At 44.9% G+C, this 230,686-nt stretch carries 217 protein-coding genes, 9 tRNA genes, 3 rRNA genes, 29 pseudogenes and 1 other annotated feature (2 of these 259 running past the window's edge); of the genes and pseudogenes, 212 read left to right on the forward strand and 46 right to left on the reverse strand.

The genetic code is table 11. The features are described 5' to 3' along the window. The 12 genes and pseudogenes from L0M13_RS01665 to L0M13_RS01720 all read left to right on the forward strand — a co-directional run. Positions 1 to 87: pseudogene (locus L0M13_RS01665) on the forward strand (enoyl-CoA hydratase/isomerase family protein); its annotated part reaches 669 nt to the left of the window's first position; the annotation flags it as partial. A 36-nt stretch (positions 88 to 123) separates the two neighbouring features. After that, positions 124 to 530, forward strand: a pseudogene (locus L0M13_RS01670) (acyl-CoA thioesterase). Next, entirely contained in the window at positions 530 to 1,618 is a 1,089-nt protein-coding gene (locus L0M13_RS01675; protein ID WP_235198030.1) for a phosphotransferase family protein, read from the forward strand. The pseudogene L0M13_RS01670 and the gene L0M13_RS01675 overlap by 1 nt, the downstream one beginning before the upstream one ends. Beyond that, positions 1,611 to 3,380: pseudogene (locus L0M13_RS01680) on the forward strand (acyl-CoA dehydrogenase family protein). Before L0M13_RS01675 ends, L0M13_RS01680 begins: the two are co-directional and overlap by 8 nt. A gap of 12 nt (positions 3,381 to 3,392) precedes the next feature. Next, positions 3,393 to 4,367 carry a quinone oxidoreductase family protein gene (locus L0M13_RS01685; RefSeq protein WP_235198031.1) on the forward strand — a complete coding sequence of 325 codons (975 nt, stop codon included), beginning with the start codon at positions 3,393 to 3,395 and terminating at the stop codon, positions 4,365 to 4,367. A gap of 18 nt (positions 4,368 to 4,385) precedes the next feature. Continuing rightward, positions 4,386 to 5,273 (forward strand): MBL fold metallo-hydrolase, encoded by an 888-nt coding sequence (locus L0M13_RS01690; RefSeq protein WP_235198032.1) that lies wholly within the window; start codon positions 4,386 to 4,388, stop codon positions 5,271 to 5,273. A gap of 73 nt (positions 5,274 to 5,346) precedes the next feature. Then, positions 5,347 to 6,273: a ketopantoate reductase family protein gene (locus L0M13_RS01695; protein WP_235198033.1), complete on the forward strand. Its 927-nt coding sequence runs from the start codon at positions 5,347 to 5,349 to the stop codon at positions 6,271 to 6,273. Between the two features lie 95 nt (positions 6,274 to 6,368). Further along, the gene (locus L0M13_RS01700; protein WP_235198034.1) at positions 6,369 to 8,099 is read left to right on the forward strand and encodes a carbon starvation CstA family protein; all 1,731 of its coding nucleotides are present in this window, start codon (positions 6,369 to 6,371) and stop codon (positions 8,097 to 8,099) included. A 77-nt stretch (positions 8,100 to 8,176) separates the two neighbouring features. Beyond that, entirely contained in the window at positions 8,177 to 8,434 is a 258-nt protein-coding gene (locus L0M13_RS01705; protein ID WP_235198035.1) for a cory-CC-star protein, read from the forward strand. Between the two features lie 24 nt (positions 8,435 to 8,458). After that, on the forward strand, positions 8,459 to 9,391 hold the full coding sequence (locus L0M13_RS01710; RefSeq protein ID WP_235198036.1) for an ArsA family ATPase: 933 nt from the start codon (positions 8,459 to 8,461) through the stop codon (positions 9,389 to 9,391). A 5-nt stretch (positions 9,392 to 9,396) separates the two neighbouring features. Continuing rightward, positions 9,397 to 10,380: a zinc-binding dehydrogenase gene (locus L0M13_RS01715; protein ID WP_235198037.1), complete on the forward strand. Its 984-nt coding sequence runs from the start codon at positions 9,397 to 9,399 to the stop codon at positions 10,378 to 10,380. 70 nt (positions 10,381 to 10,450) lie between these two features. Beyond that, positions 10,451 to 10,759 carry a DUF4870 domain-containing protein gene (locus L0M13_RS01720; protein WP_235198038.1) on the forward strand — a complete coding sequence of 103 codons (309 nt, stop codon included), beginning with the start codon at positions 10,451 to 10,453 and terminating at the stop codon, positions 10,757 to 10,759. A gap of 227 nt (positions 10,760 to 10,986) precedes the next feature. Here the strand turns inward: L0M13_RS01720 and L0M13_RS01725 are convergent, their stop codons facing one another. Both L0M13_RS01725 and L0M13_RS01730 read right to left on the reverse strand, forming a co-directional pair. Then, positions 10,987 to 11,427: a YtoQ family protein gene (locus L0M13_RS01725; protein ID WP_235198039.1), complete on the reverse strand. Its 441-nt coding sequence runs from the start codon at positions 11,425 to 11,427 to the stop codon at positions 10,987 to 10,989. Between the two features lie 54 nt (positions 11,428 to 11,481). After that, positions 11,482 to 11,703, reverse strand: a complete 222-nt coding sequence (locus L0M13_RS01730; RefSeq protein ID WP_052653439.1) for a hypothetical protein — start codon at positions 11,701 to 11,703, stop codon at positions 11,482 to 11,484. 127 nt (positions 11,704 to 11,830) lie between these two features. Here L0M13_RS01730 and L0M13_RS01735 point away from each other — a divergent pair, with 127 nt between their 5' ends. The 7 genes and pseudogenes from L0M13_RS01735 to L0M13_RS01765 all read left to right on the forward strand — a co-directional run bounded on the left by L0M13_RS01735 (position 11,831) and on the right by L0M13_RS01765 (position 20,167). Beyond that, positions 11,831 to 12,994 (forward strand): exonuclease SbcCD subunit D, encoded by a 1,164-nt coding sequence (locus L0M13_RS01735; protein ID WP_235198040.1) that lies wholly within the window; start codon positions 11,831 to 11,833, stop codon positions 12,992 to 12,994. Continuing rightward, positions 12,995 to 16,087, forward strand: coding sequence for an SbcC/MukB-like Walker B domain-containing protein (locus tag L0M13_RS01740; protein ID WP_235198041.1), 3,093 nt, complete (start codon positions 12,995 to 12,997; stop codon positions 16,085 to 16,087). 97 nt (positions 16,088 to 16,184) lie between these two features. Then, positions 16,185 to 16,838, forward strand: coding sequence for a hypothetical protein (locus tag L0M13_RS01745; RefSeq protein ID WP_235198042.1), 654 nt, complete (start codon positions 16,185 to 16,187; stop codon positions 16,836 to 16,838). Positions 16,839 to 16,850: 12 nt separating this feature from the next. Further along, positions 16,851 to 17,063: a hypothetical protein gene (locus L0M13_RS01750; protein WP_235198043.1), complete on the forward strand. Its 213-nt coding sequence runs from the start codon at positions 16,851 to 16,853 to the stop codon at positions 17,061 to 17,063. Positions 17,064 to 17,162: 99 nt separating this feature from the next. After that, positions 17,163 to 18,430: pseudogene (locus L0M13_RS01755) on the forward strand (acetyl-CoA hydrolase/transferase family protein). Between the two features lie 134 nt (positions 18,431 to 18,564). Further along, positions 18,565 to 18,999 (forward strand): MarR family winged helix-turn-helix transcriptional regulator, encoded by a 435-nt coding sequence (locus L0M13_RS01760; protein WP_235198044.1) that lies wholly within the window; start codon positions 18,565 to 18,567, stop codon positions 18,997 to 18,999. Beyond that, positions 18,992 to 20,167, forward strand: coding sequence for an MFS transporter (locus tag L0M13_RS01765; protein ID WP_235198045.1), 1,176 nt, complete (start codon positions 18,992 to 18,994; stop codon positions 20,165 to 20,167). The genes L0M13_RS01760 and L0M13_RS01765 overlap by 8 nt, the downstream gene beginning before the upstream one ends. 42 nt (positions 20,168 to 20,209) lie before the next feature. Here L0M13_RS01765 and L0M13_RS01770 read toward each other — a convergent pair whose 3' ends face one another. Continuing rightward, on the reverse strand, positions 20,210 to 20,989 hold the full coding sequence (locus tag L0M13_RS01770) for a 2-keto-4-pentenoate hydratase (RefSeq protein WP_235198046.1): 780 nt from the start codon (positions 20,987 to 20,989) through the stop codon (positions 20,210 to 20,212). A 125-nt stretch (positions 20,990 to 21,114) separates the two neighbouring features. After that, positions 21,115 to 21,762: a PAQR family membrane homeostasis protein TrhA gene (locus L0M13_RS01775; RefSeq protein ID WP_235198047.1), complete on the reverse strand. Its 648-nt coding sequence runs from the start codon at positions 21,760 to 21,762 to the stop codon at positions 21,115 to 21,117. Between the two features lie 139 nt (positions 21,763 to 21,901). Here L0M13_RS01775 and L0M13_RS01780 point away from each other — a divergent pair, with 139 nt between their 5' ends. Both L0M13_RS01780 and L0M13_RS01785 read left to right on the forward strand, forming a co-directional pair. After that, positions 21,902 to 22,477, forward strand: coding sequence for a DUF1836 domain-containing protein (locus L0M13_RS01780; RefSeq protein WP_235198048.1), 576 nt, complete (start codon positions 21,902 to 21,904; stop codon positions 22,475 to 22,477). After that, positions 22,474 to 22,920: a YaiI/YqxD family protein gene (locus L0M13_RS01785; protein WP_235198049.1), complete on the forward strand. Its 447-nt coding sequence runs from the start codon at positions 22,474 to 22,476 to the stop codon at positions 22,918 to 22,920. Before L0M13_RS01780 ends, L0M13_RS01785 begins: the two co-directional genes overlap by 4 nt. 69 nt (positions 22,921 to 22,989) lie before the next feature. On the opposite strand, the gene L0M13_RS01790 is transcribed toward L0M13_RS01785, so the two are convergent. Continuing rightward, positions 22,990 to 24,093 carry an S-layer homology domain-containing protein gene (locus L0M13_RS01790; protein ID WP_235198050.1) on the reverse strand — a complete coding sequence of 368 codons (1,104 nt, stop codon included), beginning with the start codon at positions 24,091 to 24,093 and terminating at the stop codon, positions 22,990 to 22,992. A gap of 230 nt (positions 24,094 to 24,323) precedes the next feature. Between L0M13_RS01790 and L0M13_RS01795 the strand changes: the two genes are divergently transcribed. Beyond that, on the forward strand, positions 24,324 to 24,992 hold the full coding sequence (locus L0M13_RS01795; protein ID WP_235198051.1) for a type 1 glutamine amidotransferase family protein: 669 nt from the start codon (positions 24,324 to 24,326) through the stop codon (positions 24,990 to 24,992). Between the two features lie 48 nt (positions 24,993 to 25,040). On the opposite strand, the gene L0M13_RS01800 is transcribed toward L0M13_RS01795, so the two are convergent. Next, positions 25,041 to 25,913, reverse strand: coding sequence for a glycerophosphodiester phosphodiesterase family protein (locus L0M13_RS01800; RefSeq protein ID WP_235198052.1), 873 nt, complete (start codon positions 25,911 to 25,913; stop codon positions 25,041 to 25,043). 329 nt (positions 25,914 to 26,242) lie between these two features. On the opposite strand from L0M13_RS01800, the pseudogene L0M13_RS01805 reads away from it, so the two are divergent. From L0M13_RS01805 to L0M13_RS01830, 6 genes and pseudogenes are all read left to right on the forward strand, one after another. After that, a pseudogene (locus L0M13_RS01805) lies at positions 26,243 to 26,455 on the forward strand (isoprenylcysteine carboxylmethyltransferase family protein). Between the two features lie 98 nt (positions 26,456 to 26,553). Next, on the forward strand, positions 26,554 to 26,832 hold the full coding sequence (locus L0M13_RS01810; protein WP_235198053.1) for a hypothetical protein: 279 nt from the start codon (positions 26,554 to 26,556) through the stop codon (positions 26,830 to 26,832). Positions 26,833 to 26,926: 94 nt separating this feature from the next. Further along, positions 26,927 to 28,024, forward strand: coding sequence for an AI-2E family transporter (locus tag L0M13_RS01815; protein ID WP_235198054.1), 1,098 nt, complete (start codon positions 26,927 to 26,929; stop codon positions 28,022 to 28,024). A 108-nt stretch (positions 28,025 to 28,132) separates the two neighbouring features. Beyond that, positions 28,133 to 28,924, forward strand: a complete 792-nt coding sequence (locus tag L0M13_RS01820; protein WP_235198055.1) for a transporter substrate-binding domain-containing protein — start codon at positions 28,133 to 28,135, stop codon at positions 28,922 to 28,924. A 157-nt stretch (positions 28,925 to 29,081) separates the two neighbouring features. Beyond that, entirely contained in the window at positions 29,082 to 29,726 is a 645-nt protein-coding gene (locus L0M13_RS01825; protein ID WP_235198056.1) for an amino acid ABC transporter permease, read from the forward strand. Beyond that, complete coding sequence (locus L0M13_RS01830) at positions 29,723 to 30,451, forward strand: amino acid ABC transporter ATP-binding protein (protein ID WP_311195604.1); 729 nt, start codon at positions 29,723 to 29,725, stop codon at positions 30,449 to 30,451. Before L0M13_RS01825 ends, L0M13_RS01830 begins: the two co-directional genes overlap by 4 nt. 172 nt (positions 30,452 to 30,623) lie before the next feature. On the opposite strand, the pseudogene L0M13_RS01835 reads toward L0M13_RS01830, so the two are convergent. Continuing rightward, a pseudogene (locus L0M13_RS01835) lies at positions 30,624 to 31,066 on the reverse strand (peptidylprolyl isomerase). Positions 31,067 to 31,141: 75 nt separating this feature from the next. Further along, on the reverse strand, positions 31,142 to 31,933 hold the full coding sequence (locus tag L0M13_RS01840) for an SDR family oxidoreductase (RefSeq protein ID WP_235198057.1): 792 nt from the start codon (positions 31,931 to 31,933) through the stop codon (positions 31,142 to 31,144). 176 nt (positions 31,934 to 32,109) lie between these two features. Here L0M13_RS01840 and L0M13_RS01845 point away from each other — a divergent pair, with 176 nt between their 5' ends. The 13 genes and pseudogenes from L0M13_RS01845 (at position 32,110) to L0M13_RS01905 (ending at position 42,221) form a co-directional block, all read left to right on the forward strand. Further along, a complete protein-coding gene (locus L0M13_RS01845; RefSeq protein ID WP_235198058.1) occupies positions 32,110 to 33,096 on the forward strand; it encodes an NAD(P)/FAD-dependent oxidoreductase in 987 nt (328 codons plus the stop codon). Between the two features lie 245 nt (positions 33,097 to 33,341). Continuing rightward, positions 33,342 to 34,121, forward strand: a complete 780-nt coding sequence (locus tag L0M13_RS01850) for a 3D domain-containing protein (RefSeq protein ID WP_235198059.1) — start codon at positions 33,342 to 33,344, stop codon at positions 34,119 to 34,121. 191 nt (positions 34,122 to 34,312) lie between these two features. Further along, positions 34,313 to 35,071 (forward strand): gluconate 2-dehydrogenase subunit 3 family protein, encoded by a 759-nt coding sequence (locus tag L0M13_RS01855; protein WP_235198060.1) that lies wholly within the window; start codon positions 34,313 to 34,315, stop codon positions 35,069 to 35,071. An 18-nt stretch (positions 35,072 to 35,089) separates the two neighbouring features. After that, positions 35,090 to 36,801, forward strand: a pseudogene (locus L0M13_RS01860) (GMC family oxidoreductase). Positions 36,802 to 36,861: 60 nt separating this feature from the next. Continuing rightward, positions 36,862 to 37,032 carry a hypothetical protein gene (locus tag L0M13_RS01865; protein WP_235198061.1) on the forward strand — a complete coding sequence of 57 codons (171 nt, stop codon included), beginning with the start codon at positions 36,862 to 36,864 and terminating at the stop codon, positions 37,030 to 37,032. 97 nt (positions 37,033 to 37,129) lie between these two features. Next, entirely contained in the window at positions 37,130 to 37,333 is a 204-nt protein-coding gene (gene tatA, locus L0M13_RS01870) for a twin-arginine translocase TatA/TatE family subunit (protein ID WP_235198062.1), read from the forward strand. A 10-nt stretch (positions 37,334 to 37,343) separates the two neighbouring features. Further along, positions 37,344 to 38,207: a twin-arginine translocase subunit TatC gene (gene tatC / locus L0M13_RS01875; RefSeq protein ID WP_235198063.1), complete on the forward strand. Its 864-nt coding sequence runs from the start codon at positions 37,344 to 37,346 to the stop codon at positions 38,205 to 38,207. Between the two features lie 169 nt (positions 38,208 to 38,376). After that, entirely contained in the window at positions 38,377 to 38,850 is a 474-nt protein-coding gene (locus L0M13_RS01880; RefSeq protein ID WP_235198064.1) for a GNAT family N-acetyltransferase, read from the forward strand. A gap of 63 nt (positions 38,851 to 38,913) precedes the next feature. Further along, positions 38,914 to 39,420, forward strand: coding sequence for a GrpB family protein (locus L0M13_RS01885; RefSeq protein ID WP_235198065.1), 507 nt, complete (start codon positions 38,914 to 38,916; stop codon positions 39,418 to 39,420). Further along, positions 39,420 to 39,833 (forward strand): NUDIX hydrolase, encoded by a 414-nt coding sequence (locus L0M13_RS01890; RefSeq protein ID WP_235198066.1) that lies wholly within the window; start codon positions 39,420 to 39,422, stop codon positions 39,831 to 39,833. The genes L0M13_RS01885 and L0M13_RS01890 overlap by 1 nt, the downstream gene beginning before the upstream one ends. A 32-nt stretch (positions 39,834 to 39,865) precedes the next feature. Continuing rightward, positions 39,866 to 41,005 carry a PstS family phosphate ABC transporter substrate-binding protein gene (locus tag L0M13_RS01895; protein WP_235198067.1) on the forward strand — a complete coding sequence of 380 codons (1,140 nt, stop codon included), beginning with the start codon at positions 39,866 to 39,868 and terminating at the stop codon, positions 41,003 to 41,005. Positions 41,006 to 41,055: 50 nt separating this feature from the next. Next, a complete protein-coding gene (locus L0M13_RS01900) occupies positions 41,056 to 41,223 on the forward strand; it encodes a hypothetical protein (RefSeq protein ID WP_235198068.1) in 168 nt (55 codons plus the stop codon). Positions 41,224 to 41,279: 56 nt separating this feature from the next. Next, positions 41,280 to 42,221, forward strand: coding sequence for a magnesium transporter CorA family protein (locus L0M13_RS01905; RefSeq protein WP_235198069.1), 942 nt, complete (start codon positions 41,280 to 41,282; stop codon positions 42,219 to 42,221). Between the two features lie 53 nt (positions 42,222 to 42,274). Here L0M13_RS01905 and L0M13_RS01910 read toward each other — a convergent pair whose 3' ends face one another. Then, complete coding sequence (locus L0M13_RS01910) at positions 42,275 to 42,598, reverse strand: hypothetical protein (RefSeq protein WP_235198070.1); 324 nt, start codon at positions 42,596 to 42,598, stop codon at positions 42,275 to 42,277. Between the two features lie 164 nt (positions 42,599 to 42,762). On the opposite strand from L0M13_RS01910, the gene L0M13_RS01915 reads away from it, so the two are divergent. From L0M13_RS01915 to L0M13_RS01925, 3 genes are all read left to right on the forward strand, one after another. Beyond that, complete coding sequence (locus tag L0M13_RS01915; protein WP_235198071.1) at positions 42,763 to 42,900, forward strand: hypothetical protein; 138 nt, start codon at positions 42,763 to 42,765, stop codon at positions 42,898 to 42,900. A gap of 96 nt (positions 42,901 to 42,996) precedes the next feature. Continuing rightward, a complete protein-coding gene (locus tag L0M13_RS01920; RefSeq protein ID WP_235198072.1) occupies positions 42,997 to 43,803 on the forward strand; it encodes an ATP-binding cassette domain-containing protein in 807 nt (268 codons plus the stop codon). A 4-nt stretch (positions 43,804 to 43,807) separates the two neighbouring features. Further along, positions 43,808 to 44,638: an ABC-F family ATP-binding cassette domain-containing protein gene (locus L0M13_RS01925; protein ID WP_235198073.1), complete on the forward strand. Its 831-nt coding sequence runs from the start codon at positions 43,808 to 43,810 to the stop codon at positions 44,636 to 44,638. Positions 44,639 to 44,686: 48 nt separating this feature from the next. Here the strand turns inward: L0M13_RS01925 and L0M13_RS01930 are convergent, their stop codons facing one another. Next, the gene (locus L0M13_RS01930; RefSeq protein ID WP_235198074.1) at positions 44,687 to 45,010 is read right to left on the reverse strand and encodes a winged helix-turn-helix transcriptional regulator; all 324 of its coding nucleotides are present in this window, start codon (positions 45,008 to 45,010) and stop codon (positions 44,687 to 44,689) included. A gap of 128 nt (positions 45,011 to 45,138) precedes the next feature. Here L0M13_RS01930 and L0M13_RS01935 point away from each other — a divergent pair, with 128 nt between their 5' ends. Beyond that, positions 45,139 to 45,990, forward strand: a complete 852-nt coding sequence (locus L0M13_RS01935) for a VOC family protein (protein WP_235198075.1) — start codon at positions 45,139 to 45,141, stop codon at positions 45,988 to 45,990. A gap of 169 nt (positions 45,991 to 46,159) precedes the next feature. Here L0M13_RS01935 and L0M13_RS01940 read toward each other — a convergent pair whose 3' ends face one another. Then, complete coding sequence (locus L0M13_RS01940; RefSeq protein WP_235198076.1) at positions 46,160 to 46,447, reverse strand: hypothetical protein; 288 nt, start codon at positions 46,445 to 46,447, stop codon at positions 46,160 to 46,162. Positions 46,448 to 46,575: 128 nt separating this feature from the next. On the opposite strand from L0M13_RS01940, the gene L0M13_RS01945 reads away from it, so the two are divergent. The 3 genes from L0M13_RS01945 to L0M13_RS01955 all read left to right on the forward strand — a co-directional run bounded on the left by L0M13_RS01945 (position 46,576) and on the right by L0M13_RS01955 (position 50,681). Then, complete coding sequence (locus tag L0M13_RS01945) at positions 46,576 to 47,652, forward strand: NAD(P)H-dependent flavin oxidoreductase (protein WP_235198077.1); 1,077 nt, start codon at positions 46,576 to 46,578, stop codon at positions 47,650 to 47,652. A 113-nt stretch (positions 47,653 to 47,765) separates the two neighbouring features. After that, positions 47,766 to 49,445: a sulfite exporter TauE/SafE family protein gene (locus L0M13_RS01950; protein ID WP_235198078.1), complete on the forward strand. Its 1,680-nt coding sequence runs from the start codon at positions 47,766 to 47,768 to the stop codon at positions 49,443 to 49,445. 102 nt (positions 49,446 to 49,547) lie between these two features. Beyond that, positions 49,548 to 50,681 carry a CAP domain-containing protein gene (locus tag L0M13_RS01955; RefSeq protein ID WP_235198079.1) on the forward strand — a complete coding sequence of 378 codons (1,134 nt, stop codon included), beginning with the start codon at positions 49,548 to 49,550 and terminating at the stop codon, positions 50,679 to 50,681. Between the two features lie 62 nt (positions 50,682 to 50,743). Here L0M13_RS01955 and L0M13_RS01965 read toward each other — a convergent pair. Then, positions 50,744 to 51,507: pseudogene (locus L0M13_RS01965) on the reverse strand (undecaprenyl-diphosphate phosphatase). Between the two features lie 206 nt (positions 51,508 to 51,713). Between L0M13_RS01965 and L0M13_RS01970 the strand changes: the two are divergent. The 9 genes from L0M13_RS01970 to L0M13_RS18430 all read left to right on the forward strand — a co-directional run bounded on the left by L0M13_RS01970 (position 51,714) and on the right by L0M13_RS18430 (position 62,704). Beyond that, positions 51,714 to 52,793, forward strand: a complete 1,080-nt coding sequence (locus L0M13_RS01970) for an AI-2E family transporter (protein WP_235198081.1) — start codon at positions 51,714 to 51,716, stop codon at positions 52,791 to 52,793. Between the two features lie 112 nt (positions 52,794 to 52,905). Continuing rightward, the gene (locus tag L0M13_RS01975; RefSeq protein ID WP_235198082.1) at positions 52,906 to 53,358 is read left to right on the forward strand and encodes a MarR family winged helix-turn-helix transcriptional regulator; all 453 of its coding nucleotides are present in this window, start codon (positions 52,906 to 52,908) and stop codon (positions 53,356 to 53,358) included. After that, entirely contained in the window at positions 53,359 to 55,986 is a 2,628-nt protein-coding gene (locus tag L0M13_RS01980) for an MMPL family transporter (protein WP_235198083.1), read from the forward strand. It abuts the gene before it with no gap. A 191-nt stretch (positions 55,987 to 56,177) separates the two neighbouring features. Continuing rightward, on the forward strand, positions 56,178 to 57,125 hold the full coding sequence (locus L0M13_RS01985) for a VanZ family protein (protein ID WP_235198084.1): 948 nt from the start codon (positions 56,178 to 56,180) through the stop codon (positions 57,123 to 57,125). Positions 57,126 to 57,280: 155 nt separating this feature from the next. After that, on the forward strand, positions 57,281 to 57,733 hold the full coding sequence (locus L0M13_RS01990) for a hypothetical protein (RefSeq protein ID WP_235198085.1): 453 nt from the start codon (positions 57,281 to 57,283) through the stop codon (positions 57,731 to 57,733). Next, positions 57,733 to 58,185 carry a GNAT family N-acetyltransferase gene (locus L0M13_RS01995; RefSeq protein ID WP_235198086.1) on the forward strand — a complete coding sequence of 151 codons (453 nt, stop codon included), beginning with the start codon at positions 57,733 to 57,735 and terminating at the stop codon, positions 58,183 to 58,185. Before L0M13_RS01990 ends, L0M13_RS01995 begins: the two co-directional genes overlap by 1 nt. Before the next feature lie 113 nt (positions 58,186 to 58,298). After that, complete coding sequence (locus tag L0M13_RS02000; protein WP_235198087.1) at positions 58,299 to 59,330, forward strand: ATP synthase beta subunit C-terminal domain-containing protein; 1,032 nt, start codon at positions 58,299 to 58,301, stop codon at positions 59,328 to 59,330. 317 nt (positions 59,331 to 59,647) lie between these two features. Beyond that, the gene (gene sstT / locus L0M13_RS02005; protein ID WP_235198088.1) at positions 59,648 to 60,919 is read left to right on the forward strand and encodes a serine/threonine transporter SstT; all 1,272 of its coding nucleotides are present in this window, start codon (positions 59,648 to 59,650) and stop codon (positions 60,917 to 60,919) included. 147 nt (positions 60,920 to 61,066) lie between these two features. Continuing rightward, positions 61,067 to 62,704, forward strand: coding sequence for a serine hydrolase (locus L0M13_RS18430; RefSeq protein WP_311195606.1), 1,638 nt, complete (start codon positions 61,067 to 61,069; stop codon positions 62,702 to 62,704). Positions 62,705 to 63,163: 459 nt separating this feature from the next. Here the strand turns inward: L0M13_RS18430 and L0M13_RS02020 are convergent, their stop codons facing one another. Further along, positions 63,164 to 63,364, reverse strand: coding sequence for a cold-shock protein (locus tag L0M13_RS02020; protein WP_006830093.1), 201 nt, complete (start codon positions 63,362 to 63,364; stop codon positions 63,164 to 63,166). 227 nt (positions 63,365 to 63,591) lie between these two features. On the opposite strand from L0M13_RS02020, the gene L0M13_RS02025 reads away from it, so the two are divergent. The 10 genes from L0M13_RS02025 (at position 63,592) to L0M13_RS02070 (ending at position 73,252) form a co-directional block, all read left to right on the forward strand. Next, entirely contained in the window at positions 63,592 to 64,113 is a 522-nt protein-coding gene (locus L0M13_RS02025) for a P-loop NTPase family protein (protein ID WP_235198089.1), read from the forward strand. 107 nt (positions 64,114 to 64,220) lie between these two features. Continuing rightward, positions 64,221 to 64,937 carry a hypothetical protein gene (locus tag L0M13_RS02030; protein ID WP_235198090.1) on the forward strand — a complete coding sequence of 239 codons (717 nt, stop codon included), beginning with the start codon at positions 64,221 to 64,223 and terminating at the stop codon, positions 64,935 to 64,937. A gap of 94 nt (positions 64,938 to 65,031) precedes the next feature. Next, on the forward strand, positions 65,032 to 65,565 hold the full coding sequence (locus L0M13_RS02035) for an NfeD family membrane protein (protein WP_235198091.1): 534 nt from the start codon (positions 65,032 to 65,034) through the stop codon (positions 65,563 to 65,565). Positions 65,566 to 65,580: 15 nt separating this feature from the next. Next, positions 65,581 to 67,110 carry a flotillin lipid rafts scaffold protein FloT gene (locus L0M13_RS02040; RefSeq protein WP_235198092.1) on the forward strand — a complete coding sequence of 510 codons (1,530 nt, stop codon included), beginning with the start codon at positions 65,581 to 65,583 and terminating at the stop codon, positions 67,108 to 67,110. A gap of 233 nt (positions 67,111 to 67,343) precedes the next feature. Continuing rightward, on the forward strand, positions 67,344 to 68,834 hold the full coding sequence (locus tag L0M13_RS02045; RefSeq protein ID WP_235198093.1) for a UDP-N-acetylmuramoyl-L-alanyl-D-glutamate--2,6-diaminopimelate ligase: 1,491 nt from the start codon (positions 67,344 to 67,346) through the stop codon (positions 68,832 to 68,834). Between the two features lie 393 nt (positions 68,835 to 69,227). Continuing rightward, complete coding sequence (gene fumC / locus L0M13_RS02050; RefSeq protein ID WP_235198094.1) at positions 69,228 to 70,610, forward strand: class II fumarate hydratase; 1,383 nt, start codon at positions 69,228 to 69,230, stop codon at positions 70,608 to 70,610. Between the two features lie 198 nt (positions 70,611 to 70,808). Further along, entirely contained in the window at positions 70,809 to 71,471 is a 663-nt protein-coding gene (locus tag L0M13_RS02055) for a Dph6-related ATP pyrophosphatase (RefSeq protein ID WP_235198095.1), read from the forward strand. After that, complete coding sequence (locus tag L0M13_RS02060; RefSeq protein WP_235198096.1) at positions 71,468 to 72,475, forward strand: GNAT family N-acetyltransferase; 1,008 nt, start codon at positions 71,468 to 71,470, stop codon at positions 72,473 to 72,475. Before L0M13_RS02055 ends, L0M13_RS02060 begins: the two co-directional genes overlap by 4 nt. A gap of 18 nt (positions 72,476 to 72,493) precedes the next feature. After that, the gene (locus L0M13_RS02065) at positions 72,494 to 73,003 is read left to right on the forward strand and encodes a glycine/sarcosine/betaine reductase selenoprotein B family protein (protein WP_235198097.1); all 510 of its coding nucleotides are present in this window, start codon (positions 72,494 to 72,496) and stop codon (positions 73,001 to 73,003) included. Positions 73,004 to 73,069: 66 nt separating this feature from the next. After that, positions 73,070 to 73,252 (forward strand): hypothetical protein, encoded by a 183-nt coding sequence (locus L0M13_RS02070; protein ID WP_235198098.1) that lies wholly within the window; start codon positions 73,070 to 73,072, stop codon positions 73,250 to 73,252. Between the two features lie 45 nt (positions 73,253 to 73,297). Here L0M13_RS02070 and L0M13_RS02075 read toward each other — a convergent pair whose 3' ends face one another. Next, positions 73,298 to 74,344 carry a bifunctional glycosyltransferase family 2/GtrA family protein gene (locus tag L0M13_RS02075; protein WP_235198099.1) on the reverse strand — a complete coding sequence of 349 codons (1,047 nt, stop codon included), beginning with the start codon at positions 74,342 to 74,344 and terminating at the stop codon, positions 73,298 to 73,300. Positions 74,345 to 74,575: 231 nt separating this feature from the next. Between L0M13_RS02075 and L0M13_RS02080 the strand changes: the two genes are divergently transcribed. Together L0M13_RS02080 and L0M13_RS02085 are read left to right on the forward strand one after the other, a co-directional pair. Further along, positions 74,576 to 75,274 carry an ABC transporter ATP-binding protein gene (locus L0M13_RS02080; RefSeq protein ID WP_235198100.1) on the forward strand — a complete coding sequence of 233 codons (699 nt, stop codon included), beginning with the start codon at positions 74,576 to 74,578 and terminating at the stop codon, positions 75,272 to 75,274. After that, the gene (locus L0M13_RS02085) at positions 75,264 to 76,541 is read left to right on the forward strand and encodes an ABC transporter permease (RefSeq protein ID WP_235198101.1); all 1,278 of its coding nucleotides are present in this window, start codon (positions 75,264 to 75,266) and stop codon (positions 76,539 to 76,541) included. The genes L0M13_RS02080 and L0M13_RS02085 overlap by 11 nt, the downstream gene beginning before the upstream one ends. Positions 76,542 to 76,650: 109 nt before the next feature. On the opposite strand, the gene L0M13_RS02090 is transcribed toward L0M13_RS02085, so the two are convergent. Then, positions 76,651 to 77,205 carry a M15 family metallopeptidase gene (locus L0M13_RS02090; protein WP_235198102.1) on the reverse strand — a complete coding sequence of 185 codons (555 nt, stop codon included), beginning with the start codon at positions 77,203 to 77,205 and terminating at the stop codon, positions 76,651 to 76,653. A gap of 102 nt (positions 77,206 to 77,307) precedes the next feature. On the opposite strand from L0M13_RS02090, the pseudogene L0M13_RS02095 reads away from it, so the two are divergent. The 3 genes and pseudogenes from L0M13_RS02095 (at position 77,308) to L0M13_RS02105 (ending at position 79,424) form a co-directional block, all read left to right on the forward strand. Further along, positions 77,308 to 78,038 (forward strand): annotated as a pseudogene (locus tag L0M13_RS02095) (NADPH-dependent oxidoreductase). A 31-nt stretch (positions 78,039 to 78,069) separates the two neighbouring features. Continuing rightward, positions 78,070 to 78,684: an NAD(P)-dependent oxidoreductase gene (locus tag L0M13_RS02100; RefSeq protein WP_235198103.1), complete on the forward strand. Its 615-nt coding sequence runs from the start codon at positions 78,070 to 78,072 to the stop codon at positions 78,682 to 78,684. Continuing rightward, positions 78,681 to 79,424 (forward strand): alpha/beta hydrolase, encoded by a 744-nt coding sequence (locus tag L0M13_RS02105; protein WP_235198104.1) that lies wholly within the window; start codon positions 78,681 to 78,683, stop codon positions 79,422 to 79,424. The genes L0M13_RS02100 and L0M13_RS02105 overlap by 4 nt, the downstream gene beginning before the upstream one ends. Before the next feature lie 440 nt (positions 79,425 to 79,864). On the opposite strand, the gene L0M13_RS02110 is transcribed toward L0M13_RS02105, so the two are convergent. Both L0M13_RS02110 and L0M13_RS02115 read right to left on the reverse strand, forming a co-directional pair. After that, positions 79,865 to 80,809: an ABC transporter permease gene (locus tag L0M13_RS02110; protein ID WP_235198105.1), complete on the reverse strand. Its 945-nt coding sequence runs from the start codon at positions 80,807 to 80,809 to the stop codon at positions 79,865 to 79,867. After that, a complete protein-coding gene (locus L0M13_RS02115; RefSeq protein ID WP_235198106.1) occupies positions 80,787 to 81,710 on the reverse strand; it encodes an ABC transporter ATP-binding protein in 924 nt (307 codons plus the stop codon). Before L0M13_RS02115 ends, L0M13_RS02110 begins: the two co-directional genes overlap by 23 nt. Before the next feature lie 182 nt (positions 81,711 to 81,892). Here L0M13_RS02115 and L0M13_RS02120 point away from each other — a divergent pair, with 182 nt between their 5' ends. Then, positions 81,893 to 82,291, forward strand: a complete 399-nt coding sequence (locus tag L0M13_RS02120) for a hypothetical protein (protein ID WP_235198107.1) — start codon at positions 81,893 to 81,895, stop codon at positions 82,289 to 82,291. 166 nt (positions 82,292 to 82,457) lie between these two features. Beyond that, positions 82,458 to 82,700 carry a hypothetical protein gene (locus tag L0M13_RS02125; protein WP_235198108.1) on the forward strand — a complete coding sequence of 81 codons (243 nt, stop codon included), beginning with the start codon at positions 82,458 to 82,460 and terminating at the stop codon, positions 82,698 to 82,700. 54 nt (positions 82,701 to 82,754) lie between these two features. Here the strand turns inward: L0M13_RS02125 and L0M13_RS02130 are convergent, their stop codons facing one another. Together L0M13_RS02130 and L0M13_RS02135 are read right to left on the reverse strand one after the other, a co-directional pair. Beyond that, positions 82,755 to 83,009: a hypothetical protein gene (locus L0M13_RS02130; protein ID WP_235198109.1), complete on the reverse strand. Its 255-nt coding sequence runs from the start codon at positions 83,007 to 83,009 to the stop codon at positions 82,755 to 82,757. Beyond that, positions 83,006 to 84,161: pseudogene (locus tag L0M13_RS02135) on the reverse strand (class I SAM-dependent methyltransferase). The gene L0M13_RS02130 and the pseudogene L0M13_RS02135 overlap by 4 nt, the downstream one beginning before the upstream one ends. Positions 84,162 to 84,323: 162 nt before the next feature. Here L0M13_RS02135 and L0M13_RS02140 point away from each other — a divergent pair. The 6 genes from L0M13_RS02140 (at position 84,324) to L0M13_RS02155 (ending at position 90,809) form a co-directional block, all read left to right on the forward strand. Then, positions 84,324 to 85,961 carry an AMP-binding protein gene (locus tag L0M13_RS02140; protein ID WP_235198110.1) on the forward strand — a complete coding sequence of 546 codons (1,638 nt, stop codon included), beginning with the start codon at positions 84,324 to 84,326 and terminating at the stop codon, positions 85,959 to 85,961. A 197-nt stretch (positions 85,962 to 86,158) separates the two neighbouring features. Beyond that, entirely contained in the window at positions 86,159 to 86,773 is a 615-nt protein-coding gene (wrbA, locus tag L0M13_RS02145; protein ID WP_235198111.1) for an NAD(P)H:quinone oxidoreductase, read from the forward strand. A 610-nt stretch (positions 86,774 to 87,383) separates the two neighbouring features. Further along, entirely contained in the window at positions 87,384 to 88,853 is a 1,470-nt protein-coding gene (locus tag L0M13_RS02150; protein ID WP_311195607.1) for an ABC transporter ATP-binding protein/permease, read from the forward strand. Further along, positions 88,790 to 89,107 (forward strand): ATP-binding cassette domain-containing protein, encoded by a 318-nt coding sequence (locus L0M13_RS18435; protein ID WP_311195608.1) that lies wholly within the window; start codon positions 88,790 to 88,792, stop codon positions 89,105 to 89,107. The genes L0M13_RS02150 and L0M13_RS18435 overlap by 64 nt, the downstream gene beginning before the upstream one ends. Further along, positions 89,104 to 89,538 carry an ABC transporter domain-containing protein gene (locus L0M13_RS18440; RefSeq protein ID WP_311195609.1) on the forward strand — a complete coding sequence of 145 codons (435 nt, stop codon included), beginning with the start codon at positions 89,104 to 89,106 and terminating at the stop codon, positions 89,536 to 89,538. The genes L0M13_RS18435 and L0M13_RS18440 overlap by 4 nt, the downstream gene beginning before the upstream one ends. A gap of 44 nt (positions 89,539 to 89,582) precedes the next feature. Beyond that, positions 89,583 to 90,809: an amino acid ABC transporter ATP-binding/permease protein gene (locus tag L0M13_RS02155; RefSeq protein WP_311195610.1), complete on the forward strand. Its 1,227-nt coding sequence runs from the start codon at positions 89,583 to 89,585 to the stop codon at positions 90,807 to 90,809. A 120-nt stretch (positions 90,810 to 90,929) separates the two neighbouring features. Here the strand turns inward: L0M13_RS02155 and L0M13_RS02160 are convergent, their stop codons facing one another. Beyond that, entirely contained in the window at positions 90,930 to 91,178 is a 249-nt protein-coding gene (locus tag L0M13_RS02160; protein WP_235198112.1) for a hypothetical protein, read from the reverse strand. 262 nt (positions 91,179 to 91,440) lie between these two features. On the opposite strand from L0M13_RS02160, the pseudogene L0M13_RS02165 reads away from it, so the two are divergent. The 4 genes and pseudogenes from L0M13_RS02165 (at position 91,441) to L0M13_RS02180 (ending at position 94,546) form a co-directional block, all read left to right on the forward strand. Further along, a pseudogene (locus L0M13_RS02165) lies at positions 91,441 to 92,459 on the forward strand (fatty acid desaturase). A gap of 91 nt (positions 92,460 to 92,550) precedes the next feature. Further along, complete coding sequence (locus L0M13_RS02170) at positions 92,551 to 93,684, forward strand: sensor histidine kinase (RefSeq protein ID WP_235198113.1); 1,134 nt, start codon at positions 92,551 to 92,553, stop codon at positions 93,682 to 93,684. Further along, a pseudogene (locus tag L0M13_RS02175) lies at positions 93,681 to 94,279 on the forward strand (response regulator). The gene L0M13_RS02170 and the pseudogene L0M13_RS02175 overlap by 4 nt, the downstream one beginning before the upstream one ends. Before the next feature lie 105 nt (positions 94,280 to 94,384). Beyond that, positions 94,385 to 94,546 carry a hypothetical protein gene (locus L0M13_RS02180; protein WP_235198114.1) on the forward strand — a complete coding sequence of 54 codons (162 nt, stop codon included), beginning with the start codon at positions 94,385 to 94,387 and terminating at the stop codon, positions 94,544 to 94,546. Between the two features lie 36 nt (positions 94,547 to 94,582). On the opposite strand, the gene L0M13_RS02185 is transcribed toward L0M13_RS02180, so the two are convergent. Beyond that, a complete protein-coding gene (locus L0M13_RS02185; RefSeq protein ID WP_235199245.1) occupies positions 94,583 to 94,948 on the reverse strand; it encodes a DUF2188 domain-containing protein in 366 nt (121 codons plus the stop codon). A gap of 108 nt (positions 94,949 to 95,056) precedes the next feature. Between L0M13_RS02185 and putP the strand changes: the two genes are divergently transcribed. Further along, a complete protein-coding gene (putP, locus tag L0M13_RS02190) occupies positions 95,057 to 96,583 on the forward strand; it encodes a sodium/proline symporter PutP (protein ID WP_235198115.1) in 1,527 nt (508 codons plus the stop codon). Between the two features lie 61 nt (positions 96,584 to 96,644). On the opposite strand, the gene L0M13_RS02195 is transcribed toward putP, so the two are convergent. After that, positions 96,645 to 98,201, reverse strand: coding sequence for a BCCT family transporter (locus tag L0M13_RS02195; protein WP_235198116.1), 1,557 nt, complete (start codon positions 98,199 to 98,201; stop codon positions 96,645 to 96,647). 185 nt (positions 98,202 to 98,386) lie between these two features. Here L0M13_RS02195 and L0M13_RS02200 point away from each other — a divergent pair, with 185 nt between their 5' ends. Beyond that, positions 98,387 to 99,115 carry a VOC family protein gene (locus L0M13_RS02200; protein ID WP_235198117.1) on the forward strand — a complete coding sequence of 243 codons (729 nt, stop codon included), beginning with the start codon at positions 98,387 to 98,389 and terminating at the stop codon, positions 99,113 to 99,115. 94 nt (positions 99,116 to 99,209) lie between these two features. Continuing rightward, positions 99,210 to 100,480: pseudogene (gene hflX, locus L0M13_RS02205) on the forward strand (GTPase HflX). A gap of 39 nt (positions 100,481 to 100,519) precedes the next feature. On the opposite strand, the gene L0M13_RS02210 reads toward hflX, so the two are convergent. Then, a complete protein-coding gene (locus L0M13_RS02210; RefSeq protein ID WP_235198118.1) occupies positions 100,520 to 102,241 on the reverse strand; it encodes an ABC transporter ATP-binding protein in 1,722 nt (573 codons plus the stop codon). A 160-nt stretch (positions 102,242 to 102,401) separates the two neighbouring features. On the opposite strand from L0M13_RS02210, the gene L0M13_RS02215 reads away from it, so the two are divergent. The 9 genes and pseudogenes from L0M13_RS02215 to L0M13_RS02255 all read left to right on the forward strand — a co-directional run bounded on the left by L0M13_RS02215 (position 102,402) and on the right by L0M13_RS02255 (position 110,262). After that, on the forward strand, positions 102,402 to 103,259 hold the full coding sequence (locus L0M13_RS02215) for a DUF6612 family protein (RefSeq protein ID WP_235198119.1): 858 nt from the start codon (positions 102,402 to 102,404) through the stop codon (positions 103,257 to 103,259). A gap of 264 nt (positions 103,260 to 103,523) precedes the next feature. Then, positions 103,524 to 104,474: an ABC transporter permease gene (locus tag L0M13_RS02220; RefSeq protein ID WP_235198120.1), complete on the forward strand. Its 951-nt coding sequence runs from the start codon at positions 103,524 to 103,526 to the stop codon at positions 104,472 to 104,474. Then, the gene (locus L0M13_RS02225) at positions 104,467 to 105,417 is read left to right on the forward strand and encodes an iron chelate uptake ABC transporter family permease subunit (RefSeq protein WP_235198121.1); all 951 of its coding nucleotides are present in this window, start codon (positions 104,467 to 104,469) and stop codon (positions 105,415 to 105,417) included. The genes L0M13_RS02220 and L0M13_RS02225 overlap by 8 nt, the downstream gene beginning before the upstream one ends. Then, positions 105,414 to 106,174 (forward strand): annotated as a pseudogene (locus tag L0M13_RS02230) (ABC transporter ATP-binding protein). The gene L0M13_RS02225 and the pseudogene L0M13_RS02230 overlap by 4 nt, the downstream one beginning before the upstream one ends. Positions 106,175 to 106,195: 21 nt before the next feature. Further along, complete coding sequence (locus tag L0M13_RS02235; RefSeq protein ID WP_235198122.1) at positions 106,196 to 107,152, forward strand: siderophore ABC transporter substrate-binding protein; 957 nt, start codon at positions 106,196 to 106,198, stop codon at positions 107,150 to 107,152. Between the two features lie 182 nt (positions 107,153 to 107,334). Continuing rightward, positions 107,335 to 107,634, forward strand: a complete 300-nt coding sequence (locus L0M13_RS02240) for an antibiotic biosynthesis monooxygenase family protein (RefSeq protein ID WP_235198123.1) — start codon at positions 107,335 to 107,337, stop codon at positions 107,632 to 107,634. 161 nt (positions 107,635 to 107,795) lie between these two features. Then, a complete protein-coding gene (locus tag L0M13_RS02245; RefSeq protein WP_235198124.1) occupies positions 107,796 to 108,863 on the forward strand; it encodes an ABC transporter permease in 1,068 nt (355 codons plus the stop codon). Between the two features lie 4 nt (positions 108,864 to 108,867). After that, a complete protein-coding gene (locus tag L0M13_RS02250) occupies positions 108,868 to 109,548 on the forward strand; it encodes an ABC transporter ATP-binding protein (protein WP_235198125.1) in 681 nt (226 codons plus the stop codon). 99 nt (positions 109,549 to 109,647) lie between these two features. Next, positions 109,648 to 110,262, forward strand: coding sequence for a phosphatase PAP2 family protein (locus L0M13_RS02255; protein WP_235198126.1), 615 nt, complete (start codon positions 109,648 to 109,650; stop codon positions 110,260 to 110,262). A gap of 44 nt (positions 110,263 to 110,306) precedes the next feature. Here L0M13_RS02255 and L0M13_RS02260 read toward each other — a convergent pair whose 3' ends face one another. Both L0M13_RS02260 and L0M13_RS02265 read right to left on the reverse strand, forming a co-directional pair. After that, positions 110,307 to 111,590, reverse strand: a complete 1,284-nt coding sequence (locus L0M13_RS02260) for an ammonium transporter (protein ID WP_235198127.1) — start codon at positions 111,588 to 111,590, stop codon at positions 110,307 to 110,309. 12 nt (positions 111,591 to 111,602) lie between these two features. Then, positions 111,603 to 111,944, reverse strand: coding sequence for a P-II family nitrogen regulator (locus tag L0M13_RS02265; protein ID WP_235198128.1), 342 nt, complete (start codon positions 111,942 to 111,944; stop codon positions 111,603 to 111,605). Between the two features lie 153 nt (positions 111,945 to 112,097). On the opposite strand from L0M13_RS02265, the gene L0M13_RS02270 reads away from it, so the two are divergent. The 20 genes and pseudogenes from L0M13_RS02270 to L0M13_RS02365 all read left to right on the forward strand — a co-directional run bounded on the left by L0M13_RS02270 (position 112,098) and on the right by L0M13_RS02365 (position 132,300). Then, the gene (locus tag L0M13_RS02270) at positions 112,098 to 112,739 is read left to right on the forward strand and encodes a uracil-DNA glycosylase (protein ID WP_235198129.1); all 642 of its coding nucleotides are present in this window, start codon (positions 112,098 to 112,100) and stop codon (positions 112,737 to 112,739) included. Positions 112,740 to 112,881: 142 nt separating this feature from the next. Then, positions 112,882 to 113,691: a zinc transporter ZupT gene (gene zupT / locus L0M13_RS02275; RefSeq protein WP_235198130.1), complete on the forward strand. Its 810-nt coding sequence runs from the start codon at positions 112,882 to 112,884 to the stop codon at positions 113,689 to 113,691. Positions 113,692 to 113,742: 51 nt separating this feature from the next. Beyond that, positions 113,743 to 114,690, forward strand: coding sequence for a DUF4003 family protein (locus L0M13_RS02280; protein WP_235198131.1), 948 nt, complete (start codon positions 113,743 to 113,745; stop codon positions 114,688 to 114,690). A gap of 110 nt (positions 114,691 to 114,800) precedes the next feature. Next, positions 114,801 to 116,017: pseudogene (locus L0M13_RS02285) on the forward strand (MFS transporter). A gap of 168 nt (positions 116,018 to 116,185) precedes the next feature. Further along, a complete protein-coding gene (locus L0M13_RS02290; RefSeq protein WP_235198132.1) occupies positions 116,186 to 117,040 on the forward strand; it encodes a GNAT family N-acetyltransferase in 855 nt (284 codons plus the stop codon). Positions 117,041 to 117,276: 236 nt separating this feature from the next. Further along, positions 117,277 to 118,245, forward strand: a complete 969-nt coding sequence (locus L0M13_RS02295) for an ABC transporter ATP-binding protein (RefSeq protein WP_235198133.1) — start codon at positions 117,277 to 117,279, stop codon at positions 118,243 to 118,245. After that, the gene (locus tag L0M13_RS02300; RefSeq protein WP_235198134.1) at positions 118,245 to 118,880 is read left to right on the forward strand and encodes an ABC transporter permease; all 636 of its coding nucleotides are present in this window, start codon (positions 118,245 to 118,247) and stop codon (positions 118,878 to 118,880) included. Before L0M13_RS02295 ends, L0M13_RS02300 begins: the two co-directional genes overlap by 1 nt. Positions 118,881 to 118,892: 12 nt before the next feature. Beyond that, positions 118,893 to 119,798 carry a glycine betaine ABC transporter substrate-binding protein gene (locus L0M13_RS02305; RefSeq protein WP_235198135.1) on the forward strand — a complete coding sequence of 302 codons (906 nt, stop codon included), beginning with the start codon at positions 118,893 to 118,895 and terminating at the stop codon, positions 119,796 to 119,798. A 153-nt stretch (positions 119,799 to 119,951) separates the two neighbouring features. After that, positions 119,952 to 121,099 (forward strand): annotated as a pseudogene (locus tag L0M13_RS02310) (thiolase family protein). Between the two features lie 18 nt (positions 121,100 to 121,117). Next, positions 121,118 to 121,888 carry a 3-hydroxyacyl-CoA dehydrogenase gene (locus L0M13_RS02315; protein WP_235198136.1) on the forward strand — a complete coding sequence of 257 codons (771 nt, stop codon included), beginning with the start codon at positions 121,118 to 121,120 and terminating at the stop codon, positions 121,886 to 121,888. 30 nt (positions 121,889 to 121,918) lie between these two features. Next, on the forward strand, positions 121,919 to 123,067 hold the full coding sequence (locus L0M13_RS02320) for an acyl-CoA dehydrogenase family protein (RefSeq protein WP_235198137.1): 1,149 nt from the start codon (positions 121,919 to 121,921) through the stop codon (positions 123,065 to 123,067). A 1-nt stretch (position 123,068) separates the two neighbouring features. Then, positions 123,069 to 124,043, forward strand: coding sequence for a CaiB/BaiF CoA transferase family protein (locus L0M13_RS02325; RefSeq protein ID WP_235198138.1), 975 nt, complete (start codon positions 123,069 to 123,071; stop codon positions 124,041 to 124,043). Positions 124,044 to 124,688: 645 nt separating this feature from the next. After that, positions 124,689 to 124,921, forward strand: a binding site (T-box leader). A gap of 62 nt (positions 124,922 to 124,983) precedes the next feature. Beyond that, positions 124,984 to 125,940: an anthranilate phosphoribosyltransferase gene (gene trpD / locus L0M13_RS02330; RefSeq protein WP_235198139.1), complete on the forward strand. Its 957-nt coding sequence runs from the start codon at positions 124,984 to 124,986 to the stop codon at positions 125,938 to 125,940. A gap of 30 nt (positions 125,941 to 125,970) precedes the next feature. Further along, positions 125,971 to 126,744, forward strand: coding sequence for an indole-3-glycerol phosphate synthase TrpC (gene trpC, locus L0M13_RS02335; protein ID WP_235198140.1), 774 nt, complete (start codon positions 125,971 to 125,973; stop codon positions 126,742 to 126,744). After that, entirely contained in the window at positions 126,741 to 128,537 is a 1,797-nt protein-coding gene (gene trpB, locus L0M13_RS02340) for a tryptophan synthase subunit beta (protein WP_235198141.1), read from the forward strand. The genes trpC and trpB overlap by 4 nt, the downstream gene beginning before the upstream one ends. Then, positions 128,534 to 129,304 carry a tryptophan synthase subunit alpha gene (gene trpA, locus L0M13_RS02345; protein WP_235198142.1) on the forward strand — a complete coding sequence of 257 codons (771 nt, stop codon included), beginning with the start codon at positions 128,534 to 128,536 and terminating at the stop codon, positions 129,302 to 129,304. The genes trpB and trpA overlap by 4 nt, the downstream gene beginning before the upstream one ends. Before the next feature lie 22 nt (positions 129,305 to 129,326). After that, complete coding sequence (locus L0M13_RS02350) at positions 129,327 to 129,917, forward strand: DNA-3-methyladenine glycosylase (protein WP_235198143.1); 591 nt, start codon at positions 129,327 to 129,329, stop codon at positions 129,915 to 129,917. A 71-nt stretch (positions 129,918 to 129,988) separates the two neighbouring features. Continuing rightward, positions 129,989 to 130,510: a type 1 glutamine amidotransferase domain-containing protein gene (locus L0M13_RS02355; protein WP_311195612.1), complete on the forward strand. Its 522-nt coding sequence runs from the start codon at positions 129,989 to 129,991 to the stop codon at positions 130,508 to 130,510. A gap of 150 nt (positions 130,511 to 130,660) precedes the next feature. Beyond that, on the forward strand, positions 130,661 to 130,990 hold the full coding sequence (locus L0M13_RS02360; RefSeq protein ID WP_235198144.1) for an ArsR/SmtB family transcription factor: 330 nt from the start codon (positions 130,661 to 130,663) through the stop codon (positions 130,988 to 130,990). A 15-nt stretch (positions 130,991 to 131,005) separates the two neighbouring features. Beyond that, positions 131,006 to 132,300: pseudogene (locus L0M13_RS02365) on the forward strand (arsenic transporter). A 31-nt stretch (positions 132,301 to 132,331) separates the two neighbouring features. Here L0M13_RS02365 and L0M13_RS02370 read toward each other — a convergent pair. Beyond that, positions 132,332 to 133,135: a GNAT family N-acetyltransferase gene (locus L0M13_RS02370; RefSeq protein WP_235198145.1), complete on the reverse strand. Its 804-nt coding sequence runs from the start codon at positions 133,133 to 133,135 to the stop codon at positions 132,332 to 132,334. 329 nt (positions 133,136 to 133,464) lie between these two features. On the opposite strand from L0M13_RS02370, the gene L0M13_RS02375 reads away from it, so the two are divergent. The 3 genes from L0M13_RS02375 (at position 133,465) to L0M13_RS02385 (ending at position 137,014) form a co-directional block, all read left to right on the forward strand. Then, complete coding sequence (locus tag L0M13_RS02375) at positions 133,465 to 134,391, forward strand: manganese-dependent inorganic pyrophosphatase (RefSeq protein ID WP_235198146.1); 927 nt, start codon at positions 133,465 to 133,467, stop codon at positions 134,389 to 134,391. 247 nt (positions 134,392 to 134,638) lie between these two features. Further along, a complete protein-coding gene (locus L0M13_RS02380) occupies positions 134,639 to 135,352 on the forward strand; it encodes a DsbA family oxidoreductase (RefSeq protein ID WP_235198147.1) in 714 nt (237 codons plus the stop codon). Positions 135,353 to 135,466: 114 nt separating this feature from the next. After that, positions 135,467 to 137,014, forward strand: a complete 1,548-nt coding sequence (locus tag L0M13_RS02385) for an FAD-dependent oxidoreductase (RefSeq protein WP_235198148.1) — start codon at positions 135,467 to 135,469, stop codon at positions 137,012 to 137,014. Between the two features lie 232 nt (positions 137,015 to 137,246). Here the strand turns inward: L0M13_RS02385 and L0M13_RS02390 are convergent, their stop codons facing one another. Continuing rightward, the gene (locus L0M13_RS02390; protein WP_235198149.1) at positions 137,247 to 137,768 is read right to left on the reverse strand and encodes a YceI family protein; all 522 of its coding nucleotides are present in this window, start codon (positions 137,766 to 137,768) and stop codon (positions 137,247 to 137,249) included. 251 nt (positions 137,769 to 138,019) lie between these two features. Here L0M13_RS02390 and murB point away from each other — a divergent pair, with 251 nt between their 5' ends. The 4 genes from murB (at position 138,020) to L0M13_RS02410 (ending at position 142,175) form a co-directional block, all read left to right on the forward strand. Next, a complete protein-coding gene (murB, locus tag L0M13_RS02395; protein WP_235198150.1) occupies positions 138,020 to 138,937 on the forward strand; it encodes a UDP-N-acetylmuramate dehydrogenase in 918 nt (305 codons plus the stop codon). 166 nt (positions 138,938 to 139,103) lie between these two features. Next, on the forward strand, positions 139,104 to 141,461 hold the full coding sequence (locus L0M13_RS02400; RefSeq protein ID WP_235198151.1) for a penicillin acylase family protein: 2,358 nt from the start codon (positions 139,104 to 139,106) through the stop codon (positions 141,459 to 141,461). A 127-nt stretch (positions 141,462 to 141,588) separates the two neighbouring features. Further along, positions 141,589 to 141,849 carry a fluoride efflux transporter FluC gene (locus tag L0M13_RS02405; protein WP_235199247.1) on the forward strand — a complete coding sequence of 87 codons (261 nt, stop codon included), beginning with the start codon at positions 141,589 to 141,591 and terminating at the stop codon, positions 141,847 to 141,849. Further along, positions 141,846 to 142,175 carry a fluoride efflux transporter FluC gene (locus L0M13_RS02410; RefSeq protein ID WP_235198152.1) on the forward strand — a complete coding sequence of 110 codons (330 nt, stop codon included), beginning with the start codon at positions 141,846 to 141,848 and terminating at the stop codon, positions 142,173 to 142,175. Before L0M13_RS02405 ends, L0M13_RS02410 begins: the two co-directional genes overlap by 4 nt. 41 nt (positions 142,176 to 142,216) lie before the next feature. Here the strand turns inward: L0M13_RS02410 and L0M13_RS02415 are convergent, their stop codons facing one another. Next, on the reverse strand, positions 142,217 to 142,636 hold the full coding sequence (locus tag L0M13_RS02415) for a universal stress protein (protein ID WP_235198153.1): 420 nt from the start codon (positions 142,634 to 142,636) through the stop codon (positions 142,217 to 142,219). A 13-nt stretch (positions 142,637 to 142,649) separates the two neighbouring features. After that, positions 142,650 to 144,113 (reverse strand): SulP family inorganic anion transporter, encoded by a 1,464-nt coding sequence (locus L0M13_RS02420; RefSeq protein WP_235199248.1) that lies wholly within the window; start codon positions 144,111 to 144,113, stop codon positions 142,650 to 142,652. Positions 144,114 to 144,285: 172 nt separating this feature from the next. Between L0M13_RS02420 and L0M13_RS02425 the strand changes: the two genes are divergently transcribed. The 3 genes from L0M13_RS02425 to L0M13_RS02435 are packed head-to-tail and all read left to right on the forward strand — an operon-like array spanning position 144,286 to position 147,847. After that, the gene (locus tag L0M13_RS02425) at positions 144,286 to 144,657 is read left to right on the forward strand and encodes an ArsR/SmtB family transcription factor (RefSeq protein WP_235198154.1); all 372 of its coding nucleotides are present in this window, start codon (positions 144,286 to 144,288) and stop codon (positions 144,655 to 144,657) included. Next, a complete protein-coding gene (locus L0M13_RS02430) occupies positions 144,635 to 146,704 on the forward strand; it encodes a heavy metal translocating P-type ATPase (protein WP_311195613.1) in 2,070 nt (689 codons plus the stop codon). The genes L0M13_RS02425 and L0M13_RS02430 overlap by 23 nt, the downstream gene beginning before the upstream one ends. Before the next feature lie 21 nt (positions 146,705 to 146,725). Then, complete coding sequence (locus L0M13_RS02435; protein WP_235198155.1) at positions 146,726 to 147,847, forward strand: GNAT family N-acetyltransferase; 1,122 nt, start codon at positions 146,726 to 146,728, stop codon at positions 147,845 to 147,847. Between the two features lie 45 nt (positions 147,848 to 147,892). Here the strand turns inward: L0M13_RS02435 and L0M13_RS02440 are convergent, their stop codons facing one another. Further along, on the reverse strand, positions 147,893 to 148,048 hold the full coding sequence (locus L0M13_RS02440) for a lmo0937 family membrane protein (RefSeq protein WP_235198156.1): 156 nt from the start codon (positions 148,046 to 148,048) through the stop codon (positions 147,893 to 147,895). 162 nt (positions 148,049 to 148,210) lie between these two features. On the opposite strand from L0M13_RS02440, the gene mntR reads away from it, so the two are divergent. The 6 genes from mntR (at position 148,211) to L0M13_RS02470 (ending at position 152,818) form a co-directional block, all read left to right on the forward strand. Then, on the forward strand, positions 148,211 to 148,633 hold the full coding sequence (gene mntR, locus L0M13_RS02445) for a transcriptional regulator MntR (protein ID WP_235198157.1): 423 nt from the start codon (positions 148,211 to 148,213) through the stop codon (positions 148,631 to 148,633). A 23-nt stretch (positions 148,634 to 148,656) separates the two neighbouring features. Further along, complete coding sequence (locus tag L0M13_RS02450) at positions 148,657 to 149,517, forward strand: CvfB family protein (RefSeq protein WP_235198158.1); 861 nt, start codon at positions 148,657 to 148,659, stop codon at positions 149,515 to 149,517. Positions 149,518 to 149,570: 53 nt separating this feature from the next. After that, positions 149,571 to 150,458 carry a DUF1002 domain-containing protein gene (locus L0M13_RS02455; RefSeq protein ID WP_235198159.1) on the forward strand — a complete coding sequence of 296 codons (888 nt, stop codon included), beginning with the start codon at positions 149,571 to 149,573 and terminating at the stop codon, positions 150,456 to 150,458. Positions 150,459 to 150,590: 132 nt separating this feature from the next. Further along, positions 150,591 to 151,559, forward strand: a complete 969-nt coding sequence (locus L0M13_RS02460) for a ring-cleaving dioxygenase (protein WP_235198160.1) — start codon at positions 150,591 to 150,593, stop codon at positions 151,557 to 151,559. Between the two features lie 16 nt (positions 151,560 to 151,575). After that, complete coding sequence (locus L0M13_RS02465; RefSeq protein WP_235198161.1) at positions 151,576 to 151,857, forward strand: GNAT family N-acetyltransferase; 282 nt, start codon at positions 151,576 to 151,578, stop codon at positions 151,855 to 151,857. A gap of 331 nt (positions 151,858 to 152,188) precedes the next feature. After that, positions 152,189 to 152,818 (forward strand): DUF4064 domain-containing protein, encoded by a 630-nt coding sequence (locus tag L0M13_RS02470; RefSeq protein WP_235198162.1) that lies wholly within the window; start codon positions 152,189 to 152,191, stop codon positions 152,816 to 152,818. Positions 152,819 to 152,837: 19 nt separating this feature from the next. Here L0M13_RS02470 and L0M13_RS02475 read toward each other — a convergent pair whose 3' ends face one another. Further along, a complete protein-coding gene (locus L0M13_RS02475) occupies positions 152,838 to 153,329 on the reverse strand; it encodes a GNAT family N-acetyltransferase (RefSeq protein ID WP_235198163.1) in 492 nt (163 codons plus the stop codon). Between the two features lie 96 nt (positions 153,330 to 153,425). On the opposite strand from L0M13_RS02475, the gene L0M13_RS02480 reads away from it, so the two are divergent. Beyond that, positions 153,426 to 153,878 (forward strand): GNAT family N-acetyltransferase, encoded by a 453-nt coding sequence (locus tag L0M13_RS02480; protein WP_235198164.1) that lies wholly within the window; start codon positions 153,426 to 153,428, stop codon positions 153,876 to 153,878. 78 nt (positions 153,879 to 153,956) lie between these two features. Continuing rightward, positions 153,957 to 154,322: a hypothetical protein gene (locus L0M13_RS02485; protein WP_235198165.1), complete on the forward strand. Its 366-nt coding sequence runs from the start codon at positions 153,957 to 153,959 to the stop codon at positions 154,320 to 154,322. 25 nt (positions 154,323 to 154,347) lie between these two features. Here L0M13_RS02485 and L0M13_RS02490 read toward each other — a convergent pair whose 3' ends face one another. Next, the gene (locus tag L0M13_RS02490; RefSeq protein ID WP_235198166.1) at positions 154,348 to 155,502 is read right to left on the reverse strand and encodes an MFS transporter; all 1,155 of its coding nucleotides are present in this window, start codon (positions 155,500 to 155,502) and stop codon (positions 154,348 to 154,350) included. Positions 155,503 to 155,603: 101 nt separating this feature from the next. On the opposite strand from L0M13_RS02490, the gene L0M13_RS02495 reads away from it, so the two are divergent. The 4 genes from L0M13_RS02495 (at position 155,604) to L0M13_RS02510 (ending at position 158,817) form a co-directional block, all read left to right on the forward strand. Next, positions 155,604 to 156,476: a diacylglycerol/lipid kinase family protein gene (locus tag L0M13_RS02495; protein WP_235198167.1), complete on the forward strand. Its 873-nt coding sequence runs from the start codon at positions 155,604 to 155,606 to the stop codon at positions 156,474 to 156,476. 314 nt (positions 156,477 to 156,790) lie between these two features. Continuing rightward, the gene (locus L0M13_RS02500) at positions 156,791 to 157,576 is read left to right on the forward strand and encodes a helix-turn-helix domain-containing protein (protein ID WP_052653177.1); all 786 of its coding nucleotides are present in this window, start codon (positions 156,791 to 156,793) and stop codon (positions 157,574 to 157,576) included. 160 nt (positions 157,577 to 157,736) lie between these two features. Continuing rightward, positions 157,737 to 158,519, forward strand: coding sequence for a membrane protein insertase YidC (gene yidC, locus L0M13_RS02505; RefSeq protein WP_235198168.1), 783 nt, complete (start codon positions 157,737 to 157,739; stop codon positions 158,517 to 158,519). Positions 158,520 to 158,571: 52 nt separating this feature from the next. After that, a complete protein-coding gene (locus L0M13_RS02510) occupies positions 158,572 to 158,817 on the forward strand; it encodes a hypothetical protein (protein WP_235198169.1) in 246 nt (81 codons plus the stop codon). Between the two features lie 224 nt (positions 158,818 to 159,041). On the opposite strand, the gene L0M13_RS02515 is transcribed toward L0M13_RS02510, so the two are convergent. Then, the gene (locus L0M13_RS02515; protein WP_235198170.1) at positions 159,042 to 160,193 is read right to left on the reverse strand and encodes a 3-phenylpropionate MFS transporter; all 1,152 of its coding nucleotides are present in this window, start codon (positions 160,191 to 160,193) and stop codon (positions 159,042 to 159,044) included. 123 nt (positions 160,194 to 160,316) lie between these two features. On the opposite strand from L0M13_RS02515, the gene L0M13_RS02520 reads away from it, so the two are divergent. Beyond that, positions 160,317 to 160,646 carry a hypothetical protein gene (locus L0M13_RS02520; RefSeq protein WP_235198171.1) on the forward strand — a complete coding sequence of 110 codons (330 nt, stop codon included), beginning with the start codon at positions 160,317 to 160,319 and terminating at the stop codon, positions 160,644 to 160,646. Beyond that, a complete protein-coding gene (locus L0M13_RS02525) occupies positions 160,588 to 161,268 on the forward strand; it encodes a M15 family metallopeptidase (RefSeq protein WP_311195614.1) in 681 nt (226 codons plus the stop codon). The genes L0M13_RS02520 and L0M13_RS02525 overlap by 59 nt, the downstream gene beginning before the upstream one ends. 63 nt (positions 161,269 to 161,331) lie before the next feature. Here L0M13_RS02525 and cls read toward each other — a convergent pair. From cls to L0M13_RS02550, 5 genes and pseudogenes are all read right to left on the reverse strand, one after another. After that, positions 161,332 to 162,784, reverse strand: a pseudogene (gene cls, locus L0M13_RS02530) (cardiolipin synthase). 153 nt (positions 162,785 to 162,937) lie between these two features. Continuing rightward, entirely contained in the window at positions 162,938 to 163,768 is an 831-nt protein-coding gene (locus L0M13_RS02535; protein ID WP_235198172.1) for a squalene/phytoene synthase family protein, read from the reverse strand. Between the two features lie 187 nt (positions 163,769 to 163,955). Beyond that, complete coding sequence (locus L0M13_RS02540) at positions 163,956 to 164,675, reverse strand: HAD-IIB family hydrolase (protein WP_235198173.1); 720 nt, start codon at positions 164,673 to 164,675, stop codon at positions 163,956 to 163,958. After that, positions 164,620 to 165,882, reverse strand: a complete 1,263-nt coding sequence (locus tag L0M13_RS02545; RefSeq protein WP_235198174.1) for a glycosyltransferase — start codon at positions 165,880 to 165,882, stop codon at positions 164,620 to 164,622. Before L0M13_RS02545 ends, L0M13_RS02540 begins: the two co-directional genes overlap by 56 nt. Before the next feature lie 176 nt (positions 165,883 to 166,058). Beyond that, a complete protein-coding gene (locus L0M13_RS02550; RefSeq protein WP_235198175.1) occupies positions 166,059 to 166,910 on the reverse strand; it encodes an MBL fold metallo-hydrolase in 852 nt (283 codons plus the stop codon). Between the two features lie 151 nt (positions 166,911 to 167,061). Between L0M13_RS02550 and L0M13_RS02555 the strand changes: the two are divergent. Next, positions 167,062 to 168,181, forward strand: a pseudogene (locus tag L0M13_RS02555) (NAD(P)/FAD-dependent oxidoreductase). Positions 168,182 to 168,195: 14 nt separating this feature from the next. Further along, positions 168,196 to 169,545, forward strand: coding sequence for a GNAT family N-acyltransferase (locus L0M13_RS02560; protein WP_235198176.1), 1,350 nt, complete (start codon positions 168,196 to 168,198; stop codon positions 169,543 to 169,545). Positions 169,546 to 169,771: 226 nt separating this feature from the next. On the opposite strand, the gene L0M13_RS02565 is transcribed toward L0M13_RS02560, so the two are convergent. Further along, positions 169,772 to 170,989: a helix-turn-helix domain-containing protein gene (locus L0M13_RS02565; protein WP_235198177.1), complete on the reverse strand. Its 1,218-nt coding sequence runs from the start codon at positions 170,987 to 170,989 to the stop codon at positions 169,772 to 169,774. 118 nt (positions 170,990 to 171,107) lie between these two features. Here L0M13_RS02565 and L0M13_RS02570 point away from each other — a divergent pair, with 118 nt between their 5' ends. After that, the gene (locus L0M13_RS02570) at positions 171,108 to 172,397 is read left to right on the forward strand and encodes an MFS transporter (RefSeq protein WP_235198178.1); all 1,290 of its coding nucleotides are present in this window, start codon (positions 171,108 to 171,110) and stop codon (positions 172,395 to 172,397) included. Between the two features lie 125 nt (positions 172,398 to 172,522). Further along, positions 172,523 to 173,380 (forward strand): SDR family oxidoreductase, encoded by an 858-nt coding sequence (locus L0M13_RS02575; RefSeq protein ID WP_235198179.1) that lies wholly within the window; start codon positions 172,523 to 172,525, stop codon positions 173,378 to 173,380. A gap of 193 nt (positions 173,381 to 173,573) precedes the next feature. On the opposite strand, the pseudogene L0M13_RS02580 reads toward L0M13_RS02575, so the two are convergent. Next, positions 173,574 to 174,733: pseudogene (locus L0M13_RS02580) on the reverse strand (MFS transporter). Between the two features lie 313 nt (positions 174,734 to 175,046). Between L0M13_RS02580 and L0M13_RS18295 the strand changes: the two are divergent. Then, positions 175,047 to 175,178, forward strand: a complete 132-nt coding sequence (locus L0M13_RS18295; protein WP_251477275.1) for an Lmo0850 family protein — start codon at positions 175,047 to 175,049, stop codon at positions 175,176 to 175,178. A gap of 54 nt (positions 175,179 to 175,232) precedes the next feature. Here L0M13_RS18295 and L0M13_RS02585 read toward each other — a convergent pair. Beyond that, positions 175,233 to 176,418 (reverse strand): annotated as a pseudogene (locus L0M13_RS02585) (FtsW/RodA/SpoVE family cell cycle protein). 161 nt (positions 176,419 to 176,579) lie between these two features. Here L0M13_RS02585 and L0M13_RS02590 point away from each other — a divergent pair. The 10 genes and pseudogenes from L0M13_RS02590 to L0M13_RS02635 all read left to right on the forward strand — a co-directional run bounded on the left by L0M13_RS02590 (position 176,580) and on the right by L0M13_RS02635 (position 185,447). Then, the gene (locus L0M13_RS02590; RefSeq protein WP_235198180.1) at positions 176,580 to 177,350 is read left to right on the forward strand and encodes a hypothetical protein; all 771 of its coding nucleotides are present in this window, start codon (positions 176,580 to 176,582) and stop codon (positions 177,348 to 177,350) included. A 78-nt stretch (positions 177,351 to 177,428) separates the two neighbouring features. Beyond that, positions 177,429 to 177,776, forward strand: coding sequence for a DMT family transporter (locus L0M13_RS02595; RefSeq protein ID WP_235199250.1), 348 nt, complete (start codon positions 177,429 to 177,431; stop codon positions 177,774 to 177,776). Then, a complete protein-coding gene (locus L0M13_RS02600) occupies positions 177,776 to 178,093 on the forward strand; it encodes a DMT family transporter (protein WP_235198181.1) in 318 nt (105 codons plus the stop codon). The genes L0M13_RS02595 and L0M13_RS02600 overlap by 1 nt, the downstream gene beginning before the upstream one ends. Positions 178,094 to 178,209: 116 nt before the next feature. After that, complete coding sequence (locus tag L0M13_RS02605) at positions 178,210 to 179,280, forward strand: D-alanine--D-alanine ligase (RefSeq protein WP_235198182.1); 1,071 nt, start codon at positions 178,210 to 178,212, stop codon at positions 179,278 to 179,280. After that, a complete protein-coding gene (gene murF / locus L0M13_RS02610) occupies positions 179,281 to 180,651 on the forward strand; it encodes a UDP-N-acetylmuramoyl-tripeptide--D-alanyl-D-alanine ligase (RefSeq protein WP_235198183.1) in 1,371 nt (456 codons plus the stop codon). A 74-nt stretch (positions 180,652 to 180,725) separates the two neighbouring features. After that, entirely contained in the window at positions 180,726 to 181,424 is a 699-nt protein-coding gene (locus L0M13_RS02615) for an alpha/beta hydrolase (protein WP_235198184.1), read from the forward strand. A gap of 334 nt (positions 181,425 to 181,758) precedes the next feature. Then, a pseudogene (locus tag L0M13_RS02620) lies at positions 181,759 to 183,268 on the forward strand (DEAD/DEAH box helicase). Between the two features lie 149 nt (positions 183,269 to 183,417). Next, entirely contained in the window at positions 183,418 to 183,897 is a 480-nt protein-coding gene (locus L0M13_RS02625; protein ID WP_235198185.1) for a PH domain-containing protein, read from the forward strand. After that, positions 183,890 to 184,396 (forward strand): PH domain-containing protein, encoded by a 507-nt coding sequence (locus L0M13_RS02630; protein WP_235198186.1) that lies wholly within the window; start codon positions 183,890 to 183,892, stop codon positions 184,394 to 184,396. Before L0M13_RS02625 ends, L0M13_RS02630 begins: the two co-directional genes overlap by 8 nt. Positions 184,397 to 184,484: 88 nt before the next feature. Then, positions 184,485 to 185,447, forward strand: a complete 963-nt coding sequence (locus L0M13_RS02635; protein ID WP_235198187.1) for a PH domain-containing protein — start codon at positions 184,485 to 184,487, stop codon at positions 185,445 to 185,447. A gap of 2 nt (positions 185,448 to 185,449) precedes the next feature. Here L0M13_RS02635 and L0M13_RS02640 read toward each other — a convergent pair. Further along, positions 185,450 to 186,057 (reverse strand): annotated as a pseudogene (locus L0M13_RS02640) (rhomboid family intramembrane serine protease). Positions 186,058 to 186,123: 66 nt separating this feature from the next. Here L0M13_RS02640 and acpS point away from each other — a divergent pair. From acpS to tsaD, 30 genes and pseudogenes are all read left to right on the forward strand, one after another. Further along, positions 186,124 to 186,473 (forward strand): annotated as a pseudogene (gene acpS, locus L0M13_RS02645) (holo-ACP synthase). A gap of 18 nt (positions 186,474 to 186,491) precedes the next feature. After that, positions 186,492 to 187,591: pseudogene (gene alr / locus L0M13_RS02650) on the forward strand (alanine racemase). Positions 187,592 to 187,687: 96 nt separating this feature from the next. Then, complete coding sequence (locus tag L0M13_RS02655; RefSeq protein WP_110925660.1) at positions 187,688 to 187,972, forward strand: transcriptional regulator; 285 nt, start codon at positions 187,688 to 187,690, stop codon at positions 187,970 to 187,972. 4 nt (positions 187,973 to 187,976) lie between these two features. Then, entirely contained in the window at positions 187,977 to 188,327 is a 351-nt protein-coding gene (locus tag L0M13_RS02660; protein ID WP_052653123.1) for a type II toxin-antitoxin system PemK/MazF family toxin, read from the forward strand. Positions 188,328 to 188,521: 194 nt separating this feature from the next. Continuing rightward, positions 188,522 to 189,352 carry an RsbT co-antagonist protein RsbRA gene (locus L0M13_RS02665; protein ID WP_235198188.1) on the forward strand — a complete coding sequence of 277 codons (831 nt, stop codon included), beginning with the start codon at positions 188,522 to 188,524 and terminating at the stop codon, positions 189,350 to 189,352. Beyond that, positions 189,349 to 189,711 carry an STAS domain-containing protein gene (locus L0M13_RS02670; RefSeq protein WP_036807366.1) on the forward strand — a complete coding sequence of 121 codons (363 nt, stop codon included), beginning with the start codon at positions 189,349 to 189,351 and terminating at the stop codon, positions 189,709 to 189,711. Before L0M13_RS02665 ends, L0M13_RS02670 begins: the two co-directional genes overlap by 4 nt. Positions 189,712 to 189,713: 2 nt before the next feature. Continuing rightward, positions 189,714 to 190,115, forward strand: a complete 402-nt coding sequence (locus tag L0M13_RS02675) for an anti-sigma regulatory factor (protein ID WP_235198189.1) — start codon at positions 189,714 to 189,716, stop codon at positions 190,113 to 190,115. Positions 190,116 to 190,127: 12 nt separating this feature from the next. Further along, a pseudogene (locus L0M13_RS02680) lies at positions 190,128 to 191,128 on the forward strand (PP2C family protein-serine/threonine phosphatase). 93 nt (positions 191,129 to 191,221) lie between these two features. After that, entirely contained in the window at positions 191,222 to 191,551 is a 330-nt protein-coding gene (locus L0M13_RS02685) for an anti-sigma factor antagonist (RefSeq protein ID WP_235198190.1), read from the forward strand. Position 191,552: 1 nt separating this feature from the next. After that, complete coding sequence (gene rsbW, locus L0M13_RS02690; RefSeq protein WP_235198191.1) at positions 191,553 to 192,023, forward strand: anti-sigma B factor RsbW; 471 nt, start codon at positions 191,553 to 191,555, stop codon at positions 192,021 to 192,023. Next, positions 192,001 to 192,784, forward strand: a pseudogene (gene sigB, locus L0M13_RS02695) (RNA polymerase sigma factor SigB). Before rsbW ends, sigB begins: the two are co-directional and overlap by 23 nt. Beyond that, positions 192,784 to 193,383, forward strand: a complete 600-nt coding sequence (locus L0M13_RS02700; RefSeq protein WP_235198192.1) for a PP2C family serine/threonine-protein phosphatase — start codon at positions 192,784 to 192,786, stop codon at positions 193,381 to 193,383. Before sigB ends, L0M13_RS02700 begins: the two are co-directional and overlap by 1 nt. A gap of 110 nt (positions 193,384 to 193,493) precedes the next feature. Further along, positions 193,494 to 195,659: a Tex family protein gene (locus L0M13_RS02705; protein WP_311195616.1), complete on the forward strand. Its 2,166-nt coding sequence runs from the start codon at positions 193,494 to 193,496 to the stop codon at positions 195,657 to 195,659. A gap of 88 nt (positions 195,660 to 195,747) precedes the next feature. Continuing rightward, the gene (locus L0M13_RS02710; protein WP_235198193.1) at positions 195,748 to 196,200 is read left to right on the forward strand and encodes a SprT family protein; all 453 of its coding nucleotides are present in this window, start codon (positions 195,748 to 195,750) and stop codon (positions 196,198 to 196,200) included. A 92-nt stretch (positions 196,201 to 196,292) separates the two neighbouring features. Next, a tRNA-Asn gene (locus L0M13_RS02715) sits at positions 196,293 to 196,367 on the forward strand. A 4-nt stretch (positions 196,368 to 196,371) separates the two neighbouring features. Further along, a tRNA-Glu gene (locus L0M13_RS02720) sits at positions 196,372 to 196,446 on the forward strand. A 99-nt stretch (positions 196,447 to 196,545) separates the two neighbouring features. After that, positions 196,546 to 196,622 (forward strand) — tRNA-Met (locus tag L0M13_RS02725). Between the two features lie 3 nt (positions 196,623 to 196,625). Continuing rightward, a tRNA-Asp gene (locus L0M13_RS02730) sits at positions 196,626 to 196,701 on the forward strand. A 6-nt stretch (positions 196,702 to 196,707) separates the two neighbouring features. Next, positions 196,708 to 196,782: transfer RNA gene (locus L0M13_RS02735), tRNA-Gln, on the forward strand. 120 nt (positions 196,783 to 196,902) lie between these two features. Next, positions 196,903 to 196,988 (forward strand) — tRNA-Leu (locus tag L0M13_RS02740). 9 nt (positions 196,989 to 196,997) lie between these two features. After that, a tRNA-Arg gene (locus L0M13_RS02745) sits at positions 196,998 to 197,074 on the forward strand. A gap of 31 nt (positions 197,075 to 197,105) precedes the next feature. After that, positions 197,106 to 197,179, forward strand: a tRNA-Gly gene (locus tag L0M13_RS02750). A 171-nt stretch (positions 197,180 to 197,350) separates the two neighbouring features. Next, a 16S ribosomal RNA gene (locus L0M13_RS02755) occupies positions 197,351 to 198,900 on the forward strand. Between the two features lie 205 nt (positions 198,901 to 199,105). After that, positions 199,106 to 202,041, forward strand: a 23S ribosomal RNA gene (locus tag L0M13_RS02760). A gap of 81 nt (positions 202,042 to 202,122) precedes the next feature. Beyond that, positions 202,123 to 202,238: ribosomal RNA gene (gene rrf / locus L0M13_RS02765) — 5S ribosomal RNA — on the forward strand. The 16S, 23S and 5S rRNA genes sit together here with 9 tRNA genes alongside, the layout of an rRNA operon. 12 nt (positions 202,239 to 202,250) lie before the next feature. After that, positions 202,251 to 202,323, forward strand: a tRNA-Asp gene (locus L0M13_RS02770). Positions 202,324 to 202,460: 137 nt separating this feature from the next. Further along, entirely contained in the window at positions 202,461 to 202,913 is a 453-nt protein-coding gene (gene tsaE / locus L0M13_RS02775) for a tRNA (adenosine(37)-N6)-threonylcarbamoyltransferase complex ATPase subunit type 1 TsaE (protein WP_235198194.1), read from the forward strand. Then, positions 202,910 to 203,605: a tRNA (adenosine(37)-N6)-threonylcarbamoyltransferase complex dimerization subunit type 1 TsaB gene (gene tsaB / locus L0M13_RS02780; protein WP_235198195.1), complete on the forward strand. Its 696-nt coding sequence runs from the start codon at positions 202,910 to 202,912 to the stop codon at positions 203,603 to 203,605. Before tsaE ends, tsaB begins: the two co-directional genes overlap by 4 nt. Continuing rightward, complete coding sequence (gene rimI, locus L0M13_RS02785) at positions 203,602 to 204,057, forward strand: ribosomal protein S18-alanine N-acetyltransferase (RefSeq protein ID WP_235198196.1); 456 nt, start codon at positions 203,602 to 203,604, stop codon at positions 204,055 to 204,057. Before tsaB ends, rimI begins: the two co-directional genes overlap by 4 nt. After that, positions 204,050 to 205,069, forward strand: coding sequence for a tRNA (adenosine(37)-N6)-threonylcarbamoyltransferase complex transferase subunit TsaD (gene tsaD, locus L0M13_RS02790; RefSeq protein WP_235198197.1), 1,020 nt, complete (start codon positions 204,050 to 204,052; stop codon positions 205,067 to 205,069). The genes rimI and tsaD overlap by 8 nt, the downstream gene beginning before the upstream one ends. A gap of 357 nt (positions 205,070 to 205,426) precedes the next feature. On the opposite strand, the pseudogene L0M13_RS02795 reads toward tsaD, so the two are convergent. Continuing rightward, positions 205,427 to 207,366: pseudogene (locus tag L0M13_RS02795) on the reverse strand (ABC-F family ATP-binding cassette domain-containing protein). A 128-nt stretch (positions 207,367 to 207,494) separates the two neighbouring features. Between L0M13_RS02795 and L0M13_RS02800 the strand changes: the two are divergent. The 3 genes from L0M13_RS02800 to tatC (L0M13_RS02810) all read left to right on the forward strand — a co-directional run bounded on the left by L0M13_RS02800 (position 207,495) and on the right by tatC (L0M13_RS02810) (position 209,192). Then, positions 207,495 to 208,127 (forward strand): redox-sensing transcriptional repressor Rex, encoded by a 633-nt coding sequence (locus L0M13_RS02800; RefSeq protein ID WP_235198198.1) that lies wholly within the window; start codon positions 207,495 to 207,497, stop codon positions 208,125 to 208,127. A gap of 90 nt (positions 208,128 to 208,217) precedes the next feature. Further along, positions 208,218 to 208,412: a twin-arginine translocase TatA/TatE family subunit gene (tatA, locus tag L0M13_RS02805; protein WP_235198199.1), complete on the forward strand. Its 195-nt coding sequence runs from the start codon at positions 208,218 to 208,220 to the stop codon at positions 208,410 to 208,412. Between the two features lie 12 nt (positions 208,413 to 208,424). Then, positions 208,425 to 209,192, forward strand: coding sequence for a twin-arginine translocase subunit TatC (tatC, locus tag L0M13_RS02810; protein ID WP_235198200.1), 768 nt, complete (start codon positions 208,425 to 208,427; stop codon positions 209,190 to 209,192). Between the two features lie 100 nt (positions 209,193 to 209,292). On the opposite strand, the gene L0M13_RS02815 is transcribed toward tatC (L0M13_RS02810), so the two are convergent. Beyond that, entirely contained in the window at positions 209,293 to 210,090 is a 798-nt protein-coding gene (locus L0M13_RS02815; RefSeq protein WP_235198201.1) for a CPBP family intramembrane glutamic endopeptidase, read from the reverse strand. Positions 210,091 to 210,284: 194 nt separating this feature from the next. Between L0M13_RS02815 and groES the strand changes: the two genes are divergently transcribed. Together groES and groL are read left to right on the forward strand one after the other, a co-directional pair. Next, positions 210,285 to 210,569, forward strand: coding sequence for a co-chaperone GroES (gene groES / locus L0M13_RS02820; RefSeq protein ID WP_052653086.1), 285 nt, complete (start codon positions 210,285 to 210,287; stop codon positions 210,567 to 210,569). A 35-nt stretch (positions 210,570 to 210,604) separates the two neighbouring features. Further along, positions 210,605 to 212,236 carry a chaperonin GroEL gene (gene groL, locus L0M13_RS02825; RefSeq protein ID WP_235198202.1) on the forward strand — a complete coding sequence of 544 codons (1,632 nt, stop codon included), beginning with the start codon at positions 210,605 to 210,607 and terminating at the stop codon, positions 212,234 to 212,236. Between the two features lie 93 nt (positions 212,237 to 212,329). On the opposite strand, the gene L0M13_RS02830 is transcribed toward groL, so the two are convergent. Both L0M13_RS02830 and L0M13_RS02835 read right to left on the reverse strand, forming a co-directional pair. Next, positions 212,330 to 213,499: a site-specific integrase gene (locus L0M13_RS02830; protein WP_235198203.1), complete on the reverse strand. Its 1,170-nt coding sequence runs from the start codon at positions 213,497 to 213,499 to the stop codon at positions 212,330 to 212,332. Then, positions 213,500 to 214,123 carry a helix-turn-helix domain-containing protein gene (locus tag L0M13_RS02835; RefSeq protein WP_235198204.1) on the reverse strand — a complete coding sequence of 208 codons (624 nt, stop codon included), beginning with the start codon at positions 214,121 to 214,123 and terminating at the stop codon, positions 213,500 to 213,502. 186 nt (positions 214,124 to 214,309) lie between these two features. Between L0M13_RS02835 and L0M13_RS02840 the strand changes: the two genes are divergently transcribed. From L0M13_RS02840 to L0M13_RS02935, 22 genes and pseudogenes are all read left to right on the forward strand, one after another. After that, entirely contained in the window at positions 214,310 to 214,534 is a 225-nt protein-coding gene (locus L0M13_RS02840; protein ID WP_235198205.1) for a helix-turn-helix transcriptional regulator, read from the forward strand. A gap of 16 nt (positions 214,535 to 214,550) precedes the next feature. Further along, a complete protein-coding gene (locus L0M13_RS02845) occupies positions 214,551 to 214,856 on the forward strand; it encodes a helix-turn-helix domain-containing protein (RefSeq protein WP_235198206.1) in 306 nt (101 codons plus the stop codon). Positions 214,857 to 214,859: 3 nt separating this feature from the next. Next, the gene (locus L0M13_RS18300; RefSeq protein WP_260107722.1) at positions 214,860 to 214,985 is read left to right on the forward strand and encodes a hypothetical protein; all 126 of its coding nucleotides are present in this window, start codon (positions 214,860 to 214,862) and stop codon (positions 214,983 to 214,985) included. 21 nt (positions 214,986 to 215,006) lie between these two features. Then, positions 215,007 to 215,495 carry a helix-turn-helix domain-containing protein gene (locus tag L0M13_RS02850; RefSeq protein ID WP_235198207.1) on the forward strand — a complete coding sequence of 163 codons (489 nt, stop codon included), beginning with the start codon at positions 215,007 to 215,009 and terminating at the stop codon, positions 215,493 to 215,495. Positions 215,496 to 215,581: 86 nt separating this feature from the next. Continuing rightward, entirely contained in the window at positions 215,582 to 218,065 is a 2,484-nt protein-coding gene (locus L0M13_RS02855) for a DUF927 domain-containing protein (RefSeq protein WP_235198208.1), read from the forward strand. A gap of 290 nt (positions 218,066 to 218,355) precedes the next feature. Beyond that, a complete protein-coding gene (locus L0M13_RS02860) occupies positions 218,356 to 218,535 on the forward strand; it encodes a hypothetical protein (RefSeq protein ID WP_235198209.1) in 180 nt (59 codons plus the stop codon). A 12-nt stretch (positions 218,536 to 218,547) separates the two neighbouring features. Further along, positions 218,548 to 218,868, forward strand: coding sequence for a hypothetical protein (locus tag L0M13_RS02865; RefSeq protein WP_235198210.1), 321 nt, complete (start codon positions 218,548 to 218,550; stop codon positions 218,866 to 218,868). Positions 218,869 to 218,979: 111 nt separating this feature from the next. Next, the gene (locus L0M13_RS02870) at positions 218,980 to 219,312 is read left to right on the forward strand and encodes a hypothetical protein (RefSeq protein ID WP_235198211.1); all 333 of its coding nucleotides are present in this window, start codon (positions 218,980 to 218,982) and stop codon (positions 219,310 to 219,312) included. A 398-nt stretch (positions 219,313 to 219,710) separates the two neighbouring features. After that, on the forward strand, positions 219,711 to 220,058 hold the full coding sequence (locus L0M13_RS02875; RefSeq protein WP_397443533.1) for a hypothetical protein: 348 nt from the start codon (positions 219,711 to 219,713) through the stop codon (positions 220,056 to 220,058). A 24-nt stretch (positions 220,059 to 220,082) separates the two neighbouring features. Next, positions 220,083 to 220,733, forward strand: coding sequence for a hypothetical protein (locus L0M13_RS02880; protein WP_235198213.1), 651 nt, complete (start codon positions 220,083 to 220,085; stop codon positions 220,731 to 220,733). Beyond that, positions 220,733 to 221,215, forward strand: a complete 483-nt coding sequence (locus tag L0M13_RS02885) for a hypothetical protein (protein ID WP_235198214.1) — start codon at positions 220,733 to 220,735, stop codon at positions 221,213 to 221,215. The genes L0M13_RS02880 and L0M13_RS02885 overlap by 1 nt, the downstream gene beginning before the upstream one ends. Further along, complete coding sequence (locus L0M13_RS02890) at positions 221,212 to 221,547, forward strand: hypothetical protein (protein WP_235198215.1); 336 nt, start codon at positions 221,212 to 221,214, stop codon at positions 221,545 to 221,547. The genes L0M13_RS02885 and L0M13_RS02890 overlap by 4 nt, the downstream gene beginning before the upstream one ends. Positions 221,548 to 221,555: 8 nt before the next feature. Next, positions 221,556 to 221,690 (forward strand): Com family DNA-binding transcriptional regulator, encoded by a 135-nt coding sequence (locus tag L0M13_RS18685; RefSeq protein WP_397443534.1) that lies wholly within the window; start codon positions 221,556 to 221,558, stop codon positions 221,688 to 221,690. A 128-nt stretch (positions 221,691 to 221,818) separates the two neighbouring features. Next, positions 221,819 to 224,797, forward strand: a complete 2,979-nt coding sequence (locus L0M13_RS02895) for a phage tail protein (protein ID WP_235198216.1) — start codon at positions 221,819 to 221,821, stop codon at positions 224,795 to 224,797. A gap of 251 nt (positions 224,798 to 225,048) precedes the next feature. Further along, a complete protein-coding gene (locus tag L0M13_RS02900) occupies positions 225,049 to 225,324 on the forward strand; it encodes a hypothetical protein (protein ID WP_235198217.1) in 276 nt (91 codons plus the stop codon). A 122-nt stretch (positions 225,325 to 225,446) separates the two neighbouring features. After that, positions 225,447 to 226,055 carry a hypothetical protein gene (locus L0M13_RS02905; protein ID WP_235198218.1) on the forward strand — a complete coding sequence of 203 codons (609 nt, stop codon included), beginning with the start codon at positions 225,447 to 225,449 and terminating at the stop codon, positions 226,053 to 226,055. 355 nt (positions 226,056 to 226,410) lie between these two features. Then, positions 226,411 to 226,902, forward strand: a complete 492-nt coding sequence (locus L0M13_RS02910; protein WP_235198219.1) for a Panacea domain-containing protein — start codon at positions 226,411 to 226,413, stop codon at positions 226,900 to 226,902. Further along, entirely contained in the window at positions 226,892 to 227,500 is a 609-nt protein-coding gene (locus tag L0M13_RS02915; RefSeq protein WP_235198220.1) for a hypothetical protein, read from the forward strand. Before L0M13_RS02910 ends, L0M13_RS02915 begins: the two co-directional genes overlap by 11 nt. Before the next feature lie 121 nt (positions 227,501 to 227,621). Beyond that, positions 227,622 to 227,918 (forward strand): DUF5516 domain-containing protein, encoded by a 297-nt coding sequence (locus tag L0M13_RS02920; RefSeq protein ID WP_235198221.1) that lies wholly within the window; start codon positions 227,622 to 227,624, stop codon positions 227,916 to 227,918. A 340-nt stretch (positions 227,919 to 228,258) separates the two neighbouring features. Further along, positions 228,259 to 229,197 carry a sensor domain-containing diguanylate cyclase gene (locus L0M13_RS02925; protein ID WP_311195617.1) on the forward strand — a complete coding sequence of 313 codons (939 nt, stop codon included), beginning with the start codon at positions 228,259 to 228,261 and terminating at the stop codon, positions 229,195 to 229,197. A 211-nt stretch (positions 229,198 to 229,408) separates the two neighbouring features. After that, positions 229,409 to 230,448 (forward strand): annotated as a pseudogene (locus L0M13_RS02930) (tRNA dihydrouridine synthase). A 153-nt stretch (positions 230,449 to 230,601) separates the two neighbouring features. After that, positions 230,602 to 230,686, forward strand: partial view of a DegV family protein gene (locus tag L0M13_RS02935; protein ID WP_235198223.1) — the beginning only. 761 nt of this gene lie beyond the right edge of the window; the window shows 85 of its 846 coding nt (coding positions 1-85); its start codon is at positions 230,602 to 230,604; its stop codon lies beyond the right edge, outside the window.

A 230,686-nucleotide genomic window follows, 5' to 3' on the forward strand; every position in this document is an offset into this window, starting at 1 on the left:
GGCACCAGTCTTGAAGCAGCCTATTTTGAGAAAGTCTTCCAAACCGAAGATGCAAAAGAAGGGGTCCGGGCATTTATCGAAAAAAGAAAGCGCATTTCAAAACAAATAGGGAGATGGAGAACTGTGGCGCATGAATTGGCAGTGAAAGTGCGGTTTAGTGAAACAGATGCACTTGGACATATTAGCAATATCAGCTATTTTATCTATTTGGAAGAAGCCGCATCGAGTTTTTTAAAGCGTTGGGATTTGATATGGATATCGCAAAATGGAAAGTCATTATGGCCTCGGCCAAATGTGATTTTATCAGTCAAGGCTTTTTCAATCAGCAATTGAAAGTGATTTCTGCAGTAAGTAAGATCGGCAACTCCAGTTTTTCAATCGTTCATCGGATAGAAGATGCAAATACCGGCCAATTGATCGCTAAAGGGGACGCAAGTGCCGTCCATTTCAATTTTGAAACCCAGAAAAGCGAAAGTTTGCCGGACGACATCCGCAGCCTGCTGGAGAAACATCTGGAGGAGGGAGCCTAATGGCAAAACACGAAAACGGCGTGATCCAAGTCAGGTCCGGTGAAGAGCTGGACCGTGCAATACTCTCGGAATTTCTCCACACACATATCAATGGGTTGCCGGAAGGGGAGTTGGAAATCCAGCAATTCGGTGCTGGCCACTCCAATTTGACTTATGCACTGTCAATTGGCGATTGGGAAGCGGTGCTGCGCAGACCGCCGCTCGGTCCCTTGGCGCCGAAAGCCCATGACATGGAACGGGAATTCCGTGTTCTTTCTTCTTTGCATGAAGTATTCCCGGCAGCCCCGAAACCTTTTGTTTTTTCGGATGACGAAACGATAGTCGGCAGCCCTTTTTTTATCATGGAGAGGCGGCATGGCCAAGTGATCGATACGGAGTTTCCAAAAGAAACGGAGCCGTCGGAAGAACTGGGTAAAAAAATTTCAGAGCTGATGGTCGATATGCTCGTAGAATTGCACGCCGTTGACTATACAAAAACGGCACTCGCAGAACTGGCTAAACCTGATGGATTTATGGAACGCCAAGTAACGGGCTGGACTCAGCGGTATGAACGGTCAAAAACCGATGATATTCCGGAAGTGGCGGCATTAGCAGAATGGATGCAGACACATATGCCACAATCTCCTGCTCCCACTGTCATTCACTACGATTTCAAGCTCAACAATGCACTGTTTTCAGATGATTTCACAAAAATCACCGGCTTATTCGACTGGGAAATGACGACAGTTGGCGACCCGCTCGCTGATTTAGGAGCGGCGATGGGCTATTGGATTGAAAAGGATGATCCCGAACTGTTGAAAAAAGGATTTGGCAAAGCTCCAGTAACGGTGCTGCCAGGCTTTTATACACGCCAAGAATTTATCCGGCGCTATGCAGAAAAAAGCGGCCGGGATGTTTCAGCGATGCATTTCTATTTGACGTTTGCTTATTTCAAACTGGCAGTCATTTGCCAGCAGATCTATTACCGTTACCGGAACGGACAGACGAAAGATCCCCGTTTTGCCCACTTCGGAGAGTTTGTGAAGAGCCTAATGCAACATGCGCTGGCCACTGCCCAAAATAGTAAAAGGAGTGATTTCGATGGATAGACACACAATCACTTACCGAGGAGCAAGTTTTCTGTACCAGCCTTCCGAAGCGGAAACGGTTTTTACGCCAGAAGATTTTACAGAAGAGCATAAAATGATTGCCAAAACCGCGAAGCGTTTTCTAGAAAGCAAAGTTCGGCCAGTCAATGAAGAAATTGAAAGCCAGGATTTTAAATTGGTTCAATCGCTTCTTCGGCAGGCGGGTGAACTTGGATTGTTGGCTCACAGTATTCCTGAAAAATACGAAGGCCTCGGTTTGGATAAAATCAGCAAAGGGTTGGTCGGAGAAGTGCTCGGCCCAGCTGGAGGATACGGGGTTGCCCACTCCAACCATACTTGCATCGCAACGTTGCCGATCACTTATTTCGGCAGCGAAGAACAGAAGAGGAAGTATTTGCCGAAACTCGCTTCAGGTGAATATATCGGCGCTTACTGCCTGACAGAACCGAATGCGGGATCCGATGCTTTAGCGGCTCAGACGGTCGCTAAGTTAAATGATGCAGGCAGCCATTATATATTGAATGGCACCAAAATGTTCATCACTAATGCGGCATTTTCCGATACTTTTATCGTTTATGCAAAAGTGGATGGCAAGCATTTCACCGCGTTTATCGTCGAAAAGGATTTTCCGGGGTTGTCGCTAGGTGCAGAAGAACAGAAAATGGGCATCAAAGGATCTTCGACGGGCCGTGATATTCGAAGATTGCGAAGTCCCTGTCGAGAATTTATTGGGTGAGATCGGAAAAGGGCATGTCATTGCATTGAATGTATTGAATCTGGGACGCTATAATTTGGGGTCTGCCACAATGGGCGCGGCAAAATATGGTTTGGAACTGGCCTTGAAATATACGAAAGAACGCCGGCAATTTGGCAAGGCGATTGCAGAATTTACAGCCACTCAAGAAAAAATTGCAGATATGGCAATCCGGATTTATGCATCTGAATCGCTGCAATACCGGACGGCTGGATATTTGGAAGAGGCATTAAGCGATTTATACGATTCACCTGATACCGCATTGACCGCGAAGCGCTTGATGGAATATGCCACTGAATGTGCAGTTTGCAAAGTCTATGGATCTGAAACGCTGGATTATGTAGCGGATGAAGCACTCCAGCTGCACGGAGGCTATGGATTTATCAAAGAATATAAAATTGAACAGATGTACAGGGATTCCCGCATTAACCGGATATTCGAAGGGACCAATGAAGTCAACCGCCTTATGATTCCAGGGAATTTGCTAAAAGCGTATGGTAAGGGACAGGTTGATTTAGAAGAATTGATCAAACAGGCGGTAGCAGAAATTCGAGCGCCTAAAGTGGGGTCAATCGGCATTATTTCCCGGGAAATTGAAGCGGTGCATGCGATGCGGAGAGTGTTCTTGCTATGTACAGGACTCGCTTTTAAAAATTATGGTCCAAGCATGAGCGAAGAGCAGGAAGTGCTGATGAAATTGGCGGATATCGGTTTGCATTTATACGCAGCAGAATCGGCAGTTTTGCGTACAGCAAAATCCATAGCGCGGATGGGGAAGAAAAGCATGCTTTAAAGGTGGATTTAACAAAAGCGTTGATCGACGACTCGCTTCTTGAAGTGGAGATGGCGGCACGCAAAATGATGCAAGCGACCGTTTCCGAAAAGACGGTACATGATTATGTCTTGATGGTTACTGGGGAACTTAGCCGTTTGCAGCGCTCGTGCGGCATTCAGACGAAGCGGAGCATTGCCGGGAAGATGTTGGAAGCAGAACAGTATATCTCATAAGGGGGAAATTTTTTGAAACAGATCAAGTTTGAGCAGTACGGCGGGCCGGAAGTTCTTGAATGGGTGGAAACAGAAAAACCGGAGCCGGCAGCAAATGAAGTCTTAATAGAGGTCAAAGCCATTGGCGTCAATTATGCAGATACAGCACGGCGTGAAGGGAAATACGTTGTACCGACCAAGCTGCCTTATGTGCCCGGTTCAGAAGTGGCAGGGGTGATTGCTGCTGTTGGTGCGGAAGTCAAACATTTCAAAGAAGGAATGCGCGTCGTCGCTTTGATTGAATCACATGGCTATTCGGAATACGTCGCTGTCGATGAACGGATTTTAACGCCTGTTCCGGACGATGTCGATTTTGAACAGGCAGTGTCATTGCCTTTGCAAGGCTTGAGCGCTTACCATGTGTTAAAAACGATGGGCCGTTTGGAAGCAGGAGAAACCGTTTTGATCCATGCGGCGGCAGGGGGAGTGGGAGCGATTGCTGTCCAACTGGCTAAAATTTTCGGAGCAGGGAAAATCATTGCGACAGCCAGTACAGAGGAAAAATTGGCACATGCAGAAAAAATGGGAGCTACTGATCTGGTGAATTATTCTGAGGAAGGCTGGGTTGACAAAATCAAGGAAATCACCGGTGGAAAAGGCGTAGACGTCGCTTTGGAAATGGTCGGCGGCGAAGTGTTCAACCAAACCGTAAAATGCCTTGCACCTTTTGGGCGGCTGGTTATTTTCGGTGCGGCAAGCGGTGAACAAGCAAGTTTCCATCCGGGGCAATTAATGAAAAGAAACCAATCTGTCATCGGCTTTTTCCTGCCGCAAATTATGCGGAAACCTGAACTTTATCAACAGAGTTTCAAGGAATTGCTGGAATACATGAAGAACGGCCAGTTGGAGCTGACAATCGGCGGAACCTATCCGTTAGAAGAAGCGGCAGAAGTGCATAAATTGCTGCAAGGAAGACAGACGATCGGCAAATTGGTATTGAAGCCTTAGCGGCAGAGGAGAGATTGGATGCTTGAGAAATTAGGGGTCGAATCCATTCGACTGGATCTTCCTTTCAGGTTGAATCATGTAAATTGTTTTATGGCAGAGTCGGAAAATGGTTGGACTATCATCGATGCCGGATTAAATAATAGCGAAACGAGAGAGTTTTGGGATGAGCAAATCGGCAATAGACGAATAGAGACCATTTTCATTACGCATTATCATCCGGACCATTTCGGCTATGCGGGCGGATTGCAGGAAAAAACCGGCGCGCAGCTGCGGATGTCGAAAATTGATGCGGAATTAGGAAGCGTTTCCTGGAAACCTGAATTTATGGAAACGATGCCGAACCAGTATAGCGCTTCTGGAGTGCCAGTGGAAATGGCGAAGAAGATGGTGCAGAATACAGTGAATTTCCAGCAGCTGGTCAATCCTTTGCCAAAAATCGATCATTATTTGGTGGAGGGGGAACGGATTCAGATTGGACGATACGAATACGAAGTAATCCATACACCGGGACATTCGGATGGCATGGTCTGTTTTTATAATAAAGAAAAAAATGTGTTGTTTTCTGCAGACCATATCTTGCCGAAAATCACACCGAATATCTCCTATTGGTTCCACGGCCAGGAAAATCCCTTGGCTTTGTATTTAGCGTCTTTAGAAAAAATAAAGCAATTGAATGCAGATTTTGTCATTCCTTCTCATGGAAAACCGTTTTACGGGGCAAATGAACGGATAGTAGAATTGATAAAGCATCATGAAGCACGATTGGATGAAACAAAAGAAGTGCTCGAAGCGCCTTCTACGGTCTTCCAAATATGCGAACGCCTCTTTAAACGTTCGCTGACTGTCCACGAAATGCGTTTTGCAGTAGGGGGAAACGCTGGCGCATCTGGAATTTCTGCGGCATAGCGGGGAATGTGTTCGAAATCGAGATCAGAATGCTTGGATTTATGAAAGAAACTAGTAATTGAGGTGTAGGGATATGAAAATATTAGTAGTTGGAGCCGGCGCAATTGGCGGTTATTTTGGCGGCCGTTTACTTGAAAAAGGGGAAGACGTGACTATTCTTGTCCGGGAGAGAAGAAAGCGGCAGCTTGAAGAAACCGGACTGAATATCGAGAGTATCAATGGCGATGTGCGTTTGATGCCGAAATTGATCACAAAGGAAGAACATACAGAGGAATTTGATATCGTCCTTGTTTCCACAAAATCCTATCAGCTGCAAGCGGCAATTGATGATCTCAGACCATTTGTTAAAGAAGGTACAATGGTGCTTCCTTTATTGAACGGCATTGCCCATATTGATGCTCTTGTAGAAGCGTTTGGAGAAGAAGCCGTTCTTGGAGGACTCTGCTTTATCGAGAGTACACTTGATGAAAAAGGCACCATCGTACAAGCAAGCTCGATGAACCAGTTGGTTTACGGAGAACGGAATGGAAAAAAATCCGAACGCATCAATCGCTTGAAAGAAGTATTTGAGGGGACGAAAGCCGATTTCGTGTTAAGCTGCAATATCAATCAAGAGATGTGGCATAAATATTTCTTCATTACAGCGATGTCCGGCATCACTTCAATGATGGAGTCTCCAATTGGCCCCATCCGCGAACTGGAAACCGGGCAGCGGACCATCGCCGCATTCATGGAGGAGCTTGCGGCTATCATGAAGCGAATTGGTGCACCCATTAAAGACAATATCGTTGAAGAACAACTGGCAAAACTAAACATGATGGCGCATGGCATGAAGACATCCATGCAACGGGATATGGAAAAGGCGCAGCCGATCGAAGCGGACCATCTACAAGGCTATCTGTGGAAAAAAGGAAAAGAAGCAAAAGTGGAAACGCCAATCCTGGAAACGATTTATACAAAACTGCTCCTTTATCAAAAGAAGTTAGAAAAAATAGAATAATCTGTTTTAGGCGTTTACAACCCGATATTACTTCTTTATGCTTAAATTACAAGAGTTTTCTTTTCTTGTAAAAAATAGAGAAGGGGTTGAAGTATTTGAATGCAATCGCACTTGCTGCTATCGGAATTTTTATTTTCATCTTAGGTTATCGCTTTTATTCAAAATTCGTAGCAGAAAAGATTTTCCGGTTGGATCCTAATTATGTAACACCCGCTCATCAATATAATGATGGGGTAGACTTTGTTCCGACAAACAAATTCGTTTTATGGGGACACCATTTCACCTCAGTGGCCGGAGCCGCTCCTATCTTAGGGCCGGCCATCGCAGTTTATTGGGGATGGCTGCCTGCCGTTCTATGGGTCGTATTAGGAACTGTATTTGCAGCCGGCGTCCACGATTTTGGAACGCTTGTATTATCTGTAAGGAATAAAGGGCAGTCGGTCGGGACCTTAGCCCACCGTTTGATCGGGCAGCGAGGAAAAGTCCTATTCCTATTCATCATTTTAATCCTCGTTCTTATGGTCAATGCGGTATTCGCCTGGGTTATCGCGAACTTGTTCATTTCTTATCCCGCAAGTGTGCTTCCGGTTTTTATCCAGATCCCGCTGGCGATTTGGATTGGGCACGCCGTCTACAAACGAAATAAGAAAATGCTGGTGCCTTCACTGGTTGCATTGGCTGTTATGTATATCACGGCTATCGTCGCCAGCCAAGTCAGCTTTTTGCAAATTGATTTGGTCCAATACATGGGAGGCGAAAACGGCTCAGGACTATTCGGCCTTGGTTCCATTTCAACAGCTTTCTTTATCTGGATCATCGTTTTGATGGTGTACGTTTACATCGCTTCGACCTTGCCGGTATGGAAATTGTTGCAGCCGCGCGACTTTATCAACTCACACCAATTGGTAGTGGGCCTTGGCATCCTGTATTTAGGGCTGCTGTTCACTAACCCGGAAATAACAGCTCCAGCAACTAATCCGGACGCAGACATTTCCTGGTTCCCGCTGCTGTTCATTACCATCGCTTGCGGCGCCATTTCCGGTTTCCACGGACTAGTATCATCCGGGACTTCCTCCAAGCAATTGGATAAAGAAACGGATGCCCGTTTTGTCGGATATTTAGGCGCAGTGGGAGAAGGGATTCTTGCGCTCGTATCCATTATTGCGGTCATCACTTTATTCCCGGATAGAGAATCTTTCTTTGCGACCTACAGCAGCTTTACGGCGGCGAATGGCGCAGGTTTGGGCTCGTTCATTGAAGGCGCGACGTCACTCGCACATGGATTGCTGATTCCAAATGACGTGGCTTCGACGATTGTATCGATTATCGTTGTCTCTTTTGCTGCAACGACGCTCGATACTTCCGTACGTTTGATGCGTTATATCATCTCAGAGCTTGGCGTCGAATATAAATTGCCCGTATTGGAGAAAAAGCATGTAGCGACGACAATCGCAGTTGTAGCCAGTGCGGCACTTGTACTTCTTCCGGAAGGACCGAATGGTTTTGGTTCAGGGGGATACTTGCTATGGCCGCTGTTTGGTACTTCCAACCAGCTATTAGCAGGAATCAGTTTGCTGCTGATCGCCATTTGGTTGAGGAAGCTCGGAAGGAACTATATTGTGGTCATCATCCCGATGATTTTCTTGATGTTCATGACGCTCTGGGCGATGTTCCAGCAGGTCTTCCTGCAATGGGCCTGGTACGCGGACCAACCGAATACGCTGCTCTTCGTGTTTGGCGCCATCATTTTCGTTTTCACCATGTGGATCATTTTGACGGCGGTCCAAGTATTAAGCAAAAAAGCAGATCCTGATTTTAAGGAATAATCGTATAGCAGCACATTCAAAGGGGCATGGGAAAATCTATGCCCCTTTGTTTATACATAAAAAGGAGGTGCAAAAAAATGCTTGATAAAGTGAAAAAGCTCATCGCTTTTTACGAAGAAGTATTGGAGTTGCCGCACCGCACTGAAATTGCACGCGAGTTGAGAGATGAAGATGATTTATTCCTTTTGATGCTGTATTCCGAGATGATCGGCATTCCCAATCCCGTCTATTACTATACGTTAGAGTTGTATCCGTATATGATCGAGCAATTCCACGATTGGCATCTGCGGATGGGCATGGAAAAATCGCCGCTTACAGGGATTCGCTGCTGTTAGCTTTTTGAGGAAAGAGGGAAACGAATGGATGTATTGACGAAAAACATTATCTTTGTCGGCGGCAAAGGCGGCGTGGGGAAATCCACATCTGCCGCTGCCATTGCCTGGACGGCAGCTAAAAACGGCCATAAAACTTTATTGATTTCCACAGATCCTGCCCATAATGTCGGCGATATTTTTGATGAAAAAATCGGCGGCAAAACAAAAGAACTGGCGCCGAATCTATTTGCTCTTGAAATTGATCCGGAAATTGAAACGGAAAAATACATCAAGAGCGTTAAAGACAATATCAAAGGAACGGTCCATTCCAGCATGATGGAAGAAGTGCACCGACAGCTTGATACGGCAAAAGCCTCTCCTGGAGCAGATGAAGCGGCTTTGTTTGATAAATTGATCCATATCATCTTAGAAGAACGCGAGCATTACGACAAATTGGTATTTGACACAGCCCCTACCGGCCACACCATCCGACTGTTGACATTGCCTGAATTGATGGGAGTATGGATTGAAGGACTCCTGCAAAAGCGCCGCAAGACCAATGAGAATTACAGCCAATTATTGAATGACGGAGAGCCGAGGGAAGACCCGATTTACGATGTGCTGCGAGAACGGCAAATACGCTTCGGCAAAGCGCGGGAAATTCTTCTTGATGAAGCGGAAACCGGTTTTATTTTCGTGCTGAATCCGGAACGCCTGCCCATTCTGGAAACGCAAAAAGCGGTGGAGCTTTTGCATAAATACCACCTGCATGTCAAAACCTTGATCATCAATAAAATCTTGCCGGAAGAAGCGGATGGCGAGTTTCTCAAAGAACGCAAAAAGCACGAATCGCAGTATTTGAAAATGATTGAAGAACATTTTAAGAACCAGCAGTTGATTCGCGTGCCATTGTTTTCAAAAGACATTGTCAGCAAACAGCAATTGGAGATATTCAGTGGACATTTCATGAAAGGGTGAAACGAGTGAAAGCATTTGTGATTGAATCGGGAGAACTAAAGCTTAAGGAAATAGAAGAACCGAAGGCCAAGCGAGGCGAAGTGGTGGTAGCGCTTCGGACAGCTGGATTGAATCGGCGTGATTTAGGACTGACTAAAAGATGGGGGAATAAACCGGAAGCCTTGATTATCGGTTCAGACGGGGCGGGGGTTATTGAAGCAGTGGGGGAAGGTGTTAAAGACTTTAAAGTTGGAGATGAGGTCATCATCAATCCGGCTCTCCGGTGGTACGACAATAGCGCGGCCCCTCCAAAAGGCTTTGATATTCTCGGAATGCCGGACCACGGGACATTTGCCGAAAAGATCGCTTTATCGGCAGAACAAGTCGAGAAAAAGCCTGTCCACTTGAGTTGGGAAGAAGCGGGATCGCTGGCTTTGGCCGGACTGACAGGCTACCGTGCACTTTTTACAAAAGGCGGCATTTTGGCAGGGCAAACTTTATTCATTCCAGGGGCAGGAGGCGGAGTAGCGACGTATTTGATCCAATACGCCAATAATGTAGGCGCGCGCGTCATCGTAACTTCTCAGAGTGAAGAAAAGAGAAAGCGAGCGCTGGAACTTGGAGCAGATTTAGCGATTGACTCCAATAGCGATTGGGAGAAGGAGCTGGCAGAAGAAACGATTGACCTCGTCATTGACAGTGTCGGACGTGCAACGTTCAACCGATCGCTTGACGTGCTGAAACTGGGCGGACGCATTGTTATTTTCGGAGCGACGACAGAAGACAATGTAGATTTCAATTTGCGCAAATTCTTCTATGGCCAATATCAGTTATTCGGCTCCACCATGGGCAGCCGGGAAGAACTGCGGAACTTGCTTGTACACATGGAAAAGTTTGATATGCATCCGATTGTGGACCGGGTCTTTCAGTTGGAAGAAGCCCAGCAAGCTTTCGACTATCTCGCAGAAGGCAAACAATTCGGCAAAGTGGTCTTGAAAATAAATTCTTGATAATTTTTGAAACCATTCGTCTCCTGAGCCGTATAATAAAGTAATAGAAAAAAGACTGGAGATGAAATTTATGCAAAACACAGGAATGAAAATTCTTGTTCACGCAAGCGCGTTTTTCGCACCGTTCTTAGTGCCGTTTATCGTGTTCCTTGTATCAAATGATGAAGAAGTGAAAAAGCTGTCCATTCAAGCGTTGTTGTTCCAATTGGTGATGGGTGTCCTTCTATTTGTTTCAAGCTTATTGGTTATCGTCCTGATTGGTATTCCGATGCTGATTGTTCTGGGAATCGTTACATTGATCGTACCGATTTTGGGTATTATCCGTGCATTGAACGACGAAAGATTCGATTACCCGATCGTCGGCATGTGGTATCGCTAAAAAAGTCCCTTAGGGGGCTTTTTTTATTGGGTTGAAATGGGTTTTGAGGCGAGATTTTTCAAGTTGCGCGCGTTCAGAGGAAAATGCGCGCGTTCAACGAGAAATACGCTCGCTCAGAAGAAAATACGCGCGTTCATCAAATTTCAGCGCCGCGCCAGGATGGCAAGCCGATAAAGTTAGCCAGAAACAAGAAAACCTATCCGCATGCACGGATAGGTTTTGAATAGCTATTCAAAAATATAGGATAAAGCTTTGATTGCCTGGTCGACGGTTTCAACAGTAGCATTCGCTTTTTGCGACAATTCTTTCAGCGGATGGTGAAGCTTTTCGGGGCGGATCAGAATAACGGGCTTGCCGGAAGCGATGGCAGAACTCGCATCCATCGCCGTATTCCATTGTTTGTACTGTTCGCCGAATAACGCGATGACGAGATCCGCTTTGTGCATCAAGACGCCTGTACGTAAATTATTGAAACTTGAAGCGGCTGCGTCTTTCAATACGGCATTCGGCTGTTCGCCTAAAATTTCTTCGCCGATATTATCCGAGCGGCCATGGTCTTCCATCGGGCCGACAAAGTCGAGCGGCAAATCCAAAGCAAGGGATTTCTTTTTGATTTCTTCGCGCCAAGAGCTGTGGATTTCTCCAGCAAGGTAAACGGTCAATCTCATTTTCGATTCCTCCCAGAATAGACTTTAGTTCCAGTCTATCATAGTTGGAAGCCTTCAGATGATCAGGCGTTCTTTTTGCGTTACCGGTATCAATGAAAGCACATTCTCCATTTTGAACGTGCGTTTCTTGTGCCGGAGAAAGCAATAGGCTTGAAAAGATTCACCGCTGACTTTTAAAATCTTGACGCGCCGTTTGCTGATGGTGCCATCATTTGCCATATACATCATGTCCACAAGCTGCTGATGCTTAAATGCTTTAAGTATCTGTGCTTTCATCGTTTTCACTCCCTTAACAGAACGTTTGTTCTTATTATATCTCACAAGATGAACAGAAACAAGCAATGTGTTTTCGTGTATAATGGAACGAACATATATTCTTTTATTCGAAGGAAGGGGCTTTTTTATGAAGTTTTTCCACACCGCCGACTGGCATTTAGGAAAGCTGGTCCAAGGCGTTTATATGACCGAAGACCAGCGCCATGTGCTCGATCAATTTATCGAAGCCATTGAACAAGAACGGCCGGATGCAGTCATTATTGCAGGGGATTTATATGACCGCGCTGTTCCGCCGACAGACGCCGTCAACCTTTTAGATGAAGTGCTGGCGAAAATTGTCTTGGAGCTGAAAACGCCGGTTTTTGCTGTAGCTGGAAACCACGACAGCCCGGGCCGCTTGAATTTTGGCAGCCGGTTAATGAAAAATAATGGGATTCACATTGTCGGACAAATGAGTGCAAACTTGGAACCCGTCGTTCTGCAGGATGCGTTTGGGCCGGTACACGTCCATTTGATCCCCTACGCCGATCCGTCCCAAGTCCGCTACTCTTACGATAACCCTGAAATCCGTTCGCATAATGATGCGATGAAAGCCATTACCGAAAAAATCGCCAGTACAATGGATCAAGGCGCACGCCATATAGCAGTTGGCCATGCATTTATCACGCCGCACGGGGAACCGGAGGAGAATACGAGTGATTCAGAACGGCCTTTATCGATCGGAGGAGCTGAGCACGTTGCTGCGGAGCATTTCAATCCGTTCCATTACACAGCGCTTGGCCATTTGCACCAAGCCCATTATGTTTTGAATGAAACCGTGCGTTATGCAGGATCACCTATGAAATATTCAATTTCAGAAGAGCATCACCAAAAAGGGTTTTTGGTAGTAGAAATGGATGAAGCTGGTGCTGTTTCTGTTGAAAAGCGGTTGCTCGAACCGAAAAGAGACCTTCGGACAGTGGAAGGGTTTATGGAAGAGTTGCTCAAGCATGAAGTGAATGAAGACTACGTCTTCGTGAAATTACTCGATGAGACACCGATTTTATATCCAATGGAGAAAATCCGTTCCGTCTATCCGAATGCTATGCACGTAGAACGCAAACATTTCGGGCAAGCTTCGAAACAAAGCGACTCAGGTTCGCGCCGGGAAATGGACCCAATGGTATTATTCAACGCCTTTTATGAAGAAGTGAAGGGCGAAAGAGCTTCGGAAGAAACAGAAGCGATTTTCAAAGACGTGCTGCAGGAATTTCTGCGGGAAGAAACTGATGAGAAAGAAGGGGTAAAGTAAATGCGTCCCTTAAAATTAAAACTGACAGCCTTTGGCCCTTATAAGCACACGGAAACCATTGATTTTGCCGATTTGAAAGGCAATCAATTATTCGTCATTTCTGGAAGTACGGGATCTGGGAAGACGACCATCTTTGACGGGATTTGTTTTGCACTTTACGGCGCTGCCAGCGGTTCTGATCGTGCCGAGACGCGGAATCTGCGAAGTGATTTTGCAGAAGACGGGACCCACACCTGCGTCGAAATGGAATTCGAGATACATAGGAAAGTCTACCGGATTCTCCGGCAGATGGGCCATGTGAAAAAAGGCAACAAAAGTGCAACAGGCGAAAAATATGAGTTTTTTGAAGTGACGGATAAAGGCGAAGTACCCTGTGTAGAGCGCCAGATCGTGTCGGAAATCAACCGCCGCGTCGAAGAGATCATCGGCTTGTCACAAAATCAATTTAGCCAAATCGTCATGCTGCCCCAAGGCGAATTCCGGAAGCTCCTAACTTCTGAAACAGACAATAAAGAGGAAATCCTCCGGAAAATATTCAAAACGGAACCGTATAAAATGATCAGTGAGCGTTTAAAGCAGCGAAAAGACGCTGCCGCTAAAGCTTACCAATATGAAGAGCATACGCTTGCAAGCCTGATCAATGGGATTGCATCCGTCTTGCCGCAAAGGGATTCCGAACTATTCGAACTGCTGGAGCGCGAACATTTCAATGTCAATCAAGTGCTGAATGCGCTAGAACATGAAGCTGTCTATTACGACAAGAAAGCAGTTAACGACGAACAAGCTTATTTGGCTGCCTACGAGCTTCATAACGGCAAATTAGCAAGCTTCCACGAAGCGAAGAAATGGAACGACCGCTTGCAGGAACTCGAAGAAAAAAATAAGCGCTTAGAAATGATGAAAGAGCGCTTGCCTCAAATCACTGATCAAGAAATGCGATTGCAAAAGGCGGAGCGTGCTGGCCTGATTGAAGGGACAGAAAACCTATTCAAGGAATTGCAGGCTAATGAAATCACGAAGGAGCAATCGCTTGAAAAAGCGATCGCTGATGAGCTTCGTACAAGCGAACAATTGAAAAATGCAGAATCCGCTTTTTCAATCGAACAAGATAGAGAAAGAGAGCGGGAAGAGATAAGCCAGCGATTGATTCAATTGGAAAATATCCTTCCAGCAGTACGTGAAATCGATGGCAAAAAACAGGAATTAAAAGCAATGGAAGCATCAGCTGCCGGGGCACAAAAGAACTTGTCGGAAGCGGCTGGAAAATTCCAGTCGGAGAAAGAGGCGCATCAACAGCTTGGCGAAACGATTTCATCTTTGGAGCAGAGACTGGAGCCTTTTGATTCAAAAAACATCGAATTGAATTCGCTGAAAGAGCGGAGCCGTATTCTACAAGAATTGCTTGCTGCAGAAACAGACTGGCAGACCCAGCAGCGGATCCAACTGTTAAAAGAACAGCGATTCAAAGAATTAGAAGGCTCTTATCAAGCGTTGGAAAATAGCTGGTTAGCCAATCAAGCCCAAATTTTAGCTGCTTCTTTGCATGACGGCGAAGCGTGTCCGGTATGCGGAAGCACCGAGCATCCACAAAAATTTTCAGCATTGCATCATACAGCAGTCACAAAAGAAGAATTGGATGCGGCAAAAGCGGAATTCAGCCAAGCAGATGGAGAATACCGGAATGCAGCGGCCAAATTGAATGCCCTGGAAGAGCAATTGTCTTTGAGAAAAGAAAGAGCAGCTCAGTTCGGGAGCGTTCTGGAAGATGCGTCTACGGCATACGAAGAAACAGAAGAGAAGAGAAAAGCGTTAGAGCTTGAAGTAGCAGCCTTGGCAGCAGATAAAAAGCAGCTTCGTTCCTTGAAAGAACAACTTAATCTCCATATGGAAAAACTAGAGGCTTTAGAGGCCGGCAAAACAGCGGCTGCGGAAAAAGCGCAGCACTTGGCTGCATCTTGCCAGACAGCAATTGCTGTTTTTGAACAAAGTTTATTGGCGATTCCGGAAGAATTGCGAAATTTAAGTGTTCTAGAAAAGAAAATCCAGAACGAAAAATCTTTGAAAACCCAATTGGCAGAAGCCTGGGAAACAGCGCAGCAGCAATTGCAAGAAGCAAAAGAACGCCAGGCGACGGCCGTGATTACAGTCAAGCATACGAAGGAAGCAGCCGAAGAAATCAAATTGAAAAAAGAAAAAGCCGAACAGCAATTCAAAGAAGCGCTGCAGAAGTCGGATTTCGATACAGAGGAAGCGTACCAGCAAGCTAAATTATCCGAACAGCAGCAAGCGGCATTAAAAGACAAAATTCAGGAATTCAAACAAACCCATTACACATTGATCGAACAAGTGAAGGAATTAGAAGAGGCACTGGCAGGCAAAACACGAGCGGATCTGCCTGGAATGGAAGCTGAACTCGTGCGCTTAAAGCAAGCTTATGAAGATTCCTTGGCAACGTGGAACCGGGCGAAAGAATCCCGGCTCCAGATCAGCCAGCTGTCAGCGAATATCTCAAAAGCCTATGGGCAAGCTGCTGAAATGGAAAAGCAGATGAACCGGATCGCCGATCTATATGACATGGTCCGCGGACAGAATCAGTTGAAAATCTCGTTTGAACGCTATTTGCAGATTGAATACTTGGAGCAAATTATCCATTCGGCGAATGAGCGTTTGAAAAATCTATCCAATGGCCAGTTTTACTTGATCCGCAGTGACCGCCAGGAAGCACGAGGCAAACAAAGCGGCCTCGGGTTGGATGTGTACGATGCCTATACAGGGCAAACACGCGATGTGAAAACTTTATCGGGCGGCGAAAAATTCAACGCTTCGCTTTGTTTGGCACTTGGCATGGCAGATGTCATCCAAAGTTTCCAAGGCAATGTAGCCATCGATACGATGTTTATCGATGAAGGCTTTGGTTCGCTCGACGACGAGTCGTTGAATAAATCAATCGACACGCTGATTGATCTCCAAAAATCCGGCCGCATGATCGGTGTTATTTCACATGTCCAGGAGTTAAAAGCGGCGATCCCTGCAATTCTGGAAGTGAAAAAGTCGAAAGAAGGATTCAGCCAAACGAAGTTCGTCTTAAAATAATTGAAATAGAGAATGGATCCTGGAGCACCGATTGTTTAAAGCCTTCCAGTTTAGTGAATGTTAAAGATAACGATCACTTTTCGGAAGGAGGGTGCATATGGATACCATTCTCTATTTTTTATTTACAGCCGCATATATTGGCCTGGTTATCTGGGGGTTGAGCCGGCAGCGCTCGTGGAATTTCATGTCATTCATCTATCTCGTACTGCTTGGATTGATCTATGATAATGGCATGATTGCACTCGGAAAATTTATCGGCGAAGGCCCGCTTCTAGAAAATTTGAGCTTGCTGCGTTTTTGGAGCCATGCTTTATTGACGCCTACTTTAGTGTTGTTTTCTTATGGTACCTTGCGGGAAGCTGGAGTAGAATGGAGCAGGAAGAGGATAATCGGTGTCGCAGTGATCCTCTATACCGTCGCTTTGATAGGGATCGAACTGCTGTTTGAAACGGTGGGCATGGAGTTGGCAGTTGAAAAAGAATACGGCGTTTTGCGATATGTGTCTGCCGATCCGGCATCCGGCCCGCCTATCATGGTTTTACTTGTTTCAGTGGTGCTTATTGCAGCAGGGGCGGTTCTATGGAAAAAACGTGGATGGAAATGGATGCTGGTGGGAGCAGTCGTTATGACAATCGGCAGCGCGGTGCCTATCCCGGTGGATAGCTCAGCAGCAACGAATGCATTTGAACTTTTCTTATTAACAACATTGGTCTGGACCAAAGTGCATTTGGAACGACGACGCCATACATGAAGGAGCATAGCTATGAAAAATTTTACGGTTAAAACACGCATTATCTATTTTGCGATAATTGCACTGGTCAGCATCGCTTTCTTTGTTCTGCAATTATATGCGAACTCAGGGGGAGACTATGGAATAGGTTCCATTGTCGTCTTGATCCTTTGGGGATTGCTTGCGGCTTTTGGAATTGCAGGGCTTATTTTTACTTTGTCAAAACGGGACCGTCATAAAAAATGACGGTCTTTTTTTGAATAGAATGTCTATTTTGCCTTTAGAGAGAACTATAGGAAATATGATAAAATTTAGATATCCAGAGAGTCGGGAGTGAACCAATAAATGACGAAAAAATTGAGTGCGCAAGAAGTGGTTGGCTTAATCGATCAAGGAGCAGATATCATCATTCCGATCGCTAACGGCGAACCGATCCATTTGCTTGATCTATTAGAAGAACATGCAGACCAGCTGCAAGGAGTAAAAATCCATCAAATGTTGGCTTTGCGCAATCGCCCTTATATCGAAGGCGCATACGAAGGCCTTAAACACGTTTCTTATTTTCTAAGCGGTGCTACACGGAAAGTCTATCAACAGGCGAAGATGGAACTTGTTCCGAATAATTTCCACGAAGTTCCACGCATGCTGCAAAAAGTGACGAAGATGTCGATGATGATGACGGTCGTGTCGCCAATGGATGAGCATGGATTTTTCACTATGGGGACACAGGCTGACTACGTTTCTGAATTTGTTGGAAAAGTCCCGTTCATCGTAGAAGTAAATGACCAGATGCCGAGAACTTATGGGCGCAATCAAATCCATATCAGCCAAATTGCAGGTTATGTGGAACATAACGCGCCATTGACTGAAGAAAAAGCGTCGCCGATTGGGGATAAAGATCTTTTGATCGCTTCTTCTGTGATCGAAGACATTAAAGACGGCGACACGTTGCAGATTGGCATCGGCTCAGTCCCAAATGCCGTCATCAGCATGTTGAAAGACCACCGCCATCTGGGCATCCATACCGAAATGCTGCCAGATGGCATTGTGGATTTGGTGGAGGCGGGAGCAGTAGACGGCACACGCAAATTTACAAATCCGGGGAAAATCGTCGCGACTTTTGCATACGGTTCTAAGAAACTGTATGATTTCATCGACGACAACCCGGTTGTCGAATTTTTGCCGGTAAGCATTGTCAACGATCCACGGGAAATTGCATTGGAAAAGAACATCGTTTCCATCAACGCGACAACGGAAGTCGACTTATTCGGTCAATGCGCATCTGAAACCGTTGGAGGCAAATACTATTCTTCAAGCGGCGGCCAAATCGATTTTGCCCGCGGCGTGCGTTTTGCTGAGAACGGCAAAGGTTACATCTGCATGACGTCAACAGCGAAGAACGATGAGATTTCCGCATTAACCTTCAATTGACACCTGGATCGGTCGTCACTACAGGCAAAAATGATGTGGACAACATCGTGACGGAATACGGAATGGCCCGCTTGCACGGTGTATCCATTTCAGAACGGGCGAAGCGCCTCATTTCAATTGCGCATCCGAAATTCCGCGATGAGTTGATGTTTGATGCAAAAAAACAAGGAATCATCATCTAATATAAAAGCTGTCAATGCGAGCCTTTCCTTAAGAAATTAGGGAAAGGCTCTATCTTTTGCGATTAGATGAACTATACAAGAGAAATAAATTGCTATATACTTACCTAAGTAAGTAATTACGGGGGCGGTTGAATATGCAAAAATTATTGTTCCATGAAATTCATCAAAAGTCGCGGCTTTCTGTTAAAGAAGTAAACGAAGCACTTAAAGAGTTTGATTTATACAGCACGCAATGGTCGATTCTATTTTGCATCAAACAATTTGGTTCCATGACGCAAAAGGAGATTTGGCAATACTTGAATGTTGAGGCTCCGACGGTCACGAGAACCGTGGCGCGGCTTGAGGAAAGTGGCTGGGTTGAACGGAGAGAAGGGGTGGATAAACGGGAGCGCATCGTTTATCTGACCGAACGTGCAGAAGAAGCAGTGCCGCAGATTACGAAGCGCATCTTGGAAGTGGAAGAGAAGCTTGTCTCTTCACTGACCGAAAATGAGCAGGCCCAGTTAATCGAGCTGCTCAAAAAAATAGGCAACGACGCTGGACAAGAAAAGGATGTAAGCCATGACTGAAAAAAGACCGATTTGGACAAAAAGTTTCATCAATATTGCAGTTAGTACCTTTTTTATTTTTACTGTATTTTATGCACTATTAACGTTTCTGCCGATTTATGTAATGAACGCCTTGGGCGGCACAGCGGCCCAAGGCGGATTGGCTGTCTCCGTATTTTTAGTATCCGCCATTGTTATGCGGTTTTTTGCCGGAATGATTTTAGAGAAGTATGGAAAAAGAAGAATCTTGATCCTCAGTGTGCTGATGTTCGCGGTCAGCACCATTTTATATGTTTTCATTAATGATTTTACCTTATTGTTATTTCTCCGGTTTTTCCATGGAATTTGGTTTAGCTTGGTGACGACAGTCGGCGGAGCAATTGCAGCAGACATCATTCCGCCTGAACGCCGGGGAGAAGGGCTTGGGTATTACGGCATCGCAATGAATATTGCGATTGTCGCAGGCCCGTTCATCGCTTTGACGCTGCAGCCATTAATGGCTGCAAAAACGATTTTCATTGTTTTCAGCATGATCATGATCATCGGCTTTTTCTGTGCATTGGCGGTAAGAGTGGAAGAAGCGCCGACGTTGGTTCGGGAGAGCAAACATAAATTCACTTTGCAGGACTTTATCGAAACAAAGGCATTGCCGATAGCAAGTGTCGGATTTTTTGTTTCTTTCGTCTATGCGAGCATCGTGTCGTTTATCTCGGTTTATGCAGAATCATTAGGGTTGCTGAAAACAGCGAGCTATTTCTTCTTGGTTTACGCCATCGCCATGCTGCTCATCCGCCCATTCAGCGGCCGGATTTTCGATAAGCGAGGTCCGCATATCGTCATTATTCCTTCCTGCATCATGTTTGCCATTGGCCTGTTTTCGTTAAGCATTACGCAAACGCCGTGGATGCTCCTGTTATCTGGAGCTTTAGTGGGCTTTGGGTACGGCACATTGCTGCCAAGTTTCCAAACGCTTGCCATTCAAGCCGCAGACAAACACCGGAGCGGCTATGCGACTGGTACATTTTTTGCTTTCTATGATTCAGGACTGGCAATCGGGACAGCTTCGCTCGGCATCATCGCCGTTTCGCTCGGTTATTCGAACCTGTATTTAGTGTTAGCGGCTATGGTTCTGTTGATCGCTGTTTATTATCTGTGGATTATGAAAGGCCGCATTGCTTCAGCCGAATAAATTAAAAGGCGCCCTATTAAACGGGGCGCCTTTTTTCGCGGATTAAATTACATTCAAGGAAACTTCTCCGATTCCTTCATAGCTCGCTGTGTAGACGCCTTTTTCAAGCTTTTTCGGCAGGATGAAAGTGCCCGAGGAAATCGACATGCCTTTTTCAACGGTTAATCCGTGTTTAGCCAGTTCTTCTGTCAGCCATTTGACAGCATAGACGGGATGTTCCAAAACCGCTTTTGAGGAGTCCGCAGCGATTTCCTCTCCGTTGAAAGTCAATCGGCCTTGAATATCGGCAAGGTCCTCAAAGCGGAGCCCGCTTTTTGGCTCGCCAACGACGATTTTTCCTGCTACGGCACTGTCGGCAATGACTTGGCCGAGTGAGAGCTTCGGAAACCAATCGTCAAAACGGGAATCCGGTACTTCGATTCCAGGAGCTACAAGCGTTTTTTGCAGAATCGTTTCGACATCATCTTCTGCCGACAATTCTTCTTGTGCAATGAAAATCAATTCGAGTTCAATTAAAGGCGAGCACATTCCATCGAGTTCAATCGTTCCTTCTGAAAGAGCTGGAGTCGTCAAAGCTCCGTATAAAGGTGTATCGGAATGGAAAAGTTCCTGGGTTTCCTTACTCGTCAAACTGATTTTATACCCTTTTAATTCTTCATTGGCTTCATCGGCTTTTTTGGCGGTTAACGCATGCTGGATGCCGTAAGCTTTTTCTTTTTCAAGAAAAGCGGGAATTTGGTCTTTTGAAAGCGGCTTTCTATGGATGTAGGCCTCAAATAAGGCATCAGCCAATCGCTGATCGTTCAAGTCAAATTGTTCCATTGTCTCTCTCCCTCCGGAATTATTAGAATAATCATATCATTTAATTTCGAAGAAAGCAGGGAGGATAAGAAAAGGAGTTGTCCAAAAGTAATTTGGAACAACTCCTTTTGCAGCGATAGACTTTTTTACAGAACGTAGAAGTAAACCGAAAGGAAATGGCAAAGGCTGCCGGCCAAAATGAAGAGGTGGAAAATCTCATGGAAGCCCAAATACTTGGAAGAAAGAAAATCGGGTTTGAGCCCGTAGATGATTCCGCCGACTGTGTAGAAAAGCCCTCCTGCAACGAGAAGCACGAGACCAGGGACAGACAAACTGTCTGCTAGAGGGACGACTGCAAAAATAATGATCCATCCCATGGCGATATAGATGGCAGTGGATAGCCAACGCGGAGAATGGAACCACACCATCTTAAAGAGAATCCCGCTGATTCCGAGTACTGCCACGATTGTAAAAAGAAGAGTTCCGAGCTTGCCGTTTAATGCGATCAAGCAAAAAGGAGCATATGATCCAGCGATCAAAGCGAAAATCATGGAATGGTCCAACTTCCGCAAAAACGCAATGACGGATGGCTTGGCGAGAGCGCTGTGGTAAATCGCAGAGGCCGAATAAAGGCAAATCAAGCTCACTCCGAAAATAATGACCGAACTCAAATGTGATGCCGGCGCTTGATCATAGGCAGCCTTTATCACCATAGCAAGCAAAGCTATAAAAGATAGAACGGCACCTAAAAGGTGGGATAATGCATTAAAAGGTTCGCGTATGTAAGTTTTCATTAGAATATGCTCCTTGTCTTATGTAGTTATTGAAACTACTTAAGATAATACTCTTATTTAATTCGACGGTCAAGCTTGGAGGATATTGAATAATCATGTAGAATAAAAAGTAATAACTGACAGGGCGAAGGTGAAAGATGTGGCTGAAATAAAAAAGCTGGCAGAAGGTTTGGCACTTGATAAAACCATCCTTTTAGAAGATATACCCAAAATTGACTTATATATTGATCAAGTCATTCAATTGTTCGAAACGAGCTTTGCGGAAACGAAAAGAACGGACGAAGAGAAAATCTTGACGAAGACCATGATCAATAATTACGCCAAAGGGAAATTGTTTTATCCTGTGCAAAATAAGAAGTATACACGCAATCATATTATGTTGATCCACCTGATTTACCAGATGAAGAGCGTGCTATCGATAAATGATGTAAAGCAAGTATTGGATGGTTTAAATGAACGGGCGGAAAAAGAGCAGCTGAATTTAGAGAGTTTTTATGAAAGTTATTTGCATATCCAACAAGGCGGTGTCGACTTTTTCAAAGAAGGGCTCGACCGCCAAGCTGACTTGGCAAAGAAAGAAGCGGCTGCCATGGAAAATCCCGATGAATTGGAAAAGGTTTTGCTAATTGCCTCTCTTGTGCATACGAGCAATTTATACAAACGAGCAGCTGAAAAATTAGTGGATGATTTGGTGGAACGGAGGAAATTGCGATGACGAAAGTATTGATCGATGCAGACGGTTGCCCGGTTGTGGATTTGACGATCGCTTTGTCCAAGCAATTCGAGCTGCCGGTTCTGCTGATTTGCGATACTTCCCATATTATGCAGCGCGAGGGGGCGGAAACGATTACGGTATCCAAAGGTGCGGATGCAGTCGATTTTGTCTTAGTCAACCGTGTAAAAAAAGGAGATGTAGTCGTTACGCAAGATTACGGTTTAGCTGCCATGGTTCTTGCGAAAAAAGGGCATCCGATCGATCAAAATGGCCGAATCTACTCATCGGAAAATATTGATCAATTGCTTCACGGCCGCCATGTCGCTAAAAAAATTCGGCAAAGCGGCGGACGCATGAAAGGCCCCAAAAAAAGAAAGCCGGAAGACAATGAAAAATTTCAGCAAAGTTTGGTGGAATTATTCAAAGAGATTGTTTCTGAATAACGAAATGCTCCGGGAAATTTTATCCCGGAGCATTTCGTTATTCGCTTATATAAATTTGCTTCAATCGTGTCAGATGGTCCAGCGATTATTCACAATTGCGACCAAAATCCATTTGCCTTCGCTGTTTTTCTCAAAGACCATATTCAGGTTTTGCCAGTCCATGTATTCAAATTCTGCCGAACCGGCGTTATAGAATTCGACAATGGTTGCATTCGGGAAACGTTCTGTAATCTGCTCTCTTGTCATCGGCTGATCAGTCCGTCCATACCGTTCTTTTTTCTGGTAAGCAGCGTCCATCAGGTATTCATCATAATATGCTGCCGGTGTTAGCCGGATGGGGAATCCGCTGCCATCTTCAAAGCCCCATTCATATTCCTGCTGGTCTGCCATAAAAGCACTTACTTGGTTTTTGGAGAATGTGAGGCCATTGCCATCCAAACATCCGCCGCTGTAAGGGCAGAAAACAAGCCCTTTCGAAGAGCTTACATACTTGGCAACGTCGTTGAATTTTTTGCCCTGCAAAGCGCCTAAAATCTCGTTGGCAGTGGCAAGCAATTCACGTTTGTCTTCAATGAAAGTAGGTTCAATGGCCCGTGCAAGGAAAGCAGCGAATTGAGCGCGTGTGACAGGGTTTGACGGCCGGAACCGGTTGTCAGGGAAACCTTTCGCGACGCCTTGGTGGGCAAGCCTTGCTACAGCTTCATTCGAAACGGTATTTGCTCCCATATCCAAAAATCCGGAAGGTGGAGCAGCAGGGAAATCAAAAGCCCGGTCAAGGACCATCGCAGCTTGGCCGCGGTTCAGATGGGCATTCGGCCGGAACGTATTGTCCGGAAAGCCGAAAATGATGCCTTCTTTTACGCCAGAGTCGATATAGCCTGAAGCTGGGTGGCCGGCACCTACATCTTTAAATGGCGTTTTGCGCTTTGTGCCATCCAGTTCGAGTGCACGTCCGATCATTACAATGGCTTGGGCGCGGCTTACTGTGGCATTGGGCCGGAATGTTCCGTCATCGTAGCCGGACACAATTCCTTGTTCGTGGAGATAGATGATTTCGAAGGCGAATCCATGGGTCGCTGGGACATCATCAAAAGTTACGACAGCGGAAGCGGGAAGAGAAAACATACTGAAAGCAAGGATGATAGAGGCTGCAAACGACAAGAGCGTTTTCATCTTTAATCCCTCCCTAGTTACTGCAATTTTAACACAAATACGAGCGAAAATATATAAAAAGACTGTATTTTCTGACAATATAAGTGTTTATTTAAACCTGTTAGACAGAGGCACATCCTCTTTTTTATTTGTAATAAGGCAAAGTGGAAAATGCGCCGCTGATTCACGTTTTTCTTCATTTAGGAAAGGGAATACGAAGAAAAAGATCTGAAGCAGGAGAGGGGATTTCGATGGATAAATTACTGATTGCTGTAACCAATCATGCAGCTCTTGGAACGAAGGGGAAGAAAACTGGATTATGGCTGAGGGAACTGACAGATTTTTACCATGAAGTGAAAAATGATTTTGAAGTGGATATCGTCAGCACCTCGCACGAGCGGGTTCCGTTGGATCCAAGAAGTTTAATGGCGGTTCTGACAAATAAAAAGACACGTGCTTATTACCAAAATGATGAGCTGATGGACAAGGTGAAAAATCCGAAAGTGCCCGAAGAAGTAAATGCCGCTGACTATGCTGCTATCTATTTTGCAGGCGGACACGGAACGATGTGGGATTTCCCGGATAACACAGGCCTGCAAGATCTTACAAGAGCGATTTATGAAAAACGGCGGGATCGTTTCAGCTGTTTGCCACGGACCGAGCGGACTACAGAATGTAAAGTTGTCGGATGGAAGGTATCTGTTATCTGGACACGTCGTCACTGGGTTCTCAGATCGGGAAGAAAAATTGATGGGCTTGTACAAGCACATTCCTTTTTCGCTCGAACAGGCATTAAAAGAACGCGGCACTTTATACAAACAAGCTTCTCTTCCAATGGCTGCCTGTGTGCTGCAGTCAGGCCGACTGATTACAGGGCAGAACCCGGCATCGGCACAAGGAGTTGCGCAAAAACTTGTTGAAGAATGGCCGAAACTGAAGCACGAAGCTGCCGCGCACAGAGAGTAGGATTAAGCTTTGCTTTTCCATCTCTCAGCGTACTCCATAATTTCAGCAGCGTAATCTGTCTGGATGATGTTCATGTGCTGATCTAAAAACCAACCCCAGCCTTTATCTGGTTCCAATAGAGACAATGAGTCCGTATGATGGGCATTTTCACCAGTGTCGAGTGCATTCACCCACACATTGCTGGCATTTCGCATTTTCGCCAGAACAGGCTTCGAAACCACTTCATCTGTTTCATGCGCAAAGAGAATTTCAATTGCTAAAGGTGAAATCCGGGCTATTAAATCGTCCAATTCATGTAGGTTGCTGTCCTGCAGTTTGTGCATATAATGGAGCGGCTTTGGTTTAGATTGTAAAAATGCAGCGACTTTCGCGATGGGTTCGCCGCTTTTCAGTAATACATGGTCGAATGTTCCAGTTTCTTCGACCAAATTGTAAATTTCTTCTCGGTATTCCCATGCTTTATCTAAATTCAGTAAAGCTCGGCCTTTTGCCAAAAGGAGAACTTCTTTAAGTGTCGGTATTTTCTCATTAGTGAGTTTTGCGCCAATGCCGCCGCTTTTTTCTTTTAAAAATAATATTTGAAGCTGTTCTAAGCTTAGTTCAGAAATCCTGCCTTCGCTGTTCGTCATGCGATTAACTGTGATATCGTGCATAACGATTAAATGCCCGTCTTTAGAACGCTGGATATCGATTTCAATGATATAAACGTTTTGCCTGAAGCATTCTTGAAAAGCCTTAATGGAATTTTCAGGAACATTTCCGCAGATTCCTCTATGCGCTGCTGCAAAGAAAGGATAGGATTTGCTGGCCAGTGCATGAAAAAAATCATTGAAATTCTTGAAGCCGGAAAGTGGCTTGTATTGTGGAATTGCCATATCGATCCCTCCTTACTTTTTAGTAGATTACTCAACTTTTCCCATAGCGAGAGGTCTTAAACGTTTATTTCGAAAAGAGTCAACTAACTTAAAGATTATTGGAAATAATTTATTGAAATAACGGAAGTCGATAAAACCAAAGAAGTTATCTGCAGCCATTCAATCAAAAGGACGGTTTTAAAAACGGTAAAAGCAGGAGGGGATAGAAGTTTCTTACATGGGGGGATCTAGGGAGTGTTTGGCTGCTTTTCTTGATGATTTTCACTTTCGCCCAAATTTTACGTGTGTGGGCGCTCGCTTCTTTGGGGACGTTTTAGAATACTAAAATATTGGTTCTTCCTGGTGCAGAAAAAGTAAAGAGCGGTCCTTACCGCTGGATTCCGCATCCGAATTAGGTGGTAGTAGCACTGGAAATCGCTTCGCTTCCACTTCTATTCGATGCATGGCGGACAGCTATCCTATTCAGTATTGCTAATGCATTGCTTCTTTTGTTCGTGCGGATTCCAGCTGAAGAAAAAGCGCTGCAACAATTAAACGGCTAGCATCAGCAAAAAAATCTTTTCAATGAGTAGTTAAAAAGTAATTTTAAGGGTATACAGATTAGAAGACAGTTTATCAGTTTCTATTTGGAGGGGTATAAATGAAAAAATCAACAATGAATACAGTAATCGGCAGCGCTTTGGCAGCGGCTGCAGGAATTTTTGTTTTTAAAGCGTATCAGGAAAAAAATAGCGTAAAGGTTCAAGAAGACTCGGACATGCGCAATAGCGTAGAAGCAGACCGCCGGGAAAGTGTTGAAGCGGATCTGGACCCAGCTGAAAAAGGCTTAACCCAATTGGATTCTGCTTACCGTGATGAATGGCAGGCAAACGGATTCCCGCAAACTCATAGAGAAATGAAAGAACTTGAAGAAGAATAAACAATTCCGGCAAAAGAGTGAAAGCGGAGGCAACTCTTGCTTTCGCTCTTTTTTGCTGGAATTTTTAAATTGAAAAAAGAAAGGAGGGCTTTTTATGTGGATTAAGAAACCGTTTTTTGAGTATGCAACTGGCACTTTATTAATCGTTATTATTTTATTCTTTTTAGGAAAGATCGACTACGCTTTTTGGCCATTCAAAGTGATTATTGCGACGGTATTTGCGCCAATCGTGATCGCTGGCCTTCTGTATTATATTCTGCGTCCATTATTGAAGCTGCTGACGCGCTACATCCCGAAACTAGCAGGAATTGCCCTTATTTTTTCTTTGATAGTGATTGTCCTGGTGTCCGTCACTTATTTCTTCGGGCCTCTGCTAAAAGACCAAGTGACAAGTCTCGCAGAGCTGGCACCGGAAACAATCGAAGAAGTGACAGCAGATTCCGATGAAGCAGTTTCTGAGTTCGAGTTTGCCGGAGTGACAGGAACTGAGTTGAAAAGTTATTTAACTTCCTACACGGAAAATTTATCGGATGGTTTAATGGAGAATGTTATGGGGATTCTTGGCATGCTAATGAATATCGCTGTAGTCTTGATTGTTGTGCCCTTCATTCTTTTCTTCCTATTGAAGGACGATGAAAAACTAAACCCTCATTTAATGAGGTACCTGCCAGAAGAACATCGGCTAGAAGGAAGGAAATTATTGCGGGATCTTGATCAGACACTTTCCGACTATATTGTCGGCCAAGCGATTGTCGCGTTTACGGTAGGCGTATTGATGTACATCGGCTACAGCATCATCGGCCTGGATTATGCCTTAGCACTGGCAGTCTTCGCAATGTTTTTGATTATCGTTCCGTTTTTAGGGCCATTGATCGGGATCATACCGGCCATATTCGTGGCTTTAATGAGCGGTGAGCCGCTGATGGCTGTTAAAGTTCTCATCGTGCTTTTAGTGGTCCAGCAATTAGAAGGGAATTTGGTCACGCCGAATATTATGGGAAGCCGTTTGAATATCCATCCGCTGACGATCATTCTTTTGCTGCTGATAGCTGCTGCGCTTTACGGTTTTGTCGGTATATTAATCGCTATTCCATTATACGCAGTGTTAAAAACAGTAGTTCATAACCTCCGTTTATTTATTCGGCTGAGAAAAAAACGTCAAATTTCCAAAGAAGTAGCTGAAAAGAACTAGACAACTAAGGAATTAGTTGTCTGTTTTTTATTTTGAAGGTTCTGATTTGTAGAATATTGTGATATATTGTTGGAGAGATGAATTTCATCACATAAAGGGGGAAATGAATTGAAAAAGATTAGTTTATTAATGCTTCTTATGGCAGTCATGCTAGTTATCGCAGCTTGTGGATCAGACGATTCGGCTGATGATTCAAGCGGTTCATCAGGAGATGGCGGAAGCGAAGGCACAAAGTATACAGTTGGTATCGATACTACATATCCACCATTTGAGTTTGAAGAAGAAGGCGAATATACGGGTATCGACATTGATTTAATCACAGCAATTGCCGAAAACCAAGGTTTCGACATCGAATTCAGCCCAATGGATTTCAGCGGAATTATTCCAGCTTTGCAAGCAGGCCAATTGGATATTGCGATTGCTGGGATGAGTATTACAGATGAGCGCAAAAACGTAGTGGATTTCTCAGACCCTTACTTTGAAGCAGGATTAACTTTAGTAGTTTCATCAGACAACATGGACATTGAAACTTTAGAAGATCTAGAAGGCAAAACAGTAGCGGTTAAAAGCGGAACAACTGGAGCAGAATTTGCAAGAGCAAATGAAGGCGAATACGGCTTCACGGTTTCACAATTTGAAGACAGCCCATCTATGTTCCAGGAAGTTTCAAATGGCAACGCAGATGTATTGATCGAGGACTACCCGGTTATCGCTTATGCGATTTCTGAAAGTGGATTAGATCTGAAGACTGTTGGGGAGCGCTTAAACGGCGACCAATACGGAATCGCTGTATTGAAAGGCGAAAATGCAGATGTTTTAGAGCAGATCAATGCAGGTCTTCAAGAATTGCGTGATAGCGGAGAATACGATGAGATTCTTGCCAAATACATCGCAGAATAAGAATGGGTTGCAGCGCGCATTTGTGCGCTGCATTTTTTATACAGCATAGAAATTTGATTTGCGCATTCGGTGTCTAGAATTCAGCACTCAGCCGCCGGTCTTAAGCCTATCAGAGCTAAATGAGCGCTTGCGCTTTTCTTACAAAGGAGATGTCTCGATGGATACGATTAGAAATGCCTTTCCTTATTTGATGGAAGGTTTGCAAGTCACGCTTTATATCTTTGTCATTGCCATTATTCTTGGATTCTTAATCGGTCTAGTTGTCGCTTTGCTTAGGCTTGCGCCGATTAAAATATTAAATTGGATCGCTAAAATCTTTGTAGATGCTATTCGGGGGACGCCGTTCATCGTCCAGCTATTCTTCATTTATTTTGGACTGAATTCCCTTGGGTTTTTCTCATTGGACAACACTACAGCCGGAATTGTAACTGTAGCCATCAACGCCGGAGCGTATTTCTCAGAAATCATTCGGGCAGGTATCCAGTCAATTGACAAAGGGCAGACAGAAGCAGCACGTTCGCTTGGGCTGAATGCCACGCAAAACATGCGCTTTATCATTTTGCCGCAAGCGTTTAGAAGAATGCTGCCAACCATTACGAACCAAGCCATCATTTCTTTGAAAGATACATCGCTCTTATCGGTAATCGGAATTGCGGATTTGACGCAAGAAGGGCGGATCCAAGCGAGTGCCACATTTGATGCTTTTAATGTGTATCTGATTGTCGGCATCATTTATTTCGTGGTCATCTACTTGCTTTCAATGTTGGCTAGTTTTGTGGAAAGGAAGTTTGTATTGCGATGACAATGATCAGAGTAGAGAATTTGAAAAAATCATTCGGCAAATTGGAAGTGTTGAAAGACATCAGCACAGTAATCGAAGAAAAAGAAGTGGTGTGCGTAATCGGTCCGTCCGGATCAGGGAAAAGCACGTTTCTCCGGTGTTTGAACCGATTAGAGGATATTACCGGGGGCCATGTGTATATCGAAGGCGTCGATATCACCGAACCCAAAAACGACATCAATAAAATTCGCCAGGACGTTGGAATGGTATTTCAGCAATTTAATTTATTCCCGCATAAAAGCGTGCTCGAAAATGTCACCTTGGCGCCAATGAAATTGAAGAAGAACGATAAAAAAGCGATTACGGAAAAAGCATATGAACTATTGGATAAAGTCGGCTTGCGTGAAAAGGCGAATGTCTACCCCGGCCAATTATCTGGTGGACAGAAGCAGCGGGTGGCAATCGCCCGTGCACTTGCGATGGATCCGAAAATCATGCTTTTCGATGAACCGACTTCTGCACTCGATCCGGAAATGGTGGGGGACGTGCTAGATGTCATGAAGCAATTGGCTTTAGAAGGCATGACGATGGTCGTCGTAACGCATGAAATGGGATTCGCACGTGAAGTGGGTGACCGTGTCATGTTCATCGACGGCGGTTATATTGTCGAAGAGAACGTGCCGGATGAATTGTTCGGAAATCCACAGCATGAACGGACAAAATCATTCTTAAGCAAAGTATTATAAAGAACACGCCTTGCGCGTGTTTTTTTATGGAGATTTTCAGTTAGAAGCGTATTTTGTCAGCATTGGGGCGTATTCGGCTGGCTTCTGTGCGTATTTGCGGGATAACTGTGCGTATCTAGAAAAAGTCATAAAAAAGCCCGGCTTGATTATTCAAGCCGGGCCATTCGCTCTCTTATTCTTCGTCGAACACGTGGACTTTCGTCATTTTGTCGCCGTTTTTCATTGCGCGGCAATTTTCACGCCAGCTTCGTCAACTTTGCCGAATACTGTGTGGACGCCGTCAAGATGCGGTTGTGGTTCATGGACGATAAAGAACTGGCTAGATCCAGTGTCTTTGCCGGCATGTGCCATTGAAAGGCTGCCTGCTTGGTGCTTATGCGGGTTGCCTTCAGTTTCGCATTTGATCGTTTTGCCGCTGCCGCCTGCACCAGTGCCGGTTGGGTCGCCGCCTTGGCTTACGAAGCCAGGAATTACGCGGTGGAATGTTACGTCGTTATAGAAACCTGAGTTTGCAAGTTGCTCAAAGTTTGCTACAGTGTTTGGTGCTTCATTTGGGAAAAGTTCGAAATTGATGATTTCGCCGTTTTCCATGTGGATGTGACCTTTTTTAGCCATTAAAAACATCTCCTTTTTAATTGGTTCATTTTCCAGTATATCGATTTTTCGGTTAGCTGTATAATCATTTGCCGTTTACAGTGCTTTCAGCAAGCCGCCTTCAATGACCAATGATTGACCTGTCATATACGTATTGGCGGAGGAAGCGAGGAATACCACGACTTTCGCGAATTCTTCCGGCTGCCCGTAGCGCCCGATCGGCAATCCTGCTTGTTTTTGTTTCGTCAGTTCTTCGATTGGGATTTGCTGCTTATCGGCTTCGAGCTGATCAAGTTCGGTAATCCGGTTTGTCTGTATGCGGCCGGGGCCGACGGTGTTGACCAATATATTATCGTTTGCAACTTCACGTGCTAGGGTTTTGGCAAAGCCGACCATTCCGGCGCGGAAAGTATTGGACAGAATCAATCCATCTATTACTTCTTTTGTCGAAGAAGAAGAGACATTAATGATGCGCCCAAATTGCTGTTCTTTCATAGAAGGAAGTACAGCGCGGATTGTCCGGATATAGGACAATAGATTTTGTTCGAATGAGGCATACCAGTCTTCATCTCCGATATCTCCGAATCCGCCTGATTTCGGTCCGCCTGTATTATTAATGAGAATATCAATCTTGCCGAATTCACCAAGAATCGCTCCAAAGAAAGAGATGATGTCTTCCTCTTTCGACATATCGCAAACTTTTGAATGCACGGAAACACCCGGTACTTGCTGTTTAATCTCCCTGCCTGCTAACTCCAAATCTTTCTGATGCCTGCTCGAAATGATGACAATCGCGCCTTCTCTCGCCAATTCCAATGCGATGGCTTTTCCCAGCCCCTTGCTTGAAGCCATGACGACAGCCACTTTGTCCGTTAAACCTAAATCCATTTGTCTCATCCTTTCTCTAATACTCTCCATTCAGTGTACGGAAAAAAGTTATAAAAAGCAGTCAATAAACTAAATTATTCGACTTTAAAATTTTCAATTTCAATCAATAGTCTGATTGCGTGAAATAGGGGACAATATGATAGGATATAATTATTGAGTAGATTAGGAGTGTTGAAATGGAAGAGCGTGAAATTTTTGATATAACGATCATCGGCGGCGGTCCAACTGGCTTATTTGCTTCTTTTTATGGCGGCATGAGAAAAATGAAAGTTAAAATTTTAGACAGCTTGCCTCAATTAGGCGGGCAGCTGACTGAATTATATCCTGATAAATTTATTTACGATGTCGGCGGATTTACGAAAGTTTTGGCGAAGGATTTAGTAGACAATCTTGTCGTCCAAGCAAATTACGGAGATCCTTCCATTTGTTTAGAAGAAACGGTTTCCACTGTTGAACGTCAAGAGGACCATTTTGTAATCCAGACAGACAAAGGTTTGCATTACACGAAGGCTATTCTTTTAACTGCTGGAGTAGGGGCATTCCAACCGCGTAAATTGGGTGTTGAAGGTTCTGAACAATTTGAGGGCACATCTTTGCATTACGGAGTTAAGGATTTGACGATGTTCAGCGGCAAGAAAGTGGTTGTGCTTGGCGGAGGCGACTCGGCTGTCGACTGGGCAATGATGCTTGAAAACGTCGCGTCCCATGTTACATTAAGCCACCGCAGAGAGAAGATGACTGCACATGAGGCGAATATCGATACGTTGGTGGAATCGAAAGTTGAGATCAAGAAACCTTACGGCGTTAAGGAATTGGTCGGCGAGAACGGACAAGTCCGTGAATTGGTGCTGATCGATAAAGAAGGAAACGAAGAACGCTTAGAAGCGGACCATGTCATCGTCAACTATGGCAATATCACATCACTTGGGCCAATCAAAGAATGGGGCCTTGAGATGGAGAAAAACTCCGTTGTCGTAAACTCGAAAATGGAAACCAATATTCCAGGAATTTATGCAGCTGGGGATATCGCTACGTATGAAGGAAAAGTGAAGTTGATTGCTGTCGGCTTCGGCGAAGCACCTACAGCGATTAATAACGCAAAGGCATATTTGGATCCGAAATCGAAAATCCAACCGCTTCACAGCACAAGCGTATTTAAATAAGAAAAGAACGGAGGCTTTCAGGAGCTTCCGTTTTTTTTATACCAAAAAGTCTGATTTCTTCAACAAAAACAAAAAAATGTAAATAAAATCCTTAAATAATCGACAAAGTCAGATATATTACAGTTTGTAATAAATAATAGAGTGACGTAACGTAATTGTTATTTTTCATCTGTCGGTTTGTCATTGTCTTGAAATCTGTAGGTGGTATGATGACTCCTGTTAGTGAAAAGGAGGAAATTCATTTTATGAAGAAGCAAATCATTACACTAACTGCAATCGCAGCATTAAGTGTAGGAGCAGCAAGCCAAGCTAGCGCTCAATCATCTTATACAGTAGAATCCGGGGACACGCTTTGGAGCATTTCACAAGCGCAGAACGTTTCAGTAGAACAATTAAAGGGATGGAACGAATTATCATCCGATATCATTTATCCAAGCCAACAGCTTGAAATCGCATCAGAAGAAAAGGTTGAAGTGTCACAAGAGAAGTCTACATACACTGTAGCGAGTGGCGATACCTTATTCAAAATTGCGCAAGCCCATGGTATTTCACTTGATACGTTGATGAGTTGGAATGGAATCACGGGACACTGGATTTATCCTGGCGACAAATTAGTGGTCAGTGGAGGATCTCCGATCTCTGTTCCGAAAGCGCCTAAAGAAGCAGCACCAGCACAATCTTCAAATCAAGCAGCACCTGCTAAAGCAGCTGCACCAGCAGCATCAGAACAATCTGGTAAGGAAATGACCGTTTCAGCAACAGCTTATACAGCTTATTGCGCAGGATGTTCAGGAGTAACAGCAACAGGAATCGATCTTCGTTCGAATCCAAACCAAAAAGTCATTGCAGTGGATCCAACTGTCATCCCGCTTGGTTCAAAAGTTTGGGTTGAAGGATACGGGGAAGCAATTGCCGGCGATACTGGCGGTGCAATCAAAGGAAACAAAATCGATGTCTTCATCCCGACTCAAGGCGCAGCTTTGGACTGGGGACGCAAAACAATCAATATCAAAATTTTAAACTAAATACGATAAGCTACAAAGCCGAGGTGTCCATTCCCTTGGCCTTTTTTTATGGGTAAAGTAAACAGCTGCTTTTTTAAAAGAAGGAGTTTTTTCTTTTAAAATAAATTCAAAAAATTTCAAACAATAAGTGTATTTTAATATTAAATGGGGTATTGTATCAAAATATTCTTATTATTAAAGGGGGCAACAAGATGGCGAAAGAAACTAAAAATTATTCTAGGCGCGATTTTTTGAAGACCTCGGGAATTGCGACAGGAGCTTTAATCGGCGGTGGGATTATCGGCGGTTTAATTGGTGCGAATACAGGTACGAACAATGCTTCAACAACTGCACCGGCAAATGGTGGAGAGCAGCACGGAGAAGGGTCGGCAGGCGGAGTCAGAGGATTGATGTTTTTTAAAAATGATGCAGAATTCCAAATTTTAGCAAACGCAACAGAACGTATTTTTCCTGAGGATGACCTCGGACCAGGGGCCATTGGCTTAGGAGTGCCTTATTTTATTGATAAACAATTAGCAGGAGCTTACGGAGAGAATTCCAAAGAGTATATGCAAGGGCCATTTGAAGAAGGCCAAGCTACACAAGGCTATCAAAGCCGCCTAAAACGCAATGAGATGTTCCGGCAAGGGCTGCAGCTTATGCAGCAGGAAGCACAAAATCGTTTTCAGACCGACTTTGTGGAACTTGAAGGAGAACAAATGGATGAAATTTTGACGGCTTTCCAGGAAGACGAAATTGAAATGAAAGGCGTTTCCGCTTTATTTTTCTTCCGTTTGCTGCGAATGGCTACGCTTGAAGGGGCATATGCAGATCCGATCTATTCGGGCAACGAAGGCATGGAAGGTTGGAAAATGAAAGGCTTCCCAGGGCATCAGGCTTCCTACATCAATCAAATCGAAAGCGAAGAGTATGTCGAAATTGAGCCGAAATCTCTTGGCATGCAGCATTAATAAAGAGGGGGAATCTTAATGGTCACAACTTTAGATAAAGTGGATGTAGTTACAGTAGGAGTAGGCTGGACTGGCGGGATCATTGCCGCCGAATGCGCAAAAGAAGGAATGAAAGTCGTAGGACTGGAACGCAGCGGGAGCGTGGGACAGAAGATTTCGCCATTGTCCATGATGAATACCGCTATGCGATTCGCTACGAGCTGATGCAGGATCTTTCAAGAGAAACGATCACCTTCCGAAACAGAAGGGATCAGAAAGCCTTGCCGATGCGCCAAATGGGTTCGTTTCTCTTAGGGGAAGGGCTTGGCGGTTCTGGGACACACTGGAATGGCCAAAACTGGCGTTTCCTGCCTTATGATTTCCAAATCAAGACCATGACAGACGAAAAATACGGAGCGAATAAACTTCCTCCGGAATACACAATACAAGATTGGGGCATAACTTATGACGAGTTAGAGCCTTATTTTGACCGTTTTGAAAAGACGGCAGGGATATCCGGTGAAGATAATAACCCGTTCGCTGGAAAGCGTTCGAGCGATTATCCGACGCCGCCTATGAAAAAAACGCCTATTTTAAAAATGTTCGAGACAGCGACTACTAATCTGGGGTACTCGCCATTCATGATGCCTTCCGCGAATTTATCGGAAGCATACGAAAATCCTGACGGCCAACAAATCAATGCTTGCCAATACTGTGGCTTCTGTGAACGATTTGGCTGTGAATACGGGGCGAAAACATCCCCGGAAATCACTGTTGTTCCAACGGCCCGGGATACGGGGAATTATGAAATCAAGTTTAATGCCAATGTCGTCGAAGTGATGAAAGAAGGAGACCGGGTCACTGGAGTGCGTTATTTTGATACGGTGACATTCGAAGAATTCATCCAGCCGGCAGAAGTGGTTGTATTGACCAGCTATATGCTGAACAATGCGAAACTTTTAATGGTATCGGAAATCGGTGAAATGTATAATCCGGAAACTGGAAGAGGGACGCTCGGCAAAAACTATGGCTATCAGATTCTTCCGGGTGCATCCGGTTTCTTTGACGAAAAGATGAATGTGTTTATGGGTGCTGGAGCATTGGGAATGACAATCGACGATTTCAATGGCGACAGTTTTGATCACAGTGATTTGGACTTTATCCATGGAGCGAGCCTGTCTATTACCCAAACAGGCAACCGGCCGATTTTAACAAATCCGGTTCCGCCGGATACGCCATCATGGGGAGCGGATTTTAAAAAAGCATCGATAGAAAACTATCCGAGATCGTTATCGGTTGGCGGACAAGGGGCTTCCATGCCGCACCGTGACAATTACATGTCGCTAGACAGCACATACAAAGACATTTACGGCGTCCCATTACTTCAATTGACGTATAACTTTACCGATCAAGATCGTGCACTGCATGCCTATCTATCTGAGCGAGCAGCAGAAATCATGCAGGAAATGGGAGCGAAGACGGTAGTAGGAGGAAGCCCGATTTCCGATTACGATATCGTTCCTTACCAGACTACACATAATACGGGCGGTACGATTATGGGAGCAGAGCCTGAAACCAGCGTAGTCAATAATTACCTTCAGCATTGGGATATGGAAAATCTTTTCGTAGTAGGAGCAGGAAACTTTGCGCATAACGGCGGATACAATCCAACCGGAACAGTAGGAGCTCTTGCTTATCGCTGCGCAGAAGGAATCATCAATTACAGCAAAAACGGCGGATCGCTTGTGTAAAAAGAAAAGCGGAGGCAGCCATGTAGATTCGACGGGCATAAGACGAGCTGGCGAAGCGGCATGTTTCCAGCCGCACAGCCGGATTGGCTTATGACCCAAGAATCTGGCGCCGAAGTCTGGACAAAAAGAAAAGCGGAGCCGCCTTGCAAGCCGCGACAAGCGCTGGAAGTCTTAGCGGAAATGGCGTATTTTGCCATTGCAGGTAAGACTGAAGCGACCTCGAGCGGCTAGGCGGAGGAGTCTGGACAGAAAAAAAACGGTATTCCTATATGCAAAAGAAAAGCGGATTTTAGACTTTATTTAAGCAGGAAAAAGGAGGAGACATCTTATGGGCGGCTTAGCATCAATTGGAGTTCCAGGATTGATCATTATTTTGGTGATTGTTCTAATTTTATTCGGACCGAGAAAATTGCCTGAAATCGGCGGGGCAGTCGGCAAAACTTTATCGGAATTCAAACGTTCTGCAAAAGACATCATGGAAGACGACGAAAAACCGGAAGTGAAAGAAGAAACAAAATCCGAAAAAATTTGAAGGTGGTTAAATGGATCCGTATGGCGAACGCAAATTAGTCAGCCCGCTGCATAAAAAAGCGGTACAGCCAGAAATCCCTGCGGAGAAGATTCCAGAGGCCTCTGCTGCAGAAATAGCTGCAACAGAGCCGCCGACGGAACCGCCTAAAGGGCCTTCTGAGGAACCGATAGAAACTTTAGTGGATCATCTAGGAGAATTGCGGAAGCAATTAATCAAGAGCGCTTTTGTTTTTCTGTTCTTTCTCCTATTGGTCTTTTCGACCTTGAATTTTTGGTTTCCATATGTGGTAAGAGGGCATGATTTGGTAATTCTTGGACCGCTTGAAATTATTAAATTCTATACCTCAATTTCTGTCACTTTGGCACTCGGTTTATCATTGCCATTTTTAAGCCATTTCCTTTGGCAGTTTGTAAAGCCCGGGCTGAAAGAAGAGGAATCGAGATTTCTCGGATTGTATTCACCCGTCATGCTTCTATTATTCATACTGGGCATAGCATTTGGCTACTTCATTTTAAACCCATTAAGCTATCAATTTCTTGTAGGTCTTGGAGCTGCAAATTTTGCAGTGATGATTTCAGCAAGTGAGTATGTCCATTTCTTGATCATGACGACAGTTCCGTTAGGGCTATTATTTGAGATGCCGATTGTAGCCTTATTCTTGTCATCTATCGGCATTTTAAGTTCCGTGTCTATGAAGAAAGTAAGGAAATGGTCTTATCTTGTACTCGCTATAGTCTCGGCATTGATTACTCCACCGGATTTTATCAGCCAATTGCTTGTACTGATTCCAATGGCTTTACTTTACGAAGCGAGCATTTATCTGGTGAAAAAAATGGAAGCTAAGAAAGCGAATATCGAATCCTCTGCGGTATAAATAATGAAAAAAGAAGTCTTGGAAATCCAAGGCTTCTTTTTGATCTGTTCGAAAATTCGATCTTTTGTGGATTGTTTACTGCTTTTTCGTTACACTAAAAGAGCAAGGTGAAAGAAATGTTGAAATCCGTAAGAAATGGCAATTCACGACCATGATGAGGAGGAGCGACATGACAATTAACTTAAAGCAAATAACAGATTTAAAATCGGTGGATGTCTCGAAATTGGTGGAAGAAAGTGAAGCTGAAGGGTATCGCTTTCTTAGAAGGCTAGTCAACCAGTACGAAGATGGCACAAATACATTTAACCAAGAAGGTGAAGTGCTCTATGGCGTATGGGACCATCATGATCATTTGGTTGCGATTGGCGGATTGAACCGAGACCCTTATTCGACAAAAGAGGGTGTAGGCAGGCTCCGGCGCTTTTATATTTCCCCTAGTGCCAGACGCCAAGGCATTGGCACCAAACTATTAAAAGAAATCATTAATTATGGGCGGGGCCATTTTAAAGAGATCGTAGTTCGTACGGACTCTTCAATGGCAGACGCGTTTTACCGGGCCAATGGATTCTCAGCAGACCTGGGTCTTCCGGAAGCGACTCATGGAATCACTTTGGATCAAGAGGTATCTAAAGCAGCTCATTAAAAAAGAAGGAAAAGCGGCTTGCACCTGCAGGCCGTTTTTTACTGTCTGCGAAAGGAGATTCAAATGCGAAAAGTAGAAGTTTGCGACTATCAAAAAGAGTGGGAAGAGCTATTCCAAAAAGAGGCAGCAGAAATCAAGAAGATTCTTGGAGACAACTGTGTAGCAGTTCATCATATCGGGAGTACAGCCGTAAAAGGGCTGGCAGCTAAACCCGTTATTGATTTAATGCCTGTTGTGAAAGACATTGAAGCTATTGACCGATTCAATCAGGCATTTGAGCAGCTTGGTTATGAAGCTAAAGGAGAAAACGGATTGAAAGGCAGAAGATATTTTCAAAAAGGCGGCGATGCGCGCACGCATCATATACATATGTACGAACGCGGCAACGGTGAAATTGATCGCCATTTGGCATTTAGGGATTTTTTAAAAAAACACCCCAAAAAAGCGGAAAAATATGGTACTTTAAAAAAGGAATTAGCAATGAAATATCCGACAGATATCGAACAGTATATCCGCGGCAAAGAATCGCTTGTAAAAGAAATTGAAAAACAGGCATTGGAGGGCTTTTAATGGAAATGGCAAACTGGAGAGGCGCAGCTGGCGTCTGCGTAAATGATAAAGGAGAAGTCTTGCTGGTCCTGCAAGGGCCGCCGGATGAAGATAAAAAATGGTCAGTGCCGGCCGCAGGACTCGAAGCAGGAGAAAGTCTTCAAGAATGCTGCGAACGTGAGTTTTTCGAAGAAACTGGCCTCTCAGTTTCGGTACATGAGGAGCTGAAAATTAGAAACGGTGAGTACGAAAATTCTGCGGTATCATTCGAAGTGCATTATTTCCGAGTGGAAATCACAGGGGGCGAAATCCGAGTGGATGAAAACGACCCGTGGATTCAAGAAGTAGCTTGGAAACCAATCGCTGAACTGGCGGAACTGGATATGGCTTATCCGGATGACCAGGAATTATTTGAATCATTAATGAAACAATAGCTAAAAAATAACGAATTATTTTAGGAGACTATATGAACGCATTTGTGAAATTACTTATTACCTTAGCAGCGGTCGCTGCCATGTTAGCGGTCTTTGTTTTTGGCGGCATCTATGTATTAAATACAGGGGAAGAAAAGCTGCTCGTGCTTTTAGGAGCAGTCATCGTTTCAATGATGATCTTGCTTATTTATATTTTAGAACGCGGCAATGGCAAGAAAACAGCGATATGGATATCGCTCTGTTTGCTTGTAGGGATTGGGTTTGCAGCTCCCTATTATTACAAAGAAAGTTTTGCGAAAGTCGATGATTCAGAAGTGGATCTTTTTGTTTATGAGCCTTTTAAGGAAAATGAGAAGCTGGCTAGGCTGGACAGTAAGGCTTCTTTTGCTATTGAAGGGGAGCTTCCCATTCTAGACGGTGCAACGGCGCTTTATCCGTTATTTGCAGCATTCGCTGAAGCGACTTATCCGGAAGGGGTGTATGAACCCCACAGAGGACCAGTTGCTACGACCACCACTCCTTCCGCTTATAGCCGCTTGATTAAAGGGAATGCAGATATTATTTTTGCTGCAGAGCCTTCAATCGGCCAATTGCAGGACGCAAAAGAAGCAGGTGTGGAATTGGAGTTAACGCCGATTGGGCGCGAAGCTTTCGTATTCTTTGTTAATTCGCGCAATAAGATAAGTGACTTGTCGAGTGAAGACATCTGTGGAATCTATTCCGGGGATATCGAGAATTGGAAAGAACTCGGCGGGAAGAACGATGAAATCAGGCCATTTCAGCGTCCGGAAGACAGCGGCAGCCAGACGATGTTCATCAAATTCATGGGAGATACTGAAATTGAAAAACCTGAAACAGAAAATCTCGAGAGCGGGATGGGCGGCATTATCGAAGAGGTGGCCAGTTACCGGAACTATAAAAATGCAATCGGCTATACGTTCCGGTTCTATTCCACTGAAATGGTCAAGAACGATAAAATCAAGCTATTGTCGATTGATGGAATAGAGCCGAGCATTGAAAATATCCGCTCGAGCGACTACCCATTAGCCTCGGAATTTTATGCAATTACAGCTGGTAGCAAAAATCCGAATGTCGAGCCGTTCCTTGAATGGATTCTTTCTGGCGAGGGGCAAAAGTTAGTTGAAGATACCGGGTTCGTCCCAGTTAAGTGAGGATTAAAAAATGCGGGAAAGGGTATTTAAGGGGATAGGGAGGGATGGTTATGAAAAAGGATAAGCAAGGCCACGAAGGAGAAGAATTGCTTCCGGAAGTGGAACCGCGCCGCAATATTCCAGATGAAAAAACCTTAGACCCGATGCCTGACCGCGACCTGGAATACGAAGAAAACTCAAATGAGAAATACAGGGACAATACAAGCGAAAAAGATTGAACAAGCCGAACCTGGCTTGTTTTTTAGTATAGGGAAAATGCCAAGGAGGGGTTCCAATGCCTCAATATAACTTTAAACATGCTATTTGGAAAGAAGAAGCGAATATTACAGATGAAGAGTTTCAACAACATTTGCCGAAAAGCCATAAAATGCGGAGATGGATAAAGGATTCCCAAAATTTAACCGTCAATATTTTGCATATGGAAACATCGGTTCCAGGTTCCGAAGTGATCTGGGGATCGCTAATTTACCGGCAAAATGCTGAGAAAAAGCATGACATACAAGCTTTTCATTTTTTCTTGTCCACCGATTTCTTGTTGACCAGTAAATTGGACTTTGAATCGGACGAAGATTTAAAGAGAGAGCCGCTGCTTGAGCAGATGGAATCAGCATCTTCCGCTGTTGAACTGATGATGATCATTCTTGGGCATATGGTGAGCTCTATTTTACATAAGATTGATGTATTCGAAGAACAATTGCGCAACCTGTTATGGGAAATCCGGGAGAAGAACGACCGCAGCACTTTGAATAAAATTGAAACCTTAAGGCATCGTATTTTGCTGTGGAAAAATTTGATTTTGGGATTTCAAGAAATAAAAATGGCAATCCCTGAAGCTTTCGGGAAAGAAGTAATAGAGGAAGTTGAATTCAGCCGGACATCTATGCGGATTGACCGCTGTCGGATGCTTGTCAATTCCTATAAAGATGAAATCAATAATATGGTGGACATGGAGAATGTTGTAGCCAATTACAGAGGAAACGAAATCATGAAAACTTTGACGGTGCTGACTACCTTATTCACGCCGGTGATGGCCTTCGGGGCTTTATGGGGGATGAACTTTGATCACATGCCTGAATTGAAGTGGACTTATGGTTATTTGGGTTCGCTGCTCTTAATCGTCGGTTCGACCCTGTTCATGTACTGGTATCTGAGAAAACGCGGATGGACGGGCGATATCCTCAAATCCCTCAGCAATAAAAAGGAACGAAACAAGTAACGGACGGACCGTTAGTCAGGTCCGTCCTTTTTTTAAAAGGCTTTTTGAACTCCTCAATATTTTGGCTTGTCCTTTTCCAGTTCCGCCAATAATTCAGCGTAACGCTGCAAATCCTGATCTCCGTGCTTATCGATATAGGACATGATTAAGGTCTTCAATTCCTTTCGCTGGCGCTCCACGGTTACCAACTTTTCTTTCAACGATTGCCTTCTCCACATTTCAGCGTCCTTCACATCGTCCATTTTCTCGAACATATCAATTTCAGCGAGTAAAACGAGTGCCTCATTCTTTTTATCCTCGTACTTCTTCAATGCTTTTTCCACTTTTTTCGTGTCGTTTTCAAAAGTCATCCTCGAATACATTGACAAAGTCTCCACCGCCTTCCTCTCAACTTGTTCTTAAAAATCTTTTCCCTATCTATTCCGCATGTAGACCCGAAAACCCTTTTATTTTTGAATAAAATATAAAGATTCTGACTTTTTATTGACTGATTTTCGTCTTTCTATTATGATAAAAGAAATGAACGAAGGAGGTGGGTATGATGAATCAAACTGGTAAGCGCATGACAGAATGTCAAGAATATCTTTATATTCTGCATGGCGTTACTTTCACTTCAGCAGCTGTACGGGATAAGTCTGTCTTTTTTCAGACAACTGCATGGAATGAAATAAACCAGTGAGAGACATCTGCCTACAAACGGATTTTGTAAAAAGGCATGCGTCTTCGCATGCCTTTTTGTTTTGTGCGCGTCTCTCGGAACGAAAGGGAGAGAACGATGATTATTAGTCAATTTCAACAAATCATGTGCCATTTTGCGAACCAAAAATTATTTAATCAGATTAAAGGAGATATAGCGGAAGGCCAGCGGATCGGATTGGTCGGACGAAACGGGGAAGGAAAAACAACGCTGTTAAATGTGTTGGCCGGCGAGCTTCAGCCGACAGAAGGGGCAGTAACCTGGAAAAAAGGCTGCCGGATCGGATTATTGAAACAATCACCGGATGAACCGGAAGAGTGGACAGTAGCAGAACTCTTGAAGACGGCTTTTGCCGGGCTTGTCCAGATTCAGGAAGAGCTGGAAGCGATGGAAACGCAGATGGCATCCGCTGCTCCAGAAGAGATGGAGCGCTTGCTTGCCCGCTATGGCACGATGCAAGAGGATTTCATCCAACGCGGAGGATACGAAATTGAAGCACGCATCGATCAAGTCTTGAACGGCTTGAAAATCAAAGTGTTGAAGTTTGAGGAATGGGGCCATTTAAGTGGAGGCGAACGGACGAAAGTCGGCTTGGCCAAATTATTGCTGCAAGAACCGGGCCTTCTGCTCCTTGATGAACCGACGAACCATTTGGACCTTGAAGCGATTGAATGGCTCGGTGCGTTTATTAGCCACTACAAAGGCACTATTGTGCTGGTCTCGCATGACCGCTATTTCTTAGATGAAGCTGTCACTCATATTTGGGAATTGGACCAAGGCGATCTCATCCAATACAAAGGGAATTATTCTGCCTACGTCAAAGAGCGGGGAAGCCCGGTTATTAATCGAGTTTCAGCAATATCAAGACCAGCAAAAAAAGATTAAGAAAATGAAAGACACAGTCAAACGGCTGAAAGAGTGGGCGAACCGGGCGAATCCACCGAATGCCGGCATGCACAGGCAAGCAAAAAGCATTGAAAAGGCGATTGCTCGAATCGAATTGCTCGATCGTCCTGTACTGGCTAAAAAACAGATGGCGCTCGGTTTTCAGATGGATGAGCGGAGTGGCAAAGACGTTGTACGCGTTGAAGAGGTTTGGAAAGAATTTGGTAAAAGAACGCTCTTTCAAGATGTGAATATGCACATCCGTTTTGGTGAGAGAGTTGCGATTGTCGGTTCAAATGGTACAGGGAAATCGACGCTATTGAATATGATTCTGGGTAAAGGCGAACCGGATGCTGGCGAAGTCAAGCTCGGCAGCGGTGTGTCAATCGGCTACCTTTCCCAGCACACGCTTGAAATGGACAATAACCGGACCGTAATCGAAGAGTTCCGTGATGCCATTTCCGTCTCTGAGTATGATGCGCGTCCGATGCTGGCAAAGTTTCTATTTTTTGGCAACATGGTCTTCCAGCCGGTTCGCCAATTGAGCGGCGGTGAAAGAATGCGTCTCAGATTGGCGCAGCTCATGCACATGAACCATAATCTCTTGATTTTGGATGAGCCGACCAATCATTTGGATTTGGAAGCAAAAGAAGTCATGGAAGAAGCCCTTTCAGAATTTCCGGGAACCATTATCTCAGTGTCCCACGACCGGTACTTCCTGGATAAAATTTTCCCGGTCACTTATTGGATCTGCGACAAGACGATGGAACGATTTGACGGGAATTACTCCTTTGCCCGGGAAAAAAAGACTGCAATCAGTATGGCGACGAAGTAATAGGAGAATAAAAATAAAACAGCTTATCCGCTGAAAGGATAAGCTGTTTTATTTGGTTTCTAGGGGGTCAACCCATACTTGAGACCAGTTTTGGATTTCGTCCATGACTGGTTTTAATGAAAAGCCTTTTTCAGTTAACTCATATTCAATCCGTACTGGCGTTTCCGGATAGACAGTTCGCGTCACAATTCCTTGTGCTTCTAAATTTTTTAAGCGTTCGGATAGGAGGCGGCCGCTAATGCCGATTACATCAGTTAAATGGCTGAATCGTTGAGGCCCTGCTAAAAGTTGATAAATGATCAAGCCTGTCCAACGTTGGCTTAAAAGAGAAATAGCACTTTCAAACCGGGGACAAATAACAGCAGTATCCATATCAATCACTCCTTTTTTATATCATAGCATAATTATGCTGTGGAGCAAAAGAATTAAGTTACTTGACATATAATAGTTCTCTTTATATAATTGGTTACATAAAGTAACTAAAGAAAGAGGGATTAGCTATGAACTTTCATCAAAAGCCTGTCACTTATGTAGGCGAAGTCGGATTAAAAGTAATGGACCTGGAAGGAATGGTCCAATTTTATACAGAAACAATCGGTTTTGAATTGCTTTCTAAAAGCGATACAACAGCTGCTTTAGGAATAGAAGGCAAAACTTTATTGAACTTGGAGACTTTTGAAGGCGTAGAACCGAAAACTGGGCGTTATGCCGGTTTGTATCATTTTGCCATTCTCTTGCCGAGCCGGAAAGAGCTGGGGAAAATTTTGGTTCATCTTCACAACAATGGGGTTCGCCTCGGTTCGTCGGATCATTTGGTAAGCGAAGCATTGTACTTATCTGATCCGGAAGGGAACGGGATTGAAATTTACCGGGACCGCGAACCTGAACAATGGGACTGGGACGGCGAAGAGGTTAAAATGGCGGTGGATCCTTTAGATGCTCAAGGTGTCGTACAAGCGGCCATCGATTCAGGAGAAGTGTGGACCGGCATGCCGGCGGATACGGTCATGGGGCATATCCATCTCCACATTTCCAATATGGCACAGACCCAGAAATTTTATGTGGATGGACTAGGATTTGAAGTGCTCACTTCAATGGGGGCGCAAGCCATGTTCTTAGGGGACCAAAAATACCACCACCATATTGGCGTGAACGTATGGAACGGGGTCGGAATTCCAGCGCTTCCTGAAAAAACGGCAGGGCTGCATTATTACACATTGGTCATGGCAGATGAAGCCAAGCAAGCAGAAGTTGCTGCACGCCTTCAGCAATTGGGGGCAAAAGTGGAAAATCGCGGAGATTATATGGAAACCCAAGACCCAGCAGGAAATTGGATCCGTTTAGTCGTTTAATCTAAAACAAGGAGCTGTCCAATCAGTCTTACTTGACTGATTCGATAGCTCCTTTGTTTCTAATAAAGCATGTAGTTATACCATTGTTCCTGTCTTTGCAACGCTTCGCTAGCTTCGTCGCAAAAGGGGCTGTCCCAAACTACTTTTGGGACAGCCCCTTTTTTTGTTATTATGGAGTTGCTGGACCGCAGCTTTCTGCCAAATTCACGTAGCTTGGTTCATCACTGGCAACCATCGCTTTTAATGGAGCAGCTTCGGCTGCAGAATTGGTTTCCAGTTCGCTTATATCTTGAATCGTATTATTTTCCGTGGAATGGTTTTCACGTGTTTCCATATATGCGTACATTCTTTCCTGGCTATTCATTTCTTCCAATGGATTGCCGTAGAAAGATAAGAGGATCAGTCCAAATGCCCCGACGATTAAAGTAATGCCTAAAAGGGAAAGAAACCCTTTCATAATAACCCCCGCTTTCTTTTGTTGCTTCTTAGTAATCTTTAACGTATTTTCTGTTTAAAAGTTCCCGTTTGCGCAATAATGTAAGGTAAATGATGTTTTTAAAAAAGAAACCGCAAGGAGGCGAAGGGATGCTTACATTGAAAACAGAAATTTGCAAGCTATTCAACATTCAATACCCCATTATTCAGGCAGGTATGGCTGGTGGACCGACGACTGCAGAATTGGTTTCCGCTGTTAGCGAGGCAGGCGGACTTGGAACTTTGGGAGCTGCCTATCTCGCTCCGGAAGATTTGCGAAAAACCATCCGGCAAATAAAAGAATCGACCAGCCAACCGTTTGCGGTGAATATTTTCTCTGAAAGCTCAGAAGATGATTATAGCCGTCTCGCTGAAGTGCAGCAAGTTTTAAATCCTTTTCGAAAAGAATTGGGGATTGAAGAAATACCGGCTGCCTACGCTTCCCCGAATTGGAGCCGACAGCAATTTGAGATTTGCCTTGAACTGGAAGTGCCGATTATTAGTACGGCATTTGGCTGCTTACCCACTGAACAAGCGATCATGGCAAAAGAACGAGGCATCAAATTGATTGCGATGGCAACTACCGTGCGAGAAGCAATCCAAGCTGAGAAGGCGGGAGTCGATGCTATCGTTGCGCAAGGCAGTGAAGCGGGCGGACACAGAGGCACCTTTTCGCTTGAAGAACATCCAATGGGCGCATTGGTTGGTACCATGTCATTGGTGCCTCAGGTAGCAGATGCTGTGAAACTTCCGGTGATTGCAGCAGGTGGGATTGCGGATGGCCGTGGACTTGTTGCTTCGCTTGCACTTGGAGCGAAAGGGGTCCAGATTGGAACCCGCTTTTTGCTGGCAACTGAATCCGGTGCGCATAACGCCTATAAGCAGGCAATCGCCGAGAGCACAGAAGAAAGCACAGTGATTACAAAAAGCTTTTCCGGCAGGCCGGCGAGAGGATTGCGAAATCGTTTTATCACTGAGTTTGAGAAAGTAGGCATGGCGCCACTGCCTTTTCCTTCTCAAAATACTGCCACCAAAGATATTCGCGCGGCAGCAGCAAAGCAAGGGAATAGCGAATTTATGTCTTTATGGGCTGGGCAATCGACCCGGATGCTGGAAAATGGACAAAGCGCCAAGGAAATGATCGATTCAATCGTAGAACGCGCAGAAGCGCTCTGTAAAGCGGAATAAGTTTTGTTTTGGCGGCTGAGCCTATCGGCCGCTTTTTGTTTGGTTGAAACTTTTAGATGATTGAATCGTATAAAAGGTATCAAGAAATCAGCAAGTATAGAGGAGAATTCGTTATGGGAAGTATTTTATTATTTTCAGTGGTTGCTGCAATCGCAGCCGCTGTTATCATTGTTCCGTTAACCAGTGCAAAAGGGGAAGAGGAAAAAGGCAAGTCATTAGTAGTCCCGGCACTTTTGTTTACTGCAGTGATTGGGGCAATCGTTATTGCGCTCGCTTATTATTTTCTCAATATTGACCGGAATTTAACGTCGCTTTGGCCCGTGCTCGCAGTAGCAGCCGGCCTTGGCGCATTGTTTTCAAAAGGGTTGGAACAAAAAGCAAAAAGCGTTTTGTTCGGTGCCACACTCTTGTTTGCAGCCTATCTATTTGCAGCGCCGCTCTTAAATGCAGATGAGAAATTTAAAATGGTGGAGATGGATGAGGAAGTGGAAATCGAAGCATTTGATGAAACACAGACTCCAGCCAGCGTACCGCCAAAATTTGCACGAAATAAGATGAAGAAAGCATTTGGACAAGTGCCAAATACGAGCTACTATGAATTGGGGCAGCTGCAAGTACAGAAAGTGAACGAAGAATTCGTTTATATTGCGCCAGTCGAATTTTCGGGTTTCTTTAAATGGTGGAACGCGGATGTCACCCCTGGTTATTTCACTATGAGTGCGACAGATGCATCAGCTAATCCAAAATTCATCCAATCTGAAATGAGCTATACGCCTTCTTCTTATTTCAATAAAAACATCGAGCGCCATATGCGTTTGGAAAATCCGGAAGCAATTTTCTATGGAGAAGTTCAGTTGGAAGTAGATGATGAGGGCAAGCCATACTATATCCGGTCATACGGTGATTTCGTCACTGCTAGAAACGGCTTTGATGTAAAAGGAATTGTCGCAATCGACCCATCTTCCGGGGAAAGCATTACGTATAAACTGGAAGACGTACCCGCATTTATCGATGGAGCCGTTTCGCCGGAATCGGTGAGTTTGGAGAACAGCTACTACGGGAACTATGTACATGGTTTTTGGAACAGCAAATTCGGCAAAAAAGACGTGAAGCTTCCTTCGGATGAAGGCACAGAAGCGAATGTCAGCCCGATTTTTGACGCTGATGGCGAGATGTATTATTTCACCGATTTCACAAGTCCAAAAGAAGGCGTGGATTCGATGCTGGGCTATTCATTGACGAATGCCCGCAGCGGGAAATCGACTTATTTTACGGGAAGTCTGGAAGATTCCTATATGGACTCGCAAGGGAATTTGCAAATCATTGAAAAGCAATTTATCGAGAAGGAGTGGTCTGGTGAAATGCCGGTCCTCTATAACTTCTACGGGGAAGCTAGCTGGTTGACGCCGGTTCTCGATTCGAACGGTTTCCTGCAAAACTATTTTATCGTTTCAGCAGCAAATCCGGAGATCTCCGTTTACGCAGGAACGCCAAATGAGGCATTGAAACTCTATAAGACCGCGCTGCAAAGAGGCGGCAGTACAGTAGACGGAAGTTCTGAAGCGGAAGAAGCAAAAACTTCTGGAGTAGTAGAGCGGGTATTTAAAGAACGGGTCGGGGATTTCACATCCGTTTCGTTCTTGCTTGAAGATGGAACCAACTACATCGTCTCTTCTGAAAATGTGCCGTTAGCCATCTATTTGGAGGAGAATGATCAAGTGAATATGACTTATTTCCAGACAGGCGATATCTTCCTGCCGGTGAAGGAATTGGTGATTGAAGGAGTCAATTGATCGAACGGAAAGCCTTTTGCGAATGCAAAGAGGCTTTTCTTTTTCAGGAAATTCTTTTTGCTTTATTGAATAGGGTTTTGCGATTAAACTGATGGAGAGGTGATGCGCGTGCGAAAAGTTTTTTGGTTGGTTGTCTTGCTGGTGCTTCTTTTTTTCGCACGGCCGTTGTGGGAAGAAAAAGCCAGTGAGTATGTGGATGTGAGTTTTTTAGAATCGATTGATGAAATGATTGAGCAAGTGGCCGGGAATCCTTCCATCACGAAAGCGGTCGATCAGGCAAAAGAATTCACCGCGGATCTCGGCAGGCAATTGCAGACGTTTGTCGGCCAAAGTTCGGCAGAGATGCCGGAACAAGTCGACAAGCCGGAGCTTGAGGGAACCGAGTCCTTAGTTGCGATCCATAACATTACGCTTGGAATGTCTAAAGAAGAGGCCCAAGCGGTGATTGGCTTGCCGCTTCGCTTGATGCGAAACGAGTACGGCACGGATTGGCATAGCTATCATCAAGATTATCAAAATTATATGCTGCTTTCTTATAACGATAAAGGCCAAGTAAATGGCATGTTTACCAACCAGGATCTAATCTCTTCAACCAAAGGGATCACGATGGCATCTAACCGGGAAGCGGTCAGAGCCGCTTTTGGAAAACCGTTGAAAAGCCTTCAAAAAGGAAATGTGCAATACATTCTTGATACACGTAACGAGTACGATATGTTCAAGGTCAATAATCTCTATATTACGGTTTTTTATGATATCCATGAAGAAAACACGGTGACCGCTATACAAGTAATTGATGAGAAACTAGAGGCGAAACGTTCTGGCATTTATGCAGAGCCTGATAAGGAATTGAAAGAAGGCTATGAGTTTTTGCTATACGAATTGACCAACTCAGCCCGCATCCAACGCGAACTTCCTCTATTGAAATGGGATGAAACTGCGCGTGGAACAGGACGCAAACATAGCCAGGACATGGCAGACAATGATTATTTCAGCCATACCAATTTGGCTGGAGAGTCGCCGTTTGACCGGATGGGTGATGACGGCATCACGTTCTTTGTAGCAGGCGAAAATCTGGCTTATGGGCAGTACAACAGCATTTTTGCCCACGAAGGCTTAATGAATTCAGCCGGGCACCGGGAAAATATCGTAAAACGGGACTTCGGCTACTTAGGAGTAGGCGTTGCCTACAATGATGAAAATCAGCCCTATTACACAGAAAACTTTTTTAACCGGTAGCTTTTAAAAAGCTTCTATCAATAAATGAAAAACAGCATCCGCCATTCGCGGATGCTGTTTTTTTAGTTCATCAAATACCAAGCCAGTATGACAAGTGGTCCGACAATGAAGCAGTAGATGGCAAAATACTTTAATTGGCCTTTTGCCATAATGTTCATAAACCATTTCAATGAGAAATAGGAAGCCACAAGGGAACCAAGAAAAGCCACTGTATAAGGAATGGCCATTTGAGCCAAGTTGCTGTCGTTCAAAATATCTGTAAAGCTAAGCACAGCCCCGCCCAAGCTGACAGGGATAAACAAAAGGAAAGAAAAGCGCAAAGCAGTCTCCTGGTTGATGCCCGCGCCATCGCTGCCACGATCGTTGCACCGCTTCGGCTGATTCCTGGGATCAATGCCACAGCCTGGGCACAGCCGATGATGATGGCATCCTTCATCGTCATATTGCCATCCTTACGCTGTCCGCGCATATTGCGGATGAGCCATAAGCCGACACCGGTAACGATGAGCGTGACACCAACTGTAACGATGGTGGAGAGATTTTCGTCGATTTGGTCTTGGAAAAGAACACCTACCAAGCCTGCTGGAATTGTTGCGACTACTAAATACACAACAAACATGAAGTCGCGTTTCGTTTCTTCATTTTTCACCTTGAAATAACGAAGCCCGTTAATAATCAGCCGTTTAATATCCTTGCGGTAAATGATCAGGACGGCGATTAATGACGCACTGTTCACTAAAAGAGCGAATGTCGAGTTGCTGCCTTCAATTTCCACATCCAAAAAGTATTGGGCAATCAGAAGGTGCCCGCTTGAAGAGATGGGAATCGGTTCGGTCAAGCCTTGAAAAAGCCCGAGCAGTAAAAACTTAATGGTTAGCCATAATTGTTCCATAGAATAAGTCCTCCAAAAATTTCATCATTCACCCATTATACGGGACGCATGGCAGTTCGAAAAGTTCGGCCGCACAGAAATATAAATGATATTTCATGGTAAACTGGGTATACACGATAGAAGAAAGGAAGTGAATCGCTTTGACCAATAAATTATGGTTTCAAGTAGGCATTGGAATTATATTAACTTTAGTAATCATACGATTATTCATTGAAGTCCAAGCCATATTTGATCCGTTGTTCATTATTGCACAAACTGTATTTGTACCGCTATTGCTTGGGGGAGTCCTATTCTACTTGAGCCGCCCAATTCTGCATTTTTTAGAAAAGAGAAAATTTCCTCGATGGGCTGGAGTCATTACCATTATTCTATTAATCGTTCTCGTATTTTATCTGTTTTATGCGATGATCGGTCCAATGGTGACGAAACAAGTAAATTCCTTGGTTGATAACGCACCTGCAATCATCGAAGATGTAGAAGATTACGGCATGTACCTATTCGATCAACGGGACCGATTGCCAGATTCCATTGAGGAGCAGATCAACGGACTGCAAGGACGCGTTGGAGAATTTGCCAGCAATATCGGCGGCTGGGTCATTTCGTTCTTAGCGAGTTTTGTATCCGGTGTCGTTACCCTTGTGCTCGTTCCGTTTTTCTTAATCTATCTTCTATTAGATCATCAGAAATTTGCGCCGTTTGTAGCCGGATTCTTTAAAGGAGAGCGCAAAACCTGGATCCGGAAAACCTTGAGTGATGTGGATGAAACGCTGCAAGCCTATATTCAAGGACAGCTATTCGTCAGTTTCCTTGTTGGAGTGATGCTGCTGATCGGCTATCTGATCATTGGCTTGGATTATGCCTTATTATTGGCATTAATCGGCATGTTTACCAATGTCATTCCGTTTTTAGGGCCTTATATTGCGGTCATTCCCGCCATCATTATAGCGCTTGTACAAGATCCGATCATGGCCGTTTACGTAGCCATTATCATGCTCATTGCCCAACAGATTGAGAGCAACCTCATTACACCGAATGTCATGGGGAAATCGCTGGATGTCCATCCGCTGACTGTTATTACCTTGATTTTAGCAGCCGGAAATATTGCCGGGTTGTGGGGCATCATTCTTGCTATCCCGGTTTATGCGGTTATTAAAACAATCGCGAAAAACATTTATGCGCGCAGACAGGAAATCCGTCATACCGCCACAAAAGAAGTTTAAAGAAATCCCAGTCGGCCGCCCGTGCCTGCTGGGATTTTTTTGTGTAGCGTATTACTTGACTCTGATTAGTTCACCCCCTAAACTAGTGATATTGGTTTAGGGGGTGAACTAGTTGGATGACCGAATAAAAGAAGCCGTTGATCTTTTCCAGGAAGTGATGTTTTATGGAACGGAGAAAGTCATCAAAGGCGTAGATAATCCGCTTTGGAAAGAATATTCCCCGGAACAGATGCAGATGCTGAAGCTGATTGGCAAAGAAGGGAAGATTACTTCCAGCCGGCTAGCAATCTTGCAGTCCGTACATAAAAGTGCAATTTCCAATCGGATCAAAAAATTGCTGCAAAAAGATGTGATCCGGATTGTTCAGGAAGACCAGCAAGATCGAAGAGAGAAGTTTATTGAATTGACAGACAAGGGAAAAGAGATTCTTATGAAGTCGGATAAAGCAGTGACCGAGTATATTGAGAACCTTTTAGCGCGCAATATCGAAGACGAGGAAATTGAACAATTTCTATCGTTTTTCCGGAAATTGAGCCATATTATCAAAATGGATGGAGTGGAATAAATGAAAACGGTATTGAAACTAAAATGGCCGATCACGATTGCCATGATCGTGTTGACGGTCGCTTTGTTCTTACTGGCTCCCAATTTAACGGAGCAGGCAGAAGAAGCAGGATCTTTCCAGCTTTCTGAAGAAGCCTCTTCCCAATTGGCAGCTACGATCTTATCAGATGCTGGAGCCGCGGAACAAACGATTTCCCTAGTCATTGAACTTGATGATGAATTAGATGAAAGCATGAAGGAATCTCTTTCTTCCCTTGCTTCAGAAGTGGAAGACTTAGGCGATCCGATTACCAGTGTGTTAAATCCTGTTGAAAGCCCTGAACTGGAAGAGCAATTAATTTCAGAAAACGGGCAGACAGTTTTAATCCCAGTGACAGTCGATGGGACAGATGAAGAAGTGAACAAAGTAGCGGATGAAATTCGCGAATCCATCCTTCCTGACGACATGACCGCCTATATTACAGGTGAAGCGATTATCAATAATGATGTGAATATCAGCGCGCAAGAAGGGCTGAAACGGACAGAAGTCATCACGGTCGTATTGATTTTCGGCCTCTTGCTTGCAGTGTTCCGTTCAATCGTAACACCGTTTATTCCACTTATCGCAGTGGGTATTTCTTATCTGTTGAGCCAATCAATTGTGGCCTTTTTCATCGATTGGTTTGGCTTCCCGGTATCAAACTATACGCAGATTTTCCTTGTCGCAATTCTTTTCGGAATTGGGACAGATTACTGCATCTTGTTGCTAAGCCGCTATAAAGAAGAGCTGGCTGCGGGGCATGGCGTCGAAGAATCGATCATCAATACGTATAAGACAGCAGGAAGAACGCTGCTGATCAGCGGAATCGCCGTATTTATCGGTTTCTTCGCTATCGGATTTGCGGAATTCCCGATTTTCAAATCAGCTGTTGCAGTAGCGGTCGGTATTTTCGTTCTGCTGCTCGTATTGTTTACTGTCGTACCGTTCTTTATGTCATTACTAAAAGAGAAATTATTCTGGCCAGCGAAAAAATCGGCTGCCCATAAAGACAGCAATCTTTGGATTGCGATGAGCAAACTGTCGATCAACCGTCCGTTATTATCGATGCTTGTCGTAGCGGTGATTACTGTTCCGCTATTGTTTACGTATAACAACTCGCTATCGTTTAACACGGTGGATGAAATCGGTTCAGAATACGAATCGGTGAAAGGGCTCCGCGCTATTGAAAAGGGCTTCGGAAAAGGAGATTCCTTGCCGGTGGAAGTTGTTGTTAAATCAGATGAATCGTTAATTGATGAAACGACCGTTCCTTATTTTGAAGCATTGAGCAGAGAAATCGAAAAAGTGGACGGCGTTGAAAATGTTCGTGCCATTACACGCCCTACAGGCGAAGTGATTAATGAATTGTATGTAGATGAACAGCTGGGCTTATTGGCTGATGGATTAACCGAAGCACGTGATGGCCTCGGGGAAGTTCAAGCCGGCCTTACAGAAATCGAAAACGGATTATCCGGCGTCAGTGGCCAAACTGGGGGAGCGGGCGGCTTAGGCGATGCTGCAGCTGGCTTAGCTCAATTGAACGGCCAACTTGGCCAAGTGACGCAAGGGTTGCAGGCAACAGGCAATATCCAGCAAACGATTGGCGCTTTATCGCAAATTAGCGGAGGGCTTACGCAAATCCAGCAAGGATTGGAAGGCGCAGCTGGACAAGCGGGAGAACTCGGTGCAGGCATTTCCCAACTTTCAGAAGGCATCAGCGCTGCGAATGAAGGCTTAGGCGAGATTGAAGCCGGATTAACAGAAGCAGTCGATATGATGCAGACAATGAGCGATAGTGAAACAGTTCGCGATACCGGTTTGTTCATTCCGGAAGGAACCCTTGAAAGTGAAGATTTTGAACAAGTGTTAGACCGCTATACGTTTGCAGAAGGGACAGGAGTAACGATGGAGGTCATTTTGTCGGATGATCCTTATTCCCATGAAGCTATTGAAACAACGGCTAATATTAAAGACGCAGTAGAACGGGGTGCGAAAAACACGCCGCTCGAAGATGCAGAAATTGCGTTCAGCGGAATTTCAAGCATCAATAGCGATCTTCAAGATGTATCTTCAAATGATTTCACAAACACAGTGACGATCATGCTGATCAGCTTGTTCGTGGTGTTGGCAATCCTATTCCGTTCGTTGATCATGCCGCTGTACATGATCGGGTCGCTCTTATTGACCTATTACACCTCCATTTCCATTGCGGAACTGATTTTCGTCAACGGCCTTGGCTATGACGGCATCAGCTGGGCGGTTCCATTCTTCGGCTTCGTCATGCTCGTTGCCCTTGGAGTCGATTACTCGATCTTCCTATTGGACCGTTTCCGCGAAGAGTCATTCAATGGCATCAGCGTGCGCGATGCGATGAGAACTTCCATGGCGAAAATGGGTACGGTCATCATCACCGCCGCCATCATCCTGGCGGGTACTTTCGGTGCAATGATGCCGTCCGGCGTCTTGAGCCTCGTGCAGATTGCCACAATCGTCATCACAGGCTTGCTGTTGTACGGCTTGATCGTACTGCCGCTCCTGATTCCAGCAATTTCGGTTTCATTCGACCGTGGAGTCTGGTGGCCATTCGGCAATAAACAACATAAACGCTAAGAGAAAAAGCTGCCTGCGGGCAGCTTTTTCTGTTTTTAAATTTAATTGGCGAGACGCGGGGAAACGATAGAAACCGGATCCATGTTTGTAATTTAAGAAATTCTTAAGGTTTTTCCTGCTTAATTCTTTAGCATTATCGGCTATTTTTATAAATAGTGAGAATGCCAGGCTAGTTCAGGAGGTATTTCAGGATGCTTGGTGCAGAAAGGCAGGAAACTTATGGGTACAAAACAACGGATCATCGGGAGCGTTTTGTTCATCTATTCAATTCTAATCGTCTATTTTATGTTCTTTGGCTTTGGAAGGCCAACTGCAGCGGAGGGGTTCACGAATACCAATTTAATCTCATACCCCATACACTCGCATTAAAATTTCCAAGCATGTCGGATTTAAAATATTTCCACCTTTGGTTTTTTAACATAGGCAATTTGGCTGCTTTTATTCCATTTGGCATCTTAATCCCTTTGTTGCAGCGCTGGAAATTTCCAAAATTCATCTTCTTATTTTTTATCGCAATTCTGGCATTAGAAACGATGCAGATGCTGACGTTTCTCGGGAGTTTTGATATAGATGATGCACTGGTAAATGCCGTAGGCGCAGCGATCGGTTTTTATGCGTACAGATTTGGATCTCACTATACGGGTATTGGGAAGAGAGCCATTGCCACATGCATATGTATCACCCTCTTTTCGATTGCGGTAATTGGTTTTTCAGAGCTGCTAAATAAAATGACGACCCCAGTAGAAGGTCCGGAAATAGCTTTGAATGAGGCTGGGAAAATCTCTGATGGATCCTATCAAAGTTTTAAAGTGGGACCCGTAAAAGTCGAACCCACAAAAAATTTGTATAAGGGAAATGGTCAAGGCACAACAGAATTCTCCTATAAATTAGATGGAAAAGATATCGTGCTGTCTTTAAACTACGGAATCCCGTCCAATGCAAAAAGCGATAAGGGACAGATCCGCATTTCTGTTGATGGCAAAGAAGTAGATTCCTATTCCGTAGATAAAGGGATGAATTATCCGAATGCTTCTGAAACTGCCATGGAAAAAGTCAATGAACTTATTATCACGATTGAAGGCGAAGTGATGTTATGGGATGTGGCTTTTAAAGAAATGGGATATTGGTGGAACTACTGATCGCAGTCAGCGGTCCTGCTGGAACCATTCACAGCCTACAGGAGATGAAAGTACAGTGGATTTCGGAGTTTGCGGATCGTTGAAGCAGATGTGTCGGAATCCATTGTCCGTGTTATACTAAGGGCAGAGCGAACTTAAGAAACGGGGTAAATCTATTGTTAACATTTGAACAGAAACTGGCGATTATTGAATCGTTCCCAGAATTGGCGCGTAAAGACGTATCGATGAAACGTGTGAATTTCCATTACGAAGAAAGCTTGTACGATAAGAAAATTGTGGTCTATCATTTGCATCCGAACGGCAACGGTTTTGTCTATGTCGGAAACTTGCCGCAGTATGAAGCGGATGATCGAGGCTTTGTTAACGTACGCGATTTCTCTGAAAAGGAACTTCGCAGCATCGTTGCAGATTCATTGGATTACTTATCCCTTGAGCCGGAACCGCCATATGACAAGACGTGGACAAACCGCGAAAACGAAAAGCTGGATTTGGTTTACGAAGAGCCTTTCTGGAATATCTACACAGGAAAAAACCTGGAAGAAAGCTTCGGAACGTTCAGCGATGCCGAAGACTATTTGATCGATCAAGGTTTTAAAGAGCCGAAGTAATGGATATCCGCCTGCTTGCAAAAGGCGAAGAGCCGCCAATGGAATTGCTCCTTGAAGCCGATCCTTCTGAAAAGCTGATCCGTCTTTATTTGGCTGAAGGGCATTGCTATGTGGCAGAATTGGACGGTCGAGTGATTGGCGTCTACGTGCTTCTGCCGCTGTCGGAATCAGCTGCCGAAATAAAAAATATTGCCGTGGCTGAAATGGAAAGAGGCAAAGGCTATGGCAACAGACTGATTGAACATGCGCTGGACGAAGCCCGAAAAGCCGGGTTCCGGCATGTAGAAATCGGTACAGGAAATTCAAGTTTCGCTCAGTTAGCCTTGTATCACAAATGCGGTTTTCGGATGAAGTCCATTGACCGGGACTTTTTCACCCGCAACTATCCCGAGCCGATTATTGAAAATGGCTTAGAGTGCCGGGATATGGTACGACTGGAATTTACTTTTTAAACCCTTCAAATCGAAGGGTTTTTCTTTTGGCGTAAAATAAATTACGTTATAAAGAAATTTATATTGCTTTTTAACGTAATTTATTTTACGATATAAAGTAAGGAGGAGATGAAATGGAAGATATCCGATTAAATGTTCCGTTGCTTAGAAAAAGAGTGCCTAATTTAACAACTGCTGCAAAAGAAGTAGGCATTCGTCCAGCTACAGTATCGAATTTGTGTACAGGAAAAATCGATCTCGGGAAGGCGGAAGTGAAAACCTTGGTCGGCCTGGCTAAACTTGCAAATTGCACGGTAGATGAATTGATACTTCGAGGGGAGAAGATGAAGATGATTGAAACAGGAATCAAAGCTTTAGACTTTTTCGCGCCCATTGTGAAAAATGGATCGACAGGTATTGTCGCACGTCCTGGAATGGGACAATTGGTCATTGTTGCAGAACTTCTGCACCGTTATCAAGAACAGAACCTTTCTACTGTTTTCTTAGTTCCGTCCGGATCTCCGTCAGAACTGGAAGGTATTACGGAATTGGCAAGCTACCTCACAGAAACAATCGAAGAAACCATCACTAAGTTAAAAGAAATCGGAAAAGAAGCGGTTCTTGTAACTGATAAAAGCCATGTGGATTCAGGCGCACTTTTTGAAATACAGGAACAGCTAGGGCATGAATCCTTGACCACCTTGCTAGTCGATTTATCTGGTGAAGCGGTAGACGATGATTTTCCTTTTGGGCCGCTTGAGACAGTGTGGCAATTGGATGCAGATTTAGCTGCCCGCCATCAATATCCGGCATTAAGTCCGCTTCATTCCACTTCCTCTTTGCTTGAAGACGCTCAGCTGGATGAACGCCATTTCCAATTGCGCCAACGTACGCAGAAAGTGCTGCGCCGTTACCGCGAACTTCGATCGCTCGTACAAGTGCGGGGTCTCGATAAAATCAGTGAAGCTGATTTGGCGACGTATCGTAAGGGCGAGCTGCTTGAAGCATATTTCACCCAAGCATTTTATACTGCGGAAGAATTCACCGGACAGAAAGGGCAGACGGTACCTCTTGAACAGACTTTGGCTGATGTCGAAAGCATCTTAAACGGCCAGGCTAATCACCGGAGCATCGAAGAATTGCAATTTATCGGTGCCTTGTCTTAACAAAAAAAGAACGTCCTCTTTGAGGGCGTTCTTTTTTTATACAGATAATCGTGATTGAAAAGCAAGAAATCCCATGTGCTTACATTTAGTTCCTAAATTACAGGCAGTTAAAATAAAACAGCAGTCCATATGAATCAAATGAGGAAAATTAAATTTGATTTTATAAAAAATTTGTTTAATTCAGTCCTCCCTTTCTATAGAATAGGATTAGATTAACCATTTACCGGTGTCCACGGGGATTGGCTGCTGAAAGCAATGAACAGCAGAGCGCTGGATGTCGTGTGATGCTAGTTGAAAATCATCAAGGGGGAACGGGTATGAAATTATTGAAGATGTGGAATCGGGTTAGCCTTGTGAAACAAATACTGATCGGTCTGGTTCTAGGGGTTTTACTTGCGGTTTTAATTCCAGAAATAGCCGAATCATTCACCATTCTCGGAACCTTATTTGTTGGCGCTTTAAAAGCAATCGCGCCGGTACTGGTGCTGTTCTTGGTTATGGCATCAATTGCCCAGCATAAAAAAGGGCAGCAAACGAATATGAAATCAATTGTTTTCCTTTATCTATTAGGTACGTTTTTAGCAGGCTTAATCGCAGTAGTGGCCAGCTTTATCTTCCCGGTGAGCATTACGCTGACGCAGGGGGCAGAAGGGTTAGAACCGCCAGGCAATGCAATTGAAGTCATCAAGACTTTAGTGTTGAATGTGGTTGATAATCCGGCAAATGCCCTGATCAATGCAAATTATATCGGCATCTTGGCTTGGGCGATTGTTCTTGGATTGGCACTTCGAAATGCAGCCGATTCAACAAAAACAGCCATTACAAATTTCTCAGAGGCCATTGCGAAAATGGTCGGCTGGGTCATTAAATTTGCTCCACTTGGAATCTTTGGTTTGGTAATCGAATCGATTACAGCAAATGGGCTTTCTTCCTTATTAAGCTACGGGAAGCTATTAGCTTTATTGATCGGCTGTATGCTTGTGGTGGCGCTTGTCGTCAATCCAATCATTGTCTTTATCAATATCCGCCAAAATCCGTATCCGCTTGTATTCAAGTGTTTAAGAGAAAGCGGCATTACTGCATTCTTCACCCGGAGTTCGGCAGCGAATATTCCAGTCAACATGACTTTATGCGAAAAGTTAGGTCTGGATAAAGAAACGTATTCGGTATCGATTCCGCTAGGTGCGACGGTCAATATGGCAGGTGCTGCCGTAACGATTTCAGTCTTGACGCTGGCTGCTGTAAACACGCTTGGCATTCAAGTGGATCTTCCGACAGCTGTCATCTTGAGTGTGCTGGCAGCCGTATGTGCATGCGGCGCTTCAGGTGTAGCGGGCGGTTCGCTTCTACTGATTCCATTGGCATGCAGCTTGTTCGGAGTTCCGGCTGATGTAGCGATGCAAGTAGTAGGGGTAGGCTTTATCATCGGCGTCTTGCAAGACTCATTCGAAACATCGCTTAACTCATCCACAGATGTTCTTTTCACAGCAACAGCTGAATACAAGAAACGTTTGCAGGAAGGCGAGAAAGTGAACTTTAAAGAAGTATTTGAGCTCAGCAAAGTTTCCAATGACTTAGCGAAAAACTAATCATCGAATGCGGTAGAAATTCTATCGAGTAAGGCTGTTCGTTTCCTTGTGGACTCAAGGGAAAGGAACAGCCTTTTTCATTGTCTGACAATTTTATAGAGGAAAAAAAGGAACAAGTTCGGTATGCTTAAAGGAAGAGGTGATTTCATGTTCAAAAAAGTCGTTTTATATACAAATCGATTAGAAGAGATGAAAGGTTTCTATGAATATCAGATGGGTTTTCGGATTGTCGAAGAAGACGCCGCAAGTTTTACTTTGTCTATTGGAGATTCCCAACTGGTCTTTGCTGAAAGTGACCGCTCAGCCAGCTACCATTTCGCATTCAATATTCCGGGCAATCAGTTTTCGCTTGCTAAAAGTTGGGCCAGTTCGCGTGTAGACTTAAACCGCCAGGAAGGCATGGACGAAATCTATTACGCAAACTTTGATGCAGATGCTTTTTATTTTCAAGATCCGGCAGGCAATGTGGTGGAATTTATCGGCCGCCGGAACGTGGACCGGATGGGGAATTTCTCGATCGACTCGCTGCTGAATATCAGCGAAGTGAGCATCACCACCCCGCACGTAAAAGAAGTGGGAGAGCAGCTGGAAAGTCTGGAAATTCCGGTCCGCGGCAATAAAGGGATTGAGCCTTCCGCTTTAAACTTCCTGGGAAGCGGCGATGCTTTTATCCTCCTTGTTGCCCCTAAGCGGGTTTGGTATTTTTCAAAACAGAAGAGCGAAGTGCATCCGTTGTCGATTGAATTGCGGGACGGCCGCCAGATTGTCATTGATGAAGAAGGAAATTACCAGCAAGCCTCAACCGATAATCCTATTTCTGACGGAATGGAAGAAATGGATTTTTCGGGAGCTGTTCTATGGAAGAAAGAAAATCCGTGGATGGCTGCAAAAGGCTTTGCAGATCGGGCCAATGAACGGCCGAACGCAATTGATACCCGTTTCGGCATCGCTTCCGGCTGTAAGATCTTTACGGCGGTGGCTATCTGTCAATTGGCCGAAGAGGGAAAGCTCACGTTTGAAGACCGGCTTTCGGCATTGCTGCCGGAAATTTTCCCGAATTTTGATGTCACCATCCATCAGTTGCTGACCCATACTTCAGGGATTCCTGATTATTTTGATGAAGAGACGATGGATGATTTCGAAGAATTATGGATTCAGCATCCGATGTATTTGATGAAAACGGGTATGGATTTCGTGCCTTTATTCAAAGACGCGCCTATGATGTTCGAACCTGGAGCAAAGTTCCATTACAACAATGCTGGCTTCGTCGCACTCGGGCTTGTGGTTGAGAACATTTCGGGCAAGGCATTTACGGATTATGTAGAAGAACAAATTTTTGCACGTGCAGGAATGAGTGCATCGGGGTATTTCCGGATGGATCAGCTTCCGGCACAGACCGCTTTCGGCTATATCGAGGAAGGAAGTTCATGGCGAACGAACCAATACGCTTTGCCGATTAAAGGCGGGGCAGATGGCGGTGCTTATATGACTGCTGAAGATATGGCTTCCTTCTGGGATCAGCTGATGGGGGCAGGGTTGTTATCGAAGGAAATGACTGAGCGGATGTTGACCCCACACGCCGGAGATGAAGACGGGGAATATGGCTATGGCGTTTGGATTGATCGGCAAGACAGCGAAGTGAAGAAGTTCCATGTGATGGGCTACGACCCTGGAGTGAGTTTCCATTCGGCTTATTATCCCGAAGACCGCAGCACCTTAACCGTATTATCCAATAAGAGCAAAGGCGCCTATGCTGTTGTAAAATTAATTGAAGGTGTACGATAAAGGAAATAGGATCGCTTATAAGCGGATAGCGAATTATCCAATGAATAAAGGAGTGAAGAGCATGGATGGAAAGAAATTGGCCATATATGTCATCATCGGCACCATTCTGGCATGCGCGTTGATATTCTTTGGATTCCAGTTGTACTTTAACTTGAATCCAACACAATAAAAAGAAGGCGGAAGATTTTTTCCGCCTTCTTTTCTATTTTGGATGAAAACGGAGAGAAACGGCTGGATTTAGTTGTGTTGAGAAGAGAGGGGTTCGATGTATGGGGATAGGGTCGTTCGCGGTAGTTTGTGCACGTTCAGGAGAGAATATGCGCGTTCAAAACGATTTGTGCGCGTTCAAAAGAAAATGCGCGCACTCAGAGAAGAATACGCGTGTTCGCCAAAGGGACAGTGCCAAATCCATAAAAAAACGGACCCTCCAAAAGGAGAGTCCGTAATAAGAGCTTAAAATTAAGCTTTTTGTACGTTAGTAGCTTGAAGACCGCGTTGGCCTTGCTCGATGTCGAAAGTAACTTCTTGACCTTCGTCTAAAGATTTGAATCCTTCGCTTTGGATAGCTGAGAAGTGTACGAATACGTCGTCTCCGCCTTCGCGCTCGATGAAGCCGAATCCTTTTTCTGAGTTAAACCATTTTACTTTACCTTGTTCCATGTGTGTTTCCTCCTCGTATGCGAATGCATACATTGTATTACTATCCTTGCTCAAATCTTGCAGATGAACATCTGACACTTTATAAAAAGTTATCCGAACAAAAATAATTCTTCCTTAGAATAACATGGGGTTACAGATATTGCAAGTACTTAGCTGAAATTAGCTCATCTATTTTTTTGAATTGATTTTCTATATACTAAAAAGACTGTGTTAAAGGGGGATGGACAATGAAGAAAATCATGGTTGTCGGAGTGTCGGCAGGAGCAGGCAAATCGACGTTTGCTGCAGAGTTAGGGGAGAAATTGGATTTGCCGGTCCACCATTTGGATTCGTATTATTGGAAAGCGGGATGGGTTGAATCCGAGTTGGCGGAATTTCGGGCAGCACAGGAAGAAATCGTCAAAGGCGATGCGTGGATCATTGAGGGGAATTACAGCAATAGTTTTGATATCCGCATAGCGAAGGCGGATACGTTCATTTATCTGGAACTTCCACTTCGGGTTTGCCTTTATCGTGTTTTGAAGAGATGGGTGACCCATATCGGAAAGAACCGGCCAGATATGGCTAATGGCTGCACAGAAAAAATGGATTGGGCGTTTTTGAAATTTATCGTTGCAACGTATGCTGAGCGTAAAAACAAAATGCATAAACGGATGCAGCAATTTTCAGAAGCAGATCCTGCCAATCAATCCATTTACTTAGCGAATAAAAAACAGATAGCCGGATTCTTGAAGACCGTCCATAAATAATATACCAATTTTCTGATAAAAATTAAGGTTTCTATCAAAAGGGCAACACGGGCGACTTTGGAAATGGTATTCTAAAATTAACATATCAAGACAGTGGGGGAATGGCTATGAAATTTTTATATGAAGGCACCATCAACAATCAAGTGCTTCGTAAAAAGCAGCCTTTCTATATGAAACGATTATACTTAGAGGATTTGCCTGCTATAGAGAAAGTGCAGGACCTGGTCATCAAATCACTTCCGGAAAAAGCTGTGCTCCAGCCATTAACGACTGAGGAATTTCTCTTCATCTTAAATGAACGCGGATTATTGATCGGTGCTTATGTAGATGATCAATTAATCGGGTTTCGGGCATTGCTGATACCGGAAATTGATGAAGAGCATCTTGGCCTGGACATTGGTTTGCCGGAAGCGGAGTTGCCGCATGTCATTTACCAGGAAATATCGGTTGTTCTGCCGGAATACCGCGGAAATCGTCTGCAGCAAAAACTGGCTGAAGTCATCATGAAAGAATTGCCGAATTTAGAGGAGCAGTTCCGATATGTTTGCTGCACGGTAGCACCGATGAATATTCCGAGCTTGAAAGACAAATTCACGCAGGATATGCATATTGCCGCCTTAAAAGAAAAATACGGAAGCATGCGCCGCTACATTTTAGTGAAAGATTTAAAAAAACCGGATCCGCATTATACCGGCCATACGAGTGCGAAAATTGATGACTTGCTGAAACAGCAGCAATTGCTTTCTGACGGCTATGTTGGAATCGGTTTCCGGCTCGTGAATGGCTTCCATGAAATTGAATTTGCTAAACCTGACCTTTATTAAAAGGCCAGGTTTTATTTTTTTGTTGAAGAATTCTGAAACTTTCGCAGAACTTATCCGTAAATAGGATAGAATGTATAAGATGGGAGGTTCTGGAATGGAATTGTTTGGATTGCCGATGGAACAAGTTTATATGTACACACTTATTCTTGCCGGCGCGCTTACGGTCTTATATGTATTTTTTGGTGATATTGCAGAAGCGGGTGAAGGCATTCCGTTCTTCAATCCAGCGGTCATTCTAGCATTTTTCACCTTAGTTGCAGCAATGGGCTTTGTTTTGGAGGCAACAACAGGGCTCAGCAGTATGGCGGTTCTCGGCATTTCGGCATTAGGTGCAGCTGTACTCGATCTTTTGCTTTATTTCTTTGTTCTCCTGCCGATGTCGTCGGCAGAAGCGTCTCTTGCTTATACGGAAGATGCGCTCCTTGGGCAAGTCGGGAAAGTGATCATTCCGATACCGATAGACGGCTATGGAGAAGTGGTCATTGAAACTTACAGCGGCATGATCTCCAAAAGAGCGGCTGGCTACGACAATGAAGCGATTGACCAGGAGCGGCAAGTGCTGATCATCGAAGTGCGCGATGGAACCTTGTATGTACGGGATTATGAACCCATTACATTCAACAAATAAAAAGGGGGAATTGATATGGAAATGACATGGATTGCAATTGGTACAGCGGCCTTTATTGTGCTCGCGATTGTCGGGGTTTACATCACGAAATACAAAACGGTCGGACCAGACGAGGCGCTGATTGTCACAGGCAGTTATTTAGGATCGAAAAATGTGCACACAGATGACTCGGGCAACCGGATCAAAATCATTCGCGGCGGCGGAACGTTCTTGCTTCCTGTATTCCAGCAGGCAGCGCCGTTAAGTCTTTTATCCAGCAAGCTTGAAGTGACCACTCCGGAAGTTTATACGGAACAAGGTGTACCGGTAATGGCAGATGGAACAGCCATCATCAAAATCGGTGGATCGATTTCAGAAATCGCGACAGCCGCTGAGCAGTTTTTAGGGAAGTCAAAAGAAGACCGGGAAAATGAAGCGAAAGAAGTGCTAGAAGGCCATCTTCGTTCAATCTTAGGCTCTATGACAGTGGAAGAAATCTATAAAAACCGCGATAAGTTTTCTCAAGAAGTGCAGCGTGTTGCATCTCATGATTTAGCGAAAATGGGATTGATCATCGTCTCTTTCACAATTAAAGATGTACGCGATAAAAATGGCTACCTGGATTCCTTAGGAAAAGCGAGAATCGCTCAAGTGAAACGGGATGCGGATATTGCAACGGCCGAGTCTGAAATGGAGACGCGCATCAAACGCGCCGAAGCCGGCAAAGATGCGCAGCGTGCAGAAATTCAGCGCGCGACTGAAATTGCCGAAGCGGAAAAAGAGAATTTGCTGAAAGTGGCCGAGTACAAACGCGAGCAGGATAGCGCGAAAGCACGCGCCGACCAAGCATATGAACTCGAAACTGCCCGTTCAAAACAGGAAGTTGTCGAACAGGAAATGCAGATCCGCATCATTGAGCGCCAGAAGCAGATTGAACTGGAAGAAAAAGAAATCCAGCGCCGGGAGCGCCAATACGATTCAGAAGTGAAGAAAAAGGCGGATGCCGACCGCTACTCGGTTGAGCAAGCTGCCGAAGCGGAAAAGTCGAAGCAATTGGCTGATGCCGATGCCCAGAAATATCGTGTTGAAGCAATGGCGAAAGCCGACGCAGAAAAAATCCGTTTGGATGGTTTGGCGAAAGCCGATTCCCAGCGTGCACAAGGTGAATCGGAAGCGGACGTTATCCGTTTGAAAGGTCTTGCAGAAGCGGAAGCCAAACGCAAAATTGCGGAAGCCTTCGAAATGTACGGCCAAGCGGCAACACTTGATATGATCGTCAATATGCTTCCTGAATACGCGAAGCAAATTGCTAGCCCACTCAGCAATATCGATAAGATCACGGTCGTGGATACTGGCGGCGGTGAAGGCGGCGGAGCGAACAAAATCACCTCTTACGCAACGAACCTGATGTCGTCGCTGCAGGAAACCTTAAAAGAATCCTCCGGAATCGACGTACGCGAGATGCTGGAGAATTTATCCGGGAAAAATGACTATAGCCAGACAATCGAACAATTGCGTTATGAACTGACAGAGAAAGAAAAAGAAGCGATTGAAACTGAAATTTAATTTTTAATTCCGCCTGAAAAGCAGAAATGCGCTTCAGGCGGTTTTTTATATTGAAATTAGGGTAATAAAAGATAGGCAGAAGGTATGAAATATTGAATTTATAGAAGACTTAATTTTGCAAGCTTTTGAGTTTATAAGTAAAATATGGAGTGAATATCATAAGCCCAATGAATTATGGAATGTGCGGCTTGGAAAATGCCGACACGAAAAAATAGATGTTTAAGGGGTGTCCAATGGATATTCGATTCAATCGCATTCCGCGTCTTTCGACTACTGGCCTTTATGGACCGGAGACACAGGAAATTAATGCTCTCGCTTACAACTCGGCAGATGTGGAAAAAGGGACTGCCTTTTTTTGTATTGCCGGGGAAAATACGGACGGCCATTTATACATTCAGGAAGCCATCAATAAAGGGGCTTCTGCCATTATCGGTACAGATGCCCCAGTTTTAAAAAGTTTTGCCGATCAGCATGAAGAGTTGACGTTTCTTATCGTCGAAGATTCCAAGGCGGCGCTCGCCTGGACATCCATTCATTTTTTTGGAAATGCACAGGATCGTTTAATTAAGGTCGGTGTAACGGGAACGAATGGCAAAACCACGACATCCACGTATGTCTATAACCTTTTCAACCTCCTTGGTATCCCCTCTGGCTTTTTAGGGACGACGGGCATCTGGAATTCTAAAGGAAAGATGGCGGTTAAGAAAAGCACGCCGACTACCCCGATGTCATCGGACATCCACCAAATCTTTTCACAACTGGCTCTGCTTGGGGATCGAGCAGCTTCCATGGAAGTGTCTTCCATTGCACTTGATCAGAAAAGGGTGGAAGGCATCGTTTTTGATGTAGCGATCCATACGAATATCTCAGAAGAACATTTGGAATATCATCATACATTTGAACATTATTTAAAATCAAAACTACTATTATTTAAACAAGCTAAAGCGGCCGTAATCAATATCGATGATGCAGGCATGTCTAAAGAGATTTTGGCGGCTGTCGATTATCCAGCTTTAACGTATAGCCAGCATCGCGATTCGGAAGCAGATCTCGTTTGGGACAATATTCGGGTGATGCAAAACGGCATGAATTTCGATTTGCGTTATCAAGGCCAAAGCTATTTAGTGGAAGTTCCGCTATACGGCGAATACAATGCCGGGAATTTAACAGCTGCAATCGGCGCCGCATTGTTAGCGGGAGCAGATATGGAAAGAATCATTAAAGTCTTGCCGAATATGTCTCAAGTGGAAGGGCGCTTTCAAGTAATTGAAGGCCCGGAATCCCGGAAAATCATTTTGGACTATGCGCATACACCGGTAGCACTGGATTTTGTGCTTCGTGAAGTGAACAAGCTTCAGCATAACCGGTTGATCGCTTTAATAGCGGGCATTGGCATCCGCGATTTTGCCAAGATGCCAAAGATGGCGAAAGCAGCTGAAGGAAAAGCCGATGTCCTCGTAGTTACTGTCGACCATCCGGGCTTCAATGATCCAACTGATGTGATCAATGAAGTATTAAAAGGCTTTACGGTTCCTTATCAGCAAGAAGTGGTCACGGCCACTTCCAGGCATGATGCTGTGATTGCCGCGCTGAAAGAAAGCGGACCGAACGATATCATCCTCTTATCGAGCGGTTGCATCAACGGGGCGCAAATCGTTAAAGGTGAGTACATTCCCCATTCAGATGAAGAAATCATTGAAGGGTTTTTTCTAAAGCAAAGCTAAAGGGGACTTTAGTAAATATAAGGATTTATTGCGTGGAGTGTCTATGGCTAATCGAAGCTATAAGGTGCTCGCGCTTTTTTTATGGTCGGATCTTGGACGTTTGCGCTTTTTTTATTGTCCAGCTCCAGCGCCCAGCCTCTCGGGATCTTAAGCCAGTCGAGACTACACGGGCGCTTGCGCTTTTCTTATTGTCCAGGCTCCAACAGCCAGGTTCTCGGGTCATAAGCCGTGCTGGCTGTGCGGCTGAAAAACGCCGCTTCGCCAGTCCGTCTTATGCCTTTCGAACCTAGGCGGCTGTTTGCGCTTTTCTCGCATAAAAGGTCGCTTTTTTTGATTGGTTTGTGTTTAATAGAAGAGAAGGTTACATATAGAAAATGAATTGGAGTGAATGGAATGCAATATCGTACAGAGAAAGACACGATTGGTGAAATTCAGGTAGAAGCTGACAAAATGTGGGGAGCCCAAACTCAACGCAGCGTGCAGAACTTTGCAATCGGCACTGAGCGTATGCCGCATGAAGTTGTTATGGCATTTGCTCAATTGAAAAAAGCGACAGCGAAAGCGAACCATAAACTCGGGAAATTATCCGAAGCAAAAATGAAAGCGATTGTAGCAGCTGCTGATGAAGTGATCGAAGGCAAATGGAATGACCATTTCCCATTGGTCGTTTGGCAAACAGGAAGCGGTACACAATCCAATATGAACATGAACGAAGTATTGGCGCGCCGCGGCAATGAAATCTTGGCTGAGCAATCTTCAGAAGAGAAATTGCACCCGAACGACGATGTCAACATGTCTCAAAGTTCAAACGATACGTACCCGACAGCGATGCACGTTGCAGGCGTTATGGCGGTTACTGAAAACTTGTTGCCGGCAATCCAACAATTGAAAGCGACCTTGGACGAGAAAGCGAAAAAATTTGATGACATCATCAAAATCGGACGTACGCATTTGCAAGATGCGACACCTCTTACACTTGGCCAGGAAATCAGCGGCTGGAAGCATATGCTTGAGAAAAGTGAACGCATGATCCGTGCAAGCGTTGAAGAAATGCGTGAACTTGCGATTGGCGGAACGGCTGTCGGAACAGGCATTAACGCTGACGCAACATTCGGTCCATCGGTTGCAGAATTTATTGCGGAAGCGGTAGGTACTGCCTTCACTTCAGCTGAAAACAAATTCCATGCACTGACAAGCCACGACGAAATGGTTTATACACACGGCGCGATTAAAGCGTTGGCAGCGGATGCAATGAAGATTGCCAACGATGTTCGCTGGTTAGCAAGCGGTCCGCGCAGCGGCATCGGAGAAATCACGATTCCTGCAAACGAGCCGGGCAGTTCGATCATGCCAGGCAAGGTCAACCCGACGCAAAGTGAAGCATTGACAATGGTTGCAGTTCAAGTCATGGGGAACGACGCAGCGATCGGATTTGCAGCGAGCCAAGGGAATTTCGAATTGAACGTATTCAAACCGGTTATCGCTTACAACTTCCTGCAATCTGTGCGCTTATTGACAGACAGCTTGATCAGTTTCGACGAACATTGTGCAGTGGGCATCGAAGCGAACTTGGATGTCATCGGCAACCACGTGAAAAACTCATTGATGCTCGTTACAGCATTGAACCCGCATATCGGCTACGAAAAAGCGGCAGCTATTGCAAAACAAGCACACGCTGACGGTTCAACATTGAAAGAGTCTGCTGTGAAGAGCGGCCATTTAACGGCTGACCAGTTTGACGAATGGGTTAAACCAGAAAACATGGTAGGAAAATAAAATCATTGGCGGCCAGGAAATTTCTGGCCGCTTTTTTAATGCAAATGGGTGGATGAAAACTCATACGAGCGACTTTGCAACGGATTTGAGCGACTTTCGAGGAAATACGAGCAAGTCGCCAAAAGCATGGGATTCCAAAAGGATTTAGTCTCACGATGTCGAAATTACTACAATAGAAAACAGATAAAGAGGTGCAGCATGCAAAAGACGTTTATCATGTCATGGAGCGGCGGGAAAGATTCGGCGCTTGCGTATTACCGGGCCGTTATGGAGGGGCACGTGCCCATCGCATTATTCACGATGTTCGAAGAGGATGGCACGAAATCGCGTTCGCACGGATTGCCGCTCGAGGTGATGGAAGCGCAGGCGGAGCGGATGGGATTGCCGCTTGTCATCGGAAAGGCAGATTGGTCCGGCTACGAACAAGAGTTTATCGAACATTTAAAGACGTTCAACGAGCAAGGAATCCAGATGGGTGTCTATGGGGACATCGATTTGGAGGACCACCGCGCTTGGGTCCAGAAAGTCAGTGCAGAAGCAGCGATGGAAGTTCATCACCCTCTATGGCAGGAAGCACGGAAGGAATTGCTTAAAGAGTTAATAGAAGAAGGTTTTAAAGCCGTCATCACGGTAGTGGATACGACACGGTTAGATCCGAAGTTTTTAGGGCGGGAGTTTACTCTCGATTTAATCGAAGAGCTGGAGGCGGCCGGAGTGGATGCTTGCGGGGAAGAAGGCGAGTTTCATACAGTGATTGCTGATGGTCCGATTTTTGTCGAACCGGTGCCGCTTGTTTTCGGAGATCCATTTGAAGCAGGGAATTATCGTATGCTGGAGGTCAAACTTCAATCCGGGGAGTGATTTCATTGATTCAGTTTATGGGTATCGAAGATCGCCATATTCGCCAGATGGCTGTGCTTTTGGCAAAGCGCCAGGAACGCGAACGAAAGCGGTTTTCTTTTTTAAAAGCCATGTTTGAAGAAATTGACGAAACGGAAGTCATCTTGCGCAAGCTGTTGGACCGCCCTTATATCAGTGGAATCGTCGCGGTGAGGGGAATCGATGTTATCGGCTACCTTCTTTATGAATTCAAGGAAAGTGCCGAACGCGGGCGGCATGTCTTCATCGATTATGCTTCACTGGCTATCAGCGAAAACGAACATCCTCGGCTTTTGCGGTTATTGTATGCAGATGCTGGAGCGGAATGGGTCAAACATGGCTATTTTCATCATGTCCTAATGGCACCGCTTGGCCATCCCCTTCTAATCGAAGAAATGCTGGATCAGTCTTTCCGCTACGAACAAAAATATGCGGTGCTGCCGCTAAAGGATTTCACGCCATCAGAAAATGAATCGGAGCCGGGACTGGAGTTTCGAAAAGGCACACCGGCTGATGGCCTGCTTCTCAGGAAAATGGCTGCTTGGAACAGTATCCACCAGGCAACGGCTCCTTCTTGGAATCCGATAACAAAAGAACTTTTGGATGAGATCAAACAAAGTTACAGCGAGGTCGCGAACGATGAAGAGGCGCTGTTTTGGCTGGCTGAACAAAGCGGACGTATGGCAGGCTTCCATATTTATTATCGGAAAGAAGATCCGCAGAATTTAGCCGTTCCATCCAATTGTGTGGAACTTCCAGCAGCTTCGACGAATCCGGAGATGCGTGGGAAAGGGGTAGGCCGAGCGCTTGCCAACCATTGTTTCATGGAAATAAAAAAGCTGGGCTTCGACTATATTTACACCGATTGGCATACGCCCAATCACCTCTCTTCCTATTTTTGGCCGCGTATGGGCTTTGAACCGGTAATGGTGCGCATGTCACGGCAAATCGATCCGCGAATTGCCTGGGCGCATGGCCAAGAATAAGAAGTGGAGGCTAGAGGCATGAAACGGAAAACAAAAGTCAAATCGAAACTTTCTGTCGCTTTTTCAACGAATTTTCCTGAAGCGTATAAAAAATTCACGCTTAAGCATGTCAATGAACGCCAAGGGATGCCGGAAACGGTTCTGGCTAAGCCTTTTAGAGAATGCAAGGTAGCATTAATCACAACCTCTGGCATCCATTTGAAATCAGATCGCCCATTTGATGTTGATAATCCTGCCGGGGACCCCACATACCGCCTTATCCCGGCCGCGGCACAAGAAGAGGAATTGACGGTCACGCATATTTACTATAATACGAAATTTGCTAAAACCGATCCGACAATTGTCTTTCCTTTGCCGCAGCTAAGAGCGCTCACAGACAAAGGCGAAATCCGCTCTGTAGCGGATGTGAATGTCGGATTGAACGGCGGCATCCTTGAAACGAGCGCAGTGGAACAAGAAGCGATTCCAAAAGTCATGGCGCTTTTTGAAAATGAACAAGTGGATATCGCTTTACTGGTCCCGGGCTGAGGTTCTTGCCATAACGTGCTTGGGCTGTATGCCCGGGCTTTAGAAGAAAGAGGTACCGCGACTGCCATGATTACGATTTTGCCCGAAGTAACCGATGCAGTCGGTGTTCCGAGAACAATGCATGTGCCTTTCAAATTAGGGCGGCCATGCGGAGAACCCTTTGATTTTGAAACCCGGAAGAAAGTGGTAGATCAGTTGCTTGCATTAGCAATGAAACCAAGCGGCACTCGAATTGAATACCAGGAATAAAATCAATAAAAACTCCGTTTTCCCTAAAAAGGAAAACGGAGTTTTTTACTCTTTCTTGAAAACCCAGGCACGCTGAACGACGAATCCGAAAATGAACAACAGCGTGTCGACAAGCACTTTGAGGATGACTTCTCCTCGTCCAAGCCATTCCGCATATAGGAAATGGACGGATCCGGCAGAAACCAGCATGATAAACGCGGCCAGCAAGTAGTAGCGTATCAAAGACTTCCGGGAACCTTGGCCGAATACTTTGTGGCGGTTGACATAGTAATTGAAGAGGGACGATAAGACCCGTGCGGCAACGGTTGCAAAAATAATGAATAATTGCGGTGCTTCCGGCCGGAACAATTGCAGGAAAATCCAATACAATCCGATATCGAGGCCAAATGAAGCGGCGCCTGAAAGGCCGTAAAACAGGAATATCTTATAGATGTGAAAAGAATCGCGCAAAGGATGGAAATGCGAAGATTTATTCTCATCGATATAAACCGTTTCAATCGGCACTTCAGCTATTTGGATGCCTTTGGGTTTCAAAGCAGCGAGCATATTCATTTCGTACTCAAACCGTTCCCCGAGAACTGTCAGCAGCAGGCGCAGCTGGCTCACTGGGATTCCGCGAAGCCCCGTCTGCGTATCGGTGAGCGATGTGCCAGTTGATAAACGGAACAGCAGCCGAGTGAAACGATTGCCGAAACGGCTCCGGAAAGGTACGTCTTTTTGCGTGAAATCCCGGACACCCATTACGAAACGGTCCGGAGTGCTCGATAATTGCTTGGCAATTTTCAGCATGTCGGCCACCAAATGCTGTCCGTCGGCATCTGCTGTAATCACCGCGTCATGCGGAAGGTTTTGATTGAGTATGTAATGGAAGGCGGTCTTTAGTGCACGCCCTTTTCCTTGGTTGGCTGCATGGTGCAGCACAGTCACTTCAGGCAATGGCACCAAGGATTCAAAAAAAGGTGCATACTCGGCACCGCTGCCATCATCGACCACGATAATCCGTTGAAATCCGGCTGCCAGGATCTCGTTTATCAGTTTTTCGCATTTATGGTCCGGTTTATAAGCCGGAATAATGACAGCGAATTGTTTCACGAAATCCCTTCTTTCTTCTCTTTTCGAGCAAGAGTTATTTTATGTATCATCTTTCAGGCCTTCTTCAAGAATTGCATATCCTCATGGGCAAGTCAAAAACCTTATTAGCAAAATACCCTCCTTCTTTCCTATTTATCCCTCTTCTTAAGAAATTCTTCATAAAACTCCTTGGAAATCGTTAAGATTTGATCTCTATACTTGAATTATCCAGTAAGAGAGGGGCATTAAGCCATGATTGAAATCCAAGACCTGCGCCATACGTTTGCGATTGGCAAAAAAGAACACGAACGGAAAGTTCCTGTATTAAAAGGCGTAACTTTAGACGTCCAAAAAGGGGAAATTGTTGCCATCCTCGGAAAGAGCGGTTCTGGCAAATCGACTTTATTGCATATTTTAGCCGGTTTTATGACACCGGAATCAGGCTCGGTTTTAGTGAATAAAAAAGAGACAGCCAAGATGAAAGAAGAAGAGAAAGCGGATTTCCGTTTGGCCAATTTCGGGTTCATCTTTCAGAACTTCCAATTGATGCCGGGCCTCACCGCTTTTGAGAATGTGGAATTGCCTTTGAAGATCAAAGGAGAGACGGTGAAAAAACGCCAGGCGAAAGTTCGCGGATTGCTTGAAAAAGTAGGATTGCAGGAAGTTGCTGACCATTATCCGAATGAATTGTCAGGCGGCCAGCAGCAGCGCGTCAGCATCGCAAGGGCTCTCGTCACCGACCCGCCGATTCTGCTGGCAGATGAGCCGACCGGAAGTCTGGATTCGGAGACTGAACAAGATATTTTGATGTTGATCCAATCGCTGAACCAGTCGCTCGGGCTGACGTTTGTCATCATCACCCATGACGATGAAGTCGCAAATGTTGCGCATCGGCAATACCGTCTGCACGACGGGGAATTAGTGAAAGGAGAAAAGCGCCATGCAATTTAAAGATCAAATGGATTTTATTAAACAACATATGAAGCGCAATAAGCTCCGGGTAGCGACAACTATTTTGGCGGCGATGATGGGTTGTGCCTTCTTGATTATCCTCGCATCTGTTGGGTTCGGCATGCAGAAAACCGTGACGGATCAGGTGCTGGACAATCAGATTGTAACGGAAATCGAAGTGGCTGGAAGAGAAGATGGCGAGTCGATTACCGATAAAGAAGTAGAAGCGATGAACCAGCTTGCGCATGTAAAAGCAGTGACGGACCGGACTTCGCCAAATGCCGAAGCTGTTGCCAAAATAGGCGATCGAAGCGGGTTTGCAGCTACGTCTACTGTTGACATGGAACAAGAACAAAAAGCAGGTTTGAAACTGGCGGAAGGCAAAATTCCTGCATCGGCTGACGAAGTGATTGTCGGCTATCATTTTGCGCAAAATTTGTTGACTGAAGAAGAGCAGAAAAAAGCGGATGAAGGCGAGGAAGTCTCGGGCGGATTTGCCGGAAGCCTCATCGGACAAACGTTCCAGTTGGAATTGACTCCTTATGAAGGGGAAAAAGAAGCCGCTACGTGGGAATTTACAGTTTCAGGAATCAAGGAAGAACCGGGCAAGGATTGGATAACCGACAATACGCTATTGATAGATGATTCGTGGGCTCCTGTGTTCCAGGAAGAGTTGGCACTAGAAGAAAGCGGGCGCCAAGTTCTTGTTTATGCAGACGATCTGCAAAATGTCTCTACTATCACGCAGACTTTAAAAGACGACGGCTATTATGTTTACTCGGTTACAGAAGAATTGGGTTCAATGAATATGTTCTTTACCGCTTTGAAAGCGGGATTGATTGTCGTTGGGACCGTTGCAGTCCTCATCGCTTCCATCGGTATTTTCAACACAATGACGATGGCGGTGACAGAACGGACACGCGAAATCGGCGTCATGAAAGCGATCGGCGCCAAGCCGAAACTGATTCAGAAATTATTCCTCATGGAAAGTGCAGCGATCGGCATTATCGGAACAGTGCTCGCTATTTTGGTTTCGTACGGTGTCAGCATGCTCGCCAACTGGATTGTACCGAAAATCATCATGACCTCTTTAGGTGAAGATGGGGAGGGAATGGGCGATGTCAATATCCTGATTTCAGTCATCCCTTGGCAATTGGTGCTGATTTCTGCTGTCATCAGCATCGGAGTCGCCATGGTATCAGGATGGCGCCCGGCTCGCAAAGCTACTCAAATTGACGTCATTCAAGCTTTGCGCCAGGAATTGTAAGAAAAAACGGATTGCGCAAATAAAGGCAGATATTCTGCAAACAAAACAGTGGATTCCGCAAACAAACTCATAAAAACAGCGTGGTTCTAAGTGAACCACGCTGTTTTTTCTATTCCAGGACATCTTCCGGACGATAGCCTTGCTGCAACTCTTCGATCGACAAGCCGAATGTCATCTCCAAATGCGGATAATCCTTAAAACGCTGCCAGTCGCCGCCCCAAGCAAACCCTAACTCTTTGCCGATGGCTGCAACTTCGTACCAATCGCGTTCTCCGTTGCCGTTGTCATCTCGCTGAATATCCCAAACCACGTCGCCGTTTTCGAGACGCAGTGCAAAATCGATTGCAAGGCCATAATTATGGTAAGATTCGCCGCCGCGCGCATAAGTAACGACATTGCCGGGGACGCTGCGGCCTTGATTGTGTAAATTATTCTGTTCTTCAGCCGACCGGAATCCGTCCGTGATCAAGATTTCAATGCCGATGCTTTCGGCTTGCTGAATCAATTGTTCACTTTTTTCAGCTACAATCGGATGCAGTCCGGAAGGTGCCGGCCGGTTTGCCAGTTCTTCCCGGAATGCCCATTCGTTCTGTAGCCAAACAAACAAAAAACCGCCGAGCACCAATAAAAAAAGAATCGAAACAATGGCTTTCGCTCGCTTCAAACTGCTCACCTCATCTTCTTTTATTGTAGCAAAAATCGTTGGAAGAGTATCATCCCAGATTATTTGATAGGATAAGAGAATAGAGTCAAAGGAGGAAGAAGAATGGTTATTGAATTGATGAAATCCCACGCTTCGGTGCGTGATTATAAAGAAAAGCAGCTGACAAGAGAAGAAGTCAGCGAGTTGATCCAGGCAGCACAGCATGCGGCCACTTCCCATTTTGTCCAAGCTTATTCCGTTGTCTGGGTGACGGATCCAGAAAAACGTAAGAAATTGGGGGAGCTCTCACGCAATTCGAAACAGATGGAAGGCGCAGGAGCGGTTTTCCTCATGTGCGCAGATTACAATCGTTTGAAGCATGCGGGGAGAAATCCAAGGCGAGAAAATTATTTTTGATCAAGCAGAAAATCTGCTGGTCGCTGTTACAGATGTTGGACTGCTTGCCCAGAATTTAGCTTTGGCTGCTGAATCGAAAGGCTACGGCATCTGCTATATCGGAGGAGTCCGCAACAATATGGAAGCGATCAGCGAACTGGTCGGCTTGCCGGAAGGCGTGTTCCCGGTTTACGGTTTGACTGTAGGCGTGCCGAATGAAGGCAATGAAGTGAAACCAAGATTGCCGGTCGAAGCGATTCTTCATGAGAACGAATATGATGAAGCGAAATATGAAACTTTGCTCCCTGCATATGATGCAGCGATTCAGGAATATTACGAGCGCCGCAGCACCAATCAGAAGTCAGAGACGTGGACGCAGCAAATGGCGAATTTCCTGAAGCGCGCATCGCCAAGACTTAAAAGACGTATTGGCTAAAAAAGGCTACTTATTCAAATAAATCATAAACAGTTCTTAAGAGGAGGATGGATATGAACATTACCATTTTTGGCGCAACCGGCCGTGTCGGCCAAGAAATTTTAAAGCAGGCGTTAGCGGAGGGACATCACGTAAAAGCATTAGCACGTTCGCCTAAACTGGAAGACCATGAAAACTTGGAAACAATGGCAGGCGATGTACGCAATCAAGAAGATATCGAACGGGCTGTAGAAGGCGCCGACTTGGTTTTTAGTGCACTGGGAACGGACCGGACGACGACTTTGTCAGAAGCCATTCCATTCATTAAAGCGGCGATGGAAAAAGAGGGCATCAAACGTTTGATTACGATTGGAACGGCAGGGATCTTGAATAGCCGGCTGACACCTGGCGTATTGCGATACCAAGGCGGCGATTCCAACCGCAAATTGACGTTTGCTGCAGAAGAACATGAGAAGGTTTTCCGTTTGCTCGAAGCGTCTGAATTGGACTGGACGATTGTCTGCCCGACGTATTTGCCGGACGGAGAAGCGCGCGGCAATTACCGGACAGAAAAAGATTTTCTCCCGGAAGAAGGCAGAGAAATCACAGTCGGCGACACAGCTGATTTTGCGTATAAGCAAATGGAAAGCGCGGAGTTCTTCAAAACCCGTGTCGGAATTTCCTATTGAGTGCGGAGAAAAGTAAGGCGAAAAAATGGACCATTCGGATTTTGCTTGGTTTTATTGTGTTGATTGCTTTGATCGTTATCGGCTTTATCGTCTATAGCCAATTCGATTACGGGCCAAGTGAAATTCTGGAAGAACAAGTCGATCTCGAAGCGGTTGAACGGGATGACCAAGGACTCATCTTCATGCCGGAAGATTCGAATGGCCAAGGCCTTATCCTTTATCAAGGGGCAAAAGTGGAAGCGGAAGCTTATGCGTATCTTGGCAAGAAACTGAGCGAGCAAGGCTACACGGTGTCGATTCCGGATCTGCCGCTGAAATTCGGGATTTTTGGAGTGGATAAAGCAGAAGCGGTAATCGCGGATTATCCGGAAATCGGTTCTTGGTTTATCGGCGGCCATTCGCTTGGCGGAGTTGCGGCTGCGATGTATGCCGATGAGCATCAAAATGAATTGGCGGGCTTATTTTTCCTAGGCTCTTATCCTTCAGGTGACTTTGCTCTAAGCGATTTGCCGATGCTGTCGGTTTATGGTGAAAACGATGGTTTGACGCTTTTGGATGATATTGAGAACAATCGCATCCTATTTTCAGCCAATAGTGAATTTGTTGGGATTCCTGGAGGCAACCATGCCCAGTTCGGGCTCTACGGCGAACAAAAAGGCGATAATCCGGCAGATATCCAGCCGCTTGAACAGCAGGATTTGGTTGTCGAGGCATTGCTGAATTGGATGGAAGACAAATGAAAAAAGGATCTGGAAGTCAGTAAACTGGCGGCCAGATCCTTTTTATTTTTAGAGAACAGCCTTCGCTTTTCGTTGTCCAGACTTCGGCTGCTAGCCCCTCGAGGTCGCTTCAGTCTTATCAGCAATGGCAAAACCGCCATTACCGCTAAGACCTCCAGCGCTTGTCGGGGCTAACGAGCTGCCTTCGCTTTTCTAGTGTCCAGACTCCAGCGGCCAAGTTCTCGGGTCATAAGTCGTCTCGCCTGTGCGGCACAAAACGCCGCTTCGGCAATTCGCCTTATGTCCGTCGAACTTAAATGGCCGCTTCCGCTTTTCGTTGTCCAGACTCCGGCAGCTAGCCCCTCGAGGTCGCTTCAGTCTTATCAGCAATGGCAAAACCGCCATTACCGCTAAGACCTCCAGCGCTTGTCGGGGCTGACGAGCTGCCTTCGCTTTTCTATTTAAGCAGTAACGTCTCTTCTTGAAAATGTCCAATAGCTGACGGCCATGAAAATGAGGAAGTAAACGGCCAGTACAATAAGCGACATGGTCATGGTGATATCCGGTACGGGCATAAATCCGGTGTAGAATTGGGTTAAATCCGTATGGGTGAACAAATAGTATTTGACGACTTCGTAATTAGCGAGTAAATAGACGGCTTGGATTCCGGTGAACATCAGGAAAATCGATAAGCCGATTGCAAGGGAGCTGGAACGGAAAACGGTGCCGAGCATGAAGGCGAAAGTTCCGATGATCCAGACGCTTGCAAAACTTAAAGCGGCCATTTTCAACGCTTCGATCCAATAAGATCCTTCAACGACTTCTGAGCCGTTCCAGACAAGGAAAGTCCCGTCGCCGATGCCGAAGAAAATCAATCCTGCGAGTGCGCTAACGGCGATTGTTAAAATAGAGAGCAGAATCGCATAGATCATAGTAGTGATGTATTTAGAAGTTAATATTTTCCACCTTTTAACAGGGCGAGTCAACAACATTTTGATGGTGCCTTGAGAAAACTCTGAAGCGACTATCCCTGCAGCTATAATCACGGTAAACAGCGTGACGAGAGACAGCATCGCATGAGCATCGATTACTTGCTGCTGCATGCTTGTATATTCAAAAGCAGGGACTTCATTTGCAAGGCGATATTCCGCAATTGCTGCTTGGCCTTCGTAATAGTCTTTTTGCTGGCCGCTAAGATTCGGGTCCATCAACATCGCTTCTGCATTAGCCTGTTGATTGGCAGCCACTTCTTGCCACGTTTCTTCTTCATTGACCATCATGCTGGAATTGACCCATTTCGTAATGCCCATCGATGCGAACAAAATGACAACCAGCAAAGCGGCCATGATCCAGCTTGTTTTCTTGCTCCATAATTTCATCCATTCATTTTGAATGAGTTTCAGCAATTTGGCCACCTCCGGTCATTTCAAGGAATTGATCTTCAAGCGTTGCGCGATGCGGTTGAACAGCATAGATTTTCGCACCGGCAGAGACGAGCATATTAACGGCTCCAGGAATGTGCTGCGATTCCGTATCGATCAAATAGCCTTTGTCATGCGCAGTAACCGGGAAGCCGGCGCCGCTCAAAACTTCGAGTGCCAGTTCATTTGGTTCCGCATGAATATAATAGCGCGAAACATTGAGTTCTTTGACGTTCTTGATATCAATCAGTTCGCCATTTTGAATCACGGCAATCCGGTCGCATAATAATTCGATTTCTGATAAAAGATGGCTGGAAACAAAAACAGCGACGCCATTTTCGCTTGCGACTTTTTGCAGGTACATTCGGAATTCCCGGATGCCTGCGGGGTCCAGGCCATTTGTCGGTTCGTCCAGGATCAAAAATTTCGGGTCATGCAAAAGTGCCTGTGCAAGGCCGAGCCGCTGCCGCATTCCGAGAGAATAGGAACTGACTTTTTCGTTGATGCGATTCTGCATGCCGACTTGTTGGACGACTTCATCAATGCGTTTTTTGGAAATCCCTTTGTGCATTCGGGAAAAATGCAAAAGGTTTTTGTAGCCGGTCATGTACTTGTACATTTCCGGATTTTCAACAATTACCCCGACTTTCTGAATGCTTTCTTCAAAGTTGGATTGGATTGATTGTCCATCAATGAATACTTCGCCTTCTGTCGGGCGCATCAATCCGACCATCATGCGAATGGTCGTCGTTTTACCGGCGCCATTTGGCCCGAGAAAACCAGTGATTTGGCCTTTATATAAGTCGAGGCTCAGATTCTTAATGATATTCTTCTTTCCAATTGTTTTCGAAAGATTCTTGATCTGCACAATCGGTTTTTCTGTCATCTTCTTCCACCCGCTTTCCGCAGCTTGATTCCGCTGCGTGTGTCATTATGTATTAACGATTGAAGAGGCCTGAAGTTTCAAAAATCCCTTTCTTATTCAACAGATGGAATGAAAATAAAAGCATAAACAAATTGAAAAGGGGAATAAGGAGACTAGAAACCAGGAAATCGGAGGGATCGATCATGAAGGAACTTCAAGACAAAGAGCAGATCTTAATGGCCTATTACACGCAATACTATACAGCGGCCACGACCGAAGATGTAGCCGCGCTCGATGAGCGGCTATCCCAAGGGATTGGCAAAGATCGGTATGAAGAAGCAATGAATGAATTGAAAGAAGAAGGGCTTATTAATGGACTGGCTCTAGTAAAAGAAGAAGAGGGTGAGGGTCCGCCCCTTCCGATGGCAACCAATGAAGGAATGCTTTACATCAATAACACCCTAAATCTTCAATCCGATGCAGTAGAGGACCATCAATTGGATTACTTGGACAATAATCTAAAAACAAGCGGATTGGAATTGACCTTGGAACCCGTCAAAACCTATATAGAAGAAACGGTTCGCCAACAAAAGGAAATGTGAGATTGAATAAAATAGAAATCGCGGCATTGCTTTTGTAGAGCGACGCCGCGGTTTTTTTACGTTTAACTTCACTTCGTTTCAAATGTTAAGAAACTGTGAAAAAGATAACTTCCTCTTTTGTTTTGATAAATTATGTTTATAATGCTTATATTGGGGGGATGAGCATATGAATCATTTTTCGATAACAGAAATTAAAGAACGCAATAGTAAATCAGCTCAAGCAATCGGCTTCTTGATTGCCGGAATTCTTGCCGCGCTCGTCTATGGAATTATCCAACTGTCATTGCCGGCCTTTTTGTTGGCACTTGTTTTCGCCGTCAATCTTTCCTTGGAAACCCGCGAATACAAAAAGAGCTACAAGATTGAATTGGAAGCTGCAAAATATAATGAAGACAACCTGAATTCTTAATCACGTATAAAAGAAAAGCCGCCCGTCCAAAATGGACAGGCGGCTTTTCCCGCTTTAAAGTTCGAAAATGAAAAATGCCAGGAAAATCGTGATGACGACGATAAAATTGGTCGCCATCGCCCCTTTTTTGCCGATCGGCTTTTCGAGGGAAGGGAAGCGGTCGATAAGTTTCATCAGTCCAGCAATCAAGCCGACGATCAGCAGCAAATTCACGATTAAATGCATATCGTAGATTTTTACATCTATAAAGCGGATGAAGATTACGGTAAAAGCGAGCACGATGCCGTTGGCGAGATTTTTCCGTGTCATAGGAGCTCCTTTAATTCGTTTTCAAGAAAAGGCTTGACTGATAAGAGCTGCGTGAATTGCTGATAGCGTTCAAATTGTCCAGGCAGCGGTTTTTTTCCTGTTTTATAAGCGCGGATCAAAATGTTTTTCGGCGTATGTTCAATATCAATGAACTCCATCAATTGCGTTTCATAGCCGACCAGCGATAATAATTCTGCGCGGATGGAATCGGTAGCAAGTGCGCTGAAGCGCTCTTTGATCAAACCATGCTGAAGCATGATGCCAAGTTCCGGCGCTTCGATTTGGCTATTCAGTTCATGCTGGCAACAAGGAACACTTAAAATGACTTTCGCATTCCATTTTACAGCGGGATAAAGCCATGTCTGTAGCGACGTCGCAGGCATGAAGCGTGACAACCATATCGACTGCGGATTCTTCGTTGTAATCATTGATGTCGCCAACCAAAAACTCCAGCTGACTGTAATTTAAATCTTCAGCGATGCGCTGGCATTCTTCGATAACTTCTTTTTTTAGATCGAGTCCCGTGACCCGCAAATCAAGCCCTTTTTCAATCCGCAAATAATGATAAAGAGCGAAAGTCAAATAAGATTTGCCTGAACCGAAATCGAGTATGCGGACTGTGCGGTCTTTCGGCAAATGCGCAAGTGCATCATCAATGAATTCGATAAACCGGTTGATTTGGCGGAACTTATCGTATTTCTGTTTTTTGACTTTGCCGTCCGGACTTTGTACGCCAAGACGCACCAAAAACGGATAAGGCACGCCGTCTTCCAGTAAGTACTGTTTTTTGCGGTTATGGGAAAGCTCAGCTTTTTTCGTTTCCGTCTGTTCTGTTTTCCAGGAAACTTTAAATTTCTTAGAAAGTTGGATCTGTACTTTTTCTTCGGAAAACTGGAAAAGCCCTTGGCGGAACTCTTCGAATAAGCTTGCTAATTTAGCTGAGGCCTCATCCAATGTTAAATTTTCATGTTTGAGTACATGTTCAAATTGATATTCAAATTGAATAAAATAGTCATTCTTTATTTCCACAGGCTTGAGTTTCACCCGTTTGATGTCATTCGATTTTAAACGCGGCTGGCTGATGGTGGCCGAAACAAGTTCCCGCTGCTGCAAACGAGCGGCGAGTGAATCATGCATTGATTGTAATTCCATTTCAATTCCCTTTCGTGGTCCAGAATACTTTCCATTTTATCATGTATAGCATCTAAAGGGCGAAAGCTTAGTTTGAACATCTTGTTTGAATGTTATATTGTTGGAATTTTATGATAATATGGAAAAGTATATTGAAAACGTTTACATAACGGAGGGATGAAAATGGGGATTTTAGAAAAGACGGTTGGCCAAATTGTGCGTGAGCAAGCAGCTCTCCATCCGGAAACAGAAGCCTATGTTTATCCGGAGCACGGCATACGCAAGACTTATCGGGAGTTCGACCAAGAAACAGACCGCCTTGCGAAAGCATTTATAGGAATAGGGATAGAAAAAGGCGAACACATTGCGATTTGGTCTGACAATAAGCGCGAATGGCTGCTCAGTCAATATGCGACAGGGAAAATGGGCGGAGTGCTAGTGACCGTCAATACAAGTTACCAAGCAAGCGAACTTGAGTATCTTTTGAAACAATCCGATGCGACGACCCTAATATTAGGCGAAGAGTTTAAAAGCTCCAATTATATTGAAATTTTGAATACGGTCTGTCCAGAGTTAAAGGCTGCAGAAAAAGGGAGCCTTTCAAGCAGCAAACTTCCACATTTCAAACGCGTTATCGTAATGAGCGAGAATCAGCATCCTGGAATTTATACATGGAGTGAATTCGAAGCGTTTGCGGATCGAGTGGGCGACGAGGAATTGGAAAATCGCTTTGATTCGATGGAGCCGGATGACGTCATCAATATTCAATACACATCCGGTACGACAGGCTTTCCGAAAGGTGTCATGCTGACGCATCTGAATGTTGTAAATAACGGCAAGCTTGTCGGCGACACAATGAACTTAACGGAAAATGATCGCCTGTGCATCCCGGTGCCTTTTTTCCATTGCTTCGGCTGCGTCCTTGGAACAATGGCAGCGGTGACGCATTCATCGACGATGGTCATCGCGGAGCAATTTGAACCGAAACGGGTGCTGCAAATGGTACAGGATGAGAAATGTACAGCATTGCACGGCGTCCCGACGATGTTCATTGCTGAGCTGAATCATCCGGATTTTAAGAGTTTCGATACTTCCACTTTGCGGACAGGCATCATGGCAGGTTCGCCTTGTCCGATTGAAGTGATGAAGAAAGTGATTAGCGAGATGGGTGCTTCGGAAATTACGATCGCATACGGCCAAACCGAATCCTCGCCGGTAATCACCCAGACGCGTGCAGATGATGATATTGAAAAACGAGTCGCGACGGTCGGCAAACCGCATGCCGAGGTGGAAGTGAAGATTGTGGATCCCGTGACGAACGAGGAAGTCGCAATCGGGATGCCGGGAGAGCTTTGTACAATAGGGTACCATATCATGAAAGGCTATTATCAAAACGAAGAAGCAACAAAGCAAGCCATCGACCAAGACGGCTGGCTGCATACGGGTGATATTGCTGTCGAAGATGAGGATGGCTATATTGCAGTGACTGGGCGCATTAAAGACATGGTCATCCGAGGAGGGGAAAATATCTATCCGCGCGAGATAGAAGAATTTTTATATCAACACCCTTCAGTCCAAGATGTTCAAGTAGTCGGAGTACCGGATCCGAAGTACGGGGAAGAGCTGATGGCCTGGGTCATTCTCAAAGACGGCGAACAAATGCGGACAGACGAGTTGCGGAATTATTGCAAAGGCAAAATATCGCATCATAAAATTCCGCGCTATATCGAATTCACAAAAGAATATCCAATGACTGCTTCCGGCAAAATCCAAAAATTTAAATTACGGGAATTGGCTATAGAGCGCAGCCAGCAAGATTGAATAGAAGAAATGAATTGAACCTCTGTGATTGCTGGCAGAGGTTTTTATTATGTTTTTACCGTATGTGTAAATCATTGATACTTGTTTAATTTTTCTGGAGAAAGGGGAAAGTGTAAACGTAAGAGAAATCTCAAATTCAGGGTAATTCTTATCTTTGCGTATCAGTCACGGACTTTATACAAGAAGGAGAGAAAATTATGGATAATATTAAACTGGCAATCATTTATTACAGTTCAACAGGAACGAATTATCAGATGGCAAGATGGGCAGAAGCAGCTGCACAAGAAACGGGTGCTGAAGTCAAATTAGCAAAAGTGAGAGAAAATGCGCCGCAGGGAGCGATCGATTCGAACCCTGCATGGAAAGCGCATTCAGAAGCGACCGCGGATGTGCCGGTAGCAGAAGTCGATTTATTGGAATGGGCGGACGCCATTATTTTCAGCGTTCCGACAAGGTTTGGGCATGTCCCATCGCAGTTTCAGCAATTCCTCGATACAACCGGCGGATTGTGGGCGCAGGGTAAATTGGCGAATAAAGTCGTCAGTGCCATGTCTTCAGCTCAGAACCCGCATGGCGGACAGGAAGCGACCGTGCTTGCAGTTTATACGTCGATGTTCCACTGGGGAGCAATTGTTGCGGCGCCGGGCTATAACGATCCGGTCTTATTCAAAGCTGGAGGAAATCCATACGGTACAAGTGTGAGTGTGGATCAAGACGGGAATATGGTTGAAGATGTTGCAGATGCCGTCGCTTATCAAGCAAGGCATACGGTGGAAGTGGCGCAATGGATCAAAAATGGACGTGGCCAATAAGGGTTTATCGGAGCAGGCAGGCTATCTACTAGCAGTTGCCTGCTTCAACTTTTTAAAATTGGGTATAGTAATAATAGAAACAAAGTCAAACAGAAATTGCCAAACAGTCAAATTATAGGTAATTTTACTTCAATTACTATAATAAAAGGCCTATATAATTTGACTTTTCTGAAAATTATTGGTATGATAGCACAAATGTATAGGCATATCAGCTTGGGTCTTTGAAACTACCGCGAAGTGGGGGTGAGGATCTTGATGACAAAAGAGGAACAGACTATTTTTGAATACGAACTATATAAACTTAGTTTGGAATATCAGAAATGCATGGACGATTATTTAAAGTCGCAAATTCAACAAGATATTTCTTTTTTGTCATCAGTCCTTCAAAGGTCGCAGAAAAGAGAGTCGCAATCACGTTCAACGCATTCATAAAAATCACAGCGGAAGGCCGCTGTGATTTTTTTATTTGACTGCCTTTTTCTGTCCGGTGCGTTTGTGAACAGCTTTGTAACAAACATACCGGAAAAACGCCTAATAGCGGGCCGCTGGAGCGGAATTTAACCTGCCATGCTTTATAATAGAAGTAACAGCGGCTAAAGGAGAGAATTGCATGCTTGATCTTAAACAGCTAGCGTTTGAACGGAAAAATAGAATGGCTTGGTTGATTATCGCTTCTCTACTAAAAGGGCTTGCGATGATTGGGCAAGCGTTGTTTTTTGTCTGGATCGCAGATGCGGTATTCTTAAAAGATGCCTCCTTCCAAGAAGTTCTGCCCTATTTTGGGGGCTTGTTTGCAGCGGTAGTCATCCGTGCGGCTAGTGGCTATGCGATTGGCAGAACGGGCGTAAACTTAGCATCCGAAGCCAAAAGCACCTTGCGCACGAAGTTGACTGCTTCTTTTGCAGGAAATCCACTCCAAGCTTCTGTCCAAGGGCAATCGGGTGAAAAAGTCAGCTTGCTTCTGGATGCAGTCGACGAAGTGGACGGATATTTTAGTAAATACATCCCTCAAATGATCCAAAGTGCAATCATCCCTGTCCTTCTATTGGTTGTGATTTTTTCTCAACATTGGGTGACGGGGCTTATCATATTGATCACGGCTCCATTTATTCCTGTATTTATGGCACTTGTCGGCATTAAGACCAAAGAAAAAGCCGACGCACAAATGGAAAAGCTTGGCCAGTTTTCAGGAACTTTTTTGGACGTTCTGCAAGGGTTGACGACTTTAAAACTGTTTGGACGTGCGGAGCAGCAAAAGCAAGTCATCAAAAAAAGCAGCTTGGATTTTCGGGATGCAACCATGGAAGTTTTGAAGTCAGCGTTTTTGTCTTCGCTGATGCTCGAATACATTTCCATGCTCAGCATGGGGATCATTGCATTGGAAATCGGTTTGCGTCTTGTAGTTTACGATAATTTAACTTTTTTTACGGCATTTTTTGTGATGATATTAGTGCCCGATTTCTTTAACCTATTAAAAGACTTCGGCAGTGCTTTCCATACGGGGCGCGGCAGTGCAGCAGCAGCAAAACGCTTGGCTGCTGAGCTTGAAAAAGAACGCCAGCCAGTCGCTTGGGGACAGGCTGAAATGCCTCAACAACCTCTTTCTGTCAACGTGAATGCTTTGTCTTTCCAATATGAAGGCGGATTCGAATTGGGGCCAATTGATGTAGCCGTTTCTCCTAAAAGCCAAATAGCGATCATCGGGAAAAGCGGATCAGGGAAAACGACTTTGCTGCATGCCATTGCGGGCTTATTGCCCGTACAGCATGGGCAAATTTTAGTGAATGGGATCCCTAGAAATGAAATCGCCGAGAAGTCCTGGTTCAATCACTTGAGTTATATTTCTCAAAATCCGTATTTATTTGCAGGCACAATTAAAGAAAATATTTTAATCGGCGCGAGCCGTCCGACGACAGAAGATGAATTAGTGGAAGCTGCACGGAAAGCTGGAATTCTGGAAATGGTCTATTCATTGACACTCGGCTTTGATACGCCGGTCGGGGAAGGGGAAGAGGATTGTCCGGCGGTGAAAAACAGCGCATTGCTTTGGCGCGAGCTTTTCTTAAAAAACCTTCTCTAATTCTCTTTGACGAACCCACATCGGGATTGGATTTAACCACTGAAAAAATTCTGCAGGAAGCAATCGAAGAACTCGGCCGGGAAGCGACCGTTATTACAGTAGCGCACCGCCTGCATACAGTGAGAAATTCGGATGTGATTTTAGTTTTGGCTGACGGAAAGTTAGCGGCAAAAGGCAGCCACGAGGAATTGTTGAAAATGTACGGCCCTTACCGGGAGATGCTGGCTATCCAGCAAGGAGGTGTCTTGCAATGAAGGAATTAAAGCAAGTATTGCTGCTGACGATCCGGGAAAAAAGAGACGTCAGCATCGCAATCTTTTTCGGTTTCCTAGCGGGAATCGCGGGAGTTGCCCTTATGGCTTCAAGCGGGTATTTAATCTCGAAGGCGGCATTGACTTCGCAGATGACCATTTTGATCGTCATGGGTGCCTGCCTGAAATTATTCGGTTTGGTGTCAGCGTTAAGCCGCTATGCGGAGCGCTTATTCTCGCACCGGGCAACTTTTACGATGCTCAGCAATTTGCGCGTATCCTTTTTCGAACGCCTTGAACCGCACGCGCCGCAAATCTTCCAGAAATATCGAAGCGGAGATTTATTGGCGCGCATTGTCGGCGACGTCGAAAGTTTGCAGAACTTTTTGCTGCGGTATTTTATCCGCCAGTCGTTCTTGGGATCGTCTTTTTAAGCACCATTTTTTTTACCTCTTTCTTTTCATTCGCCATCGCGCTTGTGATTGCCGGAGGCATGGTTTTAACGATTATCGTAGTGCCAGCCATCTTTGCGTGGCGCCAGCGGAAAATCGATTCCGCAGCCCGGACAAGCCGGGCTGCCCTGTCATCGGAAGCGGCTGAATTTCTTTTCGGTTTCCGGGACTTGAAAATTTATCAGCAATTGGAAAGTAAAGAACAGCAGCTGACTGCTTTTTCAGATGACTATGCCGAACAGCAGCGAAAAGCAGGGCTTGAAGAAAACTTAAGCCAGTCAGTGAATGGTTTTGTGGCACTTCTTGTGTCCTTTTTCGTATTAGGGCTAGGCACTTATTTTGTAGCCACCGACCAGTTGGATGGCCTCTATTTGGCCATGCTCGTGATGATTTCATTGGCCGTATTTGAAAACGTTCCGCCAATGGCTGTATTTCCTGCTTATTTCGAAGACAACCGCAAAGCGGCTGTGCGGTTGGAAAATGTTGTAGCCCAAGAAAGAAATAGCGAAAAACTGCTGGAGCTGCCTGGCGGGCCGCTGGATTTCAAATTGGATAAAGTGGCCTATACGTATCCAAATGAGGAACGGCCAGCACTCAACCAAGTTTCCCTGACAATTAAAGAAGGAACGAAAACAGCGATCGTCGGGCCGAGCGGTTCGGGGAAATCGACTTTGCTGCAAGTCCTATTGAATATTGCAGACGTTGATGCCGGAGATATTACCATCGGCGGCAAACCGCTTCAAAACGTACGCCAGGAAAATTTGTGGAATGCAATGAATGTCGTGCTGCAGGAAAATCATTTCTTCTTTGGCACCATCCGCAGCAATTTATTGATTGCTAATGAAGAGGCGCCAGAGGAAGCGATGCAGGAAGCATTGAATAAAGTTCAGTTGGGCCAGTTCTCGTTAGACACGAAAGTCAGTGAAAAAGGGGCAAACTTGTCGGGCGGCGAAAAGCAGCGTCTTGCGATTGCCAGAGCTTTGTTGAAATCGAAGCCGATTTGGCTGCTTGATGAACCTGTCTCATCTGTCGACAGTGTCACTGCTCAAGCAATTTATAAAGAGCTTTTTGCAAATGGCGAAAAGAATACCTTTATCATCATTAGCCACGATTTATCCGGTCTTGAAGAGATGGACCAAATCATTGTCATGGAACAAGGCCGCGTCATTGAAACCGGTACTTACGAAGAAGTGATGAAGCGGCAAGGGTATTTCTATCAATTGAAGCAAGTCGAAAAAAGTATATTTGCATAAGCAAAAACGGAAGGCGTCGCATTCAAGCGAGGGCCTTCCGTTTTTTTTAGGAAGAGGATTATGGAAATAATTTTACCGGCAAAAAAAGCCGGTCGGCTAGACCAGCTTTTATAGAAAAGTCTATAAGAGCGTTTTTTCCGTTTCGATATAGAAACTTTGCTCTCTTTTTGCATCTTCAAGTTTCATCTGTTCCAATTCTAATCGCATCTTTTGCGTCTCAATCACAAAGTTCTCATGCTTCAACCGTTCAAGCTCCAATTGGCTTTCAATCATTTTATTTTTAAGCTTCGTCTGGGTTTGGAAATGGGAGGTAATGATGCCAGCGAGTGGAATTGAAAAAATCATAATCACAGCTACGAGCCCAGTCACACTGTTCACCTCTCTTTTGAATTTTCTGATTTATTTCAGTATACCTGATGATGAGGAAATGAAAAAGGATATTGACGGCATTTAATGGAAGAATTCTTCGTTTCTTTACTGGTATTCCACAAAAGGGCATTACCAAAACCAGCAATACATGACAAGTGTCATATAACATCCATGCGTTTATGCCTTTTTTGTCATAGCCGGATTCTTTATGATTAGGATAATAAGTTATCCGGGCAGACAAACCCGTATAAGGAGGAAGAACATGAGCAGAGAAAAAACAGCGCAATTACGCAAGTTTGTAGCACCGTTCGAAAAAGCAGATGTAAAAGCAAGTGTACGTCAATTGGTGAATACGATTCCGCCATTCATCATCGCATGGACTTTGGCATACTTCGCTCTTGACGTCTCCATTTGGCTAACGATCGCTTTATGTATCGTTGCTGCAGGTTTTGTCGTTCGTACGTTCATCATCTTCCACGATTGCACACACGGTTCGTTCTTTAAGAACAAAAAAGCCAATGCAGTTGTCGGAACAATTACGGGAATTATGACATTATTCGCTTATGAAAAATGGAAACGCGAGCACTCGATCCACCATGCTTCAAGCGGAAATTTAGATAAGCGCGGCGTCGGCGATATTTGGGTCATGACGATCGAAGAATATGTAGAAGCTTCTAAATGGGAACGTTTCAAATACCGTATGTACCGCAATCCATTAGTAATGTTCGGTTTAGGGCCATTATTCTTGGTTTTGATCTCAAGCCGTTTCAACCGTAAAGATGCACGTAAAAAAGAACGCAACAATACGTATTTGATCAATATTTCTCTTGTCGTGATTTATTCACTTCTTATCTGGGCAATCGGCTGGCAGGCATTCCTGATTGTTCAAGGGACTACAATGTTTACAGCAGGCGCACTTGGCATTTGGCTGTTCTACATCCAGCATACATTTGAAGATTCGTATTTCGAAGATGAAAACGAATGGGATTACGTAAAAGCTGCTGTAGAAGGAAGTTCATATTACCAGCTTCCAAAAGTCTTGCAGTGGGTAACAGGGAACATCGGTTTCCACCACGTGCACCATTTGAGCCGCGGGTTCCGAACTACAATTTGGAAAAAGCGCATGAATCCACTCCGCCGCTTCAACAAGCGACGACAATCGACATCAAAACAAGCCTTAAATCATTGCGCTATAAAGTGTACGATGCGAAAAACAAAACGTTTGTCACTTTTGGCGACATCAAGCATTTGCTGAATGAAAACAAAATGACAGCACAATAACGAAAAGAAAAAATCATTCATTTTGAATGGTTTTTTCTTTTTTTTAGTTGTTTGGTATGATTGATAGTACTAGAAGAGAAGGAGCCCTGTTATGCATAGCTGGTATCAAATTTTCCCGAAAAACCCGTGGCTCAGCCTTTACGCATGGGTCATATTCTGCATCTTGCCGTTCTTTTTCATTTTCCGTTCTTCATCGTTTATTGACGTCCTGCTCGGGATCATGTCTTTGCTGATTTTCTTTGTCGCATACCGGCTGTCATTCAACTCAGGGACCGGTTTTGTCTACGTATGGATCGGCATTGAAATGATGATCAACGTTGCGATGACTTTTTTGTTCGGATACGTCTACTTAGCCATTTTCCTTGCCTTTTTTATCGGCAATATCCGCAACAAAATCGGATTTTTCATCATTTATGGCTTCCTGATCGGCACCACGATTTTGGCTGTTGTGCTTGGGATGATTGAGCACAGCACGTTATATTTATCGCAATTGCCGTTTATCGTACTCACGATACTCGGCGTCATCCTGCTGCCATTCAATACTTACAACCGCAATAAGCGCGAGAAGCTTGAAGGACAGTTGGAAGATGCAAACAAACGAATTTCCCAGCTCGTGGTCATTGAGGAAAGGGAGCGGATTGCCCGTGATCTGCATGATACCTTAGGGCAAAAACTCTCGCTGATCGGATTGAAAAGTGACTTGGCCGGGAAATTACTCCATAGAGATGCGGATGCAGCCTTGAACGAAATTAACGACATCCGGCAAACAGCCCGCACAGCGTTGAAAGAAGTGCGGGAATTGGTGTCGGATATGCGCGGTACGAAACTTGAAGATGAACTGCTGCGGATCCAGCAAATTTTAAAAGCGGCAGAAATCGATTTTGTCTTATACGGCAATGCGAAGCTGACAAATACGCCGCTTTTAGTAGAAAATGTGTTAAGCATGTGTTTGAAAGAAGCCGTGACGAATGTTGTTAAGCACAGCCAAGCTACACGCTGCAGTATTTTAATCAAGCAAAAACCGGAAGAAGTGCTTGTGCAAGTTCAAGATGACGGCATCGGCCTTGAAGGAACTAAAAAACAGCAGGGCAATGGACTCGCTGGAATGCGCGAACGCTTAGAATTCGTAAACGGCAGCGTGGACATTCAGACGATGGATGGCACAACATTGAATATCCGGGTGCCGAATGTGATTTTATATGAAACGAAAGGGGAAGTCAGATGATTCGAATCGTGTTAGCTGAAGATCAGCGGATGATGCTCGGGGCACTTGGTTCCTTATTGGATTTGGAAGAAGATCTGGAAGTGGTCGGAAAAGCAAGCAATGGCGAAGAAGCCATTGCACTCGTAGAGCAGCATCAGCCGGATATTGTCATTATGGATATTGAAATGCCTCTAAAGAGCGGCTTGGATGCGGCAGAAGCCTTGAAAGACCATCCCTGCAAAATCATCATTTTAACCACTTTTGCGCGCTCCGGTTATTTTGAACGTGCACGAAAAGCGGGAGTTAGCGGCTATTTGCTGAAAGACAGCCCGAGCGAAGATTTGGCGACTTCCATCCGAACGATCATGGACGGACGCCGGATTTACGCACCCGAACTTGTCGACCTGGCATATTCCGACGAAAATCCGCTGACGGAACGCGAAAAGCAAGTGATGGAATTGATTGCTGAAGGCAAAAGCACAAAAGATATCGCCAAGGAATTATTCATCACAAGCGGAACCGTCCGCAATTACATTTCAACCATTCTTGATAAATTAGAAGTAGGCAATCGCATCGAAGCCATTTCCGCTTCAAAGAAAAAGGCTGGTTTAAGTAAGAAAAGCGCAAGCGCCCATGTAGCTCTGCCGGGCATAAGACGGACCGGCGAAGCAGCGCTCTTTGCCGCACAGCCGGGTCGGTTTATGACCCAAAGAGCTGGGCGATGGAGTCTGGACAAGAAGAAAAGCGCAAGCGCCCATGTAGCTCTGCCGGGCATAAGACGGACCGGCGAAGCGGCGCTCTTTGCCGCACAGCCAAATTGGCTTATGAACCGACAAGCTATACGTTTGAATCCGATCAATATAAAATGCCGCTGTCCAATTGACAGCGGCATTTTATATTGGCCGAACTGAATTCACAATCAGTCTTCGTACAAAGTGTCTTCCAGCGAACCGTCTTCGGTGTAAATATGCAATTCGCCGTGGTTTTTGTTCACGTAGCGCTTTGCTTCACCCATCAATTCTTTTTTGGTTTCTTCGATGAGGATCGCTTTTTTGCTGTCTTTTTTCTTTAGCTGCCATCCGTCATCATGCGAACGGATTTCATAAATTACTTTTTCCTTATCGCCTTCGACATTTTTTTGCGCTTGGCTCATCGCGATTGGAATCGCGCGGCCTTCCTCGTACCCATCCCGCAACAAAGCATTTGCGATTTCAATTGCCTTATCGCGGACATCGGCATTCAGATTTTTAAAAGAATCGGGGTAGTCTTTTTTGCTCCATGGCACAGTCATCGCCTCCTTGATTTTCTTTTCCCATTTCCCCTCAATAAAAAACAAAAATCTACTGGTATTAAAGACTTAGGGTGATACAATAATGGGAAAGGAGGGGATGAAATGTCAGATACAACGTATCAAATAATTGCCTTGGTCATTTACATGGCTGCCATGCTATTTATTGGCTGGTATGCTTACCGTAAAACAGTCAACTTGACCGATTACATGCTTGGGGGAAGAGGATTAGGAGCAGCGGTCGGGGCATTGAGTGCTGGAGCGGCCGATATGTCGGGCTGGCTATTGATGGGCCTTCCAGGGGCTATCTATTTGGGTGGCCTTGTGGAAGCGTGGATTGCTATCGGATTGACAATCGGCGCTTACTTAAACTGGTTTTTCGTTGCTCCGCGCCTTCGCATGTATTCATTTGTCACCAGTGATTCCATCACAATTCCAAGTTTCTTGGAAAACCGTCTGAAAGACAATTCCCGTTTATTGCGCATCGTTTCCGGAATTATTATTTTAATCTTTTTCACATTTTATGTATCAGCAGGAATGGTAGCAGGCGGTGTGTTTTTTGAAAGCTCGTTCGGTTTGGATTACCACTTAGGATTAGTGATTGTGTCGGCAGTTGTCGTTGCATACACGTTATTCGGCGGATTCCTGGCTGTAAGTTATACGGACTTCGTCCAAGGGCTGATGATGTTTTTGGCGCTTATCCTGGTACCGCTTATTGGCGTGTTTGCCACAGGAGGATTCAGCGCAACGGCTGAAAGCATCCGTGCTGTCGACCCGACGCTGTTGAACTTTACAACAGGCGCTTCGTTCATCGGTATATTCTCAGCGGTAGCTTGGGGTCTGGGTTACTTTGGCCAGCCCCATATCATTGTCCGTTTTATGGCGATCAAAACTTTGGAAGAAGTACGCCAAGCGCGCCGCATCGGCATCAGCTGGATGATCCTGAGTTTGCTTGGGGCTACAGCGACTGCGTTAGTCGGCATCGCTTACTTCCAGCAGAATCCGAATTTGGAGCTGGGCGATTCGGAAGGCGTCTTTATCGTCCTTGGACAGATTTTCTTCCATCCGTTAATTGCTGGATTTATGTTAGCTGCGGTACTGGCAGCAATTATGAGCACGATTTCATCTCAGTTGATCGTTACTTCTTCAGCGTTGATTGAAGATCTTTATAAAATTGCATTCAAGAAAGTTTCAACAGACAAGCAATATGTCAGTTTAGGCCGATTAGCGGTATTGGTTATCGCTTTAATCGCTGCCTTCCTTGCCTGGGAACAAAATGAAACCATTCTCGACTTGGTTGCTTATGCTTGGGCAGGTTTTGGTGCCGCTTTTGGACCGCTTATCCTGCTTGCTCTATTCTGGCGCAAGCTTACAACTTGGGGCACACTTGCCGGAATGATTGTGGGAGCTGCTACTGTCATCATCTGGGATGCCATCGGTACGACTTCGAAGGATGCAGGAGCAACAGCTATGACCAACTTCATCGGCAGCGTCTATGAAATCATTCCAGGATTTATCCTGTGCTTGCTTGTCGCGATCATTGTCAGCTTAATCACTTACAAGAAGAACGACGAAATTGAAAAAGAGTTCAGTGAAACTGAACGGTTGATTAAAGAAGTGCCTGTTAAGTAATGTTAAAAAGGCTTCAGAAATCCGTATGGATCTCTGAAGCCTTTTTGTTTTGAATCCATGCTTAGCGTTTTTTCTCTTGCATTCTTCTTGCTTCTCTTTGCAATTTTTCGAAGCGGCGAAGATCCGCTTGCCGGATCGGGATAGTTTCCCCTTTAATGATCTTCAAGAAAGCGAATACCATTAACAGGAGCAGCAGCGTAAACGGCAATGCTGATATGAGTGAGGCAGTCTGCAGCGCTTCAAGCCCGCCTGCATAAAGCAGGACAGCAGCGATAGCGGACATTAAGACACCCCAAACAATTTTGAAAAAGGTAGGGGGATTCAAGCTGCCGAAGCTCGTCATGCTGGCTAAGATATAAGTAGCGGAGTCTGCTGAAGTGACCAGGAACGTGAAAATCAGCAGAATTGCCAGTACCGACATGATGCCGGTTAATGGGAGTTGGTCAAAAGTCTGGAACAAAGCCGATGTCAAATCAGCGTCCACTGCTTCTGCAATATTAGATCCTTGCTTCAAGTCGTACCAAAGCGCGGTTCCACCAAATACAGCAATCCAGACGCATGCAATTGCAGGAGGAATGACCATGACACCCAGTATGAATTCGCGGATGGTGCGGCCTCTCGATACGCGGGCAACAAAAGCACCGACAAATGGGGACCAAGCAATTGCCCAGGCCCAATAGAAAATAGTCCAACCCAGAACCCAATCGCCGCCTTGGTAAGGCTGAAGGCGCAGGCTATACTGGACGAAATTTGTGATGTAGTCGCCGATTGCCAACGTAAACGTTTCTAAAATGAAAACTGTCGGCCCTGCGAAAAAGACGAAAATCATTAAGACAAGTGCAAGTCCGAGATTTAAATTGCTGAGGTAGGCAATGCCTTTATGTAAGCCAGTAGATGAAGAAAGGGTATAAGCTAAAAACATAACCCCGATAATCGTCAATTGGATGCCGAAGGAATTTTCAATTCCCCATACAGCGTTCAATCCGCCGTTCATTTGCAGAACGCCAAGACCGAGCGATGTAGCAATTCCCATTACGGTAGCAATGACTGCTAAAGAATCAATGGAGTGTTTAACGAGAGGCTTGCTGCCGACAATTGGTTCAAGGGCTGTTGAAACCAATCCGGGTTTCTTCTTGCGGAATTGCAGAAATCCAATAACGAGGCCGACGATGGCAAAAACCGACCATTGGCTAATGCCCCAATGGAAAAATGAGTAGCCCATTGCAATTCTTGCGGCTTCTTCTGTCTGCGCTGGATTATCGAATGGAGTTGTAAAAAAATGGCTCATCGGTTCAGCGACTCCCCAAAAAACAAGTCCTGCTCCAAAACCGGCGGAGAATAGCATGCCGATCCAAGTGAAAAAAGGAAACTCAGGACGATCGGAATCTGCCCCTAACCGAATGCTGCCGTATCTGCTTACAGCAATGAAGATTAAAAATAGAATGATGATAAACACAGCCAATAAATAAAACCAGCCGAAATTGATGGTCGTGAAGTTGAATAAGGTTCCAGCCACGTTGCCAAAGCCGATCGGATTAACGGCCCCGATGATGACGAGCAATAAAATAACTGCAGCAGAAACAATAAATACTGGATTTCGCAGTAGTTTTTTATCCATAATTTCCTCCTTTTTTACTTTTGTCTGTTTTCTTATACCCTACCGTAACGAAAAATACACAGGAAAACCACCCCTAATCGGCAATTGCCTTAAGAGTTTGCCTTACAGATCAAACAGCAGCATAATAAAAGAAACCAGTAAAAACCTTGGCAAACTCGCCAAAATGCCCTTAACGGAGGTAAGTTATGCATTTAGATCATATCGTCCATTTTATCGAAGAAACGCCGGAACAGGCTGCTGCGCATTGGAGCGAAAAAGGGTTTTATGCGGCTGTCGGCGGCCGGCACGAACAATGGGGGACGCATAATGCGCTTCTCTATTTGAAAAACTGTTATGTTGAATGGCTCGCTGTTGAGAAAATGGACATCGCTAGAAACGCTAATCATCCTTTAACGGCATTGCTTCTCCATGACCGTCAAGGTTTTGGGACAGTTTGCCTTCGTACCGATCGAATCGAAGCGCTGAATGAGCGCTTGATAAAAGAAGGGTTTGAAACTACAGGTATCTTAAATGCCCAAAGAAAAACAGGAAGCGGTGACGTTATCCGCTGGAAAATGTTGTTCCTGACAGAAGAAATTTCCGATCAATTGCCAGCACCGTTTTTCATCGAATGGGAAGAGACAGATGAAATGCGCTATGAAAGTTTGCGGAAACGCCAAGCTATTCAGCCATCCAATGAAAAACTGGAATTGGATTCTTTAATTTTCGGCGTCCACGATCCTGAAGAAAGCCGCTCGAAATGGGTGCGGATATTAGGCGGTTCATTGCAACTGCCGAATTGCCGAATTGACTTCGAAAAAATTGCGGGGCAAAAAGAAAGGCTTCAGAAAGTTGTTTTTAAACAGGGGCAGACCGAAGAGGCCTACGAGGCTGGCGTTTACGTGCTGCCAGTACAAGGGAATAGAGAGAACTAGAGCATTAAGTTGGATCGAATTTTACGGGCAAATAATTTGATGTTCTTTTGCCTTTGGAAGCAAATTCTCCACTTAGCATGAAGGAGGAAATTAAATGGATGAATTATATGAAAAAGCCGTCTTAGTGGGTGTGCAATTGCAAAAAGATCTTCATTTTGAATACGAAATGGAAGAACTCCGCAATTTAGCAGAAGCCTGTAATGTAGAAGTGGCAGGGGAAATCCATCAAAATCTAGAGCGGATCAATCCCTCCCATTATGTTGGGAAAGGGAAAGTGGAAGAAATCAAAGCCTTCTACGAAGAAGCGGATGCGAATCTGGTGATTTTCAATGACGAGCTTTCACCGTCGCAGATCCGCAACTTGGAAGAAGACCTGGAATGTAAGGTAATCGACCGGACAATGTTGATTTTGGATATCTTCTCGCGCCGCGCTAAGACGCGTGAAGCGCAAGTGCAGGTAGAATTGGCGCAATTGCAATACATGTTGCCCCGTTTAGTGGGCTTGCGCGCATCGCTCGGCCGTCAAGGCGGGAGCAGCGGCGGCGGAGTGGCAAACCGTGGTGCCGGTGAAACGAAACTGGAACTGGATCGCCGGAAAATTGAAGAGCAATTGTCAAAGCTTCATAAAGAGTTGGAACAGATTCGCGCGCAGCGGAAACCCAGCGCAAACAGCGACAAAAGACAGGCTCGCCGGTCGTTTCGCTTGTCGGGTACACGAACGCCGGAAAATCCACCATCATGAATGAGCTTTTGAACAAATCCGGGCAGCAGGAAGAAAAACAGGTTTTTGAAAAAGACATGCTGTTTGCTACCTTGGATACTTCCGTCCGCCAGATCAAACTGGAGGACAATAAAAACTTTCTGCTGACCGATACGGTCGGGTTTGTCAGTAAACTTCCGCACCATTTGGTCAAAGCTTTCCGTTCAACGTTAGAAGAAGCACGGAATGCGGATTTGCTGCTACACGTCGTTGATGTGTCCAACGAAGAATATCGCCATATGATGAACGTTACCCATGCGACACTCCATGAAGTGGGAGTGGAAGGGGTGCCGACTGTTTATGTCTACAACAAGGCCGATTTAGCTGGCATTCCGTACCCTAGAGTGAACGGCGACAGTTTGTGGGTTTCCGCAAAAGAAGGGCGCGGACTGGATGAATTGATCGAGATGATCAAACAGCATCTGTTCTCAGGACATGTCACATGCCGCATGATGGTTCCGTTCGATCGGGGCGATGTAGTAGCGTATTTGAATGACCATGCAACTATTCTGGAAACAGCCTACGAGGAAGAAGGGACCTTGCTGAAAATCGAATTGGGAAAAGTCGACTACGATCGTTTCGAAGAATTTGTAATCGGCAAATAAGAAAAGCCGGCCCTCATAATGAGAGCCGGCTTTTAGCCTTTAGGATTGCTGGAATTGGATGCGGTGAAGATTGGCGAAAATCCCATTTCGTTCGATCAATTCGGCGTATCCGCCTTGTTCGGCAATTCCGTCTTCTGTGACGACAATGACCCGGTCAGCGTCGCGGATGGTCGCCAAACGGTGGGCAATAACCAATGTCGTGCGGTTTTCAGCCAGTTCCGTAAGAGCTTCTTGGATGACGCGTTCTGTCTCGGTATCGAGAGCAGATGTGGCTTCATCCAAAATGAGGATAGGCGGATTTTTCAAGAACATGCGGGCAATCGCAAGACGCTGCTTTTGGCCGCCGGAAAGCTTCAGTCCGCGTTCACCGATCTGCGTTTCATAGCCTTGAGGAAGCTTGTTAACGAAGTCTTCCAAATGGGCTTTTCTCGCTGCTGCTAAAATTTCTTCATCGCTTGCATCACGTCGTCCGTAAGCGATATTCTCGCGTATCGTGCCAGTGAACAAGAATACATCTTGTTGGACAATGCCGATATGTGAACGAAGCGAATGCTTGGTCATATCGCGGATATCGATGCCATCAATCGAGATGCTTCCTTCTTGAATATCATAGAAGCGGGGGATCAACGAACAAATTGTCGTTTTTCCGGCGCCTGAAGGGCCGACGAAGGCTATCGTTTCGCCTGCGCGCAATTGAAGATTGATGCCATTCAATACTTGTTTGTGGTCATCGTAGCCGAAATGGACATCGTCAAAGACGATATCGCCTCTTAACCCGTTTACTTCCATTGCATCTTTACGGTCGAGAATGTCCGGCTGCTGCTCGAGCAATTCCTGAAAGCGGCCAAACCCTGCCATCCCTTTCGGATACAGTTCCAATAAGGCGCTGATTTTATCAATCGGCTTAATGAGAACGTTCAAGAACAAGACGAAACTGACCAATTCACCGTATGAAAGCTGGCCTTGGTAATTCAGCCATGCACCGTAGACAAGGACGATCAACGTTAAAAGCCGAGTCATCATATAAATGCTTGAATGTGTCGCAGCCATGACTTTATAAGCGACAAGTTTCGCTAAACGGAAGCGACCATTGTCATTTTTGAAGCGGCTGATTTCAAATTCTTCATTCGTGAAAGACTGGACTACCCGAGCTCCGGAGACGCTGTCTTCTACGCGTCCGTTAACGTCAGCAATTTTGCCGTACATATTGCTCCAAGCGGTGTTCATCTTAATGTTGCAGTAAGTGATGAGCCAAATCAGGAACGGAATGACGATCAATGTCACGAGCGCAAGCTGTGGATTGATCCAGAACATGATGCCGAAAGCGCCAAAGAACGTCATGATGGCAATAAAGAAATCTTCCGGACCATGGTGAGCGAGCTCTCCGATATCAAACAGATCATTCGTAATGCGGCTCATGACATGGCCGGTTTTTACATTATCGAAGAAACGGAAAGACTGGCGCTGGACATGCGTGAATAATTCTTCCCGCATATCCGTTTCGATATTGATGCCGAGTTTATGGCCGAGGTAACTGACCACATACTGCAGGAATGTGCTGAGTACAAAAACAGCGAGCAATAGGATGCTGACTGTGACGATGCTGTTCCATTCGCCGCTTGGCAAAAGGTCATCGATAAACCATTGGACTGCTACTGGAAAAGCCAATTCCAGAATAGCGACAATGACAGCACTGGAAAAGTCGATGACAAATAATCGCTTATGCGGCTTATAGTATTTAAAAAAGTTTTTTAATCTCATTGCGAAGTCTCCTCATGAAGTTTCTACTTGACCATAAACAAAAGTATAAGCGATAAACTGCAAATAAACGAATACAATTTCAAAATTCGAAATAAATATTGAAACTTTTTCCATTGAGCATCGTATCATTAGGTAAGACGAAACTGAAAGGATGATTATTTTGAGAAAATGGGCAATGGCAATGGGCGCAGGAATTTTGACGCTAGGACTGGCTGCATGCGGTGATACGGCAGAACCGGCAGCAGGCAGTGAAGGAGAAAAAGGGGCAGACAGTGACTTGACTTTAGAGGAAGTTTTTACAAAAACAAATGAAGCTTCTGAAGAAATCAACAGCTTGCATGCCGATATGGTAACCAGCCAAATGATGACAGTGGAATCAGCAGGGATGGAAATTGAAACGGTTTCTGATATTTCCATGGATATGACAATGGAGCCAATGGCATTCTACCAAACTGGCGAAACAAAAATGAACTCTGAAGAGATGGGCGACATGCCTCCGATGACGATGGAAATGTATTACACAGAAGAAGGCATGTATATGTTCGAACCAACGATGGAAACGTGGATGAAAATGCCATCAACTGAAATGGAACAGCTGCAGACAATGATGGATCAACAAACAGCGGATCCGTCTAAACAAATGGAAGAGCTGGAAGCTTTCAAAGATGATTTTACATTCGAACAGACTGCGGATGATTATGTATTGAAATTGAACGCTTCAGGTGAAGAGTATCAAGAATTGATCGGCGAGCAGATGGAGCAGATGCTTGGACAAATGGATATGGAAGTGCAAACTGTTTTGGAAGGCATGACAATCAATGAAGTAGCTTATGAAATCTTCATTGATAAAGAAACATTCTTGCCAAGCGTCATTAACATCGATATGGACCTGGATATGGAAATTGAAGGGGAGTCGATGAATATCAAATCAGTAGTTGACTCTGAGTACAGCAAATACGATGAGATTGACTCAATCACAGTACCGGCAGAAGTTATCGAGCAAGCGCAAGAAATTTAATTCATCATATGAGCTGCAGAATGGTAGGAAACTAGCCATTCTGCAGTTTTTTTGTTGTTTTAAGATAGATTAGTCATTGAAAAGCAGAATACAAAGGGAAAAGATCACTTATTAAATGAGACTTTCTCATCTAAATGAAAATAATTCTCAATTATTCGTTGACTCTTCTCATCAAACTGCTATACTAAAACTTGTGAGTAAGTGATAATGATTATCACTCTCGAATTAATCAATAGTTTTATTGAACACGGATGAGGGACAGCTATGAAAAAACGTTATTTAATACCAGCACTGATCATACTGTCTGTTATTTCGCTGTTTGTCGGAGTCAGCAGTATCAGCATCGTCGATCTGTTTGACTTCCAATCGGAGGAAACGCAGATTTTCTTGATCAGCCGTCTGCCAAGGTTGGTCGCTATATTGTTGGCGGGTGCAGGAATGAGTATGGCAGGACTCATCATGCAGCAATTGAGCCGCAATAAATTTGTGTCTCCGACGACGGCAGGTACACTCGATGCTACTCGACTGGGGATTCTCGTCTCGATGCTATTGTTTGCCAATGCATCGATGCTTGAGAAAATGACAGTGGCATTCGCTTTTGCACTTGCCGGAACTTTTCTGTTTATGCAAATTCTTGACCGCATCAAATTCAAAGATGCTATATTCATTCCGTTAGTCGGATTGATGTTCGGGAATATCCTTTCTTCCATTACGACGTTCTTCGCTTATAAAGCGGATGTAATCCAGAACATGTCAGCATGGCTGCAAGGAGATTTCTCAATGATCATGAAAGGGAGTTATGAACTCCTCTACATCAGTGTTCCGGTCTTTATCATTGCCTATGTTTACGCGAATCGCTTTACAGTGGCTGGAATGGGGGAAGATTTCTCGAAGAATCTGGGGTTGAAATACCGCAGCGTCGTGAATATCGGACTGGTGCTCGTGGCATTGATCACAGCGACTGTCGTCCTGACGGTCGGCATGATCCCGTTTCTCGGATTGATCATCCCGAACATCGTTTCAATTTTCAAAGGTGACCACCTTCAAAAAACATTGCCGCATACGGCGATGCTTGGGGCCATTTTCTTGCTGGCATGCGATATTTTAGGAAGAGTATTAATTTACCCGTATGAAATTTCCATCAGTTTAATGGTCGGTGTCATCGGAAGCTTTATTTTCCTCTTCCTTCTGTTTAGGAGGAAAGCCTATGCGTGATCTACATAAGATGCTCATACTGATCGGTTTGGCATTAGCGGCTTGCGGCGTCTACCTGTTCCAAGACTTAAACGGGAGTTTCGATTACGCCTTGCCAAGACGCGGCGTGAAAGTGTTCGCTATGGTTCTTACCGGAGTTGCGATCGCTTATGCAACCGTGGTTTTCCAAACCATCACGCATAACCGGATCCTGACTCCGAGCATCATGGGCTTGGATTCACTTTACATGATGCTTCAAACGCTGCTGATCTTTTTCTTGGGATCAGATCATATCACCATTATGAACAAGCAAGTCAATTTTGTTTTATCAATCGCAGCGATGGTCGTTTTCGCTTTGTTGTTCTATCATCTGCTCTTTAGAAAAAACAATCAGCCGATTTACTTTCTTCTATTAATTGGAATCATTTGCGGGACGTTTTTCGGAAGCATCTCGACGTTCCTGCAAGTGCTGATTGATCCGAACGAATTCCAAATTGTCCAGGATCAGATGTTTGCGAGCTTCAACAACGTCAATTCGGATCTGGTTTGGCTTTCGGTCATCGTCATTGCGGTATTGATCATTTTTGCCTGGAGACATAATTCATCCTTGGATGTGCTGTCGCTTGGGCGTGATACGTCAGTCAATCTTGGTGTCGACTACGATGCACTTGTTAAAAAGATGCTCGTATTAGCTGCAGTTTTGATTGCCATTGCAACAGCTCTTGTCGGACCGATTACGTTCTTCGGTTTGATCGTTGCGAATCTATCGTATCAATTCTTTAAAAGCTATAAACATTCGGTTGTCATTCTCGGTGCTGCTGTCATTAGTATTGTTGCGTTAGTGGGCGGCCAATGGGTAGTGGAGCGTGTGTTCACATTCAATACTACCTTAAGTGTCATCATTAACTTCATCGGTGGAGTTTACTTCATTTATTTACTATTAAAGGAGAGTCGATCTAATTGATCCAAGTTCGCGAACTGACAAAGTTATACGGTAAAAAGCAAGTGGTGGAAAATGTTTCAGTTGATATTCAACGCGGCCAGATCACGTCCTTTATCGGACCAAACGGCGCGGGAAATCCACGCTTCTTTCAATGGTCAGCCGGCTATTGGATGCAGATACAGGAGAAGTGCTGATTGATTCGATGAACACGAAAAAATTGAAGTCCAATGAGTTCTCCAAACGTGTCTCTATCCTAAAGCAGTCGAACTTCATGAATGTCCGTTTGACAATCCGCGAACTGGTTTCTTTTGGCCGCTTTCCTTATTCAAAAGGCCGGTTGAATGATGAAGATGAGAAAATGGTCGATCAAGCGATCGAATACATGGATTTGAAGGAACTGGAAAATTCCTATATGGATGAATTATCCGGCGGACAGCGCCAACGTGCCTTTATCGCCATGGTTATTGCGCAAGATACGGATTACGTTCTGCTTGATGAACCGTTGAATAACCTGGACATGAAGCATTCCGTCCAAATCATGAAAATCCTTCGCCGCCTGGTCGATGAACTGGGCAAGACCGTCATTATCGTTTTGCACGACATCAACTTTGCTTCTGTCTACTCCGACCGAATCGTGGCTTTGAAAAACGGAAGAGTCGTGAAAGACGGACCGACAGAAGAAATTATTCAAAGTGCAGCATTGAAAGAAATCTATGATATGGATATTCCGATTCAGCAATTGGATAATTGCCGGATTTGCGTATACTTCAATTCTTAAAAAAGAGGAGCTCGAATAAAGATGAAAAAATGGTTACTAATAGCATTTACATTGATGATGGTTGCTTTCCTTGCAGCTTGCGGTTCTGACGAAGCAACAGATGCAAACTCTGCTGAGGCGGATACAAAAGAAGCGGAAACTGAAACGGTAACAGTGAAACACGAACTAGGCGAAACGACATTCGATAAAAACCCTGAAAAAGTAGTGGTTTTTGACTTTGGTGTTCTTGATTCAATGGATAAATTAGGAATTGAAGCTGTAGCTGGAGTTCCTCAAGGAAACGTTCCGACTTATTTGGAAAAATACAATGACGCTGAGAAATACGAGAACGTCGGTACATTAAAAGAAGCTGATTTCGAAGCAATCCACGCATTAGATCCAGACTTGATCATCATCTCTGGACGCCAGGCTGCTATGTATGAAGAATTTGCTGACATCGCTCCAACTATTCATATGGGTGTAGATACAACGAAATACATGGATTCTTTCACTCAAAACATGAACACACTTGGAGAAATCTTCAGTAAAGAAGACCAAGTGAAAGAAGAACTAGCGGCAATCGATACGCAAATCGAAGACTTGAAAACAAGCGTTACAGATGAAAAAGCATTGATCGTTCTTGCGAATGAAGGAAAAGTAAGTGCGTACGGAGCAGCTTCACGCTTCGGAATCATCCACGACGTATTCGGTGTAAAACAAGCGGACGAAGGCATCGAAGCTTCAACTCACGGCCAGAGCATTTCGTTCGAATACATCTTGGAAACAAACCCGGACATGATGTTCGTAGTTGACCGCAATGCGGCAGTAGGAAATGATGCAAGTGCAAAAGATTCACTTGAAAACGAATTAGTGCAAAAAACAACGGCTTACCAAAACGACAAAATCATCTACTTGGATCCAGACTTCTGGTACCTATCAGGTGGCGGATTGCAATCGGTCAGCCAAATGGTAGCAGACATCCAATCAGCATTTGAGTAAGAAAAGCGAAAATGGCCGGTAAGGCCTCGAGGGCCTGGCCGTTGGAGCTGTACAGCAAGAACGGTTGAAGCATTCGCGGAACCGGGTGCTTCAACTGAATGAAAAGGCAAACAACACTCAGCGGGCTGCTTCCGCTGAGTGTTGTTTTATAAAATACAGCAATTAGGAATGGAGAGTTGAAAATGTTTGTACAAATGAAGCGTTTTATGGTGAAGGAAGGAACATCTGATCTTGTGCTTAATCGTTTCGCCGGCAAGAACAAATTGGCTGAACAGCCAGGGTTTATCGACCGGACGATTTTGAAGAAAAATATTCGCCGTGGCGATGAGGAGGTCATTTTGTATGTGCGCTGGGAATCCGAGACGGACTGGAAAAATTGGGAGAAGCATCCCGACCACATCGCTGGACATAAAGCGCAGATCGGTAAACCGAAGCCCGAGCACATCATCCAAGTAGAACAAAGCACCTACCATGTCATGTAATAATAGAAGCGAAGACAGACTGTCACAGGTTTGTCTTTTTTTATTTTCAAAAAGACGGTTAAAATCGAAGGAATGGGTATATAATAAATGTATAGGTTTTGTACAACTTATTGGGTAGTTTGTGAAAGTGTTTTACATATTAAATAATAGGAAGTGGAAAGATGTTTTTAGCTTGGAACGAAATTCAAAAAAATAAACTTAGATTCACCTTGATCATCGGTGTTTTAATGCTAGTTGCTTATCTTGTGTTCTTTTTATCAGGGCTTGCCAACGGATTGGCTAGTTTGAACCGGGAAGCGGTGGACAAATGGGATGCTTCTGCAATTGTCCTAACCGAAGAATCGGATAAAAGCTTAGTGGCTTCAACGATGACAATTGATGAAGCAGAGGCTATGAATGCTGATGAGACGGCAGTTCTTGGCCAGATCAACACCATTGCCCGCACAGATGACCAAAAAGCCAACATATCTCTTTTCGGCATTCGTGAAGATGAATTCATCATGCCGGAAGTATCGGAAGGCGAGGGTTTTTCGGCAGACAATGAAGTGATTGCGAGCGACACCATCAAAGAAGACGGCTTTGCTTTAGGCGATGAACTGGAATTGTCTTCTACCGATGAAAAACTGACGATTGTCGGCTTTACAGAAGATGCCCGCTTTAACGCAGCACCGGTTCTTTACGGAGATTTAGCTACTTTTCAACGTGTGAAATTCGGTGAAGCAGCTGAAGCGAATAAAGACCAAATCAACGGAGTGGTCGTACGCACGGATGACATAGCAGCTATTACGGATAATAGCGAGCTGGAAGCCATCGAGTCAGAAACGTTCATTGAAAACTTGCCAGGCTATACGGCGCAAAGTTTGACGTTGAATTTCATGATTTACTTTTTGTTCGGCATCTCATCCGTGATTGTTGCGATTTTCCTGTACGTTCTAACGGTGCAGAAAATCAGCATGTTCGGCGTGATGAAAGCGCAAGGAATTCCAAGCGGCTACTTGGCGCGATCGGTCGTAGCCCAAACATTCATCTTAGCCGCTATCGGGGTAGCGATTGGGCTTATCCTTACTCTTGTGACAGGTGCATTCCTGCCGGCAGCTGTACCGGTTGCGTTTGCAATCCCGACCATGCTGATTTACGGAGTGGTCTTAGTGGCTGTGGCGGTCATCGGAGCCGTGTTCTCTGTATTGACGATTGTCAAAATCGATCCATTGAAAGCAATTGGAGGCTAAACAAATGGCAGTATTGGAAATGAACCAAATCAACAAAACATTCGGCAGCGGCCATAAAAAAGTGGACGCCCTTAAGAAAACGGACTTTCAGGCTGAAAGAGGCGAGTTGATTGCCGTCATCGGCCCATCGGGTTCTGGGAAAAGTACATTTTTAACGATAGCAGGCGGTTTGTTGTCGCCGACCAGTGGAGATATCTTCATCAATGAGAAAAATATTGCTTCCCTAAATGAAAAAGAGTTGTCCAAAGTTCGCCTGAAAGAAATCGGCTTCATTCTCCAAGCTTCGAACTTAATCCCTTTTTTAACGGTGGATAAGCAAATGAAGCTCTTGGATAAAGTGAAAAAGGATAATATGAACAAGCAAGAGCTGGAACAGCTTTACGACGATCTTGGGATTGCGGACCTCCGCAATAAATACCCATCGGATTTATCCGGCGGGGAACGGCAGCGTGTAGCAATTGCGAAAGCGCTATACAGCAATCCTTCGATTATTTTAGCGGATGAACCGACGGCGTCTTTAGATTCGGACCGCGCATATGAAGTGATGCAGCTATTAAAAAACGAAACGAAAAATAAAAAAACGACGACTATTGTCGTGACCCATGACATCCGGTTGGTCGAGTATTGCGATAAGGTCTATAAAATGGTGGATGGCGTTTTGAAATTACAAGAACAAAATGGATGAGAAAACCCCTAGCAGCGAAAGTTGCCAGGGGTTTTAATTTTGCACGAGCGAGTAAAACGACTATCATTGATGATAAGAAAGAAAGGGAGGTGAGGGACCATGAAGCGTTTGTTTTATCCGCTCGGAATGGCGACTTTACTCGGCTTTTTTGCAATCCTTTTCAGTTATTCCAGTGAACCTTTCCGGGAAATTGACCGGACGATGTCGCAATACCTTAAAGATATGAGAGTGCTAGACGGAATGTCACTGCTCGGTGACCAATGGGTAATTTTTGCGGTTAGTATCGCGCTGCTCTTATACCTTTGGCTGTCGCAGCGAAATTATAGGGCCATGCTTTTTGTCGTTTTATCAGTAGGAGCAGGAAATGCGCTAAATCAATTGCTGAAGCATCTTTTTGAAAGAGAGCGGCCGGATTTTCCTCATGGCCTCGAAAGTTTCAGCTTTCCCTCAGGGCATGCAATGGTGGGATTGCTTTACCTTTTTACTGCAGCGTATTTCATTGCGGAGAATGGGCTTTCCAAGACAGTGAGGTGGATTGTCTGGATCATCGCGATTGGATTGATTCTGAGCATCGGGCTTTCCAGGGTAGCTGGCAGTGAACATTATTTTTCAGATGTCTTGGCAGGCTGGTTTGCCGGATACACATGGTTTATCGCAGTGGCCATTTGGTATGAATCGAGGCTCCGGGCTCTTAAGAAAAACAATAGAACATAAAAAAGCTGGCTGCGAATTTTCGCGCCAGCTTTTTTGTTAAAGCGTTATGAATTTTTTTGTGCAACGCTATGCTTTCCGAGCTGATTAAGCCGCTCTGCAAAACTTTCGGTGATTGGGGAAGTGCCGCTCAAAACATCTTGCATGGCATAAGCTTGAGAACCGTGTTCTGAAAAATCGAGTCCGCTTTCTTCATCTTCTGCTGTGACGCGAAGCGGGACAACGGCATTTACAGCAAATAGGACAATTCCAGCAGTGACGGAAGTCCAAGCGATGACCGCGAGGATGCCGACTGTTTGAATCCCTAATATTTCTGCGCCGCCGCCGTACAATAAGCCGCCTGTTGTGTCAAAGAAACCAAGAGCGAGGGTTCCCCAGATGCCAGCTACGCCGTGGACAGCAACGGCGCCGACCGGATCATCCACCCGGATTTTAGAATCGAGCAAGCGAACGGCTTCTGTCATGATGATGCCTGCCAAAAGGCCGATGGCAATGGCACCAATGAACGAGACGTTGGCTGCACCTGCTGTAATCCCGACGAGCCCGGCGAGCGCACCGTTCATCGTCAAAGAAGGGTCGATTCGGCCGTAGCGGAAACGGGTATAGACTGCTGTAGATAAAACAGCTGCAGAAGCTGCGAGCAATGTGTTTAGAATGACGGGCGGCACAAGTTCAGGGTCAGCGGCAAGTGTGCTGCCGCCGTTGAAGCCGAACCAGCCGAGCCACAGGATGAACACACCAAGTGCGCCGAGCGGCAAGTTGTGGCCGGGAATTGAATTGACAATTTTCCCGCTGTATTTTCCGATGCGGGGACCGAGTTTCCAAGCGGTGATGAATGCGGCAGTTGCTCCGGTCAAGTGGACAACCGTCGATCCGGCAAAGTCGATAAATCCGATTTGGGACAACCAGCCGCCGCCCCATACCCAATGTCCGACAATCGGGTAGATGACAGCTGTCATCGCTACAGTGACCAAGATATAAGCGCCTAATCTCATGCGTTCAGCGACTGCTCCTGAAATGATTGTTGCACAAGTAGCAGCAAAAACAGCTTGGAAGACGAAGAATCCGATATCTTCACGCCCGCTGAGTAAAAATCCGTCTGTTCCGATAAGCCCGAAACTTGAAGTCCCAAACATAAGTGCAAATCCGACGAAAAAATAAAGGATAGAGCCAAGGGCTACCGTGATCAAGTTTTTCATTAAAATATTGAGTGTGTTTTTAGAACGGGTAAATCCGGTTTCAAGCATCGCGAACCCGGCGTGCATAAAGAATACTAAGATGGTGCCAAGCATCACCCACATCATATCGACTGAACTTTGTACTGCTTCCATTTGAATTCCCCCTTATCCGACCGCGACAACGCCGCGTTCTTTCGTTCTGATCCGTATGGCTTCTTCAACAGGCAGGATGAAGATTTTGCCGTCTCCGACTTCGCCGGTCGAAGCATACTCAAGCAGTGCCTCTACAATATTTTCGACTTTTGAATCGTCGACGACCATTTCAAGTTTGAGTTTCGGAGAGAATTCCATGGTATAAGCGTTCCCTCTGAAAAGTCCGACTCGGCCTTCTTGTTTGCCGATTCCAGCGATTTCAGTGACGCTTAATCCATCGATGCCTTCAAGAGCCAGCGCTTGGCGGACATTGGCGAAAACGGAAGGGCGGATGATCGTTTCAATCTTTTTCATTTTATCTCCTCCTTGATACAAAGTTTCTAACATTTTTTCGATGTTAGGTTTGTTAACATATTAAACAATATATTCTGACAATGCAAGCTTTTATTTTAATTAATGTTAGTAAACCTAACATTAAACTAATTTTTATCCGAATGGAGTGGCGAAATGTATAAATTAGCTGATGAGTTGGTCGAACTTGGAATCGAAAGGATTAAAGGATTTCCAGTAGAGGGGTTTGTCCGTGGGCGGGGGCCGGATCATCCGGCTTTAATGCTCGTCGGAGAAGCGCCGGGAGAAAATGAACTGGAAACCGGCATTCCTTTTACCGGAAGAGCAGGCAAAGAGCTGATGGCTTCTTTAAGGAGCGTTGGTTTGGAAAGGGAAGATGTCTACATAACAAGTGCAGTCCGGAGCCGCCCTTATAAATGGGGAAAGAAAAAGGAACGGGATGGACGGATTACAGAGAGAAAATACAACCGTGCGCCGAAGAAGAAAGAAATTATAGCGCATGCTCCGCTGCTTGATGCGGAAATAAGGGATGTGGCACCGCCTATCATTGTGACTCTTGGGAATATCGGATTGCAGCGCCTGATCGGCCCGGATGCTAAAGTGACTCAACTACATGGCGTATTGATGGAAACGCCGATTTTAAAATGGGACGAAGGCGGCCAGCGATTTGTGGAAACGGAAGAAACTTATCATGTCTTTCCAACCTTTCATCCTGCCAGCGTTTTTTATAATCCACCCGTACGAGTGCTGAAAGACGAGGACTGGAAGAAGCTTGGAGAATTATTGCGCATGAAATGACTTGGGTTAATTCGACGCTCAAATTCTGCATGATTCATTAATAGGAATAATGGGAAATCTTTCTTAGTTGAAAAATGTTGCATTAAGGAAACATTTAACGTACAATTACCCTATTCAATTTGTATGGAAGGACGTTGGGAGTATGGATAGTGCGGTGTTATTTGCGCTTGGATTAACTCTGCTTGCTGGGTTAGCAACCGGGATAGGAAGTTTAATCGCTTTTTTTGCATCTAGAACGAATACAAAATTCTTATCTGTCTCCCTTGGTTTTTCAGCGGGAGTCATGATTTACGTATCTTTAATCGAAATCTTTGTGAAAGCCAAAGATTCCTTGACGAATGCCCATGGCGAAAGTACGGGCTATTGGTTGACCTTGGTCGGGTTTTTCGGCGGTATGATTTTTATGGCGGTCTTGGACCGGATCTTGCCGCAGTTGGGGAATCCGCATGAAGTCAAAACGGTCGAGGATATGGACGATGGTCCAACGAACGATGAATATGCGCGTTTGCGGAAAATGGGAATCTTTACGGCGCTCGCCATCGGTATTCACAATTTCCCGGAAGGAATTGCGACATTCATGTCGGCTATACAAGACCCGACTTTAGGTGTGGCCATTGCGATAGCGGTGGCTATCCACAATATTCCAGAAGGGATCGCTGTATCGGTGCCGATTTATTATGCAACCGGAAGCCGGAAAAAAGCATTCCAGTACAGTTTTCTTTCCGGAATCTCTGAGCCGGTCGGTGCAATCGCGGCTTGGCTGATTTTAATGCCTTTCTTGAGCGATACGCTATTCGGACTTATTTTTGCGGGGGTAGCTGGCATCATGGTCTTCATCTCATTAGATGAGTTGCTTCCGGCAGCTAAACGCTACGATGAAGCCCATCTTTCTATTTATGGCTTGGTGGCTGGAATGGCCGTTATGGCAATCAGCCTAGTTTTGATCGTATAAATGAAACTTTACGCCTCCTGATCTCGTATGTTGAGAAAAGGAGGCGTTTTTATGGACATCGAGAAAATTGAAGGAACAGTAGCTGAAGTTTCGAAAGCGCTTGATTGGTCAGTCGATAAACGGATTGCCATTGCTGTCGCTAATTTTTATTTGGTTCAAGAAAAAGATTTTGATGAAAAAGGCCATATGGAAAGTTCGAAGATCATCAAGAAAAATGAAGGCTGGGCATCACCCTTGAAGTCGTATATGCATCATATTGCGGCCGCTTTTCTCACTTTGCAGGAGGAGTCGCCGGAAGAAGGATTGAAGAAAATCAATGCTTGGCAAGATGAATTGAATGCAGCTGGTTTCCGGCGTTCGCCTTATACCTATATCGCGGCCATGATTGTACAGAATCCAGGAGAAGCGGAAAGGGCAAAACTACTGCACGAAGAAATGAAACTGCATCATAAATTCCTGACATCACAGGAAGATATTCCTTATGCGGTGCTGCTCGGGCGTTTAGAAGGGGATATTAAAGAACGGGCAGCTACCATGAATGCCTATTACAAAGATTTGCGTGAGCATGGATTTTATATGGGCAACGACCTTCAATGGCTTTCGCAAATCATGACATTCAATTCACCCGCTTACCGCCCGGATATTGTTGGGCGCGTCGTTGCCATCCGGGATTTCTTCCAGAATGAGAAATTGAAAATCAGGGGTCCGCAATACCCGATTTTAGGAATTTTGGCAGTTGCAGAAGCGGATGGCCAGATATTGAAAGAGATTATCGAAGGCACTCGCCGGCTGGAAAAAACAAAATCATTCAAGTGGTATAAAGATTTAGCGTTTACAACGGCTGTCCAATTCGGGATGAAAGATATTATTGAAGCGCAGGAAGTCTCAGCCGTCACTTTTTCGACGTCGCTTGAAATGCTTATGCAAGCTCAGCAAGCGGCCATGTATTCAAGTATCAATGCAGCCATCATTGCAAGCAATAGCGGCAATGGAAGTTGAATAAATTGAAAAGTTGGACTTTTTAAAGATCCTTGTCACTTCTATGGATAAACGGTATAGTTACTGTGTAAAGACAGTAGTATACATGTGTAAAGACAAGGGGAGTTCAAATGGCTACGATAAGTGAAAAAAATACAGCGCCTATTTCAAGAAATAAATTACTGGGCGTTGCAGGTTTAGGCTGGCTTTTCGATGCGATGGATGTAGGGATCCTATCGTTCGTCATCGCCGCGCTGCACGAAGATTGGGGTTTGACCACTGCTCAAATGGGCTGGATCGGCAGCGTCAACTCAATCGGAATGGCGGTTGGTGCTTTTGTATTCGGCATCTACGCTGACCGGGTCGGCCGCAAAAAGATATTTATCATTACTTTATTGCTCTTTTCATTGGCAAGCGGAATCTCGGCGCTTACGACGACGCTCGCTGCTTTCATGATTTTGCGTTTCTTTGTGGGAATGGGCCTAGGCGGCGAATTGCCGGTTGCTTCTACGCTCGTATCTGAAAGTGTGCCAGCAAAAGAACGGGGAAGGGTCGTTGTGCTGCTGGAAAGTTTTTGGGCAGCGGGTTGGCTGCTTGCAGCATTGATCTCTTATTTCGTCATTCCTTCATATGGCTGGCGCATTGCGTTGTTGCTGACTGCATTGCCTGCATTATATGCGCTTTACCTGCGCATCAACCTTCCGGATTCGCCGCAGTTTTCGGCGAAAAAAGATGTGCTGCGGTCCATTTCAACCAATATTAAAGACGTATGGTCCAAGAAATATCGGAAACCGACATTGATGCTTTGGATAGTCTGGTTTACAGTCGTCTTTTCTTATTACGGAATGTTTTTGTGGTTGCCGAGCGTCATGGTATTAAAAGGATTCACTTTAATCCAGAGTTTCGGTTACGTCTTGATTATGACGTTGGCTCAGTTGCCGGGCTATTTCTCTGCCGCTTGGCTGATTGAAAAAATCGGCCGTAAATTTGTGCTTGTCACGTATTTAATCGGTACGGCTGCCAGTGCGCTCGTCTTCGGCAATGCTGAAACTGTCGGTATGCTGTTAGCCGCAGGTGCGTTTTTGTCATTCTTCAATTTAGGTGCTTGGGGAGCGCTCTATGCTTACTCCCCGGAACAGTATCCGACGGTCATCCGCGGACGGGAACGGGAATGGCTGCATCATTCGGGCGCGTCGGCGGGATTTTAGGCCCGTTATTGGTCGGTTCTATGTTGACTGCGGGATACGGCATCGAATGGATTTTCGGTATTTTCTGTGTTTCCATCATCATCGGTGCTTTGGCTGTAGCTTTCTTGGGCGTAGAGACGAAACAAGTGGAATTGGAATGATTTTTGCGTAGCCTGAACCGTCAATCCGGTTCAGGCTATTTTTTTATTGCTGCAAAGAAAGCGGCGGATTTGAAAAATTCCGGACGAAAAAAAGGGATTTTCACTATTATGGCTAATACATTATAGAACAGAGTAAAACAGAGACGTGAAAAGAAATGAGTGAGGGAAATGGAATGGATTGTTTGGACGGAGCCGATTGCTTTTGCAAATAAAGTCGAAGGTCCGCTTTATCAGCGTGAAGACGTGCATAGCTTGTTTTTGGGGATTCTTAATCAGATAAAAGAAGGGAAGTATGAAGAATATTTATTGGCCACTGCAGAAGAAGACGGGAAAGTTGCGGCAGTTTGTTTGATGACGCCTCCGCATCCCTTGCAGCTCATCGTATTGAGAGAGTCGCCTGGCATCGAGAAGTGGGTGGCTCGTCATCTGCTGAATCTCGGGATTGAAGTGGATGCAGTCATAGGAGACCAAGAAACGGCTTGGAATTTTGCCGATGCATGGACTGAGAAAAAAGGCGGACAGGCCCGTGTATTCATGGATCAAGGGCTTTACCGAACCGATTCGGTTAATCCAGAGCTTTCTAAAAGTCTGGGCACTTGGCGGGTAGCGAACAGAAAAGATTCGGCGCGATTGGAAGAATGGTATTTGCTGTTTGAAGAAGAAACAGGGATTGGCGTTTCTTCCGCAGTAGAAGCCAGCCGCAAAATCGCTTCCTTTATCGAAGGCAAAGAAATTTATGTGTGGGAAGTGGAAGGGGAAATGGTTTCCTGCATGAAGAAATCACGCCCTTCTAAAAAAGGGATCACCGTCTCATTTGTATTCACGCCGAAAGAGCACCGCCGCAAAAGCTTTGCAAGAACGCTTGTGGCAGAAGTGACGGAAGAACTGTTGAACGAATATGATTTTGCCATGCTTTACACCGATTTGAAAAATCCGACTTCCAATAAAATCTACCAAGAAATCGGCTATGAGCAAATCGCGAATCCAGTGCACTTGATCATAGAAGAATCCGCTGACGAATAAAGCTTCCTGCTCTTGGCAATCAGAACAACCAAAGGTCCAGATAGAGACGGTTGAAATTTAGGGTCGACTTAATTTCGGGGAATCTGCATTGGCAATCAGACGGGTGCATTTATCGAATCCTCCAAAGTTATCAGGAGGATTTTTTTATTTTTATAAAGCGGAAACGCGAGAATAACTCGTTCGACTTAAGGGTAAAGAAGTAGGTGGTGTTTGTTGAAGAGAAAGGAGCGGATGCAATGATCCGTTTTGAAGGAGTCACAAAACAGTTTCCGGATGGAACGGAAGCGTTGAAAAAAGTCAGTTTAACTTTTCCGTCCCATCAATTGACCGCTATTATCGGACCGAGTGGATGCGGAAAAACGACGCTGATGAAGATGGTCAATAAACTTGAAAAGCCTACGCAAGGCGAAATATACATTGATGAAAAGCCGATAACCGATTTGGAAGAAGTTGAGCTTCGTCGGAAAATCGGCTATGTCATTCAGCGCATCGGCTTGTTTCCACACATGACCATTAAAGAAAATGCTTCGCTAGTCCCTAAGCTTTTAGGCTGGCCAAAAGAAAAAATAGCTTCGAGGATCCAAGAATTGATGGAATTGACGGGACTGGATCCCGACACGTATCTTGAGCGCTATCCGCTGGAATTGAGCGGCGGCCAACAGCAGCGTGTCGGTGTGGTCCGGGCGCTTGCAGGAGATCCGAATATCATTTTAATGGATGAACCTTTTTCGGCACTTGATCCGATCAGCCGTGAGCAGCTGCAGGATGAACTTCGGAATCTGCAGCAGACCATCCAAAAAACGATCGTCTTTGTTACCCATGATATGGATGAAGCGCTGAAAATAGCAGATACCATTATTGTGATGCGTAAAGGGCAAGTGGAGCAAGTCGGCTCGCCTGCGGAAATATTGGGCAATCCTGCAAATGATTTTGTGCGCAATTTCATCGGCGTCGAGCGGATACAACGGCAACGGCCATTTGGAGATAAGAACTTAAGCGAGTTCGTCAGCTTGTTTAAAGAAGATGGGCCAGACGATATCCAGGAAGTATCCGGCACCATCTCAGTAAAAGAAGCTTTTGAGGTGCTGGAAAAGAGCGGTCAATCTCACTTGGCCATCCGTGTAGGTCACAACCGCCGTGTTTATGCCAGTGAACGGGAATTATTGAAAGCGGCTTTGTTAAAAGAAGAAGGTGAATTGGTTTGATGAATTTCTTTGATACTTTAGTCAGCCGCCAAGATATGATCCAAACGGCCTTTCTGGAACATATTTACCTGTCTTTCATTGCCGTGGCCATAGGTATCGCCATCGCTTTGCCTACCGGAATTTTGATTGCGAGATATCGGCGGTTCGCAGAACCGATTATTGCCGTGACGGCTATTTTTCAAACCATCCCGAGTTTGGCGCTATTCGGGTTTCTGGTGCCGTTGCTTGGCATTGGCTCGCCGACAGCTCTTATCGCACTTATTATTTATGCGCTGCTGCCAATCTTGCGGAATACGTATACGGGGATTACCGGAGTCGACGGTTCTGTTATTGAAGCAGGGCGCGGCATGGGGATGACGCGAACGCAAATTCTTCGGCAAATCGAGTTGCCGCTCGCATTGCCTTTCATTATGGCGGGCATCCGGACAGCGACTGTATTGACAGTAGGAATTGCCACGCTGGCAACTTTTGTCGGAGCAGGCGGGCTCGGGGACATCATTTACCGAGGGCTGCAGTCCTATAACAATTCCTTGGTACTTGCTGGCGCATTGCCGGTTGCGCTTTTGGCCATCGGTTTTGATTTGATACTAAAATGGATTGAAAAAAGAACAACGCCGAAAGGCCTTAAACTTTAGGGGGAATCATTGATGAAGAAATCTTTATTAGGAATGGCCTTGCTCACTTCTGCCGTACTAGCTGGCTGCAGCTCAGGATCGTCTGAAAGCGAGCCGATTGTTATTGGCGGGAAGCCGTGGACGGAGCAGTATATTCTCCCGCATATTCTCGGGCAGTATATTGAAGCGAATTCTGAATACACGGTAGAGTATGAAGACGGACTCGGCGAAGTATCAATCTTAACGCCGGCTCTCGAAAAAGGCGATATTGATTTGTATGTCGAATATACAGGTACTGGATTAAAAGATGTGTTAAAAGAAGAAGCAGTTTCGGGCCAGTCATCTGAAGAAGTGCTAGATCGCGTACGAAAAGGTTATGAAGAAACTTTGGATGCAACATGGCTTGAACCGCTGGGCTTTGAAAATGGCTATACATTAGCTTTCTCAAAAGACAGCGGCTATGATGCGGCCACCTATTCGGACCTTGCTGAAATTTCTAAGACGGAAGAAATGTCTTTCGGTGCACCGCATCCGTTCTATGAACGCCAAGGCGATGGCTATGATGACATGATTGCCACGTATCCATTCGAATTTTCAGCTACAGAAAGTTTTGATCCGGCCATCATGTACGAAGCTGTGAAAAACGGAGATGTAGATGTTATTCCGGCGTTTACAACGGATAGCCGGATTGGATTATTTGATTTAGAGACGACGGAAGATGATCTATCCTTCTTTCCGAAATACGACGCGGCACCGGTTGTCCGCCTAGAAGCCCTGGAAGAATATCCGGAATTGGAAGAAGTGCTGAACGGGCTAGCTGGTCAAATTACGGAAGAAGAAATGCTTGCGATGAACGCGAAAGTGGATGTCGATCAGGAAGTGGCAAGCGACGTTGCACGTGAATTCTTAATTGAAAAAGGATTGATCGAAGAAGAGTAAGTTTGAACCGCGGGATGATCCGCGGTTCTTTTTTTATGGTATTTCTTAAAACCTTCTTGTACAATGATGATAATGAGTGAATAGTCATTCAATTCGATTAAATGAAAACGATTACATTATAATAGAAGAAAATAAAATGATGGGGTGAAAATTGTGAGAGAAGTCGTGATTGTCGAAGGTGTTCGTTCAGCGGTAGGGAGAAGAAAAGGAATGTTTTCAGAAACGCGTCCAGATGAACTGGCTGCTTTGGTGCTTGAAGAACTGGTAGCGCGCGCTGGAGTAGACAAAGGGCAAGTGGAAGATGTCATTTTAGGCTGTGTTTCGCAAGTCGCGGAACAAGGGGGGAACGTTGCGCGCACAGCGGCCCTCATCGCAGGATTCCCGGATTACGTCCCGGGTGTTACGATTGACCGCCAATGTGGATCGAGCCAGCAAGCTGTGCATTTTGGAGCACAGGCCATTTTAGCAGGAGATATGGATATCGTCATTGCCGGCGGTGTAGAAAGCATGACGCGGTGCCGATGTTCTCGAATATGCAGGGAGCCAAACCCAGCACAAAACTGACTGAACAGTACGAGATCATCAATCAAGGTTTATCGGCTGAACGGATTGCTGAGAAATGGGGATTGAGCCGAGAACAGCTGGATGCCTATTCTGTACAGAGCCATCAACGGGCGAAAAACGCGATTGATCAAGGACATTATGAGAAAGAAATCGTTCCTATAGAAATAGAAAGTGAAGACGGCGCAAAGCATCTGATTGCTGTAGACGAAGGGCCGCGCCCTGGAACAACTATGGAAGTATTAGGTGGATTGAAGACGGTTTTTGATGAAAATGGCGTGATTACGGCTGGAAATGCAAGCCAGATGAGCGATGGTGCTTCTGCTGTTCTTCTGATGTCACGTGAAAAGGCGGATGAACTGGGACTTAAGCCGAAAGCACGGATTATCGCGCGGGCGGTCGTTGGATCGGACCCGACGCTTATGTTGACCGGTCCAATTGCCGCGACGAAAAAAGTGCTGGAGAAAGCAGACCTAAGCATTGATGAAATGGATCGCTATGAAGTGAATGAAGCATTTGCGCCAGTTCCGCTTGCGTGGCTTGCAGACACGGGTGCGGACCCGGAAAAGCTCAACGTCAATGGTGGAGCCATTGCACTGGGGCATCCGCTTGGTGCGACCGGCACGAAATTGTTGGTTTCTTTGCTTCATGAATTAGATCGGACGGGTGGCAAGTACGGCCTGCTGGCAATTTGTGAAGGCATGGGCATGGCGAATGCAACGATTATTGAGCGTTTATAAAGGGGCGGAGGATCATACATGAAGTTAGCGGAAGTTAAAGCAGTAGTCACAGGAGGAGCTTCGGGATTGGGCGAAGCGACAGTTCGCCGCATCGCAAAAGCGGGCGGAAAAGCGGCCATCTTTGATCTCAATAAACAACGGGCAGAAGCATTGATCGAAGAACTTGGGGAAGATCGGGTGTTTTATATAGAAACCGACGTGACAAATGCCGGACAAGTAGAGGCGAATATAGCTCAAGTGATTGAACGGTTCGGTTCAATTACAGCTGTTATCAATTGTGCGGGCATTGGGACACCAGGCAAAGTCGTATCAAAAGGCGAACCAATGCCGCTTGAGCAATTTGAAAAGGTCATCAGCGTCAATTTGATCGGTTCTTTCAACGTGATTCGGGTAGCGGCAGCAGCGATGCAAAAAAATGAACCGAATACAGAAGGGGAGCGGGGGCTGATTATTTCCACAGCTTCGGTGGCTGCTTACGAAGGGCAGATTGGCCAAGCTGCTTACAGCGCTTCAAAAGGAGGCATCGTTTCGATGACCTTGCCGATTGCCAGAGAATTTGCGAGAGATGGAATCCGCGTAATGGCCATTGCGCCAGGTTTGATGCAGACTCCGATGTTCGACGGGCTGCCGGAAGCGGCTGTTCAGTCGCTATCCGCTTCCGTGCCATTTCCAGCGCGGCTTGGACGTCCGGATGAATTTGCTCAATTAGTAGAAAGCATTGTTGAAAATACCATGCTGAATGGGGAAGTCATCCGACTTGACGGTGCGATCCGCATGCAGCCGAAATAAATAAAAAGCAAAGGATAAGGGGGGAATTCCATGGCAAAATATAGATTTGAAGAAGAAGAGCATGAAATGTTCCGCAAATCATTGCGCAAGTTTTTGGAAAAAGAAGCGATTCCTCAATACGGGCAATGGGAAAAAGACCATATCATTCCAAAGTCATTTTGGAGCCGGCTGGGTGAAATGGGCTTTTTATGTCCGCAAGTTGAAGAGCAATACGGCGGATTTGGCCTTGATTTCCGCTATGCGGTCATTATTGGCGAAGAATTGGAGCGGGTAGGAACGAGCTTGACGGGGGTGGGGCTTCACAATGACATTACTGTGCCTTATATCGAAGCCTATGGCAATGAAGAGCAGAAACAGCGCTGGCTTCCGGGTTGCGTAACAGGTGAATACATCACGGCCATTGCTATGACTGAACCGGGGGCAGGCTCTGATTTGGCGAATATCTCAACAACTGCGGTGAGAGATGGAGACAATTACATCGTTAATGGCCAGAAAACGTTTATTACAAACGGCATCAATTCGACGCATGTCGTAGTGGTGGTCAGAACGGATCCGAAGGCGGAGTCCAAGCATCGGGGCATTTCATTGCTGATGGTGGAAGAAGGGATGCCTGGATTCACAAAAGGCCGTAAGCTTGATAAAGTCGGTTTGCATGCCCAAGATACATCCGAATTGTATTTTGAAGATTGCGTCGTGCCTGCTGCAAACCTGATTGGCGAGGAAAACAAAGGATTTACCTATTTAATGGAAAAATTACAGCAGGAACGTTTAGTGGTAGCGATTGCTGCGCAGACGGCTTCTGAAGAAATGCTGAACATGACGCTCGATTATGTGAAATCCAGAAAAGCGTTTGGCAAATCGGTCGGCTCTTTCCAAAACACACAATTTAAATTAGTGGAAATCGCTACTGAGATTGAACTTGGCCACTCCTTCCTGGAATCATTGATTGAAGACCATATGGCCGGCAAAGATATCGTTTCAAAAGTATCGATGGCGAAATATTGGCTGACGGACCGGGCGAAAAAAGTGGCGGCGGAATGTATGCAGCTGCACGGCGGATACGGCTATATGGAGGAATACGAAATTGCAAGGCGCTACCGGGATACACCTGTAGCTGCCATATACGCCGGATCCAATGAAATCATGAAAACCATCATCGCTAAACGAATGGGGCTTTAAGATGGAAGGTGCATTGCGAGGAATTCGAGTTCTGGATGTCACTTACTACGTGCCGGGGCCGTATGCTGGCATGAGACTGGCTGAAATGGGGGCGGATGTCGTCAAAGTGGAACCGCCCACAGGCGATCCTGCCAGCCATATGAGCGGCGGCCATGTCCATACGGCTAATAATATAGGGAAGACGATCGTATATCTTGATTTAAAATCTGCGGAAGGCAAGCGGCGCATGCTTGAATTAGTGAAGGACGCCGATGTGTTGATTGAAACTTTCCGTCCGGGTGTAATGAAGAAACTTGGCTTGGATTATGAAGTCTTATATAAGATCAATCCGGGGTTGGTTTATTGTTCCTTGTCTGGCTATGGGCAAGAAGGTCCGCTGGCGTTGCTAGGGAGCCACGATTTAAATTATCTGGCCTTATCCGGCGCACTCGATCAATTATCGGATGCCGCAGGGAAACCGGTCCATCCTAAAAATACTTTTGCCGATTATACAGGCGGGTTGCTCGCTTCGGAGAAAATCCTTGCTGCATTATTTGGCAGGAGTCGAAGCGGCAAAGGCATTCATTTGGACATCGCTTTAGCAGAAGTGATGGCGGAATTTCAAGGCAACCATGATATTTACTTTAGAGAAGGCCTTTCGGAAAATGGTGTTCCTGAAATTTCGGGTGCGATTCTCAATTATGCTATCTACGAAACGCAGGATGGACGCCACATTACTCTAGGTGCTCTTGAAGAAAAGTTCTGGCACCATTTCTGTGATTTCGCGGGCAAGCCGGAATGGAAAGTTTGGTGCGGCTTAGCGCAAGGAACTTCTGAACATGCTGAAGTCGCAGCCTATTTTAAAACAAAAGACTGGCAGGAATGGTATCAGCTATCGCTTGAAATTGATTGCTGCCTTGCGCCGGTCTTAAAAGGTTATGAACGGCATGAACATCCTTTTTTTCAAACGCGTAATTCTGCGGTCAAATCGCTTTGATCCTTTAGCGGCTTCAATAAATCTCGATTTATCTAGTTGTCTAACTTCAATAATGGACTTCCGGGACATAAGCCGTCCAGCCTGTGCAGCAAAAAGTGCCGCTTCGGCAGTCCGTCTAAAACCCCTATTGCTCCTGCAGCACTTCGTGCTTCGTCGCAAAGAGATGACCCAAAAGAGATTTGGGTCATCTCTTGCCTTTCGAATCTAAACGGCCGTTTCAGCATTTCGATGTCCAGCTTCAGCACCCAGCCTCTCGGGGTCTTAAGTCAGCACACTCTGGAAATCAGGATTTCCGGCGTGTTCTGCCTTAAGCCTGTCGAGGCTAGATGGGTGCTTCAGCATTTCAATGATCCAGCTTCAACGGCCAGATTCTCGGGACATAAGCCGTCCAGCCTGTACGGCAAAAAGCGCCGCTTCGGCAGTCCGTCTAAAACCCCTATTGCTCCTGCAGCACTTCGTGCTTCGTCGCAAAGAGATGACCCAAAAGAGATTTGGGTCATCTCTTGCCTTTCGAATCTAAACGGCCGTTTCAGCATTTCATGCTTGACAGAATAAACAAAAGAATTTAATATGAGTGACAACTTGTTGGACGAGCGGCAAGTCTATTTGAGAGCAGAGCTTAGAAGAGTTAAGAACAGAAGAGTGTTTAAATCGAGGATTGAGACGAGTAGGCGAGAACATCTATGTAGAGAGTCAGCGGCTGGTGGAAGCTGATTAGGTGACTTGCGCGAATGGACTTAGGAGAGCTGGCCTGAAAGCGGAAGCGAGTAAGGGAGACGTAGGCCCTGCGTTAAAGGGAAAGGCATAAGAGCCTGTTTTAAGTGAGTGCAAATTTGCATTAATGCGTGGTGGTACCGCGGTTAACCCCCGTCCCCGCAACCGGATTCTATTTCGGTTGCGGGGATTTTTGCATTTAAAATACGAGCTGAGGAGAGATAGCATGAGAAGAGCAGAGAATTTATCAGAGCAGAGCATGTACGAAAAATCATTGGATTTATTGAACGGAGATATTCCGGAACTTGAGGTGAGAAAGTTTTTGATCGGCCTCCACGAAAAAGGCGAAACAGCAGACGAATTGGTTGGAATGGTAAAAGCCATGCGTAAAAAAGCGGTGGCTTTGCCGGACGTTCAAGGGGAATTGGTTGATGTGTGCGGCACGGGCGGCGACCGCTCTTATAGCTTTAATATCAGCACATTGACCGCATTTGTCTTGGCAAGCTGCGGCATGACGGTTGCAAAGCACGGCAACCGGAGCGTATCGAGCAAAACGGGCAGTTCGGATGTGTTGGAAGAACTCGGCATTTCCACTGGAGTGGATGTAGCTTCGATTCCGCAAATGCTGGATCAAACAGGAATTGCCTTTTTGTTCGCGCCTGCGATCCATCCGGCACTTGGCAATTTGCGTGCTGTCAGAAAATCGATTGAGACTCCGACGATCTTCAATTTGGTTGGGCCGCTGGCGAATCCGTTGCCAATCACGGTGCAGTTGACCGGCGTTTACCGGCGGGACATGATGGAGCCGATGGCGGAAGCCTTAATGCGGCTTGGCAGAAAGCGCGGCGCCATTATTCACGGAGCAGGCGGATTGGATGAACTATCATTAGCCGGAATAAACGAATTGATTGTATTTGATGAAGAAGGGATGCGGAAAATGTCTATTCATCCAAATGATGTCGGTTTGGAGTCAGTGCCGATCAGTGCCATACGCGGAGGCGATCCGAAGCGGAATGCTGAAATCTTCATGTCGGTTTTGGAGGGGAAAGAAGGCCCGTATTTAGATACGGTGGCTTTAAATGCAGGAGTGGTACTTTATATTAGCGGACGTGCACAAACCTTATCAGAAGGCGTGCATCAGGCACGAAAGTCTCTTGTTGACGGGGAAACGGCGGGTATTTGAACTTCACCGTCTAGCTGCGGGGGTGTTGGTGTGAATATTCTCGACAAAATCATCGCAACTAAACGGCAGGAAATACAGGCTTACAAGCAAGAGGGACAAACGTCACTATTATTTCCCGGGAAATCAAAGCTGATAGACCAACTTAAGGAAAAGAAGGGGGTCATTGCGGAAATAAAACGGGCTTCCCCGTCAAAAGGGGCTATCCAGATGGATGTGGACATCGTTGCTCAAGCTGAGAAATATGAACAAGCAGGGGCTGCGGCAATTTCGGTCTTGACGGATGAAAGTTATTTTAAAGGCTCAATCCTGGATTTACAGAAAGTGGCTCAGGCTGTTTCAATTCCGGTCTTATGCAAAGATTTCATGATCAGTGAAATTCAAATCGACCGGGCCAAACAAGCTGGGGCGACGATTGTTCTATTGATTGTGGCGGCTTTGGAAGATCAGGAATTGCGGCGATTATACCGCTATGCCGTTTCTCTTGAGCTCGAAGTTTTAGTCGAAGTCCATGACGAAGAAGAATTGATGAGAGCTTTGGCTATTGAAGCCCAATTGATTGGCGTCAATAACCGGGACTTGAAAACATTTGATGTATTGCTTGACCGTACGGCTCAATTGGCAGCGAAATTTCCTTTTGGGGGCGATCGCGTATTAATAAGCGAAAGCGGCCTCCGGACAAAAGAAGACGCGGCATTTGTCTATGGCTGCGGCGCTTCCGGAATTTTGGTTGGGGAGACGCTGATGAGAGCAGAGGATCCAGGGCAATGGATCGAAGAAGCCACGGCAGAGGAGGCGATCAAATGACGAAAGTGAAAATTTGCGGGCTCATGGAAGAACAGCACGTCGAAGCGGCAAGAGAAGCCGATGCAATCGGGTTTGTTTTTGCGCCGAGCAAAAGGCGTGTATCGATCGAACGGGCTTCGGAATTAGCGAAGCTTGTGCCAGTGAGCACAGAGAAAATCGGCGTCTTTGTCAATGCGTCTTTAGAAGAGATTGAAGAAACGGTGGAAAAGGTTCCGCTGACAATGGTGCAGCTTCATGGCGATGAACCGGATGAGTTGGTGCGGGCGATCAAAGTGCCGGTCATCCAGGCATTTTCCATTCGGCACAAAGAAGACATCCAGCGGCTTGAGAGTTCTGCAGCGGATTTTGTATTAGTAGATGCACCCGGAACGGAATACCGGGGAGGCAGTGGACATGTTTTTGATTGGTCTTTGCTCGAAAGGGCTGAAATTGAGGCGTCCCGGCTAATTTTAGCAGGCGGTTTGAATGCGGAAAACGTAGAGGCGGCGGTGATCCAAACAGCGCCTTACATGGTTGATGTATCGAGCGGTGTAGAAACGGATGGAAGAAAAGACGAAGTGAAAATCCAAGAATTTATTCGACAAGCAAAGGGTGATTCGATGCAGCAGACAGTAGAGAAAACCGGATTCTTTGGGAAATACGGCGGGCAATTCGTTCCAGAGACTTTGATGAAAGCGGTAAAAGAATTAGAAGATGCTTATATGGAAGCGAAAGATGATCCCGCTTTTAAACAAGAGTATCATCATTATTTAAGTGAGTATGTCGGCCGTGAGCAGCCTTTAACATTTGCAAAGCGCTTAACAGATGCTTGGGGCGGACCGAAAGTGTATTTGAAACGGGAAGATTTAAACCATACAGGTGCCCATAAGATTAATAATGCAATCGGGCAGGCGCTGCTTGCCATGCGGATGGGAAAACGGAAAATCGTAGCTGAGACAGGTGCTGGTCAGCATGGCGTAGCTACTGCAACCATCTGTGCGTTGTTCGACTTGGAATGCGTCATTTTCATGGGGGAAGAAGACATTAAACGCCAGCAGCTGAATGTTTTCCGGATGAAGCTATTGGGAGCGAAAGTGGAAAGCGTTACAAAAGGCAGCTCGACCTTAAAAGATGCCGTCAACGAAGCGCTTCGCTATTGGGTCACGAATGTCGAAGATACGCATTATTTAATCGGTTCGGCTCTCGGACCGCATCCGTTCCCGACGATGGTGCGCGATTTCCAAAGCGTGATCGGAGAAGAGACGAAGCGTCAAATCGTCCAACACGAAGGCAGGCTACCGGATACGATCCTTGCTTGTGTAGGTGGAGGAAGCAATGCGATCGGCATGTTCTATCCATTTTTGAAAGATGAATCCGTTCGCTTGATCGGCGTAGAAGCATCCGGCGAAGGACTCGATACGGAAAAGCATGCGGCTACGATGACGAAAGGGACCGAAGGAGTCTTGCACGGCGCCTTTATGAAATTGCTGCAGACCGATTCAGGACAGGTGCTGGAAGCCCATTCGATTTCAGCTGGGCTGGACTATCCGGGCATCGGTCCGGAACATGCTTATTTAGCGGATATTGGACGAGTGGAATACGAATCGATTACCGATAAAGAAGCGCTTGAAGCCGTTGTTTCTTTTTCGCGTCTCGAAGGCATCATCCCGGCGCTTGAATCTGCCCATGCTATCGCGCAGGCTGAAAAAACAGCTAAAACGATGAGCGAAGATGAGATTTTGGTCATTTGTGTATCTGGCCGCGGCGATAAAGATATGGCCACGTATGCAGAAAGACTGGAGGGCTTGGCATGAATCGATTGAAATTATTGAAAGAGCAAGATGCCAAAGCATTCGTTGCGTACATTATGGCTGGAGACGGCGGCTTGGAAAAGCTTAGCGAACAAGTCCTTTATCTGCAGAAAGCGGGGGTGACTGCGATTGAAATCGGGATTCCGTTTTCAGATCCAGTGGCCGATGGGCCGACGATCGAAGCAGCCGGCAACCGTGCGTTAAAAGCAGGAGTCACCTTAGATAAAGTGCTGAAAGAAATGGCGAGTTGGACATTTGAAGTGGAAGTGCCGTTGCTCATCATGACCTATTTAAATCCTGTTATCAGTTTCGGCGTGGAGCGTTTTGCGAAAGAATGCAAGAAAGCACGGGTCTCGGGGGTCATTATTCCGGATTTACCTTATGAGCATCGCCAATTAGCTCATACTTTCTTAAAGAAAGAAGATGTGGCGTTGATTCAATTAGTGACCTTGACCACTACAGATAAGCGCTTGGAAGCCATTCTTCAAGAGGCGGAAGGATTTGTTTATGCAGTTACTGTAACGGGAATCACTGGAGCGCGCGATCAGATTTCAGAAGATGTCCGGGCATTTACAAGGAAAGTGCGTGAGAAGAGCCCGGTGCCGGTTTATGCCGGTTTCGGAATCTCGAAAGTCCAGCACGTCGATATGCTGCGGGAAGACGTGGATGGATTTATTGTGGGGAGTGCGATTGTCGAAGCTTTCTATAATCAAACGATTGAAGAAATTGAACCCCTTATCCAAGCAGTAACAGCCCCTCATTCGGTATAATGCGAATAGGAGGGATGCATGGATGTTTACACCTTTAACAGCGGACTTTTATGAAGCGCCGACTCTTGAATTATCGCGCAGCTTGCTTGGACAGATTCTTGTCCATGAACTGCCAGAAGGCATTGTAGCCGGAAGAATTGTTGAAACCGAGGCTTATATGGGAGCGGAAGACCGGGCGGCCCATAGTTTTGGCAACCGCCGGACAAAACGGACCGAAGTGATGTTCGGGAAAGCAGGACTTGTTTACACGTACCAGATGCACACCCATACGCTCATCAATGTCGTCAGCGGTCCGGTTGATACACCAAGGGCGATTTTAATACGGGCGGTCGAGCCGGTTGAAGGCATCGACTTGATGGCGGAACTCAGAGGGCGGCATCTCCCGATAAAGCAATGGACAAGCGGTCCCGGGAAACTGACAAAAGCGATGGGCATTACCATGGATTACTATGGACATCATTTTACGGAGCGCCCTTTGTATATTGCGGAAGGCGATCACGTCCATGCTATAGCAGCGGGGCCGCGTGTCGGCATCGGAAATTCACTTGAAGCGGTCGATTATCCTTACCGGTTCTATGAGCAGGATAATCCGTTTGTTTCAAAATTTCGTTAAACTCCGTGTTTAAAGTGAATCTCACGTGGAATAATAAGGGAGAACACTTAAAACAGAAGGAGTGGAAGATAGTGGCTAAAATTGCAACTTTAATTACAGATATGTTCGAAGATGTGGAATATACCGATCCGCAAAAAGCATTCAATGATGCAGGCCATGAGGTCTTTACGATTGAAGAGGAAGCGGGCAAAGAAGTGACAGGCAAGCAAGGCGAAGCCGTCGTCACAATCGACAAAGGGATTGATGATGTAAATCCTGAAGACTACGATGCGTTATTCTTGCCAGGCGGATTTTCGCCGGACCAATTGCGTGCAGATGACCGTTTCGTCGCATTCACGAAAGCGTTCATGGATGCCAAGAAACCGGTTTTCGCCATTTGCCATGGTCCGCAGTTATTGATTACGGCTAAAGCGCTTGAAGGGCGTAAAGCAACAGGCTATAAATCCATCCAAGTGGATATGGAATATGCAGGAGCAAAATTCGTAGACGAAGAAGTGGCTGTTTGCCAAGATCAATTGGTGACTAGCCGTCAACCGGACGATATCCCTGCATTTAACCGGGAATCGCTTCGTTTGCTTGAGAAATTAGCATAAAATGTATAAAAGGCCCTGTCAGCATTTGCTGACGGGGCTTTTCTATGTAAAAAATGCGTTATTTCTAATTGTAGCTTTCTCAAGTACCTATTGTATTAATAAGCAAACACTTATATAATAAATGGATTATAGCGAAGAAGGTGAAGGGAATTGGATTATTTTCAAATGGAATCTTATTTGAAAGCAATCGGAGACAGCAACCGGATGCGGATCTTGAAGTATTTGATGAAGGATTCATTATGCATTTGTGAATTTACAGAACTGATGAAGATGACGCAGCCTGCAATTAGCCAACACATGAAAAAGTTAAAGCAAGCAGAGTTGGTGCTGGAAGAAAAGCGGGGGCGCTGGACAATTTGGTCGTTGAATATCCGGCATGCCCAGTATCCGATCTTGATTCATCTATTAAGTTTGCTTCCTGAACCGGAGCGGACGATTGAAACGTTAAAAGCTGAAGGAAAAAAAGTTGTTTGTGAGTAGGGAGTTGTAAAGAACGTGGATGTTTGGTTAGCTGTAATTATTTTTATCATTACCTTGTTTTTTGTTATTGCCCAGCCGCGGAATTTATCAATCGGTTGGTCTGCGATGGCCGGTGCTGCAGTAGCTTTGCTTGTAGGAGTGGTTGACCTAGGCGATGTCTGGGACGTAACCGGCATCGTCTGGAATGCCACTTTGACATTCGTTGCGCTTATTATCATTTCCTTGATTTTGGACGAGGTTGGCTTTTTTGAATGGGCAGCATTGCATACAGCCAGATTCGCAAAAGGAAGCGGATTGCGCATGTTTTTCCTCGTCATTATTCTTGGAGCTGTGGTTTCGGCGTTATTTGCGAATGACGGGGCTGCACTGATCATCACGCCGATTGTCCTTGCGATGGTCCAGGCATTGAAATTCAAAGACGCGATGATCCTGCCGTTCATCATGGCTTCAGGCTTCATTGCCGATACGGCATCGCTGCCGTTTGTCGTCAGCAACTTGGTCAATATCGTCTCTGCCGACTTTTTCGGCATCAGTTTTACGGAATACGCCATTCGAATGGTCGTCCCGAACTTCTTTAGCATTGGTGCGAGTATGCTTGTGCTATATCTTTACTTCCGGAAATCCATTCCGAAGCAATTCGATGCCAGCGCATTGAAAACACCCGCTTCGGCAATAAAAGATTTGAAAATGTTCCGTCTCGCTTGGGTGGTTTTGGCTATCTTGCTTGTCGGCTATTTCATCAGCGGCCGCTTGAAATTCCCGTATCGCTTATAGCTGGCGCCGTCGCTGTTATTTTCTTGGCGATTGCACGAAGAAGTGAAGCCGTACATACAAAAGCGGTATTAAAAGGTGCACCATGGGCGATTGTCTTTTTCTCTGTGGGAATGTATGTAGTGGTCTACGGTTTGCGGAATGCGGGACTTACGTCGGTACTGGCGACAGTGATTGAATGGACAGCGGGGCACGGTCTGTATGCAGCGACGATTGGCATGGGCTTTATCGCAGCACTTCTTTCATCTGTCATGAACAATATGCCAACCGTCATGATCGATGCATTGGCGATTTCTGAAACGAACACGACGGGGGCAGTAAGGGAAGCGCTGATTTATGCGAATGTCATCGGTTCGGATCTCGGGCCTAAAATCACGCCGATCGGCTCTCTCGCCACACTCCTATGGCTTCATGTCCTTAAAGTGAAAGGCGTGGAAATCAGTTGGGGCTATTATTTCAAAATTGGAATCATCTTGACGCTCCCGACTTTACTCATCACCTTGACCGGCCTGTATCTCTGGCTGACAATATTGCATTAAATAGAAAGAGGCTCGCGAATGCGAGCCTCTTTTAATCTAGGAATTTAGCTAAATACACTTCGTTCAAAGCTTGATCGTTAATGATCAAGGAATTTTTGCGCGTGCCTTCTTTTACATAGCCGGCTTTATCGTAAAGTTTGCGGCCAGGAGTATTTCGTTCGACGACAGTGGTCTCGAGGCGCGTCACCCCTTTGGTTGCTGCCCATTCTTCGGCTTTCTCAAGCAGGGAAGTGGCAATTCCTTTTTTATGTGCGTGTTTTTGAATGCCTAATTCAAGAGATGCACGGTGGGCTGCGCGTTTTGCTTCATTGCCCATAATCATCAAATAGCCGACAGGTTCGCCGTTAAGGATTGCAATCAGGATGGTGGAATGGCCCTGCTGCTTCCAGTCGATAATTTGTTTGCGGACACTTTGAGTAGACTGATGGCGTTCATCTTTCCCATAAAGCATATATTCAGATTCCGCTTCTACAATTTTCTGCAAGGTGATAAGAGAGCGGGCGTCCCCATGGCCGGCAGAGCGGATCAAGAGGATGTCTTCGTTTCTGTTATGGTGTTTTGAATGGCGGTCTCCTGATGAGTCGATTTTTTCAAATCGGACAAAGCGGTTGGTCTCCACTTGGCTGACGTAATAGCCGGCATCCATCCAGGCATGAAAATGCTTGGCAGGCGGTTTTGTCTTCTTCCACCAGCTTTTATTCAGATAGGCGGCATTGGGCAATTGCTGCCCCATAATTTGTTCGATTTCTGTAAACGTCAACGTGATCACGGGATTAGAAGCAGATGAAAAATAGTCCGATAAAGGAATGTATTTTTTTTCCAGTAATATAGTCACAAAAAATTTCCCCTTTCTATTTTTATTGCTATAAGTTATGAGAATTATACCATTTGTCCTATTGGAATGTATATAATTTTTTAAATTTTATGAAATGAATTTTAAAATACCTATAAAAAGGTAAGAAATTGGATAATAGTAGGAATAAAATAGTCTAATTAGATTAACTAATTAGACAATTTAGAAATTTTTATTCTTTTTTTAAAAGATTCGTTGATATTTCCAAGAGAAAATATAAAGAAAAATATCGATTATTTATTGTGTTTTGGCTCGACTTCTAAATGTGGTAAAATAAGCACGGAAACTAACATTGATCAGGGGGCAAAATCATGTCAAACGTTTTTGTATTAGGCCATCAAAATCCAGATACGGATTCTATTTGTTCGGCTATTTCATATGCATACTTAAAAAAACAAATCGGTATGAACGCTGAACCGATTCGCTTAGGCGATCTGAACAACGAAACCTTATTTGCATTGGAGAAATTCTCGGCAACTGAACCGCGTCTTGTAAAACGTGTTTCAGAAGAAGTGTCGCAAGTCATACTCGTAGACCATAACGAGCGCCAACAGAGCGCTGAAGATATCGGAGAAGTACAGATTATTGAAGTGATCGACCATCACCGGATTGCGAATTTTGAAACGGTGGATCCACTTTACTTCCGCGCTGAACCGGTCGGATGCACAGCGACGATTCTCTTGAAATTGTTCAAGGAAAACGGCGTTGAAGTGCCGGCGGACATCGCAGGGCTCATGCTGTCCGCGATTATTTCGGATTCTCTTTTGTTCAAATCACCGACTTGCACGCCTCAAGACGTAACCGCTGCAAAAGAACTGGCTGAAATTGCCGGCGTCGATGCTGCAGAGTACGGCTTAGCGATGTTAAAAGCAGGAGCGGATCTGAGCAATAAAACCTTGGAAGATTTGATGTCTTTGGATTCGAAAGAATTTGAAGCGGGCGATCACCGTTTTGAAGTGGCGCAAGTCAATGCCATTGATGTGAATGAAGTCATCAGCCGCCAAGCGGAATTGGAAGTATTGATGGAGCAGATCATTGCGAAAAAAGAATTGGACCTGTTTACATTCGTGGTAACAGATATTTTAAACAATGATTCAGTAGCCATCGTTCTTGGCAAAAAAGCGGGAATCATTGAAGGGGCATTTAAATCAAGCGTGGTCGACAACCGTGTACTGCTGCCAGGTGTCGTTTCCCGTAAAAAACAGATCGTTCCGGTCATTACAGAAGCATTAAGCTGATCCCTTTACGGGGTCAGTTTTTTTATTGGGGGCTGAACGGATGGCGTCGCTTTTCGGTGTCCAGACTCCGGCGACCCAGCTCCTCGGGTCATAAGCCCGTTCAGCGATGCGGCAAAGAACGCCGCTTCGCCGACCGTTCTTATGCCTGTCGGAGCTAAGCGGGTGCCGTCGCTTTTCGGGTGGCCATAGGCAAAAAAATTGAGGGTCTTGTTTTTCGTTGTTATAGTTATTTAAAGAGGTGGATATAATGAAAATCGAAATATGGTCAGATTACGTGTGCCCATTTTGCTACATAGGCAAACGAACACTCGAGAAAGCATTGGAACAAACGGGATTTGAGCCGCAAGCTGAAATTTCATTTAAAGCATATCAGTTAAACCCCGATACACCTGTTGATTCTACTATTTCCACTTATGAATCGCTGGCGAAAAAGATGGGGCAGACAGTAGAGCAAGCGAAGGAAATGACGAAAGGCGTAGCGCAGCATGCGCGTGCTGTAGGTCTTGAATATAATTTCGATCAAATGGTCGAAGCCAATACAATGGCAGCCCACCGGCTGGTAAAATGGGCAGAAGCGAAAGGAAAAGCTCCTGAGCTCATTGAAAGTTTGCTGCATCATTATTTCATCGAAGCCAAAAATATCAGCAACGATGAAGTTTTGCTAACTATTATAGAAGAGGTCGGCTTAGATCGGACAGAAGCGATGGAAGTCCTTGCATCTGATCGCTTCCTTCAGGAAGTGGAAGCCGATATTATGGAAGCCCGCCAAATTGGTGTCCAAGGGGTGCCGTTCTTTGTAATTAACCGCAAATATGCCATTTCAGGCGCTCAGCCGCTAGAAGCATTTGTGGATTCTATCCGCCAAATTGCGGATGAAGAAGGCATACGCCCGGCATTAAAACCGATGGGCAAAAGCAAAACAAGCTATTGCACTGGTGATTCTTGTGAAATGAATGACTAAGTGGTTGGTGAACCCGGAAGCGAATATCGCTTCCGGGTTTTTTTGTGCTGATTAAGATCGTGAGGTAGGGGGTAGACAACTAATAAGCAAAATTACGGTTATAGGAGGATGGGCATGACACAAGAAGATAAGCAAAGCCGCGTTCCAGAAATGCCAAAATCATATTGGAGACAGTACAAAGATGTTCCTAGTTTTCCTGCGCTTCAAGCAAATGAATCCACAGATATCGGCGTCGTTGGCGGAGGAATTGTAGGAATCATCAGCGCCTATTTATTGGCGAAAGCAGGGAAAAAAGTGACTTTAATTGATGCCGGGAAATTAATTGATGGGGTAACAGGCTATACGACTGCCAAAATCACGGCGCAGCATGGATTGTTTTATTTTCCATTAATCAAGCTTATCGGAGAAGAACAAGCAAAACTATATTATCAGGCGAATATGGATGGCTTGGACTTTATCGAAAAAACGGCCGCAGACTTGGACATCGATTGCGACTTTTCTCATCAGAACGCTTTTGTCTATGCCAATACCGCAATTGGCGCAAAGCTGGTTGAAAAAGAGGCGGAAGCCTACCAGCAGCTCGGAATTGACGGAGGCTTGGCAAAAGACGAAGTGGAGCTGCCGTTTGAGGTTAAAGAAGCGGTTGTCATGCGCAATCAAGCGCAGTTCCACCCAGTAAAATTCCTGGCGAAGCTGGTCAGTGAAATCGAGCGCCTCGGCGGTACGATTTACGAGCAGACGCGGGCTGTGAAAATACTGAGCAAAAACGATCCTGTCATCCAAACGGAGAATATGTCCCACTTGTCCTGCAACAAAGTCATCGTAGCCACCCATTATCCGTTCAATGACTTTGACGGCATGTATTTCTCACGCCTCTCCATCAACCGCTCTTATGTAGTAGCAGCAAAAATCAATGGGGACGTGCCGAAGGATATGTATGTGAGCTGCGATATGCCGTCGCGTTCGCTGCGATATGCCACGGACGAAAATGGCGAGAAATTGCTGTTGATCGGTGGAGATGGACATGCCACTGGCAAGAGCAAACCGCCGACAATGAAGCATTACGAAAACTTGGAGAAATTCGGCGAAGAGCATTTTGGCATCAAGGAAATTCCGTATCGCTGGTCGGCCCAGGATGTAACAACCTTAGACAAAATTCCATATATCGGTACGATTACGGCTGGGTATGAAAATATCCTGGTAGCGACCGGATTCCATAAATGGGGGATGTCAAACGGCGCCATTGCTGGTGTCATGCTGACAGACCAAGTTTTAGGGAAAGAAAATCCTTATGCAGCGCTGTTTAATCCGACGCGCACGAAGATGAAAGCGGTGGATGCTGCAAGCTTCGTTAAAGATAATGCATCCGTTGCAAAAGAATTGGTGAAAGGCAAGTTGAAGATGCCGTCTAAAACGGTTGAGAACTTGCAGAACGATGAAGGCGGTTTGGTGAAAGTCGGCAACAAGAAAGCAGGCGGCTACCGCGACCAATACGGGCAAGTGCATTTAGTCAATACCACTTGTACCCATATGGGCTGTGAAGTCGGCTGGAATGATGCCGAACGTTCGTGGGATTGCCCGTGCCATGGTTCGCGCTTCTCGTATACAGGGGAGGTTCTTGAAGGGCCGGCAGTTAAACCACTGAAAAAACTCGGAGATTAGAAAAAAGCGCAGACGCTCCAGAATTATCTGGGTGTCTGCGCTTTTCTTATTGGCTAGTCTTCAGCGCCCGATGCTTGTTAGGGCTAAACGGCTGTTTCCGCTTTCCATTGTCCAGACTCCAACAGCCAGGTTCTCGGAGCATAAGCCAACTTGGCTGTACGGCTGGAAATACGCCGCTTCGCCAATTCGTCTCATGCCTTTCGAGCCTGAACGGCTGTTTCCGCTTTTCTGGTTACGCTGGGTTCGCTTCGAGTTCCAATGAAATCTTGATATCTTCGCCGACCAATACGCCGCCTGTTTCAAGTGCCTGGTTCCAAGTAAGGCCGAAATCTCTGCGGTTTACTTTGCCTTCAGCGCTGAAAGCTACAACTTCTTGGCCCCAAGGGTTAGTGCCTTTTCCGCCGTATTCCACTTCAAAAGTTACAGGGCGGGTTACGCCTTTAATGGTAAGGTCGCCTGTCAATTCATATTCAGTGCCTTTTTTAGTGATGTCGTTTGCATTGAATTTGATTTCAGGGTAGGTTTCTGCATCGAAGAAATCAGCTGAACGCAAGTGGTTATCGCGATCTTCGTTATTTGTGTTAATGCTTGCTACATTGATTTTGAAATCGATCAAGGCACCGTTCAAATCTTCTTCATTCGCTTCTACTACTGCTTCGAAAGATTCGAACGAACCTTTTACTTTAGAGATCATCATGTGTTTTACTGAAAAGCCGATTTCTGAGTGTGCTGGGTCGATTGTCCATTTTTTCATTGTGAGTATTCCTCCTAAGAATGTAATAACTATGTGTAACTATATCCAACTATTATCTCGGTGTCAATTGTTTTTAAATTATTATTCTCGAATTCGAGATATTTTCTTCGTAGGAATGACTTTTTCTTTCGAATTATCAGTACTTTTTTTATTTATCGTACTTTAGACCTTATCATCAGGGTTTCGCTTGTCAAATTCCCAATAAAATCGGATACTTATAGAAGTTAAAGTTTAGAAGGGATTTGCGTGGAATGACGAAAGAAACATGGTTGAATGATCTGCGCCGTTTTTTGGCAGATGATCACGTGAAAATGGACGAACCGCTACACCTGCATACCTTAACAAGAATGGGTGGGCCAGCTGATATTTTTGTAGCACCAACGACTGAAGATGAAACGGCTTATACCGTGAAATATGCATATGAAAATAATATTCCTTTATTGCTGCTCGGCAACGGATCGAATATGGTGGTCCGCGATGGCGGCGTGCGAGGCATTGTCTTGAACTTGAAGAGTTTGCACACGATCCGCATCGAAGGGACCACGGTTTACGCACAAGGCGGCGCGAATATTAAAGAAGTCTCGAAAGCGGCAGCTTCCAACCGATTGACCGGCTTGGAATTTGCATGCGGCATTCCGGGTTCCATCGGCGGTGCTATGGCGATGAATGCGGGAGCTTACGGTGGAGAGATCAAAGACGTGATTCGCAAAGCGATCGTATTGACTAAAGAAGGCGACAAGCTCGAGTTATCGAAAGAAGACTTGGAACTTGGCTATCGCAAGAGCATCATTACGAAAAAAGGTTATTATGTCTTGTCGGCAGAGTTTGACTTGGAATTCGGCAATCAGCTTATCATTGATGCGAAAATGAGTGATTTGACGATGCAGCGTGAAACAAAGCAGCCTTTGGAATTCCCATCAGCAGGCAGTGTTTTCAAACGGCCGCCTGGAAACTTTGCCGGGAAACTGATACAAGAAAGCGGTTTGCAGGGCAAAGGATTCGGTGGAGCGGAAGTTTCAACTAAGCATGCCGGATTTATCGTCAATAAAAACAATGCAACGGCCAATGATTACATCAAGACGATTGAAATGGTCAAGTCGGCTGTCCGTGAAAAATTCGGAATCGACCTGGAGTTGGAAGTGAAAATTGTTGGTGAAGATATGGCCTAACGCGTAGAAAGTGCTAGCTTGCTTTTGCGTTAAAAAGGAGTTGACCCTAAATTGATTTTGGGTCGACTCCTTTTCTATTTGGAAATTTTTCACTCGCCGTCAGTTTATTAAAGGATTTTCATTTCGGCTGTCGAATAGACAAAGGTACAGAAAAGGGGGAAGTCGCATGGGGAAAAAGAGAAGATGGCTAAAGTGGGTGTTGGGGACAGTCGGTGTACTCGCTTTGATCATCGTTGCAGCGCTGATTTTTGTAAACGTTTACATAGGGAAATCGGAAGCGGTAGTTGAAGGAAAGATGGCTGTGAAGATATTGGACGAAGACGTGACAGTCATCCGCGACGAAATTGGCGTCCCGCATATTGAAGCGGGAACGGACGCGGATTTATACCGGGCGCAAGGGTATGTCCAAGCACAGGACCGTATGTTCCAAATGGATTTGTCGCGCCGGCAAGCAAGCGGACGCTTAGCGGAAGTGGTAGGGGCAGCTGCGGTTGATACAGATAAACGTTTCCGGACGTTCAGTTTGAGAAATGCCGCTGAAAAATCATGGGACGGCTACGGCGACGAAGCGAAACAAGTTTTGGAATGGTTCGCAGAAGGCGTCAATGCATATATGGAAGAAGCGAAAGCGGAAGGCACATTAAGCTATGAGTTCGCTTTGCTTGGCTACGAACCGGAAGAATGGACGCCGCTCGATTCCCTGACGATCGGAAAGTACATGGCCTATGATTTGGGTGGACATTGGAATACGCTGGCGGTTCGCCATTGGGCGCTAAATGAATTTTCAGAAGACAAGGCGAAAGAATTGTTCATTACTTATCCGGATAATGCGCCTTCAATTCTCGAAGCGAATAAAGAACAGCCGGTTAAAGTGGCAGGCGAGTTCGATGCATCGGTTATTCCGCCTGAATTCAATGGCAGCAACAACTGGGTGGTATCGGGAGACAAAACTGAAAGTGGGTTGCCGTTGCTTGCAGACGACCCGCATCTTGGATTGAGTACGCCGTCCATTTGGTATCAAATGCATCTTCAATCACCGGAGCAGAATGTCAGCGGAGTGATCTTTGCCGGGATTCCTGGAATTATTCTCGGGCATAATGAAGAAATCGCCTGGGGTGTGACAAATGTTGGGCCGGATGTGCAAGACCTTTACATTGAAACCCCAAATCCGGAAGACTCGACGCAATTTCTTTATGAAGGAGAATGGGAACAAGCGGAAGTGCGAGACGAAACGATCAGCGTGAAAGACGGAGAAGATGAAGCGTTCGAAGTAAAAGTGACGCGCCATGGACCGATTATCTCGCCTATTCTTTATAAAGAAGAAGATCCGGGGGCTGTGTTCTCCATGCAATGGACTGCTCTTGAGCCGACTTTGGAACTTCAGGCAGTGCTCGGCTTCAACAAAGCTTCTAATTGGGAGGAGTTCGAAACAGCATTGGAAGATTTCCAAGCTCCGGCTCAAAACTTCGTCTTTGCTTCAACAGACGGGACGATTGCATACAAAGCGAACGGACGCATTCCACTTCGAAAAACAGGGGATGGCCAATTGCCGGTTCCAGGAGATTCAGCTGACTACGGCTGGGATGGCTATGTGCCATTTGATGAATTGCCCATTTCGGTCAATCCGGAAAGCGGATTTATCGCAACAGCCAACAATGAAGTCGTAGATGACTCCTACCCGCATCACATTACTGACTTCTGGGCGCAGCCTTATCGCTATGAACGGATTGCGGAAGTCTTAGAGGCGTCGGATGATTTGACGCCGGAAGATATGATGGAGCTGCAGATGGACCAAAAGAATTTATACGCAGCTGAATTTTTAGACGACATGATTGCAGCGGTCCGAAAAGAAACGAAGGAATACGATTCACTTCTTGAAATGCTGGAAGCATGGGATCAAGTGGATAGCGCAGACCAAGCGGCACCGCTTGTTTTCCACAAATGGATGAAGCAATTGCCGGATACCATTTTAAAAGAAGCCTTTCCAGAAGATGTTTATGAAATGTTTGCTGGGAAAAATCACATCACCGATGAAATGATGAGGCAAGCATTCACCGGGAACGAAGGCGTCTGGGTGTCCGAATACGGCGGCGTTGAAAAATGGCTGACCGATGCTTTAGCAGAAAGCGTTGATGAAATCGAAGAGCAATTTGGAGATAAGTTTGAAGACTGGGAATGGGGCGATTACCACCAATTGACTTTCCCGCATCCGCTTGCAAGCGCTTCTCCGATATTTGCCCAATTTTTAAATCCAGATCCAGTTGCAATTGGCGGGTCTAATATTACAGTTCAAGCAGCTGCGTTTGGAGAGGACGGCAAAGTGAACCACGGAGCTTCTTGGCGCTTTGTTGCCGATTTGAGTGATTTGACCGGAGCCTACCATATCGTTGGACCAGGGCTCAGCGGACATATGAAATCGGATTTCTACCATAACCAAGTGGATGACTGGGCAGAAGGCGATTATCATAGAACGGAAATCGAAGAGAAAGCAAAAGGAACAGAGTTAATTTTGACCGCAGATTAAGCTATACTGAAGAAAAACGATGCGAGGCGGTTGGAGTGAAAAGGTTTTTTGCAGTAGGCGCTGGCGGAATGCTCGGGGCGATGGCGCGTGCCGGGATTTTCGAAGCCATTTCGTCAATGGCTGGATTATGGGCAGTCAACTTAATGGGAAGTTTTATCATAGGTTACGCAGCGGCTCGTTTCCAAAAAAATCTGCTGAATTCCGGCTGTTCCTTTCAACCGGTTTCGTTGGCTCTTTTACCACATTTTCAGCTTTTTCAGCTGAGTGGTTTAGCCTACTGGAAAAACAATATTTGCTTGGGATTGGGTTTGCCCTTGTGATGACGTGCGCTTCTGTCTTTATGGCAGCAGGCGGACTGGTTGCTGGAAGGCAGGCGGTGGCGAAATGATTTCCATTGCAGCGGGCGGCTTTTTTGGAGCCATTGCCCGGTATGTTTTTTATCTCGCAGCAGAAAGCCGTTCCCAACATCCGAAATGGGCAACATGGGCCGTCAACAGCCTTGGGTCTTTTTTGATCGGGTGGCTGCTCGGAAGCGGCAGTTCGTCCGCTTTTTGGCTCACCGGTTTTCTCGGGGCCTTCACGACCTTTTCAACGATGGCACTTGATGCCGTTAAGGATATGGAAGACGAGAAGTGTCTGAGAGCTCTCGCGTATTTAAGCGCAACGTTGATCAGTGGGATTTTGCTATTCAGCCTCGGCTATGTATTTTTATAGAAAAAAGGTCTTTCCGACTGAAAACCGGAAAGACCTTTTTCTTATTTCACGATGATGACAGGGGCTTCCACGCGTTTGGCCACTTTATGGCTGACGCTGCCGAGCACCATTTCCTGCAAGGCATTTAAGCCGCGGCTGCCGATAAAAACGACATCATAGCCGGTTTCGTTGGCATGCTTTACAATGGTCGGCCCTGGCGTCCCATGCAAAGTCTTCGTTTCGAACTGGACACCCGTGGAATGGAAAATATCTTCTAACGGCTGCAAATGTTTGCGGCGTTCAAGATGAAGTTCATCCGGGCTCTGGGTATGGAGGATTTCGTTGCGTGCTTTTCCGTAGTCGACGACATAGAGAAGCGTCACTTTTGCTTCCGGATTTGTTTTTGCCATTTTTACGGCTTCTTGCACGGCGCGTTTCGAATGCTCCGAGCCGTCAGCGGCTACGAGAATTTTCTCATACATGTAAGATTCCCCCTTAATGCTGGCTGGCATTTTCTTCTGAATTCGTATAGGTGGCTAAGGTCTTGACCAATTTTTCACTGGATGGATTCAAGCCGGTGATTTCAATCGATTCCGCTTTTGATTGAAGCCTGCCCATGACCCGGTCGATGGCGCCTACTCCGGAATCATCCCAAATGGCAGCATCCGAGAAGTCGATGATGATGCGTTCAGCAGGTTCGATGGCATCAAAGGCTGAAACAAAATCCTGGGAAGAAGCAAAGAATAATTGGCCGTGTACGGTATAAACATTCGACGCGTCGGCATTCAATCCTTTATTCCGGACTTCGACCTTTGAAATTTTAGCAGCGAATAAAATCGCGCTTAACAGAACGCCGGCGAGTACCCCTTTGGATAAATCATGTGTGTAGACAACAACAACCACAGTCAGCAGCATGACAATCGCGTCTGATTTTGGAGCAGTGACCATGTATTTAAACGAACCCCAATCAAAGGTTCCGATGCATACCATCACCATGATGCCGGCAAGCACGGGCATCGGAATTTGGACGACCCAATTGCCAAGGACGATGATCAGGAAAATCAGGACGACACCTGCAGTAAAAGTGGAAAGGCGTCCACGTCCGCCAGACTGGACGTTAATGCCAGACTGGCCGATCATTGCACAGCCCGCCATTCCCCCGAAAAAGCCGGTGATGAAGTTAGCAATGCCTTGCCCGCGGGCTTCCTGGTTCTTATCGGAATCGGTTTCCGTTGCATCATCTAATATAGATGCCGTCAACAGCGATTCGAGCAGGCCGATAATCGACAATGCCAGGGCCGTCGGGAAAATGATCTGCAAAGTTTCAAGATTAAAAGGGACATTCGGGATAAAGAATGTTGGCAGGGATTGTGTGATCGTCCCTAAACTGCCGACATTCTGCATGTCGATTCCGGTATACATAACGATGCCGGACAATACCAATATGGCGATTAACGGTGCCGGAATGGCAGTGAAGAAACGAGGCAGGATATAAACGATTGCCAAAGTGACTCCAACAAAAATATAGGTGGTCATATTAATGCCGAAAATGAACGGCACTTGTGCCATGAAGATGAGGATAGCGAGCGAATTCACGAAACCGATCATTACGGCCCTCGGGATAAACTTCATGAAGCGGGCGATCTTCAAAAAGCCGAAGATTACTTGCAGCACGCCGGTCAAAATAGTGGCAGCCAGTAAATAGTCGAGGCCGTGATCACGGACGAGCGTGACCATGGCGAGGGCCATCGCACCCGTCGCTGCAGAAATCATGGCAGGCCTGCCGCCGACAAAAGCGATAATGACCGCAATCGAGAACGAAGCATAGAGGCCGACCATCGGATCAACACCAGCAATGATGGAGAAGGCGATGGCTTCAGGTATTAAAGCAAGGGCAACGACAATGCCGGAAAGAATATCTGCGCGGATATTGCCGAACCACTGCTCTTTATAAGACATGGTTTTCAAAATTCCACTTCCTTTATAAAATTCGTTTAGCATCTGCAAACAATAGCATTTTTTCGAAAAACCGTAAATAGGAGTCATTCAAATATTCGTTTGATTATTATTGTCCGAAGATTTATACTACAAGTAACAATCAAAGCAAGATTTGAATGAAGGTGGGATCTCGATGAAAGAAATTTGTGAAGTGACAAAAGTCCATCCGGAAGTGGTGAATAATGTCCAAAAGTACATGCCGGATTTATCGGAAGTCGTTAATCTATTTAAAGCGTTGGCCGATGAAACACGCTTGAATATCGCCTATGCCTTAACGATCGAAGAAGAAATGTGCGTCTGCGATATTGCAGCAGTCATAGGCTCTTCAAATGCGACTGCTTCCCACCATCTAAGATATTTGAGAGAACGGGGGTTGGCGAAATCTTTGCGCAAAGGCAAGCAAGTCTATTATTCCTTGTCGGACCGTCACGTTCACCAACTGGTGACCATTGCCCATGAACATGCGAAAGAAGGTGCAGAGCATGCAGAAGACATACCGTCTTGAAAACTTATCGTGCACAAGCTGCGCTGCCAAATTCGAAAAAAATGTACGGGAACTTCCCGATATTAAAAATGTCAGTTTAAACTTTGGCGCTTCTAAACTGACCGTGGATGGCAATGTTTCCATTGAAGCATTGGAAAAAGCGGGTGCATTCGACCATATCCGTGTTTTTCCGGAAAAAGAGAAAGCTGTGCATAGGCCATTCTATAAACGCCGCCAAACAATCGAAGCCGCTATTTCCTTTATCCTGCTAGTCATCGGAACAGTGATTTCTTTCCAGGCTTCTGAAACACATCCGGCAGCGATCAGATTGTTCGGTGCTTCTATTTTAGTCGGAGGCTACCAGATGTTCTGGACAGGACTGCAAAATTTAACTAAATTGCAATTTGATATGAAAACATTAATGACCATAGCGATCATTGGTGCTGTAATAATTGGCGAATGGCGAGAAGGGGCGGTGGTAGTCTTCTTATTTGCAGTCAGTGAAGCATTAGAAGCCTTTTCCATGAATAAAGCCCGCCAGTCGATTCGAGGATTGATGGATTTGGCGCCGGCAAGAGCGTTGATCCAGCGCCAAGGCGAGCTCCTTGAACTGGATACAGAAGATATTCGCATCGGCGATATCCTGATCGTTAAACCGGGGCAGAAAATTGCCATGGATGGAACCGTGCTCCGAGGCACCAGTTCTGTGAATCAGGCAGCGATTACAGGAGAATCCATTCCGGCGGATAAGCAGCCGGGAGACGAAGTGTTTGCAGGAACCTTGAATGAAGAAGGTGCACTGGAAGTTACGGTGACCAAACGGGTCGAAGATACCACAATTGCCAAAATCATTCATTTAGTGGAAGAAGCGCAGGCAGAAAAAGCACCTTCCCAAAAATTCGTCGACCGTTTTGCAAAATATTACACGCCGGCCATCATTGCCATCGCTTTTTTAGTGGCGATCATTCCAAGTCTCCTGACCGGCAACTGGGAGTTGTGGGTTTACCAAGGGCTGGCAGTCCTAGTGGTCGGATGCCCGTGTGCATTAGTTGTTTCGACGCCAGTAGCCATCGTTACGGCTATCGGGAATGCTGCACGGCAAGGTGTTCTCGTAAAAGGCGGCATCCATTTGGAAGAGACAGGCCATATCAAAGCCATTGCATTTGATAAAACGGGCACATTGACGAAAGGCTATCCGGAAGTCACGGATGTCTTTGCAAAAGAAACGTATTCAAAAGAAGAAGTCTTGAAAATCGCGGCAGCAGTTGAAACGATGTCACAGCATCCTTTAGCACGGGCCATCCTTGATGAAGCGAGCGAAGCCTATCCTTCTGAAGGGTTTGGATCGGTAACAGGGAAAGGTGCTCATGCAGTCGTTAAGGGTGTGCGCGTCCATGTCGGAAGCTTTACTTGGGCAGAAGAATTTGGCTACAGCATTCCTTCGAGTTACCGCAAGTTGCAGGAATCCGGCAAATCAGTCGTTGCGGTCTTTTCAGAAAAAGAATTGATCGGTGCGGTAGCAGTAGCGGATGCCATCCGAAACGAAAGCCCGGAAATCATCCGCCAGTTGAAAGCGATGGGCATTGAAAAAACCATTATGCTGACAGGTGACCATCCTGCAACAGCCGAAGCGATCGCAGCTCAAATCGGTGTCACAGATGTCCGTGCCGGATTGATGCCGGAAGACAAATTGGCTGCCATCAAAGAACTCCAGCTAACTCATGGCCGGGTTGCAATGGTTGGAGATGGAGTCAATGATGCACCTGCCTTAGCGGCCTCGACGATCGGCATTGCCATGGGCGGCGCCGGGACAGATGCGGCTTTGGAAACAGCTGATATTGCTTTAATGGCCGATGATTTAGAAAAACTGCCCTATACAATTCGACTCAGCCGAAAGACTTTGCGTATAATAAAGGAAAATATTATTTTTGCATTAGGTTTAAAAATTATTGCTTTGCTTTTAATCATTCCAGGATGGCTGACATTATGGATTGCCATCTTTGCAGACATGGGCGCGACGCTTCTCGTTATCCTCAATGCGCTGCGTTTAGTCAAGATTCAAAAGTAAACGAACATGGGGGACAAAGTGTTGAAGCTGACAGAATGGACGATGGAAGAACAAGAACAATTAATTGAATTTATGACCACTAACTCATGGCCGTTCCACGGCATTGAACATCCTGTCCGGGAATTGATCGAGAAGACGATTGAAGAAGGCGGATATAAATCGGACCAAGTCAGAACGTTCTGGATTGAAAATGATGAAGGACAGCAAGTGGGGGTCGTGAAGATTTTCGATTTGCAAGATGACATTCCGTTATTCGATTTGCGGATTGCCGATCCGTACCGTGGAAAAGGCTATGGCCCAAAGGCCTTGAAATTGATTGCTGATTTCGTCTTCTCTTTGCCTGAAAAGAAAATTCGCCTGGAAGGCAACACGCGCCATGATAACTTTGCGATGAGAAAAGCATTTGAGCGGACCGGTTTTGTAAAAGAGGCACATATTCGCCAAACTTGGTTTTCGCCGCGGGAAAACCGCTATTACGATGCAGTGACTTACGGCATGACAAGAGAAGATTGGGAAGCGGGCATCACGACGCCAGTCCACTGGGATGATGCACTCGTAGAAGAAAAGAAATCTCAATTCAATCCGGTTCTATTTCAATTCCCGGATCAATTCGAGTCGGAACGCTTAATCATCCGTAAGCCGAAAAGAGAAGATGCGGCTCTCAGCTATGAAGCGGTCATGCGTTCGCTTGCTTCACTGCGGCCATGGATGCCATTTGCCCAGAAAAAGCCGGTGCTTTCGGAAATGGAAGCAAACCTGGTGGAAGCAGAAGCGGACTTTATGCTCCGCAAAGATTTGCGCCTTCATTTCTTTTCGAAAGAAACGGGCGAGTTCGTCGGTTCGTCGGGACTTCACCGCATCAATTGGGATGTCCGCAAATTTGAAATCGGCTATTGGGTCGATAATCGCTTTGAAGGCAAAGGCTATGTAACAGAAGCAGTAGAGCGGATTACCCGTTTTGCTTTTGAAGAGTTGGAAGCCAATCGCGTCGAGATACGCTGCGATCCTGACAATGTCCGAAGCCGCGCAGTTGCGGAACGGTTGAACTTCGAACTTGAAGGCATCCTCCGCAACGACACCCTTTCAAAAGTGAGCAACAAATTGCGTGATACATGCGTTTATGCAAAAATCCGGAAACAATAAAAAAAGCTGAGGACCATTGTCCTCAGCTTTTTTTATTCACTTAGGCTATATGCCTTTTCTTCCAGAAATCAAGTTAATAACTAAAATGATAGCTGCGATGATAAGAAGAATGTGGATCAAGCCACCAGCGACGTCCATTAAAAATCCAACTAACCAAATTACAATAATAACTGCTAAAATAATCCAAAGAATACGTCCCATGTTCCTCACCTAACCTTTCTATGTCGATAGTATTAAGTACCCTCGAAATCCACAGCCCAAACATGCAGAAAATTGAATTACTACTGGATTGCCGGAAGCTCAGTTGTTTAGCGGGTTGGGGTATAGTAAACTGAAGAGAGTCATGTTAGGGAGGAACGAATTTTGCCTACTCCAAGTATGGAAGACCACATTGAAATCATTTATTCATTAATAGAACAAAAAGGATATGCCCGAGTGTCAGATATTGCAGAAGCTTTGTCAGTTTTGCCCTCATCTGTCACGAAGATGGTGCAAAAACTTGATAAAGATGGGTACTTAATTTATGAGCGTTACCGAGGGCTTATGTTAACGCCGCGCGGCCAGAAACTTGGAAAACGCCTTGTGAAGCGCCATGATCTACTGGAACAGTTCCTTCGCTTGATCGGAGTGGAGGAAGAACGGATCTACGGCGATGTAGAAGGCATCGAGCATCACTTAAGCTGGAATTCCATTAATCGAATCGCTGATTTGGTTCAAGTGCTGGAAGAAGATCCGGCATTGCTCCAAAAACTTGAAAAACTAAAAAACGACCAAAAAGAAAATTAAGCTGAATTTAAGGAGGCTGCATGATGGCATTGCATCCAGGAGAAAAAACCACATTACGCATTATCGACCGTTCAAGCTCCCAGTGGATCTTGACGAATAGTTCAGGTGATGAAGTATTGATGAACGCATCAGAGATCGAAGAAGGGCAAGAAATTGGTGAGGAAATCGAAGTATTCCTTTTCCGCAACCGGCAAGGCGGCGTTTCCGCTACTCCGATGATCCCCCATATTTTACCGAGCATTTACGGCTGGGCGAAAGTATTGAAAGTATCAAGACGTGAAGGGCTGGTTGTCGATATCGGAACTTCCCGGGAAGTCTACGTGCTTCCGGAAGACCTTCCGCAAATTGAAGAATTATGGCCGCAGCAAGGAGACCATATTTTCATGACCTTGCGTACAGACCGCTATGGTGATTTATACGGACGGTTAGCAACAGAAGAGAAAATTGGCGAATTATACGTACCGGCTCCAACTTCTGTTTTCAATGAAAACATTCAAGCACGTGCTTATCGTTTGTTGCCAGTCGGCACATTCATGCTTTCAGTGCCTGAAATGTATCGGATTTTCGTCCATGAATCGGAAAGAGAAGAAGAACCGCGTTTAGGCGAAGAAAAAACCGTGCGCATCATCGGCATAAAAGACGATGCGACATTGAACGGTTCTTTGCTTCCGCGTAAACAAGAGCGCTTATCAGACGATGCACAGAAAATCATGGATTTCCTCGATGAGTCTGGCGGCCAAATGCCGTTCACAGATAAATCGACTCCGGATGAAATCCAGGAAATTTTCGGCATGAGCAAAGCGGCATTCAAACGCGCGCTCGGCAGACTGTACAAAGAACGCAAAATCATCCAGGAAGACGGATGGACCAAATTAATACGTTAACGCAACCTTTTCAAATTAAAAGCGTATTAATTTGTGGAAGGGGGCAATAAACTATGAAGAAAATAATTCCAGTACTATCATCTATATTAGCGCTATCACTTATGCTGCCAAGCATCGGTTCTGCGAATGTCGGCATCAACGAAAAATTCGGTTTGCCAATCGTCGTCTATGGAGGCAATCTCTCTGAAGCTGAAAAAGAAAGTGTCGCGAAAAGCCTGGATGTAGCCGGTGAAGCAGACGTAGAAGAAATCGAAGTGACCGGCCAAGACCTGATTACTTACATCAAAGACGGGGATTCACGTGCGAATATGTATTCTTCGGCGAAAATCACCCGCAAAGATGCTGGAGAAGGTTTGGTTATCCAAATTGTTACGCCGGATAATATCACACAAGTGACAACAGAAATGTACGCGAATGCCATGCTGACTGCGGGCATTGAAGATGCAACGGTTGAAGTTGCTGCTCCAAAAGCGGTGACGGGCCATTCAGCGCTTGTCGGCATTTACAAAGCTTACGAAGTGAACGGCGAAGAATTGGATCCTGAACGGACAGATGTTGCTAATGATGAATTGACAGTAGCAACCGAGCTTGCTGATAGCGGGGTTGAAGACGCAAAAGTAAGTGAACTTCTGACAGAGATCAAAAAACAGATTGCTGAACAAAATCCGGCTACCCGTGAAGAAGTGGAAAAAATTGTGGAAGACCAATTGACGAAGCTTCAAATCGAGTTAAGCCCGGAAGACCGCAAATTATTGACAGATCTTATGGATCGCATCCGTAAATTAGACATCGACTTTTCAAAATGGTCGAGTCAATTGGATGATTTGAGCAAAACCATTGAAGACAAAATTGGCACAATCGTCAATGACGAAGGTTTTTGGCAAAGCGTAAAAAGCTTCTTTCAAAAACTGGCGGATTCTGTCCGTGGATGGTTTAACTAATTCAAATGCACAGCCAGGCAGTAAATTGCCTGGCTGTTTTTATTTTGAGCCGGTTCAGTTGCGGTCCAAAAGAAGCGGTGATAAAATAAACTAAATATCTCGAATTCAAGATAATTGGAGGAGGAAGAAATAATGAAACTAGAAGGCATTCACCACGTTTCCGCGATTACCGCAAATGCGGATAAGAACCATGACTTCTTTACACGAATTTTAGGAATGCGTTTAGTGAAGAAGAGTGTTAATCAGGATTCGACTTCGTCTTATCATTTGTTTTATGCCGATGCAGTAGGGACTCCTGGAACTGACATGACGTACTTTGATATTCCGATGGCCGGCCGCACCTATCCGGGTGTTTCTGCCATCAGCAATACGGCCTTTCGCATCAAGAGTGAAGCGGCGCTCACGTATTGGATTGAACGCTTCGATCATTACGGTGTCCCGCATGGAGATATAGAAGAAGTTTTTGGTCGGCAATCACTGACTTTCCAGGACTTTGAAGGATCCCGTCTAATGCTGGTAGTAGATGACGGAAAAGGAATTGAATACGGAATTCCTTGGACGAAAGCGGGAATTCCTGAAGAACATGCAATTGTCGGTTTAGGGCATGTTCGTTTGACTGTCCGTAAAAATACCAAGACAGCAGCTGTGCTAAGCGACATTTTAGGATTTGAGCAGATTGGCTCTTATCCGTCAAAAATAGAAGGAATGAAAGATATTTTAGTGTTTTCAACAGGAAAAGGCGGGCCTGCTGGCGAAGTACACTTAGAGGAACGGACAGATTTGCCGCCTGAACGTCCTGGGAGAGGAAGCGTCCATCATGTCGCTTTCCGTGTGAAAACGTATGAAGAGTACAGCAAGTGGAACGCTTACTTGCGTTCAAATGGCTTTATGACTTCAGGTGAAGTAGATCGCTATTATTTCAAAGCTATCTATTTCCGTGAGCCGAATGGCATTCTTTTTGAATTATCGACGGATGAACCGGGCTTTGCAACAGATGAGCCATTGGAAAATTTAGGAGAAACGCTTGCTTTGCCGCCGTTTCTTGAGCCGAAACGGGCTGAAATCGAAGCATCGCTGCGTCCATTGTCTATCAATCAATAAGTAGGGGGAGAAAAATATGGAATTTCAGCTAGTAGAATTAGGAAATGATGAATTCGCTTATCGCCAGGAAGAAGCAGGAATGCTTAAGGCGGAAATTACATGGACGGAACTGGCGGATGTCATGGTGATCGAGCACACTTTTGTAGATGAATCGATGCGCAACCAAGGCATTGCGAAAAAATTGCTTGATCGCGCTGCCGACTATGCCCGTGAACATAATTACAAAATGGAGCCGGTTTGTTCGTATGCAGTTGTTGCATTCGATCGCTATAAAGACTACGATGATGTGAAAATTTAAGCATGCAAAAAGCAATCCTCTTCAATTTCGAGTGGATTGCTTTTGCTATGTTGCCAATATGTAGTTTTCCATCCTCATCCTCCGTGTTATAGGCTTGTCATAAAGAAAACGATAGCAGTTAAAACAGAAGCGCCGCCAATTCCATACATAAAGTCTGCTTGATTAAAAATCAACTTCTTTTCCATTAATTTCATCTCCCTTAAAGTATTTGTTAATAATTAACTACCCCGATCCCGAAAGCTTAAACAGGTTTTATTAATTTTAATCAGGGAAACTGTTTAGGGAGGGCTTTCAATCAAGCCAGAAGAAAAGTGAGAAAGAGGTGCATGAAATGAATAATGGAGTTGTCAGCAGAGGTGCAGAAAAAACATTAGGTGTAATAGGCATTATCTTTAATCTTTTAACCATCGCCCTATTGGTAATCGGTATCCTTAGTTTCGACAGTGTGCAAAACACGACAGAATTCCAGGATTTTGAGCAAGAAATCTTGAATGATTCAACATTTGCAAGCCCGCAAGACGCCCAAGCCTTTTTGGATACGTTCATTTCCAGCTTTAGCATCATTGGCTGGATAATCGTTGCGTTGCTTGCGATCAGTACCATTTTAGCGATTCTAGCTATCGCGAATCTGCGAAATAATCGCAATCCTAAAGCTGCAGGAGTGCTTTTCATCATTGCAGGGCTATTTGCAGGGTTGCTGTCGTTAACATCGATCTTATTCTACATTGCGGCAATCATGTGCTTTGTACGAAAAGGGACTAAACGGGACGATTACTCGTCAGGACACGATGACTTCAACGGACGCAATGAAGATGTGAAGTTAAAGGAAGAACAGCGAATTCGTGAAGAAGAACGGATCCGCCAAGAAGAGCGCCTTCGCCAAGAAGAACTGCGCAGACAAAATGATACCACCAATAATAATCCGCTTCATAAAGATGACGATACGTATCGTCCCCTATAAACGAAAAACACCCGTTCTTTTAAAGAACGGGTGTTTTTAAGTAATAAATATATTTGGCAGTCTGCAAAGGGTAGCCTTCAAAGACTTCTTCAAATTCTTCTACTAATTCAAAGCCATTGCGTTCATAGAACTTCCGGCCTTTTTCATTTTTGCTTTCCACATAAACAAATAATTGCGAGCCATCTTTTAAATGGGATAGTCCGCTCGACAACAATTGTTTGCCGTAGCCATTGCGCTGAAATTCAGGTTTCAGGTAAAGCGCAATCAGCTCAGCATCACCGTCTTCGTCTACACGGGTGAAATTGGCAAATCCGACGGGTTCGGTGCCATGAAAAGCTAGCAAAACGATGGTTCTCTCGAGTCTCATCTCCATCATGGGCGTAGAGTACGATTTATCTAAAAATTGTTTTTGGACAGTTGGAGGAATAATGCCTTCATAAGTATCAACCCAGCTAACGTGTGCGATTTCCTGGACAGATGCAATATCATCAATCGTGCCTGCACGAATCATTTACTCACCTCTAAAATTCTTTCCGTTATCATATCAAAAATACATCCAAATAGCCACTAATGTGAAATAATGAAAAGAGAGAGGGAGGCGAAGAAATTGGAGTGGAATGCCTATCATTTTGATGAACTGACTGCCCATAAATTATATGAGTTTTTGAAATTGCGGGTGGACGTATTTGTAGTGGAACAGAATTGCCCGTATCCGGAATTGGATGACTTAGATCAAGAATCCATTCACATCGCCTATAGCGAGAATGGCAAAACATTGGCTTATGCCAGGCTCGTTCCGGCAGGGGTAAAGTATGAAATTCCTTCTATCGGACGGGTCATCGTCCGTGCTGAAGCAAGAAACCGGGGGCTCGCTAAACAATTGATGGTCCAAGCAATGGACTATATCTTGAATGAATGGCAAGCCAATGAAATTCAATTGCAAGGGCAAGTATACTTGCAAGAGTTTTATGAGTCCTTCGGTTTTCTGCCGATTTCAGAGGCATACGATGAAGATGGAATTCCGCATGTGGATATGAAATTCACCAACAATAAAATGTAATGCTTTTGACATGTGAATGTTGCATAAGTTTAGTAAAATAGGGTAAACAAGTTTTAATAGAGAATAGGAGTGAAGTAAATGGCAAAAAGAAGAGGGATATTATTGGCAGGTTTAGCTGCCGGCGCATATGCATACTTCAAAAAACCAGAAAATCGTGAAAAAGCCACTGTAGCTTTTAATAATGCGAAAACGAAGGTGAATTCATTTATGGAATCTCAAAACTTGGATAAACTAAACAAAACATCAACTGATGGACAAGAATCGACAAAAGACCGCGAAAAAGAAATGGTCAATGAAGGCGGAGAGCCAGGCGTCCAATATTATAATGAAGATAAAAAAGCAGATGAAAATGCGAAGCTATCTTCAAACGATACGAGCGAAGAAAAATCAGAGAACACGAAGACCGTATCGCCGGAGCCGCGCATTGGCACCGATAATATCTAAATGAGTGGCCGAAAAAGAAGGATGGTTAAAAACCATCCTTCTTTACTGCGTTTTGCCTTCTAGCCACCATACCATTCAGCGCTGCTATGATGAGCAGCAAACTTCCACTTAAGATAAATCCTTCATTTGCGGATAATTCCAGAGCTCCAGTAACACTGGACCCGGCAACCACACCAAAAGAAAAGAATGCATAGAAATAGCCATAAGCTCTTCCGCGCGATTGCGGATTCGTCGAATCGACCAAGAGCGAGTTGATGGAAGGAAAAAGAAGGGCAAAACCGATTCCATAGCTTGCCATGGCGATATACATAAGTGCTACAAGAGAAACCGCACTTAAAAGAAAAAGGGATAGCGCCATACACGTGAAGCCGGCGATCAATGTATAGACAGGCTTTACGCGGTCAAATAAGCGATTGACCGGCAGCAAAAATACCAAAATGGCAGCAATTCCGAAAGTGCTTAGCAGCAAACCGCTCATTTCAGAAGGCAATTGAAGCGCATCGATTTTAAGAGGCAGCATATAAGCAAGCACACCTTGAGAAAACATTAAGAAAAAAGCACCGATAAATGCCTGGGACAAGCCGCAGTTGCGGATGGAGACCATGAATGGAATATTAGGAGCGTGGACAGATTCTTGCTTGGCAGGTTCTTTCTTTAGCAAGAAGTAAGAAACGGCCCCTAGCAACAGGAGAATGGTGCCTGTAACTCCCATCATTTCCGGGACACTTGTACGGCTCGCGTAAATGGCGCCGAAAGCCGGGCCAATAATAGCGGCTAATCCGACAAAAGCTCCGGAAACTGCAGCCCCTTTTCCTCGCCGGTTCTGCTCGGTTTTATTAGCCAGAAAAGTGAAAGCGGCAGGTACCGTGAAGCCGGCAGCCAATCCGTGGAAAAAGCGGATGATCAACAAACTGTACGGGCCATCTGCTAAATGATAGGAAAACAAAATTACGCCTGTTGAAACCAGGCCGAAAATCAGTATGGCAAAAGGACCGCGGCGATCGGCGAATATTCCTGATATGACATTTCCTGCCACATTGGACAGTGAATACATGCCTACAGCAAGCCCGGCTATAAAAGGTGTGGCTCCTAGACCGACGGCAAATGGGCTCATGATTGGCAACTGGGCAAACAAGTCAAAAAATGCGAAGAAAATAATCAAATAAATAAAAATGTGCATTGTCGCCCTCACTTTCAGTAATTAAAGTACAGTGGGATTAACTTGACCCTAAGAGAGGGTAAAGGTAAATATGGTTATATCATACCACCGGAGGTAACTAAATGAAAAAAGCGATGTTTATCTTGAATCCATCTGCAGGAAAAGAGAAAGCGGCCCAATATCGTGCCCAAGTAGAACAGACATTAGTAGATATGAGCTATAGTGTAGACACAAGAACTACGGAAAAGCAGCATGACGCCACAAATTTTGCCCGTGAAGCCTGTGAATTGAAATATGATTTCGTCGTAGCGATGGGCGGCGATGGAACGATCAATGAAGCTGTTTCCGGTTTAGCGGAACAGCCGCACCAGCCGCTGTTTTCCTTGATTCCGCTTGGAACCGTCAATGACTTTGCCCGGGCACTGGGGATTTCATTAGATCCGCCGGAAGCGATTGAAGCGCTGAAAACAGGATACGAAAAAAGAGTGGATATCGCAAAAGTAGGCGATCATTATTTCATGAATATTTTGGCGCTTGGGCAAATTGCCGAATCGACTTATGAAGTGTCACCAGAGCAGAAAACGCGATTAGGGGCCTTGGCTTATTTCATAGAAGGAGTTAAGGCGATTACTTCGGATGCGGAACAATATTTTAAAATCACACATGACCATGGGGAGTGGGAAGGCGAAGCGAAACTGGTGCTAGTCGCGTTGACCAATTCGGTTGGCGGATTTGAAAAGCTGGCGCCAGAAGCCTTAACGGACGATGGGCTACTGCACGTCTATATTGTGAAAAATGCAGCTTTGCCTGCTTTTATCCGTATAGCAGGTGCGATGTTAAGAGGGAAGCTTGAAAAAGATCCGGCAGTAGAAGTGGTTCATACAACCGCGTCTCCATTGACACAAGTGAGCCGATTTCATGTAATATCGACGGCGATGAAGGTTCCCCGACTCCTTTTACAATCGAAGTTCTTCCGCAGCATATTCGGGCTTTGATCCCGCCTGATAAAGAATAGAAACGAGGGAGCAAAAGCCAGCCTTTCTTGGGAAAGACTGGCTTTTAATCTTTAATTTTAAAATATTGGAAATTTATTAGTTTCCAGAGAAACCCTTTTGACAGATATTCGTCATTTGTAGTATAGTTTTAGGGAAAATATTTCCTTTAATAAGGTATTAAAGGTAAAATGGTAATAAACCATATTACATAAAAAATTTAATAAGTTCTACTTTGTGCTATGTTCATCTCGTGCGATTCAGTATATAGTTGAAGTAACTGCTCAAAATTTAGAACTTAGAAAGACGGGGAAAAAATGAATATACTAGCTGCGCCATCGATTCAAGAAACAATTTCCAAGATTTTCATGAATGAAAGTGAAAATCTGAATCAATATGAGGGAATTGAAAAGTTTTTTGAAATCGAAACACAATTAATTTATGAAATCCACCATCTTGAAAAAGACCGGGCAAAACAAACTTTGCGTCTTTTGATCGATTTAATCGGTATTAAAGCAGGCAAAGATACCATTCGCCAAGTCCGCAACTATTACATAGTGCTGTCATCTGTAATGGCCCGTAAACTTTATGAAATGCGCGTGCCGCCTAAAAAAGCGTTTGCCTTCAATACGGCCTGCATCGAATTGGTTGAAAAGCATATGAACGATTCAGAGTTTCTTTACGTGGCTGATGAGTTGATCGAGTTCTTTGTGTCGGTTATTTCCGAACGCAAACAGCCATCTTTTGGCCATCAAACCGTAAACAAAGTAGTCATGTTCATCAATGATGAAGTTGAACGCGACTTGTCGGTAGAGGACATTGCAAAACATTTCCATATCTCAACGAGCCATTTGTCCCGTATTTTCAGAGAACATGCCGGCATTACATTGGTTGAGTATTTAAATGTGCGCCGTGTAGAAGAATCGCAATATTATTTGCGCCACTCGGACAAAGGGATTTCAGAGATTTCGAAGCAATTCCATTTCTGCAACCAAAGCTATTTCACACGCATCTTCAAAAAATACACAACTGTCACACCAAAACAATTCCGCGACAGCCAGCACATTCCGTACTTCCGCTACAATCTGCCAAACTCGAATTAAGGAGAATTTTTTCTCCTTTTTTTCTTGCCTAAAAACTTTTATGGCATTCGCTATTTTGTCACACAATGCAATAAAGTTTGCTAATTCAGAGTCACTGATTGAAATTTATCAATCATATAGGTATACTTCTTTATAGTTGAAAAAGGTGAAGGTGACTAAATTGAAAAAGAAAATGATATTGCTGTCCTTTCTGGCAATGGCGGTTCTCGTATTAAGCGGCTGTTCGGCTGTCGAGAATCAAGAAGGGTTTTTCTATAGTATTTTTGTAAAGCCATTTGCTAGTTCGTTAATTTACTTGGGTGACTTGTTCGGTGGAAGCTATGGTTTAGCGATTGTCGCAATTACTGTAGTAATTCGTCTAATCTTGATGCCGTTCATGCTGCGTACGTATAAACGCCAGCAGGGCATGAAAGTCAAAATGGATAAATTGCGCCCGGAAATGGAAGACATTCAAAAGCGCTTAAAAGAAACAAAAGACAAAGAGGAACAAATGAAAATCCAGCAGGAAATGATGGGTCTATACAAAAAGCATGACGTTAACCCGTTGAACATGGGCTGTCTGCCAGTTGTCATCCAAATGCCAATCATTATGGGTCTTTACTTTGCGATTCTCTACGCTCCGGATTATGTAAAAGACCATGAGTTCCTATGGTTCACATTAGGCTCACCGGATATTTTAATGACTTTGATTGCTGGAGCAGTTTACTTCTTCCAAGCAAAAGTCTCATTATGGACAATGCCGGAACAGCAGCAAAAGCAAATGAAACTTTTCGTTTATATCTCACCAGTGATGATCATGTTCGTATCATTTTCATCCATGGCTGCATTGCCAGTATACTGGGCAGTTGGCGGGATTTTGCTGATCATCCAAACGTTTATCGGACGCAAGTTCTATTCTGAACATCCCGAAAAAGCTTTGGAAGCTGTAGAAGATAAAAAATAAAAACAAAAAGCCGGCATACTTTGCCGGCTTTCTTTTTTAGGAGTGAAAGAAGATGAATTCGAAATGGATACAAGGGATTGCGATGGCTGCATTAAGTCTGGCAGCGCTCGCTTTTCTCGTTATGGGAAATTTAGAAATCACCGTATTATTCATGACTTTGCTTTTTGTGTTGACTAATTCGTTCCGTTATCGCCAGATGAAAGCACAAGGCATGGACCGCGAAGCAAAATGGATGCGTGGGATGGCCATCATTTTTGCCGCATTGTTTGTCATCGTGTTGGTTACAATTCTTGTATAATCAAGTAGTTAAAAACAGCAGCAGCCTAATTGGCTGCTGCTGTTTTTTTGTATTGGTATTTTTCTTTTTGGCGTTCTTCAAGTAAGGTATCTAAGCGTTCCATTAAGCTTGCGATATCCTTTTGTGAAATTCGTTTCAATATACCCAGCTCCCTGTGACAGTTGATACTCATTTATTCGCAGTCACCTCGGAGATTATGGGGGTAGTTTGTAGGAATTTTTATTTTAATAAGAAAATCTTTTTCTAGTGAGCAAAACCAGCAAAATGGCCGGGCCGGAGAATAGAACCATTCCAAGGAACGAAAGGCCAGGAGAGATTTCGTAAAGAAAACCTCCAAGAATGGTCAAAGCGGCAACGCTTAAACTCATAGCAATGGCTGCATACATTCCTTGGGCAGCAGGAATGTGCAAAGGATCAAGCTTTTGGAAAATATAGCGGATAAATGCGAAATGCGCCACCCCGAAAGACAAGGCGTGGAAAACTTGGCTGAAGATGAAAACCCAAACGGATGGAAAAAGGAAAATCAGCACCCATCGCAACGTGGAGCCAATACCGGCGATTAAGAACATCGACGAAACGGACCAATTGGCGAACCATGCATCAGCTTTTGCAAATATCAGAATTTCAAAAAGGATCGCTACATTCAAGATGAGGCCAATGTAAAAGCTGTTGACGCCAACATCCTGCAAATAAATAAACCCATAATTATAGTAAGCGGCGTGGGCTCCCTGCAGCAAAGTGGTGATCAGCAACATGAGCATGAACGGTTTTGAACGCAGCAATTCTTTCATGACGCTTCCAGAATCCGTTTTTTTGGATTCAGGTTTAGCTTGTAAGGGAATAGGTGAAGTAGCTGATTGGGTGAAAGCCATGAATAGCAATCCGCCGAGCATTACCCAGTAAATGGCGCTTTCTTGCCATATTGCCGTAGCACCGCCGACAATCAATAATGCGATGGTGTAGCCGACAGAGCCATAAGAACGGCTTTTGCCGTAATGGATACGATCTGTTTTCATCAATACGGTTGCACCGCTTTCCATCGCCGGCAGCAAGTTCGGATAAACAAAGCTGAAAGCGAAAGTTAAGATGAATAGCCACACATAAGAGTTAGCGGGCATATGCAGGAGCATAAGGGCGAAAGATAGAATTGCCAGTAGCTGCATAAGCTTCCCTAACGAAAAGATGCGCGTCATAAGTGGGAAAAATATCAGGGTGGAAAGTGATCGGGCGAACATGCCCGCACCCATGATGAGGCTCGCTGCTGAAACGCTGATGCCTTTATCGTTGGTCAACCATCCTGTCCAATAAGGCAGAAAAACGCCCCATGTGAAAAAGAAAGCGAAAAAATTAAGTGAAAGCCATTTTTGATTGTTCATATTCTTCCCTCGTATCTTGTAAAAAATTCTATTTAAAGTATACCGAATGTTCATTTGTTTAGGGAGAAATTATGCGAGAGTAATGGTAGAATAATAAAGAACTTTAGAGAAAGAAGGAGAACCATGCAATCGCGGTATTCGATGAATCAGAAAAATAAGAAGCCTTATATAAAATGGATCCTCATTAGCCTAGGAATTGTCATTGTTTTAGCTGGAGGGGTTTCCGCTTACTGGATGTCTCTCCACAATTGGGATATAGAAGAAAGTTTAGAGGCTTTATCGCCAGCCGAAACTGAAATCGAAACAGTTGAACCAAATGAAGATGTCTCATCGGAAAAAGGGGGAACGCCTGTGCCTGAAGAGCCTCAAACTCCGGTAGAACCAGAAAAGCCGATTGAACCGGAAGCACCGGAAAAAACGGAAACTCCACCAGCAAAAGTTCCTCCCGCTTGATGAAGAAGAGAAAGCGCCGGAGCAAGAAAAGACGCCTCCTGCAAAAGAACAACCGGTAAAAGATGCGACAAAATATCAGGACAATTTAAAATTGCCGGCTAAACCGACAATTATTAACAATATCTTGATCGCCAACAAACAACATCCGCTGCCGCAATCTTACGCACCAGGTGAAAGCAAAGAAGCGAGAGCCGCTTTTGAAGCCATGCGGACAGAAGCGCTAAAAGCGAAAATCGATTTGACGGCATTTAGTACGTATCGTGATTTTGCACGCCAGAAAGTTTTATACGATGGCTATGTTGCTAAAGATGGCCAGCAAGCGGCAGATCGCTATAGCGCTCGCCCGGGATATTCGGAACATCAGACAGGACTTGCTTTTGATATCGGGGAAACGGGGCAAGAGCAGCATTGGGCTTCTGCTACCTTTGGTGACACAAAAGGCGGCAAATGGCTGATGGAGAACGCGCATCGCTACGGCTTTATTCTCCGCTACCCACAAGGTGCAGAAAAGATTACCGGCTACATGCACGAATCTTGGCATTACCGTTATGTCGGCAAAGAAGTGGCAGCTGATATCTATGCTAAAGGCGTGACTTTAGAAGAGTATCTGGATGTACATTAAAAAGCGTTTCCTTCCAACTAAGGAAGGAAACGCTTTTTGTATGCTTTCTGCTAGGGCATAGTCTTATAGGATAGGTGCAAGCAGCCGAGCAATCGATTCTTTTGTTTTAATCATTTTGGTTCTGGATAAATAGATGTCTACTGTCAGTTCCGTCGAAAGCTCAACGTCTTGGTGGAACAATTCCGCAAGGTCAGTGGAAACTTTTTCATCATAGATGAAGGCATTTATTTCAAAGTTTAATTTAAAGCTCCGGACATCGATATTGGCAGTCCCAACGGTAGATGCTTTTCCGTCAATCACAATCATTTTCGTATGGATAAATCCATTATCGTAAATATAGACCCGCGCCTGCTTTTAATAACTGGCCAGCATACGAATAAGTCGCCCAGTAGACGAAAGGATGGTCCGGTTTGTTCGGAATCATGACGCGCACATCGATGCCGGATAAGGCGGCAATTCGGATAGCGTCATAGAAGCTTGCATCGGGTATGAAATACGGCGTTTGAATATAAATCGAATCTTTCGCCATATTAATCAGTTTCAGGTAACCGTCTTTAATCTGTTCCCATTCTTCGTCAGGACCACTCGAGACAATCTGCATTGTTGTTTTGCCTTTTTCAGGAATGGCCGGGAAGAAGACTTCATCGTATTCAATATCATGGCGTGCGGAAGCCTGATTCCAATCCAAGATGAAACGGGTTTGCAGCGGGTGTACAGCACTGCCTTCTACACGCAGATGGGTGTCTCTCCAGTAGCCGAATTTCCGGCTTAAGCCGATGTATTCATCTCCCACATTAAATCCGCCGATATAACCGACACGGCCATCGATGACCACAATTTTCCGGTGATTCCGGTAATTGAGGCGCAGGTTAATAATCGGCATGATGGAAGGGAAGAAAGTTTCAACTTCTCCGCCTGCATCGATAAATTCTTTAAAATGCCTTTTACTGAGCCGGCGTGACCCCATATCGTCATAAAGCAGCCTAACTTTGACGCCTTGTTTCGCCTTAGCGGTTAAGGTCTTTAAAAGACGAGTGCCTAGGCCGTCCAAACGGAAAATATAATATTGAATATGTATATGGTCTTTTGCTTGTTCCATATCGGCAATCAATGCATCAAATTTTTGTCGGCCATCATTGAAAATTTGGACAGAGTTGTCCTGAGTCAGCACGGCACCGTTATTCCGTAAGTGAAGATAAACTAAATCTTTGTAGTCATGGGCATTGTTGTCATGAAAATGAAATTCGTCTTCGTCCAATGCGTGTAATTGATGCTTGATCAAACTATCAATACCAATTTTTTTTCGGCCTTCCCATTTGAACAGGGTCTTCTTGCGAAGTTGGCGGCCGAGAAGAAGATAAACAAAGAAGCCGAAAATCGGAATGAAAAACAAGACCAACAGCCATGCCCATGTTGAAGAAGCGTCTCGCCGTTCTAAAAAGACAAGCGCTGCAGCTAGAAAAATATTGAGTACGAAAGTGGCTGCGGTCAATACACTAATAATGGAAATCGTCATTTTTCTCCCCCGTTTATAGTTGCTTCGCTTTTTTAAGTATAGCCTATTTGGTCGAAAGGAAGAAGGAAAGTGAAGCCGAAAGTAAGTATCTTCTCCTATATCAGCCCATACAAAAAAAGACGCATTTGATAAGTCATCAAATGCGTCCCTCGCCTAATTGATCTGTTCTTCTTGCTTGAGCTGTTCCACGATTCCTTCAACTTCAGACCGTGTAATTTTCTCTTTTCCGGATTTCAATGCTTTCAAGGTACTGTGCGCTAAAGCCAATGGCACTTTGCAGAACATCAAAATCCGTTTATTTTTAATCGATTTTACGTATTGGTTAGCCTGTTCCAAATTGCCGTTTGCGTAATTGAACATGTCTTCACGCGTCCAACCATCTGGTACAAAAGTGACGCCGCGTTCCAGGTCTTCATCGTAGTTGCGGAGCATATTTACAGCCTGTAAGCCCCGTCCAAAAGCGATGGCCAGTTCTGGATCCGTTTCTGTATTGTCATGCCATTTCCATAAGTCGGAAAGCATCGTGCCGACAAGTCCAGCTACGTAATACGTGTAATCATCCAGATCTTCCTTCGTTTCAATAACCCACTTTTTCTCTACCCATTTCGCCATTCCGGCTGCCATGATAGAAGTCGATTCCTTCACTTTTTCCACGATTTCCGGAGGACAGACGCTGATCCAATCGGCTAAGCGCTTTGTAACCGGCGGCAGAAAGTTGTCGTATGGTTTGATCAAAGCTTCGTAAGCAAACCGGTCGAATGGCGCTTTCAACAATTCGCTGGTTGCGGATAAAAGGTGAATTTTTGCTTCATCCTCCAATTCCGGATGGTCTTCAATTTCATCAATTGCCCGCATGCATAAATAGGCAGAAGCTACAGTTTTTTTCAAATTAGATTCTAAAAAATTGATTGGGATGAAAAAAGTCCGGCTCGTTTCCTTCAACATGACCATGGACTCTTTTTGCAAATTCGCGACTTTACTCATCTCAATTTCCTCCTGTTCATAGGCAAATCTGTTTTTTTCATCTAAAAATACACAAAAATCTTTGGAAATCACGAAACTGCCTTTCCTTTAAATATAAACGAATTGGCTAAAAAAACAAATGTTTGCTTGAATACGCATAAATTATGTATAAAAATAGCCTTCCAAGGCCGTAGAAGCGGCTCGAAGGCTATTTGGAGTGGAAGTGTTTCCAAGCTTCCTGGATTCCGCCTGCATACCCTTTAGTGGCGCGGAAAATGAGGGGGTGTTCTTCACTTTCCAACAGTTCCGGAAGGGCGTTGCCGACAATAACAGAAGGAAAACCAAGTGTCAGCATCTCCGAGTCGTTTCCGGAATCTCCAGCTACTAACAGTTTTGCATCGCGAATATTGTATTTGTCCAATAAATATTGCAAAGCTTGTCCCTTGCCACTTGGCAATGGCACGATGTCGACATCGCGTCCACCGCTGAATATCAATTTATACGGAATGCCCGAGGCTTCCAGCTTAGTTTGGAATTCTTCAACAGGCTGTTTTTCGTCAACGTAATAGGAACAGCGATTTTCAAGCAAAAGCGGCTGTTTCGTCAAACCGGAAACTGTGGCGGCAATTGCGTCAATCGCATCGGGGTCCCAACTTTCCAACATTCGGGCTTCCCAGTCCTTGTCTTGTTCAAAGTTTTCACCGATGTGGATGGTCGTACCGACGTCTGTCACTAAAATATCCGGTACTGGCAAATTCTCGCTTTCAATTAAAGATAAAGCTGAGTCAAAATATCGGCCTGTAATGTAGATAAGAGAAACATCATAAATTTGTTCATCGTAGAATTTCAGCAATTGCTGAAGACCTTCGGAATCACCAACCAGTGTTCCGTCCAGGTCTGTTGCTAATATATGCTTTGCTTCGTGCACTGCTAATCACCTCATACATAGAATCAATGCGTTCGGAAATGGAATCCCAGTCAAAATCTTTCTGTGCAATTCTGACAGCTTGACGGCTCAAGCGTTCAACCAATAAAGAATTGATCGACAAGATTTCCATGGCAATTCCTAAATCGATCTCATTTTTAGTTTCGACCAGCAAACCGGTAATGCCATCCTGGACGACGTTTTTCAAACCGCCCACATCCGATGCGATAACAGGGCTTCCGCATGCTTGAGCTTCTGCAGCAACCATGCCGAACGATTCGTAATAACTCGGAACAATAGTAGCAGTGGCAATATTAAACAACCTTGCCAGCTGTTCCTGCGATTGCGGCCCAAGAAATTCAACATATTTTTCAATGCCTTTGACAGCATCGCGCAGTTTAGGGTCGAGCGGCAATCGTGTGGCGTGATCGATCCCATCTTGTTCTCCGCCAGCAATCAAAAGTCGAGGCTTGAATTTGGCTTCGGTCTTATTAACCAACAGCTGAAATGCATTCAGCAGTGTGAAGATTCCCTTAGTTTCTTCTAACCTTCCGGCAAAAACGAAGAGAGGAGCTTCAAAGCCGGATTTTTTTCTGAGATGTGAACGGATTCCCTGCACGGTAAATGCCTGGTCCACCCCGATGGGGATCACTTTGATAGGAGAAGGCGACTCAAGGTTTTCCTGAATCAATTGTTTCTCATTATTGGTAGTAGCAATTACTTGATCGGCTGTTTTTAAAATAGACTTTTCAGCTTTGATGCGCCGTGCATCTGTAACGCCGGTCGCTTTCGCTTTTGCCCATCCGAGAGAATGGGACGTATGGATAAACGGAAGTCCGAATTCTTCTTTCAGTTTTTTCCCGATTAAGCCGGAAAGCCAGTAATGTGTGTGGACCAAATCATATGAAGAAAGATTCAGCGCACTTTTCATCTCTTTATAGAAAGCCGGGAGCATCGTAAACATTTCATCTTTAGATACAAATCCTTTATGGCCGGCTTCGACCCGTATGACGCGGCAAGCAGTTCCGAATTTCTCGATTCTTGGTGCTGAAGCGTCGCACCAATGGGTGACAACATCTATTTGCCAACCTCTTTTCTCAAGGGCAAGGGCTAATTGTTTAACGTAATTATTTTGACCGCCGGCTTGTTTGCCTCCTAATTTTGCCAAAGGATCGCCGTGGTCTGAAACAAAAAGCGCTCTTTTAATCATTGTGCTCATCTCCATTCGATGTCATTTCAATTTCTATAAAAAAACGGAACTGGACTATTTTTATACCCGTTTTCTGAAATATTAAAACATATTTTTGATTTATTCGGCTAAATCGTATTTATTTGCGCTGCCTATAGAAAGCCTCTTGGAAAATCTTTTCCAAGAGGCTTTCTATTTTAAGGATGCAGCGTATCAACAAATTTGCCGTATTTTGGAACTGCGAGATCTGGGAAGTTCTCAGCCAATTCCACGAGACCTTTTGCTAAAGCGGAACCTCTTATCGGCTTGCCGTGCCCTGTAGCTGCCACCGAAGGGCGGAGGTCCGCAAGCTTTACAACGGATTCCCAAGCGGCCCGCCAGTCCGGCGTCAAATATACAGGAGGACCGTATACACCTTTCTTTTGAGTCAGGACCCGGTAAAGCGAATCTTGCTTGACTGTTACAAAAGCGTCTCCTGCAATAAGGATGCGTCCGTGCTCCCGGAATAGGGAAACGTGGCCTTCCGTATGGCCAGGAGTATGGATCCAGCGCCATCCTGGCATATCCGGAACTGTTCCGTCCTCCGGCAATGCATGAAGGCGAGTTGAAATATCAATGGCTTTCACTGGAAATTCTTTCGACATTTTGACGATCCATCCACCTTCTGCTTCAAAATCCGGTTCAGGATAGTCGGTGATTCCTTTTAAATAAGAGAATTCCAATGGGTGGGCATAAACCGGCACATCATGTGTCTCCAAAATTTCAATCAATCCGCCAACATGGTCGAAATGGCCGTGTGTTAAAATAATGGACTTTAATTTATGGTCGGGGCCAAAATGATTTTCTGCTTCTTTTAAAATACGCTGTCCAGAAGCCGGCATGCCTGCATCGACAAGTACCCATTCATTGCTTACGGCTGGATTTCCGATGAAATACACATTCGCCACTTGAATGGTATAGCAGTATATATCAGGTGCGACTTCATAACCGGATCCGCTTCTAAATGAGGTCACCGGCAATACTTTCTCAGTGGAAGAACTTTTTTCCATAAAAACGCCTCCTTGATTTCCAGATAAATTTTCTTTCTTAATCTCTACCCTCATCCCGAGCTTTTAAATCCATTCAAAGTCGGAGGCATTTGAGTATGACTGCCAACTCCAGTAAAATGAAGATAAGAAATTATAGAGACTGGGTGTTTAAATGAAGTCAGTAATTATTATCGGCTCCGGAATTCTCGGGGCTTCTACTGCATACGAAGCTGCCAAGCGCGGTGCAGAAGTGACATTGATCGATCGAGGAGATGCAGGGCAAGCAACTGGTGCAGCGGCCGGAATCGTTTGTCCGTGGATTTCACAGCGAAGAAATAAGGCTTGGTATGGACTTGCGAAAAACGGGGCTGCTTACTACCCTGAATTAATCCAGGCATTGGAAGCGCTTGGCCAGCAAGAAACAGGCTATAAGCAAGTTGGCATCGTCAGCATACATGAAGACAGCAAATTAGATAAGATGGAAGAAAAGGCGCGTGAACGCCGGGAAGAAGCGCCGGAAATGGGGGAAGTTAAAAGGCTTTCCCCGGCAGAGACGCAAGAACGATTCCCTTTCGCAACAGGACCATATGGTTCTCTTTATGTCAGCGGCGCAGCAAGAGTGGAAGGGCATTCTGTCCGAGATGCTTTAATCGGAGCAGCAGTGAAACTGGGAGCGAAAAAAGTGCATGGAAATGCAGAGCTGATCCTAGAAGGAACGAAAGTGGCAGGAGTAAAAGCAGGCAGCCAGGAATTTTATGCAGACAGCATCGTATCCACAGGGGGGTGCTTGGGCGGCTGAGCTATTCGAACCGCTCGGACTGCAATTTAAAGTTGTGCCGCAAAAAGCGCAAATTCTTCATCTGCATTCGGAAGAAGCGCCGACCGAAGAGTGGCCGGTAGCGATGGTGCCTTACGGATTATACATTGTGCCTTTTTCAGAAGGGCGCATCGTCGCTGGCGCCACGCATGAAAACGATGCAGGATACGACACGAAACTGACAGCTGGCGGAATCCATCATATCCTGGATAAAACGCTTGACGCAGCTCCAGGGCTTGCGGCAGCTGAGTTGACGGGAGCCGCGACCGGTTTTCGCCCTTCGACTCAAAGTGCATTGCCGGTCATTGGGCCAGTGCCAGGCCATGCTAATCTTTTTGCAGCGAACGGCTTAGGGTCCTCAGGTCTGACAGCAGGACCGTATTTAGGGATGCAATTAGCGAAGCTGGCGATAGGGGAACCTCTGGATATTGATTTGAGTCTCTATAGAATAGAAGAGATTTTCGAACGCGAATAGAAGGGGGGATGGCTGTGTACTGGTGCAAAATTGCCCGAAGCGAGGAAGAATTTCAAGCGATTGCCCAATTGAATTATGAGACCTTTGTCGAGGAGATTCCCCAGCACGAAGCAGACGGTTCAGGGGTGAGGGTAGATCCTTTTCATGCACAGAATACGTACTTGATTGTTTTAGCGGATACGCTCCTCGTGGGTATGATTGCGCTGCGGTCTGAACGTCCTTTTTCATTGGACCTGAAAATCGGTGAGGTAGAGCAGTATTTGCCGAATTCCCGCAAAATCTGCGAAATCAGATTGATGGCGGTCCGGAAACAGCATCGGAACGGCCGGGTGTTTTTCCTGATGGCCCGGGCACTTTCGGATTATTGCTACGCCGAAGGGTTCGATGCCGCCGTCATTTCAGGGACCACACGGCAATTGAAATTATATGGCCAGTTGGGCTTTAAAGCCATCGCAGATCCTGTAGGAACAGGGGATGCGGTGTTCGTGCCAATGGCTACGACGCGCGGCCAATATGCTGAGTCTGTAGCTGCACGCCTCCAAACCGGACGGAAATTATTTTTGCCGGGACCCGTAAAGTTAACGGGGCCGCTTGCGGCACCTTTTACGGAAGACCCGGTTTCCCATCGCTCGTCCACTTTCCAGGCAGTATTGGAAGAAACGAAAGAAAAGCTAAAAGAGATGACCGGATCTTGTCCGCATTTTTTATTCGGCAGCGGAACGCTTGCCAATGAAGCGATGCTTGCCCAAATAAGCCGGCTTCAAAGCCGCGGCTTAGTCTTAGTGAATGGTGAATTTGGCAGACGGCTAAAAGATCAGGCAAGCAAGTGGAAACTGGATTTTGAAGTAGAGGAGCAGGAATGGGGCAGCGCTTTTTCGCTGGCTTCCATTCAAAAGCGACTCCAGCAGCAAAGTTTCGGCTGGCTTTTAATGGTGCACGGTGAAACTTCGACAGGCATGCTGAACGATATCGGAAGTTTTGCAGCAATCTGCGATCAGCTGCAAGTGAAACTTTGCGTCGATGCCGTCAGCAGTTTTGGGGCGGTTCCGCTTTCCTTTGAAAATATTTGGCTTGCGACGGCCGTAAGCGGAAAAGCAATCGGGACAAGCAGTGGGCTCGCCATCGTTTTTGCTTCCTATTCTGTAACGCCTGATGCCGCGTTGCCTGCGTATTTGGATTTAGGCCATTACAGCAATAAGGTGCCGTTTACTTTGTCCTTTTCATTGTTAAAAAGCTTCAAAATTGCGCTGGATGCTTATCCCGAGCGTTTTGGAAAAACTGGCGGATCGGCTGGCTTCAGTGAAGCGGGATACTGCAAATTGGCCGAAGCTTGCAGAAGGTTTTCCGACAGCGATTACTTTTAAAGGCGAGCACAACTACAAACATTTCGCACTGGATGCGCATTTGTCCGGGTTGGAGCTTCATAGTATGAGCTCTTACCTTCACGAAAGAGAGCTGTTCCAAGTGTCTTGCATCCAGCCGGATTTTGAGGCGGATTGGCAGCAGCTCATGAAATTCCATGAAGGCTATTTTAAACATATAGATAAATAAAAGCCCGGCCGATAGGAAATCGGCCAGGCTTTTATCTTTTTATCGGACGATTTGTTGATGCACATCCAGGATGAATTTTTTATAAGGCAAATCCAACATCGGTAAAACATTGTTTTTGGCGATGTCCGCATGCTTTACCGCCAGCTCGTGTTGGCCTTGCTGCTCGTATATCAAAGCGATATAAGCGTCTTTTTCATAATTCATCGCGAGGTCATATGGGTGGTGAAGAAATTCCCAAATCTTATGGCGCTTCAACCAGTCGAGCGCTTCCTCGAGGCGGCCTTGTCCGTATAGGGCTTTTCCTTTCTCAAGGAAAAACTGAGAAATCTCATCTTCTTTATATTTCTCCAGATTTTTATCGACAATCGCTTCCGCTTTTTCGTATTCATGTGCAAAAGAATTTAAATAATGGGCTTCCAGCAAATCCAACGTGATGTCAATTTTTTCATCATCTGAAAACTCGGCAAAGAGCCGGAGCTTATGGACGTAATAATTTTTCATGTCCTGATTGTTTTTTAAAATGGCATGGAAACTCATGACCCGGTAAAGGTCGTTCATCTTATAGAAAATTTGGTGCTCTTTTGAATATTCGACCGCTTCATCAATAATGCGGACGGCATCCTCATCATTGCCGATAGCAAAATACAAGATTGCTTCTACAAAATCAAAATCCAATTTTTTCAGCGAATCAAGCACAGCATCCCGGGCTTCAAAGGATTTCCGAGATTCTTGAAGCATGGAAAGGGCATCGCTGTAAAGGTGTTCGTTGAATTTCAGCATTGCACGGAACATATGGATTTCAGCGCTATTGTTCATCAAATGCAGGCCTTCATACATTTCTTCTGCTTGAGAAAGAGAAGATTGCCAGCCTTCTTTTTTGGCGTAATACAGACTTCGGCTATAAATCTCAAGCAATCTGGCCGATTCATAGCGGTATGGAAGGGAAGCAACATACGGTTCAATCTTTTCAGCAATTTGGATAAACCCATCGCTGTAATTCTCTGTCTCGGCTCGGTACATTTTCTCAACGTCTTGCAACAGCTCCCGCAATTCGCTCGTCGGAATTTCCGCTAATAATTCATCTTTATCAATGCCTAATTGCTCCGCTATATAAGACAAGCTTTCCATGGATGGATTGGCTTTATTGTTTTCAATCAAACTCAGCATCCCTTTAGTCAGTCCGCTGCCAGCAAGTGTCTGCAGCGTTAGGCCTTGTTCTTTGCGCAATTTCTTGATGCGTTCCCCTAAAGTCTCCACTTCATTCACCTCTTTTTAAAATTAGTTTAATTATATTAAACTTTCTCTTGCGATGCCAATTTAACCATGATATATTTTGTTTAATTAAATTAAACTTTTTTCTAAGGGGATGGAAAAAATGTCACAAGCAGCAAAGATGAAACGGGCCAGCTACCATTTATACACCTTCACGATCAGCAAGCTCATTTCTGCATTCGGCAGTAGCGTCTATGCATTTGGAATCAGTTTATATGTATTGGCACTCACGGGGTCGGCTGCCAGTTTCGCTGTCAATTTGATTTGCAGTATTTTGCCGCGTACAATTTTGGCGCCGTTTGCTGGATACGCCGCAGACAATTATTCGAAGAAGAAATTAATCATCTTCTCCCAGCTCGGCGGTATTATTACAGTTAGTGGATTGTTGATCTACAGCTTAGCTATCGGTTTATCGCTGCCTGCAATTTATACAGCGACTGCCTTAGTATCGATATTCTCGATGTTCAACGGCGTCACTTTTTCCGCATCGATTGCGAATTTAATTGATCCGGACCGCATTCAAAAAGCGATGGGGTTCAATCAGTCGGCGGTTTCGATTGCTGCCATCGGAGGGCCTGTTATTGGCGGTATGCTGTTCGGCTTCGTTTCGATGAATGTTTTCCTCACAATTGAAATTGTGGCTTATGCCATTGCCCTTGTTCTTGAAGCGACGATGAATTTCAGGCTCTTTACGAACGCCGCAGTAAAAACAGCAGATGAACCGAAACAATCGGTCATGCAGGGAATGAAGGAAGGTGTCGCTTACCTTCGGACGAACCGGGTTATTATGGTGATTGTCACAACGGCCATCGGCTTGAATTTCTTTTTCTCCGCTTTAATGATCGGTTTGCCGTTCATTGCAGTGCAGCAATTAAAAGTGGAAGCGACGCATTTCGGTATTATCGAATCAATGATTGCGGTCGGCATGCTTGCAGCATCTATTTATTTCTCGATTCGAAAAGAAGTCAAGTTCCCATTGTTGTTTTCGAAAAGGGCGATTCTCGCCATGTCCGTTGTTTTGGCAGCTCTTGCGTTGCCATTGGTTTTGGACATGTCTTATACAATGAATGTCTTGTACTTCATTATCTTAATGCTCGCTTTCGGCTTGTCGAATGTTTGTGTCAATACCCCAATCGGCGTCATGATGCAAAAAGATGTGGCCGAAGAATACCGGGGCCGCGTATTCGGTATCTTGGAATCGATGGCCATGGCGATGATGCCGCTTGGCTACTTATTATTCGGCTTATTATACGATTTCGTGCCTGCGCAGTATGTCATATGGGGATGCAGCATCTGCCTCGTGCTTTTGACAGCCTATATGATGCGTGCAAGTATTTTGAAAGAAGCTTATCCAGAACTTGCCGGCACCCCGCCGGCTAAACCGGTCATTTAAACTGAAATGCCGCACACTTGAGTAGGATTCGGGTGTGCGGCATTTTACTTATTGAGGATGTTTAGGGAAGAAAAGAACGGGAAAAGTTTAGAACACGAAACCAAACTTGAAAGGATGACGAGACGATGGAAAAAGACAAGCCAGAAAACTTACCCGCACAAGAGCAGGAGCGCCAACCAGGATTTGAATCAGAAATGACCCCAGAACCGGACTTTACTGGAAACCTTGCAGGCAAAGCGCAGCGGCTTCCAGGAAAAACGGCATTAATAACAGGCGGCGACAGCGGAATTGGACGGGCGATAGCCGTTGCTTTTGCAAAAGAAGGAGCAGACGTTGCGATTGCGTATTTGGATGAACATGAAGATGCGGAAGAAACGAAAAAACATGTGGAGCAGGAAGGGAAGCGCTGCTTGTTGATTTCAGGAGATATCGGGGATGAAGCTTTTTGCCAGGAAGCCGTACAAAAAGTGATTTCTGAATTTGGAAAGCTGGATGTATTGGTCAATAATGCTGGCGAGCAGCATCTTCAAAATTCATTAAAAGATATTACAGCGGAGCAATTAGAGCGGACGTTCCGGACCAATGTCTTTGGAATGTTCCATTTAACAAAGGCGGCACTTGACCATTTGAAGCCAGGAAGTTCAATTATCAATACGACTTCCATCACAGCTTATCAAGGAATGCCGACATTGATCGATTATTCATCCACAAAAGGCGCCATCCTTTCGTTTACGCGCGCCCTTTCAGGATCGCTCGCTGAAGAAGGGATCCGGGTAAACGCAGTAGCGCCAGGCCCGATCTGGACACCGCTCATTCCGGCTTCATTCCCTGCGGACCAAGTAGCGGAATTCGGCAAAAATACGCCGCTTGGCCGTGCCGGGCAGCCGGATGAATTAGCGCCGGGCTATGTCTACTTGGCGTCTGATGATTCTTCTTATGTAACCGGGCAAGTCATTCACATCAACGGCGGTACGCCTCTTTAAACCATATAAGATATCAAAAAAGCAAGCACCTCATGAAGAGGTGCTTGCTTTTCAAATTGTCGTGAAACTGGTTGAAATAAACCCATGCTCCTGCGCAAGCTCGTCGCAAAGCCATTGACCTCGCAAGCGTCGGTCAATAAACCCATGCTCCTGCGCAAGCTCGTCGCAAAGCCATTGACCTCACAAGCGTCGGTCAATGGCTTCGCAATGTTTTAGCGGAGCTGCGGTAAATAACGATAAGCAAAATACTGAGCAGCGCTAAAGCTGCGGACAGGTAATACACAGAGCCGGATTGGATGGTCAATAGCCACGTGAAAAAGAGAGGGCCGATGATGCGTCCCATATTATCCATGGAGTAAGTCATGCCGGCTGCTGTCCCATACTTCCCGCCGGATTCTTTGGAAGTCAGCGAGACGAGCACGGTTCTGGCCAATGCATTGCCGGCAGTGAACACGCTCAGTGCAACACCTGCAAAGATGAGGCTGCTGGTGAATGGCAGCATCAATAGGCCGATAGCCGTTACAATTTGAGCGCCGATAATCCACTTGGTTTCAGAACCGTCTTTAACTCTGCGCACTACGCCTCCTTGTATGGCTGCATCTACGAGCCCGCTTGCCATGAAGAGGTAGCCTAACTGAAGCGGCGTGATCTCGATTTGGTCAATCTGGAACAATTGGAACGTCGATTCAAGTCCCGCCAATAAAAATGTGACGGCAAATGAAAAGAGAAATAAATAGCGGATGCGGTATTGCCAAAGAATGCTGCCGCCTTTTGGCAAAAGTTTCCGCTTCACGGCTTCGCCTTGGCGTGCCGGTTCTTTTAGAACGAGGCTCGCATAGAACATTAACAGCAGCACTAAAATAGCGGAAGCTGTGAAAGGGAGCGAGAGTGAAACGGCACCGAGCAATCCGCCGATCGCCGGTCCGAAGATAAAGCCGAGCCCAATCGACATGCCAAGCAGTCCCATGTATTTGTTGCGTTCATCGTCTGTTGTAATGTCCGCGACATAGCCGGTAACGGCCGTGTAAAGTGCCCCGGAGAACAGCCGCCGATAATCCGCGATGCATAAAGCAAAACGAGATGATCAAGAAACAGGGAAAAAAGGAAAAAGCTCAGACTGAAACCGGCCAGGCCGATTAAAATCAGTTTTTTTCGGCCGGTCTGGTCAGACAAACGGCCCCATAATGGTGCTGTGAAAAAAGAGGAAAGCGCATAAATAGTAATGAGTCCGCCGACATGGATATCGGAATAACCTTGCTGCACTACGACTTCCGGCAAAACGGGGATGATGATGCCAAACCCCAGATAAACAAAAAATTGCACGGACATCAGTAATAAAATGGTTTTCTTCATAAATAAAACTCCTGCTTTCTAAATAAAGGCTTTGGTGCCATTTTACCTTTGTTTTAATGCGGCGACAAACGAATTTGTAAAGAGTTGTGGAGTGGACGAGGGAGCTTTTTAGAAGATGGAGAAGAATCGTAAATAAAGTAAACTCTTTTCTTCACAAATTATTTACTTTGTCATCAAAATGATAAGTTTAAAATCTTGAAATGATGGTATTATAACAGAGACACAGAAAAGTCAAACATTATGTAATTTAAACGAAACTAGGCAAACTGGCCAACGTCTTAATAAATAACTAAAACATAAAGAGGTGATCTGGATGGCGAAAAAAGTAGAAGTTCGCAAAATCGTTTCAAACTTATCGAAACTGGGAATCCAAGCAAAAATCACAAAGCCGCGCGTAGAACTCTTTAGAGCATTAGCATTGCCGCAAACACAATCGCAAACATAAAACTCCGGCGCAGGGCGTCGGAGTTTTTATGTGGAGAATATAATCGTTAGTTCGTTATTCGGATTCTTTCTCATTTCCGAACATATAGGTCTTGTGGTGGAACTTCATACTGAACACAATGCCGAGTGCAAGCATATTCCCGATCAGCGAGCTTCCTCCGTAGCTGATGAATGGCAGCGGAATTCCGGTGATCGGCAAAAGTTGGATGGTCATGCCGATATTCTGGAAAACGTGGAACGTAATCATGGCTATGATTCCGGCACATACATAGGTGCTGAATGTGTCTTTCAGCTCCAGCGTAATTTTAGTCAAATGATAAATCAGCATGAAGAATAAGATAATGACGGCACTTGCACCGATGAAACCGAAATCTTCCGAAATGACCGTGAAGATAAAGTCCGTGTGGTTTTCTGGTACGTACACTTCGCGCCCTTGAAACCCTTTGCCGAACACTTCACCGGAACCAATAGCGTTCATGGCGGCAATCAAGTTATAGCCATCCGTATCAGCATATTCATACGGGTCGAGCCATGTGTAGATCCGGGCAAGCGCATAAGGTTTGATTCCTAATACATTGGAAAGGAAGTCCTGCATGTAGACGGCCATCCATAAAAGGGTTCCTCCAATGACTGCGACTCCTCCAAAGCTTGGCACGATGATTTTCCAAGAGATGCCGGCAACGACGATCAAGGCGAGTGTAATCGCGATAAATACAAGGGCGGTCCCAAGATCGGGCTGTGTCAGGATAAAGGCCAGCGGGATAAAGAGCATGATGCCAATTTTTCCAAGAAGGACAAAATCAGTTTTTAAGGTTTTTAACGGATTTTTTTCATGGTGCGCGGAAATCATCTTGGCCATGGCCAGTATATAGAAGGTTTTCATGAATTCAGCGGGCTGAAGATTGACGACGGGTGTATGGAACCAGGCTTTCGCCCCATTGACCGGTTCTGCAATCTGGCCAGGGCCGCCAGGAGAAATCATCAAAACAAACAATAGGAAAATACCGAAACCATATAGGTAATAAGACATTTTTTTGTATTGATCCGAGTCAAAATACATAAGAACAGAAATCATGCCGATTGAAACAACGTAGAAAACTGCTTGGCGGGACAAAGTTTGTTGGGTATATCCCGGCGGTTTGGGCGGAAGATATTGCCAATAAACTGACGACGAAAAAGAGAAATAATATGAAAGCTAACGGCCAATCTACGCGATCGGCGAAGCCTTTATTTGTTTGCATGAGCGTTCACCTGTACTTTTTTATTATTATAAGCCGGATTACATTATAACGTATTCCCTTCGAATATGCCTATACCAAAAGTAATGACGCAAATAGAGCTAGGATGTTTCATATTTCAGTGGAATGGTCGTATAATAGTTGAGAAGAATGGAGTGGGGAATATGGTGAAAAAACCGTTAAACGCGGATTATTATATACAGCACTTATATATTTATTTGAATGACGCGGATCAATTCGCTCTTTTCAGCGGACTCACCTTTGCTCATTTTATCGATGCGATGAAAATGCCGAAGAATCTTTTATTATTAAAGCATGCTTATGACGATGCTTCGTTCAATATGCATACTTATATGGAGTTTGTTGCAGAGGAAGAATATGCGCAGCTTCGGAAAGCCTGGCTCAATAAGAAAAGCGAGTTTTGCTGGATCGATTTTAGGAGCGAGAAGCAGTTAAATTCATTGACCCCGCAAGAACAGGCGGAGCTTCTCTACATCGGACATAAAAAGGAAACCGTGCGTCCTCCTTTTTATTCGACGCTGCAAAACGAATTTGTTTATCTATCCAGTGAGGAAGAGCAGACCACGAAGATTTACTTCCGCCATCTGGAAAGGCTGAACGAATTAGTTGGAAATTATTTTACTCAAGTGATCCGCAGAGAAACATCGGGCCAGAACTTCTGGCGCCGCAAGACGCGTGACTTGGTGCCGGAATTGCCGAGGGAAATTCTGGAGTCGCTGAAACGCGAGTACCGAGAAGGCGCTTTAATTTCCTTGGCGGATCCTGAGAAAACGAAAAATACGATTGAATTGCATATTCGGTCTGTTGAGGAAATTTCGTTTCTGGATGAATTCTGGTCGGATATCAAACATTACACAAAACAGGACGTCAGCCGGAAAATTGTGTTTGACCGCAAAACGAAGCAGTGGAAATAACGCTCGGAAACGAGGGTTATTTTTTTTGAAAAGGCTCAGGCTGAATAGTGTTAAATGAGGAAGGAAAGTGTGGAAAACATGGCGTGGATCTATTTAACGATAGCCGGATTGACGGAAATCGTCTGGGCAATCGGTTTGAAGTTTGCGGACGGCTTTACGAATATCGGGCCATCGATTGTCACTTTGTTGTTTATCGTGGTCAGCTTTCTATTGTTCGCAAAAGCAATGGCGGTTATTCCAATCGGCACCGCTTATGCCGTTTTTACAGGAATTGGAGCGGCCGGCACTGCCATACTCGGAATTTCACTGTTTGGCGAAAATGCCAGCTTTGAAAAAATCGTGTTTTTAGGCTTATTGATTTTTGGGATTATCGGATTAAAAGTTGTAGACGGCAAAGAAGCGGCGAATGAAGGAGGCGATTCTTGATGGCATGGCTGACCTTAATAATTGCCGGATGTTTTGAAGTGGCTTTCGTGACGACCATGAAATTATCAGAAGGCTTTAAAGTAAAGAAGTATACGGTCCTAACCATATTAAGTGGAGCGCTCAGTTTCTATTTGCTGTCACAGGCCTTGACGGAAATTGCTGTAGGCACCGGCTATGCAGTTTGGACAGGCATCGGTGCAGCTGGCAGTGTAGTCGTCGGCATGCTGTTTTTTAAAGAAAGCAGACAGCCGGCAAAATTGTTTTTCTTGACGTGTATAATTGCAGGGGTAGCTGGATTGAAAATCTTCGGCGCTTGACAGAAAAAAATTTTCGTCTCCCGTTGTTCGTGATAAACTAGTCATTATGCAAAAAGAATTCAACAAAATGAAAAAGCCGGGAGTTCGGGCTTATATATTAGCGGAGGTTTTTCAGAATGAAAAAACGAATCGGTTTATTATATGGAGGAAAGTCAGCGGAACATGAAGTCTCGCTATCCACTGCGCAAGCCGTAACTCAAGCATTGAACTTTGAGAAATACGAAGTTTTTCCTATCTATATCACACATGAAGGCGAATGGAAAAAAGGTGCGATGCTTGAAGGCCCAGTCCAAAGCATCGAGCAGCTTCAATTGAGTGAAGAGACCTCTTCTCCAAATGACATTTCAGGGTTCCTTCCATCTGAACAGGAGCAGAATCTGGAAGTCATTATCCCGCTTCTTCACGGGCCAAACGGTGAAGACGGGACTGTACAGGGCTTGCTTGAAGTTTTGAATTTACCTTATGTCGGCAATGGAGTACTTGCTTCATCAGCGGGTATGGATAAAGTAGTTATGAAGCAATTATTCGAAATCGCTGGGTTGAAACAAACACCTTATGTTTATTTTATTCGCAGGGATTGGATGGCGGATCAGAGCTATTGGGTAAACAAAGTGGAGAGGGAATTGCAATGGCCGGTATTTGTCAAACCGGCGAATCTCGGATCAAGCGTCGGCATCAGCCGGGCCGAAAACCCGGAGGAATTGTCGGCAGCTGTTGAAGAGGCGTTGAAATTCGACCGCAAAATCGTTGTGGAACAAGGCGTCGTGGCCAGAGAAATCGAAATCGGCGTACTTGGCAACGATGTTCCTGAATGTTCGGTTGCTGGAGAAATCAAACCGCTAAAAGCTTTCTATGATTACCAGGCGAAATACAAAGATGGCAATACGGCTATGATCATCCCGGCTGAACTGGATGCAGGAGTCTATGAAGAATTAGTGATTGCAGCTAAAAAAGCGTTTAAAATTCTGGATTGTTCCGGCCTTGTCCGTGCGGATTTCTTCGTTACCGCTGAAAATGAGCTATTGATCAATGAAGTCAACACATTGCCAGGGTTCACGCCTTACAGCATGTTCCCACTATTATGGGAAAACACAGGATTGCCTTATCCGGAGCTGATTGAACGCTTGGTCAAACTTGCGATCGAACGCCATGAGGAAAAGCAATTACTACAAGTTAAAATAGATTGAGTGGAGAAGCCGAATGAAAAAAAGATTGAACAAATTGCCAAGTGGCTTGGAGTTAAGACGAGTTTTAAAGGCATCGAAGTGACAGGTGCCTCGATCAATACGAGAACGCTTAAGCCGGGAGATCTGTTTATCCCGTTCCGCGGTGAAAATGTCAATGGACATAAATATGTGGTGCAAGCATTTGAGGCGGGAGCCGCTGCAGCCTTGTGGCAGCGCGACGAACCAAATCCGCCAGAAGACCTTCCGCTATTGCTAGTGGACGATTGTGAAGTAGCCTTGCAGGAAATGGCCAGAGCTTATCGCGACGAATTGTCTGTCACGGTCATCGGCATCACTGGCTCAAACGGGAAAACTTCGACAAAAGATCTAGTGGCGAGTGTCTTGAAACCCTATTTCAAAGTCCAGAAAACCCAGGGGAATTACAATAATGAAATCGGTTTGCCGCTTACCATCCTGTCGCTTGACGAAGATACGAAATTCGCTGTCCTGGAAATGGGCATGAGCGGATTTGGACAGATTGAGTTCTTGTCGGAACTTGCGCGCCCGGATTATGCCATCATCACCAATATCGGCGAAGCGCATATGCAGGATCTCGGATCAAGAGAAGGAATTGCACAGGCGAAGTTTGAGATCACTGCAGGACTGGAAAGCCATGGCAAGCTTTTTTATGACGGCGATGAACCGTTGTTGCTTCCATTCGTGGAGAATTTCCCGCAAGCGGTATCTTTCGGTTTTGACGATAATAATGAATTGACCGTAACCGATATTAAAGCAACCGAGAATGGCAGCAGCTTCCTCGTCAGTGGAATTATTGATGCAGCATTCACCATTCCGGTGCTGGGCGAGCATCAAGTGAAGAACACCTTGTCTGCGATTTTAGTGGCACTTGAAGCGGGCCTTTCGGAAGAAGATATCCGTAAGTCGCTGAAAGATGCAGCGCTGACCGATATGCGTATGCAAATCATTAAAACCGAACAAGGCGCTACGTTCATCAATGACGCTTATAACGCTGCGCCGTCTTCGATGAATGCCGCTTTGAATTTCATCCGTGAAACCACGATGAAAGACGATAAGTGGGTAGTCCTAGGCGACATGCTGGAGCTTGGTGAAAACGAACAATCCTATCACGAAGCTTTAGTGAAAAACATTTCAGAAGATATTGCGGGCGTTTGCTTATACGGACCGCGCATGAAATGGCTTTATGATAAAATGCTTCCTTCTTTTAAAGGGGAACTCTTGTGGAGCGAAGACGATTATGCACCTATCGTGTCATTGCTCAAAGAAAAAATCACTCCGGATTCAATCATCTTGGTCAAAGGCTCACGCGGCATGGCCTTGGAAAATATCATCGAGCCTTTTACCGGGCAATAATAGACTCTGCTTGGCGGGAAGCTTTCCTGCTGAGTAGAGTTTCTGTTTATCTTGAAGCGAAAGTGGTGAGCGGTTTGAAGACAGGCGTTTTATGCATCCATGGCTTTACAGGCGGTCCTTTTGAAGTACAGCCGTTTGCCGATTATATAAAAGAACATACCGACTGGATTGTGGAAGTGCCGACATTGCCGGGGCATGGCGAAAAACTCAACCTGAAAAAAATGACTGCGGAGCATTGGATGATGGAAGCTGAGCTTGCAATGCGCAAGTTGAAAAAAAGAGTCGACCGCGTCATCGTTGTCGGATTTTCCATGGGCGGTTTGATTGCGATGTATTTGTCGCTGCGCTATAAAATAGAACGCCTTGTTCTGTTGAGCGCTGCTGTTAAATACATCAGCGCTGCCCAAATGCTAAAAGAAGTCAAAGAAGCGGCAGCGGATGCAATTAACGGCCGGCTGGCCCAAAATCCATTGTTTCATCTCTATGAATACAAGTTGACGCATACGCCCATCGGTTCAGCTATTGAATTTCTGCGGGTGGTTAAAATGGTAGAGCCGTATTATAAAACCATCAAAATCCCGGTTTGCATCGTCCAAGGCAAAGAAGATGGCATCGTTCCGGCGGCGGCTGCAGATTTCATTTACGAGAATATCGGTTCTCTTGATAAACAGATCATCCATTCGGATTCAGGGAAGCATTTGATTTGCTACAGCGATGATTGCGAAGACTGGTTTAGCGAAGCGCTGTATTTCATGAAGCAGCAAAAAGAGTAAACTGATTATTAGAACCTTTGCGTATTGATTGCAAGTAGGGGGGAATCGTGTTATTCTGTTGAAAGCAATGGATACATTTTTGAAGCACTCTTCCCTGTGAAGAGTATTTTTTTGAGCAAAACGGTTTGTTCTACTTACAGGGTTTCAAACACCCGCCGATCAGACCGCTCGGCAAAGCCCGAGCTTTTCCTGTTCACACATCCCCTCTGACTTAAAACTACAGAGTATGATTTTCGACGTGAAAGTTCCTCATAAAGGCTCGACCTTGTCACGAATTCATCTAAAATGTACACCATTTGTAAATCAGATGAAGACAAAAGGAGATTGAAAAAATTTGGTAAAATTTTCAGAATTAAATCTTAGTGAAACAACTTTGAAGTCCGTACGACGCATGGGGTTTGAAGAAGCAACACCAATCCAAGAAGGTACGATCCGTCTTGGAATGGAAGGCAAAGACATTATCGGACAAGCACAAACGGGTACAGGTAAAACAACTGCATTCGGTATTCCTTTGATTGAAAAAATCGACACTAAAGACGGTAATGTCCAAGGATTGATCATCGCGCCAACCCCGCGAATTGGCAATCCAGGTCTCTGAAGAGCTTTACAGACTGGGCCAAGACAAAAACGTGCGCATCCTTTCAGTATACGGAGGCCAAGAAATCGGCCGTCAAATCCGTGCACTTAAAAACCGCCCACAAATTATCGTTGGTACACCAGGACGTCTATTAGACCACATTAACCGCCGTACGCTTAAATTGGACAATGTAAACACATTGATCCTTGACGAAGCAGACGAAATGTTGAACATGGGCTTCATCGAAGACATCCAAACAATCATGGCCACTGTCCCTGAAAGTCGCCAAACCCTGTTGTTCTCAGCAACTATGCCGGATGCAATCCGCCGCATTGCAGAGAAGTTCATGAAGACTCCAGAGATCGTTAAGATTAAATCGAAAGAAATGACTGTTGAAAACATCGAGCAGTTCTATGTGAAATCAGTAGAACGCGAGAAATTCGACATCCTTTCACGTCTTTTGAATGTTCAACAGCCAGAACTTGCAATCATCTTCGGCCGTACAAAACGCCGGGTTGACGAATTGGCTAAAGCTTTGAATATCCGCGGCTACGTAGCTGAAGGAATTCACGGTGACCTTAGCCAAGCAAAACGTATGTCTGTATTGAAACAATTCAAAGCAGGAAAAGTCGACATCTTAGTTGCAACTGACGTAGCAGCTCGCGGACTTGATATCTCAGGCGTGTCACACGTTTACAACTTTGATATTCCACAAGATCCTGAAAGCTATGTCCACCGTATCGGCCGTACTGGCCGTGCAGGTAAAAAAGGAGTCGCAGTCACGTTTGTAACACCGCGTGAAATGGGCTACTTGGGCATCGTTGAACGTACAACGAAGAAGAAAATGGAAGCATTGGTTCCACCAACTGCTGACGAGGCTGTACTTGGTCAAAAACGCGTTGCAATGGAGCAATTGATCGAAATGACAGAGAAAAACAACTTAGGCGATTACCGTGCATTTGCTACGGAAATGCTTGAGAAGTTTGATGCTGTTGATTTGATTGCTGCTGCACTTAAAACAATGACGAAAGAGCCGGAAGATATTCCAGTTCAAATTTCTGAAGAGCGCCCACTTCCTTCACGTGGAGGCGGCGGATACAAAGGCAAAGGCGGACGCAGCGGAGGCGGCGGTGGCTATAAAGGCAACCGTTCATCTGGTTCAGGCCGTCCATCATCGTCAAGCCGTCCATCTTCAGGCGCAAGCCGTCGCCGCGAAGGCGGAAACGGTTCAGGTCGTCCAGGACGTACACGTCGTCACGAATCTTAAGATTTCTTAAAATAGAAGGCGGATGCGGAAACAGGAAACTGTTGCCGCATCCGCCTTTTTTTGCTTATTCAATTTGCGTTACAATAGAATGAAACATTTACCGCTTTGAATCGTATTAAGAGTTACTATATAGAAACGGGGAGAAGCAAATGGATACTCAACCAAAAAATCAAATTTCTGTAAAAGGGTTAAAGGTCTGGCGCTTATACGGAATGATTGAAACCTTAGTCATTGCCTTGCTTGCGATTGGGGCGGGAGTGCTTACATACTTTTTTGAATGGCCATCTTGGCTTTATGCGATTTACATAGCGTTTCCAGTGCTTTTCGGCTTCCTCTTCATTTATTTGTTTCCGAAAATCCGCTGGCAGCGCTGGCGCTACGAAGTGCGGGAGCAGGAAATCGAACTGCAGCATGGGCTTTTTATCATCAAGCGCACTTTAGTGCCGATGGTGCGTGTGCAGCATGTCGATACAGAACAAGGGCCTATTTTAAGGAAGTATAATCTAGCAGAGATATCCATCTCCACAGCGGCAACCACTCATACCATTCCTGCTTTGGTCACAGAGGAAGCGGATGATTTGAGAGCCCGCATCTCTGTACTTGCAAGGGTGGCGGAAGATGATGTCTGAAACCTACTATAAATTGCATCCGATCTCAGCGCTTATCAATTTTCTGAAGGGCTTAAAAGAATTGCTGATTCCTTTTCTCGTCATTTTCGGAGTGAATCTATTCAGGGATGGCGGCATTAGCGGCATGTTTTCAAATGGCTGGCAGGGATTGATTCCGCTGATAATTGGTGGGGCGGTCCTGCTATTCATCTTGGTAGGCGGGATCGTCAAATGGAAGCGGTTCGTCTATTGGTTTGAAGATGGAGAACTTCGCATCGAGTACGGATTGTTCGTTAAGAAAAAGCGTTATATCCCATTTGACCGAATCCAGAGCCTGAATTATACGGAAGGCATTTTTCACCGTCCGCTCGGTTTGGTCAAAGTGAAAGTGGAAACTGCAGGAACCGGCAAAACCGGTGAAGCGGAAGCGGAACTGACGGCGATCTCACGTGAAGATGCTGATCGGATCGAAGAGAAGATGGAAGAAGCGAAACGCGGTTCCATAAAAGAGAAACGGTAGATTTAGAAGATGGTGCCGAGCGTGAAATAGCTGTACCGGAACCTGAAATGGCCGAAAAAAGATTCTTCATACCAAATACCGGATGAACATGAAAGAATTATTGGTTTTGGCCACCACTTCCGGCGGGATTGGCGTTGTTCTTTCAGCGGTAGCTGTTTTCTTTTCGCAGTTTTCGGAGTTGATCCCTTACGACGCAATCTATGAAGAAGTCATGATTTTCCTTCGCTTCGGTTATTTGATTGTCGCGTTGACGATCTTTATGGGATTGCTGGCGGCCTGGGCCATTTCGGTCATTTTGACGATTTTGGCCAACTATCAATTCACGATCCAGACAGATGATGACCATATTTATTTGACTCGCGGGTTGTTGGAGAAAAAGAAGGTATCCGTGCCATTTAAGCGGGTACAAGGCATTAAAATTTCCCAAAACCCTTTGCGGGAATGGTTCGGCTATGCGACAGTAACGGTTGAAAGTGCGGGAGGGTCTTTAGGGGACAAGGATGAGAAAATAAGGCTATTTCCTTTAGCTAAAAAAGAGACACTCATTCCAATTTTAGAAGAGCTGTTCCCCGAGATGGAATGGCGGCCGGAAATGCTCAAAGCCCCGAAGCGAAGCGTCCATTTCTTTTATCGTCTGGACTTTATTTGGATGATTCCTGTAATTGGATCGCTGAGCTATTTCTTTTATCCGTATGGGCTTTTGTCTCTTATCGTTGTGCCATTAACTATTGCGCTAGGTGTCTGGCAGCACCGGACGGTCGGCTATTCCTTGGCAGATCGGCAATTGACGATGGAGTTTAGAGGCATCAGCAAGCATACATTCTTCATGATGAAAAAGAGAATTCAAGCAGTGGAAATTTCGAGCAGCTATTTCCAACGGCGTAAAAGCTTGGCTTCAGCGCAAGCGACAATCATGTCGGGCTTGCTTGGAGCCACTGCCCGAGTGGAACATATAGAGCGGCAAGATGCGAGCCGCATCCTTGCTTGGTATGAGCCTTCCAACCAAAAGGCGGAAGAAAATGAAAAAAGTCAGCCGGAATTATCCGGCTGACCTTATTTTTTTGTTTTCCAACTGACAATCCGTTTAGGATGGAAGTAGCTCATACCGATTAAGAAGCCGGTGATCATTCCTGCAATATGCGCAGTAGCATTCACGTTAGGCGTCAAAAACGTCATAACAATGCTAATTACGATAATCGGGAGTATAATTTGTCTCAGCTGCGGCAACGAACGCCGGCCGTAGTAAAGCAACGCACCAAATGCGCCGAAAATCCCGAAGATGGCACCGCTTGCGCCTACATGGAGATAATCCAACGGCTGCAGGAAATAAGTTGCTGCTGTTCCAACCAATCCAGCCAATAGATAAATGGTGATAAAACGGACCTTTCCGGTCAACCTCTCCAGCTCAGGCCCGAATAGGAATAGCGAGAACATATTGAAGAGAAGGTGCATCAATCCGCCGTGCAAGAACATAGGTGTGATGAAACGCCACCATTCTCCGCGTCGATCAGGAAGTTGGAACCCACTCCATAATAATAGAGAAGATCGCCGATGCCAGGAATCCAGGTCAAGATGTGGACGATAAGGTTCAAGGCAATTAAAGTGGAAACTACAGGATAAAGACGTAAGTATTGCGAAAAACTTTCAGTACGTAAAAACATTTGGTCACCTCTATTTCATAAATCCATTATACCTTTTTCAGGTTTACTATTGAAAGGAGAACGTCTATGATAAATGGAATCGGCCTGGATATCGTGGAACTTCACCGCATCCGGAAGTTAGACGCACGGTCAAGCAAGTTCCGCCGCCGCATCTTAACAGAGCGGAAATGAGCGAATACGAACAATTGTCGGCAGCCCGGAAAACGGAATTTCTGGCAGGGCGTTTTGCTGCGAAAGAAGCCTTTGCAAAAGCGAATGGAACTGGGATCGGCAGCGCCTGTTCATTTCAGGAAATTGAAATCCGCAAAGATGAAAAAGGAAAGCCGAGTGTTTTCTTTCAGCAGCAAGAAATCGGGCTTGTATCAATAACACATACAAAAGAATATGCAGCAGCACAAGTTCTTTTGCAATCCTAAAGTAAGTGGTGATGACAAATGGTAAACTACCGTCCAACAAAAGCGATAATCGATTTAACGGCAATTGAAAAAAATCTGGAAGTGTTTAAGAAGCAAGCAGGAAAAGCGGAAGTCATTGCTGTAGTGAAAGCAGATGCCTATGGACATGGAGTTTTAGAAGTTTCCCGGCGTGCAATCGCTTCGGGCATCCGTTTCCTTGCAGTAGCTACGCCGGATGAGGCGTTATTTTTGCGGCAGCAAGGCATCAAAACGCAATTGCTTGTTCTTGGAGCTACGCCGGAAGCTTTCATCCCGGTGGCGCAGGAGGAAGAAATTACGCTAGCGGCTATCTCGCTTGCTTGGCTTGAGATGGCGTCGAAAGCTGCCCATCCTGAACTTGCACCTTTAAAGATTCATTTGAAAATCGACAGCGGCATGAGAAGAGTGGGAGTGTTTCCGGAAGATGCAAAGCAGGCAATCGACTTTATCCGCCGGCACCATTTTTCATTTGACGGCTTATTCACGCATTTTGCGACAGCTGACGAAGAAAGTGGGGAGCTATTCCAACAGCAAGTGAAGGAAATGAAAACAGTTATTGAATCGGTAGCGGATTCCGCAGTGATGGTCCATGTAGCCAATAGCGCTGCAGCCATAATGCATCAGGATCTTGCTTATGACGGTGTCCGCATCGGCATTTCTTTATACGGCATCGCACCTTCTGCCTATGTGGAAAATGAAATGTCTATCGCATTGTCGCCGGCTATGAGCTTGGAGACCGAAATCGTTCATGTGAAAAAAGTGAAAGCTGGCGAAGCTTTGAGCTACGGAGCGACTTATCGTGCCGAAGAAGATGAATGGATTGCCACCTTGCCGATTGGCTATGCAGACGGCATGCTGCGCGGGCTGCAAGGGCAGGAAGTTCTTGTGCGCGGATGCGGATGCCAGTCGTAGGGCGGATTTGCATGGATCAATGCATGATTAAGCTGCCCGAAGAACTGCCGATCGGAGAAAAAGTGACTTTAATCGGCAAGCAGGGGAATGAGGAGATCCGCATGGAAGAATGGGCGGAGAAATTAGAAACCATACCGTATGAAATCCCGTGTATTTTAACGAAAAGAGTCCCTCGAATTTATTGTTAAATAATGTTAGCCCTTTTTTCGCCTTTTCAATAGGGCGCTTCGATGTTAAGATGAAGGGGTGAGAATAGAGAGAACGGTATTTTGGAGGTGTCGGCTGTGTACGGGAAGTCAAAGACAAAAGAAGTGGTTGTGAAACTGCCGAAGCAAATGATCTCAGAATTGACTGCGCATTCAGATGAACAAATTCAAGAACGTGGTGATTATGTTTATGTTTCGACCCAACGGGTAACGAAGAACATATACGATTCACATCATATTCGGGAAGCAATGATCAAAGGCTACGTGGAGATGTCACAAATCAATCTTTCAATCGCTTGTGAATGTTCTCATGCAGAATACGAAGCGGAGCACACGACCGTGCGACTCGTAAGCGGGGGTTGACAATTTGATTGTAAAACGTGGTGACGTTTTTTTTGCAGAACTATCACCAGTTGTCGGGTCCGAACAAGGTGGGACCCGTCCGGTGCTAGTGATTCAAAATGATATAGGAAATCGCTTTAGTCCCACTGTCATCATCGCGGCGATTACTGCACAGATTCAAAAAGCGAAATTACCGACTCACGTTGAAATCAACGCTAAGAAATATGGCTTTGAGCGTGACTCTGTTATCTTGCTTGAACAATTGCGCACGATTGATAAGTCGCGGCTGACAGATAAGATTACACAGCTGGATGAAACCTTGATGGAAAAAGTGGATGAAGCTTTGGAAATCAGTGTGGGTCTTGTGAAGTTTTAAGCATACATACTCCAAAAAAAGCTCGAAGCTTCTATGCTCCGGGCTTTTTTTCATGTACTTTACCGCTTTTCCGCAAGCAACTGACAAAATAGATGTGAAAAAACATATTTTCCGATACAATAAAAGATAAGCTATTTTAAATACAATAGAAAGACAACTGTTATATAGAGCAATAGGGAGGGTTTTTCAAAAAAATGAATAGACAAATGGCGGGATATATCCAGGATAATTTCAACGAGATTATCTCAAGTTGGCAGGAACTTATGAAAAATGAGAAGAACGAACGTTCTTTTCAAGTGATGCCGACGGATTTAATGAACCAAACCAGCAAAGAATTTGCTGATCTGATGGTTTCAAATTTGTTAGAAAGCCATCAAGCCTATGAAAATCGCTTGAATGATTTTGCGGAGAAAGTGGTCCGTCTAGGCTGGTCGATGACATTTGTAACAAAAGCGATCACTCATTTTTCAGAAGTGGTATTCGATGGCATGGAAAATGCGGGAATCATCAATGAAAACAATTTCCGGGCTTTCTCGAAAGAATTTACGAATTGGATCAATCCAATCCGGGATAGCACGATCGATACATATTCGAAAACGTGGGAGCGGACAGTCAGTCTGCAGAAAATTGCTTTGCAGGAGTTATCAGCCTCATTGATACCTGTTTTTGATAAAGTGTCTGTTATGCCTCTGGTCGGAACGATTGATACGGAGCGTGCAAAACTGATTATGGAGAATTTGCTTGAAGGTGTAGTCAAACATCGGGCGGAAGTTGTGCTGCTGGATATTACAGGAGTGCCGGTTGTCGATACGATGGTCGCACACCATATTATTCAAGCAGCTGATGCAGTCCGTCTTGTCGGAGCGAAGTGCATGCTGGTCGGAATCCGTCCGGAAATCGCACAGACAATCGTGACGCTTGGGATTAATCTCAATGAATTCACCACTACCAGTACTTTGCAGCGCGGAGTAGAGCAGGCGATGGCATGGACAAATCGTAAAATAGTGGAGGTTGATGAACAATGAATTTTCGAATTCCAATTTTAAAGCTTAGAGATACATTGATTGTTTCGATCCAATGGGAGCTTGATGATCAGACAGCCATTCAATTTCAAGAAGATTTATTGACGAAATTGCACGAAACTAGCGCTCGTGGAGTAGTCATCGATTTGACATCCATCGATTTTATCGATTCATTTATCGCAAAAGTCTTAGGGGACGTCATTAGCATGTCAAGCCTAATGGGAGCGCGAGTGGTTATTACCGGTATCCAACCAGCAGTTGCTATCACTTTAATCGAGTTAGGAATTCGACTAGAAGATGTTATGACAGCACTGGATCTAGAAAATGGTTTGGATAAACTTCAACTGGAATTGGAGGCTTAAGAATGAGCAACCAGTCTTCGGTGGAAATTTTAACGGAATGGGATATTGTCGCTGCAAGACAACTTGGGCGCAATGTGGCAAAAGAACTTGGCTTCGGAACTGTCGATCAAGCGCGGATCACGACAGCCATCAGCGAACTTGCCCGCAATATCTACTTGTATGCTGGACAAGGAAGAATTGAAATCCAGCAATTAACAGAGAACGGCCTGAAAGGGATTTTAATTATCGCCGCCGACCAAGGACCAGGAATTCCGGATATCAGAAAAGTGATGGAAGATGGTTTCTCAACGTCGGGAGGGCTTGGTGCCGGGCTGCCGGGTGTCAAACGTTTAATGGATGAGTTCAGAATCGAAACGATTCCAGGCGAAGGGACAGATATAAGAGCAACAAAATGGCTTCGATAGGAGGAGCGCATAATGGTTCAAAAGATTGAAAATCAATACAAAGAAATTTTAAACCAATATATGCAAAGACAGTCGGAGCAAAATCTCTACGTTGGCCAGAATTTTAGCCGTCAATTGATTTCTGAGAACATTTCGCCAGAAGAAGTAATCAGTGTGCACAAAGCGGCCATGCAGGAAATATACGGGGAATTGCCAGAGTTTGTATGGCATTCCTTTGATTTTCTGATTGAAATGATGATTAACTATGGATTAGCGCTTCAAGAAAGGCAAAGTCTTTTGCAGCGGCAAGAAGAACTGCGAGTGGAAATGGATTTAGCTGCTAACGTGCAGGAAACTTTATTGAAAACACCGATGCCTGCTTTAGCGGACTTGATATCGGATTGCTTTCGATTCCAGCGCGCAAGATGAACGGCGATTACATATACTTCATCAGTGATTCAGAAGGCCATGCGGGGATTGCAGTTGCAGATGTTATCGGCAAAGGTTTGCCGGCTGCACTTTGTATGTCTATGGTGAAATTTGGGATGGATAGCTTGAATAATTCTCCGGCAGATCCAAAAGAAGTGCTCGGGGTCATCAACCGGGTAGTCGAAAAGAGCATTGACGATTCTATGTTCGTTTCCATGTTCTACGGGAAATACGATTCGAATGACTCTACGCTTACCTATGGTTCAGCTGGGCATGAGCCGGCTATCTTATACCGTGCAAAATCGAATAGCTTTGAAGAATTGTATGCCAAAGGGCTCTTGCTGGGCGTTTCCCCAGCAGCTTCATATGAACAGCATACCGTCAAATTGGAAAAGAATGATCTTGTAATCATGATGACCGATGGTGTAACAGAAGGCCGGACGGATGAAGGGTTTATCGAGCGGGAAGTCATTTTTTCATTGATTGACCAGAAGAAAGATGAACCTGCCCAACGGATCGTGCAATTTGTCTACGATGAACTCGAACGCATGCAAAATGCGGAACTGAGAGATGATTTCACATTAGTCATTTACAAAAAAGTCTAATCAGGTTTACATGAAGAGTCATTGTGGTAAATACACTTACGATGGCTTTTTTAAATGCCTGTGAATTATAGAAAAACGGGGTGTCAAAAAAAGATGAATATTCAAGTTAACTTAGAGGAAATAGATAATAACCTGACTGGCTTTATCCGCGGCGAAATCGATGCGCATACAGCGCCAGTATTACGGGAGAAATTAGAAGCATTCCAAAACCAAGATGGATTGAAAGCAGTGTTGGATCTTTCCGACGTTGATTATATGGATAGTACGGGGCTTGGAGTTTTTGTAGCATTTTATAAATCTGTGAACGCTAAAGGCGGACACGTTAAGCTAAAAGGGCTCTCGTCTCGGCTAAAACGGCTATTCGATATTACGGGGCTAGGCGAAATCATGGATATCGAATCAGCTGGAAAAGGTGGTAATTAATATGCGTCCTTTCGATTATGTTGAAATGAGAGTGCCGGCCAAGTCTCAATATGTTGGTGTAGCACGTCTGACAATCTCTGGTTTGGCAAGCCGCATCGGTTTTTCGTTTGACGATATTGAAGATTTGAAGATTGCTTCAAGTGAAGCGGTAACAAATGCTGTTCAACATGCTTATACAGAAGGTGAAGAAGGCGAAGTAGTCATTGGCTGCGCTTTGTACAACGATAAAATCGAAATCATGGTTGCGGATCATGGGCAAAGTTTCGATTTTGAAGAAACAAAGGCGAAAGTGGGTCCTTATCACGATCAAGAAGAAGGCGCGTTTCTCCGTGAAGGAGGTCTTGGCCTGTACTTGATTGAAACCTTAATGGATGAAGTAAAAGTCCATCATCAAGAAGGCGTTACAGTCTTCATGACAAAGTATGTTGGAGGAGAGCAGGTGGAAGAGGATGTCGAAACGATCTCATCCTAATCAGCCGACCAAAGAGCAGGTGCTTGAATGGATCGAGGCTTATCAGAAGACGGAAGATGAAGAAGCCCAAACAAATCTTGTATTGAATTACAAACGGTTAGTCGAATCAATTGCACGTAAATATTCAAATGGTAAATCTTACCATGAGGATATAGCGCAAGTAGGGATGCTCGGCCTTTTAGGAGCTATTCGGCGCTATGATCCGTCATTTGGCAGAAGTTTTGAAGCTTTTGCCGTACCGACTATCATCGGTGAAATCAAACGGTTCCTGCGCGATAAGACATGGGCGATTCATGTGCCTCGCCGCATCAAGGAACTAGGGCCGCGGATTAAATCGACAGTTGAAGTGTTGACCCGGGAACTCCAGCGTTCCCCCGCAAGTCTGGGAAATTGCGGAATACTTGGATGTCGATGAAGATGACGTGCTAGAAGCGATGGAAATGGGGAAAAGCTATCAGGCCTTATCCATGGATCATTCGCTGGAAGCCGATTCCGACGGCAGCACAGTCACTTTATTTGACGTGGTTGGACAAGAGGATGATGGCTATGAAAAAGTGGATCAGCGCATGCTTGTAGCAAATGCGATGAATGTGCTTTCGGAACGTGAAAAGCAAATCATCCAATACACCTACATAGAGCAGCTGAGCCAAAAAGAAGCTGGAGACAAATTAGGAATTTCGCAGATGCACGTTTCCCGATTGCAGCGAAAAGCCATTAAGAAGTTGCAGGAAGCGATTTTAGCAGCTGGTGGAGTTTCATAGTGGAGAAAATTCAGCATAGTTTCGTGGAGGCCTGTATCTTCAATGAAGCAAAAAAAGGAAATTATGAGTCCGGAGACAGCTACCATACTGTTTTAACGGATGAATATTTCATTTGCTCCATAGCCGATGGATTGGGGAATGGCCCTGTGGCGCGCGAATCGTCACAAGTCATTCCGCAGATTTTAAAAGATTACCATCATGAAACCATTGATGAGCTCATGCAGCGCTTCAATAAATTGATGGTGCAAAAACGTGGGGCTGCCGTAGCGATTTTCAAAGTCGATTTCAAGAAAAAGACTTTGGAATACAGTTGTGTAGGGAATATCCGTTTTTACCTTTACCGAAAAGGCACAAACGAGATGATTTATCCGTTGCCGGTCATGGGTTATTTATCCGGCCGCCCACAAAAATTGCGTACGCAGCTTTATACGTATGTAGAAGATGATTTATTCTTGATCCATTCTGATGGGGTCGAGCTAAGAAACCCGAAAGCGATGATGCGCCAAGCCGGAATTCCGGAGCGCCTTTATTACGACATTTTGCGGTCGATCGAAACGGGAGACGACGCAACGTTTATAGCAGGAAGCCTACTCAAATGAGGAGGCTTCTTTTTTCTATGTTAAAATAGAGGAGAGCAAACGGCGGTCGATATACCGATGAAAACAACAATATGGACTGGCTTTTTACGAAATGAAGGGAAGTGTCTGGAATGGAAATGCAGCAAATCCATGCATTGATTGCAAAAGAAACAGGGGTACGCCCTAATCAGGTCGGCCAAGTTATTGACTTGATCGAAGACGGCAATACAGTGCCGTTTATCGCACGTTACCGAAAAGAAGCGACAGGGTCACTCGATGAAGTGCAGATTAAAGCGATCGATGACCGTTATACATACATCCAAAACCTGGAGCAGCGAAAAGTTGAAGTCATCCGCTCGATTACGGAGCAAGAGAAAATGACCGAGGAATTGGAAAAAGCGATTCGGCAAGCGACAGTTCTTCAGCGTGTAGAGGATTTATACCGTCCTTTCAAACAGAAACGGCGCACGAAAGCGACCATTGCAAAAGAAAAAGGGCTGCAGCCGCTAGGGGATTGGCTAATGGCTTTTTCCCGCGAAGATGCGATGAAGAAAGCGAAAGAATTCGTCAGCGAAGAAGCGGGAGTGGCGACTCCGGAAGAAGCGATTCAAGGAGCGCAGGATATATTAGCGGAGCTATTTGCAGATGATGCCGATATTCGCGAAAAAGTCCGCTACATGACGAGAAAAGATGGGACGATTTCGACAGCTGCTAAAAAGAACCACACAGACGAGAAGCAAGTTTTTGAAATGTATTATGAATATGAAGAAGCCATTCAAAAAATTGTGCCGCATCGCATCTTGGCGATTAACCGTGGAGAAAAAGAAGATGTGTTGAGAGTAGCGGTCAATCCGCCTGTGGACCGGATCATTACATTGATGAAAAACAAATGGATCAAAGCGTCGGGCCCATCTTCTGAAATTGTAGAAGCGGCGATTGAAGACAGCTATAAACGCCTGATCCAACCATCAGCAGAACGTGAAATCAGAACGGAGCTAAGTGAAAAAGGGGAAGCGCAAGCGATTCATATTTTCGCTGAAAACTTACGGAATTTATTGCTGCAGCCGCCGATGAAAAACAAAATGGTGCTCGGCGTCGATCCGGCATATCGCACAGGCTGTAAGTTGGCTGTAATTGATGAAACCGGAAAATTGCTCGAAGTTGCCGTAATTTATCCGCATGCGCCAAAGAATGATCAAGCGGGTGCTAAAAAAACGATGCAACGGTTGGCTTCAAAGTATCCGATTGAAATTATGGCGATTGGAAACGGAACAGCTTCACGCGAAACGGAACAATTTGTTGCGGATTTCATTGCAGAAACCGGTGCGGACATTTCTTATGTGATTGTCAACGAGGCAGGGGCCAGTGTTTATTCGGCTTCAGATATTGCCCGTGCTGAATTCCCAGATCTTCAAGTAGAAGAAAGAAGTGCTGCGTCAATTGCGCGCCGTCTGCAAGATCCTTTATCGGAACTGGTGAAGATTGACCCGAAAGCAGTAGGCGTCGGGCAATACCAGCATGACGTTTCGCAAAAGAAATTAGCGGACCAATTGACTTTTGTAGTCGAGACCGCAGTTAACCAAGTCGGAGTAAACGTCAACTCAGCTTCTTCGTCTTTATTGCAGTACGTAGCGGGGCTCAGCAAAACCGTGGCGGAGAACGTCATCAAAATGCGTGACGAAAATGGCCGCTTCCAATCACGGGCGCAATTGAAGAAAATTCCGCGTCTAGGTGCCAAAACCTATGAACAGGCAATCGGCTTCCTGCGGATCCCAGAAGGAAAGAATCCTTTGGATGCAACTGGAATCCACCCGGAAAGCTATGGCATTGCCGAAAAACTTTTGGAATTGATCGGCGAAGACAAGAAATCGGTCGGCAATCCACGGATCTCCGAGAAGTTGGAAAAGCTTCAATTGAATGAACTCAGTGAAGAATGGGGAGTCGGCGAAATCACGCTGAAAGATATTTTAGACGCGTTGAAAAAACCGAACCGCGATCCGCGTGATGAATTCCCGCAGCCTTTATTGAAAAATGATATTTTGAAAATGGAAGATCTGCTGCCAGGCATGGAAGTCCAAGGGACCGTCCGAAATGTTGTGGATTTCGGGGCTTTTGTTGATATCGGCGTAAAGCAAGACGGCCTTGTCCATATTTCAAAATTGAAAAAAGGGTTCGTAAAGCATCCGCTTGACGTAGTTGCGGTCGGAGACATTGTTACAGCCTGGGTTGATAAAGTGGAAAAAGACAAAGGGCGTATTGCTTTAACGATGCTTCCTCCGGCAGATCAAGCCGAGTAAGGTTAAGAAATGCTCATGTACAAACAGCCGCTTCCTGTTAAAATGGAAGCGGCTGTTTTATTTGAATAAGCGAAATAGGGGAGTTACGATGACCAACAAAGAACTGACAGAACTGATCAAAGAAATCTCAGATACCGTCTTCCGGAAGCCGTTTGTCCATGAAGGAAGTTTTAATGCGAGATTAAAAACAACGGGCGGACGTTATTTGCTGCGGTCTCACAATATCGAGATCAATCCCAAATCTTACGAAACATTCGGCTTTGCAGAATTGGAAGGAATCATCAAACACGAACTTTGCCATTATCATTTACATATAGAAGGAAAAGGATACAAGCATCGTGATGCGGATTTTAGAGAGTTGCTGCAGCAAACCGGCTCACCGCGTTTTTGTTCAACCATCCAACGCGCGCCAGCCACTAGCTCAAGCAAACGCTATGTATACGAATGCATTTCATGCAATACGAATTACGTTCGGAAAATTCGGATGAATGTAGAAAGATACCGCTGCGGCAGATGTTCCGGAAAGCTTTCTCTGAAATAATAAAAGAAATGAAAAAAAGTGTTGACGATTCCTCAAGACCTCTTTATAATAAGAAAAGTCGACAAGTACTTAAACAGTTCTTGCAACACTATTCCGAAGTAGCTCAGTGGTAGAGCACCGCACTGTTAATGCGATGGTCGTAGGTTCGAGTCCTACCTTCGGAGCCATTAAGGCCCCTTGGTCAAGCGGTTAAGACACCGCCCTTTCACGGCGGTAACACGGGTTCGAATCCCGTAGGGGTCACCATTTATTTTGAAATATCTTACATAGAATGTTATTGTGAAATACATACTTAATGAGAAGTTTTGAAAGAATGCACTTTAATAAAGAATGAAATAATATTGTCGCGGGGTAGAGCAGTTCGGTAGCTCGTCGGGCTCATAACCCGGAGGTCGCAGGTTCAAATCCTGCCCCCGCAACCAAATGGTCCCGTGGTGTAGCGGTTAACATGCCTGCCTGTCACGCAGGAGATCGCCGGTTCGATCCCGGTCGGGACCGCCATTTTATTGGGGTATAGCCAAGCGGTAAGGCAACGGGTTTTGATCCCGTCATGCCCTGGTTCGAATCCAGGTACCCCAGCCATTTTAATCAACCGAATCAATCCAAATGAGATTATTATCTACGGCGAATTAGTTAAGAAAAAGTTATTGACTTCGAGTTAGTAATGTATTATAATAGAATTTGTCCCTAAAATAATTTTAGGCGGTCGTGGCGGAATGGCAGACGCGCTAGGTTGAGGGCCTAGTGGGAGAAATCCCGTGGAAGTTCGACTCTTCTCGGCCGCACCATATCGCATTGCGCCCGTAGCTCAATTGGATAGAGTACTTGACTACGAATCAAGCGGTTAGAGGTTCGAGTCCTCTCGGGCGCGCCATAATTTCTTGATTAAAATATAAATACAATATGCGGGTGTAGTTTAGTGGTAAAACCTCAGCCTTCCAAGCTGATGATGAGGGTTCGATTCCCTTCACCCGCTCCATAATTTTAAAACATGAACCTTGAAAACTGAACAGCAAAACGTCAACAATATCGGCAACGGACCTTCGGGTCCCGCGCCACAACTTACTGATCAGGCTTAGCCAGATCAAAGCGAATCGCGCGTCTTTTCGGAGACGGCGATGCGCCAGCATTGAGCAATCAATACTACTCTATAATGGAGAGTTTGATCCTGGCTCAGGACGAACGCTGGCGGCGTGCCTAATACATGCAAGTCGAGCGGAACACTTGGAGCTTGCTCCAAGCGTTTAGCGGCGGACGGGTGAGTAACACGTGGGCAACCTGCCCTGCAGATCGGGATAACTCCGGGAAACCGGTGCTAATACCGAATAGTTTGAAGCCTCACCTGAGGCTTCACGGAAAGACGGTTTCGGCTGTCACTGCAGGATGGGCCGCGGCGCATTAGCTAGTTGGTGGGGTAACGGCCCACCAAGGCCACGATGCGTAGCCGACCTGAGAGGGTGACCGGCCACACTGGGACTGAGACACGGCCCAGACTCCTACGGGAGGCAGCAGTAGGGAATCTTCCGCAATGGACGCAAGTCTGACGGAGCAACGCCGCGTGAGTGACGAAGGTTTTCGGATCGTAAAACTCTGTTGTGAGGGAAGAACACGTACCAACTAACTATTGGTACCTTGACGGTACCTCACCAGAAAGCCACGGCTAACTACGTGCCAGCAGCCGCGGTAATACGTAGGTGGCAAGCGTTGTCCGGAATTATTGGGCGTAAAGCGCGCGCAGGCGGTTCCTTAAGTCTGATGTGAAAGCCCACGGCTCAACCGTGGAGGGTCATTGGAAACTGGGGAACTTGAGTGCAGAAGAGGAAAGTGGAATTCCACGTGTAGCGGTGAAATGCGTAGAGATGTGGAGGAACACCAGTGGCGAAGGCGACTTTCTGGTCTGTAACTGACGCTGAGGCGCGAAAGCGTGGGGAGCAAACAGGATTAGATACCCTGGTAGTCCACGCCGTAAACGATGAGTGCTAAGTGTTAGGGGGTTTCCGCCCCTTAGTGCTGCAGCTAACGCATTAAGCACTCCGCCTGGGGAGTACGGCCGCAAGGCTGAAACTCAAAGGAATTGACGGGGGCCCGCACAAGCGGTGGAGCATGTGGTTTAATTCGAAGCAACGCGAAGAACCTTACCAGGTCTTGACATCCCGCTGACCGCCTTGGAGACAAGGCTTTCCCTTCGGGGACAGCGGTGACAGGTGGTGCATGGTTGTCGTCAGCTCGTGTCGTGAGATGTTGGGTTAAGTCCCGCAACGAGCGCAACCCTTGATCTTAGTTGCCAGCATTCAGTTGGGCACTCTAAGGTGACTGCCGGTGACAAACCGGAGGAAGGTGGGGATGACGTCAAATCATCATGCCCCTTATGACCTGGGCTACACACGTGCTACAATGGACGGTACAAAGGGCAGCCAACCCGCGAGGGGGAGCCAATCCCAGAAAACCGTTCTCAGTTCGGATTGCAGGCTGCAACTCGCCTGCATGAAGCCGGAATCGCTAGTAATCGTGGATCAGCATGCCACGGTGAATACGTTCCCGGGCCTTGTACACACCGCCCGTCACACCACGAGAGTTTGTAACACCCGAAGTCGGTGGGGTAACCCTTACGGGAGCCAGCCGCCGAAGGTGGGACAGATGATTGGGGTGAAGTCGTAACAAGGTAGCCGTATCGGAAGGTGCGGCTGGATCACCTCCTTTCTAAGGATTTATTCGGAAACAAGATCTTAGATCTTGTGTTGACGTTTTGCGTTCAGTTTTGAAGGTTCACCCTTCAGGCGTGAGCCTGTTTTGTGACTTCAAACTTGTTCTTTGAAAACTGGATAAAACGACATTGAAACAAATGAAAACAAGCAATTCATGCAAGCACGATCCCAATTGGGATCCACTTTTTAACAAACCACTTGGTTAAGTTAGAAAGGGCGCACGGTGAATGCCTTGGCACTAGGAGCCGAAGAAGGACGGCACTAACACCGATATGCTTCGGGGAGCTGTAAGTGAGCGATGATCCGGAGATTTCCGAATGGGGGAACCCACCGCCTTTAATGGGGCGGTATCCATGTGTGAATACATAGCACATGAGAAGGCAGACCCAGGGAACTGAAACATCTAAGTACCTGGAGGAAGAGAAAGCAAATGCGATTCCCTGAGTAGCGGCGAGCGAAACGGGAACAGCCCAAACCAAGAGGCTTGCCTCTTGGGGTTGTAGGACACTCATTGTGGAGTTACAAAATTCGAATTTAAGCGAAGCGACCTGGAACGGTCCGCGAGACAAGGTAACAGCCCTGTAGCTGAAAGGTTCGGATCTCCCGAGTGGATCCTGAGTACGGCGGAACACGTGAAATTCCGTCGGAATCCGGGAGGACCATCTCCCAAGGCTAAATACTCCCTAGTGACCGATAGTGAACCAGTACCGTGAGGGAAAGGTGAAAAGCACCCCGGAAGGGGAGTGAAACAGATCCTGAAACCGTGTGCCTACAAGTAGTCAAAGCCCGTTAATGGGTGATGGCGTGCCTTTTGTAGAATGAACCGGCGAGTTACGATTGCATGCAAGGTTAAGCTGAGAAGGCGGAGCCGCAGCGAAAGCGAGTCTGAATAGGGCGAATGAGTATGCAGTTGTAGACCCGAAACCAGGTGATCTACCCATGTCCAGGGTGAAGGTAAGGTAACACTTACTGGAGGCCCGAACCCACGCACGTTGAAAAGTGCGGGGATGAGGTGTGGGTAGCGGAGAAATTCCAATCGAACCTGGAGATAGCTGGTTCTCTCCGAAATAGCTTTAGGGCTAGCCTCAATCGTTTAGAATCCTGGAGGTAGAGCACTGTTTGGACTAGGGGCCCATCCCGGGTTACCGAATTCAGACAAACTCCGAATGCCAGTGATTTATGATTGGGAGTCAGACTGCGAGTGATAAGATCCGTAGTCAAGAGGGAAACAGCCCAGACCACCAGCTAAGGTCCCCAAATATCCGTTAAGTGGAAAAGGATGTGGCGTTGCTTAGACAACCAGGATGTTGGCTTAGAAGCAGCCATCATTTAAAGAGTGCGTAATAGCTCACTGGTCGAGTGACACTGCGCCGAAAATGTACCGGGGCTAAACGGATTACCGAAGCTGTGGATGGACCTCGTCTGAGGTCCGTGGTAGGAGAGCGTTCTAAGGGCGTTGAAGTCAGACCGGAAGGACTGGTGGAGCGCTTAGAAGTGAGAATGCCGGTATGAGTAACGAAAGACGGGTGAGAATCCCGTCCACCGAATGCCTAAGGTTTCCTGAGGAAGGCTCGTCCGCTCAGGGTCAGTCGGGACCTAAGTCGAGGCCGATAGGCGTAGACGATGGACAACAGGTTGATATTCCTGTACCACCTCCCCGCCGTTTGAGCAATGGGGGGACGCAGAAGGATAAGGTGAGCGCGCCGTTGGTTGTGCGCGTCCAAGCAGTGAGGCGTGGAATGAGGCAAATCCCATTCCTGATACGTTAAGCTGTGACGGCAAGAGGATTCATCCTCGAGTCCCTGATTTCACACTGCCAAGAAAAGCCTCTAGCGAGGCGGGAGGTGCCCGTACCGCAAACCGACACAGGTAGGCGAGAAGAGAATTCTAAGGTGAGCGAGTGAACTCTCGTTAAGGAACTCGGCAAAATGACCCCGTAACTTCGGGAGAAGGGGTGCTCTGGTAGGGTGTTAAAGCCCGAGAGAGCCGCAGTGAATAGGCCCAGGCGACTGTTTAGCAAAAACACAGGTCTCTGCAAAACCGTAAGGTGACGTATAGGGGCTGACGCCTGCCCGGTGCTGGAAGGTTAAGGGGAGTGCTTAGCGCAAGCGAAGGTGCGAACTGAAGCCCCAGTAAACGGCGGCCGTAACTATAACGGTCCTAAGGTAGCGAAATTCCTTGTCGGGTAAGTTCCGACCCGCACGAAAGGCGTAACGATCTGGGCACTGTCTCAACGAGAGACTCGGTGAAATTATAGTACCTGTGAAGATGCAGGTTACCCGCGACAGGACGGAAAGACCCCGTGGAGCTTTACTGTAGCCTGATATTGAATTTTGGTGCAACTTGTACAGGATAGGTAGGAGCCTTTGAGCCCGGAGCGCCAGCTTCGGAGGAGGCGTCGGTGGGATACTACCCTGGTTGTATTGAAATTCTAACCCACACCCCTGATCGGGGTGGGAGACAGTGTCAGGCGGGCAGTTTGACTGGGGCGGTCGCCTCCTAAAGAGTAACGGAGGCGCCCAAAGGTTCCCTCAGAATGGTTGGAAATCATTCGCAGAGTGTAAAGGCACAAGGGAGCTTGACTGCGAGACGTACAGGTCGAGCAGGGTCGAAAGACGGGCTTAGTGATCCGGTGGTTCCGCATGGAAGGGCCATCGCTCAACGGATAAAAGCTACCCCGGGGATAACAGGCTTATCTCCCCCAAGAGTCCACATCGACGGGGAGGTTTGGCACCTCGATGTCGGCTCATCGCATCCTGGGGCTGTAGTCGGTCCCAAGGGTTGGGCTGTTCGCCCATTAAAGCGGTACGCGAGCTGGGTTCAGAACGTCGTGAGACAGTTCGGTCCCTATCCGTCGCGGGCGCAGGAAATTTGAGAGGAGCTGTCCTTAGTACGAGAGGACCGGGATGGACACACCGCTGGTGTACCAGTTGTTCTGCCAAGGGCATCGCTGGGTAGCTATGTGTGGCCGGGATAAGTGCTGAAAGCATCTAAGCACGAAGCCCCCCCTCAAGATGAGATTTCCCATTGCGCAAGCAAGTAAGATCCCTCAAAGACGATGAGGTAGATAGGTTCGAGGTGGAAGCGTGGCGACACGTGCAGCTGACGAATACTAATCGATCGAGGACTTAACCAAATTGCTTTCTGAAGCGCGCGTTTCCTGTATTCAATGTCGAATATCCAGTTTTGAGTGAACAAGTCACTCTGAAAAAAATAGTCCAGTGATGATGGCAAAGAGGCCACACCCGTTCCCATCCCGAACACGGAAGTTAAGCTCTTTTGCGCCGATGGTAGTTGGGGGTCTCCCCCTGTGAGAGTAGGACGTCGCTGGGCTGATTTTTTTTTGGTCCCGTGGTGTAGCGGTTAACATGCCTGCCTGTCACGCAGGAGATCGCCGGTTCGATCCCGGTCGGGACCGTAATCTTTCAAGTAAGCACAGCGATCTCGCTGTGCTTATTTTTTTATGTCAGAAATCATTTGCAGGAAGATTATATTTTGATTTACTGCACCATCTTCGCTAAACTATGGTAAGACTTAATCGAGGTGACAGAAAGAATGATTTATACATTAGAAGTGGGATCATCCAACGAAACGGAAGCTTTCGCTGAAAAACTAGCTCTGCATTTAAACCCTCAAGATGTTTTGACGCTTGAAGGCGACTTAGGTGCGGGGAAAACTACATTTACTAAAGGCATTGCTAGGGGACTGGGCATCAAACGGATGGTCAACAGTCCTACCTTCACGATATTAAAACAATATGAGGGCAGCCTGGATTTAAATCACTTCGATGTTTATCGTTTAGAAGACAGTGACGAAGACATCGGTTTTGATGAATTGTTTGAAAGTGAAGCAGTGTCGGTCATCGAATGGGCTCAGTTCATCGAAGAGTATCTTCCAGCGGAGCGTCTGGAAATAACACTTACCCGTCTATCAGATGAAGGGCGCAAGATTGAAATGAAACCAATTGGAACACGGTATGAATTACTGTGCAAGGAGCTAAATATATGATTTATCTAGGAATCGATACTTCAAATTCTCCATTAACTGTTGCTTTAATGAAGGACGAAAATGTTTTAATAGAAGAAACAACTAATTTAAAAATTAATCATTCTTTAACTGCAATGCCTGCCGTTGAAGAAATGATGAAAAAAGCAAAAATTTCTCCTGCTGATTTGACGCATATCGCTGCGGCTAGCGGACCTGGTTCTTACACTGGAGTCCGTATTGGGTTGACGATTGCTAAGACTTTAGCATGGTCGTTGAAGATTCCGCTTCATACAGTATCCAGTTTGAAAGTATTGGCTGCAAATGGCCGATACTTTGATGGGCTAGTCTGTCCCATCATGGATGCACGGAGGGGGACTGTTTTTACAGGTCTTTATGACGGCTCTGATTTATCAACGGTGATTGAAGATCAGCATAGTGATTTAAACGAATTTTTAGTAAGAGTAAAAGAACAGAAACAATCTGTATTGTTTACGGGAATAGATGTTGCTATTCATGAAGAAGCCATTCGTGAGGCTTTGGGGGAAGCGGCCTTTTTCAGTGGGCCACAAGACCGTCTTCCGCGCGCTTCTAATTTGATCTTCTTAGCAAAAGAAGAGGAGTCGCAAGATATCCATCATGCAGTTCCAGAGTATCAGCGAATTACGGAAGCAGAAGCCAATTATCTTAAAAGCCAAGAAGGTAAGAATCTATGAGTTCAGAAGTCACTATTCGAAAAATGACAATCGAAGATGTAGAACAGGTCTTTGAAATTGAAAAATTATCTTTTACTTTGCCTTGGACGAAAGATTCTTTTTACTACGAAATGACTACTAATGAAAATGCTTATTACGTGGTGGCTGAAACCGAACAAGGAGTAGTCGGCTATTGCGGAATGTGGCTTGTTTTAGACGAAGCGCATGTAACCAACATCGCCATTCTGCCAGATGAGAGAGGCAAGAAATTAGGTGAGCGTCTAATGAGAGCTGCAATGGATACGGCTAAGGGTCAAGGGGCAGTCCTAATGACATTAGAAGCACGTGTCAGCAATGAACCGGCTCTGAATTTGTACCGAAAGTTAGGATTTAAAAATGGTGGCATACGAAAACGGTATTATACCGATAATTTCGAAGATGCCATAGTGATGTGGGTGAATTTTAATGAATGAAGATATTTATGTATTGGGGATTGAAACCAGTTGTGATGAAACTGCCGCTTCCGTTGTGAAAAACGGAACAGAAATCATTTCCAATGTAGTGGCGTCCCAAATAGAAAGCCATAAACGTTTTGGAGGCGTAGTGCCGGAAATCGCTTCTAGGCATCATGTTGAACAAATTACGATTGTTATTGAAGAAGCACTGGCACAAGCTAATATGGAGCCTAAACAATTAAGTGCAGTCGCTGTTACAGAAGGGCCTGGACTAGTCGGAGCTTTATTGGTCGGAGTAAATGCAGCAAAAGCATTTGCTTTTGCCCACCAATTGCCTATAGTCGGTGTTCATCATATTGCAGGGCATATCTATGCTAACCGCCTTGAACAGGAAATGGAGTTTCCATTGCTGGCATTAGTGATTTCAGGCGGCCATACAGAATTGGTCTACATGAAAGAGCATGGAGATTTTGAAGTGATCGGTGAAACACGGGACGACGCAGCAGGGGAAGCTTATGATAAGGTAGCAAGAACCTTGAATCTCCCTTATCCTGGAGGTCCACATATTGACCGGTTGGCTCATGAAAGTGATGGAGCTGTTGAATTTCCGCGGGTTTGGCTGGAGGAAGGCTCATATGATTTCAGTTTTAGCGGATTGAAGTCCTCTGTCCTGAATTATATGCATAATGCGGCCCAACGCGGTGAAACAGTACCGCCGGAGCACGTAGCTGCTGGATTCCAAAACAGCGTAGTGGAAGTGGTCACGGCGAAGACACTCCGTGCTGCGACACAATATAAAGTAAAACAAGTGATAGCGGCCGGGGGCGTTGCTGCCAATAAAGGATTAAGAACGTCTTTGACTGGTACTTTTAAGGAAAAAGGCATCCCTTTCTATATTCCTACTTTGAAACTATGCACAGATAATGCAGCTATGATCGCCGCTGCAGGGACCGTGATGTTTGAAAAAGGGCATCGCGGAACTATGGCGATGAACGGCCGGCCAGGAATGGCCATGACATCCTGGAACTAAAAAGCTCAGCATTCCTGATAATCCATCAGGGAAAGCTGAGCTTTTTCCTTTAAATTCTGACTTTATTTAGATTACAGAAATAAATTTTGTCAATAGAGAACATTTGTACTTATGCACAAAATGTGTATAACATGTTCATAACTATCTGAAAAATAGGGGATTACCCAGATATTGTGTACTTAAAAGGGGAAAACTATGTGTATAACATTTTCTTTGCCTGTGGGTAATGTGCATAAACCTGTTGATAGTTGATTTTATCGCTTTTGGATTGTGAACAACTTTGTGGAAATAAATATTTCGCTAAAAGGTATTGACCTATATCTAGTGAATAGAAAAACCGTATACAAAAGTATACGGTCAAGAGTGGACGTTTTCAATCTTTTCTTGTATTTCCAGCCATAAAGCCATTTTCTCTTCATGGGCTTCTTTGAGCTTTTCTAATTCGGTTTGAAGCGGCAATACCCGTTCGTGATCTTGGAAAACTTCGGGAAGGCATAGCTGCTCCTCGATTTCCGTGATTTGAAGGTCCAATTGTTCCATTTCCGATTCGGTTTCTTCGGACTGGCGCATCAATTGGCGCTCCAATTTTTTTGCTTCTTTGTTTATCTGCGAAGTAGTGGGGACCGCAGAAGCTTGAGTGGCTGTCTTCGATTCCTCTTCTTCCAACGCTTTTAGTTCTTCAAGTTCGAGCTTTTTCTCCAGGTAGTAATCGTAGTTTCCTAGGTACTCAGTCGTTCCGTCGCGGGTCAGTTCGATGACTTTGGTCGAAATCCGGTTCATGAAATACCGGTCATGGGAAACGAATAAAATCGTACCTGGATAGTCAAGAAGGGCATTTTCCAATACTTCCTTGCTGTCGAGATCCAAATGGTTGGTGGGCTCATCCAACAACAGGACATTGGCTTTTTGCATCATCAATTTTGCCAAAGCGACACGGGCTTTTTCGCCACCGGAAAGTGTCGAGATCGGTTTAAGCACGTCATCACCAGAAAAAAGGAAGCGGCCGAGAATGCCTCGGATGTCTTTCTCATTCACATGCGGATAATCGTCCCACAGCTCATTCAAAAGGAGCTTATTGCCTTTAAGATTGGCCTGTTCCTGGTCATAGTAGCCAAATTGGATGCCCGTGCCGTAATGGATTTCACCGGCAAGCGGCTCAAGTTCTTTCATGATCGTCTTCAATAGTGTGGATTTCCCGACACCGTTCGGACCGACTAAAGCCAAGCTTTCCTGACGATAGAGTTTCCACGAGATATTTTCGGACACTGGCTCATTTCCATAACCGATTGCAAGCGAACGGACATTCAAGACATCATTGCCGCTTTGCTTTTCTATGCTGAAACCGAAGCGCGCTGATTTTTCATCTCCATCCGGAGCGTCCATCCAATCGGTCTTTTCCAAAATCCTTCTTCGGCTTTGGGCCATTTTAGTGGTCGAAGCACGTACGAGATTGCGCTGGACATAATCTTCGAGCTTTGCTTTCTCGCTTTGCTGTTTTTCAAATTGCTTTAAGTCGTGTTCGTATTGCTTCGCCTTTTCATCCAAGTAGCGGCTGTAGTTTCCAGTATACTTCTTCACGCGATGGCGAGACACTTCATAGACAAGCGTCACGACTTGGTCAAGAAAATACCGGTCATGGGAAACAATCAATAACGCGCCTGGATAATTCTTTAAATAATTCTCAAGCCAGCTGAGGGTTTCGATGTCCAAGTGGTTGGTAGGCTCATCGAGGATCAGCAATTGAGGTTTGCTTAAGAGAAGCTTTGCCAGCATCAATCGGGTCTTCTGGCCGCCAGACAGCGAAACGATTTTCTTGTGGTAATCTTCCGAGTAGAATTTCATGCCATGCAGGATGGTCCGTGTGTCAGCTTCATACTGATAGCCGCCAGCTTCTTTAAAATCATGCTGCAGCGTATCATACTCTTGCATGACTTTTTCGTATCTTGCCGGTTCATCGTAGACGGCTGGATCTGCCATCTGGGCTTCAAGCATGCGGAGTTTGGCTTCTTGTTCACGGAAATGTGTGAAAATCGTCATCATTTCTTCCCAAATGGTCGCATCGGTTTCAAGGTCCGTCTGCTGCTCCAGGTAGCCGATGGTCAGATCTTTCGGCATGATGATATCTCCGCTATCGTATGACATTTCACCGGATATGATTTTCAATAAAGTCGATTTGCCGCGCCGTTGCGGCCCACTAATGCAACACGGTCGCGGTGTTGAACTTCCAATTTGACGCCGGAAAGAATTTCATCTGCTCCGAACGATTTATGGACTTGATTAACTTGTAATACTATCATGTGGGTCACCTCTATTCTCTCTTAGTGTAGCCTACAGAAGGACGCTTCGCAATCAAGCCAGCTTTACATATGAGCCCGCCTCATGTAAGATAATATCGATTTGATACGACCTCAGGAGGTAAGCTTGCATGTTGCATGAACCATCAAAAATTCCGCAAGCCACAACGAAAAGGCTGCCATTGTATTACCGGTTTCTCCAAAACTTTGCCAATGCTGGCCAGAAGCGCATTTCGTCACAGGAATTGAGTGAAGCGATGAAAATCGATTCAGCCACCATCCGCAGGGATTTTTCGCATCTCGGGGCATTCGGGAAAAAAGGATATGGCTATGACGTCCAGGATCTATTGATCTTTTTCCGCAAAACGCTTGATCAGGATGAGGCGACCAACGTTGCATTGGTCGGTGTCGGCAACCTTGGCAGTGCATTTTTAAAATATAACTTTCAACGCAACCATAATACGAAAATCGTCTTGGCATTCGACTCGAATAGCCCGGTAGAAGGGGAGAAGATCAGCGACATCGATACGTACCACCCAGACCGGATTGAAGAAAAGATTGAGGAATACGGCATCGAGTTGGTGATTTTGACCGTCCCTTCCCGCTCAGCACAGGAAGTGACAGACAGGCTCGCAAAAACGAAGATTAAAGGCATCTTGAACTTCACGCCGGTACGGATTGCCGTGCCAAGCCATATCCGAGTCCAGACAATTGATCTCTCTGTTGAACTGCAGACGCTGATTTACCAGATTAAGCAACAATGACTTAAAAACTTCACATTTACCCAACCTTTCGAAATAGCCAAAGAGGGTTGAATCATGTAAAATGAAACCATAATACAGGAGGTGTCTAATATGGCTCCAGGTCCAGTTAGTTTAATCATTATTGCTATTGTGGCATTAATCATTTTTGGCCCGAAAAAGTTGCCGGAATTCGGTAAAGCTTTCGGTTCTTCATTGCGTGAGTTTAAAAACGCAACTAAAGGTTTGACAGATGACGACGATGCAGCAGACGTGAAGAAGAAAGAAGAGCAAAAGGAAATACGATAGGATGTTTGTCTGATGAATCAAAAAGACATGACTTTAGTTGAACATATAGGCGAACTGAGAAAACGGCTGACCATCATCGCCGTTTTCTTTGTGTTAGCGCTCGTTGGCAGTTTTTTCTTGACCGAACCGCTGATCCAGTATCTGCAGTTCACCGAAGAAGCAAAAAATTTAACGCTGAATGCTTTTAAGATAACCGATCCCATTAAGATCTATATGCAAGTCATGATGGTATTGGCGCTCGTCATCATTTCACCAATCATCATGTACCAGTTCTGGGCCTTTATCAGTCCGGGCTTGCATGATACGGAACGGAAAGTCACATTAAGCTATATTCCATTTTCCGTACTGCTGTTTTTGGGCGGAATTGCTTTTTCTTATTTCATCTTGTTCCCTTATGTCATCGGGTTTATGCTCAACATATCCGATAACCTGGATATCCAAGATACGATCGGGATCAATGAATACTTCCAGTTCCTGTTCCAGATTACGCTGCCTTTTGGCATCGTCTTCCAGCTGCCGGTGCTGATGCTGTTCTTGACCCGTCTCGGAGTCATCACACCGATGTTGATGAGCAAATACCGGAAATACGCATATTTTGGGTTGATTACGCTGGCTGCTTTTATCACGCCGCCGGATATCATTTCCCATATGATGGTGACGGTTCCGTTGTTGCTGCTGTACGAATTCAGCATCATCATCGCCAAAATCGGCTACCGCAAGTTCTTGAAAGCGGAACAGAATTTAATCATCGAAGAACAAAAACAAGGCCTTCACGAATAAATCGTGAAGGCTTTTTTGTTTATTCATTATGTCCAGCTCCGGTGCCCAGCCTCTCGAGGTCTTAAGCTTGTCGAGGCTAAACGGGCGCCTCTGCTTTTCTTTATGGCTGGAGGCCTTCCAAGTACTTGGTAAAGGCTTCGATTTTGTCCATGTTCAACTGAATGAGCATGACGAAAGCGTTAAGCAGGATATGCGCGATGATCGGTGTAATGATGCGCTTTGTTTTCTGGTAGATGAATGCGAGCACAAGGCCTGTCGAGAAGTAAACGAGCAGGTGGCTGAATTCAAGGTGGACCAGTGCAAACATGAGCGCGCTGATCGCGGTCGCGATAAAGAAATTGGTCGTTTGGTTTAAGGAACCGAAGACGACGCGGCGAAAAACGAGTTCTTCCATGACCGGTCCGAAAAAGACAATTGCTAAGATTGTTAGCGGCACGACTTCGGCGACACTGACGAGCGACATCGTATTTTCAGATCCCGGTTCGATGCCGAGAACTTTCATTTCAATCAGCGAAGCGATGATCTGTCCGAAATAGACCAGGAAAAAGCCCAAGACGCCCCAGCCGATCGAGGCCCAGAGTCCGGCTTTTTTGCCGTTCCAAATATTGAAGAAGTTTTTATCGCGCAAAACGAAAATCATCATGATGATAAATCCGATGGCCATGCTCGACACGATGAGCCAGCCGGAAGTGGTGGCTTCTGCAGTATCGGGATCTAGGCCTTGGCCGAGGAAATAATTATAAGTGGGCACTACGGCTAGAGCGGGTGCTAACTGGATCACGATAAAGGTCAATAAAATATAGAGAGGAGTCTTCGGCATTTTGCGGCCGTATTTTTTCTTCGCGGGTTTCTTTGAAGAAGTGTCTCCATTCTTTTTTTGCAGGGAAGTTGATTTCATAGAGGCAATTCCTTTCGTCTTTGAATTCTTCTTTCATTGTAGTGGTTTCAAAACATTACCGCAAAGAATAAAAAACACGGAAGGTTTTGACTTGCAAATCACAATGGATTTTATTAAACTGAGAAGTGGGTTAGCACTCGTAGGTTGAGAGTGCTAATCGAGAACATTTAGATAATTCGAGGAGGGTGTTTCATTTGTTAAGACCATTAGGAGATCGCGTAATTATTGAGCTTTTAGAAGCGGAAGAAAAAACTTCAAGCGGGATTGTACTGCCAGGTTCAGCGCAGGAAAAACCGCAGGAAGGCAAAGTGATCGCTGTAGGTAATGGAGTCATCCGCGACAATGGACAGCGCACTGAACTGGAAGTCAAAGAAGGCGACCGGATCATCTTCTCTAAATACGCAGGTACTGAACTTAAATATGAAGGCAACGAATACTTGATCTTGCGCGAAAACGATATTTTAGCAATTTTAGGCTAATACATTTCAATAGACATTGAGGAGGAAGACTAAACATGGCAAAAGATATTAAATTCAGCGAAGATGCACGCAGCTTGATGCTGAAAGGTGTAGATAAATTAGCAGATGCAGTTAAAGTGACATTGGGGCCAAAAGGGCGCAACGTCGTTTTAGACAAGAAATTCGGTTCTCCGCTCATTACAAATGATGGGGTAACCATCGCAAAAGAAATCGAACTTGAAAATGCTTTTGAAAACATGGGAGCGAGACTTGTTGCGGAAGTGGCTTCTAAAACAAATGATATCGCTGGCGACGGTACGACAACTGCAACGGTTCTGGCTCAAGCGATGATCCGTGAAGGCTTGAAGAACGTTACAGCTGGTGCGAACCCTGTCGGCATCCGCCGCGGAATTGAAATGGCTGTGGAAAACGCAGTCAATGAACTAAAAGCGATTTCGAAGCCAATCGAAGGCAAAGAATCGATTGCACAAGTTGCAGCGATTTCATCCGGCGACGAAGAAGTCGGCAAATTGATCGCTGAAGCGATGGAACGCGTTGGCAACGACGGCGTTATCACATTGGAAGAATCACGCGGCTTCACAACGGAACTTGATGTTGTGGAAGGGATGCAATTCGACCGCGGTTACCAGTCTCCATACATGGTGACGGATTCAGATAAAATGGAAGCGGTTCTTGATAACCCGTTCATTCTTGTAACGGACAAGAAAATCGGCAATATCCAGGAAATCCTTCCTGTCTTAGAGCAAGTAGTTCAACAAAGCAAACCATTGTTGATCGTAGCAGAAGACGTTGAAGGCGAAGCGCTTGCTACATTAGTCGTCAACAAATTGCGCGGAACATTCAACGCAGTAGCTGTTAAAGCTCCAGGATTCGGCGATCGCCGCAAAGCGATGCTTGAAGATATCGCGGCACTAACGGGCGCTGAAGTGATCACAGAAGATCTTGGCCTTGAGCTGAAATCAACGAACATCACACAGCTTGGACGCGCTTCAAAAGTGGTGGTGTCGAAAGAAAACACAACAATCGTTGAAGGCGCTGGCGACCAAGAGAAAATCGTTGCCCGCGTAACGCAGATCCGCAATCAGCTGGAAGAAACTTCATCTGAATTCGACAAAGAGAAATTGCAGGAACGTTTGGCGAAACTTGCTGGCGGTGTTGCAGTCATCAAAGTCGGAGCGGCTACTGAAACAGAGTTGAAAGAACGCAAACTTCGCATCGAAGACGCCTTGAACTCAACTCGTGCAGCAGTAGAAGAAGGAATCGTTGCAGGTGGGGGTACGGCGTTAGTGAACGTCTACAACCGCGTAGCAGAGCTTCTTGAAACTCAAGAAGGCGACGTAGCAACAGGCGTCAACATCGTGCTTCGCGCACTTGAAGAGCCGGTTCGCCAAATCGCGACAAATGCTGGCCTTGAAGGATCAATCATCGTTCACCGCCTGAAAACAGAAGAAGTCGGAGTCGGCTACAACGCGGCAAACGGCGAATGGGTGAACATGGTTGAACAAGGAATCGTTGACCCAACAAAAGTAACGCGTTCAGCACTTCAAAACGCAGCTTCTGTTGCAGCAATGTTCTTGACAACTGAAGCAGTCGTAGCAGACATCCCGGAACCAGCAGCACCAATGGGCGGAATGCCTGATATGGGCGGCATGGGCGGCATGATGTAAAAAGAACTCCCGAACCTTGGTAATACAGGGTTTCGGGAGTTTTCTTTTTGTGTTGGGCAATAATTGGGCAATAATGAATTTCAAAAAAATATTTTATTGGAGTTTTTCGCTCAAAGCAGAGAGGTGACTGCTGAACAATTGTGTTGCCTGGCTCTTGGTATTTTTCGTCATGTGAGTGTAAATATTCATGGTGGTGGTTATATCCGTATGGCCAACTCTACGTTGAATCTCTCCGATTGGAACGTTAGCTTCTATTAGAAGAGAGATATTGGTGTGCCGGAAACTATGGGGCGTTATATGCTTATCTGTTTCCATCATTTTAAGTAAACGTTGTAAGCGGATAGAAACTTTCTTGACTGTCGGTGGGTATCCTTGTTCATCGGCAAAAATGAAGCCATGGTCTTTATAGATTTTCCGATTTTTCATTTTCACTTCTTTATGCTGCTTAATGTGTTCTTTTAACAAACTGATAACGAATGGATCCAGTTCAAATTTTCTTACAGAGCCTTTAGTTTTAGGCGTAAGAAGTTTGAACTCTTTTTTATTATTGGTGGGATTGTAATAAGTCTTAGTTACATTCACTTCATTTGTATTCATATCGATATCCGATTCTTTCAATGAGATTAATTCGCCGATACGCAATCCGGAATAAGCTAACGTAGTAAACAAAACTAGATCACCTAGTAATCCGTGTTCTTTCGCTAACAATAGAAACCTCATTAATTCCTCGCGATCTAAGAAACTTTCCATTTCCACAATCTCTTCATTTACTTCATCCTTAACCATTCTCGGTTTTTCGAAATGTTCAGTAGGATTGAACTTAATCATTTTCAATTTCATTGCGTGATTGAAGATCATACGGCCAGTGCTATGGATGCTGTCCAGATAGTTTTCGCTGAATTGAAGGCTTAAATCATCCAGTCTTTGCTGATACATGGCCATTGTGATACTGCTTAAAGGATAATGCTCCCACTCGTCCAAGAGTCGTTTTGCTGCAATACGGCGAGCCCGGACGCTGCTGATCTTCGCACGCTTTTCATAATGAGAGAGCCATTGAGGGACGAACTCCCCAAATGTGGTCTTTGATTCCTTGACGTATGTTCCTTGCTTTAATTCCTCTTCAATTCTTCTCGCTTCATTCTTGGCAGCTGTCTTTGTTCTAAACCCAGACTTCCTGATTTTCGTGTATTTCTTCGTTACTGGATCTTTGCCAGCGCTGATGATGTATTCCCAGGAGCCGTTCTTTTCTCGGAAATGGGCCATTTACTCACCTTCTTTATCTAATAATGTATAGCGTTCCATAGTAACAGTGCTCATCCCTTCAATTTCATTACCATAAAAGAAATCATGTCCCCAAACCATTAAGAAATCATCTAATAAGTAATACATATAAGATTCAGCGTGAGGAATTAAATTTAGTTCATATAATTTGTAATCAAAAATAGGTGAAACTCCACTAGTAAAATGAATCATTTCTTTTTTTTCGTCTATTCCATAAATAACTTCTACTGGAAAAGTGAAGTCATAAGTATTCCCTTCGTATCTAAGCTTGCATGAAATATTTAATGAAGTTTGGATACTTGAGACGAAGTTATATCCACTACCTTCTTCATCTGTTATATAAGTATCTTCTTCCATAGTTACATCCGGATTCTTAGTTAAAACTTCAAATTCAGGATCAATTTCTATATAAGTAAGCAAGTCCCCCGGCTGACATTTAAGTAATTCACATAGTTCGAGTAATGTTCCGTATTGTATCCCCGAACCGAGATTATTATACAGATTAGATATAGTAGTTCGCGATAAAGAAGTTCGATCTTTTACCTTTTGAATATTCAGTCCTCGTTCAGCCATTAAAACCCTCAAATTACAATGAATTAAGCCCATTATGACACCTCCAAGTGTTTAATAATTTTCTTTAATAGTATCATAACTAATCATTTTAACCAATAGACTAATCAAAATAACTTGACAACCAATCAACAAATCGATATGATTAGCTCAAACATCTAAATAACCAGCTTATTGGTTATAAAAGAGTTTGAATTGGTTATTTTGAAAGGAGGTCTACCAATGATTGTATTAAAAAGTCTTCAAATTTTTAATCAAAGTGTCTCGAAGAAAGGCTTTACTAAACGGTCTTTTGCCCGACATTGTGGTTTATCAGAATCTACTTATATTCAAATATCAAACGGAAAACAATCACCGAGACCAGATACAGCTAAGAAAATTTGTAACGGCTTGGGGCTAGACTTTGACGATATTTTTGATATAAGAGATAAGCCAGATTTTAAATAAGGTAGGTGATGTTTAAATGATTCAAGTTCAAATTGATGAAGCGGAATTGAAAACCATGTATTTGGCCAAACTAGAAGAGAGAATGAAGGAAATTGAAGGAGAGGTTTTCTTTATGTCTAGCAAGGAGCTTTGTCGTTATGTCGGAATGTCATGGACAAACGTTGTAACTCATTTACTAAGCGATCCGGAGTATCCAGCATGCCGTCTGGGAAATAAATGGCTATTTCCTCGAAAAGAAGTATCCGAATACATGCAGAAATATTATGAAGCAGTTCGGAATGATACCGGAGACATAAAAACATTTAAACGGATGGGAAGTTGAAGCATGAAACGCTTAAATACTTATTTCTTCGGAAACGAATCAATTAGTTTAGAAGATGCTGCTTATACGTACGGAGTAATCGGCACAACAGTGGCCATCGCATTATACACAATCTTTTCTATCTATTAAAAAATAAGGGAGCGAATCAACATGACTAACAAAACGTTGACAGTAAACAAAGCTACAGAAGCAAACTTGGTATTTGGTCTTGAAATTATGGAAGTGGGGAAAGCATATCACGGCACGTTTGTAGTAACAGGCAAGGAGTATTACGGAGTAGGCTATCAAGCTAAGACTGAAGAAGGACTGCTTTCAGATTTTGAATACTTCAAATCGGGGTTTATGAAGCTACAGGCATTGTTGGACGAGGGGATACAAAAAAATGTTCCGCGTGAAAAATGCATCACATTTAAGGAAGCGCGGATTATGAGCGGGATCCATCCAGCAATTTTGGCTGAACGTCTTGGGATCTCTTTGGATTACTTAAAGCGGTTAGAAGAAGGGGAAGCGAAACAAGGATTAACTTGGAACCAGGCATTTACCCTTTACCAGTCAACTTATGTAAAAGACATGAAAATGGATTTCATTGAATGGGGAACGAAAGAACAAAAAAAGCCTCTTACTTCTGGCGGGAAGTAAAGAAGGCATTTGAATAATAATATCATTTATCAGTATAACGGAAATTCATTCTAAGTCGCAATAGCAAAGGGCGGTGAAAACTACTAATGACAAAAACTTTCGATGCACCGATTATAACAAATTACCTAGAAAAAGTAAATCGGCTTTTGCCGAGTGCAAAAGTAATCAAGTTGAAGGGTTACAGCAACAAAAACCCTAAGCACGACTACTCGATGGCTAAGACTCCAGTAGAAGCATGGCAGGATGCTGAGCCTATGACGGAAACGCAAATCGATAGATGGATTGCTGGAGGCGGATGGATTGGAGCAACTCTTCCGGAGAATCGCTTCATCATTGATGTGGACGATACGGATGATGGCGCATTGCTGAAAGACTTACTGGAAGGTGAAAATGTCAGTCACCACTGTATAAAAACAGTGAGAGGGTGGCAGTTCATTTTCAAAGCGTCAGAGCAACGCACAGCAGCTATTAAACAGGTTTCAAACCACTGGAGCGCTATAGGTATTCGGATTGATACAAAGCCGCCTGGCAAGGGATACGTTGTCTTTCCAAGTATGAACACTGCAGGGCGTGAAATAGCATCAGAGAGCTTAAACGAGCTGGCGGAAGTACCGGATTATCTTCATCCAGTCTGGAATGCCAGTAAAACAAAAGATTATGAATTCCCTCTACCCCTGGATGAAGGAAGTCGCAATAATACGCTTTATGAATTTGCGAGAAGATTACATTCTTGTGGTGTACATGATGATTTAGTAAAAAAATCAACACACTTAATTCATGAATACTTCGTTCCGGATAAAAAGGATTTTAACTCCGATGAAGTCGACACTCTTATTAATTCAGCTTTGAGCTTGGAAGTGGAGAAACGACCTAAACGCGAAACGTTCGAGCTTCACATTAAAGGTGAAGATAGTCAGCAAATTTACATCCCAACTCCTTACTATCGAAATTACTCAGAAATGTATAACAAAGAAACTCTGTTTAAAACAGTTATTAAAATCATTAAGGGTGAAGAGACTGAAGTACCAAAAATGGTTTGCCGTCATTTGCCGGTAGTGACGCGCTCTTATACAAATGTCGAGAAAAGCCAGCTTTATTACGAGGTCCAGTGGACGGATCACAACCGTATTTATAGCGAAACAGTTCCAGCCGGAAGTTTGGCGACTAAGAAAGATTTACTCAAACTTGCAGATATGTCACTAGGTGTGAACGACTTGAATGCAAAGGATCTCATTGATTACTTTGATAAGTTTGTTACTCAAAACGAGATTGACCGGCAATATCTTGTTGAAAGATTAGGTCACGTGAAAAACGGCTTTTTTCATCCTCTAATGGCGGATGGAGTAAAAATCCTGCCTAGCGACATTGGAGAAAAACAAATGCTTGAAGCGTTCGAAGTATCGGGAACTGCAGATGGTTGGATCAATGAAGTATTCGAGAAAATCAAAGATCATCCAAAAGCTATCTTGATGGTTTTAGGAGCATTTACTTCTGTGATTTTAAGTGATTTGAAACTTTCTCCTTTCATCATTGATTTGTCAGGACCAACTAGTAAGGGGAAAACCACTGTACTGAAAGTATCAGCTAGTGTCTGGGGGAACGGGCACTTAGTAAATGAATGGAACACCACTAAGGTGGCAGTCGAACGCAAAGCAGCATTTCTTAATAGTTTCCCACTTATGCTGGACGACACAATGAAAGCAGACGAAAAGCAATTGAAAGCTTTTGTTTATAACTTTAGCGGCGGACGTTCAAAGGGGCGAGGTTCTGTTTCAGGAAGCCAGGAAGAATACTCTTGGAATAACCTACTGTTGTCCACAGGAGAGACCTCATTAACCGATTATGCTATGCAAGCAGGCGGAGCAGCGGCACGAGTTCTACCCATTTCAGGATTGCCGTTCGAAGATGTGGAATATGATTTTTTTAATGAATTGTATGAAGCGATTGAAGAGAATCATGGAGCTATTGGAATTGAATTTTTGAAGCAATGGAAGGATAAAAAAGCAGTGATGCTTCCACTCTACAAAGAATTTAATGCACAGTTTCAAAAACATTCCGCTGGAAATGAAGTATTAGGACGAATCGCCAGGCATTATGCAGCGGTAGTCTTCACGGCAAACTTACTGAATGACTTCTTTCAATTAGAAATCAATTTGAATGAGTTGACTTATCTATTTGATGAAATCGCTAAGGAAAATAAAGCGATTGATAAACCAATGCAATTACTGGAAGCAATCCTATCTGATTTGGATGCTGATAGAGGTTCAATCCATGGAAAAACTTCGACGCAACGGGATACAAAAGCAGTATTTAAAAACAAGACTTTGTATCTTCTGCCGAATTACTTAAAAGGTTTTCTTAAATCAGAGCAAACGAGTATTAGAAATGAATGGCTGAGAAGAGAAATTACAATCGGGCGGAGTGAAAATGGGAAATTTGTCGACTATCAGCAGATCAAACAAGGCGGGAATAAATACCGAGGCATCGCAGTGCAGCCCGAGATAGTTGAAAAACTAGGTTTCGATTTTGAAGAAGATATTCAGCAGTACCAAGGGTACCAAATAGATTGATTTAAATTTCTAATTTGGTACCTCTTAAAATCCAGTTATATCAAGCTTTTAAACATATTAGTACCAAGAGTACCAAGAGTACCAAATAAAAATATATATACATGAAAAAATTTAATTCTGCTTTTTATATATGCGCTATATATATTTACTCTGTTTTTTACTTGGTACTTGGTACTTTCGGTACTCAACCCTTTGAAAGCTTGATGGACAAGGATTTTAGCGGTACCACGAGAGTACCAAATAGGGTACCAAATGCGAAAAAGGTACCAAATACAAGGAGGATTAAATAAATGAACAACTACCGAATCGAAGTTAAAGCCTGGGTGGGGAGAAACAAAGCGACCGAGGGAACAAATAAATTCATCTCAGAGTGCAACGATGCCGGCGTAAAAATACTGGATATCACTACGCATGTCACGGAAACAGAAGAATGCATGACCTATATATTTATTTTTAAATTGGAAGCTTAGGAGAGTGACCATGTGACGGATTCAGCTACATTAAAACGCTGCCATGAAAAAATCTTGAAAACCTTAGCTGAGTTAAACGCGATGGAGTCTCGGTTCAGCGCCTACTGCGAATTCTACAAAGTAAGCACTGGTGCAGGATGGGAACGGGCAAAGCTTCGAGAAGTCTATGAGGAAACATTGCAGCCTATTAAAGATATCTATATCCTCTATGCGCTTCTGGAAGAGGGAGAACGTAAACAGATGCCAGCCATTGATAAAGAGAATCTGAAAGAACGGAAGCATCAGATTGAAAGACTGTATGGCCGAACCGCTGCAGTCCGTAAGAAAACATAATCTAGAAGCGAGGGGAGAACGATGGACACTGAAACACTGAACATAACAGCCTGGCAACTCAAGCACCTGGCACAAGCTCTAACACGGGCTAAGCGATTGGAAGCCATGAGGATGGCATTCCATAAAGAACTATATGAATGCATTTCTTTTCCCACAACCAACTTCGACCCATTGAATCCGAAAGGGATAAAGACTGCAACAGATGCACAGGCGATCCGGATTATCGAATTGAAGGAACGCTATGACCGAACCATCATGAATGAGTATGGACGGCATGTTCAATGGAAACTGCTGCTTGATTGGTTAACGGACCGAGATCAATTGATTATGATTCGCTACTTCCAGAAGAAAAAGTATGTGCGTCCAGAGTTGATTGCTTCATTGCTTCAACGAATCCATTTAAAGGTGGAGGAAGAGGAAAGCTACATCGAGAAGGCGGGATGATTTAGCGAAAGAAGAACATGCGGAATACCGGAGAGTTAAAGCCGAGAAGCGTTTGCCTAAACGAAAGCTATCTGTATTTGAAGATGGCAAATGGATCTTCATCGACCCAGATGAATATAAGATTCAACAATGGAAGAAAAGGCAGGACCAAAAGTTTGAAGAGACGCGAAGATACTTCAGAGAAACCTATAACCATCCGGACGCTCTGTAAATCAATCCGTAAGCAGCAAACGGTTCAAATAAATTGTTTGGAAATCAGAAACAACGCCCCCGCATCGTAGGTTTACTCATGTGGTTTCAACAGGGAGACCGAGGAGGGGGAAAGCACTCTCCAATTTTTCGAAGAATTTCTCGCGTGACCCCTACCCCCCAATAGAAGGAAGGTGATTTGAATGGTTATTCAGAGTTCCAAAGATGAACGTGTGAAGGCTGAAGTGGCGCGGTTAAAGCGGATATACAAAGAAGCTCCTAAAGACCGCATGAAGATTGTAGAAGGTTTAATCATACAGGCGGCCAGATTACGTATATTGCTAGACGATATGTGGGATGACATTAAAGAAAATGGCGATGTGGAAATGTTTTCTCAATCTGAAAAGACCGAACCCTATGAGCGTGAACGGCCGGTTGCAAGGTTATACAACACTCGCGATCAAAGTTACCAACGCATTATAAAACAACTGGGCGATTTGTTTGGAGAAGTCGAAAACGAAGATGAAAATTCTCGTGAACTTCCTAGCCTAATATAAAAAACAAAAATGGAGGCTATACAAATGAAAAAAGTAGAACTAATTGATGCACAACAGTACTTTACAGAATCAGAAAAAGTTATTGAAATTGTAAAAGAAAATAAGGACAAGCTTCGCCGTAACTTACCAGCAAAAAATCGTTTGAAATTGGCTAAAGATTTATTAGAGAGTGCAAAATCAGCTGCTGAACATCACGAACTAAAAAAAGAAATAGAAGAGCTGGAGTTGGAAATCAAATTTGATAAAGGAAGGGTCCCAGCCATCCCGGAAGAGCACCAACCTAAAATTGCTTTCAACCGTGTGGTCGAAGAAGAAAAGCTCGATGCAGAGCTGGAGAAACAAAAACAAGAATTGAATAAGTTAGCGACCATCTTCGAAGAGCAATTATTGCCAACCTTGAAGAATATCGCTTCCCTCGAAAAACGCAAATTGGTTGGGAAGAAGATAGATATTTTATTGGATGGTCATATTATTTCGAGAGAAATAAACGATCGGGATGCATTGACGGATGCCAATTATCTTTCATTCTCAGGAGGAGAGGAACGCGCGCACGAAGCTGAACTCATTGCAACTAAACTCAATAAGCAGTTGAGAACGATTGTAACCAGACCTCACGATTTAACTGGGCTAGAAAAGCCATCCATCTTTAAAAAACTATTAGGAGGTAAGAAATAATGAACCGATACGAAATGGAAATTGCAAAATTAGAAGCACGTACACCACAGTTTTATTATCCGTACAGCATAAAATTGAAAACAGATTTTGCCAAAGAAATGATAGTGGTACATCTCATAAGAAAAGGTCCATTAGGTCCTGTTACAAAAAATGAATTAAATCAAGTTGAAGAAAGAACGAAAGAGTTTTCAGGTAAATATGTATTCCATCACAATGACCCGGAACAAACTGATGAGACTATAAAAGAGCAAGTACGAAACGGGGCGCTAAATAATCTTAGTAGTTATCATTTCTTCCCGTCTAGTCCAGCTTTTGAAAACATTAAAAAGTATGGTGCTCTTCTAAGGTACGGCAAAGATTTCGAAATCTGCATAGGCGATCGCGTAGATATCCAACAACCAAAAACACTGACATTCGACGACCTTCCAGATTTAATGGGCATCGAAGAAGAAATGAAAAATACAAAGGGGGTGCAGGCATGAAATTTCTAAACCGAAATACAAACAAAGCTTTTGCCATCGAAATCGACGGGAAACAAGTAGACCTCAAAATAAATCGGGCAGCTAGAAAGCTATACAAGAGCCGTTTCAAGTTAGACCTTTTCAAAGCAATGGAGGACCACTTGGAATTAGAGAAAATGAATTTAAAACAAAGTAATCAAATGGCCCAAATCGTCTGGGCATTCGCAAAGACATCGGATCCTAAGATTCCGGAATACGAAGAATGGATCGAGACTTTCGAAGTCTTCCCGTTAGCGGATATTTTTACAGACATCGTTACAAAACTAAAAGAGAGTAGAGGTGCTGCCGTTTGAAAGATACATTGACAAAAAAAGAGCCATCTTATCTAAAACGGGTCCGATGCATTAAATGCACTAGGCTACTCGGGAAAATAATTGGTACTGCTGAAATCAAATGCCACAAATGTGGTCAACTAAATATTTTCAAAAATAAATAATAGAGGAATTCATTTTCCAGACACTATAGAGACTCCAGAAGTCCAGCCGCTTTACTGTGGCCGGGCTTCTTTTTCTTTTGTGGATGCCGGCGAGTAAAGCGAGCAACCATAAAAGAGGTGGAGAAAAAATGGTAAAAGTACAAGGCGTGACCATTACACTCGGCGCCGACGCTTCGGGAATTGAAACGGCATTATCCGATGTGAATAAGGCGTCCGGTAAAACCAGCAAGGAACTTCAGCAAATTAACCGAGCATTAAAATTCGATCCAGACAACGTCAACCTCTTGCAACAGCGATTTGATGTTTTGCAGGATGCGGCTCGGAATGCTGCGGCTAAGCTAGATACATTGCGACAGGCGCAAGTGGAAGTGAACAGGCAGTTTGCTGCAGGGGAAATAGACGAATCAACATTCCGTGCGTTTAATCGTGAAGTCGAAATGACAGAAGGTTTGCTTCGGAATTTGCAAAATCAGGCGCGGCAAACTCAGATTAGAATCAATCCGGATATCGATACAAGCGATCTGCAGAATGCTGAAGACGATATTGAAGATTTAGGAGACGAAGCCAGAGAAACGGGTCGAAAAATCGGCAGTGCCATATCGAAAGGTGCAGCGGTAGGTTCGGCGGCAATTGCTGGTCTTGTAACGAGTATGCAAGAAACCAATACGCAGTTGGCGATGCTTGAAACACAAGCAGCTAATGCAGGGTCTGGACTGCGAACATTCAGCAGTGCTTCCAAGCAAATGAGCGAGGAGGAACTGGCTGAATATGAAGAACAGTTAGCGGCACAGGAAACCAAACTGGAAGAGTCTATGGAAAGCAGAGAAGACACCCTTTCAGAGGCGTACAGCGCTCAGAAGGACGCTCTTGCGAAGTCCCTGGATACTGAATACAAAGAAGTGTCCAAAGCCTATGAACGGCAGGAAAGAGCGTTACAGGACTCGCTGGATGCGGAATTTGAAGCACTCGAAGAAGCATCTGAACGAAAAATGAAATTAATCGATAAAGAGTACATGGAAAAACTGAAGTTGATCGATGAGGACCGCTACAATCGTTTAAAAGCCATTGACGATGAAATTGCCGGATTAAGGTCTTTATCGGATGCGGAAGATAAAGCTGCAAAGAATAAAGAGAACGCGGACCAGCGAGCAGCCCTGCAAGCGGATATCGATAATCAGAAAACTAAGAAAGGCCGTCGTCTTGCAGCTGAGAAACTTGCTGAATTTGAAGCGAAATTGCGCGCGGATCAAATCCAGGAAGACCGCAACAATCAAATTGAAGCACTGACTATACAAAAAGATGGCGTGAATGAAACATTTGATAAAAAGAAAGAAGCCATCGAGAATGAATACGATTTACGCAAGGAACAGGCCGCTCAAGAACTCGAGATTGATAAAGAAACGTTGAAGGAACGGCAAGCGCTTGAAATGGAGTCGCTGAAGGCTACGAATCAATCCCGTCTTGAGAACTTGAAAGAGCAGCAAGATGAAAGCAAAAAGGCGCTGGACAGTCGCTTAGGTGCAGAACTCGAAGCCGTCAAGAAAGCGCACCAGGAAGAACTCGATTCTTTCCGGAAAATGAGCGAGGAAAAAGTGAAGACGGCCCAGGCGGCGCCAGTAGAGCAAAAGGTTATGATGACCGCTAGTGCAGACGTTCAGCCCTTAAGTATGGAGGAACTTCAACCGGCTCGTGTGAATTTCGCTTCAGTCGACCAGGACGTTGGCCAAATTACGGAAGCGATGGGGAACTTGATCCAAGCAGGTTATACCACAGAAGAAGCGCTCACAAAAGTTTCTAAGGGAATATCAGGAGCCATCGTTAAGTATGGGGAAACGTTTACAGCTGAAGGTTTAGCGGAATCGATTACGACTACTTCTCAGCTCGGGGAAGTTACCGGCCAGCTGACGGATCTCATGGAGAAAAGTGGCGTAGATGTCGCGAAGTTCAATGAGGAATTACAGGGTATGTCGTCCACCCAGGAACGTTCAAATGCGATTGCTAAATTGTTTGCAGATCAAGGGTTAAACGATGTGTTCGATCAGTACGTGAGAAATAATCAGGAAATCGTCAAGAATGCTGAAGCACAGCAACGGCTGCAAGATGCAATGGCTGGACTAGCAGAAGCGATGGCGCCTGTAGTTACCGCCATCACGAATATCGTTGCGGCCATAGTCGAATGGATGGCAGATAATAAAGAATTATCTCTAGTGCTAGCATCAATAATCACTGTAATCTCTTTGGTTAGTGGCGCGATTCTCGCATTAGTTCCGGCACTCGCATTTCTTCCTACATTAATTCCGATAATCACCGGTGCGTTCGGGGCTTTAGCCGGTATCTTGCCCGCGATAGGCTCAGCCATAGCCGCCATAGCCGCACCCGTAGCAATAGCTATTGCAGCAATAGCAGCATTAATCGGCATCGTCGCATTAATCGTGAAAAACTGGGAACCGATTACCGAATTCTTTTCAAATTTATGGTCAAATATTAAAGATATTTTTGTGAAAACGAAAGATGCGATTTTTGATGTAGTGGGTGGCTGGATCCTTGATGTCATGCGAAAATTTTTCGAATTGAAAGATGGAGCAGTCGGAATTTTTAAAGGTCTTTCAGATGCGGCAGTAATTATTTTCCGAACTATGAAAGACGTTCTTATGAAACCTGTAAATGCTATACGAGACGCTATCACATCAGTTTTTGAAAAAATTTCCAGTAATTTATCAGGAATTTGGCAGGGAATTACAGACAGTATTAAAAAATCCATCAATTTCATTATCGAATTAATCAATGATTTTATCGGTGGCATGAACACGCTCAAGATTCCTGACTGGGTTCCGGCAATTGGCGGTGCAGGCGTTGATATTCCGAATATCCCGATGCTTGCAAAAGGGACGGAATACTTTAAGGGCGGTCCTGCAATTGTGGGAGAAAAAGGTCCTGAATTGGTTGATATGCCGAGGGGTTCAAGGGTAACATCTAATGACAAAATGGCCGGCATGATGGGCGGTAATGTCACTGTTCAGCAAATGGTGGTTCGAGAAGAAGCAGATATTAAGCGTGTAGCTCGCGAACTGTATAATATGCAGCAAGTGGAAATGAGAGGGCGTTAAATCAGTTTGATTGGATGGCAGCCGGTAAAAGGGCTGTCTTTTTTTGCGGCGGAAAAGGTTATTGTGAGTGCTGAAGCGAATACTATTTCATCAAATACGAAAGGGGACTTGTATGGATCCGATAAAAAAAGAAATCCCGCAGTCAAATGTTCCGCCGGAAGTAGCAGCTAGGATGTGGCAATTTTTCTTAAAGACTTCGGTGCCTCGGCTTATTGCTGAGCACGAAGAACAGAAAAGAAAGGAAGTAGCGGATGCAGAAAACAGTAGCCATCGAACTGAAAGTGAACGAAGCGGAAATAAGGGAACTAATCAATGAAAAGCTAGATGCAGCAATCAAGGATGTATTGTTTACCTGGGATATCAATGAGATGGCCAAACGAACATGTATGAGCAAGTCTTTCTTGGAGAATGAATTTCTGGATGATCCACGGATGAAGATTCTGGAACGGCGCAAGGAAAAAGGGAAACGGTACTGGTTCTACGAGGAAAGTTTACAGGCCATGAAGCAAATAATGGACAGCTGGTAACACAAATAACATGCGTGGACAGACGCTTCGATTATTTTTGATAAAATCTGGAATTTAAAAAGGATTTCTCAATTTTATGTAGAATAGTAATATATTAGAATATACAAAAGTGAGGGATTCTAGTGGGATATTTTGAAGGACTTGTTGCTCTGAGCAAATCTAAAGAAGAATTAAAGAAGTTGGAAGAAAATCTTGAGAAGCTTTATTACGAAAGAAAAAACACTTATCTAGATCTTTTGAAGTCTCCGGCTTACTCAAAAGAATTAATCTCTAAAAGAGAAGCGGCAATTAAGCAATTTAAAGAGTTTTTTGAGTCTATAGGATTTGAAGTAAGACATCTTCAAAATATTATGGTGAAAGGCTTTACTGGAATAACCGCTACAGTAAATGAAACAACTATAAAGTTGAGTTTTAAAGAAGAAAGAGAGTTCGATTTTGTTGTTCCAGAAGTTTATTCTGCAGAATTCACATTGCAGGATCGGAACGATGAGGAAGTAATAGTCGGTGTAACAGAAAGCAACGGGGAATTAGATTGGCCAGATTCTTACGATGCTGACGATTACGAATCCCTTTTGAAAATTCAAAACGAATTAAAACAAGATATCGTCAATATAAAGAAAAAAATAGCAGCTAAATACAAGCCTGAAATTGTTTTCTATAATTGGAATGATGGTTCAGAGTATGAAGACTTTAAAATCTTCATCAATGAAATTAATGAAGTACTTCAATAAACAAACCAAGAGTGTCCAAGCGGACGCTCTTTTTATGTTAGCTTGAAAGTCAGAACACAGTCTATTTTTTAAGGAGAAATTTTTAAAAAACTTAAAGTAGACACAAGACTTTTAAGGTACCTACGAGCCTTTGTAAAGGAATTTATTTATTGTTAGGAATTAGACCTAAAAATCTTTTAAAACTCCTTAGAAGTAGTTCTAATGGACTTTGAAAAGTCGTTTAATGCTTGTCTCCTCAAAAAATATTTGTAGAATATTGACCTTGCTAGAGCGGAGTATGAGGGGGTGTACAAGGAGAAATAGAGTGGTATATTTGTAATGTAAAAGAAAATTCTTTCGATATGGAGTGATAAGAATGAGCGAGAAAACAGCCATCTTACCCAACGTAAACCACCTAGCTGGTTATCTTCACAGTTTAAAACCTGATATCTCACCTATAAAATTACAAAAAAGCTTGTACTTTTTATATGCTTACCATGGAGCTTTTTATAACCAACGACCGACTGAAACTATCTCTGAAGGAACATTAAGTAATAATGTAGAGCTTTTTAAAGCGGATTTTGAAGCATGGAAGTATGGTCCAGTTATAAGAGAAGTATACTTTAAGAAGAAGAATAACGAGTATAATGATGGAAATAAAATCAGTGAAGCTATAGGAGAAATAGAAAAATATCCAGAAGTTAAAAAGTTCATTGATGATTTATTTAATCAACTCGACAGTGTAAGTGATTTTGCACTTGTAGACAGAAGTCATATGGACGATTCTTGGAAAACCGCTTATCAAAAAGGTGAAGTTATGAACAAGGACTTCTTGTTAAAGGAGTATACTGAGAAGTATGTCCATTGATAGTGATTTCTTTTTAAAATCATTACCTGAAGGAGATAAAAATAAAGTTTCTGTGCTGCAACAAGTTACTAAACAGGTCATGGGCGAAAGAGTAGAAGGTGAAGTGTTTCTAAATTCCGTTCCAGAGAAAAGTGAGTTTCAGTACTTAGATGAAAGTATTAAGAAATCCAAAACAAGTAAAGATTTAAAGTTTACAAATTTTATAGCTAATAACCGAAATGAAAATATAAAAATGTGTCTTGAAAAGTTAAGAGCTGATTTAAATATAGTTATAACTTCGGATGGTGTTTTAAAGCCCATCGAGATAAATAAACGTTTTCAAAACTGCTTAAGTCTTTACATTGATCCGGTTAATGGGGATGATACTTTTTTGCAATCTGACATCAGAGATTTGGCAGGCGGTCAAATAGGAGTTAGAGTATATTTTCGATTTGATCTAGATCCTGTAACTTTCATGCCTGTATATGTTATTGTACTAATTGATCCTCATCACTTAGTTTTCCCTACACCATTTAAAGGAAAAAAAGTAGCTGAGGTTGTCAAAGAAAAGTATGGAACAAATGCTGGGAGCGGGCATTGCATGAGTGCTTACCTATAGTTCAAAAGTAATTATCATAAATAAATTAGTTTTTCCAAAAGAGGAGCAATAGCTCTTCTTTTTTTGTATCTTCTAAAAAATTTCATTTCCCTGTATATTTATGGAAGAGAGAGGTGGAAATATGGCTTGGTTAGAAAACGGCAAACTAATATCAGATGCAGAAAGTAGAGAACTTATTTCTAAAGGCTTTCAATATGTCGAAGGTGTTTTAGAGTCACCTGACAAGGTAAATGACTTTATAAAGTCTGGGTACACTCGACCACATTTACCAGAGGAATTAAGATATACTTTTACTTCTAAAGAAAAGCAAATCTTAGGGGATTTAGGGGTTAGAGTTTTGGGTGCTGGAATAGTTTCACTAGGAGCATGGAAAATTAGTAAGTTCGCAAAAAGTAAATTTGATAATAGAAAAAAATAAAAACAAAAAGCTTTGTAGGAGTAAAAGCAAAAAGTATAGTTTTTGGGCAACAATCCGGCAACAATAAAATAATTTTGTATAGGTTTCTATACAAAGAGAAAACGAAAACCTTCTATATAATAAGGTTTTTAACACTCTATAAAATGCTATATTAACCGCTAGTCAATGGGCGGCATGATGTAATTATTTATCAAACTAAACTCTCAACCCTCAATCTGACAGGGTTGAGGGTTTTTTTATTTGTCTTTGCTGCTCAATGCCATTCGATAATCTATGGTAAAATTAATGAAATGCAGCCGCTATACGGAGGTTTGGCAATTAGTAATTGGGGTGTTATGTGATGACCACGTTTCAAGAACTGCAAATGTATAAGAATTTTAATGAACTGGCCAATGATTTATTGGATTTGGCGAAAGAGATTTTGCCCGGCCACTTAATCTATTTGACTTCTCATAGTGATACGCAGCAAGTCATCTTAAAGTTTTCGAATGAAGATACGAGTATTGTGGTGGGGGAAGGATTGGTATTAAACCTTAACGATACTTTATGCAACCGGATTAATTTTCAAGAAAACGAACCTTTAGTTTACGAAGACACGAAAAAAGAAAGCAGTTTGACGGGGCTTCAAAGTAAGCTTGATCAAATGAAAATCCGGTCTTATTTAGGGCTGCCGATTTCTCATATAAATGGTGAAAAGTTCGGGACCTTGTGTGCAGTCAATGATAAAGTCAGCCACTTCGATCCCAAAAATATTCAGCTGCTGCAAAAAATTGTCCGGATGTTTTCTTATTATCTTGATTTGGAACGTTTGGCTTTCCGGGATGCTTTAACGGATTTGTATAATCGACGGTATCTTTTTAAGTTTTTTGAGAGCCATTCCGAAGCGGGTGGCGTGATCTACTACTTGGACCTGGACGGCTTTAAACGGGTAAATGATTTCTGTGGACATGATGAAGGGGATCAAGTCTTGAAAGAAGTCGCTTCAAGGCTGCAACGGCTCGTAGCGGACGGGCTGGGTGCTTTTGTGGTTAGAATAGGGGGAGATGAGTTTGTTATCCACTTTTCCGGTGTTTCTGACAAAGAAGAAATAAATGAACAAGCAGAAGCGATCATTCACGCTTTGAGTGCATGGGAACAAGGCTATGCCCTTTCTGCCAGCGTAGGGATTGCGAGTTACCCCGCAAATTATAAGGGTACGTTGGAACCGCTGCTCAAACAAGCAGATGAAGCTTTGTATCTTGCCAAAGCTGAAGGAAAGAATACTTATAAGTTTTTCTGAAAAGACATCCTTTCTCTTCACAAGCCAACTGGCGAGTGAAGAGTTTTTTATGTTCGATATTCGTTTCTTTCCACAGGCGCCTGACTCGTGTAAACTAGTTAAGGTTAAGAAAGACCCGATGATGAATTAAAATGTGGTTTCGTTTAATAGATGAGGAATTTCGGGTAAAGAGTGTGCTTTTTGCCCGCGATGAAAGGATTGAAAGTTGGATATGAAAGAGAATTTTTGGCGTGATTTGCCGCGGCCATTCTTTATACTCGCGCCGATGGAGGAAGTCACGAATGTGGTGTTCCGGAAAGTGGTGGCGAAAGCTGCACGTCCCGATGTGTTTTTTACGGAGTTCACGAATACGGAAAGCTATTGCAACCCGGACGGTGTTTTCAGTGAAGAAGGGCGATTGGTCTTTACCCCCGATGAGCAGCCGATGGTGGCACATATTTGGGGCAATAAGCCTGAGCAGTTCCGCGAGATGAGCATCGGGATGGCGAAACGGGGCTTTAAAGGCGTCGATATTAACATGGGCTGCCCGGTATCCAACGTAGCGACAAAAGGGAAAGGAAGCGGCATGATCCGTTTCCCGGACAACGCAGCGGAAGTGATCCAAGCGGCGAAGGCTGGCGGATTGCCGGTCAGTGTCAAAACCCGCCTTGGCTACACGAATGTAGAGGAATGGAGAGCTTGGCTTTCGCATGTGCTCGAGCAGGATATCGCCAATTTGTCGATCCATTTGCGGACCAAGAAAGAAATGAGCCGCGTGCCGGCACATTGGGAGCTGATTCCTGAAATCAAGCAACTGCGGGATGAAATCGCTCCGGATACCTTGATCACGATTAATGGAGATATTCCGGATCGCCAAACCGGCATGGAATTGGCTGAGAAATACGGCATTGACGGCGTCATGATCGGACGCGGATTTTCCAAAACCCGTTCGCTTTTGAAAAAGAGCCGCGCGAGCATAGCGATGCAGAAATGCTGGAGCTTTTAGAGCTGCAGTTGGATTTGCATGATTATTACTCTACGGAAGAAGAACCGCTGCCGTTCAGACCGCTGCGCCGCTTCTTTAAAATCTATGTCAGCAATATTGCAGATGCAGATGAATTTAGAGGCCAATTGCTGAAGAGTGAATCGACGGATGAGGCGCGGCATTGCTTCAAACATTCAAACAAAGAATTGCAGTTGGTTGATCCAACTGCTTATATCAAAAGATCACCGACCTATGCAGCATATAGATCGGTGATTTTTTTGTGGTAAAAACAGCAAAATAAGTTTAAATTATGTCGGCGCTTTCAAAAGTTTATCCGTATATGACACCTATCACTAGCCGTCATCTGGTGCGTCAGGTAAATTAGCCGTAGCAGAAAGCTGCTTCCGATATGGAATCGCATTTAAAGGAGAAACTAGTAGATGAAAAAAATAGCATGGATTACCGATACAGCTGCACAATTAGACGATCATTTTATTCAAAAACATCAAGTTTATGTACTCCCGC

The sequence above is a fragment of the Planococcus sp. 107-1 genome, from assembly GCF_021513255.1.
Classification (GTDB): domain Bacteria; phylum Bacillota; class Bacilli; order Bacillales_A; family Planococcaceae; genus Planococcus.

Coding starts and splice junctions, on each gene's coding strand:
- L0M13_RS02260 (WP_235198127.1), bottom strand. CDS start 111,590: ATGGAAGCAGTACAAAGTTCAGTCGATATGATGTGGGTGATGCTTGGC.
- L0M13_RS02900 (WP_235198217.1), top strand. CDS start 225,049: ATGCAGAAAACAGTAGCCATCGAACTGAAAGTGAACGAAGCGGAAATA.
- rsbW (WP_235198191.1), top strand. CDS start 191,553: ATGCGTCCTTTCGATTATGTTGAAATGAGAGTGCCGGCCAAGTCTCAA.
- L0M13_RS02840 (WP_235198205.1), top strand. CDS start 214,310: ATGATTGTATTAAAAAGTCTTCAAATTTTTAATCAAAGTGTCTCGAAG.
- L0M13_RS01950 (WP_235198078.1), top strand. CDS start 47,766: ATGGGAAGTATTTTATTATTTTCAGTGGTTGCTGCAATCGCAGCCGCT.
- L0M13_RS01790 (WP_235198050.1), bottom strand. CDS start 24,093: ATGAAAACGCTCTTGTCGTTTGCAGCCTCTATCATCCTTGCTTTCAGT.
- L0M13_RS02040 (WP_235198092.1), top strand. CDS start 65,581: ATGGAAATGACATGGATTGCAATTGGTACAGCGGCCTTTATTGTGCTC.
- tatA (WP_235198062.1), top strand. CDS start 37,130: ATGGGCGGCTTAGCATCAATTGGAGTTCCAGGATTGATCATTATTTTG.
- L0M13_RS01980 (WP_235198083.1), top strand. CDS start 53,359: ATGAAAACGGTATTGAAACTAAAATGGCCGATCACGATTGCCATGATC.
- L0M13_RS01720 (WP_235198038.1), top strand. CDS start 10,451: ATGCAAAACACAGGAATGAAAATTCTTGTTCACGCAAGCGCGTTTTTC.
- L0M13_RS01955 (WP_235198079.1), top strand. CDS start 49,548: ATGCGCGTGCGAAAAGTTTTTTGGTTGGTTGTCTTGCTGGTGCTTCTT.
- L0M13_RS18300 (WP_260107722.1), top strand. CDS start 214,860: ATGAAACGCTTAAATACTTATTTCTTCGGAAACGAATCAATTAGTTTA.
- L0M13_RS02890 (WP_235198215.1), top strand. CDS start 221,212: ATGAAATTTCTAAACCGAAATACAAACAAAGCTTTTGCCATCGAAATC.
- tsaD (WP_235198197.1), top strand. CDS start 204,050: ATGAATGAAGATATTTATGTATTGGGGATTGAAACCAGTTGTGATGAA.
- fumC (WP_235198094.1), top strand. CDS start 69,228: ATGCAATATCGTACAGAGAAAGACACGATTGGTGAAATTCAGGTAGAA.
- L0M13_RS02830 (WP_235198203.1), bottom strand. CDS start 213,499: ATGGCCCATTTCCGAGAAAAGAACGGCTCCTGGGAATACATCATCAGC.
- L0M13_RS02915 (WP_235198220.1), top strand. CDS start 226,892: ATGTCCATTGATAGTGATTTCTTTTTAAAATCATTACCTGAAGGAGAT.
- L0M13_RS02845 (WP_235198206.1), top strand. CDS start 214,551: ATGATTCAAGTTCAAATTGATGAAGCGGAATTGAAAACCATGTATTTG.
- L0M13_RS02150 (WP_311195607.1), top strand. CDS start 87,384: ATGCTTGATCTTAAACAGCTAGCGTTTGAACGGAAAAATAGAATGGCT.
- L0M13_RS02045 (WP_235198093.1), top strand. CDS start 67,344: ATGGATATTCGATTCAATCGCATTCCGCGTCTTTCGACTACTGGCCTT.
- L0M13_RS01840 (WP_235198057.1), bottom strand. CDS start 31,933: ATGGATTTAGGTTTAACGGACAAAGTGGCTGTCGTCATGGCTTCAAGC.
- L0M13_RS02570 (WP_235198178.1), top strand. CDS start 171,108: ATGTCACAAGCAGCAAAGATGAAACGGGCCAGCTACCATTTATACACC.
- L0M13_RS02710 (WP_235198193.1), top strand. CDS start 195,748: ATGACCAACAAAGAACTGACAGAACTGATCAAAGAAATCTCAGATACC.
- L0M13_RS02925 (WP_311195617.1), top strand. CDS start 228,259: ATGACCACGTTTCAAGAACTGCAAATGTATAAGAATTTTAATGAACTG.
- L0M13_RS02860 (WP_235198209.1), top strand. CDS start 218,356: ATGAACAACTACCGAATCGAAGTTAAAGCCTGGGTGGGGAGAAACAAA.
- L0M13_RS01855 (WP_235198060.1), top strand. CDS start 34,313: ATGGCGAAAGAAACTAAAAATTATTCTAGGCGCGATTTTTTGAAGACC.
- L0M13_RS02705 (WP_311195616.1), top strand. CDS start 193,494: ATGGAAATGCAGCAAATCCATGCATTGATTGCAAAAGAAACAGGGGTA.
- L0M13_RS01890 (WP_235198066.1), top strand. CDS start 39,420: ATGGAAATGGCAAACTGGAGAGGCGCAGCTGGCGTCTGCGTAAATGAT.
- L0M13_RS01765 (WP_235198045.1), top strand. CDS start 18,992: ATGACTGAAAAAAGACCGATTTGGACAAAAAGTTTCATCAATATTGCA.
- L0M13_RS01735 (WP_235198040.1), top strand. CDS start 11,831: ATGAAGTTTTTCCACACCGCCGACTGGCATTTAGGAAAGCTGGTCCAA.
- L0M13_RS02385 (WP_235198148.1), top strand. CDS start 135,467: ATGACACAAGAAGATAAGCAAAGCCGCGTTCCAGAAATGCCAAAATCA.
- L0M13_RS02535 (WP_235198172.1), bottom strand. CDS start 163,768: ATGAGTAAAGTCGCGAATTTGCAAAAAGAGTCCATGGTCATGTTGAAG.
- L0M13_RS02000 (WP_235198087.1), top strand. CDS start 58,299: ATGGAAGATATCCGATTAAATGTTCCGTTGCTTAGAAAAAGAGTGCCT.
- L0M13_RS01945 (WP_235198077.1), top strand. CDS start 46,576: ATGCTTACATTGAAAACAGAAATTTGCAAGCTATTCAACATTCAATAC.
- L0M13_RS02210 (WP_235198118.1), bottom strand. CDS start 102,241: ATGAGATTAAAAAACTTTTTTAAATACTATAAGCCGCATAAGCGATTA.
- L0M13_RS01880 (WP_235198064.1), top strand. CDS start 38,377: ATGACAATTAACTTAAAGCAAATAACAGATTTAAAATCGGTGGATGTC.
- L0M13_RS18295 (WP_251477275.1), top strand. CDS start 175,047: ATGGCGAAAAAAGTAGAAGTTCGCAAAATCGTTTCAAACTTATCGAAA.
- wrbA (WP_235198111.1), top strand. CDS start 86,159: ATGGATAATATTAAACTGGCAATCATTTATTACAGTTCAACAGGAACG.
- L0M13_RS02125 (WP_235198108.1), top strand. CDS start 82,458: ATGAATCATTTTTCGATAACAGAAATTAAAGAACGCAATAGTAAATCA.
- zupT (WP_235198130.1), top strand. CDS start 112,882: ATGGATAGTGCGGTGTTATTTGCGCTTGGATTAACTCTGCTTGCTGGG.
- L0M13_RS02625 (WP_235198185.1), top strand. CDS start 183,418: ATGGATACTCAACCAAAAAATCAAATTTCTGTAAAAGGGTTAAAGGTC.
- L0M13_RS01760 (WP_235198044.1), top strand. CDS start 18,565: ATGCAAAAATTATTGTTCCATGAAATTCATCAAAAGTCGCGGCTTTCT.
- L0M13_RS01825 (WP_235198056.1), top strand. CDS start 29,082: ATGGATACGATTAGAAATGCCTTTCCTTATTTGATGGAAGGTTTGCAA.
- L0M13_RS02220 (WP_235198120.1), top strand. CDS start 103,524: ATGAAAAAACGTTATTTAATACCAGCACTGATCATACTGTCTGTTATT.
- L0M13_RS01925 (WP_235198073.1), top strand. CDS start 43,808: ATGAAAGACACAGTCAAACGGCTGAAAGAGTGGGCGAACCGGGCGAAT.
- L0M13_RS02595 (WP_235199250.1), top strand. CDS start 177,429: ATGGCGTGGATCTATTTAACGATAGCCGGATTGACGGAAATCGTCTGG.
- L0M13_RS01705 (WP_235198035.1), top strand. CDS start 8,177: ATGCTTGATAAAGTGAAAAAGCTCATCGCTTTTTACGAAGAAGTATTG.
- L0M13_RS02035 (WP_235198091.1), top strand. CDS start 65,032: ATGGAATTGTTTGGATTGCCGATGGAACAAGTTTATATGTACACACTT.
- L0M13_RS01865 (WP_235198061.1), top strand. CDS start 36,862: ATGTTTCCAGCCGCACAGCCGGATTGGCTTATGACCCAAGAATCTGGC.
- L0M13_RS02020 (WP_006830093.1), bottom strand. CDS start 63,364: ATGGAACAAGGTAAAGTAAAATGGTTTAACTCAGAAAAAGGATTCGGC.
- L0M13_RS02470 (WP_235198162.1), top strand. CDS start 152,189: ATGAATAATGGAGTTGTCAGCAGAGGTGCAGAAAAAACATTAGGTGTA.
- L0M13_RS18430 (WP_311195606.1), top strand. CDS start 61,067: ATGTTCAAAAAAGTCGTTTTATATACAAATCGATTAGAAGAGATGAAA.
- L0M13_RS02855 (WP_235198208.1), top strand. CDS start 215,582: ATGACAAAAACTTTCGATGCACCGATTATAACAAATTACCTAGAAAAA.
- L0M13_RS02495 (WP_235198167.1), top strand. CDS start 155,604: ATGAAAAAAGCGATGTTTATCTTGAATCCATCTGCAGGAAAAGAGAAA.
- L0M13_RS01675 (WP_235198030.1), top strand. CDS start 530: ATGGCAAAACACGAAAACGGCGTGATCCAAGTCAGGTCCGGTGAAGAG.
- L0M13_RS02885 (WP_235198214.1), top strand. CDS start 220,733: ATGAACCGATACGAAATGGAAATTGCAAAATTAGAAGCACGTACACCA.
- L0M13_RS02295 (WP_235198133.1), top strand. CDS start 117,277: ATGATCCGTTTTGAAGGAGTCACAAAACAGTTTCCGGATGGAACGGAA.
- L0M13_RS02235 (WP_235198122.1), top strand. CDS start 106,196: ATGAAAAAATGGTTACTAATAGCATTTACATTGATGATGGTTGCTTTC.
- L0M13_RS02380 (WP_235198147.1), top strand. CDS start 134,639: ATGAAAATCGAAATATGGTCAGATTACGTGTGCCCATTTTGCTACATA.
- L0M13_RS02635 (WP_235198187.1), top strand. CDS start 184,485: ATGAAAGAATTATTGGTTTTGGCCACCACTTCCGGCGGGATTGGCGTT.
- L0M13_RS02065 (WP_235198097.1), top strand. CDS start 72,494: ATGAAACGGAAAACAAAAGTCAAATCGAAACTTTCTGTCGCTTTTTCA.
- L0M13_RS01935 (WP_235198075.1), top strand. CDS start 45,139: ATGAACTTTCATCAAAAGCCTGTCACTTATGTAGGCGAAGTCGGATTA.
- L0M13_RS02895 (WP_235198216.1), top strand. CDS start 221,819: ATGGTAAAAGTACAAGGCGTGACCATTACACTCGGCGCCGACGCTTCG.
- L0M13_RS02850 (WP_235198207.1), top strand. CDS start 215,007: ATGACTAACAAAACGTTGACAGTAAACAAAGCTACAGAAGCAAACTTG.
- L0M13_RS02290 (WP_235198132.1), top strand. CDS start 116,186: ATGGAATGGATTGTTTGGACGGAGCCGATTGCTTTTGCAAATAAAGTC.
- L0M13_RS02245 (WP_235198124.1), top strand. CDS start 107,796: ATGTTTTTAGCTTGGAACGAAATTCAAAAAAATAAACTTAGATTCACC.
- L0M13_RS02675 (WP_235198189.1), top strand. CDS start 189,714: ATGAGCAACCAGTCTTCGGTGGAAATTTTAACGGAATGGGATATTGTC.
- sstT (WP_235198088.1), top strand. CDS start 59,648: ATGAAATTATTGAAGATGTGGAATCGGGTTAGCCTTGTGAAACAAATA.
- L0M13_RS01725 (WP_235198039.1), bottom strand. CDS start 11,427: ATGAGATTGACCGTTTACCTTGCTGGAGAAATCCACAGCTCTTGGCGC.
- L0M13_RS02550 (WP_235198175.1), bottom strand. CDS start 166,910: ATGGAAAAAAGTTCTTCCACTGAGAAAGTATTGCCGGTGACCTCATTT.
- L0M13_RS01740 (WP_235198041.1), top strand. CDS start 12,995: ATGCGTCCCTTAAAATTAAAACTGACAGCCTTTGGCCCTTATAAGCAC.
- L0M13_RS02255 (WP_235198126.1), top strand. CDS start 109,648: ATGAAGCGTTTGTTTTATCCGCTCGGAATGGCGACTTTACTCGGCTTT.
- L0M13_RS02120 (WP_235198107.1), top strand. CDS start 81,893: ATGAAGGAACTTCAAGACAAAGAGCAGATCTTAATGGCCTATTACACG.
- L0M13_RS02115 (WP_235198106.1), bottom strand. CDS start 81,710: ATGACAGAAAAACCGATTGTGCAGATCAAGAATCTTTCGAAAACAATT.
- L0M13_RS02515 (WP_235198170.1), bottom strand. CDS start 160,193: ATGAACAATCAAAAATGGCTTTCACTTAATTTTTTCGCTTTCTTTTTC.
- L0M13_RS02030 (WP_235198090.1), top strand. CDS start 64,221: ATGAAATTTTTATATGAAGGCACCATCAACAATCAAGTGCTTCGTAAA.
- L0M13_RS02500 (WP_052653177.1), top strand. CDS start 156,791: ATGAATATACTAGCTGCGCCATCGATTCAAGAAACAATTTCCAAGATT.
- L0M13_RS01895 (WP_235198067.1), top strand. CDS start 39,866: ATGAACGCATTTGTGAAATTACTTATTACCTTAGCAGCGGTCGCTGCC.
- trpD (WP_235198139.1), top strand. CDS start 124,984: ATGAGAAGAGCAGAGAATTTATCAGAGCAGAGCATGTACGAAAAATCA.
- L0M13_RS01795 (WP_235198051.1), top strand. CDS start 24,324: ATGGATAAATTACTGATTGCTGTAACCAATCATGCAGCTCTTGGAACG.
- L0M13_RS01785 (WP_235198049.1), top strand. CDS start 22,474: ATGACGAAAGTATTGATCGATGCAGACGGTTGCCCGGTTGTGGATTTG.
- L0M13_RS02545 (WP_235198174.1), bottom strand. CDS start 165,882: ATGATTAAAAGAGCGCTTTTTGTTTCAGACCACGGCGATCCTTTGGCA.
- L0M13_RS01845 (WP_235198058.1), top strand. CDS start 32,110: ATGGAAGAGCGTGAAATTTTTGATATAACGATCATCGGCGGCGGTCCA.
- L0M13_RS02670 (WP_036807366.1), top strand. CDS start 189,349: ATGAATTTTCGAATTCCAATTTTAAAGCTTAGAGATACATTGATTGTT.
- L0M13_RS02200 (WP_235198117.1), top strand. CDS start 98,387: ATGCATTTAGATCATATCGTCCATTTTATCGAAGAAACGCCGGAACAG.
- L0M13_RS01800 (WP_235198052.1), bottom strand. CDS start 25,913: ATGGCAATTCCACAATACAAGCCACTTTCCGGCTTCAAGAATTTCAAT.
- L0M13_RS02405 (WP_235199247.1), top strand. CDS start 141,589: ATGGGCAGTCAACTTAATGGGAAGTTTTATCATAGGTTACGCAGCGGC.
- L0M13_RS01850 (WP_235198059.1), top strand. CDS start 33,342: ATGAAGAAGCAAATCATTACACTAACTGCAATCGCAGCATTAAGTGTA.
- L0M13_RS01995 (WP_235198086.1), top strand. CDS start 57,733: ATGGATATCCGCCTGCTTGCAAAAGGCGAAGAGCCGCCAATGGAATTG.
- L0M13_RS02225 (WP_235198121.1), top strand. CDS start 104,467: ATGCGTGATCTACATAAGATGCTCATACTGATCGGTTTGGCATTAGCG.
- L0M13_RS02520 (WP_235198171.1), top strand. CDS start 160,317: ATGCAATCGCGGTATTCGATGAATCAGAAAAATAAGAAGCCTTATATA.
- L0M13_RS02490 (WP_235198166.1), bottom strand. CDS start 155,502: ATGCACATTTTTATTTATTTGATTATTTTCTTCGCATTTTTTGACTTG.
- L0M13_RS02475 (WP_235198163.1), bottom strand. CDS start 153,329: ATGATTCGTGCAGGCACGATTGATGATATTGCATCTGTCCAGGAAATC.
- trpA (WP_235198142.1), top strand. CDS start 128,534: ATGAATCGATTGAAATTATTGAAAGAGCAAGATGCCAAAGCATTCGTT.
- L0M13_RS02420 (WP_235199248.1), bottom strand. CDS start 144,113: ATGTCTTATAAAGAGCAGTGGTTCGGCAATATCCGCGCAGATATTCTT.
- L0M13_RS02265 (WP_235198128.1), bottom strand. CDS start 111,944: ATGAAAAAGATTGAAACGATCATCCGCCCTTCCGTTTTCGCCAATGTC.
- L0M13_RS02100 (WP_235198103.1), top strand. CDS start 78,070: ATGAACATTACCATTTTTGGCGCAACCGGCCGTGTCGGCCAAGAAATT.
- L0M13_RS01930 (WP_235198074.1), bottom strand. CDS start 45,010: ATGGATACTGCTGTTATTTGTCCCCGGTTTGAAAGTGCTATTTCTCTT.
- L0M13_RS02605 (WP_235198182.1), top strand. CDS start 178,210: ATGAAAAAACGAATCGGTTTATTATATGGAGGAAAGTCAGCGGAACAT.
- L0M13_RS01710 (WP_235198036.1), top strand. CDS start 8,459: ATGGATGTATTGACGAAAAACATTATCTTTGTCGGCGGCAAAGGCGGC.
- L0M13_RS02270 (WP_235198129.1), top strand. CDS start 112,098: ATGTATAAATTAGCTGATGAGTTGGTCGAACTTGGAATCGAAAGGATT.
- L0M13_RS02415 (WP_235198153.1), bottom strand. CDS start 142,636: ATGTATGAGAAAATTCTCGTAGCCGCTGACGGCTCGGAGCATTCGAAA.
- tsaB (WP_235198195.1), top strand. CDS start 202,910: ATGATTTATCTAGGAATCGATACTTCAAATTCTCCATTAACTGTTGCT.
- putP (WP_235198115.1), top strand. CDS start 95,057: ATGTCAGATACAACGTATCAAATAATTGCCTTGGTCATTTACATGGCT.
- L0M13_RS02300 (WP_235198134.1), top strand. CDS start 118,245: ATGAATTTCTTTGATACTTTAGTCAGCCGCCAAGATATGATCCAAACG.
- tatC (WP_235198200.1), top strand. CDS start 208,425: ATGAATCAAAAAGACATGACTTTAGTTGAACATATAGGCGAACTGAGA.
- L0M13_RS02390 (WP_235198149.1), bottom strand. CDS start 137,768: ATGAAAAAATGGACAATCGACCCAGCACACTCAGAAATCGGCTTTTCA.
- L0M13_RS01810 (WP_235198053.1), top strand. CDS start 26,554: ATGAAAAAATCAACAATGAATACAGTAATCGGCAGCGCTTTGGCAGCG.
- L0M13_RS02240 (WP_235198123.1), top strand. CDS start 107,335: ATGTTTGTACAAATGAAGCGTTTTATGGTGAAGGAAGGAACATCTGAT.
- L0M13_RS02305 (WP_235198135.1), top strand. CDS start 118,893: ATGAAGAAATCTTTATTAGGAATGGCCTTGCTCACTTCTGCCGTACTA.
- L0M13_RS01900 (WP_235198068.1), top strand. CDS start 41,056: ATGAAAAAGGATAAGCAAGGCCACGAAGGAGAAGAATTGCTTCCGGAA.
- L0M13_RS02880 (WP_235198213.1), top strand. CDS start 220,083: ATGAAAAAAGTAGAACTAATTGATGCACAACAGTACTTTACAGAATCA.
- L0M13_RS01905 (WP_235198069.1), top strand. CDS start 41,280: ATGCCTCAATATAACTTTAAACATGCTATTTGGAAAGAAGAAGCGAAT.
- L0M13_RS02425 (WP_235198154.1), top strand. CDS start 144,286: ATGAAAGAAATTTGTGAAGTGACAAAAGTCCATCCGGAAGTGGTGAAT.
- L0M13_RS02250 (WP_235198125.1), top strand. CDS start 108,868: ATGGCAGTATTGGAAATGAACCAAATCAACAAAACATTCGGCAGCGGC.
- tatC (WP_235198063.1), top strand. CDS start 37,344: ATGGATCCGTATGGCGAACGCAAATTAGTCAGCCCGCTGCATAAAAAA.
- L0M13_RS02440 (WP_235198156.1), bottom strand. CDS start 148,048: ATGGGACGTATTCTTTGGATTATTTTAGCAGTTATTATTGTAATTTGG.
- L0M13_RS01695 (WP_235198033.1), top strand. CDS start 5,347: ATGAAAATATTAGTAGTTGGAGCCGGCGCAATTGGCGGTTATTTTGGC.
- L0M13_RS01940 (WP_235198076.1), bottom strand. CDS start 46,447: ATGAAAGGGTTTCTTTCCCTTTTAGGCATTACTTTAATCGTCGGGGCA.
- L0M13_RS02910 (WP_235198219.1), top strand. CDS start 226,411: ATGAGCGAGAAAACAGCCATCTTACCCAACGTAAACCACCTAGCTGGT.
- L0M13_RS02070 (WP_235198098.1), top strand. CDS start 73,070: ATGATTACGATTTTGCCCGAAGTAACCGATGCAGTCGGTGTTCCGAGA.
- L0M13_RS02455 (WP_235198159.1), top strand. CDS start 149,571: ATGAAGAAAATAATTCCAGTACTATCATCTATATTAGCGCTATCACTT.
- L0M13_RS18440 (WP_311195609.1), top strand. CDS start 89,104: ATGAAGGAATTAAAGCAAGTATTGCTGCTGACGATCCGGGAAAAAAGA.
- L0M13_RS02195 (WP_235198116.1), bottom strand. CDS start 98,201: ATGGATAAAAAACTACTGCGAAATCCAGTATTTATTGTTTCTGCTGCA.
- L0M13_RS02815 (WP_235198201.1), bottom strand. CDS start 210,090: ATGAAATCAACTTCCCTGCAAAAAAAGAATGGAGACACTTCTTCAAAG.
- tsaE (WP_235198194.1), top strand. CDS start 202,461: ATGATTTATACATTAGAAGTGGGATCATCCAACGAAACGGAAGCTTTC.
- L0M13_RS02140 (WP_235198110.1), top strand. CDS start 84,324: ATGGGGATTTTAGAAAAGACGGTTGGCCAAATTGTGCGTGAGCAAGCA.
- L0M13_RS01920 (WP_235198072.1), top strand. CDS start 42,997: ATGATTATTAGTCAATTTCAACAAATCATGTGCCATTTTGCGAACCAA.
- L0M13_RS01775 (WP_235198047.1), bottom strand. CDS start 21,762: ATGAAAACTTACATACGCGAACCTTTTAATGCATTATCCCACCTTTTA.
- L0M13_RS01985 (WP_235198084.1), top strand. CDS start 56,178: ATGCTTGGTGCAGAAAGGCAGGAAACTTATGGGTACAAAACAACGGAT.
- L0M13_RS01885 (WP_235198065.1), top strand. CDS start 38,914: ATGCGAAAAGTAGAAGTTTGCGACTATCAAAAAGAGTGGGAAGAGCTA.
- L0M13_RS02920 (WP_235198221.1), top strand. CDS start 227,622: ATGGCTTGGTTAGAAAACGGCAAACTAATATCAGATGCAGAAAGTAGA.
- L0M13_RS02630 (WP_235198186.1), top strand. CDS start 183,890: ATGTCTGAAACCTACTATAAATTGCATCCGATCTCAGCGCTTATCAAT.
- trpB (WP_235198141.1), top strand. CDS start 126,741: ATGACGAAAGTGAAAATTTGCGGGCTCATGGAAGAACAGCACGTCGAA.
- L0M13_RS02835 (WP_235198204.1), bottom strand. CDS start 214,123: ATGGGCTTAATTCATTGTAATTTGAGGGTTTTAATGGCTGAACGAGGA.
- L0M13_RS02590 (WP_235198180.1), top strand. CDS start 176,580: ATGGTGAAAAAACCGTTAAACGCGGATTATTATATACAGCACTTATAT.
- L0M13_RS02080 (WP_235198100.1), top strand. CDS start 74,576: ATGATTGAAATCCAAGACCTGCGCCATACGTTTGCGATTGGCAAAAAA.
- groL (WP_235198202.1), top strand. CDS start 210,605: ATGGCAAAAGATATTAAATTCAGCGAAGATGCACGCAGCTTGATGCTG.
- L0M13_RS02350 (WP_235198143.1), top strand. CDS start 129,327: ATGTTTACACCTTTAACAGCGGACTTTTATGAAGCGCCGACTCTTGAA.
- L0M13_RS01690 (WP_235198032.1), top strand. CDS start 4,386: ATGCTTGAGAAATTAGGGGTCGAATCCATTCGACTGGATCTTCCTTTC.
- L0M13_RS01915 (WP_235198071.1), top strand. CDS start 42,763: ATGAATCAAACTGGTAAGCGCATGACAGAATGTCAAGAATATCTTTAT.
- L0M13_RS01830 (WP_311195604.1), top strand. CDS start 29,723: ATGACAATGATCAGAGTAGAGAATTTGAAAAAATCATTCGGCAAATTG.
- L0M13_RS02180 (WP_235198114.1), top strand. CDS start 94,385: ATGGAGTCTGGACAAGAAGAAAAGCGCAAGCGCCCATGTAGCTCTGCC.
- L0M13_RS02315 (WP_235198136.1), top strand. CDS start 121,118: ATGAAGTTAGCGGAAGTTAAAGCAGTAGTCACAGGAGGAGCTTCGGGA.
- L0M13_RS02025 (WP_235198089.1), top strand. CDS start 63,592: ATGAAGAAAATCATGGTTGTCGGAGTGTCGGCAGGAGCAGGCAAATCG.
- L0M13_RS02320 (WP_235198137.1), top strand. CDS start 121,919: ATGGCAAAATATAGATTTGAAGAAGAAGAGCATGAAATGTTCCGCAAA.
- L0M13_RS02685 (WP_235198190.1), top strand. CDS start 191,222: ATGAATATTCAAGTTAACTTAGAGGAAATAGATAATAACCTGACTGGC.
- L0M13_RS01770 (WP_235198046.1), bottom strand. CDS start 20,989: ATGGAACAATTTGACTTGAACGATCAGCGATTGGCTGATGCCTTATTT.
- L0M13_RS02055 (WP_235198095.1), top strand. CDS start 70,809: ATGCAAAAGACGTTTATCATGTCATGGAGCGGCGGGAAAGATTCGGCG.
- L0M13_RS02450 (WP_235198158.1), top strand. CDS start 148,657: ATGGCATTGCATCCAGGAGAAAAAACCACATTACGCATTATCGACCGT.
- L0M13_RS02665 (WP_235198188.1), top strand. CDS start 188,522: ATGAATAGACAAATGGCGGGATATATCCAGGATAATTTCAACGAGATT.
- L0M13_RS01750 (WP_235198043.1), top strand. CDS start 16,851: ATGAAAAATTTTACGGTTAAAACACGCATTATCTATTTTGCGATAATT.
- L0M13_RS02575 (WP_235198179.1), top strand. CDS start 172,523: ATGGAAAAAGACAAGCCAGAAAACTTACCCGCACAAGAGCAGGAGCGC.
- murB (WP_235198150.1), top strand. CDS start 138,020: ATGACGAAAGAAACATGGTTGAATGATCTGCGCCGTTTTTTGGCAGAT.
- L0M13_RS02600 (WP_235198181.1), top strand. CDS start 177,776: ATGGCATGGCTGACCTTAATAATTGCCGGATGTTTTGAAGTGGCTTTC.
- L0M13_RS02170 (WP_235198113.1), top strand. CDS start 92,551: ATGCATAGCTGGTATCAAATTTTCCCGAAAAACCCGTGGCTCAGCCTT.
- L0M13_RS01745 (WP_235198042.1), top strand. CDS start 16,185: ATGGATACCATTCTCTATTTTTTATTTACAGCCGCATATATTGGCCTG.
- L0M13_RS01730 (WP_052653439.1), bottom strand. CDS start 11,703: ATGAAAGCACAGATACTTAAAGCATTTAAGCATCAGCAGCTTGTGGAC.
- L0M13_RS02410 (WP_235198152.1), top strand. CDS start 141,846: ATGATTTCCATTGCAGCGGGCGGCTTTTTTGGAGCCATTGCCCGGTAT.
- L0M13_RS02085 (WP_235198101.1), top strand. CDS start 75,264: ATGCAATTTAAAGATCAAATGGATTTTATTAAACAACATATGAAGCGC.
- L0M13_RS02485 (WP_235198165.1), top strand. CDS start 153,957: ATGGCAAAAAGAAGAGGGATATTATTGGCAGGTTTAGCTGCCGGCGCA.
- L0M13_RS02870 (WP_235198211.1), top strand. CDS start 218,980: ATGGCATTCCATAAAGAACTATATGAATGCATTTCTTTTCCCACAACC.
- L0M13_RS02430 (WP_311195613.1), top strand. CDS start 144,635: ATGCAGAAGACATACCGTCTTGAAAACTTATCGTGCACAAGCTGCGCT.
- L0M13_RS02130 (WP_235198109.1), bottom strand. CDS start 83,009: ATGACACGGAAAAATCTCGCCAACGGCATCGTGCTCGCTTTTACCGTA.
- L0M13_RS02510 (WP_235198169.1), top strand. CDS start 158,572: ATGAATTCGAAATGGATACAAGGGATTGCGATGGCTGCATTAAGTCTG.
- L0M13_RS02400 (WP_235198151.1), top strand. CDS start 139,104: ATGGGGAAAAAGAGAAGATGGCTAAAGTGGGTGTTGGGGACAGTCGGT.
- L0M13_RS02325 (WP_235198138.1), top strand. CDS start 123,069: ATGGAAGGTGCATTGCGAGGAATTCGAGTTCTGGATGTCACTTACTAC.
- tatA (WP_235198199.1), top strand. CDS start 208,218: ATGGCTCCAGGTCCAGTTAGTTTAATCATTATTGCTATTGTGGCATTA.
- L0M13_RS02280 (WP_235198131.1), top strand. CDS start 113,743: ATGGACATCGAGAAAATTGAAGGAACAGTAGCTGAAGTTTCGAAAGCG.
- L0M13_RS02375 (WP_235198146.1), top strand. CDS start 133,465: ATGTCAAACGTTTTTGTATTAGGCCATCAAAATCCAGATACGGATTCT.
- L0M13_RS02465 (WP_235198161.1), top strand. CDS start 151,576: ATGGAATTTCAGCTAGTAGAATTAGGAAATGATGAATTCGCTTATCGC.
- L0M13_RS02460 (WP_235198160.1), top strand. CDS start 150,591: ATGAAACTAGAAGGCATTCACCACGTTTCCGCGATTACCGCAAATGCG.
- L0M13_RS02800 (WP_235198198.1), top strand. CDS start 207,495: ATGTTGCATGAACCATCAAAAATTCCGCAAGCCACAACGAAAAGGCTG.
- rimI (WP_235198196.1), top strand. CDS start 203,602: ATGAGTTCAGAAGTCACTATTCGAAAAATGACAATCGAAGATGTAGAA.
- L0M13_RS01815 (WP_235198054.1), top strand. CDS start 26,927: ATGTGGATTAAGAAACCGTTTTTTGAGTATGCAACTGGCACTTTATTA.